Here is a 167112-nt window from a genome sequence, read left to right as displayed (position 1 = left end):
GTAGGTCTGGGTTGTGACGCCATCCTGCGCGGTGCCCACGACGGTGATGGTGTTGTCGCCAACGTTGAGGTTGATTGCACCCGAGGCATTGCCGGAAGTGACGGGCGTTCCGTTCACGGTGACGGTCGCATTGGCGTCCGTGACTGTGGGCGTGACGGTCAGGGACGTGACGGCATTGCCGACGGAGGCGGTGTAGATGGTGGTGCCGCTGGCGAAGGCTGGTGTCAGCGTGCCCTGGGACAGGACGAGGTTCGCCAGGGTGGCGACGGTTGAGGCCGGAGCGGCACGATTGACAGTGACCGTGTAGGTCTGGGTTGTGACGCCATCCTGCGCGGTGCCCACGACGGTGATGGTGTTGTCGCCAACGTTGAGGTTGATTGCACCCGAGGCATTGCCGGAGGCGACAGTGTTGCCGTTCACGGTGACGGTCGCATTGGCGTCTGTCACGGTGGGGGTGACGGTCAGCGATGTGACGGCATTGCCGACGGAGGCGGTGTAGATGGTGGTGCCGCTGGAGAAGGCTGGCGTCAACGTGCCCTGGGACAGGGCGAGGTTCGACAGGGTGGCGACAGCAGACGCTGCCCTTGTGACGTCCACCGTATAGGTCTGCGTCGTGGTGCCGTCTTCGGCGGTGACCACGACGGTGATGATGTTGCTGCCAACATTGAGGCTGATGGCGCTCGAGGAAATGCCGGAGGTGACGGCAACGCCGTTCACTGTGACGGCTGCGTTGGCGTCTGCAACTGTGGGCGTGACGGTCAGCGACGTGACGGCGTTGCCGACGAAAGCGGTGTAGCTTGTCGTGCCGCTGGAGAAGCCTGGCGTGAGCGTGCCCTGGGACAGGGCGAGGTTCGCCAAGGTGGCATCGGTTGAGGCAGGAGCATTGATCTGCAGGGAATAGGCTGCGCTGCCAAAGACGTTATCAGTATCCGTTGCAGTGATTGTGAAGTTCGCTGTGCCTGCGGTTGTGGGAGTGCCGGTCAGCTCGCCGGTGCTGGCATTGAGGCTGACGCCTGCAGGGAGACTGCCGTTGGTGACAGCGTAAGAATATCCACCTGCACCGCCGGATGCGGAGACGGTTTGACTATAGTTTACGCCTTCTTGTCCGGCCGGAAGTGCGCCTGCAGCGGGAGAGAGGGTAATTGGTGGGTTTGCCGTGCAAGAGACACGCAAGGTGACGGAAGCACCGGTGGCAATACCCGTGTTATTCCGGGATGCAGTAAGCTGGATGTAAATTCCGTCATTGTCGGAAACGGTAAATGACCCGGTTCTTGAAAATGAACCGTCAGTGGAAGTTACTGCGGAATAAGTTGGCGTACCGCTGAGTCCGCCAATGTCAAATTGGGCAGATGTATTTCCTGAGCCATCGGCTGTTCCCGTCGCGTGAAACGAAATCGTCTCGCCAGATACAATTGCAGGGCCGTCGAAGAGAAATTCGGAGAGCTGCCCTGAGGTTATGTTGGAGACAGAGTAGGTCTGCCCGCCGGACCAATTCGTATTCACATCCAGACAGGCTTGAGATGGAGCTGCCTCTGCCCGGGGGGCAGTCAAGAATGTGGCCGTGAACACAAGGCTGACGAGCAGGGCAAGATACTTGATAAAATGCAAGGGGGAGAGACGAGGCCAGGTGCGCATGACGTCCTGGTATTTCACTCCCGGCGCTTTATGCTGGCCGGCCGTCCTGCAGCGCGGCTTTGCATTGGCCGCAGCCTGGCTGCCTGTGATGCCTCGCATGCTTCATTCCCCCATGGCCAGGATAGCGTGATCCTGCAAACTCATCCCCTCAGAAACAGCTCTCTAAAACCCGCAAGGTTTCCCTGTCCCGGCAGCTCAACGCTGGAGTGACGTAAGAATAATCTGGGTTTTGCGTGAATCACCGCAGCAGGTCACACAATCATAGAGTGCTTTTCTATGGTTTTCTTGCCATACCTTGCGTGTACGGGCAACGCTTTTGCAACGCTGCCCGTACAATTTATGGGGGAGTTTCCGTTACGGCCTGTCGGGGTAGAGGCCGTTGATCATGATGCAGTAGCTCATGGCAAGTGAGGGGGACTGATTCGCGAAGGCGGTGGCACCGCCTGTGACGCCAATTCCCACGGTGCCGCCGGTGATGCCTGAGTTGTACGTGAAGTTGATGGGGCCATTACCGGCGGCACCCGTCAGTTGCACGTCGAGGCCGCTCAGTGCCACGTCTGCGGCAGTGCTTGTGGATGGCACATAGATATTCGCAGCCTGGATGCCTGCTGTGGGCGCTTTACCGAGATAGGCATTGGCCGACAGCGTTGGGGTGCCAACTTCATCCTTCGCATTGAGTTTTGCGGTAACACCCAGAGTACCGGCGGATGCCGGGACATTGACTGTCTGAGGTCCACCGCCGGTGCCAGTGAATGTGGCCGTGTGAGTGTGCGGCGGCAGGTTGGCTATTGTAAGGGTTGTTGTCTGCGTGCCGGAGTGGGCGGCGAAAGGCTGCGGGAGCATTCCCGGTCCTGTGCCGTAGTGGAGTATTGCCCGGCCGCGCAGATCCGGCAGTGCGAACTGTCCGCTCTGCGCGGAACCGCCATACTGGGTTCCGATCAGGCTGTAGAGCGCCTGATTGCCGTTGATCGCAATCTGCCGCCCGTCGGCCGGCAGCCAGTTCCGCGGGCACCAGTTGAAGGCAAATGCACAGACGCTGCCGATATAGGATTCCATGTTGCAGGCCTGTGCCGGAGCTGAGCTGCCGATCACGAGGGCGGTGCTGCCTGCGCCCAGCATGGCGAGGGCGCCGAGGGTGGACAGACCCTGTCCGAAGATACGGGCGGGTTTGAGCTGCTTTCTCATCCTGAACTCCAGTTTGGTTTCATGCGGTCCGGCGCGCACGGCTGGCGTGTGCGTCTGCCGCCCATTGAAGGGGACGGATGAGTGGAGTTATCGTGAAGTGCCGCTGCTGTATTTTTCTTGATATAGATTATTATTATTGGTTTAACTTTATTTCTCTTGGATTTCTGCTGTTGCCTGATCTTTCTGGTTTTGAAAAATTTGTAATTTGTTTAACCTGCATGCACAGGTTGAGAGAATGCGCCTGAGGGCGGTCTGCCTCCGGCCGGTCGCCGGGTGTTCCGGCGGGTAAATGAGGAGCGAGTGGGCGCGCATTGCATTGCGGGTAACGCCTGACAACTGGCCGCGCGGACTTGACCGGCTACTTGACCGGCAGATGCTGGCGAGGGACAGCCGGATGGCGGTGTTATCTTTCGCGCAAGGGCAGGGCGACGGTGTCCTTGACCGTGTTGACGACAATGCGGGACTGAACGTCGGAGACCAGCGTGTTGTCGAGCAGCTTCAGCCGCAGGAAGTTGTCGTAGGCCTTGATGTCCTCGGTGACCACCTTGATCAGATAATCCACCGCGCCGGTGATGCGCTCGCAGGTGACGACCTCCTGCCAGTGATGCACCAGCTTGTCGAAGGTCTCCATGTTCTCACGGCTGGGCACGGTCAGCTTGACGAAGGCGTAGGCAACGAAGCCGAGGCCGACAGCCTCGCGGTCGACAATGGCCGCCACCTGCCGGATGACCCCCATCTCCTTTAACTTCTTGATACGGCGCCAGCAGGGCGTCTGGCTCATGCCGGCCGCCCGGGCAATCTCGGCGATGGATTGGGAAGCGTCCCTCTGGAGAACACGCAAAACGCGGATATCGGAGGGATCAAGAAGAAAATTCTCTATCATGCGCCTATCGGGGAAGGAAATCACGGCCAGAGGCCTGGCTGGCGGCACAATAGCACAGAAATCACCCACGAAAAGGAGGATATTGGTCAGTGAGAAACCGCGTTGGCACCCGGGAGTAGAAGGCGGGCGTCAGGCGGCCGAGGAGGGAACCGATGAACGCTTACGCGCCCGTGGTGTCGCTGGACGACAAATATACCGCAACAGGCGGCCGGATCTATCTGACCGGCATTCAGGCGCTGGTGCGCCTGGCGCTAGACCGGCAGCGGCTGGACCGGATGGCCGGTCTCAAAACCGGCGGGTTCATCTCCGGCTACCGCGGCTCGCCTCTGGCTGGCTACGACACGGAACTCACGCGTGCCCGCAAGCATATTGCAGCCCATGATGTGGTGTTCAAGCCCGGCGTGAACGAGGAGCTGGGCGCAACGGCGGTCTGGGGCTCGCAGAAGCTTCGCTTGCATGGCAAGGGCTCCGATTTCGACGGCGTCTTTGGCATCTGGTATGGCAAGGCGCCGGGTGTGGACCGGGCAGGGGACGTGCTGAAACAGGCCAATGCCTCGGGTGTGGACCGCAACGGCGGCGTGCTGGCACTTGCAGGCGATGATCATCTGGCCAAATCCTCGATCCTTCCGGCGCAGAGTGAATTCTTTTTCGAACATGCCGAAATCCCGGTGCTCAATCCTTCCGACATTCAGGATGTGCTCGACTTCGGCCTGCATGGCTTCGAAATGTCGCGCTTTGCCGGCTTGTGGTCGGCGCTGATCTGCCTTGCTGATACGATGGATGCTTCGGCGACCATTTCGGTCAATGCGGACCGGCTGCATTTTGTGCGCCCCGAGCAGGACCCCTGGCTGTTGCATGACCTCAATCGTGTGCTGCTGCTGGGCAACCGGCTGGAGACGGAACGCCTGTTGCGTGATGTGCGCATCCCGGCGGCTCAGGCCTATGTGCGGGCAAACCGGCTGGACCGGGTGGCCTTCGGCGCAAGCCGTCCGCGCCTTGGCCTTGTGGCCACAGGCAAGGCCTACCGGGATCTGCTGCAGGCGCTGGATCTGCTGGGCATCAATGAGCAGCGCGCGAAGGAAATCGGCCTTGCGGTCTACAAGGTGGCGCTGGCCTGGCCGCTGGAGCCTTCAGGCCTTGCCGAGTTCGCGCGCGGCCTCAACAAGCTGATGGTGGTAGAGCACAAACGCGCCTTCCTGGAGCCGCAGATCAAGGAAATCTCCTATCACTGGCCAGCAGATGCCCGCCCGCGCATCTGGGGCAAGCGCACGCCGGAAGGCGAGCCGCTGCTGTCTGACGTGCTGGAGCTTTCCGTCGCCGAAATCATCCGGGCGCTGCTGGGCTATCTGCCGGAAGATGTGGTGACCGATGAGATGCGGGATGTGAGTGCCCGCATGAACAATCAGGTGATGTGGGCGCAGGGGCATGCGGAGCGCGCAGCGCGCATTCCCTATTTCTGCTCCGGCTGCCCGCATTCCTCTTCCACCGTTGTTCCGGAAGGTGCGCGCTCGCTGCCCGGCATTGGCTGTCATGCCATGACCGAACAGGCAGGCCGCACCACTGACGGGCAGATCGCCATGGGCGGTGAAGGTGTGCTGTGGGTGGGGCAGAAGGACTTTGCCCGCGACACCCACGTCTTCGCCAATCTGGGCGACGGCACCTATTTCCACTCCGGCATATTGGCGATCCGCCAGGCGGTGTCCTCCAAGGTGCCGATCACCTACAAGATCCTCTACAACGACGCGGTGGCCATGACCGGCGGCCAGCCGCATGATGGCCCGCTCACCGTGCCGCAGATGACGCGCCAGCTGGAAGCCGAAGGCGTGGCGCGCATTGCCGTCGTCAGTGAGCGGCCGGAAACCTACACCGGCCGCAAGGATCTGGCGCCGCTGGTGGAGGTGCTGCACCGGGATCATCTGATGGAGGTGCAGCGCGAGTTTCAGAAGGTGGATGGCGTCACCATCATCATCTACGACCAGACCTGTGCCGCCGAAAAGCGCCGCCGCCGCAAAAAGGGCGCCTATCCGGACCCGGATCTGCGGCTGTTTATCAACGACCGGGTGTGCGAGGGCTGCGGCGATTGCTCGGTCCAGTCCAACTGCCTGTCGGTGGAGCCGGTGAAAACCCGCTACGGCGAAAAGCGCCAGATTAACCAGTCCAGCTGCAACAAGGATTTCTCCTGTGTGAAGGGCTTCTGCCCCTCCTTCGTGGAAATCGAGGGTGCGGCGCTGCGCAAGGCGGAAACCCATGGCGTGGATGTGGACAGCCTTTTGTCCGGCCTGCCGGTGGTGGAGCTGCCCGGTCTTGAGCGCACGCTGAACCTGCTCATCGCCGGCATCGGCGGCATGGGTGTGACGACGATCTCCGCCGTGCTGGCCATGGCTGCGCATCTGGATGGCAAGCAGGCCTCGACACTGGATATGACAGGCCTTGCCCAGAAGGGCGGGCCGGTGACCTCGCATGTGCGCTTTGCCTCGCTGGCCCGTTCGATCGAGGGACCGCGCGTGCCCACCGCCAGCCTTGATGTGCTGATTGCCTCCGACATGGTGGTGGCCACCAATGCCGAGCAGCTGGCCCTGACCAACCGCTCCGCCACGCGCGTCTTTGCCAACACCCGCGTGGCGCCAACGGCGGAATTCGTGCTGAAGCAGACGCTTTCCTTTGACGAGGCACGGATGCTGAAGTCGCTGGAGGCTGCTTCCATCCTGTGCAAGGCAGCGGATGCGGCGACGATTGCAGAGAAGCTTCTGGGTGATGCGATCTATGCCAACATGATGCTGGTGGGCATGGCCTTCCAGAGCGGTGCGCTGCCGGTGAGTGCGGAAGCCATCGAAACGGCGCTGCATCTCAATGGCGCGCAGGTGAAGGCCAATGTGAAGGCCTTCCGTGCCGGGCGTGTGCTGGCGGCAGCCCCTGAAAAGATCCTCGCCGCTCTGCCGCAGCCGGAAAAGCTGGAGCCGGAAACCCTGGACGAGCGCATTGCCCGTCAGGAGCGCGAGCTGGCGCTTTATCAGGATGCTGCCTATGCAGCCCGGTTCCGCAAGCTGATCGATGCCGTGCGGGCTGCCGATGCGGCGCACGGTCCCGGCACCTTCCGCCTGACTGAAACGGCGGCGGACATGCTCTACAAGGTCATGGCCTACAAGGACGAGTATGAAGTAGCACGGCTTTATGCCGATCCCGCCTTTGCCGCAAAGCTCAAGGCCCAGTTCGAGGACCCGAAGAAGGTGAAGGTGATGCTGGCCCCGCCGCTGCTGTCGCGGGGCAAGGACCCGAAGACCGGGCGCCCGGCCAAGATGGCGTTCGGCCCCTGGGTGTTCAGCGCCTTCCGCCTGATGTCGAAGATGAAAGGCTTGCGCGGCACCGCCTTCGACCCCTTCGGCCGCACGGCTGAGCGCCGTGCCGAGCGGGCGTTGGTGGCAAGCTATTCGGCTGATCTGCAGACCATCATTGCCGCGCTGCCGAAGGCAGGCTACGGCCTGCTGGTGGAACTGGCCCGCGTGCCGGATCTGGTGCGCGGCTATGGCCCGGTGAAGGAAGAGAACCTGAAGAAGGCAGAGGCGAAGCGCAGGCAGCTGCTCGACCGTCTCAAGGGAGAGACACCGGAGTTTGCCGAGGCGGCTGAGTAAATTCAGCCGCTGCCGCAGCGGCATAGGTGTCTTTCCGGCTGCACGTGCACCGGCGCTCCGGATATGGCAATGTCATGCCTCCGTTAGAGGAGGCATGACAGGAGGATCGTCATCATCCGTAATCAAAGTCTCTTCACTGCTGCCGGGTGCCGTGCAGATGCAGGCTGTCATCACGATGGTTCCTCATCATGATCGCGCTGCTGCTTGGCGGAACCGGCCTGTTTCTCGCCGGTATGTGGATGATGACAGACGGCCTCAAGCTGGCGGCCGGAAAGGCGCTTGAGGGGCTTTTGCGCAGTGCCACCGGTGCACCCTGGCGGGGCGTTCTTGCCGGCATTGCCGTGACGGCGGTTGTTCAGTCGTCCAGCGCCGTCACCGTGGCCACCATCGGCTTCGTCAACGCCGGTCTTTTGTCGCTGGCCCAGTCAGTCTGGGTCATCTTCGGCACCAACATAGGCACCACGATGACCGGCTGGCTGGTGGCAACACTTGGCTTCAAGCTGGATATCGTCAGTCTCGCCCTGCCGCTGCTGGGGGCGGGCATGATCATCCGTGTTGCGGCCGGCTCACGCGGAAGGCTGTCGGGGCTGGGGCAGGCGGTGGCAGGGTTCGGCGCCTTCTTCCTCGGTATCGGCTTTCTGCAGCAGGCCTTTGGTGACGTGATCGTGCCCCCGGCCCTGTCCAGCCTTGCCCAGTCGCCGCTGCTCGGAGTTCCGGTGTTTGTGGCCGTGGGCATTGGCCTGACGCTTCTGACCCAGTCCTCCAGTGCCGCCATGGCGCTGGTGCTGACGTCGAGTGCGGGGGCGGGGCTGCCGGTGTTCCTTGGCGCTGCCGCGGTCATCGGCACCAACATCGGCACCACGTCCACGGCCGGTTTCGCCGCACTGTCGGCAACGCCGCCTGCCCGCAGGGTCGCTGCCGCCCATATTGCCTTCAACGGCCTGACGGCCTGCGCTGCATTGGTTTTGCTTTATCCATTATTGCAGCTGGCTCAATGGCTTGCGGCAGAAGTGTCAGGAAGTGATTCAGGTGCTGCCGATACCGCCCTGGTGCTGGCTGTCTTTCATACCCTGTTCAATTGCATGGGCCTGATCCTGATCTGGCCCCTGACCGGCAAACTGGTGAACTGGCTGGAGCACCGTTTCGTCAATGCACAGGAGAAGATCGGCCGTCCGGAGTTTCTCGACCCGACCTTGCGTCCTGTTCCCCAGCTGGCCTTGCGCGGCCTGCTGCTGGAGACGGACAGGCTGTCCGGCATCGTGCATGATTTTGCACGCGACTGTCTGGCTGAACCGCGCGCGGCGGCTGCCGGGCTTGAAGCGCTGCTGACCGGCAGTCTTGCGCTCGGCCGGGCCATCCGCAGCTTCATCGAGAACATGAACAAGGAAGCGATGCCGCAAGCTGTTGCGGCGGCGATACCTGATGTCATCCGCGGGGTGCAGCATCTGGAGGAAGTTGCACAGTTCTCGGCAGCAACCCTCTCTGATGCTGCGCTTGAGCCGCTGGGAGAGGTCCGGCAGGACCTGGAGCGCATGCGCCAGTCTGCTCTGAAGGCCCTGACCTTGGGGCAGCCTTCCGCAGAGAACCCGGTTCCGCCTGAAGGGTTTGAAGCGGCGGCGACCGAAACCGAGACACTTTACCAGTTGACGAAAGCCTCTCTCCTGTCTCGCGCAAGCCTGGCGGGCGAACATGTCGAGACGATCGAACGCAGTCTCCTGCAGATCCAGCAAATGCGCCGTTGCGTCCGGGCTTCCTGGAAGGCACACCGGCGTCTGGACCGCTGGCTTCTGGGTTTGAAACGGGATGGCATTCCTCGTGCGGCAGGGCGTCCCGCAGATTAGATCATGTCTTCTTGAGTGAAATTTTGGGCTGTCTTCTTTTGAGTGACCTAGCGTTCAACTCTTGTCTAGATCTTGAATTTATTATTATTTATGAAGTCCTCGAGCTCATTTTCCTGTATTAATTCAGGTTTAATTACTTTGCTCCAGAGTGCCTTTAAAGATTTTCGTAGGGTTGTTAAATGAACCTCGGCCAATGGAGTGTCAGGAACAAGGTTCTTCTGCCTGTCTGGATCATGGCAGCCTTCGTCGTTCTCGTGGTGTCCACCAATCTGGTCATCCTGCGGAGCGAGCTGGAGCGCGGGCACGTGGAAAAGGTGCGCGCGCTCGTCGAATCTGCCCGTTCCATTGCGGAAGAAAGCTACCGGCTGGCGCAGGATGGGATGCTGAGCGAGGAGGCGGCCAAGAACAAGGCGCGCGATGCCATCCGGGCGATGATCTTCAATGGCGGTGCGCGCGTCTTCGTCTTTGATGAGGCCGGAAACCGGATTGTCAGCAACACAGTGGCTGAAGAAGGCACCAGTGCCTGGGACGCCCGCCACACCCGGGACATGATCCGCAACGGCCTGAACGGCGGCGGCGTCACCTATTACAAGGGTGCCAGAACACTGGATGGGGTTACCACCCGCGGCAGACCCAAGGCCGCATGGTCTGAGCATTTTGCCCCGTGGGGGTGGGTCATTTCCTCTGCGGTCTATCTGGATGACGTGAACACCTCCTTCTGGAACCATCTGTTGCGCTTCGCCTTGATCTTCGGGGCGGTTGGATCGCTTCTGCTGCTTTGGGTCAATGCCATCGTCGGCAGCATTACCGGTCCGGTCTTGCGTCTTACGGCCAACATGAAGCAACTGGCGGACGGCGACACGGATGTGACCGTCGAGGACACCGGCCGATCCGACGAGATCGGCCAGATGGCGGCGGCCATGCGAACCTTCGTCTCCTATGAGCAGGAGCGCCATGCACTGCACGAAAAGCTGGAAGAGCTGGCCTTTTCGGACAGCCTGACAGGTCTCGCGAACCGTGCTTCCTTTCAGGACCGGTTGCAATGCGAACTGGACCGGGCTGCGGCAAACGAAACCCATTGCGCGCTGATCGTGGTTGATCTCGACCGGTTCAAGGCGATCAATGACACCATGGGCCATGCGGCCGGAGACGCTGTTCTGGTTCAGACGGCGCGGCGGATTGAGGCAGCCTTTAGCGGGCGCGCATTTGTCGGGCGGCTGGCAGGTGATGAGTTCTTTGTGGTTCTGCCTGGCCTGCCGGGTGTCGAAGAAGCCATGGCTCAGGCAAATCAGCTTGTTGAGGCCATGCGCCAGCCCATCACGGTTGAAGATGCGGTGCTTCAGGTGTCTGTCAGCGCCGGTGTGGCCGCAGGTCCCGGCGACAGTGCCAGCGCTCCGGCGTTGTTCCGCTTTGCAGATCTTGCCCTTTACGATGCCAAGCAGGCCGGCGGCAATTGCGTGCGTGCCTACAGGATACAGATGGGCGAAACCATCGAGAAGCGGTTCAAGCTTGAGACCATGATGAATGGCGCGCTCAAGCGCGGCGAGTTCAAGGCCGCCTTCCAGCTGAAGATGGATATGGCCACGGGCCACGCTGCCGGAGCGGAAGCACTGTGCCGGTGGGTTCATCCGCGCCTTGGCAACATCAGCCCCGCCGAGTTCATTCCGGTGGCTGAGGAAACCGGCCAGATCATTGCCATCGGCAATATGATGCTGCGCGAGGCCTGCAAGTTTGCGGTTCAAGTCAACCGGCCAGCTGCGCCGGCCATGGTCATCGCTGTGAATGTGTCGCCGCGCCAGCTGATGAATGGCGACTTTCTGGTCCGGCTGCGCGATTGTCTTGCAGGCACTGGCTGCCAGCCGGAATGGCTTGAACTGGAGATCACCGAAAGCCTGCTTCTGGCAGAGGGCGGCGGCGTGCGTGAGACGCTGGAGCAGATCGCAGCCATGGGTATCGGCATCGCCATCGATGACTTCGGCACGGGCTATTCCGCACTGAGCTATCTGCACCGTTTCCCGATCACGGCCCTCAAGATCGACCGCTCCTTCATGAACGGTATTTGCAGTGATCCGCAGCAGGAAATCCTTGTGCGGACCATTCTGGCCATGGCCCATGGTCTTGGCCTGGAGACCACGGCTGAGGGCATCGAGACCGAGGAGGTGGCCCGCAAGCTCGCTTCCATGAACTGCCGCTTCGGCCAGGGCTATCTCTGGCACCGCCCGGCGCCAGCGGATGAAACCTCCAGCGTCATGTACGGTCTGGCCATGGCCTGATCCGGAGCCGTTTCGCAGGGCATCATTTTTCCTTGCCTTGCAGCTCTTGCCAGGCAGGCAGCGTGTCGCCTTTTGCCGGGGTGGCATGATAGACTCCGCGGGCAATGGCACGGGCGAGGGTGGAGGCAGCGGCGGCACCCAGTTCGATCATGTCTGCCAAGGGTTCTTGCAGCCTGTGGCGGCCGGTGGAGAGCGCAAAGACAAGGTCCCCGTCCATGGGCGTGTGTGCAGGCCAGAGTGCACGGGCAAGGCCGTCATGCGCCATGACCGCCAGACGCTTGGCCTCTGCCTTTGTCAGAATGGCATCGGTGGCAACGATGGCAATCGTGGTATTGGCACCTGCGCGCAGGGCATCATGCTTTGTGCGAGGCTGCACTGCATCTACGGGCAAGGGACACGGCAGTCCAAGTCCACCGAACTCATTGCCCTGCTCGAAAGGCGCCGCCCAGAAATGCGGTCCATCGCCCATGGTGGCCCGGCCAAGCGCATTGACGGCCACCAGCGCTCCCACGGTGGCGCCGCAGGAGAGGCGCAGGGAGGCAGAGCCGAGCCCGCCCTTCAGGTTTGCCGTTGTTGCTCCGCAGCCCGCGCCATGGCTGCCGAGCGCAAAGTCCAGCCCCGCTGCCGCAAGGGCGGCGCGGCCAAGCTCCCGGTAGGGGGCGTAGTCTCCCCAGTTCTTGTCCCCGCCATTCATTAGGTCAAACAGGATGGCGCCGGGCACGATCGGCACGCGCACGGGGCCGACCTGAAAGCCGCGGCCCATGGCGGCAAGCCCGGCCTGCACACCGGCGCCTGCATCAAGCCCGAAGGCCGACCCGCCGGAAAGCACCAGCGCATCGACCTTCTCCACCGTCTGGTCCGGCTCCAGCAGGGCCGTGTCACGGGTTCCGGGCGCGCCGCCGTGAATGGCAACGGAGGCCACGGCCGGTTCATCCGGCAGCAGCACCGTCACGCCGGACTTCAGCGTCAGATCCTCTGCTGATCCAACGCTGAGGCCTGGAACATCCGTGATCAGATTGCGCAAGGTCTTATTCCTTCCGGTGCTTGCATTGTGTTGCAGCAGCCGTTGGCCGCCGGGGATATCTTCCGAGCTTAGGAGGCTTTGCTGCCGGTTGAAAAGGGGCATGCCTGTGGCGTGGTTCAAGGTGGCATCCGGCTGCTGCCTTGGCTAGGATGCGGGCGGTGACGGAAGCCGGTATGTGATGAGGCACGGACTTATGCGGCAGTTCAAGAGCTTGGCGCTATTTGCTGCGGGACTGGTGATGGCCGGTATGCTGACCGGCGTGCTGGCCGCTCCTGCACAGGCGGACATTCGCATTGCCGTTGCCGCTGCCTTTTCCGGCCAGTTTGCGCCATTGGGGGATCAGATCCTGGCCGGAGCGCGGCTGGCGGTTGAAGACATCAACGCCAGTGGCGGCCTGCGCGGGGAAAAGCTCGTGCTGGAGGAAGCCGACGACCGCTGCGATCCGGAACGGGCCAAGGCTCAGGCCAATCAGCTCACCGGCAAGGGCGTGCAACTTGTCATCGGGCATGTGTGTTCCAGCGCCACACTGGCGGCAGCTCCCGTCTATGCGGAGGCGGGACGCATCCAGATCACGGTGGCTTCCGCGCTGCCGCAACTGACTGAAGCACGGCCGGGGCCGGGCTTCTTCCGGCTTGGCCCGCGTGAGGATGCCACAGCACCCTTCATCGCGGACCGTCTCGCCCGGGACTTTGCAGGCAAGCGCATCGGCCTCGTCACTGACCGCAGTGGCTATGGCAAGGATTTTGCGGCCCGTATCAAGGCAGCGATGCAGGCGAGGGGTCAGACACTTGCGCTGGAGCAGGAGTTCGACGCCGGTGCACGCGACTTGAAGCCACTTGCTTCGACGCTTAAGGGCGAGCGGCTGGATGTTGTGGTGCTGGGCGCATATGCAGGTGATGCCGGTAATCTCGCTGCTGCTTTCGGCTGGCTTGGGGCGCAGGTTCCGGTGCTGGCCGGCGATGCCGCCATGGGCATGGAGTTTGGAGCTGCTGCAGGCGAGGCGGCAAGTCTTGTGGAAGTCGCCTTCATGGCGGACGCAGCCGCCATCCCGGACAGTCCGGCAGGCGAGGTGGCACAGCGCCTGCGGCAGGCCGGGGCCGTGCCGTCTCCCTATGCCATCGGCGCCTATGCGGCCGTCCAGCTTTTTGCAGCTGCGGCGGACAACGCGGAGACCCTGGACTTTGCGGGCGTTGCGGCTGCGGTCCAGTCTGGCGGATTCGAGACCGTGAGCGGAAGCATTTCCTTTACGCCCGAGGGCGACCGGCAAGGTTATGGCCTCTCCTGGTACCGCTGGGAGGATGGCCGCTTCCGGCTTTCGAGTTCGCAGCGTTAACGTTCTTTTAAGATTGGCTTTCCGGGCCATGCCGAAGGAGCGGCCCTTGCGCTAGAGTGACAGACAGAGGCGGCTGAGCGCCGCTCCCTTCTGTTTATCTGTCCGGGGCTGCCATGCGCCGTTTCGTCCTGTTGATGTGCTCTTTCGCCGTTCTGGCTGCTGCTGCCGCTCTTTATGTGGTTCCGGCACAGGCCGGTGGCGAGCGGGTCGCCTTTGCCGCGCAAGGTATTGCGCCGGGGACCATCGTCATCCGCAACAGCGAAAGGCGGCTCTACCTGGTGCTCGGGCAGGGGCAGGCGCTGTCCTATCCGGTGGCGGTGGGCAAGAAGGGCAAGTCCTGGACGGGACGCACCTATGTGACGGGCCGCTATCTCCGTCCGGCCTGGATTGCCCCTGCCGTCGTCAAACGTGACTTCCCCCAGTTGCCGGACAGGATCGAGGGCGGTGCGCCGAACAATCCGATGGGCGTTGCCGCGATGACGCTGGCTGGCGGTGAGTTCGCCATCCACGGCACCAACCGGCCCGGCAGCATCGGCCGCCCGGTGTCGTATGGCTGCATCCGCATGCACAATGAACATATCGCCGACCTGATCCAGCGCGTGCGCGAAAACACCCCGGTGATCGCGCTGCCGTGAGACTGGCTCACTTGAGCAGTGGCAAGGACCCGCACAGGCGGTCAATCGCCTTTCTCGGCCCTGCGGCAAGAATCGCCTGAGGCTCGTGATCCTTCAGGGGGGAGGCGGCGATGCGTGCCGTGTAATCCGCATAGTTCCGCGCCTCGAAGGCGGCACGCATGTAGGCGAGGCGGACCGGCAGGTTTTCTGCGGCGGCAAAGAGGCTTGCAAGGTCTTCGGAGGCTGCACCCAGAACCGGTACAGCCACCTGTGTGATGCCATCCAGCAGCATGCCGTCACGGTCTGGTGTGGCCGGACCGATCAGCTCCGGATGGAGCCGTCCGAGGCTCATGCCCAGAATGGCGGCAAAGTTGGCCTGCAGTCCTCTCGGCAGGCTGGTGGACAGGATGATGACGGGTTTCAGTGTCATGGCAGGGCTCCTTTTGCGGCAGCCATGCCATGTGTGCAGAGCCATGGTATTGGACGAAATTGACCTTTCCGCCTGTCTGCGCAGAGCGCGGATCAGTGGCGGATGAGACTGCCCGGCGTGATGCCAAGCTGGCGGCGGAACTGGCGGATCATGTGGCTCTGGTCGCAGAAGCCCGCCGCCAGCGCCGCATCTGCCGGTGCCATTCCGCCAAGGATCAGTGCTTGAGCCTGTCTGGTCCGCATGCGCAGGACCGTAGCATGGGGCGTCAGGCCGGTGGCGCGGGAGAAGCTGCGGATCAGGTAGGAGGGCGTCAGCCCGGCAAGGGCCGCAAGACCCTCAAGGGAGAGATCGTCTCCAGCAGCAACGCCTTCCGCAATCCGCTCCCGCACCAGTTTCACGGCTGCCGGTTCCTGACCGGCAGGCCTGAGTGACGCCCGGCCATGGCGGGTGAAGGCAAGGCCGAGCACAGCCTGCATGGCCTCTTCCACAGCCAGCCGCCAGCCCGGGGCAGCGGGAGCATTGACGCGCTGGGCAAGGCGGCTCAGTGCCTGCGTCAGGTAAAGTCCTTCGTCCCTTGGGGCGACGGTGGCAAAGCCGCGCAAGTCCTTGAGATCCAGCAGGGCACGCACTGCAGCTTCGCTGGCATAGACCATGTTGTAGCGCACGCTGCCAGCTGCCGCGTGGCCGGTGTGGGGCTCTTCCGGGTTCATCAGAGACAAGGACCCTGCGGGCAGCAGCATCTGTTCGCCCCGGCAGAGATAGCCGCCAACCCCTTCGGCAATGGCCCCTATGGCAAAGCCTTCATGGGCGTGGCGGCTGAAGGTCTGAGTGCTGAAATCGGCTTCGTAAAGCTCAATGCCTTGCAGCCAGCCAAGGTGGTGGTACCGGTTGGCAGGCATCAGCCGCCCGCCTTGCGCAGCCAGTGGCGTGGATCAGTGGAGGCCGCAGAAGGCCCGGCGCTTTCGCCTGACAGCGTGCGCACCAGATCGGCGACTGCATCCAGCGAATGCGCGGCGCGGAACTCGTCCACATGCGGCAGCATGGCCCGGATGCCCTTGGCTTTGGCTTCGAACCCGTCAAACCGCAGCAGCGGATTGAGCCAGATCAGCCGCCGGCAGGAGCGGTGCAGGCGGGAGATTTCCCGCGCCAGATCTTCATCCGTGTCCCGTTCCAGCCCGTCGGTGATCAGTAGAACCGTTGGCCCGCCCGACAGCACGCGGCGGGACCAGAGGCGGTTGAACTCGTGCAGGGCGGTGGCAATGCGCGTGCCGCCGGACCAGTCGGCCACACCGGCGGAACAGGCGGCCAGCGCTTCGTCAGGGTCTTTCATGCGCAGCTGCCGGGTGACGTTGGTGAGCCTTGTGCCGAACAGGAAGGTATGCACGGCGGGCCGGGTTTCCGTCAGCGCATGCATGAAATGCAGGAGCAGGCGGGAATACTGGCTCATGGAGCCGGAGATGTCGCACAAGGCGATGAGCGGCGGGCGTTTTTCCTGCGGCTTGCGGTGCTTCAGGTCAATGATGGCTCCGCCTGCGCGCAATGTGGCACCCAGCGTGCGGCGCGGATCAATGCGGCCTCGCGGGGCAGGGGCGAGACGGCGGCGGCGGATCGTGTCCTTCGGCATCGCCATGGCGCGGAGCGCTGCCTTGGCTGTTTCGACTTCGTCGGCCGTCATCTGGGCAAAATCCCGCGATTGCAGCAGCTCGCGGCCGGAGACGGTAAAGCGGGCATCCACTTCCACCTCGGGCTGCTCCTCGCGCGGCTCACGCTCGCGGGCGGCCTTGAAGGCCTGCGAGACGCGGGTCTGTCCGGCCTTGGGCTTTTCCGGCGTGCCCCGCGGCGGGGCGACGGGGGAGAGGATGGCCAGCATCTTCTCAATGAGCCCGCGGCTCTGCCAGTAGATGCGGAAAGCCTCGTCAAACAGCACCCGCTGCTCGCGCTTGTGAACGAAGACGGCGTGAAGCGTCCAGTAAAAGTCCTCGCGGCTGGAAATGCCGCTCACCTCCACCGCCCGCACAGCGTCAATAATCGAAGCCGGGCCAGCCGGTAGACCTGCCTTGCGCAAGGTGCGGGCGAAGTGCACGATATTCGCCACCATGCGGCCATCAAGGCTGGACGCCTGTTCTGCTTGCGGGGCGGCGGGTGTGGTCATGGGCGAGGGGCTCAGACGTTCGGCATGACGGCAGGTGCTGAGGGCAGGGTGTTGCGGATCTCCTCCACCATCTGCCGCAGCTTCGAGCCGCGCACCCGCTCGATATCGTCCTGATACTTCAGCAGGACGCCAAGCGTGTCACTGGCCATGTCCGGGTCCAATGCCAGTTCGTTCAGTTCGGTCAATGCGGTTGCCCAGTCGAGGGTTTCGGCAACGCCGGGCTGCTTGAACAGGTCTTCCGTTGCCCGCAGGCGCTGGACGAAGGCGACGATTTCCGCCGTCAGCCGCTCCGGTGCGCCCGGCACCTTGCGCCGCACGATCGCCAGTTCACGCTCTGCATCCGGGTAATCGACCCAGTGGTAGAGGCAGCGGCGCTTGAGGGCGTCGTGGATTTCGCGGGTCCGGTTGGTGGTGATGATCACCACGGGCGGCTCCTGCGCCCTGATAGTGCCCAGCTCCGGCACGGTCACCTGATTGTCGGCCAGCACCTCCAGCAGGAAGGCCTCGAAGGCCTCGTCGGCGCGGTCCAGCTCGTCGATCAGGAACACAGGCGGGCCGGAGAGCGAGGGCTCCAGCGCCTGCAGCACCGGGCGCTTGATCAGGAAGCGTTCGCCGAAGATGGAGCGGGAAAGGTCTGCATGATCCGTGTCTCCGGCAGCTTCCGCAATGCGGATCTCTACCATCTGTGCGGCATAGTTCCACTCATAGACGGCAGAGGCGATGTCGAGGCCTTCGTAGCATTGCAGGCGGATGAGGTTGCGGCCCAGCGTGGAGGCCAGAACCTTGGCGATTTCCGTCTTGCCAACGCCGGCCTCGCCTTCCAGAAACAGCGGCCGCTTCATGCGCAGCGCCAGATGCAGCACGGTTGCCAAGTCACGGCCGGCGACATAGCCGCCCTGATCCAGCAGCGCCAGCGTGCCGTCGATACCTTCAGGAAGGGGAGTGCGAGCGGTGGTCATGCAGAAGGGCTCCCGGAACGTGCGGCCCGGCCTGAAAGCCGGAACTCTTGCCTTTAGTCCCTAACATATAGCCGCCAGCGGCAAGGCATAGCCCCTTTGCCGCAATTCATGGCCAGAATGGATCATGCTTAAGCAGCATTTCCCCGGAAGCTGAGGGTTTTGACGGACTTGCGAAGCAGAAGGGGGGCTGGCACGCAAAGGGGGCTGAGGATGGACGATCTGTGGGGCATGCGGTTGCGGGCCCGCAGAAACCTTGAGGGAGAGGGACATGACAATGCTTTTCACGCGAGGGCTGCGCGCTGCGGCCGTGGCGGTGATTCTGTTCGCTGCACCGGGTGGTTCTGCGGTGCAGGCGCAGGGAACACTTGCAGAGGCGGCGCAGGTGGAGCGCGGCAAACTGATCGCAAAAGAGGCCTGTGCGGCTTGCCACGCCATCGGCACGGATGATGCCTCGCCCAATGCGGACGCTCCGGCGTTTCGTGACCTTGGGCAGCGGTATCCAGTCGAGGATCTGGCGGAAAGCCTGGCCGAGGGCATTGTCACAGGTCACCCGGACATGCCGGAGGTGGCGCTGGAGGCGCAGGATGTGACATCCTTCATAGCCTGGCTGAAGAGCATCCAGAGTGTCAGCGGTACTGGCAGCACTCGCTGAGACTGGCTGCTAACATATTGAAAAATATAGCTAAGACGTATTTTTTAGTTGCGCGTTTACTTCGCTGGCGCGACACTTTTGCCGTGGTTTGGTCAAGGCATGAGGTGTTCCATGGGCACAAGCGAAGACTTCCGCAAGCAGATGGCAGGCTACGGGCTGCTGACGGCTGAAATCCTCTACAGGATGCCGGATCATCCCGCCCTTCTGCAGAGCTTCCTCTGGCAAACTGAAGACAAGGCCCCGAATTTTCCGGAACTGCGCCGGTTCTTGGCCTTCTGGGAGCGGGAGATTCACGCATTCATCCACTCGGTGCGTCTGGCGCATCAGGACCTGATCGGCCCGCGTGATGTGCGCTATGCCAAGGGCGAGTTCCTGATCCATTGAGGACCGCCGCCCCGGGCTTTTCCACGGCAGGTCTCTCCCCTGCCGTGGGCCTTCTTGAAGGTGGAACCTAACCCTGCCGGGGCTTCATCACTTCTTCTTGCAGCTGCCGCCATCCGGATACGGCGGGCCCCAGATGATGAAGTTCGAGAAGCCGGTGCCGCCCGAGGCAAAGTCCAGCAGCTCGTCCGGGAGCTCATCCTGTGCGATGGAACGCGGCAGGACGAGGATTGCCTCGCCCGGAGTTTCCTCGACAACGGTGATTTTCATGCCCGGAATAGGGTCGGTGCCAAGCAGGCTCTTGATCGCCGCGTGCGGATTGGCCTTCAGTTCCTCGCGAAACGCGCTGTCAGCCATAGCCTTTTCGATCAGCGCCTTTTCAATGTGCTGGCGCGCCTGTGCAATCGGATCATGGGTCGGCATGTAAATGGGTCCCCTGAATTCTCTCTGAAAATGGAGGGCGTGACCGTCACGCCCTCCGGTGCCTGTCAGCCGTTACTTCTTCTTCTTGCAGCCGCCATCCGGATACGGGGGGCCATAGAGGATGAAGGCCGAGAAGCTGACGCCGCCAGAAGCAAAGTCCAGCAGATCGTCAGGCAGTTCGTCCTGCCCTATGGAGCGCGGCAGCACGAGAACCACTTCGCCCGGGGCCTCTTCAACCACGGTGATCTTGTAGGATGGGATCGGGTCATTGCCGATCAGTTCCTTGATAGCCGCATGCGGGTTGCTCTTCAGCAGCTCGCGGAACTCAGCATCGGACGAAGCCCTCAGAAGCAGGTGCTTCTCGATATGCTGGCGGGCCTGGGTAAGCGGATCAACTTCAGACATTGTGGAAGGACTCCTGTAATTTCGAGACAGAGACCGTCTGGCCCGAATGGGAAGAAGGTTGCCGTTACTTTTGGGCAGGGCAGAGCCGTGCAAAGGTCATGCTGCCTTCGGGTATGACAAAGGAAGAGAAGCTGACGCCGCCCGAAGCCATGTCGAGCAGTTCATCCGGCAGTTCATCCTGAGCAATGGAGCGCGGCAGAACGAGGACAACCTCGCCGGGAGCCTCTTCCACGACGGTGATTTTCAGCGAGGGAATCGGATTTGTGCCCAGCAACGACTTGAGAGCCGCATGCGGATTGGCCTTCAGCTCCTCGCGAAAAGCGCTATCAGACACGGCCTTTTCGACAAGAGCCTTTTCGATGTGCTGACGCGCCTCGGCAATAGGATCAATTGCGGACATTAAGTATTCTCCTCAAAACGTCATCAAGACACAGGTTGCTTTGCGCCTGCATTTTCAATGCAGAAGCCGCTTCCTTGCTGTCTGTTGTATCCAGTGATGATCTTCTGCGGAGAACTTGACCCCAAATCTGCCGTTCACAGCCTCTCACGGCCTTGGCTGCACTCCCAGCCCCTTGCCGTCGCGCATGACGGCGCGGGCTTCCGGCCGGAAATCCGAGCCTTCGCCCTCGTGCAAGACAAAGCCAGGCATCAGCCTCAATGGCGCCTTGCTGGCGCGGATGGCGCGCAGCAGAATGCGGGTGGCGGCGGCATCGGCACGCGGGCGCAGCGGGATGATGTCGATGGCGCCGAACCGGCCCTGAAACACGTCCAGCAGCTCCTGCAGGCCATCGGCGCGGAAGATGACGGTGAGCGTTCCGCCTTCGCGCAGAATGTCGGTTGCCGTCTTTGCCCAGGGCTCCAGCCCGCGCTCGTCCAGTACATGGGCGCTGGCCCGCTCGCCCGAGGGCGAGGCCCGGAACTGGCCGTGCTGATAGTAGGGCGGGTTCATGATTACGTGATCGGCCATGCAAGGGGTGAGCCCCGCCGCGTGGCGCAGCGAGCCCTTGGCTGTGATGTCGGCTTCCAGCATGCTGATGCGGGAGGCGAAAGCACTATTGAGGGGATCAGTCAGTGCGCGCCGGGCGAGCAAGGCCGCCAGCGGGTCTATCTCCACCAGCGTGACGCGGATGTCTGCAAGGCGTGCGGCCGCGCAGAAGCCTGCGGTGCCAACACCTGCGCCCAGATCCACGACATGGCCCTTTGTGCCATCGGGCAGGGCCGCTGCCAGATAGACCGCATCAAGGCCGGCACGGTGGAAACCCTTTGCGGGCTGTTCGACGGTTACAAGCCCGCCCAGAAAGGCATCGCGTGTGGTGGCAATGCCTTCAGGCAAGTCAAGGGCGTGCAGGAACGGGCTGGTCACGTCAGCGTCCTTCTTCCGGCGTCAGCTCATGGCCAAGACCGGCATCACGCATCAGGCGGCGGGCGGCGGCAATCTGATCGGCCGGGACGAGGATTCGCCGGGGAATCATGGCGAGCGAACCTTCCAGAATGCTCATGTTGGCATCCGCGACAAAATGCGCGATGCCTGCTTCGTCAAACATCGCCCCGACAGCTGAAATGAGAACCAGATCATTGGTCTTCAGCAGTTCTTCCATGATCCCGGTTCCCCTATCTGAATAGAGCGTAGTGCAGACACATGGTTTATGCGTCTTTTCAGGTGGTGGACAACACTGTTCACTGCGTTGTCAAACGATTGATCCCTTGCGGGTGGACGCTAGCCGACCTATTGTCCGCCAAAACCAGCCTTGGGAGAGTGTTTTGGCAGCCGTCGCCGCTTCCGCACCCGAATTGAAGAAAGCCAAGCCCGCAATCCAGCCGCTCGTCGATCTGACGGCAGGCGGGATGGGGCAGGTCAACGATCTGATCCTGTCCAAGGCGGGATCGAATGTCGAGCTTATCCCCGAGATCGCAAAGCACCTGATCGACTCGGGCGGCAAGCGCCTGCGGCCCATGCTGACCCTCGCCATGGCGGACATGTTCGGCTACCGCGGCACGGGCCATGTCATTCTCGCGGCCAGCGTAGAGTTCATGCACACCGCGACGCTGCTGCATGACGACGTGGTCGATGAGAGCGACATGCGCCGGGGCAAGCTTGCGGCGCGCAAGCTCTGGGGCAATCAGGCGAGTGTTCTCGTCGGTGACTATCTGCTCGGCCAGGCTTTCAAGATGATGGTGGACGTCGGCTCGCTCGAAGCCCTGCGCATTCTGGCAGAAGCCTCCGCGATCATTGCCGAAGGCGAAGTGATGCAGCTGGGCGCGGCCAAGGACATTTCCACCAATGAGGCGCAGTATCTCAAGGTGATCGAGGCGAAGACCGCAGCGCTCTTTGCAGCTGCCGCCGAAGTCGGGCCTGTGATCGCCGGTGTCGGCGGTGCACAGCGCGCCGCTGCCCGCCGCTATGGCATGGACCTTGGGCTTGCCTTCCAGCTCGTCGACGATGCGCTTGATTACGGCGGGTCCAGTGCGGATCTGGGCAAGCAGGTAGGCGACGATTTCCGCGAGGGCAAGATCACCCTGCCGGTCGTCGTGTCCCTGGAGCGCGGCACGGACAGCGAGCGCGCCTTCTGGAAGCGCTGCCTTGAAGAAGGCGACATCCGCGATGGCGATCTTGAGGAGGCCATTGCTCTGATGCGCCGTCACGGTGCCATTGAGGAGACCATTGTTCGCGCCCGTCAGTATGGCGCCAGCGCCATGGCCGCTCTCGATGAATTGCCGCAGGGGCCACTCACGGACTCCCTGCGCGAAGCCGTCGAATTCTGCATCGCCCGGGTGAGCTGAGCCTCACCCGGCTTCCACTTCGCTTGCCGCAATCCACCAGCCGGGATGTTGTACACGCAGATCTTCTGCCAGTGCAGTGGCGGCCTCCGGCGCGCAGAGGGCGAAGCATGTGGCACCGGAGCCTGACATGCGGCAGAATTCGGCTGCCGGATGTGCGTTCAATGCTGCCAGAACATCTTCGATCACCGGTAACAGGGCGATGGCTGCGGCCTGCAGGTCATTGCGGGTGCCCTTGAGCCAGTTGACGAGATCCTGACGGGTGGCAAAGTCCGGCGGCATGCCCGGCAGAGGGGGATTGTCCCGGAGCTCAAGCGCCTTGAACACAGCAGGCGTACTGACCGCGACACCAGGGTTCACCAGCACCAGACCGCACCGGGGCAGCGGGGGCAAGGGGGCAAGATCCTCGCCGATGCCTGACATGCGGGCCGGTTGACCGGCCAGGCAGACGGGCACGTCCGCACCCAGTTTCAGCGCGATGGATTGCAACATGGCCGCGGGAAGGGTGAGGCCGGTGGCCTCTTGCGCCAGCAGCAAGGCCGCAGCAGCGTCAGCCGAACCGCCGCCGATGCCGGAGGCAACCGGCAGGTTCTTTTCCAGATGCACGGCAAGGGGGGGCAGCTGCACGCCGGAGGCGCGTTGCAGGGCGGTGATGGCGCGCAACACCAGATTGTCTTGCGCCGGGCCGCCGCCTTCAAGCGCGGAGGCAAAGGGGCCGTAGACAGTGAAAGAAGGGGCTTCAGCCGCCTGAAGGCTCAACCGGTCGCCCGTACCGGCGAAGACGGTGATGCTGTCCAGCAGATGATAGCGGTCTTCCCGCTGCCCTGTGACATGCAGGGCGAGGTTGATCTTGGCTCTGGCCCGGCAGGAAAAAACCGGCGCAGTGTCCGCGCCGGATGATGCTCCGTTCCCCCTCATGGCCGGATCAGCCGCCGTTCTTCGGCGGGGCGCTGGCTTCGACGGCCGCTGGAGTGTCGGGGAGACCGTTCTCGATCTTGTCGAGAATTTTCACAAGATCTTCCGGAGTCGGGCCCAGATCACGGGCGTGGTTCCACTGGAACCGGGCCTCAAGACGGCGGCCCACTTTCCAGTAGGCATCGCCCAGGTGATCATTGATGACCGGATCGGCCGGACGTAACTGAACTGCACGCTCCAGTTCGCGTGTGGCTTCCTCATAGCGGCCGAGCCTATAGTAGGCCCAGCCCAGGCTGTCGACGATATAGCCGTCGCTGGGCCGCAGACGGACAGCCGTCTGGATCATCTGCATCGCCTCATCCAGCTTCATGCCCTGATCAATGAGAGAATAACCCAGATAATTGAGCACTTGCGGCTGGTCTGGATAAAGCTCCAGCGCCGTGCGCAGGTCAATCTCCGCCTCGTTCCACTTCTTCAGGCGTTCCCGGCAGATGCCGCGGTTGTAGTAGAGGCCCCAATGCTCCGGCTGGGGCTTGTCGACCGTGTCGATGCCCTTGGTGTAGACCACCTCGGCCTCTGCGAACATCTCGCGGGAGCGCAGAACGTTGCCAAGCGCGATGATCGCTTCAAGATCAGAGGGATCCTTGTCGATGAGGGCCTGAAGATGCTGGCGGGCCTCATCCACCTTGTCGAGGGCGTTGAAGTTGAGGCCGATCTGGATCTCTGCATCCCGCTTCAGCGGGGAGCTGTCCGGCACCTGCTCCAGCGCGGTGATGGCTCGGTCAGGCGCATTCAGCCTGTTGTACAGCCCGCCAAGGGCAAGCGCGGCAAAGTCGCCGTCCTTATTGAGATCCAGCGACAGATTGAGAAGGGCCGCTCCCAGCTCTTCGGCGCCGTCATTGCCGATAGCCGACCCGAGGCCGCTCAGAAGCTCGGCAATTCCCATCAGAGGGTCTGCGACAACCGGGCCAAATTTCTCGCCCTTCTCGATCCGGGCACGGGTACCGGAAAGGATGGGGTGGCTGGGGATCAGCTGATCATACTGATCCAGAACAGCGAGTGCTTCTTTCTTCTTCCCGGCCGAGGCAAGCAGGATGGCGTAGGTGTCGGCAACTTTCAGTGCCCCGCGATCCGCATCGTAGGCTTGCTTGATCCGCGTGAGGGCAATGTCCATACGTCCTGCCTGCTGCGCCATCAGGGCGGCATGGTTATTCTTGAACACGTCGAACCAGTCAGGGCCCTTCAGGGCATCGAGGCCTGCCAGGGCCTTTTTCAAGTCGCCGGCTCCAAGGTCGAACCAGGCCCTTGAAATGCCCACTGTGAGGTCTGCAAGCGGACCACCGCCGTCATTTTCGAGAGCCTGAGATGCATCGCGGAAGCTGCCATCGCGCGCCAGATCAAGGCTTTTCAGGAGGCTTGCCATGAAGTTGCGGATCTTGAGGGCCTGCATGTCGTCGGCGAGAATGCGTGCGTCCTCAAAGTCACCACTGGCCATGCGCAGCATGAAAGCGCGCTCCACCAGAAAACCGTTCTCGGGATCGGTGCCGAGCGCTTCTTCGAAGAAGGCGGCTGCCGAGGGGAAATCATTCCAGCGGGTTGCGAGCCGGGCTGCAAGGTAGCTGCCTGCCTGGGTAACGGGAAGATCCTGAGGGGTGCCATATTGCTGCTCTGTTGCTGCCGTCTCTCCAGAGGAGGCCTGCACCTGCACCGGGACCATCAGAAGCGCTGCGCCAAGCAGCAAGCGGCTGCAGCGGCCTGCGGAAATCTTGCGCTTCTGCGCCGGAACGTCGGTCAACGTCGTCATCTTACCTCTCAGGACCGATGGGTGCGCCATCGTGATTCCATCTGAACCCACATCTTCATGATACGATGGCGGCTTTGTGGCGCGGGGGCAAGCCGGAGCCCTGCCTTTGGCTGCATCACCTGATCACATTTATCACATATCATCCGGGACGCAGCCGTGTTGGCCGCTGCGCATCCTGCCGCATTCGACCTTCGGCCAATTGCCAAACCACGTTCAATGGGTGCTTTGCGTTGCGGTGCAAAAAAGCCTTGTGCGCCCCGGTCCGGCATTGCAGGAATAACGGACGCAAGGTCAGCGTTCAGCTTTCCTCCGGAGGAGGCAGTCCGGTAGCGGGACGCAATGTGGGAGATCGGGAATGGCCAAGTGGGTGTATGGGTTTGGCAATGGAACTGCAGAAGGAAACGCTGGCCTGAAGACCTTGCTCGGCGGCAAGGGCGCCAACCTGGCTGAAATGAGCAATCTTGGTTTGCCGGTGCCGCCAGGCTTCACCATCACCACCGAGGTCTGCGCCTGGTACTACGACAAGGGCAAGACCTATCCGGACGATCTGGCGCAGCAGGTGGAGTTAGCTCTTGCTGCAGCCGGGGAACTGACCGGCCGCCGTTTCGGCGACGCGCAGAACCCGCTGCTGGTGTCCGTCCGCTCCGGTGCAAGAGTGTCCATGCCCGGCATGATGGATACGGTGCTCAACCTCGGTCTCAACGATGTCACGGTCGAAGCCATCGGACGGGCCGCAGGTGACCGCCGCTTCGCCTATGACAGCTACCGCCGCTTCATCCAGATGTATGGCGATGTGGTGATGGGCCTTGACCACCACGCCTTCGAGGAAATTCTTGATGAGGTGAAGGATGAAGCGGGGCATTCGCTGGACACGGACCTCTCAACCGAAGAGCTGATCAGCATTGTCGAGCGCTACAAGGCGCTGGTGGAAGAAGAGCTGGAGCGCCCCTTCCCGCAAGATCCGATGGACCAGCTGTGGGGGGCGATCGGGGCTGTGTTCGAGTCCTGGATGACGGCCCGCGCCCAGACCTACCGCCGCCTGCATGACATTCCGGCCGACTGGGGCACGGCGGTGAATGTGCAGGCGATGGTTTTCGGCAACATGGGCGAAACATCGGCCACGGGTGTTGCCTTCACCCGCAACCCTTCCACGGGCGAAAAGGCGCTTTATGGCGAGTTTCTCGTCAATGCGCAGGGCGAGGACGTGGTGGCGGGCATCCGCACGCCCCAGGACATCACCGAGAAGGCAAGGCTTGAGGCAGGGTCCGAACGGCCTTCTCTTGAGGTGCTGATGCCGGAGGCCTTTGCCGAATTCCAGACCATCTGCGACCGGCTGGAGGCCCATTACCGGGACATGCAGGACCTGGAGTTTACCATTGAACGGGGCAAGCTGTGGATGCTGCAGACCCGCTCGGGCAAGCGCACGGCCAAGGCGGCGCTGAAGATTGCCGTCGACATGGCTGACGAGGGGCTGCTGAGCCACGAGGAAGCGGTGCTGCGGGTCGAGCCGCAGGCGCTGGACCAGTTGCTGCATCCGACAATCGATCCAGCTGCGAAGCGCGATATTCTGGTCACGGGGCTCCCGGCTTCTCCGGGAGCAGCATGCGGGGCCATAGTCTTTACCTCGGAAGAGGCCGAAGAGGCCAAGGCAGCAGGCCGCAAGGTCATTCTGGTGCGCGTCGAAACCAGCCCGGAAGACATTCACGGCATGCATGCTGCGGAAGGCATTCTGACCAGCCGTGGCGGCATGACGAGCCACGCCGCCGTGGTGGCGCGCGGCATGGGCAAGCCCTGCGTCTCCGGAGCCGGCGCACTCCGCATTGATTACCGTAATGGCACCCTGTCTGCGGGCGGCAGGTCGCTTGCAAAGGGGGACGTGATCACCATCGACGGGGCGAGCGGGCAGGTTCTGGTGGGCGAAGTGGCGATGCTGCAGCCTGCGCTCTCTGGCGATTTCGCCACGCTGATGAGCTGGGCCGATGAGGTGCGGCGCATGAAGGTGCGAACCAATGCCGAGACCCCGGCCGACGCGCGGGCGGCACGGCAGTTCGGGGCGGAAGGCATCGGTCTTTGCCGCACGGAGCACATGTTCTTCGATGGCGACCGGATTGTTGCCGTGCGTGAGATGATCCTTGCCTCCGGGGAAGAAGGCCGCCGTGCAGCGCTGGGCAAGCTGCTGCCGATGCAGCGGGATGATTTTGTACAGCTCTTCGAGATCATGCATGGCCTGCCGGTGACGATCCGCTTGCTGGACCCGCCGCTTCACGAGTTCCTGCCGAAATCGGATGAGGAGATTGCGGAAGTCGCCGCGGCCATGGGCATTGACGCGGACAAGCTGCGGGAGCGGGCGCTGGATCTCGAGGAGTTCAACCCGATGCTCGGCCACCGCGGCTGCCGGCTGCTTGTCTCCTATCCGGAGATTGCAGAGATGCAGGCGCGCGCCATTTTCGAGGCGGCTGTCATGGCTGGCAAGAGCACCGGCGCTCCCGTCGTTCCGGAGATCATGGTCCCGCTCGTCGGCCTGAAGGCGGAGCTGGATCTGGTGCGCGGGCGCATCGACGCCATGGCGGAAGCGGTTGCGAAGGAGACCGGTGTTGCCGTGTCCTATCAGGTCGGCACCATGGTGGAACTGCCGCGAGCCGCCCTGCGGGCTGGTGACATTGCCGCAACGGCGGAGTTTTTCTCCTTCGGCACCAACGATCTGACGCAGACCACATTCGGCATTTCCCGTGATGATGCGGCGTCGTTCCTCGGCACCTATCAGCTCAAGGGCATTATTGAACAGGATCCGTTCGTTTCCATTGACAGGGATGGCGTCGGCGAACTGATCTCCATTGCCGCTGACAGGGGCAGGGCAGTGCGTCCGGATATCAAGCTCGGCATCTGCGGCGAGCATGGCGGTGATCCGGCATCCATTGCCTTTTGTGAAAGCGTTGGCCTCGACTATGTGTCCTGCTCGCCCTTCCGCGTGCCCATCGCCCGCCTGGCGGCGGCGCAGGCTCATCTGCGCCGGACATGAGGCATGGCAGCCAGTGAGGCCATCGCAGCGCTCAGGGCAGGGGGCAAGCTCGCCCTTGCCCGGGCGCTGACCCGGATCGAGACCGGCCATGGGCAGGCGGAGGTGGATGCCTTTCTGGATGCGGCCTGCCGTGAGGGCACAGGCCATGTGCTGGGTCTCACCGGGCCGCCGGGTGCTGGCAAATCCACGCTCACGAACAGCCTGCTCAAGGCGCTGCGGGCGGCAGGAAAGACCACCGGCGTCATTGCCGTTGATCCTTCCTCCCGCCGCTCGGGCGGAGCTCTGCTGGGCGACCGGACACGGCTGACGGCAGACCCGGAGGATGCGGGTGTCTTCATCCGCTCCATGGCGGCGCGCGACCGGCTGGGCGGGCTTTCTGACCACGCGCTGGCAGCCATCGCTGTCATGCGGGCGGCGCGTGAGGCGGTGATCGTTGAATCCGTCGGCATCGGCCAGTCAGAAGCCGATGTGGCAATTGCCGTCGATACGCTCGTTCTGTGCATCCAGCCAGGCTCTGGCGACAGCCTGCAGTTCATGAAGGCTGGCGTCATGGAGCTGCCCGACATCATTGTGGTGACCAAGGCCGACATGGGGGCCTATGCGGCCCGTGCCGTCGCGGATGTGAAGGGCGCTTTGTCCTTGAGTGACCGTGAGCGGGAGGGCTGGCAGGTGCCGGTGCTGCCGGTGAGTGCCCAGGACTGCAGCGGCCTTGAGGCGCTGCACGGGGCAATTGAGGCACACCGGGCGTTTCTGGAGGCAGGCGGGCTTTCGGCGCAGCGCTTTGCCCTGCGCCAGGAGGCCTGGGTGGCGGACTATCTCAAGACCCGCTATGGTCAGGCCGGAAGCCATCTTCTTGACCCGCGTGCCCTGATCCGCAGCGCAGGCGGTCCTTTCGCGGCCATGCGGCTGGCGGACCGCCGCTTGGTGGTCAAGGCGGTGCCGGACGGGACTGCAACGGAGACCTGACATGACAGAGGCCGGCAGCAGCATTGGCGAAGTCTCGGAACTGACGGGATTTCCGGCCAAGACGTTGCGTTACTACGAAGATATCGGGCTGGTGCGCCCGCTGCGGCAGGACAACGGCTACCGCGCTTATTCGCCTGCGGATGTGGAGCGGCTGCAGTTTCTCAAGCGTGCCCGCAGCCTGGGTTTTTCCATCGAGGATTGCCGCAGCCTGCTGGACCTGCGCCAGAACCCGCACCGGAGCAGCGCCCGTGTGAAGGCCGTGGCCGAGGCGCATCTGGCGGAGCTGGAAACGAAGATCCGGCAGCTCATGGATCTGCGCGACGATCTCACCGCCATGGTTGAGGCCTGCCGGGGCGACAGCTGCCCGGACTGCGCCATCATTGAAGGGCTGTCAGGGCACTGAAGTGCCCGCGGGGGTCACCCGGCGAGACGGCTCGCAGGGCGCAGGATCATTGGATCAAGGCTGATGCTCTTGATGAGGGCTGAGGCCGTTTCGACGGGGGCAGGGCGGCCGATGTAGTAGCCCTGCATGCGCTCGCAGCCGGCGCTTGTCAGGAAGTGCACTTGCGGCGCCGTTTCGATTCCTTCGGCCACCACGGTCATGCCAAGTGCCGCGCCCAGATCGATGATGGTGCGCACGATCGCCTGAGCCTGCGGGCTCTCGTCCACCGGGGAGATGAAGTCCCGGTCGATCTTCAGAATATCGAACGGGAAACGGCGCAGGTAGCTGAGGCTGGAATAGCCCGAGCCGAAGTCGTCCAGCGCGATCTTGAGGCCCAGTTCCTTCAGGCGCTTCATAGCGGTCAGAACGGTATCGTCCTTGCCGGCGAAGACGGATTCCGTGACCTCGATCTCAAGGCGTGAGGGGGCCATGTCATAGAGGGACAGGGTCTCGATCACCTGGTCGATGAAGCGCGGATGGCGGAACTGGGTCGGTGAAATATTGACTGAAACGGTGATGTCCGGCCAGTGGTGGGCATCCTGACAGGCCCGGCGTAACACCCAAAGGCCCAGGTCGTTGATAAGGCCTGTCTCTTCGGCGATGGGCACGAAAATGGCAGGGCTGACAGGTCCATGTTCCGGATGTGTCCACCGCACGAGCGTTTCTACGGCCGCGACCCTGCCGGTGCGGCTGTCCAGCTGTGGCTGGTAGGCGACGGAGAGCAGGTCGTTGTCGATGGCGCGGCGCAGATCGCGGGCAATCTTGTCGCGGGTGTGGACGTGCTCTTCCATGGATGGATCGAAGAAGGACCAGCGGCGTCTGCCATTAGCCTTGGCATCGTAAAGCGCGATGTCCGCCTTGCGCAGCAGTTCGCCTGCAGTCGTGCCATCCTGCGGGGCAATGGCTGCCCCCATCGACAGGCTGACATAGAGCTCATTACCGGCAACCCGCAGCGGACGGCTCAACTCGTCCTGAATGTGGCTGAGCTGATACTCGATAAGGGAGCGCGAGCGGCAGCCTGACAGGATCATGGCGAATTCATCGCCTGAAATACGTGCCAGCATGCCCGTGGGCGGCACAATCGTGCGGAGGCGCGCAGTCACTGCCTTGATGACTTCATCACCAGCCGCATGACCCAGTGTGTCGTTGATATCCTTGAAATGATCGAGATCGATGTAGATGACCGCCGTCAGCTCTTTGCCATTGCGCTCATCCTGCGCGCCCGCCAGAGCTTCCACCAGCATGCGGCCGAAGTAGTCGCGGTTCGGCAATCCGGACAGGCTGTCATGTTGAGCGGCATAGATGGCGCGGGCTTCGCTGTTGGCGAGCTTGCGTGTCGATTGCCGCGCGTAGTTCAGCAGGAGGGCCGTCATCGCGGCAATTGCCAGTACCAGCAGGACCAGAACCGGCAGGATGCGCATGAGCATCAGCGATCCCGGACGGGAGGAGCGCCAGTTCAGGCGGGTTACCGGCTTGCCCGAAGGATCCTTGACGAGGATTGATGCCAGGTCTCTCCGGCTCTGTTGAACCGGTCCTGTTTCAATCCCATCAATCCCTGCCATTCCCGAGAGACGGCCAAGGACCGATGGCGTCATGGCGATAAAGCTCACCAGGACTGCAGGAGGTTCACGTTCTGCGCCCTTGTTGTGCGTTTGCGGAGAAATGGCCGTCACACTGAAATAATGCGGACGCCCCGCCGCCATAACGACACCATTTTCAAAGATGGTCCGGTGATTGGCGCGGTAGTCTGGCTGAAACTGGTACGAGCCTGAAGCAGTCTTTTTGAAGCTCGAGATGTAGCCAGCCCTTACTTTGGCGATCGGTTTGCGAAGCGCATTGCGCAACGCTGCGTCAACCCAGCCTGTAGCGCCATCCTGATCATAAGTGATGATGGCTTCCAGATTGCGGTTCAAGATCAGCGCCTTTGTATGGCCGTGCACCTCCGAGAGTGAGATGGCAACCCGGTGAAGCAGCCAGGCGGCCTCTTCTGAACCGCGCTTCGCCCGGAAATAGGCATCGTCCCAGACGGCAGCGGCCTCCTGCTGGCTGCTCAGCTGGTCCAGTTGCATCGCCAGAGAACCCTCGATCAGATTGCGCTCGCTGTCTTCTGCGGCACTATCGGTCAGGGACGAGGACCAGATGAGAATTGCGAAGACAAACAGGACAGCAAGCAGCATGACGCCAATCACCGGAATGATGATTGTGTTTGCTATCTTTCCTCCCCGCGCCCCTATGCCTTGGTCCATGCGATCTGCTCCCGGCTTCAGGAAATTACTCTCCGGGAAAACATTTAAGGAATGGCGGATGGATTTGGTTAAGACCAGTTCATGAAGAGGAAAATTGTAGTTCAGAATGGATGAGAAGGTCTGTTGGCAAGGCCGCTGATTGTTTTGCTGTAACGCGGCGAAATAATGATTACGTTACGTAATGTTGTGCGCGCAGGCATCTGAGGATCCAAATACTCCCCGGCAGGTCCGGTTTGCCGCAGAAGGGCGCCAGACAGAGGTACTGAGGATCTTTTCCTGAAACCCCGAACTGTTATACGAAGGCCTTTGATGGCAGTGCATCACGCCTTGAAGATGCTCAGACGCCGCACGGACTTAGTTTTATTCCGCCGCTGAATCGGGAGGCCGCATGGATCAGGTTGCGCGAACAGAAGGCGGGTGGCCGGAGCATATGGATGAAAATGCCTATGCAGCTGCAATCTTGCGCTGTGCAGACAACATCCTGCCCATGCACATGGGCGAGCGGCTGATCAACAAGATCTTCGGCAAGAGTCTTCAGTCCCATACTGCCGGTTTGCTCGCGATCCTTTATTGCCGGGCGCAGCTGGGGGAGGGGGAGGCCGCCACGTTGTCGATCCTGCAGCAGCAGATGGGACGCAGCCGCACGCTGGCGAGTTTCATTGGCCTGTTAAAGCTTGCCGGTTATGTGCGGGTGGTTGAGGCCTCCGGCAGCCGGCGCGAAAAAAGGCTGGAGCCGACGGAGCTGATGCTGAACGGCCTCAAGACCTGGCTCTCTCATCATCTGGCCTGTGCCAAACTCGCGGGGCTGCCGCTGCCGGAACCGGACCTTCATCAGCGCCTGAATGCCGATCCCGTTTATGGCCTGCGCTTTATAGCCGAGACCCATGACATGGTACGCCTGACCCGTGAGGCACTGGCCGGGGAGGGGGCCTGGCCGTGGTTTGACCGGTTCGACTGCGGCGACCGTCTGGCGCTGATCCTGCTGAAGTCTCACTACGGCGCCCCTGAGCAAGCGCCCTGGCAGTCTTTCGCCGCACGGCAGGCTGCTGCACAGCTGGGCATCTCCCATTCTCATGTGCGCAATGTCATCAACAAGGCGGAGGCGGCCGGCTGGCTGGTGCAGCGCCGCGATCAGGGAGAGCTGCAGCTGACGCCCGCTTTCCTCACCGGCGTGCGCGACTGGTATCTGATGTTCTGGGGCTGGCTGTGCGAAGCCGCGCAGCGGGCGCATGAACGTGGAGCCGGTTCAGCCTGAGGGTGACGGCCTTCAGATCAGCTGCAGGCCCCGGAAGCTGATCTCCGCGCCGCGGGCGACGATAATGTGGTCATGCACCTCGATGCCCAGAGGCTTGGCTATGTCGATGATCTGCTTCGTCATCTGGATATCGGCGCGCGATGGCGTGGGGTCACCGCTCGGGTGGTTGTGGACCAGAATGATGGCCGTGGCCGAAAGCTCCAGCGCCCGGCGGATCACCTCGCGCGGATAGACCGGCGTATGATCCACCGTGCCGCGCTGCTGGACTTCGTCGGCGATGAGACCGTTTTTCTTGTCGAGGAACAGGATGCGGAACTCTTCCCGGTCCGCATGGCCGCTGGCGGCACGCACATAGGTGACGACCTTGGACCAGGAGGACAGGGGCTCGCGGTCGACGATCTCGCCCCTCGCGTAGCGCGTGGCGCAGGCTTGCAGAAGCTTCAGGGCATCGGCCACTTTCTCGCCGGCGCCCTTGACCTCCTGAATGCGGGCCGGAGAGGCAGCCAGCACATTGGTGAAGGAGCCGAAACGCTGCAGCAGGGCTTTGGCCAGCGGTTTGGTGTCACCGCGCGGAATGGCGAGAAACAGGCACAGTTCCAGCAGCTCGTAATCGGCAAAGCCATCCGCCCCGTGCTGACGGAACCGGTCGCGCAGCCGCTCCCGGTGGCCGGTGTAATGCGGCGCAGGGGCGCGCTCCGCAAAGCCGCCCCGTGCCTCGTCCGTCTTGTCGCCCGTGTCGTCCTTCGGCATGCCGCGTTCCGTGGTCTGAAGAGCTGAAGAGGGGTATGCGGGAGGTCAGGCTGCTCCGCTCAACTGGCCTTGTCGAAGCCGGGCCGGTGCAGGCCCTTGGGCGAGAGCGTGAAAATTTCGCAGCCCGTGTCGGTGATACCGACCGCGTGCTCGAACTGGGCCGAGAGCGATCGGTCGCGGGTGACGGCGGTCCAGCCGTCGCTCAAGACCTTTACCTGCGGCTTGCCGAGGTTCACCATCGGCTCGATGGTGAAGATCATGCCGGGCTTCAGCTCGATGCCTTCGCCCTTCCGGCCATAGTGCAGAATATTGGGCGTGTCGTGGAACAGCCGGCCGACACCGTGGCCGCAGAAATCGCGCACCACGGAGCAGCGCTCCTTCTCCACGAAGGTCTGGATGGCATAGCCGATATCGCCCGTGGTGTTGCCGGGGCGTGCAGCCTCGATGCCCAGAAGCAGCGACTCGTAGGTCACCTCGATCAGCCGCTCGGCCGAGCGCTTCAGCTCGCCCACCGGATACATGCGGCTGCTGTCGCCATACCAGCCATCGACGACGAAGGTCACGTCGATGTTGACGATGTCACCCTCGCGCAGCGGCTTGTCATTGGGAATACCGTGGCAGACAACATGATTGATCGAGGTGCAGCTCGCCTTGGTATAGCCCCGGTAATAGAGCGTTGCCGGCAGCACACCCTTGTCGCGGCCGAAGCGGTAGACGAAATCATCCAGTTCCTGCGTGGTCACGCCCGGCTTCACAAGATCTGCAAGGCCGTCCAGGCATTCGGCCGTCACCTGGCCGGCCTTGTGCATGGCCTTGAAATCTTCCGGCGAATAGAGCCGCACCTGGCCGGTGTTCTTGAGCGGGGCGGTGGCTGCGTCGATATAGGTGACCATGGGTTCCGTTCTGATCCGATTCGTCTCCGTCCTGTGCCGCAGATCAAGGACCCGCTGCGCATGGGACTTGGAGGACTTGGCGCGCAACGCCCTGGTGTTCTGGCGCGGCGCACCAGACCGGGGCGGCATGCTGCCTGTTTTCATGGGGCTCGCCTGTCTGTTCTGTCGCCTAATATGAGCGGCCCCGGCTTGCAAGGAAAGATGTGTCAGCCCCCGCAGAAGAATTTTCCCGCCGCAGGCAGCGGGAGGCGGGGGAAAAGCGGGCAGCAGGCCGTTTCAGCAGCCGCAGATGAGCCGGAAACCAGCCCACGCACGGCCTGCATGCAGACCATCGCCGGCTGTCTGAGCAGCTCTGCTTCGGTCCGCCAGCCCGCGCCAATTTGCACTTGCAGACGGGCGCCGCTGCCGCTACCTCATACCCCGCGCCGGAGACAGTCTCCCCGGCCACCGGCCAATGCCCCTTTACCGGGGCTTGAAAGCCGGCCGGACAAGACCCGCCCAAAGGGCGCGGCTCCCGCTCCGGCCCAGACATGCGGACGTGGTGAAACTGGTAGCCACAGCGGACTTAAAATCCGCCGCCCTCAAACGGCTTACGGGTTCGAGTCCCGTCGTCCGCACCAATTCGTTGCGTGATGCTGCCCTTCGATCCATCGCACGGGTTCGGCTTCGCTCTGCTTCGCTGCACCAGACGGAAAGCTGGAGCTCTTTCTTCACATCCGTCACCCCCAGCCTGTGGGCAAGGCCGGATGCAGCTTTTGTCATGCCCGCAAGCTGGCTAGAGTGTGGCCGTGCAAAAGCAGGAGAATGCGGGTGAAAGTTGCGATTGCTGGCGCCGGTATCGGCGGATTATCGGCAGCATGGGCCTTGCGAAAGGCCGGTGTGGCGGTAACCGTTTTTGATCAGGGCCCTATCCCCAATCCGCTGGCCACCTCTCACGATGAGCACCGCATCACCCGGCACATCTATCCGGGGCTGGATGGCTATGGCCAGCTGATGCCGGATGCCTTCCGCGCCTATGACACGCTCTGGCAGGATCTGGGGCAGCGCCATTTCGGGCCGCGCCCCATGGTGCATGTCTCGCGCGGCGAGGTGAGCTATTTCCCCGCCGCCGAAGCGGAAATGAACGCGCTGGGCATTCCCATCCGCCCCCTGCCGCTGGACGGGCTTGCGGCCATGATCCCGGTGCTGGAAACCTCTGGCATCCGCGAGGCCTTCGAGGTGGGCGGAACCGGCGTGCTCTTCGCTGCCCGCACGATCACCGCCCTTGCCGCCTGGCTGGCAGAGAACGGCGCGGATCTGAGGCCTCACTCCCGCGTGACGGATGTGGACCCGGACAGCGCCACGGTAACGGTGGACGGCCGCCGCGACAGCTTCGATGCTGTCATCGTGGCTGCCGGTGCCTGGGTGAGTGATCTGGTGCCTCAGACCTCTCAACGCCTCGTGCCGTCGCGCCAGCTGGTGCTCTATCTGGAGCCGCCGCAGGATATGGCTTCCGCATGGGCGCAGGCGCCCATCATCATCGACATGGGCAGCGGCAGCTATGGCGCCTACGTCCTGCCGCCCTGCAACGGCACGCGGCTGAAGATCGGCGACCACCGCTTCACCCGCACCGGCCACGGCAGTGATGACCGCACGCCAACGGCTGCCGACATCGCCCCCGTGCGCGAGGCCTTGACCGGCACGCTGCGCGGCTCGGACCGCTACCGGATCATAGAGGAGAAGGTCTGCTACTATACTGTCTCGGCGAATGAGCGTTTCGTCAGCGAGCCGCTGGGCAAGTCCGGCTGGCTGCTCAGCGCCTGTTCCGGCCACGGCTTCAAGCTTGGCCCGCTCATGGGCCTTGGCGTGGCTGATGCCCTCACCGGCAAGCGGGCTGCGGAGGATGTATCCCGCTGGGCTGCTGGATTAGGCGGGTTGTGAGAGGGACGGCTCTTCGAGATGCTGCCCGTGCGGATGGGGAACGGCATGGGTGCCATGGTCAAGCCATGGCAAGACGGAGTGTGTGAGGGGGCGGAGCGTCAGAACCGGCGTTGCGGCCTTGCGCCGTCCTGCGCTGCCCCGCCGCTTCGCCAATGACCAGGCTGCCTTCGCGCAAAAACCCCTCCACTTTCGTCATGCCATGGCTCGACCATGGCATCCACCCCGATGCGTCTAGGCACACTGTGCGGAGGATCGGGGCTCTGTGACGACGCGACCCTTCGAGATTGTGCCCGTGCGGATGGGGAACGGCATGGGTGCCATGGTCAAGCCATGGCAAGACGGAGAAAAGGGAGGGGGGGGCGTCAGAACCGGCGCTGTGCTCAATCCATTCGCCGCAATCTCCCAAAAACAACAGCGCCCCAATCCATTGCTGGAAAGGGGCGCTGCCGGTCGCGTCAGTCAATGTGCCGTGCTGATTACCAGCTGGCGAGAACCGCGCCCTTGAATGTGTCGTCCACGAACTTGCGCACGTCATCGGAATTGTAGGTTTCCACGAGGGTCTTGACCCAGGCGGCGTCCTTGTCCTGCGTGCGCACGGCGATGATGTTCACATACGGGCCCTTCGGGCTTTCGCGCAGGATCGGGTCCTTGACCGGATCAAGGCCGGCTTCCTTGGCGTAGTTGGTGTTGATGCCCGCAGCATCCACATCCGGCAGCGAGCGCGGCAGCTGGGCGGCATCGATTTCGACGATCTTCAGGTTCTTCGGGTTCTCGACGATGTCGGCGATGGAGGCCTTGACGCCTGCATCTTCACGCAGCTTCAGCACGCCCGCATCATCCAGCAGCAGCAGCACGCGGCCGCCGTTGGTCGGATCGTTCGGGATGGCAACCGTCGCGCCTTCCGGCAGGTCGGTGATGGCCTTGTACTTCTGCGAATAGACGCCGATGGGGAAGTTGACCGTGAAGGCAACACTCGTCAGCTCATAGCCGCGGTCTGCAATCTGGTTGTCCAGATAAGGCTTGTGCTGGAAGGAGTTGGCCTGCAGATCCCCGGCGTTCAGCGCCTCGTTCGGCACGACATAGTCGGAAAATTCGAGGATCTCGATGTCGAGGCCCTTCGGCGCGGCAAGGCGCTTCACTTCTTCCATGATCTGGGCATGGGGGCCGGGGGTGACGCCGACCTTGATTGTCTCGGCAAAAGCCGGTGCGGCAGCGAAAATGGTGAGGGCAGCAACGGCGCCGGTCAGGGACGCGGCAATGGACTTGAAGAGCATGTGAGCACTCCGGTTCTGGGAAAGGACAAGCGGAAGCTTCAATGCCGGGCGCGCTTGTCAAAGCGCCGGGCAAGGCTGTCGCCAAGGCTTTGCACGCCTTGCACGAGAAGGATGAGCACCAGCACGACGGCTAGCATCACGTCGGGCATGAAGCGCTGGTAGCCGAAGCGGATGCCGAGATCACCCAGGCCGCCGCCGCCGACGGCGCCGACCATGGCCGAATAGCCGATGAGGCTGACGGCAGTGAAGGTGAGGGCATGGGTGATGGCGGGCAGCGCCTCCGGCAGCAGCACCTTGCGCACGATCTGCAAGGGCGTTGCCCCCATGGCGCGGGCGGCCTCGATGAGGCCCTGATCCACGCCCCGGATGGCGCCTTCGATGACGCGGGCAACGAACGGGGTTGCGCCAATCGTCAGCGGCACGATAGCCGCCGTGGTGCCGATCGACGTGCCCGCGATCAGCCGGGTCAGCGGCACGATGGCCACAACCAGAATGATGAAGGGCGTGGAGCGCGCCGCATTGACGATGAGGCCCAGCACAGCATTGAGGGCAGGTGCGGCGAACAGCTCGCCCTTGCGGCTGGTGGCCAGAAACACGCCCAGCGGCAGGCCGATGGCCGTTGCCAGAAGGCCGGAAACGGCAACCATGTGAAGGGTTTGCAGCAGGCTGTCGAAGATCAGCTTGAGAATGTGCGGCGGCAGGAAATCAGGCAACATAGCCAAGCACCTCGCTGGTCAGGCCGTGGGAGCGGGCACCCGCCTCAACGGCGGCAAGAGTTTCAGGGGCGGCATCAACGCTGACCACGAGCTGGCCATAAGTCTGGCCTGCGATCTGGTCGATCTTGCCCTGAACGATGGAGAGGTCCAGCCCCAGCGTACGCGAGAAGTGGCTGATGAACGGGCTCTGGCTGCCTTCACCCTTGAAAATGAGGCGCACCAGCGCCTGCCCGCCGGGCTGGGGCGCGCTCTGCAACTTCGCGCGCAGATGCTCCGGCAGCACGGCGCCGGTCACGGCGGAGACGAAGCTGCGCGTGGTGGCGTGCTGCGGCTCTGTAAAGACATCGAAGGTGCGGCCATGCTCGACGATCCTGCCGCCGTCGATCACCGCGACCTCATCGGTGATGGCGTTAATGACGCTCATTTCGTGGGTGATGAGCAGAATGGTAAGGCCCAGCTCCCGGTTCACCTGCCGCAGCAGATCAAGGATCTGCTCCGTCGTTTCCGGATCCAGCGCAGATGTCGCCTCATCAGACAGCAGCACCTTGGGATCTGTGGCAAGAGCCCGGGCGATGCCGACGCGCTGCTTCTGCCCACCGGAGAGTTCCGCCGGATAACGGTCTGCCTTGCCGTCAAGGCCGACGAGGTCCAGCAGCGGGCGCACCCGCCGTTCGATTTCGGACCGGCTGGCGCCGATGATTTCCAGCGGCAGGGCCACGTTGTCGAACACGGTGCGCCGGGCCAGCAGGTTGAAGTGCTGGAAAATCATGCCGATGGAGCGGCGCTCGGCGCGCAAAGCCGCTTCGCTCAGCTGTGTCAGGTCGGTGCCATCGACGATCACCGCGCCGCGGCTCGGACGCTCCAGCCCGTTGACGAGGCGGATCAGGGTGGATTTGCCCGCACCCGAACGCCCGATGACGCCCAGAATGCGCCCGCGCGCGACGGACAGATCAATGTCCTTCAGCGCCTCGACGGCAGCATGGCCGCTGCGGGCCGGATAGATCTTCGCCACACCCTTGATCTGCACCAGAGGCGCCGGGCTGCTGTCTGCTTCTGCGGACGCAAGACTGTGCGGATTGGATTGCATGTTCACGGGGCAAGGAACCTGTTGGGAGGGCCGGAAGCACGGCTCTTGGGAAGGCCGCTCCGGCAGGACCGGAGATGTAATATCCCAGAGCCGGGCCACCGGCGCGAGGGACCGGGTCTTCTATATCGCCTCAATCCCGGATCGGCTTGGCCCAATTTGGAAAATACGGGGAAAAAATTTTCAGGATGAGGTGCTGCCACTGCCGGATTGACCGCATGCACGTGATGATTGATGAAAGCAGGAGGGCTGCAAGGGGTTGAGCATGCAGGAAGATCTTTATCATTTGTCGAGCCGGTTCTGGGCCAAGACCTTTGCTGCGGATCTGATGGCGGGCATCTCCTACAAGCCGGTGCTGCATCACCTCCTGGATGTGGCGGCGGCGGCACAATCTCTCTTGCAGGCAAAGCCAGGCCTGTTGCGCCGTCTGTCCGCCCGGTATGGCGTGCCGGAGGACCGCTTGATGCTGGTGCTGGCGTTTCTGGCCGGGCTGCATGACCTTGGCAAGATTTCCCGCTGTTTCCAGATCAAGTGGCCCGAAATCTGGCCTGAGGACGAGCTTGGGCCATTGGTGCCGGTGGCTGGGCGATCGCATTGGCGCAATACGGCGCTGCTGCTGCGCGATCCATCGATTGCGCCTTTGCTCACCGGGCTGTTTCCCTCTGTCAAGCCAGCCTACCTGCAAAGTCAGATGGCACCGCTGATTGCGGCCATTGCCGGGCATCACGGTGTGCCGCCACCACCGGACGATATGAAAAGGGATGCCTGCAATGATCCCGATCTCGGCCCGCAGCTCATTCCCATCGCTGCCCATGTGGCGGGAGAATTGGCGCGCATCCTAAAGCCTGAGCCGCTGGAGGGACTGAAGGACAATTCCACGTTCAAGGCCCTGTCCTGGCCTGTGGCCGGCCTGATCACGCTGGCGGACTGGGTGGGCTCGGATGCTGCCTTTTTCGGGCCGCAGGAGCCGGACATGGGCGCTGAGGACTATTGGCCGCTGGCGCTGGAAGCGGCCGGAAAGGCCGTGCGGGAAAAGGGCCTGTGCCCGCCCGCTGCCTTCGCCGCGCCGGATCTCGCTCGCGTCGCCCCCGCTGCGGCAATCGCGCCCCGGCCCCTGCAACAGGCAGCTGCGGAGCTGCCGCTTTCCGGCGCGCCGGCGCTGGTCATCCTTGAAGATACGGCTGGCGCGGGCAAGACAGAGGCCGCCCTTGTGCTGGCCGCACGCATGCTGGCAGAGGGCATGGGGGAGGGCGTCTTCATGGCCCTGCCGACCATGGCAACAGCCAACGCCATGTATGGCCGGCTTGCGCCCGTTTACCGGCAGTTTTTTGAAGACGGAAGCTCACCCTCGCTGGTGCTTGCCCATGGGCAGGCCGCGCTGTCGCAGGTTTTCCGGGCCAGTACGGCGCAGGCCACCCCTGCGAGCGGTGATCCGGGTGGGGACGACCAGCCTGTCTCTGCTTTCTGCGCAAGCTGGCTGGCAGACAGCCGCCGCAAATCGCTGCTGGCAGATGTGGGTGCTGCCACCATTGATCAGGCCTTTCTCGCCGTTCTGCGCAAGAAGCATCTGGCCCTGCGGCAGGCAGGCCTTGCCAGCCATGTGCTGATCGTGGATGAGGCCCATTGTTTTGATGCCTATATGGGGAAGGAGCTGGAACACCTGCTGGAACTGCATGCCATGCTGGGCGGCTCAGCCATCGTGCTGTCGGCAACGCTGGCTGAGGCGCAGAAGACGGCGATGCTGAAAGCCTTTGCCAAAGGGCTGGGCCTGCGCACGCCGCAGGGCCTGGATGCGGGGGCAGACCCTGCCGGTGTTCCCTATCCCCTGATCACCCGTCTGGATGCAGGCACCGTCACGCGAACGGCTCCGGGCACGGACCCGCGCCTTCACCGCGAGGTGGCGGTGCGCCGGGCTGCCAGCCGGGAAGCTGTGATGCAGGAGGCGCTGGAAGCAGCCCGTCAGGGCGCCGCCGTTGCCATCATCTGCAATGCGGTGGATCCGGCCATCCGCATGTTCGAAGCGCTCAGGGAGGCAGGCGGTGTGCCGGTGGACCTGTTCCACGCCCGCATGGCGCAGGTGGACCGGCAGGCCATTGAGGCGGAAGTCCTTTCGCGCTTCGGCAAGGATGCCCCGCAGGAGCGGCGCGCCGGCCGCATTCTGGTCGCCACGCAGGTGATCGAGCAGTCGCTCGATCTCGACTTCGATCTCATTCTCACGGACCTTGCGCCGGTGGATCTGCTGATTCAGCGCGCCGGGCGCCTGTGGCGGCACATGCCGCAGCGGCCCTTGGAGACCCGCCCCTTTGACGCCCCCACTCTTGTGGTGCTCTCGGCGGATCCGGACGAGGTGGCGGATGCGAAGTGGGGCGTCGATGTCCTGCAGCAGGCGGCCTTCACCTATCGGCGGCCAGCCGTCGTGTGGCGCACGGCGCGCCACCTGTTCGGCCGGGGCCGCATCGTCAGCCCTGCGGACATGCGTCCGCTGATTGAGGCCGTTTACAATGCGGCCAGCTGGGACGATGTGCCGGAGCCCCTTCATCAGGCCCAGCAGATGGCGGAAGGCGAGGAGCAGGGCAACCGGCAGCTGGCCAAATTCAATCTGGCCAAGCCCGCTGAAGGCTATACCGGACTTCAGGATCAGCTTTCCTCCGATGAGGAAATCGGCACAAGGCTGGGGGAGGCAACGCTCACCTTGCGCATCGCCCGGATGCGGGATGGAAAGCTGGTGCCGCTGGCCGAACCCGGCGGCCCCGGCCCCGATGCCATGGCAGAGGCCTGGGCCCTGTCTGCCCTCAGTTGCCGCAAGGCAATTCTTACCCGGCAGGGCCGGGACGCGCCCCCTCCACCGGATGCGGCAGAAGAAAAGCGCCGCGCCGCCGCCCGCGAAACCCTGCGCCGCAGCTGGCCGGAGTTCGAGGCTTCCATCGTCATCGCCATTCTGGAGGAAGACGGCCATCTGGATGCGGGCCCGGACTATAGCCGCTCTCTGTCCTACAGCCGCAGCCATGGCCTGATAAACGGCGCGGCAAGAGAGTGATCCTGCTTCGCCGGGGCTGCAATCTGGCCGGGTTTCTCTTGCCAGTCACAGCCCTTTACGCCACTCTCCAACCCGCCCCCGAAAGCCCCCCGGTTTTCCGGTAGCTTTCCGCTCTTTGAAATTCTACTGTCAGATCAATGCTCTCCAGCAAGAGTGTTCCCCGCACACGCGGGGATGAACCGGTGCAATCGGCGAAAACGCTGTTGGACGGGCAGTGTTCCCCGCACACGCGGGGATGAACCGGGCCGGGAATATTCCGGCGTCTGGCTCAATGAGTGTTCCCCGCACACGCGGGGATGAACCGGGCGATGACAAAACGCAGATCGGCCTTATGGCGTGTTCCCCGCACACGCGGGGATGAACCGACTCAGCGGAGACCATGCACGCGCCGTGGCAAGTGTTCCCCGCACACGCGGGGATGAACCGGCAGTGTCCGTTACCGCAGGCGCGTCCTGCTGGTGTTCCCCGCACACGCGGGGATGAACCGCCCAACGCGCCGATATTCTGCGCCTGAGCCCGTGTTCCCCGCACACGCGGGGATGAACCGGAGCCCGAGGTGAAGAAGGATGGGCGGCTCATGTGTTCCCCGCACACGCGGGGATGAACCGTCGGCAATCGGTACCGTCAAGCTGCTCGATATGTGTTCCCCGCACACGCGGGGATGAACCGACGCAGCACCGGGTGGTGATCAGGCCACAGCCGTGTTCCCCGCACACGCGGGGATGAACCGCGGGTCAATGACGTGTTTGATCACACGGCCATGTGTTCCCCGCACACGCGGGGATGAACCGCACACAGACGGGGCTCTTTCGCTGGATGACATGTGTTCCCCGCACACGCGGGGATGAACCGGATCTGCTGCGGCAATCTGTCGAGGCCAAATGGTGTTCCCCGCACACGCGAGGATGAACCGCGCTGATCAGTCTCTATGCCGAGGCGGCGCGGGTGTTCCCCGCACACGCGGGGATGAACCGGACCTTCAGCGGGAGCTTGGCGTGAAGGCCGAGTGTTCCCCGCACACGCGGGGGTGAAGCCCGTAAGCCGTGATTGATTCACTCCTGCCCTTGCCGTAGGGTTGAGGCTGGCGAGTGTTTGCATCCTTGAGTGGGGAGGGGCGGCATGGGCAGGCTGGTTTGGTGGCTGGGTGTTCCAGCCGTTTTCGGAGCGGGCGTCTTTGCGGGCGTGCTGTTTTCCCCGCCGCTGGGCACAGCGCTGCTTGAGGTGGCCGGGCTGGATGGCGGCGGCAGGAAGGCCCTGATCGACTACACAACGACAGGTGCCGTCGAGCCTTCGCCCGGAAATAATCCGGAGCCTCCCGGTGATCCATCCGCTACAATTGCTCACCTGATGAATGGCGCCGCCCAAACGGCATCTTACGTCTATCTTCAGGAGCACGCTTATATCCTGTCACCCCATGCTATCGCCTCGGGGGAAGATCTGATTCTCCCGGAGGACCTGACTCGTCTCAGCCTCACGGAGCTGGGCAAACGGCATGCGCAGGCTGATGCTGCCGGACGGGCGGCCATTCTTGAGGAAGTTCAGCGCCGGGAACTGCGCGTCACGGAGATCAGCGGCGAATTCTTCCCTGACATGGTTCTGGATTCACCGCACAATGCTTTCATCTATGTCAACCGGGGCAAAAAGGGCGATACTGTTGCTGCAACCGGCCCTGCGGCGGCCATGAGTATCCGCGCCACGATGGAGCCCGTAACGCTGGCGCCGGTGCAGACGGAAACGTCATCCACCATCGGGGCGCAATTGCATGGGGCGGGGTTCGATATTGAGCCGAAGGAGATGATCTGGCGGCAGGTGCCTGACGGGCAGGAGGAGACTTTCCTCTGGGTGGTGACGCCCCGCAAGGAAGGACGCCTGCAACTGACCGTGGACCTGCGGCAGAAACTGATTTTCGGCGGAGAAACCATCGAAAGACCCGTGCGCAGCTTTCCCAAGACCATTGCCGTCTCGGCGGATCTCTTCACACGGATCGGCAGGGCCGTTGGCGGCGTCAGCGTTGCGCTCGACACGGCCAACAAGATCGGCATCGCCATCGCCGCCTTCCTCGGGATTGCGGGTATCGGAGGCCTTGGCACCCTGATCCAGTACCTCTACCGCCGCCTCCGCCCATCCCGCGCTGCGGATGTGTGATGTGCAATTTATACGGGTATTCAACAGCTTGACACTCATCTGCTCGCGTGCACAAATCACTGTTAACGCGCGAAGGTAGGTCTTGGGGTGGCAGATTGCCAGCGCGCAAGGCCCGTGCCGGGGGAGTGGGATGGGGTTCAATGTTCTGACGGACCGGTGTTTTCCCGTGGTCATGCGATCCGGGGAGCGGCGGTGGGTGGATTTTGCCGGGCTGGCTTGCGGCTTTTCCGCCTTTGATGCGCCGGATGCCGGGGCGGACTATGCGGTCGCCTTTGACTGGCCGAGGCCGGATCTGGATATCGCCTGCCATGAACTGAGCATCGGCGTGATGCAGCTTTGCCTTGATGTGCAGAGCGAGGATGACTGGCAGGCGCTGTGGGACAGCGCGCTGGGCCGGGACGAGCTGGCGGAGCGGATCGCCCGTTTCACCCATGCCTTCGAGCTGCTGGGCGATGGGCCGCGCTTCCTGCAGGACCGGGAGGCCTTCGAGGCGGATCTGAAGCCTGCTGCCCTTTCGCCTGTTGAAGGGCTTTTCATCGATACGCCGGGCCAAAATGGCCAGAAGAAGAATGCGGATGTGCTGACGCACCGGGGCCGCTATCCGGCGCTGGGCCTGCCAGCGGCTGCCATGACGCTCTATGCCTTGCAGGCCTTTGCTCCGGCTGGCGGGGCGGGCAACCGCACGTCGATGCGGGGTGGCGGGCCGCTGTCCGTTCTCGTGTTCCCCGTGGGGGATGAGGGGCAGGCGCCTGTTGCGCTCTGGCACCGGCTGCTGGCCAATGTGACGGAACTTGGCACCGGTGATGCAGCCAGCCGGCTTCACACCATCCTGCCCTGGCTGGCGCCGACGCTCACCTCCGAAGGCGGTGTGGCGCTTCATCCCGATGAGGCGGGGGCAACGCATCCCTTGCAGGCTTTCTTCGGCATGCCCCGCCGCCTGCGGCTGGTGGCGTCCGCCCAGCCGGGCATCTGCGCCCTGACGGGGCGGGAGGGGGCGCTGGTGACCCACTTTGCCCAGCGGCCTTACGGCATGAATTACGGCATCTGGCAGCATCCGCTGACTCCCTACCGCCAGATGAAAGAGGGCGAGGCGCCCTATTCGGTCAAGCCCAAGACTGCCCGCTTCGGTTACCGCGACTGGATGGCGGCGGCTGCGGGGGAAGGGGAGGGCAGCCTGTCGCGTTTGCCCCGCAATGTGCACGCTGCACGGTTGATCCGGATGGCTCCTCTGCTGGCGCTTGGCCGCGATCCGGTTTTGCGCGTTGGCGGCTGGGCGATGAACAATATGGAGGCCATGGCCTATCAGTTCGCCGAACAGCCCATGCATCTGGCACGCGACCGGGCCACGGCGAAGGCGCTGGACGAGCTGGTTCTCAGCTTTTCCGAGTCTGGGGGCGCGGCGTTGTCTGCCCTGCGTGACGCCTTGCGCAGGGCGTTGTTCTCCGGCCAGACGCCGGATGCGGAAAAGGGCGCGCTGGGCAATGCGCAGGCCGCTTTCTTCGACATGACGGAACCGCAGTTTCACAGGCTTGCCGCCGCTTTTCTGAAGGAAGGTGCGGACGAAAGCCTAGAGGCACGGGCAGAGCGGCAGCGGCAGAACTGGCGGCGGCAGATCGAGGAAACCGTGCTGTCGCTCTTCAATCAGTTTGCCAGTGTTGAAGACGTGCCGCCCGAGCGCGCACAGCCGGTTGTCGAGGCCTATGCCGCCTTGCTGCGCAGCTGCCGGGGCTATGGGCCGGGCGGAAAGCGGTTCTTTGAAGCTCTGCGTTTGCCCCTGCCGGTCTCTGAAAAGGACAAGGACAAAAGCAAAGGCGCGTCAAAGGCGAAATCCCGCTCCGGGAGGGACGAATGACCATGAAACTGAACAAACCGGCCACTGAAGCCGCAAGGGACTGGTGGCAGCGGCTGCATCCCAATCCGGTGACGGGCCGTGGCGGCGACAGGGCTGGGCGGGCACGGCTGCGCCGGGCGTCCGGGCCGCTGGAAGCCCTGCTGGAGCCGCAGACGCAGGCTCTGATAGAGGCCGTGCGCCGGGCGTCCGGCAAGGACTGGGCCCTGCAGGCTCAGTATGAAGAGGAGGAAACGCTGCTGCTGCGTTTCGGGCTTCTGGCCATTCTGCTGGCCGAGACGGACGTTCATTTCGAGGAAAGGCAGCGCGGCTTTGCCGGGCTTCTGGGCCTCACGCCGGATGGCCTGCGCCCCGGACCGGATGACCGCCGCCGCTGGTCCGTGTCCCGCTTCGGCGCGATGATGCGGGCGTGGAAGGAGCCGGATGACTTCTGCCGCCACGTCCGCCGGGCGCTGCCGGTGCTGAAGCGCGAGCCTTTTGATGTGGCAGCCTTCATCCGCGATGTCATCGGCTTTGACGGCGCTGTGCAGCGCAAATGGACCTTTGATTATTACGGCCAGCCGCAGCTTGCGGCGGGCGATGGCAAGGCCGGGGCGCAGGAGAGCCCCGCCGCCGGACATGATTGCCCTGAGGAGAACTGATATGGCCCGCTTTCTGCAACTTCACATTCTGACCCCCTATCCGGCCTCCAACCCCAACCGGGATGATCTGGGCCGCCCGAAGAGCATGATCCTGGGCGGTGTGCCGCGCATGCGCATGTCCAGCCAGGCCATCAAGCGCTCCATCCGCACCCATGAAGCCTTCACCCAGCCGCTGACCGGCAATCTGGGTGAGCGTACCCAGCGCATGGGGCAGGTTTTGAAGCAGGCGCTTCTGGACAAGGGCGCGGACGAGGACAAGGCGGTTGAGATCGCCCGCGAGGTTGCGGGCGTCTTCGGCAAGCTGAAGGGGGAGAAGGATGCCAACCCCACCTACACCGAGCAGCTGGCCTTCATTTCCCCGCAGGAGCGGCAGATTGCAACGGACATTGCGCTGCGCAAGCTGGCCGGAGAAAAGCTGCCGAAGGAAAAGGAACTGGCGAAGTCTGTCTTCCTCAAGGCTGATGGTGCCGTTGATATTGCCATGTTTGGCCGCATGCTCGCTGACAATCCGGACTTCAACCGGGATGCTGCGGTTCAGGTGGCTCATGCCTTCACCACCTCCCGCGCCGAGGTGGAGGACGACTTCTACACCGCCGTCGATGACCTGAAGCGGCCAAGCGAAGATGCTGGCGCTGGTTTCGTCGGTGAAGCCGGTTTCGGTGCCGGTATTTTCTATCTCTACATCTGCGCCGATCTGGAGCTTCTGGCGGAAAATCTCGGCGGTGACCGGGAGCTGGCTGCCCGTGCTGTCGAGGCACTGGTGCGCACCGTTTCCATGGCCTCGCCCTCCGGCAAGAAGAACAGCTTTGCCAACCATGTTAAGGCCGAATTCATTCTGGCGGAGCTGGGCGATGCCCAGCCGCGCACGCTGGCAGGCGCCTTCACCCGTCCCGTCGAAGGCCGCGACCATACGGCTGCATCCGTTGAAGCACTGCTGGCCAAGCGCGGCGCATTTGCAAAGGCCTATGGCAAGGACTGGACCAGCGACTGCTGCCTCGATCTGTCCAATCCGGACAGCGCAACGCTGGATGAACTGGCTGCCTTTGCTGCAAGCGGAGTGACTGAAGATGCAGAGGCCGGGGCAGCATGACGGACCGCTGGCTCGTCATCACGCTGGAAGCGCCGCTGGCCAGTTTTGGTGAGGCGGCGGGCAACGCGCAGCGCGGCACGGCGGAGCGGCCCTCCCGCTCGGCGTTGCTGGGCCTGGCTGGCGCCGCGCTTGGCCTGCGCCGGGAGGATGCCGCCGGTCAGTCCCGCCTGTTTGCGGGGCTGCGCACGGCCAGCCTCAGCCAGCGCAGCGGCAAGCTGCTGACCGACTTCCATACCTTCCAGTCCCTGCCATCCTCAGCTGGGGCACCGCGCAGCCGTGCGGCAGCCCTCGCGCAGCGTGAGGAGCTTTCAACCTCCATCACCCGGCGCGAATACCGCATGGATGTGCGTTACCTGGCGGGCTTCACCGCTGCGGACGGCGTGGCGGAAGGGCAGGGCATTGATCTGGCAGCGCTGGCGGAGGCTTTCCGCCGCCCGCGCTTTGCGCTCTGGCTGGGGCGCAAGTCCTGCCCGCTGTCACGCCCGCTCAATCCGCAAGTGGTGCCGTCACCGGATGCGGCTGGCGCCTTTCTCGCCTATCTCGAGGCGGATCCGGCGCTTCTGGGGACGATGCCGCGCGAGGCAGAGCTTGCGGTGGAGACCCTGGGGGATCTGCCGTCCGGTGCGGCCATTTCCCGCCAGCACACCCGGCGCGATGATCCGCAAAGCCGCAGCAGTTGGCAATTTGCCAGCCGCAGCGAATATGTGACGGGCCTCAGCCTGCCTGCAAGGCCCGAACGGGAGGCTGCACGATGAGCGGGCTTTATCTTTCGCGGCTGGATCTGCGCCGCTCTTCGCGCAATGTGGCCCCGCTCATCGGCCTGCTCAACCCTGTTGACAGCGCCGCTCAGATGAACAACGGCCACCGTCTGCTGTGGACAGCCATGCCTGCGCATATGCAGGGCCGGGCAGCGGAGAGCAGGGCCGGGGAGGGCGTGCCCTTCCTGTGGCGGCGGGACACGCATGACGGCCGCTACTACGTGCTGGGACCGGAGTTAGGGCAGGAGGAATCGCCCTTCTTTGAGATTTCCTCCCGCCCCTTCGAGCCGCACCTGGACCCCGGTGACCTGCTAGCCTTCGAGCTGAGCGTCAATGCCACCGTTGACCGCAAGATTGGCACGGATGGCAGCGGCAGGCCGCTGCGCAAACGCAGTGATGTGGTGATGGACCTGATCCACCGCCGCGAGGCGGAAGCGGGCGGTGCTGTGCAGCGGGGCTCCTTGCGCGAGGCGGCGGCCCATGATGCGGCGGTGGCCTGGCTGAAAGGGCAGGGGGAACGCTCCGGCTTTGCTCTCAAGGGCCTGCGGATGGAGGCTTACCGTGTCGAGCAGGTGCCGCGCAGCAAGGGCAAGCCCGCCCGCTTCGGCGTGCTTGACCTTGCCGGGCTGATTGAAGTGCAGGACCCGGCGGCCTTTCTGGGGCGTCTCAGCCGTGGCTTTGGCCGGGCCAAGGCCTTTGGCTGCGGCTTGATGATGATCCGCAGGGCCTGAACCATGAGCGGCGGAGGCACGGCATCCGGTTCCACCATGCCCGGCGCCCCGCCGCCGCGCCCCATTCCGCTGAAGGACCGCTCGTCCATCATCTTCGTGGAAAAGGGGCAGCTGGATGTGATCGACGGCGCCTTCGTGCTGGTCGATACCAATGGCATCCGCATGCACATCCCGGTCGGCGGGCTGGCGGCGATCATGCTGGAGCCGGGCGTGCGCACCAGCCATGCGGCGGTGTCGCTGGCTGCACGCGCCGGCACGCTGCTGGTGTGGGTGGGAGAAGCGGGCGTGCGCGTCTATGCCGCCGGGCAGCCGGGCGGTGCGCGCTCTGACCGGCTGCTGTGGCAGTGCCGTCTCGCCATGGACGAGGCGGCACGCCTGCGCATCGTTCGCAAAATGTTTGAAATTCGCTTCGGTGAGGCCGCGCCCGAAAAGCGCTCGGTCGATCAGCTCCGCGGCATCGAAGGGGCAAGGGTCAGAACGCTTTATGATGGCTTCGCCCGTCAGTTTGGCGTCACCTGGACGCGGCGCAACTACAATCCGGACAACTGGGACATTTCGGACGTGCCGAACCGCGCCCTGTCTGCCGCCACGGCCTGCCTCTACGGTCTGACGGAGGCCGCTGTGCTGGCGGCAGGCTACGCACCCGCCGTGGGCTTCCTGCACACGGGCAAGCCGCTGTCCTTCGTCTATGACATCGCCGACCTGTTCAAATTCGAAACGGTGGTGCCGGAGGCCTTCCGCATTGCCGGGCAGCAGGCCAAAGGCAAGCTGACAGGCCCGGTGGACCGGGAAGTCAGGCTTGCCTGCCGTGATGCCTTCCGCCGTACCAATCTGCTGGGGCGGCTCATTCCCGCTATCGAGGAGGTGCTGCTGGCAGGCGACCTGCCGCCGCCGGAAGATCCGGACTACGCCGTCGATCCGGCCTTCGAGGATCCCTCTCCCTCCGGCGATGCGGGGCACCGGTCATGATGATGGTTGTCACCACCAATGCTCCGCCCCGGCTGCGCGGGCGTCTCGCCGTCTGGCTGCTGGAGGTGCGGGCAGGCGTCTATATCGGCACATACTCGGCCCGCACGCGCGAGATGATCGCCAGTCAGGTGGCGGCGATGATCGAGGATGGCGACGCCGTGATCGCCTGGACGGCCCCCACCGACGCGGGCTTCGACTTTCAGACCTATGGCCGCAACCGCCGCATGCCCGTCGATTTCGACGGCCTGCGCCTCGTCGCCTTCCATCCGCCGGATGCCGGAAATCCGGGGCCGGACGGCCGTGGATCAGGCTGATAGAGGCCCGCCGGACCCGTCATTTTGCCCGTCTCCGGAAGCCCGCAACACCGCCCCAAAAACCGGTAGCTTCCCGCTCTTTGAAATTCTACAATAAGATCAACGCTCTCCAGCAAGAGTGTTCCCCGCACACGCGGGGATGAACCGCGCGGGTGCTTGTGAAACGGAACGTCAGAGAAGTGTTCCCCGCACACGCGGGGATGAACCGAACAGGCCTTGCCTCGCGCATCACGCGTGGGAGTGTTCCCCGCACACGCGGGGATGAACCGCCCGTCAATGCCAGAGCCCGGCAGCCACACCCGTGTTCCCCGCACACGCGGGGATGAACCGCCGCATCTGACTTCGCCACGGGAGCAGGAACCGTGTTCCCCGCACACGCGGGGATGAACCGTGTCGCAGCAGGACACTGTGTCTATCACCTATGTGTTCCCCGCACACGCGGGGATGAACCGAGCGCCGGGGTTTTTGCGTTGGGGGTCCTCATGTGTTCCCCGCACACGCGGGGATGAACCATCTGCGGAGTCATTCGGTGTTACAGCCGCTGCGTGTTCCCCGCACACGCGGGGATGAACCGCGTGGCCGTAAGCCGAAGGAAGAGGCTGCTGCGTGTTCCCCGCACACGCGGGGATGAACCAAATCCCTCAGCGTTGCGCCTTAGCGAAGCAGGGATGCTGGCCGTTTGCGGCAGCCGGCCGTCCTCTTGCGCCCGCCAAATTGCGCTCCTCAATAGGGGATGGGGTGTAATCCGGGCTCGACAGGGCGGGTACGGCGCGGCAATGTCTGGCGCATGTGCCGGCGGGGTGATGCCTGATGCGGCGGTGGTGATGTTGTTCCGGCGGAAAGTCCTGACTTGATTGCTCTGCGCCCTATCCTGAGTGTTCTCGGCTTTCTTTACGCCGCTCTTGCGACGGCCATGCTGGTGCCGGCCATGGTGGATGTGGCGAGCAAGAATGCAGACTGGCAGGCCTTTGTCTTTTCGGCCTTTCTGACCAGCCTTGCCGGAACGTTGCTGGCCCTTGCCATGCGCGGCACGCTGCGCCGGGGGCTGAACATGCGCCAGACCTTTGTGCTGACGGTGATGGCCTGGGTGACGCTGCCTGCCTTCGGTTCGCTGCCGTTCCTGTGGCTCGGCATCGGCTATGCGGATGCCATGTTCGAGGCTGTCTCCGGCTTCACCACCACAGGAGCCACCGTTCTGGAAGGGCTGGATTCATTGCCGCCGGGGCTGCTCGTCTGGCGCTCGATGCTGCAGTGGATGGGCGGCGCCGGAATTGCGATCATGGCCGTAGTGCTGCTGCCTTTCCTGAGGGTTGGCGGCATGCAGCTGTTCCAGACGGAAGTGGCCGACCGCACCGAAAAGATTGTCGCACGTTCTGTCCAGCATATCCGGCTGATCGCGGGCTGTTACCTGCTGCTCACCTTTGCCTGCGCGCTGGCCTATGTGGCTGCAGGCATGAATACCTTCGATGCGGTGAACCATGCCATGACCACGGTGGCAACAGGTGGCTTCTCGACGCGTGATGCCTCCTTTGGGGCATTTGCGGAGATGCCGGCGGTGGTCTGGACCTCTGTCTTCTTCATGATTCTTGGCGCATTGCCTTTCGTGCTGATCATTCAGACGCTGCGCGGGCGGCCGTTGCAGCTCTGGAGCGATCCGCAGGTGCGTGCCTTCCTGGTTTTCATGGCCGTGGTGACACTGGGCCTGACCGTGCACCTGGGCGGCACACAGGATCTTGTGTTCCACGAAGCCTTCAGAAAGGCGGCCTTCACGGTGGTGTCCATCACCTCCACCACCGGCTTTGTGCTGACCGATTATCAGGCCTGGGGGAGTGCTGTCGCCGGTCTCGTCCTGATGCTGTGCTTTGTCGGCGGCTGTACGGGCTCGACCTGCGGCAGCATCAAGATCTTCCGGTATCAGGTGTTCTTTGGCACGGTGCGCTCGCATTTGCGCAAGATGGTGCGGCCCAACCGGGTGACGCCGGAATATTTTGGCCGCACCCGGCTGACACCGGAGCTCTCCTTCTCGGTTCTGTCCTACCTTATCGTCTATATTGGCGCAGTCGGCGCAGTCACTCTGGCGCTCTCCGTGTTCGATCTGGGGGCAATGACGTCGTTTTCCGCTGCTGCCAGCGCGATTGCCAATATCGGTCCGGGGCTTGGCCCGGTTGTCGGGCCCGGCGGCAGCTATGCGGCGGTGCCGGACGGGGCCAAGTGGGTGCTGAGCGCTGCCATGCTGCTGGGGCGTCTTGAGCTGCTCACCGTGCTCGTGCTGCTCGACCGCGATTTCTGGGCAAACTGAAAGGCTCAAGGATGGACTTCGGCAAACCTCTGATCCGGGGGCGGCTGGTCAAGCGCTACAAGCGGTTTCTGGCGGATGTGGTGCTGGACAGCGGCGAGGAGATCACGGCCCATTGTGCCAACCCCGGCTCCATGCTGGGGCTTAATGCGCCGGGCTCGCTGGTCTATCTGTCGCGCTCGGACAATCCGGCCCGCAAGCTCGCCTGGTCCTGGGAGATCATCGAGGCAGATGGAGCGCTGGTCGGCATCAGCACGGCCCATCCCAACAAGCTGGTGGAAGAGGCGCTGCTGTCCGGGCTCATCCCGGAGCTTTCAGGCTTTGCCAGCCTGCGGCGGGAAGTGAAGTACGGCAAGAACTCGCGGATTGACATTCTGCTGGAAGACGCAGGCGGCGGGCTCACCTATGTGGAGGTGAAGAACGTCCATCTCATGCGGCAGGCCGGGCTAGCCGAGTTCCCGGATTCGGTCACCGCGCGCGGAGCCAAGCATCTGGTGGAACTGGAGGATATGGTGCGCGCCGGGCATAGGGCGGTGATGGTCTATCTGGTGCAGCGGCCCGATTGCAGCGAGCTGGATTTTGCCGCCGATATTGACCCGGCCTATGCTGCGGCCCTCAGGCAGGCGATGGCAGGCGGCGTCGAGGCCTTTGCCATCGGCTGCGAGGTGACGCCGGAGTTCATCCGCGCCACCCGCAAGGTTGCGATCCGCGCCTGACACCGACCCTCGACGAGCTCGTTTCATCGAGAGTTGGTCAAGCCCATGCGGCGCTCGAGCATCTTCAAGGCGTGATGCGTGTGCATCTCAGAGCCTTGGTATGACGAAGCGGACCGGGACCATGGTCTCAGCTCGGCAGGGCGAAGCCCTGTTGCGCGCCACCGGCAACCGGGGCACTCTCCGGGGCCTGCAGTACGACGATCTTCGTGCCGTTGGGCACGCGGTTATACAAATCGATCACATCCTGGTTGATCATGCGCACGCATCCCGAGGATACGGCGGTGCCGATGGTCCAGTATTCCGCCGTGCCGTGGATACGGTAGAGCGTGTCGCGGCCGCCTTCAAAGATGTAGAGCGCACGGGCGCCAAGCGGATTGGCAAGGCCAGGCTCCATGCCGTTCCGGTACTGCTCCAGCTCGGGCTGACGGGCAATCATCTCCGACGGCGGGGTCCACTTCGGCCACTCGCGCTTGTAGGCGATGCGGGCCGAACCGCCCCAGGTGAAGCCGGCGCGGCCGATGCCCACGCCATACCGCATGGCCTGTCCGCCTTCCATCGTCAGATAGAGGTAGCGGTTGGGCGTGTCGACGATGATGGTGCCGGTCGGCTCGGCGCTCTGATAGGGCACGATCTGACGGAAGAACTGCGGCTTGACGCGGCGCAGATCCGCAGCCGGGATCGGGAACTGCTCGTTCGGCATCGGGCCGTACATCTGCAGGTATTCCGGCGGAATCCGGCTGTAGGAGGGAGCTGCGCCCTCATAGCCATCACGGGCGAGACCGGGCGAGGGGACCGGCTGGACGTAGCGGGAGTTACAGCCGGCAAGAAGAGTTGCCGAGGCAGCAACCAGAAACCGGCGACGGGAAAGCAGCATTTAAAACCTCAATTCTGATCTGGAGCCGGCGGCATTGTGCTGCGCGGGCACGGCTCCTGGCGACAAGCTCCCCGATTTAACTTGCCGGGGGCTTAATCCGTTCCATTCTCACGAAAAATTTGACGAGTGGGGCTTTGGGGGCGGGTCGTCCTGCCGGGCGGGCGGATCGCCATAGGGCGCTGGCGCAGCCAGAAGCAGTGTTCCTGCGGGCACGCTCACGCGCTGCGGCTGCTCTTGCAGGGGAAAGCCCATGATACCGGTGCACAGCATGATCTTGCAGGGGGCACCTTGGCCGGGCAGCACCGGCGTCCCGCCGTCTGGTATGTCAGCCTTGGATGCCATGCGGGCAATGAGGCCGTAGGGCGCAGGTTGAAAGGTCTCAAGGCTCACCAGTCCCGCTCTCGCAAAAGCGGAATGGGCTTGCGCCGGGCGCATTACGGCAAGTGTCAGCACCAGCATCACAAGTGCTGGTGCGAGCGCCAGAATCGCCAGATTTCCTCTCAGGGCCGTCATCATGGTCCCCTCATTAAGGGGGAATGTGGCAGCGCGGGGGCGGGTGAGGGCAAATCGCCGTGACCGGCGGGTGAGGCGCTGCACGGCGGCACCGGTGTGGCAAAAAAGGCGCAGATACAACTGGGGCGCAGACACCTGCCTGCGCCCTCATTTTTTCAGACTTGAGGCAATCAGCCTGCCGTTGTCTTGGCCAGCGGCGGCTGGAACTGCCAGCCCATATCCCAGGGGAAGTAGATCCATGTGTCCTGCGAGACTTCGGTCACGAAGGTGTCGACCAGCGGACGGCCCATCGGCTTGGCATAGACAGTAGCGAAATGCGCTTTCGGCAGCATCTCGCGCACGACGCGGGCGGTCTTGCCGGTGTCGACCAGATCGTCGATGACCAGCACGCCGCTGCCTTCGCCCTCATCAAGGCCGATGACGCGCGGGTCGATCGGCTTGATCACCTGCAGCGAGCCCTGATTCTCGTAATCGTGGTAGCTGGCAACGCACACCGTCTCGATGGTGCGGATGCCGAGTTCACGGGCCACGATGGCGGCAGGCACAAGGCCGCCACGGGTGATGCAGACAATGGCCTTCCACTCGCCCTGACCGGACAGGCGCCAGGCAAGGGCGCGCGCGTCGCGGTGGAACTGGTCCCATGAGACGGGGAAGGCTTTCGGCTGGTCCGGGTTTTCCATGGAGTTCTTTTCCTGTTCAGGCATTGCTGAGGGCGGCAGCGACGGCAGCTTCCACGGCCTCGGTTGCGCGGTTCAAGGGGTCTTCATCACGGGCGCGGATCACGAGCTGGGTCGAGTAGCGGCCGTCCTGATTGCGGGGATAGGAACCGATCACCGTTTCGGGATGGTCTTTCTGGATCTGGCGCAGGGCATCGGCGATGCGGCTTTCGGGCAGGGCGGCGTCGACGCTGCGCGACAGGATCTTGCGGCCGGAGCGCAAGGTGGGCACCACCGCGTCCAGCATGGCCTGCATGATGTTGGGCACACCGGCCATCACATGCACATTACCGATACGGAAGCCGGGCGCCTTGGACACGGGATTTTCAATGAGATCGGCACCAGCCGGAATGCGGGCCATGCGCTTGCGCGCGTCCGTAAACTGGCCCGGCGCGTAATGGGCCTCGAGAATGGCCATGGCGCGGGGATCATAGTCAATGCTGACGCCGAAGGCTTTGGCGATCGAGTCGGCCGTGATGTCATCGTGGGTGGGGCCGATGCCACCGGACGTGAAGACGTAATCGTAGCGGGCGCGCAAGGCATTGACTGCCTCGACGATACGGTCTTCCTCGTCCGGCACGACGCGCACTTCACGCAGGTCAATGCCCGTCATGGTCAGCACATCCGCCACATGGCCGATGTTCTTGTCCTTGGTCCGCCCGGAGAGAATCTCGTCGCCAATGACAAGAAAGGCGGCGGTCACGATGTCATCCGGCTTGTCGCTCTGCATGGCTTGTTGCCTTTCCGGGGTTTGCCCGGCTCTCTGACAGCATCCATGCCGGGAAAAACGCTTTATCTCAGGTTTACTGCGGGCTCAAGCATGGGCAGGCGGGCGCCAGCCATAGATCCAGTCCATCCTTTCCAGCAGCGATTGCGGCGAGGAGAGGCGCAGCACAGTATCGCGGGCGAGCGCGGCGGGCAGACCTAGGTGATAGATGGTGGAATTGGTTGCCGCCGTCTGCTGCACCTTGGCCGAGCGGGGCTGACGCTCGCGCACATAGGCCTGAAGGGCGGCAGCGGGCTGATCTGGTCTGGAGGCCAGGTGGTGCGCGAGAACCATGCCATCCTCGATGGCCATGGCCGCACCCTGTGCCGCGAAGGGCAGCATGGCATGGCAGGCGTCTCCCAGCAGGGCGATGCGGCCTTTCTGCCATGAGCCGCCGGCATCAACGGCCCGTAGCGCCCAGCGGAGCCATTCATCCGGCAGCCGCAGCAGGTTCAGGGCCTGTTCGGGCCATCCGGCAAAACGCTGAAGCAGGTTTTCCTTGCTCGCCGGTTCTGACCAGCCGGGGGCATCCCAGTCTTCCTCCACCAGCGCGACCAGATTGAATTCCCGCCCCTGCCGCAAAGGATAGTGAACAAGATGCGCCTTCCGGCCGAACCAGATGCCGGAACCGGCGAGGAACTGCGGAGGGATCAGGCTGGCAGGCACGGTTGCCCGGTAGGCAGTGCGGCCGGAAAAGACGGGAGACGGGCCGTTGAGGATTGTCTGGCGTGTCGCGGAACGCACGCCGTCGGCGCCGATCAGAGCGTGGGCCTCCAGCGTTTCGGGCGCATTGGACCCTTGTGCCAGCGTTACCTGCAACTTGCCGCCCTCGTCGGAGACTGAGGACACGCGGGTGCCCAGACGCAAGGAAATGGCCAGCATACCATGGACCGCGTCCAGCAAGGTGCGCTGCATGTCGGCACGGTGAACCAGCAGATAAGGGGCGCCGTAACGGTTTGCTGCGATGGCGCCAAGCGGCACATGAGCAAGAGTGCCGCCGTGTCTTGCACTGCGGATCATCAGTTCCTGCGGCTCAAAGGCATGGCTGCGCACCGTGTCGAGCACACCTAGGGCAGCCAGCACATGCGTGGCATTGGGGGAAAGCTGGATGCCTGCTCCCACTTCCTCAAGCCAGGCGGCCTTTTCGGCCAGGATGACGGAAAAACCTCTTTGAGCCAGTGCGAGGGCGGCGGTCAACCCGCCGATGCCCGCTCCGGCTATGATGACGGGGTGCGCCATGACCGCTCCTGACCCGAAGGGATGCCGGATCAGCGGAGCCCGCCGGGCGCCGCTGCAAGAAACGTCAACCGGTCAGGATTCAGGCAGCCGCCGGAACCCAGACGCAATCCGACGGATTGGCCTCGGCGGGCTTCAGCGCCGGATTGAACTTGTAGAGCGTCGAGCAATAGGGGCAGACGATCTGGTCTTCATCGCCCATGTCGAGGAACACATGCGGGTGATCGAACGGTGGGTTTGCGCCGATGCACATGAATTCATGCGCGCCGATTTCAACGCTTTCGTGGCCGCTGCTGTTCTGGAAATGCGGGACTACGTGATCCGCCATGGCACCTGTCCAAGATTACTGTCCGGGTCAAAAGATGCGCGAACATACCGCCCCCGCGCCGGAAAGTGTAGGGGGCTTCGCGGATTTCCCGTGCGCAGCGGCGGCCTGCAGGTTCCCGGTCCCTGCGTAAGGCAGATCAGCCATTCCGGGGGACTTCCAAGCGGCGGATCTTGCGCCTAAGGTATCGGACAAATTGTCTCTGCCTTTAACGTAAACGTCAGGTTCCGCATGCCCGTCTTCAAATCCGATATCGCCGACATTGCCTACATTGATGAGGGGGAGGGCGAGCCGATCCTGCTGATCCATGGCTTTGCCTCGAACAAGGCCGTCAACTGGGTCAATCCGGGCTGGGTGGATCTTCTGGTCAGGGATGGCCGCCGGGTAATCGCCCTCGATAACCGGGGCCACGGCGAAAGCGGCAAGTTCTATGATCCGGCAGACTACAGCGCGCCGATGATGGCCGAGGATGCCCGGCGGCTGCTGGATCATCTCGGCCTCTCCAGTGTTGATGTGATGGGCTATTCCATGGGGGCCCGCATCACCGCCTTCCTGACGCTCAACCATCCGGACCGTGTGCGCCGGGCGGTCTTCGGCGGCATGGGCTATGGCATGATTACTGGCATCGGGGATGGCGAGCCGATTGCGCGGGCGCTGGAAGCCGAAAGCCTGCAGGCGATTCCCGATCGTACGGGCCGGGCCTTCCGCGCCTTCGCCGAACAGACCGGGGCGGACAAGAGGGCGCTGGCGGCCTGCATCCGCTCCTCCCGGCAGAAGATTTCCGAAGAAGATGTCGCCCGCATCGCCCGCCCCGTTCTGGTGGCCGTCGGCACGAAGGATGACATTGCCGGATCGCCGCAGGCGCTGGCGGATCTCATCCCGGGCGCAAAGGTGCTGGAGATCCCCAACCGCGACCACATGATTGCCGTTGGCGACAAGGTCTACAAGCAGGGCGTCCTTGATTTTCTGGCGGAGACAGCATGAGCGCTCCCGCCGCCATCAGCTTTACCGGTGCTGAAGGAAACCGGCTTGCAGCTGACCGCTTCGGCGCAGAGGGCGGCCAGCCGGTGCTGCTGCTGCATGGCGGCGGGCAGACGCGCCACGCCTGGGCGGGGGCGGGTATCCGTCTTGCCAAGGCGGGCTTCACCGCTTACGCCATGGACCAGCGCGGCCATGGAGACAGTGAGTGGGTGGCTTCCGCTGCCTATGATTTTGCCGACTTCGGCAGGGACCTCTCCGTTGTGGCAGCACAGCTAACGGAGAGCCATGGCCGCCGGCCTGTGCTGGTTGGTGCGTCGCTCGGCGGGCTGGCCGGACTGCTGTCTGAGGGCGCGCAGACGCCGGGGCGGCTCGAAGCCATGGTGCTTGTCGATATCACCCCGCGCGTCGATGCAGGCGGCGTCTCCCGCATTCTCGACTTCATGGCCGAGAAGGTGGATGAGGGCTTTGCCACCGTGGAGGATGCGGCGGACGCCATTGCCGCCTATCTGCCGCACCGGCCGCGTCCGCGCTCGCTTGACGGGCTTGCGAAGAACCTGCGCCTGCACCCCGATGGCCGTTACCGCTGGCACTGGGACCCGGCCTTCATTGCGGCCCGCCATGCAGGCGGTGAAGACCTGCGGGCAAAGGTGGAGGGAGAACTCGTGGCCGCCGCTGCCCGGCTGACCCTGCCGGTGCTGCTTGTGCGCGGCGGCCAGTCGGAACTTGTCAGCGAGGAGCACCTCGAGGAGTTCCGCCAGCTGGTGCCCCATGCGCGCCTTGCCGATGTGGCCGGTGCCGGGCACATGGTGGCCGGAGACCGCAATGACGTCTTCACCGGTGCGCTGCTGGAGTTCCTGCAGGATCTCGCTGCAGATGCCAAAGCTTGAGTCGGATCAGAGTCTTGAGCCATTTGGCTCAAGCTCTGATTCTGATTCAACTGCGGCCCGAAAGCTGAGTCGATTCAGATCTTTGGCCTGTCCGGTTGAAGCGCTGCTCACACGCCCTTGAAATCCGGAGTCCGCTTTTCGAGAAAGGCGGTTCTACCCTCTGCGAAATCGGCGCTGTCAAAGCAGGCGATGGCAGCAGCTTCTGCCCGGCCATGATCGGGGGCGGAGTGGCCAGCCGGGATGGTGAGTGCCGCCTTGGTGGCGGCATGGGTCAGCGGTGCGTTTTGCGCAATTGTGGCGGCAAGTTTCCGTGCCTCGGTCTCCAGCATATCGTCTTCCAGAAGCTGGTTGAGAAAACCCCAGTGCAGGGCCTCATCGGCTTCGATGCGCCGGGCGGTGAAGATCAGCTCCCGTGTCCGGGACGGACCTATGAGTGCTGCCACATCCATCAGTGCGGCCGGAGGATAGGCAATGCCGAGCCGGGCCGCCGGGATGCCGTAGCTGCTGCCCTGGCTGGCAAGGCGCAGGTCGCAACTGGCCGCAAGGCCAAAGCCGCCGCCAAGGCAATGTCCCCGGATCATGGCAATGACCGGCTTGCGGCAGGCTTTCAGGGCCTCGAAGGCGGCAAGATTGATATCCTCATAGGCGCGGGCGGCTTGCGCGTTCTTGCGGGTTTCCCCGAACTCGGAAATGTCCGCCCCGGCGCAGAAGGTTTCACTGCCCGCGCCGCGCAGGATGATCGCGCGCACATCGCGCTCTGCTTCAAGTGCAGATACGGCAGCGGGCAGGGCGCGCCACATTTCCAGCGTCATGGCGTTGCGGCGCTTTTCATTGGCGATCACCAGCCAGCCTGTGCTGCCTTCGACCCGGATCTCGAGCTCCGGCGGGGGAGTGTGCGATTGTCCCGTCACGTGATATCTTCCCTGAATGGCGCCTTGATGGAACGGCGTCCGGTGATGAGTTCTTTTCCTTTTGGCCGGGCTTTGTTATGGCTCGCTCCGGCCTATATGAGAACGGCATGACAGGTCCGGGGCAGCAGAGGCTGCACGCAAGGCCTGCGACAGGAGACGCGCCATGGTGAACACCACTCTGAAGACGGCCAAGTCAACCGTGAGCCTGCATGATCCCGTATGGCATCAGCTTCGGGAAGAGGCCGAAAAGATGGTCATCGGCGAACCGGCGCTGTCGTCCTTCGTCTATGAAACTATTCTCAATCATGGCCGCCTTGAGGATGCCGTGATCCACCGGCTTGGCGACAGGCTCGGCCGGGACGTGGTGTCTGCCTCTCTGATCCGCCAGACCTATTCGGAAGCCCTCAGCGATGAGCCGGAACTGGGCGAGATCTTCCGCGTGGACATGATGGCGGTGTTCGACCGGGATCCGGCCTGCGACCGGCTGCTGGAGCCGCTGCTCTACTTCAAGGGCTTCCACGCCCTGCAGACCCACCGGCTCGCCAACTGGCTGTGGCGCCGCGGGCGTAAGGATTTTGCTCTCTACCTGCAGAGCCGGTCCTCCGAGATCTTCCAGGTGGATATCCATCCTGCGGTTCCGGTCGGCCGGGGCATCTTCATGGATCATGCCACGGGGCTTGTTGTCGGCTCCACGGCTGTCATTGAGGACGATGTCTCGATCCTGCAGGGCGTGACGCTGGGCGGCACGGGCAAGGAGCAGGGTGACCGGCATCCGAAGATCCGCAAGGGCGTGCTCATCGGGGCTGGCGCCAAGGTTCTCGGCAATCTTGAAATTGGCCGCTGCTCGCGCATTGCTGCAGGCTCGGTTGTCCTTCAGGACGTGCCGTGCAACACCACCGTCGCAGGTGTTCCGGCTCGTGTCGTGGGCCAGGCCGGATGCGCCGAACCGGCCCGGTCGATGGACCAGCTGCTGGCGGACAAACAGCCTGACGCGTGATCCCCCTGTGGGAAAGCCCAGGATTCCGGGGAAAGACGGTTCCGGCGGTTGGCTCACGGCGCTGTTCGTGTAGGTTCCGCACCCGTGAAATACGGGGACCCGAGAGGAGCGAAAGACGTGAAAGCCGACGAAATCAAGAAGCTGGAAGCCTATCTGCAGCGCAAGTTCAATCTGCCGTCCATGAAGGTGAAGGCCCGTCCGAAGAAGGACGATTCCGCTGAGGTTTACATCGGCGACGAGTTCATCGGCGTTGTCTTCCGTGATGACGAGGATGAAGACCTGAGCTGGAGCTTCCAGATGGCCATCCTCGAGATGGACCTTGAGGAAGACGACGAGGATTGATCCGGCAGGCCGCCGCTGGTGTCATAGGCAAGCGGCAGTTGCTGAAGCTGATCTGAACGGGACGTGCCCTGCGTGAGGCCGCAAGGCGCGTCCCTTCTGTTTTCAGCCTCTGCCCAGCCGCCGGGGCCGTTCTGGCATCAATGCGGCAGGAAACTCTCGAAAAGTGCGCCCATCTTCCGGTCCAGCCGGCCCCAGCTGCTGAGCAGCTTCATGTCAAAGCGGTAGCTGGCCACAAGATCCGGAGCGAGGCGAATGTCGCGCAGGCAGCTCGCCGGGGCTTCCTTTGGCATTCTGCAGCGGGCGGCAAATCCGGTTCCAAGTCCTGTGCCATCATCCTCGTAGTAGAGGACATCCTCGCTGGCTCCCGCCTTGCCGGACATATCGAGCATGTAAAGCCCCGCCTTTCCCGTCTGGGGTTTGCCGGCAGCAAGACGGCGCAGCGTGGTGTCAATGCGCTCCATGACGGTCTCGACCTTGCGGGACGCCATCAGTTCCACGGTAATTGGCATTTCCGCAGCGGCCCGGTTGCCCCGGTTTCCGGTGGGGGCCGTATAGCCGGTCATGCCGGGCCAGTTGACCTCCAGGGTCAGCCGCTCGTGGAACGAGCCTTCCTTCCGCTGCTCGGGCTTGGGCAGCATGTTCATCGGGATCGCCACCCTGCGGTCGCCAAGCCAAAGCGTGACAGGGCGGGCCTCGGCCGTGCGCAGCTCCGCCTGAATGGCGGCTTGTTCAATCCAGCCGCCGATCATCTTGGCGATATAGGCAAGGGTCAGCAGCACCAGCAGCGAAAGAATCAGGGCGGAATGGAACGGCCGGTAACCTGTTGCCTTGGGAAGGGTGACCGGCATCATGGCCGCCACCTGCAGGCTCTGCGCGCCAAGCAGCCGTCAGCATTTCCGTGCCAAAGCAGGACAGATGTTCCAGAACGGTATGGGCAGACCTGTGATGGTTGCTGCATTCGCTTGGTTTCTGTTCCGTTCGTGACCGCCGGAAACCGGCATGCGGTTTGCACTTCCCCTCCTGTCTCCGTGAGGACAGACTCACGCCCCGTTGGTTAACAAGAGGTTAATGCCGTGCTTCTTGAACTGCTGCTTGCCGTCTACATGGGCTGCGCTGGCTTCGTTGCAGCGGGCCTGATTGGAAGCGCTTATCAACTTGTTACCGACTCGCCACCTAGTTTCCAGATCCCGGCGCACAGTGTCCCTGGAATTCTGGGGGTTGTTCTGGTTTGCGTCTTCGCCGGGCCCTTTATCATCATGCGCAATGCCATCCGTGGACGCCGGCTGGAAGGGCGGCCGCTGGGCTGGCTGGTTGCCTCTTCCACCATTGCAGGCATGTGGAGCCTGTGCTCTGGTGTCATCGTGATGCATTTTGCGCTGGGCCTTGCCAACTCGTGGTCGTGATCCCGGCGTGACAGACCGGGAGGAAAACATGACGCTCTACCGCCTTGAGGACCGGACGCCGGAGCTTGCTGCTGACGGGGCTTGCTGGGTTGCCCCAACAGCAGTTCTGATCGGATCGGTGCGGTTGGAAGAGGGGGCAAGCGTCTGGTTCGGCGCGGTGCTGCGCGGCGATAATGAGCTGATCCTCGTCGGCAAGAACAGCAATGTCCAGGACGGCTGCGTGCTCCATACGGATATGGGCTATCCCCTCACCATCGGCGAGGGTTGCACCATCGGCCACAAGGTCATTCTGCATGGCTGCACCATCGGCAGCAATTCCCTCATCGGCATGGGCGCGACGGTGCTGAACGGCGCGAAGATTGGCCGTAACTGCATCGTGGGCGCAAACGCGCTGATCCCCGAGGGCAAGGAAATTCCGGACAATTCGCTGGTAGTGGGCATGCCGGGCCGTGTTGCGCGCACGCTGGATGCGGCGGCCGAAGAGGGCTTGCGCAAATCGGCGGCTGGCTACGTGCGCAACTGGCAGAGGTTCAAGGCCGGACTGGCGCCCGTATGATCCTTTGATGATCTGATGGTCTGCGCCCGTGACGGCTCCCCTGAAAAGGCGGGAGCCGGTCTCGCGGGGGCGGACCGGCTCCCTGAACCCGGCCGTGGTTGGGATGGGGAGGGTGGGGACGCGGCCGGGCTGTTCTGTCGGGTTCCGGGACGCCCCGGAACGCCTGCGTGTACAGGTCTCAGTTTCCGATGCTCGCCACCGTGGTGACGCGGGTATCGGAAATGCTTGTCCAGGTGGCTGCCGATGTCGTTGCCTGCCGCTTCACGTAACGGTATGGCGTCGAATACCAGGGCAGCACGGCCTCAATCTGGTTGTCGAGGATCAGGTCGCCCTGATCCGTGCGGACCGTCAGGACCGCATGGCCGTCGTTGTTGATGTCTTTCACCACCGTGATCAGAAGCGCGCTTGCAGGCCATCCGGCCTTGAGCAGCCTGCGCTGCTTTTCGATCACATATTCCTCGCAGTCGCCAACGCCGTTGTCCGGAAAGGTCCAGTACTCGGGCACGCCGAACTGTTCCATGTCGGTCACGGGACGGATTTCCCGGTTGACCGCGGCATTCACCGAGAGCAGTTCCTCGAAACGCTCTTCCGAGAGTTTCACGACAACCGGCTTGCTGGTGCGGGCAGTGCACGCCGCCGGATTCTCCTTACAGAAGACGAGATGTCCCTGCGGCGCTGCTGCAGCTCCTGCCATGGCCATATAGCGGCCGGGATTGGCGCTTGCTGCTGTGGCATACATGGCTGCCGCAAAGGCAGCACATGCGATGATTGGTTTCCAGATCTTTATCTTCATGTCGTCGCCCTCCCCAAGGCTGACGACACCATTGCATCTGCAATTTTATTTGCATCTAAGTCAGGGCATTGCTTTTTCCATGATGTTTATCTGAATTTGACTTGAGTTTTTTCTTTATTTTATTTGATTTTGAAGCGAGGTTTATATTGATTTGAGTAAAATTTGATGCATCTTGATCAAGTCTATGATTTCAGCGTGGATTTTCAGATTCTGAATGGCTGGAGCTGGAGGGTGGCTCCTCAGAAGCCTGTCCGGAAACCGTTTCCCTCTCGTGCTGGCGAGGAAAGAAAGCCGAAACCATACGGGGATTTTCTGTGCCGCCGGGCGTATTTGGTCGGCCGCCCTCTGTGAAGGTCTCACTCTGCGGCAAGATCGGGGCCGGGCCTTGTGGAGGATCTTGAGGGGTATGGTTCAGCACTGCCGGCACAAAAAAATCCCGGCCTCAGGCCGGGACTTGCTTGGGTGTCTTCTTGAAGGCAATGCCGTCGCCGATGGATCATCACCGCAGAGCGGTCCGGACTTGCGCTATGCTGGCGGCTTGCTGCCGTCCTCCAGATCATCCGGCACCATATGCTGTTCGAGCAGAGCCTGATTCTGGATCACGGCGAATTCCAGGGCGATGCCGCCTTCCAGATGCCGGACAACACGTGCCCGCATTTTGCCGAGGGTAAGTTCGGTGCCGATGGGCGGGCGCGCCGGGCAGGAGAGCGCCACACCGGACAATGACACGTCGATGATGCGGCAGGTGTAAGCGGTGCCATCAGGCAGAATGATCCGGGTGACCGGGTTCTTCGGCACGAAACGCTCGTGGCGCCGGTCTTCCGGCAGGTTCAGCTCGTTGCGGTTGGCAAGCCAGGTCAGCACGCTTGCAATCTTGTCACGCTTGCGCGGGGTGTTGGTCAGCGCCACGGCAAAGCCGCCGTCGGTCTCGCGTGTGATCGTTCCTTCTACCCGCCCGATATGATCAAGATAGGCCACAACCTTTTCGCCAACACGTCCTGCGACAGGCGCGATGAGCGCCATGCCGCCTGGCGACATGTTGACGACCTGACAGGGATATTCCTGCCGGTTCTCCAGCATGAAGCGGCCAAGGACGTTCACCTTCACGCGCTGGTGACGGCGTCTGTCCGTACCCTTGGCAGGCAAACCGTGGGCGGGCCTGGCAGCTTCTGCTGCTGTCATGGATAATGTTTCCCTATCTTATGCGGGAGGAATCTTGTTCTCCACGGACACGATAGGTGGGGACTATTAACATTGCGTAAGATCAGCCCCAGACCTTTCAGATCTTGCCGCCGTCATAGACCGTCAGATGCCCGACCCGTCTTGTCCCTTCCATGGCGGGGGCGGCAAGATGGGCCTGCCCGCCATTGATGATCTGCGGAACAGCTGTGCGGCGCGGGGCAGGGCTGCCTGTCAGGAAGGACGGGCGCTCATCGGGCCAGATCAGACGCAGGCTGGAAATGGACTGGTTCAAAATGGGATGCAGGCCCAGCCAGTAGGGGCGCTCGAAGCTGGCGCTGGCGCCGAGAATGCGGCTGCGGCCTTCGCCCGGCATGTGCAGGGGAAGCAGCAGCATTTCCATCTTCAGAACCTGATTGCGCTCGGTGTGCCCGTCCACGCCGATGACCGCCGCCGCGGCGTCCTCGGTGATTGCGGCCATGACGGAGGCGAGGGCTTCCCGGTCCTCATTGCCCCAGCCGCGCAGAAAATTGCGGCCCTTCAGCTCGCGGCAATGGGTGGAGCAAAGACGGGTCCCTGCAAGGCGGTAGCGGTAGGTGTCCTGATCGACGGCCTCCAGGATGAAGGTATCGCCGAGCAAACCGCGAATCCGGCCCGGATCGATCTCCGACCGGTTCGGGGCGGTGCGGGTGCCGCGCAGTTCGTCCCAATACTGATAAAGGGTACGGTTGACGCCATGCTTCATTTTGACCGGTCCTTCTGCCACTTTTGCGCTGCTGCGGCATGCGTGTCCTTATCTGGGACAGTTCTCCGCGCCTGCGCTGGTTCTGCCGGTTACAGAGCATTTACTATGCCAAACGGGCCTGCGGGCGAAAAAATCAGCGGCTTTGCTAAAGTTTGAACGGATTTTTAAGGTTACCCCAAGCTTGCGCTTGCTCCTGAAAATGCTTTGGCACAGGCTGATAGCAGCCAGGTGCAAGAGATCCGGATGGCCGGACCGGTCACACTGCGGCGCATTTATCCGGGCCTTGCGGCAGGTGCGGGGTCCGGAACGGGTTATGAGGCGCCCGCTGCCCGCAAGGCAGCGGGCGCCTTGTCTTCGTCTTGCCTTTCCGGGACAGATCCTTAAGTGTCTGGAAATGATCCGGGCATCCTGAATGTCCGCAAGTGAAACAGATGTCAGGATTGAACCGGTCAAAATGAACCAGCCCCAGCCGATCGGCCCGTCCGGTGGTCAGCCGCAAGGCCCGCTCCCGCCGCGGCAGAAAGCCTTCAACATTCCTGCCGTGGTGGCCGTTCTGGCCGGTCTGATCCTGGCGGTTCACCTGATCCGCACGGAGTTTCTGAGCGCAGATGCCAATTATGAACTTCTGGTGCTGTTTGGCTTCTGGCCTGCCCGGTACAGCGCAGAGCTGTTCGGCTCCGGGCTCGTGCCGGGCGGGTATGCGGCGGACGCCTGGTCGTTTCTGACCTATGCCTTCCTCCATGGCAGCTGGGCGCATGTGGGCATGAACATGGCCTGGATGATTGCCTTTGCGCCGCCCTTGGCGGTGCGCCTTGGCACCGTCCGTTTTCTCGCCCTGAGTGCAGTTGCGGCCATCGCCGGCGTGCTGGTCCATCTGGCCCTGCATTTCGGCGAGGCTGTGCCGGTGATCGGCGCTTCCGCTGCCGTGTCCGGGCAAATGGCGGCGGTGTTCCGTTTCGCCTTTCAGCCGGGTGGTCCCATGGCCGGCGGCAACCGCAATGATCCGCGGGCCTATGAGCTGCCCGTTGCGCCCTTGCGTGATGTCCTTTGGAATGCCCGCGTCCGTAATCTGCTGATCCTGTGGTTCGGCATCAATTTGCTGTTCGGTGTGGCGGGCGGGGAGCTCCTTGGCGCTTCCGGGGATATTGCCTGGGAGGCGCATGCTGGCGGTTTCCTGGCCGGGTTCCTTCTCTTTCCCTTTTTCGACCCTGTCCGGCGGTTGCGATAATGTGACTTTAGGAGAAGCTCTCCGCCCATTGCAGGGTTTGCATCCGCTGAGCTTTTGAGGGCATGATGAACATCAGGTTACCGACGGGAGGAACTGGGAGGTAACCGGTGCCACGTCAGCTATCGGGAGAGCAGCATGACAGTAGCTTCCATTCTCAATACCAAAGGCCGTGACGTGATCACGGCGAGTTCATCGGCCACGGCCGGTGATATCTGCAAGCTTCTTGCGGAAAAGCGGATTGGTGCGGTGGTGATCACTGATGCGGAGCGGCACATTGAGGGTATCGTTTCGGAACGTGATATCGTGCGTATCATTGGACTGGAAGGGCCGGAGGCCCTGAACAAGCCGGTGACGGCCGTGATGACCCGTACCGTGATCAGCGCTTCGGAAGGCGATACCCTCAACAGCATCATGTCCCGGATGACATCCGGCCGCTTCCGTCACATGCCTGTCGTGTCCGGCGGCAAGCTGACAGGCCTCATTTCCATCGGCGACGTGGTGAAGCACCGCATTGCGCAGGTGGAAGAGGAAGCCGAGCAGATGCGCAGTTACATCGCCATGGCGTAACAGCTTTGCGTGGCCCCGGCAGGACTGCCGGGGCTGCTGTAACGGTCCGCTCTCTTGCCTCAGGCAGGGAAGAGGCGCGGATGCTCGATCTTGGGGCAGCGGTTCATGATCACCGTCAGCCCGGCAGCTTCCGCCTTGGCGGCCGCCTCCGTGTGCTCGATGCCAAGCTGCATCCAGATCACCTTCGGAAGGCTGGCCAGCGCCAGCGCTTCTGTCACGATGCCCGGAACAGCATCGGAGGCGCGGAAAACATCCACCATATCCACCGGCACGGGAATGTCCGTCAGGCTGGCGTAGACCGTGCGGCCCAGCAACTCCTTGCCGGCAAGGCCGGGATTGACCGGATAGACCTCGTAGCCCTGATCAATCAAAAATTCCATCACATGGTGCACGGGCCGGTCCGCATTGGCGCTGGCGCCGATGATCGCGATGGTTTTGGTCTCCTCCAGGATCTGCCGGATCAGGCTGTCGGGATAGGGTGGCGTCATGATCACTCTCCTGTCCACTCGGGTTTGCGCTTCTGCAGGAAGGCATTGATGCCTTCCTCCGCGTCGCGGGCCATCATGTTCTCCACCATGACCAATGCCGCATAGTCATAGGCCTCGCCCAGCGGCATTTCGAGCTGGCGGTAGAAGGCCTCCTTGCCAATCTTCAGCGTCAGTGGCGACTTGGAGGCGATGACCTCGGCATATTTCTGCACGACCTGTTCCAGATAGTCGCCGGGAACTATGCGGTTAATGAGGCCGAAGGATTTGGCCGTCGATGCATCGATGCTTTCCCCCGTCAGCAGCATCTCCATGGCCTGTTTCGGGCTTGCGTTGCGGCTCACTGCCACCATGGGGGTGGAGCAGAACAGGCCGATGTTGACGCCCGGCGTGCAGAAGGTGGCCGTGTCCGTGGCTATCGCCAGATCGCAGGAGGCGACAAGCTGGCAGCCGGCCGCCGTTGCAACGCCCGTCACCACGGCAATCACCGGCTTGGGCAGGCGGACGATCTGCTGCATCAGGTCCGAGCACTGGCGCATGATGGCTTCATAGGTGGCCCGGCCGCCGTCTGCCTCGGCGCGGGCCGCCGTCAGCTCTTTCAGGTCATGGCCGGCGCAGAACACCTTGCCTTCAGCACCCAGCAGGATGACCCGTACCGCAGGGTCATTTGCCGCCAGCTCCAGCTCGGCGGACAGGGCGCACATCATCGCCCGCGACAGGGCATTCATCTTTTCCGGCTGCTGCAGCACAAGGCGCAGCACGCCATTGTGCAACAGCTTGCCGATCTGCGGGCGGGGTTCGGCTGCGGCGGTGTCTTCTGTCTTCTGCATTCTGCTTTCCCGGCATGGTCACGATGTGGCCGGAGCATACAGCAGCCGGGCCAGCGGGGAAGCAGGCAAAAGGTGCGGCGGCTGGGGATCAATCAGGGATGGGGCAGGGGGAAGCCGTAGCGGGCGCTGAGGGCTTTCAGGATTTCGTCCTTGTCATTGATGAACTGCGGCGCGCCGCTTGGGCCCACCGGTTCGGATGTCAGCACCAGCACCGGCAGGCTCTGGTTTTCAGGGCCGGTCAATTCCACCACTTCCGCCCGCGGGCGCGGCCAGGCGATGCGGCGCACATCCAGCTTCTGCGCCAGATCCGGGAATGAGGCCAGGATGCCCTCCATCAGGGCGCAGTGCCAGCAATAGAACACGTCACCCGGATAGGCCGGGTCCGTGAAGCCGGGACGCAGCAGGAAGAGAATGTCTTTCATGATAGCTCCCGTGCCTTGCCCGCAGCAGCAGGCGCGAGCCTCCGTCATTTGGCTATGCGCCTCATGGTTGGCAAGGGCTGAGTTTCCGGCAAGAGTGGCCTTGCAAGGAGAAGGGGGATGTCATGCAGCCGGTGATGACAGTGGCCGAGGTGGAGGCGTTTCTGCGGGCCGAATTTCCGCAGATCTATCTGGACGGACCGCTCACCCAGGTGGTGGAGATTGCGCCGGGGCTTGCTGCCCTGCGCTTCACTGCCAGCGAGCGGCACCTGCGGCCCGGCGGCACGGTGTCCGGCCCTTCGATGATGGCGCTGGCTGATCTTGCCGCCTATGTGGTGATCCTTGCCCATATCGGCCCGGTGGCGCTGGCGGTGACGACGAATCTCAACATCAACTTCCTGAGGAAGCCCGCGCCGGGGGATCTCATCGCCACCTGCCGGATTCTCAAGCTCGGCAAGCGGCTCGCCGTGGTGGATTGCGCCATTTGCGGGGACGGGGAGGGCGAAATGGCCGCCCATGCCACCGCCACCTACTCGATTCCGCCGCGCCGGCAGGGCTGAAATGGCAAGATTCATACGGTATTCAGTTACCGTTTTTGCAAGATGTTGATTTATATAGAAAATTCGCAGCGCGATGCAAATGTTTCGTCTTGACGGTTTGCTGGCGAACGCGTATCACCCTGCCCGAACACACGGTGTGCCGTGCGGGATCTCTGTCCTGCCAAGCCGCCGTTCTGGTTTCACCGACGATTCACGGATCAGACACATGAAGACCTTCTCTGCCAAGCCGGCTGAGGTCGAGAAAAAGTGGATCTTGATCGACGCTGAAGGCATGGTCGTAGGCCGTCTGGCTGCCTACATCGCCAGCCATCTGCGTGGCAAGCATCTGCCGACCTTTACTCCGCACGTTGACTGTGGCGACAACATCATTGTCGTCAACGCTGACAAGGTGGTGCTGACGGGCCGCAAGTACGAAAACAAGAAGTACTACTGGCACACCGGCCACCCGGGCGGCATCAAGGAGCGTACTGCACGCGCCATCATCGAAGGCCGTTTCCCCGAGCGCGTGCTCGAGAAGGCTGTCGAGCGCATGATGCCGGGCGGCCCGCTCTCCCGCCGCCAGCTCAAGAACCTCAAGGTTTACGCTGGCCCGACCCACCCGCATGAAGCTCAGACGCCGGTCACCGTCGACGTTAAGAGCCTCAACGAAAAGAACGCGAAGAGGGCTTGAGCATGGCTGAGCTGCAATCCCTGGACCAGCTGAAGGGCGCCGTTTCGGCAGCCGTCGAAGCTCCGGTTCATGTCCAGAAGCTGGACGCCCATGGCCGCGCCTATGCCACCGGCAAGCGCAAGGACGCGATTGCCCGCGTCTGGGTCAAGCCGGGCACCGGCAAGATCACCGTCAACGGCAAGGACTACACGGCATACTTCGCCCGTCCGGTTCTGCAGATGATCCTGCGTCAGCCGATCCTGCTGACCAACCGCGATGGCCAGTATGACATCGTTGCCACCGTCACCGGTGGCGGCCTGTCCGGCCAGGCCGGCGCTCTGCGTCATGGCATCTCCAAGGCCCTGACCCACTACGAGCCGGAACTGCGCGGCATCCTCAAGAAGGAAGGCTTCATCACCCGCGACAGCCGCGTGGTCGAGCGCAAGAAGTACGGCCGCGCCAAGGCCCGCCGTTCCTTCCAGTTCTCCAAGCGCTGATCCCTCAGCTGCTTGCAAGAGCAACAAAGAACCCGCTGGTGCGAACCGGCGGGTTTTTTGTTTGTGGGGCAAGCATTCCTCCCGTTTGTCATGACCGGCGGCGCTTGAGCATTTCAAGGTGTGATGCGTCCGCATCGAAAGCCTTGGTATCAGTCATTGACTTGCACAGAACCCGCCACAAGGCCGAGGGGGACGATGGAGAGGCTGAAGGTTCCTTGACCTCATACCCCGCCACCAACGGCTCCACCACCGCGCGGTCATGGCCGGGCGATAGCTGATGAAGGGCTTGCTCAGTCTTCCTGCATCTTGCGGTTTCAGCCTGTGAGGCTGACAGATGCTGCGAGGTTCTAGCGAAAGCGGCCTGTTCAGAGCAGGGGGCAATGCCTATGCAGCTGAGGCGCCAGATGTTGCTCAAGCTGGGCTTGCGAAACTATAGTGTTTCTGAGCGATCTTGGGTGCGTTTTGTTCAAAGGGCCGGGGAAAAGTTATGGCTATCAAGATAGATTTTGTGAGCCGCCTTCCCGTCGACGGTGAGGATACCAGAAGATTTTACGCAGAAAATTGGAAGCGAAAGATCGCGCTATCTGACAAGAAATTTTATGAGTGGCAGTTTGTTGAGGCGCCAAATAACGAAAACAAAGATCACTGTGTAATCGCGTATGATGATCAGAATGGAAGTATTCTTGGAATAATGGGTCTCAATAAAAGGGACTTTATTCTCAATAAAGAAACGTTCCGAGGTGCGGAGCTGACGACCTGGATTGTGAGTGACAAAGCCGCAGGATCAGGAATTGGTGCGCGTATCATTGAATTCATTAAAGATAATTTCGAAATTCTTATTGGCATGGGTATAAGTGATGCTGCCCTGCCGATCTATATGAGGTCTGGCTTTCGATATCTAAGGAGCATACCTAGATTTGTTAAGGTTATTAACTTTGAGCCTCTTAAGGCGCATTCAGTGTACTCTAAGCTGGCTGTGAACCTGATAGATAACTGGAAACTTAAACCTAAGAACAACTTCGTGGCCAAGGAATCGGTTCTTGATGATGCTGATGATGCATTCTTGCTTGCGAAAGAGGGGCTCAATCTCTTTTCAAGGGATAAAGTCCATAGGAATTGGAGGTATGATAGTCATCCGTACTTTGAGTATCGCCAGTATTCTGTAGAAAATCCCGAGAAAGGTTCGTCTGCAAAGTGTTTTTTGGCTTTCCGTGAGGAAAAGGCAGTCTCTGATTTTAAGATCTTGCATGTAATGGATTTGTTCGGCTGCGATGATGCAGTTCCCTCAGCCCTGAGTTTCATCGAGTCCTATGCCAGGGATCATGATTTTGATGTGATTGACTTTTACTGTACGGCAAGTCGCATTTATCGGTTCATGCTCGCTGGTGGATGGTTCTCGATCAATGATGACCTTTGTTTCCAGTTTCCACATTTGTTCCACCCGATAGAGATGAGAAGTCCCCCAACAACTTCCTTGGTCTACTGGGCAGGGAATAATATTTCTGAAATGGCTGATCTTTCAAGGTTATATGTTACCAAGCAGGATGCAGATCTTGATCGCCCGACAATGCATGCAATCGAGATTATGTGATTGAGCTTCGGATGAGTGCTATGAACATCTTAATTTTTCATAGTATGTATAGAGATGGTATTCATCTGACAGTGCCGCGTTTTGAGGCGGGCTCAGCCCGTAAGGCTGACAGAGCGCGTGTGCAAGGGTAAAAGATCTGGAGCGGCACGGTTTCTGTTTGGATAGACAATGATCTCGTGCCTTTCTGAAGACACTCTGGTCATTCCGATGTCTTTCATGGTCATGGTTCAGACGGCCTTTTACCCCACGTGGTGACCGGCGGCTTCAGAGGGAGTGAAAAGATTGCATAATCTGCCGAGACCTGTCCTGCATCTGGATCCGCAGAATGCACCCGCTGCCATTTCGCCGGATTTTGCTCCCATCGAGGCCCTTGTGGCTTCCTTCCATCTGGAGGACTTCAACACTCCGGAGCGTGCCAGGGCCTATGCAGATGCCCTGGATTTATGGCCATGTCTTTCTTGCGCAGATGCCGGTGAGGAAGGGGATGATCCGCTGCGCGAAGTGCGGGACGGGGTGCAGAAGGCGCATCCGCTGGGCCCGGTTCTGGGGGATCTCTGCCGCCTTCATTGGCTGGCCTTGCGGCGGCGCAGCCTGTCGGTGCTTGAGTTTGGCAGTGGCTTCAGCACGGTCGTTCTTGCCCATGCAATGCGTCTCCTGCATGGACATTTTCATGACTGGGCCTCGCGCAATCTGCGCACGCAGCAGCCCTTCCATGTTCATTCTGTCGAGGAAGAGCAACGCTTTCAGGCGCTTACGTGTGAGCGGCTGGGATTAGGCCTGTCTCCCTATGCCACGGTCGAGCGCAGCAGCGTGGATCTCATCACCCACGACAACCGCTTTGCGACGGTTTACACCCTGTTGCCCAATGTAGCGCCTGACCTGATCTACCTTGATGGTCCTTCGCAATTTGCCACGACCGCCAGCATCAATGGCTTCTCCATCGCAAGTGCCGAACGCATGCCGATGTCGGCTGACATTCTGCGGATGGAATTTTTTCTTGAGCCGGGCTGCATCATCCTGATCGATGGCCGCACCCAGAATGCCAGGTTCCTGAAGGCCTATCTTCGCCGCCAATGGGCCTATCACCACGACAGGGCCGGCGACATTCACCTGTTCGAGCTGCAGGAGGACCCGCTTGGCCCAATCAACCAGCGCCGCCTCGATTTTGCACTCGGCCAAGGCTGGCTCCTCGGGGAGTGATTTCAACTCTCAATGAGTTCGGCACATCGAGAGTTGGCAGTAATCTGGAGCCTGAGCTGTGGTTTGGCATTCCTGGGGCGGTGCCTTTCTACCGTTTGCCGCGCCTCCCAGAGCCTTCCGCCTTCTGGCTGCCGCTTGTTCTGACAAAACATTGCGGGAGGTTAGCGGAGAGCCTGAGGAAACGGACCAGACCCCGGCACAAGGCCGGGGCGGCGCGGAGAGCGGGCAGGCGCTGGGAAACCCATATCACAACCTTTGATCTGCATCCGCTATCCCCGTCACAGCCATGCAACGAAACGCGGTGCGTTCACTACGGCAAAGTGCCGGATGCCCGCATGTTGGGGACGCCTGCCCAACCCCTCCATCGCGCCGTCCCGGCCTTGTGCCGGGACCTGTTTGGGACGCACGGCCTCAACGCGGCAGCTTTGGGGAGTGGTTGTGTTATCCTGCTGGTTGTAAAGAGATGATAGTCACCTGACAGTCCCGCGCTTTAAATCTAGCTTGCTCCCCCCTTCATCCCCACGCCCGCCACATAGGTCTCCACCACCGCCCGGTCATCGCCCAGGGTCTGCAGGATGAAGAGTTCATCCGCCAGGGAGCGGGCGGTTTCGGCGCGCAGGGCCATTTCGGGGGTGGCGGCGGGGTTGAGGATGATGATGTCGGCTTCCGTGCCGGGTTCCAGCGTGCCGATCCTGTCTGCGAGAGACAGGCTTTCGGCGTTGCCGCGGGTGGCCCAGTAGAAGGTCTCATAGGGGTGGAGGCGCTGGCGCTGGAGTTGCAGCACCTTGTAGCCTTCATCCAGCGTGCGCAGCATGGAATAGGATGTGCCACCGCCGATATCCGTGGCGATGGCGGTGCGCACACCCGCGCTGTCCAAGCGCGCCTTGTCGAACAGGCCGCTGCCGAGGAAGAGGTTTGACGTGGGGCAGAACACGGCCACCGAACCCGTCTCCCGCATCACGGCCAGCTCCCGGTCATTCATGTGGATGCAGTGGCCGAGCAGGGTCTTGCGGCTCAGAAGGCCATAGCGCTCGTAGATGGCAAGATAGTCCGCATCCTGCGGGTAGAGCTCCAGCGTGTAGCTGATTTCGTTGAGATTTTCGTTGATGTGGGTCTGCAGGTGGCAGTCCGGAAATTCGCGCAGGAGCGTGCCGGCCGCCTCCAGCTGTTCCGGCGTGGAGGTGATGGCAAAGCGCGGGGTGATGACGTAAAGCGCGCGGCCCCGTCCGTGCCATTTTTCCAAAAGGGCGCGGCTGTCGTCATAGGCGCTCTGGGCGGTGTCGCACAGGGCGGCGGGGGCGTTACGGTCCATCATGGTCTTGCCGCCCAGCATGCGCATGCCGCGCCGCTCCGCCTCCTCGAAATAGGCCTCGACCGAATTGGGGTGGCTGGAGCAATAGGCCACCGCCGTGGTGGTGCCGTGGGCGATGAGCGTGTCGTAGAAGGTCCGGGCGATGCGCGCACCATGGGCCTTGTCCGCAAAGCGCTGTTCGGCGGGGAACGTGTAGTCGTTCAGCCAGTCCAGCAGCTGGTCCGCCCAGGAGGCGATCACCTGCGCCTGCGGGAAATGCAGATGTGTGTCGATGAAGCCCGGCAGGATCAGGTGGGGGCGATGGTCGGTGACGGGCGTCCCCTCCGGCGCCTTTGCGGCCACAGCGGCGAAATCACCCGCAGCGGTGATCAGCCCGTTCTCGATCAGGAGCCCTCCATCTTCATGCGCCTCCAGAGCCTCCTCATCGCCCGCACCCATGGGACGGCGCAGAAACGAAACAGTACGGCCGCGCAGCAGCTTTGTGGGGGACTGAGGCAAGGGTCTGATCTCCTGTGTGCGGGCAGCAAGGACGGGGCAGATGCCTGCCAGCCGCCAAACCTTTCCTTTCTAATGAGGGGCAGGGGGCGGCACAAGGGCATGAGCGGCGCGCCTGAAGGCTGCCTGGCACACGAAGATATCTGGATGCCCCCGCAAGGCCTCTTGTTTTCCCGAATGGCTGGGCTAGGGTCGCGTTCGCGGGGATACTGCCCCATGTTTTAGACTTTTCCGGAGTTCCCATGTCTTTCAAGCGTCCCCGTCCGACCGATAATGCGGTGTTCGGCAAGAGCGTGACCGGCGGCTCGCATGAGCCCACTTATGGCGGTGTGCTTTCTTTCATGCGCCGGCGTTACAGCCGCGATCTTGCGGGCGTGGATGCGGCGGTGCTGGGCATCCCCTTTGATGCCTCAGTGTCCAACCGTCCCGGCGCCCGCTTTGGCCCGCAGGGCGTGCGCCGTGCTTCGGCGATCTTTGATGGCGACCCGCAATATCCGTTCCACGCCGACCCGTTCGAGGGGCTGGCCGTGGTGGATTACGGCGACGTGTCGTTCGATTATGGCCGCAACGCCGAGATCCCGGCCTGTATCGAGGCGCAGGCGCGCGAGATTCTGGATCAGGACGTGCATCTATTCTCCATCGGCGGCGACCACTTCGTCACGCTGCCGCTGCTGCGGGCCCATGTGGCCAAGCATGGGCCTCTGGCGCTGGTGCAGTTTGATGCCCATCAGGACACCTGGCCGGATGATGGCGGGCGCATCGACCACGGCACCATTACGGGCCGCGCCGTGCGTGAGGGGCTGATCGATCCGGACAAGTCGATCCAGATCGGCATCCGCACCCATGCGCCGGAAACCTGCGGCCTTGAAATTCTCTACGGCGAGGAAGTCGAACTGCTCGGCGTCAATGGCGTGGTGGAGATGATCCGCGACCGGGTGGGTGATGCCAAGGCCTACATGACCTTTGACATCGACTGCCTGGACCCGGCCTTTGCGCCGGGTACGGGCACGCCGGTGGCGGGCGGGCTCACCTCCCGCGAGGCGCTGATGATCTTGCGCCGCCTCGGGCCGCTGAATTTTGTTGGCGGTGACGTGGTGGAAGTGGCGCCTGCCTATGACCATGCCGACATCACCTCCATCGCCGGTGCCAGCGTGGCACAGCATTATCTCGGGCTGCTGGCCGAAAAGAAGCGGCAGGGGTAGGGGGAGGCCATGGCCTGGCGGCGGTTCACGCCGGGCTGCCTGGTGCTGCGCAGCTGCCTCAGGGGGCGGGCGGTCACGCCCTCCTTACGGGCCCCGGCACAAGGCCGGGGCAGCGCGGCGGGTGTGGGCCATCAGTGCCAGACGGGAGGCTTGCGGACGGGTACGAACTCCAGGCACCGCGCCGTCCCGGCCTTGCGCCGGGACCTGTCAGGGGCGCACTGTCCGAAGTCAGGTAACTTAAAAAAACTGTCCCGCCCCTCTGTCATCCTCGCGCAGGCGAGGGGCCAGTAATACCAAGGCTCTGAGATGCTGACGCATCACGCCTTGAAAATGCTCAAGCGCCGCAAGGGCTTAGCCGGCATTCGCACCTTTGGCGCCGGGCGCACTGGATCCCGGTCTTGCCGCTCCGCGCCAAACCGGGATGACGATGGAGAGGGAGACCGGAGCGCCCCTGATCGCTCAGCTCTCACCCGTGCTTGCGGTTGAACAGGCCGGAGGGGCTGCTGTTGTCGTTCTGCGGGGTCATGGACCAGGCCTTGTAGAGCGGGTGGCTGTCCTTCATCCGCTCGTAAAGCCGCGTCATCTGATGCAGAAAGGTCATCTTGCCCGCATAGGTGAGGGCAGCGCCTGCAAGCGTTGGCAGCAGCATGTTTTCCGCCGCGCCCCAAAGAGCTGTGATGAAACCGGCTCCTGCGATCAGTGACAAGGCGAGGGCCGCGCGGGAAATATCCTGCGGGATTGGTACGAACATGCGGTTCAGCCAGATCCGCTCGCCGAAGGTGGCGCGCACGTGCCAGTGGTCCGTGCGGCGCGGTGGGGGGAACAGGCGCGGGTTGAGCCAGAGCCAGACGAGCACGAGCGTGGTGGCAGCCAGCGCACCGGGCAGGCCGATGACGGTGTGGCTCCATACCGCCAGCAGCAGCACGGGCAGCGTGGCAAAACGTGTCCACACACTCCAGCCGCTGGCGTGGCGCTGCCAGACCTTCGCGTTCATGCCGAGCCAGCGGATCTGTCCGGCCGGCATGACGGCAGGACGGATGCGTGCCTGCCCGCCCTGCGGCCTCAATTGCCTTGCGTTTTCCATCGTCTTGACGGCGTGCCCCGAAACCGCTCCCTGAGCAACCGCCGCGCCCATTGCGCGGCAGCAATCCGCTTCTCCGGATCAGGCCTTTATCTTAACGTAAGTTCCGGGCGCGTCACCCAGGATTTTCACCCGGTTTGCGCCCGGTTTGCGCGCCTTCACGGTGCTGCCATCCTGCTGGCGCAGCCAGGCGTCCCAGTGCGGCCACCAGGAACCGGGATGTTCCACCGCCGTCTTCAGCCAGTCCTCGTAGGCACCTTCCGGCTTGCCGCCGGTCCAGTACTGGTACTTGCCGCGGGCCGGAGGGTTGACCACACCGGCAATGTGCCCGGAGCCGGAGAGGATGTAGTCCACCGGCCCGCCGAAGCAGGACGAGCCCTTGAACACCGAATGCGGCGGGGCGATGTGGTCTTCCTTCGTCGCCAGATTATAGACCGGAATGGTGACCTTCTTCAGGTCCAGCTTCTGTCCGCCAATTTCCATTTCACCCTTGGAGAGCTTGTTCTCCAGATAGCAGTTGCGCAGGTAGAAGGAGTGGTTCGCGGCCGGCATGCGGGTGGAATCGGAGTTCCAGAACAGCAGGTCGAAGGGGAAGGGCTCCTTGCCGCGCAGGTAGTTGTTGACCACGTAGGGCCAGATCAGATCGTTGGAGCGCAGCATGTTGAAGGCGGACGCCATCTTGGAGCCGTCCAGATAGCCGCGCTCTGCCATCCGCTTTTCCAGAATGGCGATCTGCTCCTCGTCCACGAAGACCTTCAGATCGCCCGCATAGGTGAAATCCACCTGCGTGGTGAAGAAGGTGGCCGAGGCGATGCGGTCATCACCGGTGGCGGCCATATAGGCCAGCGTCACGGCCAGCAGCGTGCCGCCGACGCAATAGCCGATGGCATTGACCTTTGTTTCCTTCGTGGTCTTGGCGATTACATCCAGCGTGCTCAGAATGCCTTCGCGCATGTAGTGCTCGAAGCTCTTCTGCGCCTGATGCTCATCCGGATTGATCCAGGAGATGACAAAGACCGTGTGCCCCTGATCGACCGCCCACTTGATGTAGGATTTCTCCGGCGTCAGATCGAGAATGTAGAACTTGTTGATCCAGGGCGGCACGATCAGCAGCGGGCGCTTCAGCACGGTTTCCGTGGCAGGATCATACTGGATCACTTCGCACACATCATTGCGGGCGATGACCTTTCCGGGCGTCAGGGCGAGATTCTTGCCGAGCGCGAACTTGCTTGCGTCCGTCTGGCGGATCTTGATGTCGCCGTGGCCGGCCTTGATGTCCTCGGCCAGAAACTCCATGCCGCGTGCGAGGTTCTCGCCGTTGGAGGCCAGCGTTTCCTTCAGCAGCGCCGGGTTGGTCAGCACGAAGTTGGACGGGGACAGCGCATTGGACAGCTGCTGGACGTAGAAATCGGCCTTGTGCTTCGTATGCTCGTCCAGACCCTCCGCCTCGCTCACCATGGATTGCGCCCAGTTGCTGGTGATCAGGTAAAGCTGCTTCAGGAAATCGAAGAACTGGTTGTCGTTCCAGTCCGGATCCTCGAAGCGCTTGTCACGCGGCGGTGGCGTTGCGGCGGGTTGCGACGGCTCGCCCATCATGCGCTTGAGCGAGGAGTTCCACAGATTGATGTAGCCGCCCCACAGGCGGGACTGTGCGTCGATGGCACGCTGGGGATCGGACATCCAGTATTCGCCGACCTGTGCCAGCGTCTTGACGACGGAGGTCAGCTCGTCGGGTGTCTGGGAAGAGGCTTCCCCCTTCTCGCGGGGCTCCAGATAGGCAGCAAGGGCCTTGCCGCCGTTCTCCATCATCTTCGCCAGATTATGCGCAAAGGCTTCCGGATTGTTGACGATGTACTGCATGACCGGATTGTTTTGCTCGTCTGCGTTCCGGCGGTCATCTGCCATGTCAGGGTTCCCCTCCCTTTCGGACTGCTTTTTCTCTGCGCGGCTGGCCTTGCGGCGTTCCGAGATGCTTTGGCGCGTTCATTATCAATGTTGCCGTTCCGATTTATGACACGGAATGGGGCAAGGGCGAATGCTGATTTCGAGCATAATCAACTGATGCTGGCGGGAAATCCGAAAAACACCGGATTGGCGAGTGACCGCAGGCCGTTCGCGGGGTTATAAGCGGCCAGATGTTTTGCGCGCTGGCCCTGGTGCCCCGCGCTTCGCGGAGGTTTGAGACGGTGAGAGCGATTGCGGCTTTGGGTGTGGTGTTCCTGTTGGGCGGCTGCGCGAGCGAGCCGGATACATCTGTCTTCAGCATGGTGAGTGCTCCTATCACCGGAAAGCGCCCGCTGACTTCCCTGCCGCCACTGCCGCCGACCATTGCGCAGGACGGAGAAGAGGTGTCCGGCGTTCTAGACGATCAGGCGCGCGAGGCGAATCTGGAACGGATGAAGAAGCTGTCCGAGGAACGGGCTGCCGTTCAGGGCGGCGGCGGCGCGTCAGGGTCTGCGGCAGAGCTGGCACGGCTGCGCGATGCCCATGGCAAGGCAGCGCTCGAGGAAATCGAAGGGCAGTAAGCAGAACGGCTCCGGTGCGCCGGCTTATCTTGCCTTGTAAAGGTTGAGGTGCCTGCAGACTGACCGGTTCCCAGTGACTCCAGCTTATGATCGCTGGCCGGCGGAGTGTTATGAGCCATCAAAAAAACACGGTGCAGGCCCTTCAAGGTGCGTGCGCAAGTGAAATGGTGCTGATAAGAAGAGCGCCACACAGAAAACGGTGACATCTGTCCCCCTTCTGCGTCTGACCAGGTGGTCAGCGAATCTGGCGGCACACAGCCGCCGGATGTGTTCGGCTAGCAGCAAAAGGAACGCGAGGCCCGCGCCATGGAAGAGTTTCACAAGACCCGCAGACTGCCCCCCTATGTCTTCGAGCAGGTCAACAAGCTCAAGGCGGCGGCACGAGCGCAGGGCGCGGACATCATCGACCTTGGCATGGGCAATCCGGATCTGCCGACGCCCCCGCATATCGTCGAGAAGCTGACAGAAGTGGTGCAGGACCCGCGCACTCACCGGTATTCTGCCTCCAAGGGCATCACCGGCCTGCGCAAGGCCCAGGCTGCCTATTACGAGCGCCGATTCGGCGTGAAGCTGAATCCCAACACCCAGGTGGTGGCAACGCTCGGCTCCAAGGAAGGCTTTGCCAACATGGCCCAGGCGATCACCGCGCCGGGCGATGTGGTGCTGAGCCCCAACCCCAGCTACCCGATCCACACCTTCGGCTTCCTGATGGCTGGGGCCGCGATCCGCGCGATTCCCGCTGAGCCGGGACCGGAAGTGTTCCACGCTCTGGAGCGTGCGGTCATCCATTCGGTGCCCAAGCCGATTGCCGTGATCATGTGCTATCCGGCGAACCCGACCGCTTATGTGGCGGATCTGGAGTTCTACAAGGATGTGGTGGCATTTGCGCGCAAGCACGACATCTTCATCCTGTCGGATCTGGCTTATTCCGAGATCTATTTCGGTGACACGCCGCCTCCGTCCATGCTGCAGGTGCCGGGCGCCATCGAGGTGACGGCGGAGTTCACCTCCCTGTCCAAGACCTTCTCCATGCCGGGCTGGCGTGTCGGCTTTGCCGTGGGCAACGAGCGGCTTCTGGCCGCGCTCGCCCGCGTCAAGTCCTACCTCGATTACGGCGCCTTCACGCCGATTCAGGTGGCGGCAACGGCTGCGCTCAATGGCCCGGAAGACTGCATCGTGGAGATGCGTAACACCTACAAGCGCCGCCGCGACGTGCTGGTGGAAAGCTTCGGCCGCGCCGGCTGGAACATCCCGGCTCCCGAAGCCAGCATGTTCGCCTGGGCGCCGATCCCGGAGAAGTTCCGCGCGCTCGGCAGCCTTGAGTTCTCCAAGCTGCTGCTGGAAAAGGCGGAGATCGCTGTCGCTCCGGGCATCGGCTTTGGTGAATACGGCGATGACTATGTGCGCATCGGCCTCGTCGAGAACGAGAAGCGCTTGCGTCAGGCCGCACGCAACCTTCGCCGTTTCCTTGAAACGGCCGATGAAACGTTGCACAACGTCGTGCCGGTCAGCGCGGCGCGCTGACCCTTTCACAGGCCGGGGTTTCCCGGCACCCGGACTAAACCGGCTGGCGCCCCGCGGCGGGCGCTGGCCCTCATCAACCGGAACATATCGTCAATGGCTTCAGCTTTGAGACTTGGTGTCGCGGGATTGGGAACGGTCGGAGCTTCGCTCATCCGTCTCCTCTCCAAGAATGGGGATGCATTGGCCCGCAAGTGCGGGCGTCCCGTTGTCCTGACTGCGGTGACCGCAAGGGACAAGACCCGTGACCGCGGCCTCGATCTCACTGGCGTTACCTGGTTCGATGATGCGGCCGAAATGGCGCGCTCCGCCGATGTGGATGTGGTGGTGGAACTGATTGGCGGCGCTTCCGGCGCTGCCGAGGCCTGCGTTCGTGCCGCGCTCACCTCCGGCAAGCATGTGATCACCGCCAACAAGGCGCTGCTGGCTGCCCATGGCGTGGAACTGGCCGAGATCGCCGAAAAGGCCGGTGTTTCGCTCAACTATGAAGCGGCGGTTGCCGGTGGCATCCCCATCGTCAAGACCCTGCGTGAGGCGATGGCGGGCAATTCCGTCACCCGCGTCTATGGCATTCTCAACGGCACCTGCAACTACATCCTGACCCGGATGGAGCGCGAGGGCCTGTCCTTTGCCGAATGTCTGGCCGATGCGCAGCGCCTTGGCTATGCGGAGGCTGATCCTACTTTCGACATCGAAGGCAACGATACGGCGCACAAGCTGGCGCTGCTGACGAGCCTTGCCTTCGGCTGCAAGATCAGTGCCGACGACATCTATCTGGAAGGCATCAGTTCCATCACCACGGCTGACATCAAGGCAGCCGATGAGCTTGGCTACCGGATCAAGCTTCTGGGCGTCGCTCAGGTGACCGAAAGCGGCATCGAGCAGCGCGTTCACCCCACCATGGTGCCGAAGACCTCCGCCATTGCCCGCATCGACGGCGTGCTGAATGCCGTGGCAGTCGATGGTGATTTCGTTGGCGGCGTCGTGCTGGTTGGTCCCGGCGCGGGTGGCAATGCCACGGCATCCTCCGTTGCCTCGGATATTGCCGACATCGCCCGCGGCGACATTGCGCCGGCTCTTGGCGCCCCGAGCAACGTGCTCACTGACTACCGGCGAGCCGGTATGCGCATGCACGAGGGTGGCTACTACATCCGCCTGTCGGTTTTTGACCGTCCGGGCGCATTTGCCACGATTGCGCGCTGCATGGCCGATGCGGAAATCTCGCTGGAGTCCATCGTCCAGCGCCGCCGCCGTGCGCCGGGCAGCGGCCTTAATGGTGCCGAAACCGAGGTGCATGAGGCTCAGCCTGTCATATTGATCACGTATGAGACCTCCGAGACGGCAGTGCGCCGTGCGCTGGAGGCCATCGAGGCCAAGGGCGTGGTGGCGGACCGGCCGCAGATGATCCGGATCGAGAAACTGTCTTAAGCCCATCCCGTGCGGATGGTCCCATTCATGTGTTCAGGGGATTGCAATGCCGAAGAAAGAAACCGCAGCCTCAAGCTCGCTTGACCGCATTCTGACGCTGGAACTGGCCCGCGTGACCGAGCGTGCCGCTGTGGCGGCCGCCCGTCTGCGCGGCCACGGTGACGAGATGGCCGCCGACCAGGCCGCCGTGGACGCCATGCGCCGCGAGCTGAACAACCTGCCGATCGACGGCACGGTGGTGATCGGCGAGGGCGAGCGCGACGAAGCACCGATGCTCTACATCGGCGAGGAAGTCGGCACCAAGCAGGGCCCGAAGGTCGACATCGCCCTCGACCCGCTGGAAGGCACCACCATCTGCGCCAAGAACCTGCCGAACTCGCTGGCCGTGATCGCGCTGGCCCCGGCAGGCGGCCTGCTGAACGCGCCGGACAGCTACATGGAAAAGCTGGCCATCGGGCCCGGCTATCCGGCAGGCATCATCGACCTTGATGCCCCGATTGCCGAGAACCTTGCCAATGTGGCCAAGGCCAAGGGCGTGAAGATCTCCGAAATCACCGCTTGCGTGCTTGACCGCCCGCGTCATGCCCGCCTGATCGAGGATATCCGCGCCACCGGCGCTGCGATCCGCCTGATCGGTGACGGTGACGTGGCTGGTGTCATCCACACCACCGATCCGGAAGAGACCGGCATCGACATCTACGCCGGCATCGGCGGTGCGCCGGAAGGCGTACTGGCAGCTGCGGCGCTGCGCTGCATCGGCGGCCAGATGCAGGGCCGTCTCGTCATCACCCGCGACGAGCAGGTGGAACGCGCCCACCGCATGGGCATCTCCGACATCAAGCGCAAGTATCAGCTTGAAGAGATGGCTTGCGGCGACGTTCTGTTTGCGGCCACCGGCGTGACCGATGGCAACTTCCTGCAGGGCGTGCGCTTCGGCCGCGAGCGCATCACCACTCACACCGTGGTCATGCGCTCTTCGACTGGCACCGTGCGTTACATCAAGGCCCAGCACACCCAGGTCGAAAAGTTCCATCTGGACTGAGCTGGAGGGCAGGGCGTGACAGGTGCCGGACCTATTGCAGGTGCCGCTTCGGAGACCGGGCGCACCGTGCTGGGCGTGACACGTTCTGCAAACGGACAGATCTGGCGCGAGCGGCTGACACAGGCGCAGTCGCTCACCGCCCTTGCCATGGCGCAGCGGTTCGGCCTTGCCGATGTGATCGCGCGCGTCATGGCGGCCCGCGATGTGGCGCTTGAGGATGCGGAAGCCTTTCTCGACCCGACGCTGAAGGGGCTGATGCCGGACCCTTCCAGCCTCGTCCACATGGATCAGGCTGTGGCGCGGGTGGCCGATGCCGTCCAGTCCGGCACCCGCATTGCGATCTTCGGTGATTACGACGTGGATGGCGCCACGTCTTCCGCTCTGCTCTCCCGCTATCTGGCCGAGGTGGGGCAGGAGGCGGTGATCCATATTCCCGACCGCATCATCGAGGGCTATGGCCCCAACGGTCCGGCCATCGAGGCGCTGCACCAGGATGGGGCACGGCTGCTGGTGACCGTCGATTGCGGCAGCACTTCCTTCGAGGCGTTCGAAACGGCGGCGCGGCTGGGGCTGGACGTGGTCGTGATCGACCATCACCAGTGCGGCGTGGAACTGCCGCAGGTCCGCGCGCTGGTCAATCCTAACCGGCAGGATGACCTTTCGGGGCAGGGGCATCTGGCGGCTGTTGGCGTCACGTTCCTGTTTCTTGTCGGCCTCAACCGCGAACTGCGGCGGCGCGGTGCTTTTGCCGGGCGCCGGGAGCCGGATCTGCTGGCGCTGCTCGATCTTGTCGCCCTTGGCACGGTCTGCGATGTGGTGCCGCTCAAGGGGCTGAACCGGGCCTATGTCACCAAGGGCCTCATTTCCATGCATGCCCGTTCCAACCCCGGCCTTGCGGCGCTGGCGGATGTGGCGCGGGTGGGCGGCAAGCCGTCCTCCTATCATCTGGGTTTCCTGTTGGGGCCGCGCATCAATGCTGGCGGGCGCATTGGCGATGCTGCTCTCGGTGCGCGCCTGTTGACCACGCGTGACAGCGCGCAGGCCCGTGCCATTGCCGAACAGCTGGACCGGCTGAACGCGGAGCGGCAGGCGATGGAAGCGGTGATGCTGGAAGAGGGCGATGCACAGGCCGTCGTCCGCATCCAGTCGGAAGACCCGGCGGTGCTGCTGACGGGTTCCGATGGCTGGCATCCGGGCATCGTCGGGCTGATCGCCTCGCGCCTCAAGGAAAGCCACCGCCGCCCGGCTTTCGCCATTGCTTACGACGCCAGCGGCAAGGGAACCGGTTCCGGCCGCTCGATTCCCGGCGTTGATCTTGGCCGGGCCGTGCGCAAGGCGGTGGAAGAGGGGCTGCTGGAAAAAGGCGGCGGCCACGCCATGGCAGCGGGCCTGACCGTGCGGCGTGAGCGGGAAGGGGAGCTGACCGCCTTCTTCAACGAGATGCTGCGCGAAGACGTGGAAGTCGCCAGCGCCAGCCGCGAGCTGAAGGTGGATGCGGCGCTGACCGCAGGCGGGGCGACGATCGAACTTCTGAACAAGCTGGAACTGGCCGGCCCCTTTGGTGCTGGCCATCCCGAGCCGGTGTTTGCCTTCCCCTCACACCGCATTTCCTATGCGGATGTGGTCGGCAACGGCCATGTGCGGGCAACGCTGGCCGGTGCTGATGGCCAGACGCTGAAGGGCATTGCCTTCAAGGCTGCCGAGAAGCCATTCGGCGAGGCGCTGCTGGCCGGGCGGGGCAAGATGCTGCATGTGGCTGGAAGCCTCTCCATCGACACCTGGCAGGGCGCGCAGCGTGTGCAGTTGCGCATTCTCGATGTCGCAGACCCGCAGGTGAACCGGCTGTGAGCCGCCGCTAGGCACAATGCCGTGTCCTGAAGCGGGCGGACAAGCCTTGCGTTTTTCTGCCCCATTCGCAGGGCATTAACCATGCCGTAAGGGGCACGCGGTAGAGTCATCTGGCTGAAGGATACAGCGCGGGGATCTGATGAAGAGCCAGGACGAACTCAGAGCGGTGTTTGCGGAACTTGACCGTTCTGCCGATCGGGCGCTCGCTGGCCTTGCCAAGGTTCGCGCGGGGGTGGATTCTGATCCTGCGCCGCTGCCTGTCACCTTCATTCCGGTGCCCTTGCAGGAATGCCTGGCTGTCGCCGCCTTGCTCAGCCTGTTCAGACTTGGCATGCCGGGCTGATCGCCCGCAGATCGCGTTCCATCTCTTTACCAGGGCTCTTAAATCGGTCATGCAGAAGGGGTAAGTTTGCCCCGCAACAGCATATGGACCGGCCATGACTGACTTTCCGATTGCCCTCTGCGCCTTCAATCTGGGCTTCGCACCGGCTTCACCGGAGGATTATGTCGCTGCTGTTGAAGCCCGCATGCAGCGTGCAAAAGAGGGTGGCGCACGGCTTCTGATGCTGCCGGAATATGCCATCGAGGCTTGCCTCTCGTTCAAGCCGGATGGGCTCGTGCCAACCTCCGAGCTGGCTTTCATGGCGGGTGTCGCACAGGAAATTGCGCCGCAGCTGGCGGATCTGCCGCGCAAATACGGACTGTCTCTCCTCGCGGGCTCAACACCCTGGCCTGCGGAAGATGGCGGCTTCACCAATCGTGCCTGGCTTTACACGCCGGAAGGAGAAGCGCATTCCCACGACAAGCTGGCGCTCACACCTTTCGAAAAGGACCCGGAAAGCTGGACGCTCAAGCCCGGCAAGCGGTTGAAGGTGTTCGAGCTGGAGGGTGTGCGCATGGCGATGCTCATCTGCCTCGATGTGGAAATGCCTGCACTGTCCTGTCTGCTGGCGCCGGAAAAGATCGACCTGCTGCTGGTTCCTTCCATGACATCGCAGCTTTCCGGCTATCACCGGGTGTTCGACTGTGCAAAGGCGCGGGCGGTGGAACTGATGACCTGCGTTGCCGTCTGCGGCGTGACGGGCGCTTCTACCGGCACGACACAGAATGACACCAATATCTCCGGTGCGACGCTGTTCACCCCCTGTGAGGCGGAGCTTGGTTTCACGGGGGTCGCAGCCCGGCTTGAGCCCACGGGCGGCACCGCCGGAGAAGAGCCCTTCCTGATCGTCCATCCGCCGCTTGATGTGGTGCGCAGGCTGCGCGCTGGCGGTGCCGAGGTGTGGCCTGGTGGCTGGAGCGCAGAGGGAATCACCTTGGAGCGTGAGGATCTCAACGCCTGACGAAGGCGTGCCGGAAGCGCAGAAAGCTGCGCTTCCGGCCTGCTGCAGCGGGGGACCCTGCGGATTAGCCGGCAAATTTTTCGAATTTTTGAAGATGACTTTACGGAATGTCGCATTATTGGCGTCATTCTGTCTGAGTGTGCCTTGACTTGCCTGTTCGAATGAACATTTCATGAGGGTGAGCATGTTCATTTGAGCCTATTGGGGTGGTGGTTAGCCTCTATCAGGCCTCCTCTTTCACACGCTTGAGGGAAAGGACGTCCAATGGTGGACAGTGCGACCTCATATCTGGACCCGGCAGTGACGTCCCATTCCACCATGCAGCGTTTGTGGGGCCGTTTGCGTGGCCTTTTCCTGCGCCCGGCGCGGCTGCAGATCGCGGCGCTGTGCCATCGTATGCGCAACGGCCAGCTGGAAGTCCTGCTTGTCGCCTCCCGTGGCACCAAGCGATGGATCCTGCCGAAAGGCTGGCCGGAACTGGACCACCGCTCGCACCGCACCGCCATGATCGAAGCCTTTGAAGAGGCGGGAGTTACCGGAAAGGTTTCGCAGGAGCCCTATGGCCGTTTCCGCTCGACGAAGGGCCTGAACAGCGGCCTTCGTGTGGATACGGATGTGCTTGTCTTTCTGATCGAAGCGCAGGCGCAGGCTGAGGACTATCCCGAGGCAGGAGAGAGGGAGTGCCGCTGGCTGCCGGTTGCAGAGGCGATCAAGCTGGCCAGCGAACCGGGGCTGGTGGATATTCTGAAGCGGCTTCAGCGCGATCAGGTTGCGAGCGCCTGAAAATCTGCGATAACGGCGCCAAATCACACAAAACCTGAGGCGGGATGCTCTCTGCATCCGCAGAGGGCTGTCACTGAGGGACGCCGCAAGGCGCTGCACGTTGAAAAAACCGGAAACTCAATCTGCCCTCGACAAGGATCTGGACAGGATCGGTTATATCGAGGATGCGGCCGGAACGGCTGCGCGCCGCCTTGTCGCGCCTGGTCTCTCCTTTGTCTTCATCATGATCTGTGCTCTGGCCGCCTGGCAATTCGTCGGCGGCGGCGTTTCCGGTTCCATGCTCATCGCCGCTGCCGCGCTCGGCGCCTATATGGCGCTGAACATCGGTGCCAATGATGTCGCCAATAACATGGGGCCGGCGGTTGGCGCTCGCGCCCTGTCGCTGGGGGCGGCGCTTGCCATCGCGGCGGTCTGCGAAACGCTGGGCGCCCTTGTGGCCGGGCGTGAGGTGGTGAGCACCATCTCCAGCGGTATTATTCATCCGCAGGATCTGGCCAGTCCGCATGCCTTCATGCTGGTCATGCTCTCTGCCCTGGTGGCGGCGGGTGTCTGGGTCAATCTGGCCACCTGGATCGGCGCTCCCGTCTCCACCACGCAGGCGATTGTCGGCGCAGTGGCCGGGGCTGGTGCGGCCGCGGCGGGCATTGCTGCCGTCAATTGGACGACGCTTGGCGGCATTGCCATCAGCTGGGTCATTTCACCGGTGCTTGGCGGCATTCTGGCTGCTTTCTTTCTGGCTTTCGTCCGCAATGTCACAGTCTATCAGCCGGACAAGATAGCGGCTTCCCGCTTCTGGGTACCCATTCTCATCGCCGCGATGACGGGTGTTTTCAGCACCTACATCGTGATGAAAGCCTTTCCCGCCGCAGGTCTCAAGTTGCCTGGGGCGCTGGTTGCCGGACTGGTGGTTGCCATTCTCTCCTGGCTGCTGGCCCAGCCCTATGTGCGCCGTCAGGCACGTGGCATGGAGAACCGCAACCAGTCTGTGCGCAGGCTGTTTGCCCTCCCGCTCGTCTGCGCGGCTGCACTCATGTCCTTTGCCCACGGAGCCAATGACGTGGCCAACGCCGTGGGACCTGTTGCCGCCATCGCGGGCGTCATCCGGTCTGGCCACATGGTAAGCGAGGTCGAGATCCCGCTCTGGGTTATGGTCATCGGCGCCATTGGCATTTCGCTCGGGCTGGTGCTGTTCGGTCCGCGCCTCATCCACCTTGTCGGCCAGCAGATCACCAAGCTCAACCCGATCCGTGCCTATTGCGTGGCGCTGGCGACCGCCGTGACGGTCATCCTCGCCTCCGCTCTGGGGCTGCCCGTCAGCACCACTCATGTAGCTGTCGGCGGCGTCTTCGGCGTTGGTTTCTTCCGCGAATGGGAAACCCAGCGCGTCGGGTCGCGGTTGACTGTCATGGCGGATGGCGCGGGCAAGGGCAAGCGTCTGCGTCCGATCAGGAACCGTGAGGAGCAGAAGCGCCGTTTCCTCGTCCGCCGCGCTCATGTGATGACGATCCTGGCTGCCTGGGTGGTGACGGTTCCGGCTGCTGCACTCCTCGGCGCTGGCGTGCTCTTTGTCCTTTCCTTCCTGCTTGGTTGAAGGCTAGCTGCACCATGACAAAAGCCCGGAAGCGGTCACGCTTCCGGGCTTTTCTGTTTCCGGTCAGGTGCTGCTGCGCCCCGTCACGCAGGCGCCTTTGCCCCCAGCTCCAGTGCTGCATCTTCCATATGTTCCAGCACGTAAGGCAGGAAGCTGCGCCAGGATTCGAGCACGAAACTATCTTCTGCAATCCGCCACAGCACCACCTCCGCCTTGTGGCAGAGGGTGCGGGTGACCATGCCCACCGGGAAGGCGGCGGGACTGAGGTCGAGGAAGACGCCTGTGTTGAGCAGCCAGACGGCCTTTGCGCCTGAGACAAGCACCGCGTCCTGCCGGTGCGAAATGTCCGTAACAGATGCCGCGAGTCCGGAGACGGCACTTTCAGCAGCCGCCTGAAAGGCGTCCAGCTCCGCCTCGGGCGCCAGCAGCAGCCATTCATCGGGGCCGAGCCACAGGGCAGCCTTGCTGCCAGATACGGCCGCCGTCAGCGGTGTCTGGGGCAGGGCGGTGCCAAGTACAGAGGCGATGGCCTCCTGCGCCGGGGCGCGGCCCCGGAAGGAGAGCCGGGCCAGCGGCGCGCAACGCGAAACGGTCAGGCCTTCGTAGCGCAGAACCGGGGTTTCGCCTGCGGCAGGGGTGTAGATCTCAGCCATCGAGACGGGTTCCTTCCGGGTCATACATCACAGGGTCCACAATCTTCACGGCGATGGCGCCCGAGGGCATCGGCACCTGCAGGATTTCACCCATCCGGCTGCGGCCATCTTTGACGACACCAAGGCCGATGGTGCGGCCCAGTGCCTCGCTCCAGTAAGCCGAGGTCACATGGCCCAAAGCAGGCGTGCCCTTGGCCGGGTTTGCTTCAGCGGTGATCTGCGCGCCTTCTTCCAGCATCCGCTTGGGATCTACCGGTTGCAGGCCTACGACCTGCTTGCGGCCGGAAGCGACGAGATCGGGCCGGGCCAGCGAGCGCTTGCCGACGAAGTCGAACTTCTTCTTGCCGATCGCCCACTCCAGGCCCGCATCGGCAGGCGTCACGGTGCCGTCGGTTTCCTGGCCGACGATGATGTAGCCCTTTTCCGCGCGCAGCACGTGCATGGTTTCGGTGCCATAGACACAGCCGCCATGCTTTTCGGTTTCGGCCCAGATCATCTCCCACACCTTGGCGCCATGGCGGGCAGGGACATTCACCTCAAAGCCCAGTTCGCCGGTAAAGCTGACGCGGAACAGGCGGCATGGAAGTCCGGCAAAGCGGCAGGTGGCAACGCTCATGTGCGGGAAGGCTTCTGCGGAAAGATCCTGCCCCTCGACAAACGGCGCAATGATCTCACGCGCCTTCGGCCCCTGCACCGCAATGACGGCGAACTGTTCCGTCGTGGACGTGATCCACACGTCGAGGTCCGGCCATTCGGTCTGGAGGAAGTCCTCCATCATGGCAAAGACGCGCGCTGCGCCGCCCGTTGTGGTGGTGACGTGGAAACGGTCCTCCGAAAGCCTGCCCACCACGCCATCATCGATGATGTAGCCAGCCTCGTTGAGCAGCACCGCATAACGGCAGCGGCCCGGCTTCAGGCCCTTCCACGGGTTGGTGTAGAAGCGCTCCAGAAACTCAGCTGCGTCCTTGCCCACCACCTCGATCTTGCCAAGGGTGGAAGCGTCGAACTGGCCGGCCGTCTGCCGTGCCGTGCGGCACTCGCGGGCGACGGCGGCATGCATGTCCTCGCCCGCCTTGGGGAAGTACCAGGTGCGCTTCCACTGGCCCACGTCCTCAAAGATTCCGCCCTGCTTCACCACCCAATCGTGGGAAGGCGTGCGGCGGACGGGATCGAAGGCATCTCCGCGCGAAGACCCGGCGAAGGTGCCGAAAGTCGTCGGCGTGTAGGGCAGGCGGAAGGTGGTGAGGCCCACCTGTGGCAGGGCGGTGCCCAGTGCGCCGGAGGCAATCGCCAGTGCGTTGAGGTTGGACAGGCGGCCCTGATCGGTTGCCATGCCGGTGGTGGTGTAGCGCTTGATGTGCTCGATGGAATGCATGCCCTCACGCACCGCCAGTTCCACATCCTTTGCCGTCACATCGTTCTGGAAATCGACGAAGGCCTTCACGCGGGAGGCGTCGCGGTCATGCGGCAGCGCGCCGAGGAAACCGCCCGTGGCAGCTTCTGCCCCATCGGCACGGATGCTGCGAACCTTCAAAGGTGCTCCGACGGCCTTGTTTGCCGCCTGCTCACCGGCGGCATAGCCATCGTTGAGGACAGCAGCAAGGCCGTTCACGCCCCGGCAGCTTCCGGTGGAGCGCTCGTTCTGGACACTCTCACCCGGAAGGAAGGCCTGCATCTCGTCATTCCAGACCACTTTGCCGCGGGACTGGGAATAGAGGCTGACCGCAGGCGTCCAGCCGCCGGACATGAGAATGGCGTCGCAGTTTATGTCACCGGCGGCCGCCACGCTTCCATCCTCGCGTAACCGGCCCAGCAGCGCCTTGCTGACGCGCAGATGCCCGGAGGTACCGGTCACGGTGCAACCGGTTTCGACCCGGATGCCGAGCCTTGCAGCTTCCGCGACCAGATGCTCCGGCGGCGTGCGGCGCAGGTCGGCGATGGCGGCGATATCCACGCCGGAAGCGGCAAGATCGAAGGCTGCCGTCCAGGCGCTGTCACAGGCAGCAGCCACCAGCACGTTGCGGCCAACCTTGGCGCCATAACGGTTGAGATAGGTCCGGCCTGCGCCTGCCAGCATGATGCCGGGCCGGTCATTCTCCGGGAAGACGAGCGGACGCTCATGAGCGCCAGCGGCGATGACGACTTCCTTCGCGCGCACCTGCCACATCCGCTCACGCGGCAGTGCCGGATCGGGTTGGGCAAGGTGGTCCGTTACCCGCTCGGCGAGGGCGACGAAGTTCTGCACGAAATAGCCGAAAGCCGTGGTGCGCGGCAGCAGGGTGACGTTGCCGCGTGCTGCGAGTGTGGCCAGCGTTGCCGCCGCCCAGTCCGCCGCCGCATGGCCTTCGATGGTGGCGCCAGATTCTGCCAGCAGCGAGCCGCCCATTTCCGCCTGCTCGTCGCACAGGATCACCCGCGCGCCGCTTTCGCTGGCGGCAAGAGCGGCGGCAAGGCCTGCGGGGCCAGCACCAATCACCAGCACATCGCAGTGCGCATAGGTGTTGGCGTAGCGGTCCGGATCTGCCAGCTTCGGCGGCTTGCCGAGACCCGCGGCGGCGCGGATCACCGGCTCATACACCCGGTCCCAGAACGCCTTCGGCCACATGAAGGTCTTGTAGTAGAAGCCCGCCGGGAACAGCGGCGACAGCACATTGTTGACCGCCCCCACGTCGAACTCCAGCGAGGGGAAACGGTTCTGACTGACGGCCGTAAGGCCCTCGTAAAGCTCCACCTGCGGGGCGCGCAGGTTCGGCGTCTGGTCGCCGTGCCGGTAGACGCCCACCAGCGCATTGGGCTCTTCCGAACCTGCCGTTACGATGCCGCGCGGGCGGTGATACTTGAAGGAGCGGCCTGTCAGATGCACCCCGTTGGCGATGAGGGCCGAAGCGAGCGTATCCCCGGCAAGGCCAGTCATTTCCTTTCCATCGAAAGTGAAGTTGACAGGTCGGGATCTGTCCACCCGTCCGCCATTGCCGGTGCGCATGTGGCCGCCGCGTGTGCTGTGGCTGGTCATTTCGCGGCCTCCCGGGCAAGGGCTTCAAGATCCGGCTTCGGTTCCCCGGTCTTGTATGTGCAGATGAACTTGTCGCTCACCGTGTCGCGCACGGCATTGAAGAAGCGCCCGCATCCATGGGCGTGGCGCCAGCGCTCGGCATAGAGCCCGCGCGTGTTGGAGCGCATGTAGAGGAACTGGGCCCATTCCTCGTCATTGAGGGCGGAAGGGTCGGCAGGGCGGGCGATATGCGCCTCACCGCCGTAGCGGAATTCGGTCTCGGGCCGTTCGACGCCGCAATAGGGGCAGGAAATCAGCAGCATGGAGAAAGCCTCAGTGAGCCACGGCGGCAGCAGCCGCCTCGTCGATCAGGCGTCCGGTGCGGAACCTGTCGAGGGAGAAGGGGGCGTTGATCGGGTGCGGTGCGCCGGTGGCGATGGTGTGGGCAAACACGTGGCCTGAGCCTGGTGTCGCCTTGAAGCCGCCTGTTCCCCAGCCGCAGTTGACATAAAGCCCTGGCACCGGCGTCAGCCCGATGATCGGCGAGCGGTCCGGCGTGTTGTCAACGATGCCGCCCCAGTTGCGCAGCATGCGCATGCGGCGGAACATGGGGAACAGCTCGCAGATGGCATCGAGCGTATGCGTGGTAATGTGCAGCCCGCCTGCCTGCGAATAGGAAACGAACTGGTCCGTGCCAGCGCCGATCACCAGTTCGCCCTTGTCGGACTGGGAGATATAGGCGTGGATGGTGTTGGACATGACCACGCAAGGGAAGGCGGGCTTCACCGGCTCGGAGACGAGCGCCTGCAGCGGATTGGATTCCAGCGGCAGCTTCAGCCCGGCCATGGCCATGACGACAGAGGTGTTGCCGGCAGCGACGCAGCCGATCTTTTTGGCGCCGATGAAGCCGCGTGAGGTCTCAACGCCCGTGATCTCACCAGAAGGCGCACGGCGGATGCCGGTGACGGCGCAGTTCTGGATGATGTCGACGCCCATAGCACTGGCGCCGCGTGCATAGCCCCAGGCCACCGCGTCATGCCGGGCCGTGCCGCCCACCCGCTGCAGGGCAGCGCCCATCACCGGATAGCGGATGTTCTTCTCTATGTTGAGCGGCGGGCAGAATTCCTTCGCCTCCTCCGGCGTCATCCATTCATTCTCGACCCCGGCCAGCCGGTTGGCGTGGATGTGGCGCTTGAACACCTGCACGTCATGCACCGTATGGGCCAGCATCATCACGCCGCGCTGGGAATACATGACGTTGTAATTGAGGTCCTGCGACAGCCCGTCCCAAAGGTTCAGCGCATGCTGGTAGAGAGCGGCGCTTTCCTCCCACAGATAGTTGGAGCGCACGATGGTGGTGTTGCGGCCCGTGTTGCCGCCGCCGAGCCAGCCCTTGTCCAGCACCGCCACGTTGGTAATGCCATGCACTTTGGCCAGATAATAGGCCGTTGCAAGTCCGTGGCCGCCCGCGCCGATGATGATGACGTCATAGGCGGCCTTGGGCTCCGGCGAGCGCCATTGGCGGCCCCAGTTCTTGTGCGCGCTGAAGGCGTTTTTCGCCAGTTCGAAAAGGGAATAGCGCGTCATGGCCGCTGGCAGGCTCCTTGTGGTGAAATACCGCTGCGCCGCCGCCGGGCAGGGCTTCTTGAGTTAGTTTGACTGACCCGGGGGGCCGGACACAAGGGGGCCTCCCGTCAGAACAGGTCTCTCACTTTTGCCAGCAGCAACGCAACATCCTAACCTCAGACAGTCCCGCAATGGTCAGAATCCGACATGTCCGCCGCGTCCGGCGCGCAGACCGGAAATTTCTGATGGAACAGGGGGCTCTGTGTGACTGCGTGGACAATTTGTGTCGCGTTTCGTGACAGGCTCTTCCGGTGGATCTGTTACCGGGGGTGGCTGACATGAACGTCACTGCTTATAACACGGCCATCATCATCGATGACTTGCCCATTGAAGGAGGGGAGATCCCATGGAAGTTCGTGCCGCAGTCGCCGTGCAGGCTGGCAAGCCTCTGGAAGTCATGACCGTCAATCTGGAAGGCCCGCGTGCCTTCGAGGTTCTGGTGGAAATCAAGGCCACCGGCATCTGCCACACCGATGATTTCACCCTGTCGGGCGCTGATCCGGAAGGCATCTTCCCGGCGATCCTGGGCCATGAGGGCGCCGGTGTCGTGGTGGAAGTGGGCAAGGGCGTCACCAGCCTGAAGCCGGGCGACCATGTGATTCCGCTTTACACGCCTGAGTGCCGCGAGTGCCCGTCCTGCCTGTCGCGCAAGACCAACCTGTGCACCGCGATCCGCTCCACGCAGGGCCAAGGCCTGATGCCGGACGGCACCTCGCGCTTCTCCATCGGCAAGGACAAGATCCATCACTACATGGGCTGCTCGACCTTCGCCAATTACACGGTTCTGCCGGAGATTGCGCTCGCCAAGGTCAACCCGGACGCGCCCTTCGACAAGATCTGCTACATCGGCTGCGGTGTCACCACCGGCATCGGCGCGGTCATCCACACTGCGAAGGTGGAGATCGGTGCCACGGCGGTTGTCTTCGGCCTCGGCGGCATCGGCCTCAACGTCATTCAGGGCCTGCGCCTTGCCGGTGCAGACATGATCATCGGCGTGGACATCAACAACTCCAAGAAGGAATGGGGCGAACGCTTCGGCATGACCCATTTCGTCAACCCGCTGGAAATCGGCGAGGACATTGTTCCCTATATCGTCAACCTGACGAAGCGCGGTGCCGACACCATCGGCGGTGCGGATTACACCTTCGACTGCACGGGCAACACCAAGGTGATGCGTCAGGCGCTGGAATGCTCGCACCGCGGCTGGGGCAAGTCGGTCGTTATCGGTGTGGCCGGCGCCGGGCAGGAAATCTCCACCCGCCCGTTCCAGCTCGTCACGGGCCGCACCTGGATGGGCACCGCCTTCGGCGGCGCGCGCGGGCGCACGGACGTGCCGAAGATCGTTGACTGGTACATGGACGGCAAGATCGAGATCGACCCGATGATCACCCATCTGCTGCCGCTGGAAGACATCAACAAGGGCTTCGACATGATGCACTCGGGCGAGTCCATCCGCTCCGTCGTGGTCTATTGAGGGGCGGGCGATGAAGACCGTTTCCGAAAGCCGCATGTATGGCGGCGTGCAGGGCGTCTACACCCATGACAGCAAGGTCTGCGGTGTGCCGATGACCTTTGCCGTTTACCTGCCGCCGCAGGCCAAGGCAGGGCGCGTGCCCTGCCTGTGGTATCTGTCGGGCCTGACCTGCACCCATGAGAACGCCATGACCAAGGCCGGGCTGCAGGCCCATGCGGCCGAACTCGGGCTGGCCATCGTTTTCCCCGACACCAGCCCGCGCGGCGAAGGTGTCGCCAATGACGAGGCCTATGATCTGGGGCAGGGCGCGGGCTTCTATGTCAACGCCACACAGGACCCGTGGGCACCGCATTTCCGCATGGAAGACTATGTGGTGCGCGAGCTGCGCGATCTCGTGGCCGCATCCTTCCCCGTGACGGACAGCCACGGCATCACCGGCCACTCCATGGGCGGCCACGGCGCGCTGACGCTCGCCATGCGCCACCCCGGCCACTATGCCTCGCTCTCGGCCTTCGCGCCAATTGCCCACCCATCCGCCTCGGACTGGGGCCGCAAGCAGCTGGGGGCATATCTCGGCCCGGACGAAAGCCTGTGGCGCGGCCATGATGCGGTGCATCTGCTGGGGGACAAGGGCTGGTCTTCGGACATTCTGGTCGATCAGGGCCTGTCCGACCAGTTCCTGGATCTGCTGAAGCCCGAAGCTCTTGCGGAAGCGCTGGGCCGCACCCGCACGCCTTCCACGGTGCGCCTGCAGGCGGGCTATGACCATTCCTACAACTTCGTCGCCACCTTCGGCCGCGATCACGTCGAATGGCATGCCGAACGGCTGAAGTGACGCAATACGCGTTTTCGCAATGAGCAAGGGGCGGGGTCCGTGATGGCTCCGCCCCTTGCCGTTGGGGCGTCCAGCTTCCTCATCCGCCGCAACCCGGAAAGCGAGCGGAGCGCAAAAATATTCCTTTCCGGACAAGGGCTTGCCAGTCTGTTTTCGGGTCGTCCAGTCTGCTCATGCCGCCTAGCTTGCCGGTGTTTTCAACCGGAGAGCAGATCCATGCAATTGAAAGACAAGGTCATCATCATCACCGGCGCCAGCAGCGGCATCGGCGAAGCGGCAGCGCGCATGTTTGCGGCACGCGGCGCAAGGCTCGTCATCGGCGCCAGACGCAAGGACAGGCTGGAGGCGCTGGCCGCTGAACTCAACGCAGGCGGCGGCGCAGCCGTCCCTGTTGCCGTTTCTGTCTCAGGGGATGTGGCTGTGGCGGAACATGCGCAGGCGCTGGTGGATGCCGCCCTCGGGCAGTTCGGCCGCCTCGACGGAGCCTTCAACAATGCCGGCATGGTGGGGGACATGGTGCCGCTGCCGCAGATGAGCCCGGCCAACTGGCACCGGGTGCTGGAGGTGAACCTCACCAGTGCCTTCCATCTGGCGCGGGCGCAGATCCCGGCCATGCTGGCGGATGGCGGGCAGGGCGCCATCGTCTTCACCTCCACCTTCGTCGGCCATGCGGCGGGCCTGCCGGGCATGGCGGCCTATGCGGCGGCAAAGGCGGGGCTGATTGGCCTGACGCAGGTTCTGGCGGCGGAGCACGGGGCGGCGGGGCTCCGGGTCAACGCCCTGCTGCCGGGCGGCACCCGCACGGACATGGCGCCGCAGGATCAGGCGTCGCTGGACTGGGTAGCCGGGCTGCATGCCCTGAAGCGCCTCGCCGAACCGGAAGAGATCGCCGCCGCTGCCGCCTTCCTCCTCAGTGACGATGCCTCCTTCGTCACCGGCACGGCGATGACCGCCGATGGCGGCAATTCCATCTCCAAGACCTGAGGGAAGCTCCCGGTGTGTCAGTGCACCGGGAGTTTGATTTTCAGCGCGGCCGCACGAAGGCCGCGCTGAGCAGCACGGCGAGCCAGCCGCAGATCATCAGTGAGCCGCCCGTGGGCGCGGACATGGCGAACAGCCTCTCGGACGTCAGCGCCCGGCTGACCAGATCCCCGCTGAACAGCGCAACGCCTGCCAGCAGCAGCACAAAGGCAATGGGCAAGAGCGGCACCCACCGCAGCTGCGCCAGTGCGCCGAGGCCCAGAAACGCCGGAGCATGGAACAGCAGCATGCCGGAGGCCACGCTCATCAGCCCGGTTGCATCCATATGCGTGCCAAGCGCCGCCAGCGCCACCCCCGCCGCCCCGCAGAGCCCACCAGCCACCATCCCCGCCCGGAACAGCGGATGCGCGGCCTGTGACACCGCATTGTCAGAGGGAGAGCCTTGAGAAGAAACCTGCATCCTGAACCGCCATCAGCCAAACCCGGCACCACACGGCGCCCTCGGGAGAGTATCCATCCGGACAAATCTACCGGCGGCAGGGGGCGGTGTCGATGTGCGGGCGCATGGCAAAGGGACGCAGGGGGAGGGGGACATTTGAACGTGAAACGGCAGACCTGCCAGCACGATTATCAGGCCGGGACGAATATTTTAATTTTAAATTAATGCCATAACTATCTCGTAAATCCACATTAGAGCGGAGGCTACAAATAATAACCCTATCATAAATATTATTATATTTCGAATAAGTGCAAGTATTATTCCAGAAACTATCGCGGGAATGGCGGTGGCGAAGAAGCGGACTGTTTTATGCCATTCGGGGTCTACGAGATATTTGTTCACAATTATGCCCACCGTAATAAGGCCGAAAAGGAACAGGCCGCCTGCCCATTTGGTGTCGACTTCTTCTTGGTACTCTTTTTCGGACAGGTAACGATTTCCAACGCGATATCTTGCCATTCCCCTGTGCTCCATTCCTCTCATACTGGATATCTGGATACAGAATAATTATGTGCAATTAGAGGGGGTGTTGGTTAAGTTCCACAATTAAAGACCGGATGGCTTCAGAAGTAATCGCGTCTGGGCATCCTTTTACCTTCCTCCGCGCCGCGCCGGCCTTGTGCCGGCGCCCGTGAGGGGGCAAGAGAAGCGAAAGCTACCATCCCCTTTATGAACTGCCAGCAACTGCCGGAAACCGGCGTCACACGGCGTCCGCGATGAGATGCGGAGAATATGGTCAGGACGGCGAAGTTGCCCAGTCTTCGTGCCCGTGCCTTATCCGAACAATGAGAATATCGCCGCTTTCGGTAATCCTGTAGATGATCAGATGCGCCTTGAAGGGATATATGCGCATGGGCGGCGTCAATTCCGGGCGTTCTCTTGCCAGCTGGGGATTTGCTGCGATCAGGTCAAACAGCTCGAACAGCTGGTCATGGTATCTTCTCGCCTGTTCAGCACCAAAAAGGCGTAAGCCTGTTTCGGCAATGCCGATAATATCCTCTTCCGCTTCAAGGGACAGATGAAAGCCCATGAATCAGCCGCTGCGCGGTGCTGCTGTCCGTGTCAGCGCTGCCTCGAACAGCTCTTCTTTCGAGCGGCTGCCCAAGCCGCTCTGCAGACCTTCGTCCACATGGCGCTGCATGGCCGCGATCTTGTTGCTGCGCTCCTGATCCTTGCGGATCAGATCAAGCACATAGTCGCTCGCATTCGCATAGTGGCCGGTGCGGGCCTGCTCCTCTACCCATTCCTTCACGGGATCTGGCAAGGATACATTCATGGTCGCCATCGGCATCACCTCCATCTGGACATCATGCCATATGTGGTGAGACTTGTCAGTTTTTGAGCGGTCCTCAATCGCAGGCGCCGCCCCGGCTTGTTCCGGGGGCTGTGAGCCGGGCAGATGGCCTTGCAATGATGGCGTCTTGAACGAGTATTGGAGTGATGTTCGTATGACGCAAGCCGCAGTGGCCACCAGTACCGGTTTTCGTCAAAAGGTTTCTTGATTCTGAAGTGCATCTACTGATTGAATTTTGTATCTTAAATGTTAGATTCTTTAGAGGCTTAATTCAAAGGGCGGGAGTTTTTGATGGAGTGGTGCAAGCTTCTTGATGGGCAGAGGCTCGGATATAACGAGCTGTATAGTGAACAAGCCGATAGGCCGTCTTATATACAAGACTATGATCGCATTTTGTTTTCTGCGCCTTTTCGTCGCCTGGCGAACAAGACGCAAGTTCACCCGCTTTATGAAAACGATCATTTGCATCATCGATTAATACATAGTCTTGAGACAGCAAGTGTAGGCCGATCCTTGGGAATTGGAGTTGGTGCATGGTTGGAGGAACGGAACGAGATTGAGAAAGGTGAAAGGCACCGCGTTGCTGGAGTTGTGCAGGCAGCTTGTTTGGCTCACGATATAGGAAATCCTCCATTTGGACATTCTGGAGAAGATGCGATTGGCCAGTGGTTTAAATATAAAATAGCTGAAAAGAAGGGTATATTCTTAGATTTACCTGTAGAATTTCATGAAGAGCTGTCCAACTTCGAAGGAAACGCGCAAGGGTTCAGAATAATAAATCAATTGGAGATGTATCGAAATGATGGAGGCATGAGACTGTCAAAGTCTGTAATTGCCTCATTTGTTAAGTATCCTGTGACCGCAGAAATGAGAGGCAATTTCATAAATTCTCAAGAATATTGCGGTTTGAAAAAGTTCGGGATTTTCAAATCTGAGTTTAAGATATTTGAGAAGGTGTTCTCATCTATTGAAATTCCATGTGTATCTGAAGCGGGAAATAAGTATTGGCGTAGGCATCCCTTGGCGTTCCTTGTGGAGGCCGCTGATGATATATGTTACAAAATACTTGATGTTGAGGATGGATTTACTTCGGGTGATTTTAGTTATGATCAGGTTTCTGATATGTTGCTCCCGCTGGCCGGTATTGAGGATTTTTGTCAAAAGTACCCGGAACAAAATGAGGGCGAAAAGATCGCTATCTTGCGTGCTGTCGCAATAAATAAATCAATAAAAAGCTGCATTGATGTATTCAAAGAAAACTATGATGAAATAATTGATGGAAGATTTTCGTTGTCATTGATTGATGCTTCGTCTGTTTCTGATTTTTTCAGAAATATTACCGATAACTCAAATAAAAAACTATTCACTTCAAAAAGAAAGGTAGAGCTTGAGGTTTTTGGGAGAAATGTTATTCATGGTATTCTTAATGGATTGTTGCCTATTTATGAGGATTATATAAATAATAATTGTAATGAAGATAGTATGAGTTCGTATTGTCGGCAGTTGAAAAAAGCTGTTGCAGTAGATTTAAGGGATGTCAGGGATTCTTATTCTGCTTGCAGGTCGATTTGTGACTATGTTTCTGGAATGACGGACCGGTATGCGGTTAAAGTTGCAAAGATGCTTATGGTATCATGAATAGTCGGCGGATGGTTTGACTTGAGGGCGGGTGACGCTTTTCTGTGTCATTATAGATTTGTGGCTTTAGGTTGCCTCCTTCAGCCTGGTGCTCCCCAGCCCGGTTCCCCGGGCCGGGGCATCACATCCCGCTAAACTCTCACTCCCTCACGCCGCCTTCAACCCGCGCTTTTCCAGCAGCGCGTCGATATCCGGTCCACGCCCCCGGAAGGATTTGTAGGCTTCTTCGGGGTCCTGGCGGCCGCCGGCGGAGTAGATGAAGTCGTGGAGGCGGGTGGCGGTGGCGGGGTCGAAGATGTTGCCGGTTTCCTCGAAGGCGCCGAAGGCGTCCGCGTCCATCACTTCCGACCACATGTAGCTGTAGTAGCCGGAGGAATAGCCTTCGCCCGAGAAGGCGTGGGAGAATTGCGGGATGCGGTGGCGCATGATGATTTCATCCGGCATGCCGATTTCCGCCAGTGCCGTCTTTTCATAGGCTGTGACATCAATGCCCGCCGGGTCCGCGATCTCGTGGAGATTGAGGTCGAGGAGGGCGCAGGCGGTGTATTCCACCGTGGCAAAACCCTGATTGAAGTTGCGTGCGCCCAGCACCTTGTCGAGCAGCGCCTTGGGCATGGGCTCGCCGGTCTTGTAATGCACGGCAAAGCGGGACAGCACCTCCGGCTGGCTCAGCCAGTGCTCATAAAGCTGCGAGGGCAGTTCCACGAAGTCCCGCGCCACGGACGTTCCGGAAATGGACGGGTAGGTGACATTGGACAGCAGGCCATGCAGCCCGTGGCCGAATTCGTGGAAGAGGGTGCGGGCGTCGTCAAAGGTCAGCAGGGCAGCCTCGCCATCGGCGCCCTTTGAGAAGTTCATGACATTGACAATGATGGGAGTGATTTCACCCTTTGCCCGGTGCTGCGGGCGGAAGGCGCTCATCCAGGCGCCGGAGCGCTTGGAGGGGCGGGCGAAATAATCGCCGAGGAAGAGGCCCACATGCTTGCCGTCGCGGCCTAGCACCTCGAAGACGCGCACATCCGGGTGATAGACCGGCAGGCCCTTCTTCTCCTCGAAGGTGAGGCCGAACAGGCGGGTGGCGGTGTCGAAGGCGGCCTCGATCATCTTGTCGAGCTGCAGGTAGGGCTTCAGCTCCGCCTCATCGAGGTCATGGTCGCGCTTGCGCACCTTCTCGGAATAATAGCGCCAGTCCCACGGGGCGATGGGGGTGTTGTTGCCCTCCGCGCGGGCGGCTTCCGCCAGCTTGTCGCGCTCTGTGCGTGCCTGCGCCACGGCAGGCGCCCATACGCGGGTCAGGAGGGCGCGCACGGCCTCCGGCGTCTTGGCCATGCAGTCGTCCAGCTTGTAGGCGGCATAATGCGGATAGCCGAGCAGCTGCGCCTTTTCGGCGCGCAGGGCCAGCGTGCGGGCCACGATCTCGCGGTTGTCGGTCTCGCCGCCAGTCTCGCCGCGTGCGGCCCAGGCCTTGAAGGCTTCCTCGCGCTTTTCCCGGTTGGTGGAGAATTGCAGGAACGGCTCGATGGAGGAGCGTGAAAGGGTGATCACATGCTTGCCCTCCAGCCCCCGGTCGCGGGCGGCGGCAGCGGCTGCGGCAAGCAGGAAGTCGGGCAGGCCGGCGCGGTCTTCCTCCGTTTCCAGCACGAGCTGATAGCTGGATTCATCCTTCAGCACGTTCTGGGCAAAGCGGGTGCCGAGGGTCGCCAGCTCCTGGCCGATTTCGGCCATGCGGGCCTTGCCGGTCTCGTCCAGCCCCGCGCCCGAGCGGGTGAAGCCCAGCTTGTAGCGCTCCAGCACCCGCAGTTCCTCGTCAGTCAGGCCGAGACTGTCGCGCCGCTCCCAAAGGTCAAACACGCGGGCGGCCAGCTTCGGGTTCAGCATGGTGTCGGAGCCGTGCTTGGCGAGCTTTGGCGCCATGTCGCGCTCGATGTCCTGAAGTTCGGCATTGGTGTGCGCACCAGTCAGGTTGAAGAAGGTGCGGGCAACGCGGGACAGGTCCTCGCCAGCCGTTTCAAGGGCAATGATCGTATTGGAAAAGCTTGGCAGTTTTGCCTGATCTGCGATGGCGTTGATTTCCTTGCGTGCATTCTGCATGGCCGTTTCAAAGGCCTCGCGGAAATGCGCCGGGGTAATGTCAGCAAAGGGCGGCAGGCCAAAGGGCGTGGACCAAGCGGTGAGGAGCGGGTTTCCGGACATGAGATTTTCCAATGGTTTGCGGCAGGCTGTCTGCCTTCATATGGGGCAAGAGTTTCCAGATGCCAAACGTCAGTTGCTGACTGCAGAGGTGGTGGCGGGCGGGCCGAAGAGAACCTGATGCATGATGCGGCCCGGCATGAAGGTGAAGAGCCCGGCCACCAGCAATGCCCAGAACATGATGTGCTGCATGGCCTTGCGATGCGTTGCCAGCCTGCCGCGCCGGGCTGCATAGACTGCGGCGGGAACACCGATGAGTGTGATGGCTGACAGGATGTGGATGGGGCTGAAGGGACCGATCATCCGCAGCTCGTGAATGAACAGGCTGGATCCTGCGACCCAGAGCATCAGCCCCGCCCAGAGGTAACCAAGGCTGCGGTGGGGAAGGGTTCCCTTCGGTGCGGCCAGCTGGATCACGCCCAGAACGGCAGCGCCAATGGCGGCAAAGGCGTGTGTTGCAATGACCGGGCCTGCGGCCACGAGTGGCTCAAGTGTCATGTCAGCTCCTCACCACATGCTCGTGCGGGCGCGTTCCGGCCATTCCTTGTCATAGGCCTCGCCGCCCACGGTGCCCTCCGACAGGCTGGCGAGGATCTGGCCCGGTGTCGGCAGGGTACTGGAGTCTACCTGGGCCGAGGCATCCCATAATCCGGCGCGCATGATGGCGCGGGCACACTGGAAGTAGATGGTTTCGATGGAAATGACGAGAACGGAGCGCGGCCGCTTTCCTTCCATTTCCAGCCGGGTCAGCAGGTCCTCATCAATGCTGACAACAGCGCGGCCGTTGACACGCAGGGCATTGCCATGGCCGGGAATGAGGAACATCAGTGCCACACGCGGATCGCGCACGACGTTGCGCAAGGAATCGATCCGGTTGTTGCCGCGCCGGTCGGGCATCAGCAGGGTGGTATCATTCTCGATGATGACGCAGGATCCCCTGTCGCCGCGCGGCGAGCAGTCCAGCCCCTCAGGCCCGCTGGTAGCCAGCGCGCAGAAGGGCGATGCCTCGATCAGGCGGCGGTATTCCGGCGTGATGTGCGGGCTTTCCTTGACCGTGGATGTGGGACCCGCAGTGCCATAGAGTTTTTCCAGATCGTCAATGCTGGTGATGATGCTCATCGTGCCGGTGTCCTTGGTGCCTGTGCTGCGCTAGAGCTAATCCTGATCCGGCCGGGCCTGCCAGTGTTTTGACACGGCGGGGCGGAATTTTTTCAATGCGGGGAAAGCCGTTGCAGACCATGGACCACGCCGCCGCCGGGACAATACCGCCGCTGGGCGTCATCATGCTGGACACCGCTTTTGAGCGTCCGCCGGGCGATGTGGGCAATGCGGCCAGCTGGCCGTTTCCGGTGCAGTACCGGACTGTCAGCGGTGCAACGGCGCGCAAGGTGGTCGGCGGGGATGATGCGGATCTGCTGGATGCCTTCGCCGCCGCCGGAGAGGCGCTGCAGAAGCAGGGCGCCGTGGCTCTGATCACCTCCTGCGGCTTTCTGGCGGCGCGCCAGCCGGTGCTGGCCTCCCGTATGTCCCTGCCGCTGGCCACCTCCAGCCTGTTGCAGATCCCGGTGATTGCAAGCCTCCTGCCCAAGGGGCGTACGGTCGGGGTGATCACCTATGACGCAGCCTCCCTCGGTCCGGCGCATTTTGCAGGCGTGGGCGCAGATCCTGCAACGCCGGTCATGGGCCTGCCGCAGGCCGGGGCTTTCCGCGGGCTGATCGAGGGCGGCGCGGCCTATGATGCGCCGGCACTTCAGGCGGAGCTGGAGGCAGTGGCAGAGCGGCTGATTGCGGAGCATCCGTCCACCGGCGCGCTCTTGCTGGAATGCACCAACCTGCCGCCGTTCTCGTCAGCTCTGCGCCAGCGCTTCGGTCTGCCGGTCTTCGATATCCTCACCCTCGGCCGCTGGCTGTATCAGGCGGCCTGCGGGCAGATCTGAGGCGCTGGACCAGCTGCCATATTGGTTCAGGTCCTCGTCCAGTTTCCGGCTTTTACCGGTACCATTTGCCTTTCTCCGGCAGGACTGTCCGTGCCGGATGAGGTGCTGAGCCACCTGAGGATTACTCGCGGAAATATTGGGCATTTGCACAGTCTTTGAGCGTACTGTTTGTTCAGCTTTGCGGCTTGACAGAATGCCGCTTCGTCAAACAGGATGAACCAATCTTGAAAATGGTTCATTCAATGGTCCAGACGCCGCCACACCCTGACAATGCCAATTACGCGCTGGAGAAGCTGCGCGACATGCTGCGCGAAGGTGACTTCGGTGCGGATGGAAAGCTGCCGACCGAGCGGGCGCTTTCGGCGAAACTTGGTCTTGGGCGGCGTGCCATCCGCCGTGCGCTCGAGGTGCTGGAGGCGGAAGGGGAAATCTGGCGCAGGCAGGGGGCGGGCACTTTTGCCGGGCAGCGGCCCGGCGGCCTTGCGCAAGGGGTTGATGCGATTGTCGCGGGAACCGACTTCATGGAAATCATGGAGGTCCGCCTGCGGATCGAACCGCAACTGGCGCAGCTGGCGGCTCTTCGCGCAAAGCCTGCGGAGCTGGCCCGCATGCAGGATCTTGCCCGGCGTATCAAGGAGACTGATGACGCCGATGCCCGCGAACTCTGGGATGGCGCGCTGCACAGGCAGATCGCCCAGAGCGCGCGCAACGGGCTGTTCCTGACCATTTTCGATGTGATCAACCAGGTACGGCAGGACGAGGCCTGGCAGAACTTCCGCGAGCGGGCCCGTACCGGCCCCGGCATCACCATGGCCTATGCACAGCACGAGGACATTATTGCCGCGATTGCCGCGCGTGACCCGGCGCGGGCGGGGGAAGCGATGCGCCAGCACCTCCTGATGCTGCAGGAACGCCTCATCCGCGCAACATCGCTCGATCACGGCATGCCTGTGCCGGAGGCATTGGAGGAGGAGGCTGCCTCCTGAAACTCCACCGGGTGGCAGCAGCCCGGAACAGAGATCACCGGGCGAACCTGCCCGGTCGAAGGGACGAACTGGTCCCTTGTCAGCAAACAGAACCAACAGACCGGAGGGAATTGGTATGAACCGAATTTTGCGTCTGACGACCGCTCTCGCACTTGGTGCTCTTTCCGCTCTGCCTGCGGCTGCGGCAGAGCTTAAGATCGCTCTTCAGGATGATGCAGATGTGCTGGATCCGGCGCAGTCCCGTTCTTTTGTCGGCCGCATCGTCTACACGGCGATGTGCGACAAGCTGGTTGACGTCTCGCCGGACCTCAAGATTGTGCCGCAGCTCGCGACCGAATGGGCCTGGTCGGAAGACGGGATGACCCTGACGATGAAGCTGCGCGAGGGCGTGAAGTTCCATGACGGCACGGACATGGACGCTGCGGCCGTGGTGGCCACCATTGAGCGGAACATGACGCTGCCCGAGTCCCGCCGCAAGAGCGAGCTGTCCTCGGTCGAGAAGGTCGAGGCAACGGGACCGCTCGAGGTTCGTTTCACGCTTAAGAAGCCTGACGTTACGCTGCTGGCTCAGCTTTCGGACCGTGCCGGCATGATCGTTTCTCCTGCCGCGGCTGAAAAGCTTGGCGCCAACTTTGGTTCCAGCCCGGTTTGCGCCGGGCCGTTCAAGTTCGTGGAGCGCATCCAGCAGGACCGGATCGTGCTGGAGAAGTTCCAGGACTACTGGAACAAGGACAATATCTTCATCGACAAGGTCACCTACCTGCCGATCCCGGACTCAACCGTGCGGCTTGCCAACCTTCAGTCGGGTGATCTCGACATGATCGAGCGCCTTGCCCCGACCGATGCGGCTGCGGTGAAGGCCGATCCCAACCTGACCTACGCCGATGTCGTCAATATCGGGTACATGTCGGTCTATGTGAACGTCGGCAATGGTTCGCGTGCGGACAACCCCTTTGGCAAGGACAAGCGTCTTCGTCAGGCGTTCTCCATGGCGCTCGACCGCGATGCACTTGTCCAGATCGTCTATGAAGGCACGGCCGTGGGTGGCAACCAGCCTTTCCCGCCGAACAGCCCCTGGTTCAACAAGTCGATCCCAGTTCCTGCCCGCGATGTGGAGAAGGCGAAGCAGCTTGTGAAGGAGGCCGGGTTTGACCGTGTTCCTGTCGAGCTTCAGGTTTCCAACAATCCGGTTGCCCAGCAGATGATGCAGGTGGTGCAGTCGATGGTGGCCGAGGCGGGCATCGATGTCACGCTGAAGTCCACCGAGTTTGCCACGCTGCTCGATGAACAGACCCGCGGCAATTATCAGTTGTCCCGCTCTGACTGGTCTGGACGCGTCGATCCGGATGGCAACATTCACCAGTTCGTCACCTGCAATGCTGGTCTCAACGATACCAAGTATTGCAATCCGGAGGTTGACAGGCTCCTGAACGAAGCCCGTGCCTCGACTGACGATGCCGTGCGCAAGGAAAAGTACGATGCGGCAACGGCCATTCTCAACGACGACCTGCCGATGATCTATCTGGGTCATCAGTCTTGGATCTGGGCGATGAAGAAGGACATCACCGGCTTTGTTGCATCGCCGGACGGCATGATCCGCCTTACCGGCCTGAAAAAGGGGAACTGATGGAACCGCCCCCTGTGCGGGGCTGAGTCCTGATCTCCCATGGCGCTGCGGGGGCCTCTCCGCAGCGCTTCCCATCCCGCCCCCGCCGTGAAGGATGGCAACCATGCCTGTCTACATTGCGAAACGTCTGCTGGTCGCCATTCCGACCCTGCTGATCATCTCCATCTTTGTCTTCTCGCTGCAGAAGCTTCTGCCGGGCGATCCTGTCCTCGTGATGGCCGGGGAGGAGCGTGATCCTGCGGTTCTGGAAATGCTGCGGGAGAAATACCGTCTGAACGATCCGCTGCCGGTGCAATACCTGACCTGGCTCGGCAATGCCCTGACCGGAGATCTCGGTATTTCCTTGCGCACCAACCAGCCCGTGATCGAGCTCATCGCCCAGAAGCTGCCGGTCACCATTCAGCTCGCTTTCATGTCTATGATCTTTGCCTTTCTGATCGGCGTGCCGATGGGCATTCTGGCTGCGGTGAAAAAGAACACGATCATCGACTATATCGCTAGCATCATTGCTCTTTCGGGCTTGTCGGTGCCCAATTTCTGGCTTGGGATCATGCTGATCCTGCTGGTGTCGGTGAAGCTCGGATGGTTGCCGGCTTCCGGTTTCGAGTCGATTTTCAATGACCCTGTCCGCTCATTGCAGACAATGATCATGCCCTCCTTCGTGCTGGGGACGGCTCTGGCGGCGACGCTGATGCGCCACACCCGCTCGGCCATGCTGGGCGTCCTGTCTCAGGACTACATCCGCACGGCGCGGGCCAAGGGGCTTTCACCGCGTGAGGTCGTGCTGTCGCATTCCTTCCGCAATGCGCTGCTGCCTGTCGTCACGCTGAGCGCGCTGCTGTTTGGCGAGCTGCTCGCCGGAGCCGTTCTGACGGAGCAGATCTTCACCATCCCGGGCTTTGGCAAGCTGATTGTCGATGCCGTCTTCAACCGTGACTATGCGGTGGTGCAGGGCGTCGTCATGTGCACGGCGGTTGGCTTCATTCTGATGAACCTTCTTGCCGACATTCTCTATGTCCTTCTCAATCCAAGGCTGAGGGCGAGCCTATGACCGCGATCGAACAAGTGTCCGTGGCGGCAAAGCCGGAAGGCAGCCGCTCCTGGAAGAAGCTGCGCTCCAGCCGAAGCGCGCTTGCCGGGCTCATCATCATCGCCTTCTTTTCCGTACTGGCCATCCTTGCGCCGCTGCTGCCCATTGCCGACCCGGTTGCCACCAGCTGGTCTGCGATCCGCAAGGCCCCATCGGCAGCCCATTGGCTTGGCACGGATGATCTGGGCCGGGATATCCTGTCGCGCATGATCTGGGGGGCAAGGGCCTCGCTGATGGCCGGCGTCTTCTCGGTGCTGATTGCCGTCGGCATCGGGGTGCCTCTCGGCATTCTGGCCGGCTATTTCGGCGGCTGGGTGGATCTCGTTATCTCGCGCGTCACCGAGGCGCTGCTGGCGCTGCCGTTCCTGATCATGGCCATTGCACTTGCGGCCTTCCTCAGCCCGAGCCTCACCAATGCGATGATTGCGATTGGTCTGTCGGCCATGCCCATTTTCGTCCGCCTGACACGTGGACAGGTGCTGGCGGTGAAGCAGGAAGACTATGTGGAAGGCGCCCGGTCTGTCGGCCTTGGCCACATGGACATCATGCTCCGCTACATACTGCCCAATGTCACCGCGCCGATCATCGTTCAGGCGACGCTGACGGTTGCCACCGCCATCATTGCCGAGGCGAGCCTCTCGTTCCTCGGCCTCGGGCAGCAGCCTCCGGCGGCCAGTTGGGGCTCCATGCTGAATGTGGCGAAGAACTTCCTTTCACAGGCGCCCTGGATGGCCATGTGGCCGGGCGCTGCGATCTTCCTTGTGGTGATCGGCTTCAACCTTCTGGGCGACGGCCTGCGCGATGCGCTGGACCCGCGCGAACACTGATTTGCAGAAAAAGGCAGAGACATTGACTGAGTTCACCACACGGCCGGAGATCCTCGGCACCTTCGGTGTTGTCACCTCGACCCACTGGATCGCCTCTGCGGTCGGCATGAGCATTCTGGAAAAGGGCGGCAACGCCTTTGATGCGGCGGTTGCGGCAGGCTTTGTCCTGCAGATCGTTGAGCCGCATCTGTGCGGGCCCGGCGGCGACATGCCTGCGGTCATCTATTCCAGGAAGACGGACAAGGTGGAAGTGATCTGCGCGCAGGGGCCGGCCCCGGCAGGCGCCACTATTGAGCACTACACCAGCGAAGGGCTGAAGCTGATCCCCGGCGACGGGCTGCTGTCCACTGTCATTCCGGGTGCCTTTGATGGCTGGATGCTGATGCTGCGCGACTATGGCACCTTGTCCCTGCGCGAGGTGCTGGAGCCTGCCATCTATTACGCGGAGCAAGGCCATCCGATGCTGCCGCGCGTGTCGGCAACGATCAAGGGGCTCGGTGACTTCTTCGAGAAGGAATGGCCGACCTCATACGAGACCTGGCTGCCCGGCGGGGCGGCACCCGAGCCGCACGCCAACTTCCGCAATCCGGTTCTGGCGGAAACCTGGAAACGCATCATTGCCGAGGCGGAGGCAAAGACCGGACGTGAAGAGCAGGTGGAAGCCGCGCGCGATGCCTTCTACCGGGGCTTCGTCGCCGAGGCCATCGGCAACTACCTGAAGACTGCTGAGGTGATGGATGCAAGCGGCCAGAAGCACAAGGGCGTGCTGACGGCTGACGACATGGCGAACTGGAGCGCCACCATCGAGGCACCGCAGACCTTTGATTATCACGACTGGACCGTGGCCAAGACGAAGGCCTGGGGGCAGGGGCCGGTGCTGCTGCAGTCGCTGGCGCTGCTCAAGGGCTTTGACATCGGCGCGATGGACCCTGCTGGTCCCGACTTCGTCCATCATGTGGTCGAGGCGATGAAGCTCGCCTATGCCGACCGCGAGGTCTATTACGGCGATCCGAAATTCGGGGAAATCCCGACCGGGCATCTGCTGTCGGAGGGCTATAACAGCGAGCGGCGCAAGCTGATCGGGCCTGAGGCCTCGTTCGACCTGCGCCCCGGAACCGTGCCCGGCTACGAACAGCAGCGCGATGCAACCATGGCCATGCTGGCCGAGTTCTCCGGCCGCGGCGCAGTCTATGAGCCGACCATGGCGCATCTGACCGAGAAGAAGGGCGATACGGTCCACATCGACGTGATCGACCGCTGGGGCAACATGGTGGCCACGACGCCTTCCGGCGGCTGGCTGCAGTCCTCGCCGGTTGTTCCGGGGCTCGGTTTTGCGCTGAACTCGCGCGCGCAGATGTTCTGGCTGAAGGAAGGGCTGCCGACCTCCCTTGCCCCCGGTAAGCGCCCGCGTACTACATTGACGCCATCCATTGCACTGTATCAGGGTCGGCCGGCCCTGGCCTTCGGAACGCCCGGCGGCGACCAGCAGGACCAGTGGCAGCTGCCGTTCTTCCTGCGCTATGCCCACCACACGAAGAACCTGCAGGCGGCCATTGATGCGCCGCTGTTCCACTCCACGCACTTCCCGGGTTCCTTCTATCCGCGCACGTCCGAGCCAGGCCACATCATGGTGGAGGAGAGCTTCGGCGAGGCGGCAATTGCAGAACTGCGCCGTCGCGGGCATCAGGTGACGGTTGCCGATAGCTGGTCCGTGGGGCGGCTGACGGCTGCGCGCCGCGATGCCGATGGCCTGCTGCGGGCGGCGGCAACGCCGCGCTTGATGCAGGCCTATGCGGTGGGGCGCTAAGCCATGACCTGGTCCATCGTCGCCCGTGATCCAGAGACCGGCCACCTCGGCATTGCCGTTGCCAGCCGATTTTTCGCGGTTGGTTCCGCCGTCCCCTACATGCGCGGCGGTGTGGGGGCTGTTGCGACCCAGGCCTTCGTCAGCCCGCTTTACGGGACCGATGGTCTGGCGATGCTTGGTGAAGGCAAGAGCCCGCAGGATATCATCGAGTTTCTGACGGAACGCGATGACGGCGCCGAACAGCGCCAGATGCATCTGATCGACGCTCAGGGCCGCAATGCGGTCTTTACCGGCAAGAAATGCGTCGACTGGGCCGGACATCTCATCGAGGACAATGTATCCGTGGCGGGCAACATGCTTGCAGGTCCGCAGGTGCTCGAGCGGACTCTTGCCGCCTACAAGAACCTGTCAGCCGCTCCCTTTGCCGAGCGGCTTCTGGGTGCGATGGACGCGGGAGAAGCGGCGGGCGGCGACAAGCGCGGCAGGCAGTCTGCCGCTCTCGTCATCTACCGGGACCAGGATCATGCCTGGCTCAACATCCGCGCCGATGACCACGCTGAGCCGCTGCCGGAACTCTGGCGGCTCTACCGGGTCGCGCAGGAGCGTTACCTGCATGTGGCCGAAACCATGCCGACGCGGGAAAATCCGCATGGCCTTACCGACCGGACCGAGATCGACCGGAAAATCGCCCGCCTCGAAGCCGAGAGGCTGGCGTCCGGACGTGCTTCTTCCTCTTTCGCGACGCCGTGGACACCGTCATGACAAATCCTGACCTGACCAGCCAGCCCGTTCTCTCCGTCCGCAACCTGACCACCGCCTTCCGGACGGATGGCGGCTGGAGGCCGGTGGTGCGCAATGTGTCCTTTGATGTCCGCGCCGGTGAGACGCTGGCCATCGTAGGGGAGAGCGGATCGGGCAAGAGCGTCACCTCCCTGTCAGTCATGCGGCTGCTGGCGCCGAAGTCCAGCCGGATCGAAGGTGAGGTAGTGCTGAATGGCCGCAACCTTCTTGGCCTGTCCGAGAAGGCGATGCGGGGCGTGCGCGGCAACGAGGTCTCGATGATCTTTCAGGAGCCGATGACCTCGCTCAATCCGATCTTCACCATCGGCCGCCAGATTTCCGAGGTGCTGACGCGGCACAAGGGGATGACCAAGTCCGCCGCCCGTGCCGAAACAATCCGCATGCTGGAGCGTGTGCGCATTCCAAATGCCGCCGCCCGTTTCGAGGAGTACCCGCACCAGTTTTCCGGGGGCATGCGCCAGCGTGTAATGATCGCCATGGCGCTTGCCTCCCGTCCGAAACTGCTGATCGCCGATGAGCCGACGACTGCGCTCGACGTGACGATCCAGGGGCAGATCCTCGATCTGATCAAGGAACTGCAGGACGAGGAGGGCATGGCCGTTCTCTTCATCACCCATGACATGGGTGTGGTGGCCGAGATTGCCGACCGCACCGTGGTGATGTTCCGGGGCGATGCGGTGGAGACCGGTCCGACTGCGGATATCTTCCATCGCGGCCAGCATCCTTACACCCGTGCGCTTCTGTCCGCCGTGCCGAGGCTCGGTTCCATGGAAGGCGAGGCAGCGCCCTTGCGGTTTCCGGTCGTGGATACGGCCACCGGTGTCATCACAGCACCTCCTGCTCCGGCGGCGCTTCCCGTGCACAGCCAGCCCGTGCTGCAGGTGAGAAACCTCGTCACCCGCTTTCCGGTGCGCTCCGGTCTCTTCAACCGGCAGACCGGCGCTGTGCATGCGGTGGAGAATATTTCCTTTGATCTGCGGCAGGGGGAGACGCTTGCCCTTGTCGGTGAGTCAGGCTGCGGCAAGTCCACCACAGGCCGTTCGGTCATGCGGCTGATCGAACCGTCGTCCGGAGAGATCCAGCTCGATGGCTTTAACGTCCGGGAACTGGGGGCCGCGGAACTGCAGCGGATGCGCAAGAGCGTGCAGATGATCTTTCAGGATCCGTTCTCCAGCCTCAATCCCCGTATGACCGTTGGCCAGGCTGTTGCGGAGCCTTTCCTCAAGCACAAGCTTGGCGGCGTCCGGGAAGCGGCTGAAAAGACGGACTATCTGCTGGAGCGGGTGGGGCTTTCGGCATCCATGAAGAACCGCTATCCGCATGAGTTCTCGGGTGGCCAGCGCCAGCGCATTGCCATCGCGCGGGCGCTGTCACTGGACCCGAAGGTGATCGTTGCGGACGAAAGCGTGTCGGCTCTCGATGTGTCAATCAAGGCGCAGGTCTGCAATCTGCTGATGGACCTTCAGGAAAGCCTGGATCTGGCCTTTCTCTTCATCAGCCACGACATGGCCGTCGTGGAGCGTGTCAGCCACCGGGTGGCCGTGATGTATCTCGGCGAGATCGTCGAGATCGGCCCGCGCGCTGCCGTCTTCGGAGACCCGCAGCATCCCTACACAAAGAAGCTGATGGCAGCGGTGCCGGTGCCTGACCCAGCCCGCCGGGGCCTTCGCCGCGGCATTGCCGCTGATGAGCTGCGGAGCCCGGTGCGCCCTAATGGCTATCAGCCTCCGGTGCGGGAGTACCGGGAGGTTTCGCAAGGGCATCTCGTGCAGGTGGCTTGATACTGGGGCGCTTGAGTTGACGCATCAATTCTTGAAGCTGCTCAAGCGCCGCCAGCATCAGTCTACAATGAAGAGTTTCGCCCCTGTACGGGTGGAGGAGCGGTGCGGCTCGGCGTTGTCTGCCACCTGATAGCTCATGCCCGGCTTGAGCAGGAAGGTGCGGCCATCCTCCAGTTCGGTCAGCAGCTCGCCCTCAAGGCACAGGAGGATATGGCCCTTGCTGCACCAGTGGTCGGCGAGATAGCCGGGTGTGTATTCCACCATGCGCACCCGGATGCTGCCGAAGTGACGTGTGCGCCAGAAAGCGGCGCCGGTTTCTCCCTTGTGCTCCGTCTTCTCAACGGTGTCCCAGTCCGTGGTGCCGAAGGGGATATCACTCATCTGCATGGTGCAGTCCTTGTTATGATAGGCATCTCAGCGTGCCCGGTAGGCACGCAGCATCGAATAGCTGTAAAGCGCCAGCGCCGACCAGATCAGCACGAAGGCGGAGAGCTTCACCGGGTTCATCGGCTCGCGGAACACGAAGACCGCGATGAGGAAGATGATTGTCGGCGTGATGTATTGCATCACGGCGATGGTGGAGAGCCGCAGGAGCTTTGCAGCGTTTGCGTAGATCATCAGCGGAATGGCGGTGGCAACCCCGGCCGAGGCGAGAAGCCAGGTGTCCATACGGGTGCCATGGGTGAAGTGACCGGTGCCGGAGCTTTCCAGCCACAGGATGAAGGGGACGGCGGGGATGCTCAGCAGCGCGACCTCCAGGAAGAAACCCTGATTGGGCCCCACCGGCAGCGTCTTGCGCAGGAAGGCATAGAAACCCCAGCTGACGGTCAGCGTCAGCGAAATCCACGGCAGGCGTCCTGCATCCCACGTCAGGATGCCGACGGCCACCACAACAAGCCCGATGGCGGCCACCTGCGTGCGCGACAGCTTTTCCTTGAGGACGATTGCACCCATGAGGATGCTGAAAAGCGGATTGATGAAATAGCCGAGGGCACCCTCGATGGCCTGCCCCGAGCCGACCGCATAGACATAGGTGCACCAGTTGATGGTGATGAGGCTGGCGGTAAGCGCAGCCATGCCCATGGTGCGGGGTGAGCGGACGGCAACTTTCAGATCTCCGATGCGGCGTGTCGCCAGCAGGATCAGCGCTGCGCAGGGTACGGACCAGGCAGCCCGGTGGGCCAGCACCTCAAAAGGCGAGATATGTCCAAGGGCCTTCAGATAGATCGGCAGCAGGCCCCACAGGCCGTAAGCGGTGAGGGCATAGGCAAAACCCTTTGGGGTGTCGCCGGTCTGCTGCGGAACGGGGGGCGTATCCATCGCCATGAGGCCTGACCTTGTCTTGTTGGGCCTCTTCCATAGGCCGGAACCATCTCCGGTTCCAATTCATTCCTATGCTGCAAGCATCAGTCTTGTTCATACCGCTGGTGGCTGCCATCTTGCCGCCGGGATTGGCATGTTCTGCTCAAGCCTTGTGTAGTAGGATCTGGTGTGGGCCATTCGGGGTTCGAGAGGTTTCGGGGATGCGTAAGATTGCTTTTTCTCTCGCCCTTGCCGTTGGGCTGCTCGGCGCTGGCGCTGCCAACGCGTGGACGGCTCAGGCAACGGCGGACATCAACATGCGTTCCGGGCCAGGCACCGGCTATGCGCCGCTTCTGGTCATCCCGCGCGGCGCAGTGGTTGAGGCGGGGGCCTGCAGCCGCTGGTGCCAGGTGTTTTTCGCCGGTTACCGGGGGTTTGTGAGCGCGCGCTATTTGGCGCCTGCTGGCGGCGGTGGCTACTATCAGCCGGTGCCTCCGCCTGTTGTCGTGGTGCCGCCTCCTTACTACCGCCCGGCACCGCCGCCCTATTACCGGCCGGGCCCTCCGCCCGTCTACCGTCCCCCCTATCATCATCGCGACCGGTACAGGGATTATGAGCGCAGGCGTGATTACAATTGGGAACGGTCCTGGTAAGCGCCTATAGCGCATGTTCGAAACGTGAGTGAAACTGGCGGTGCTCGCGGCGCATTCGCGCTGCGGGTTCTTTCTATATCCTCAATCCTGTGAAGGCCGCCGCGGGCGAGGCGCCCAAGTAAGAGTTGAGGCAGCAGGCACTCCAAAACATCTTAAAGAAACCACAGATCCTGTGATTTCTGCCACAGTTCCGGACGCATTCTTCTTTAAACCCTGTATCTGCAAACAGAGATTCATCATCCCTGCCGCCGGTGCCTTTTGAAGGGCCGGGGACAGGATGAAAGAGGAGTATTGGAATGGCTACCAAGACAAAGGCCCCCTCAAACTGCCGCCCGATTGCGCCGCATAGCGCGGCGCGAGGGCTGGTGCTGGGTCTGGGGCTTTCCCTTCTCGGCAGTGTTTCTGCCTTCGCCGCAGATCCGGTCGCCATGGTGCTGGACCGTTCGGAAGGTGTCGAGGCTTCCGCCTTTACCGAACTTTTCCCAGGCGACGCCGTGGCGCTGGGCAGCGAGGGCTATGTCGATCTGCTGGACTATACCGCCTGCCGCGAAGTGCGGGTAACGGGCGGCACGGTGACGGCTGTCAGCACGGGCCTTGAAGTGACGGAAGGCGAGGAAACGGAACTGCGTCCGGGCAACTGCCTGCAGCAGCAGACCACCAATGCAAGCCCTGACAACAGCAAGGGCCTTGCCACGACCCTGCGCAGCGTGCGCCCGGAAAACAAGGTGGCAGCATCCCTGATGCTGCGCTTTGGCGATGACCTCAAGGAGCGTTATGACAGCGTGATGATCTCCGTCGATGGCGGTGAGCCGAAGGAATACAAGCTCGACGACACTGCCTTGTCGGAAATGCCGCTGACGACGCCGGAAGATGCGGCTGCAGCCATGGCAGGCGGCACTGTGCGCAATTCTGTGCCGGTGGAGTTGATGTTCAAGCCTAAGGAAGGCGCAGGGGATGCCGAAGTGCGTCAGTTTACCCTCGACCCGTCGGGGGTTGGCCGCGATACTGCTGTTGTCGTGGTGAAATGAACTGAGCCGGATGATCCTCGTTAAATGACCGGGTCCGGGCGGGCACAAACCGCCGCAACAGAACGTTTCAAGCTTAAGGCCGCGATGGTGCTCATCGCGGCCGCGCTTGGTATTGCGTCCGGCTTTGCCTCGATTCATGCGATCTGGGAAGGCTGGATGACGGACCGGCTGCTGCAACTGCGTGCGGCCGTCGAGCCCCTGCCGCAGGACCGGTTCCCGGTGGCTGTCGTTGGCCTCGATCAGGCGTCTCTGACCTCCAAACGCCTTGAGGCGATCCCTCGTGTCTTTATGTCCCAGGCCTTCGCCGAGGCGGGCTCTGGATTGTTCGACGCCGGGGCAAAGGCCATCGGCCTCGACTTCGTCTTTGCCTTCAGTGCGGATTCGTTTGCCGACCCGCAGACAGGTGAGGCGCGGCTGCGCGGCTATGACCGTCAGTTCCTGCAGTTCCTGTACAAGAACCGGGGCCGTGTGGTTGTTGCGCGTACATCAACCGGTGTTCCGCACCGTTCCATTTCGGCCACGGCCGGCAGTGAAGGGGTGCGCTCCACCGAGATCTTCACCAGCAATGATGGTGTGGTGCGCCGCCACAGACCGGCGGTGCCGATGGACAAGTCGCCTGCCTTTGTGGACGCCATGCTTTCGCTGATGGGCGCAGATATCAGAGAATCCTATATGCCTCTGCCTGGGGCCCGGCTTGCTGCAACCGTGCCCTATCTTTCGCTGGTCGATGTGCTCGACATGATGGATAGCGAAGAGGGCAGGGCGAAGCTGCATGCGTTTGCCGATGGCCGCGCCATTCTCTTTGGCAGCACCTTGCCGAATGAAGACGAGCACCTCTATCTCGACCGTTATTTGCCACGGGAAGGCGTCCCGGGTGCGATCGAGGGCGCCATGGGCCGTCCGCCAGTGAGAACCGCGACCTCAGGCGTCTTCATTCTGGCCGACCTGATCGGCGCGCCACTGACCGGCCGCTTTGCCACAGATGCGCCTTTCGCAGCGGTGACCGCGCTGATCATCGCCTTTGCCATCGCCGGTGCGCTCGCGGGGCTGAACCTGCCGCTGCCAAGCCTGCCTTTTGTGGCGGCGGGTCTTGTTGGCGGCGGCGTTGCCATTGCCTTTGCGGCCCTGATGGGCGGCGGTATCCTGCCCGCCGGCGCGGCACCCTTTGCAGGCTTTATTGCGCTGATGGTGGCCGGCGTGGCGCAAGTTGCAGTGCTCAAACGCAGGGAGCGTGAACTGGTACGCCTATTTGGTCACTATCTGTCACCGCAGGTGATCAAGACCATGGCCGAGCAGGAGCGTCTGTCGGATCTGGGCGGCGAAACCCGCCGCGTCGTTGTTGCCTTCATCGACATCGTTGGCTTCACCCGTATGTCGGAGCAGCTTCCGGACCGCGAGGTGGTGAAGGTGGTCAACACCTGTTTCGAGGCTATCGGCGGCGAAATCACCCGCTTTGAAGGATACATCGACAAATATATCGGTGACGCGGTGATGGCGATCTGGAACGCGCCGAACGATGTGGAGGCACCCGAACAGCAAGCTGTCGACTGTGCCCTCGCCGTCATCGCCATGCTGCCAGAACTGCGCCGCCGCACCGGTCAGCCTGGGCTGGACCTGCGCATCGCAATCAACGCAGGCCCTGCGCTTGTGGGCGATATCGGCGGTGAGACACGCCGCTCCTTCACTGTCATGGGCACCACCGTCAACACTGCCAGCCGCATCGAGACCATCGCCAAGGAAGCCGCCGTGCGCCTTGCCTTCAGCGGTTCGGTGGCGGAAGGCCTTCAGGCGCCTGTCCTTCTGCCGCTGTGGAAAGGCATCTTGCGCGGCCTCTCTGTCGAGACGGAAGTGCTGACCCTTGATAATGCGGCGCTCTTCATGGAGGAGAGCGGTCCGCGCCTGCTTCTGAGCGATGAAGATCCGGAACTGCCTGATGCCGGCATTCGCAGTGCAGCCAGCTGAGACGGCCAAGAAGCCTAGCCGCCAATCTGGCTGAGGCAGCTTGCATTTCGTCAATTCCCTGTTATCTATCGCGCAGCGGGCCGGGCCCCTCTGGCGATGCGCACTGAACTCCAAGAGCAGGCGCCTCGTGATGTCGGACCGCATCAAGTGCGCTTGATGCCATGCCCGGACTGCCGCCTCGCGGACAATCACGTGTCATGACACGGCGCCGTCACGCGAGTGAGGCCAATCTTGGATATCCTGTTTCTGCTGTTTCTCGACAAGCCGCTGTGGATGTGGCTCGTCTTCCTGTCCGTTGTCGTTGCCCTGCTGGTGTTCGACCTTGGCGTCCTGCACAAGGACGACCACGAGATCGGGGTTGCCGAAAGCCTGAAGCTTTCGGCCATGTACATCATTCTCGGCCTGTCTTTCTCCGGCTTCATCTTGTGGCAGATGGGCGGGGAGGCGACCGCGCAGTATCTGACCGCATTCGTTGTTGAGAAGACGCTGGCGATGGACAACATCTTCGTCATCGCGCTCATTTTCAGCTTCTTCGCCATCCCGCGCCAGTATCAGCACCGGGTCCTGTTCTGGGGTATTCTGGGCGTGATCCTGCTGCGCGGCATCATGATCGGCCTCGGCGCCACCATCGTCGAGCAATATCACTGGGTCCTGTATCTCTTCGCCGCCTTTCTGATCTTCACCGGAATCAAGATGCTGTTTGCCGGTGACGAGGAACACAAGATCGAGGAGAACGCACTGATCCGCTTTCTGAAGCGGCGGCTGCCGGTGACGGATGAAATCCACGGTCACAGTTTCATCGTGAAGCAGAAGGATCCGGAGACAGGCCGCTTGAAGCGTTTCGTCACGCCGCTCCTGCTGGCGCTGATCGTCATCGAGATTGCCGATGTGGTGTTTGCAGTGGACTCGGTTCCGGCCGTTTTCACCATCACGACCGATCCTTACGTGGTCTACACTTCCAACATCTTCGCAATCCTCGGCCTGCGCGCGCTCTATTTTGCTCTGGCTGCCATCCTGCACCGGTTCGCCTATCTCAAATATGCGCTGTCTCTGCTGCTGGTCTTCATCGGCTCGAAGATCTTCATTGCCGAGTTCATGGGCTGGCAGAAGTTCCCGCCGGAATGGTCGCTTGGCATCACCTTCGCGATCCTGGGCGCAGGGACCTTTTTCTCGCTCTGGAAGACGGCCAGCGCAGAGAGCCGCTGAGATCTGCGGCACCTCCTGAGCGTGCCAAGCCCGGGCTGCGGCACGTGAGGCAAAGGCCTGACAAGACAGAGGTTCTTCCGCAGGAACCGCCGCTCCCATGACCACAAGGGGGCGGGGCCATTCGCCCCGCCCCCTTCGTGATTCCGGCGATCAGCAGGGCTCTGGTTCTCGCACCAAATTCATGCTGCGAGGCAGGGGAGATGCATGAGGATTACTACCAGTTTGACCGCCTTGCGGCTTTCGTGCTGACTTCTGCGGGCCTGTAAGCCCTGGCCAGTTTGTGCATCCTTCCGTCCTCCCAACGGCAAGGGCGCAGATGGACAGAGGCACAGAGCCGGACTTTCCCTGACCAGCTTGCCCCAGTGCAGGCCTGTGCAAGCCATCGCGCACGGCCTGATCGCGAACCCGAATTCTGCCTTGCCGCATCATCCCGCCGGCTGGCGGCACCTCCGTGGCAAACTGTCATGGAAGTGCCAAGCCACCGCAACAATCGGGGTGCAGGATGCATGCGCAGGCTACGTGGAGGTGAAATGTGTTTTCGCTGCAAGGTCACAAGGCACTTGTCGTTGGAATTGCGAATGAAAACTCCATTGCCTACGGATGCGCCAAGGCGCTGAGGACACAAGGCGCCGATCTGGCGGTCACCTGGCTGAACAGCAAGGCGGAGCCCTATGTGCGCCCGCTGGCCGAAGAACTGGAGGCGGAAATCGTTGCGCCGCTCGACGTCGCCCAGCCCGGACAGCTTGAGCGCCTGTTTCAGGACATAACCGAGCGCTGGGGGCGGCTGGACACGCTTGTCCATTCCATCGCCTTTGCCCCGCGCGAGGATCTGCATGGCCGGGTCATCGACTGCTCGTCCGATGGGTTCTCGCTGGCCATGGACGTGTCGGTCCACTCCTTCCTGCGGATGATCCGGCTGGCGGAGCCTCTGATGCCGGAGGGCGGCTGCTGCCTTTCCGTCAGCTTCTTTGGTTCGTCCCGCGTCGTGCGCCATTACAACATGATGGGGCCGGTGAAGGCCGCGCTGGAAAGCGCGGTGCGCTATGCCGCTGCCGAACTTGGTCCGCAGGGCATTCGCGTGCATGCACTCTCGCCCGGCCCCCTGAAGACCCGTGCGGCCAGCGGCATCGGACACTTCGACGAGCTTTTGAGCCTTGCCTCCGAGCGGGCGCCCACACATCAGCTTGCCACCATTGAGGATGTGGGGGCCATGGCCGCCTTCCTCGCTTCCCCCGCAGCCCGCAACCTGACCGGTGGTGTCCATGACATCGACGGCGGTTTTTCGATTACCGCTTGAGGAGATGCCATCATGGCCAATGTGTTTGATCTGTTTGATCCTTTCCTCCAGCCGCAGGTCCCGCGTGCCGAGGGTGATGTGATGGCGGCGCTTCAGGGGGCGCTCGCCTCAAGTGAAACCGAGATCGGCGCCGCATCGGCCACGGTGGATATCCTCAATACGGCCGTGGCGCTGCACTCCCGCAGGATTTCCGAGGTGCATTCGCAGCGCGGCAAGGAGACGGTGGCCGCTGCTCATGCGCTGGTTGACGGCCTGCTGCTGCGCCAGAGGGAGGGCGCTCTTGCCCGTGACCTTGCCGAATATGCCCGTGACGCGCTGGAACGCATGGTGCTGACGGCCGACACGCTGCGCAAGCGCGGCGATATCTTTCTGGAGCATGAAGCGGCCGGCTGCCCGCCCGTGCTGATGTATGACTACGAAGTCGTCATGGACGGCAAGGATCTGCCTTATCCGTCCAACTACATGCTGCTGCGCATCGTGCCGCCGGAAGGCGTGACGGTGAACGAGAAGCGCCGCCCCTACATCATCATAGATCCGCGTGCAGGCCATGGTCCTGGCATCGGCGGCTTCAAGGCCGACAGCCAGGTCGGAGTTGCCTTGCGTGAAGGCCATCCGGTCTATTTCGTTGCGTTCCGGCACATGCCGGAGCCGGGACAGTATCTGTCCTATGTCATCCGGGCGGAAGCGGAGTTTGTTCGTGAGGTGATGCGCCGTCATCCGAAGGCCTCGCGCCCGGTGGTGACAGGCAACTGTCAGGGCGGCTGGGCGGTGCTGCTGCTGGCGGCCACCAACCCGGATCTGACCGGCCCTGTCGTCATCAATGGCGCGCCGGTCGCTGCCTGGGCGGGCAAGGTGGGCGAGAACCCCATGCGCTACAATGCCGGCGTGCTGGGCGGCACCTGGGTGCCCATGTTCCTGTCGGATCTGGGCGGCGGCATCTTTGACGGCGCGCATCTGGTGCAGAATTTCGAAATGCTCAATCCAGGGCGTACCCTGTTCCGCAAATACACGGACCTGTTCCGCGACATCGACAAGGGCGACAAGGCCTTCCTCGAGTTCGAGAAATGGTGGGGCGGCTTCTTCCTGATGACCGAGCCGGAAATCCGCTGGATCGTCGAGCAGCTGTTCGTCGGCAACCGCCTCGTCAAGAACGAGGCCCGTATCGAGCCGGGCCGCCCGGTGGATCTGAAGCAGATCCGGGCACCCATCATCGTCTTTGCCAGCCACGGCGACAACATCACGCCGCCGCAACAGGCGCTGAACTGGATCATCGAGACCTATGCGGATGTGAACGAGATCCGCATCCGTGGGCAGCGCATTGTCTATATGGTGCATGATCAGGTCGGGCACCTGGGCATTTTCGTGTCCTCGCAGATCGCGCGGAAGGAACACTCCGAAGTCGCCTCAACACTCAAGACCATCGAGGCGCTGGCGCCGGGCCTTTATGAAATGCGCATCGAGGATGTGACGGAAAAGGACGGCCGGAAGCACTTTACCGTCGGCTTTGCCGAGCGCAGTTTCGATGACATCCGGGCGCTGGACGACACCGTGGCCGACGAGCGCCCCTTCGCCGCCGTTGCCCGCGCCGCCGAAATGCAGGCGCAGGCCTATGACATGGCGGTGCGGCCGGTGGTCCGGCAGATGGTTTCCGGCACGGCAGCCGAAATGAGCCGGGCGCTCCATCCCATGCGCCTCACCCGGGCATTGGCCTCCAGCCGCAATCCCCTCATGCGGCCGGTCGAAACCCTTGCCGTAAAGGTGCAGGCGGAGCGCAACAAGGCAGCTCCCGGCAATCCTTTCCTCGCCGCTGAAGCCCTCTGGGTGCAGGCCACCGAGCAGGCCATCGATTTTTGGCGTGACACCCGCGACATGGCCTATGAGCTGACGTTCCATTCCATGTGGGGCACCCCCTGGGCCCGCGCCTTTGGCCGCACGCATGAAACCCGCCGCACGCTGAAGAGCCTGGGCGAGTTGCGCGGCCTGCCGGAGGTCGCCAATGCGCTGATGCAGATCGAGCAGGGCGGTTTCCCAGAGGCGGTGATCCGCATGCTGGTGCTGTTGGCCGAGAACCGGGGAGAGGTCCGCCGCGACCGGCTGGAGCGTTCGGCCCATGTGCTGACCAAGGACGAGCCCTTCCGCTCGCTTGGGGCTGAACACCGGGCGATGATCATCCATCAGCAGACCCTGATCGCCACCTACGAGACCGAACGGGCCATCGAGACGCTGCCTTTGTTGCTGCGTGACCCGGCAGAGCGCGAGCTGGCGCTCAAGGTGGTGCAATATATCCCCGGCGCCATCGAGGAAATGTCGCCGCGCACTCTCGCCCTGTTGCAGCGGTTCCGCCAGGTGCTGCAGCTGGCGCCGGTGGCCGGCGATGTAGCCGAAGATCCGCTGGCTGTGATCTCCAGCGAAGGCGCAGGCGAGCAGGCTGCAGGCAACCTGCCGCATTAGGCATGAGCCCTGTCTGCGGGAACTGGTATGAGATGAGCTACAAGGGCCTGTCAGATTGAAGAATTCGGCGGGCCATCGGAGGATACGGCATGAAGGGTGCACTCAGCCCTGACGCAGCAGCGGCGCTGATCCCGGAAGGGGCGAGCGTGATGATCGGCGGTTTCATGGCCGTTGGCAGCCCGGAACGCCTGATTGACGCCATGGTGGCGCGCGGGGCAGGCGGTCTGACGGTGATCGCCAATGACACGGCCATGCCGGGCAAGGGGATCGGCAAGCTGATCTCTGCCGGTCTTGTCTCCCGCCTGATCGTCAGCCACATCGGCCTCAACCCCGAAACGCAGGCGCGAATGATCGCGGGCGAGATCGATTGCGAGCTGGTGCCGCAGGGCACGCTGGTGGAGCGCATCCGCGCCGGCGGGATGGGGCTTGGCGGCGTGCTGACGCCCACGGGCCTTGCGACCGAGGTCGAAGACGGCAAGCAGGTGATCGAGGTTGAAGGGAATCGCTATCTGGTGGAGACCCCGCTCAAGGCGGATTTCTCCCTGATCGGCGCCTGGCAGGCCGATTACGCCGGCAATCTCAGCTATCTGCTGACGGCGCAGAACTTCAATCCAGTGATGGCACTGGCCGGAAAGACGGTTATTGCCGAGGCCGAGAGTATTGTGCCCGTTGGCGTGATTCCGCCGGATGGAGTGAAGACGCCGGGTGTGCTTGTCGACCATCTTCTGGTCCGGGCAGCGTGAGGGAGGCCAGCATGGACAGCAAGGAACTCATCGCCCGCCGTGTTGCGCGGGAAATCCGGCCTGGATCGCTGGTGAACCTCGGCATCGGCCTGCCGTCGATGGTGGCGAATTTCGTGCCGGCGTCTGCCGGTGTGTTCTTCCAGGCGGAAAACGGTGTGATCGGCCTTGGCGCCCGTCCGCCGGAGGGCATGGAAGACCGGCATCTGACGGATGCGGGCGGCGGCTTTGTCACGGCTGTGCCGGGAGCGGCCAGCATCGACAGCGCCATGAGCTTCGGGCTGATCCGGGGCGGGCATCTGGACATGACGGTTCTGGGCGGGCTGCAGGTCGATGAGGCCGGGCATCTGGCCAACTGGAAGGTGCCGGGCAAGATGGTGCCGGGCATGGGCGGCGCCATGGATCTGGTGACGGGTGCGGCGCGTGTCGTCGTTGCCATGCAGCATGCGGCCCGCGGGGAATCGAAGATCGTGCCTGAGCTCACCCTGCCGCTGACGGCGTTGCGCCGTGTCGATCTGGTGGTGACGGATCTGGCGGTGATCGAGCCGATGAATGAAGGCCTTTTCCTGCGCGAAAGGGCGCCGGGCGTCAGTGTCGAAGCGATTGTTGCCGCCACAGCCGCGAGGCTTGTCATTCCGGATCATGTGCCGGAAATGATCCTGGCCTGAGGCGGCAGGTTCGGTTTTCTCTGCGATCTCAGGTTTTTGCAGGCAGAAGCTATATTGCTTTGGAAGCCGTGACAGCAGAGGCCACAAGAGGGTCAGGAGCGGCGTCTGTGCTTGCAGATGCCTTTCCCGAGCTCACCGGAAGATGACAATGACAGTGGCCAACCGGCGCAAATTTGCTTAGTGCTTCACGTCTGGAGAACCCCAGCCGCCCGAGGAGTGCCTGAGCTTGCCCGATATCCATCTCACGCCGGCTGTTGCAACGGTTCTGTTCATCGTGGCCTGTCTTGCGGGCTACAGCTACAGGCGGGTGTGGAAGGCTGAAGGTCCCAGATGGCAGCTGTGGCTCTACGGATTGCTGGCCGCAACAACGCTGCTGGTTCTTGCATTCGTGCCTCTGATGCCAGGGCACTAAGGCACTGCGGCGGCAGGGCAAAGGTCTGGTGAAGCTGGGGGCGCTCAGGATGCCTGATTGGCCTCTGCCATCTTCTGCCGCTTGCGCGGGCAGGCCATGCGCTCATGCAGCGGGCTGTTCGGATCGATCTCGCGCTTGCACACAAGGCAATGATCTGCGCCGGAAATCGCGTTCAGTCCGCCGCAGCTTCCCTTGATGGTGCGCCCTGACACGATCACCCCGACCGCCATGCCCAGCACCACAATCAGGAACAGAACAAAAGCGATCATCAGGGTTGCCATGGGTGCTGTCCTTGCCTGCTCAGGCCGTCAGGGATACCAGACGGCTGCTTTCGCTTGTGATGAGCTTTGCGCCAGAGGCTTCGATGAACATGACCGCAAGGCCCTGCGCCTCGGCGATTTCAAGCCCGCGCTCACGGCCAAGCACCAGCATGGCTGTCGCCCAGGCGTCCGCCAGCATCGCGTTTTCGGCCAGAACGGTCGCAGACACGGTCGCGTGGGTGATCGGACGGCCCGTGGTGGGGTCGATGATATGCGAGTAGCGCTTGCCGTCAGCTTCAAAGTAGTTGCGATAGTCGCCCGACGTTGCCATGCCGAGCCCAGACACGCCGATCTTGCGATGAACCCCGGCCGTACCGGCGAGCGGAACTTCAATCCCGATTTGCCACGGCATGCCGGCGCCATTGTAGCCAGAGGCATAAAGATCGCCGCCAATCTCGATCATGAAGTCGGTCAGGCCTGCCGTGCGCAGTGCCTGAGCCACCTGGTCGGCACCATATCCCTTGCCAATGGCCGAGAGGTAGATGCTGGTGCCGGACGCTGCCTTGACGAGCGAGCCGTTGGCCAGCGTCAGCATGCGGGACTGGCCGACAATGTCCATGACCGGGGCAATCTCCGCGTCTTGCAGCGGGCGCTGTGTTACCCGCGCTGCGCCAAAGCCCCAGAGGTCGATCAGCGGGCCGGAGGTGATGTCGAACCGGCCTTCGCTCGCCAGATGGACAGATTCTGCGGCGCTGAGCACGGTGTTCATCCCGGATGACAGGCTCAGCGGCTCACCTGCAGCGGCGGCATTGATGCGTGACAGGTCCGAGTTCTTGTCCCAGTTCGACATGGCGCGGGTCACGCCGGCCAGGGCAGCCTCAACCTTTGCACTCAGATCCTTCGCGTCCACGTCCTGTCCGTGGGTGACAGCCGTGATATTCCAGGTTGTACCCATGGTCTGCCCGGTCAGCTTCAGCAGCTCAGACCCCGGCTTGCAGGCAGCAAGTGCGGCCGTCATGATCAGGAAGGATCGCCGGGAAATCGAGGTCAGACCAGACACTGGAGTTTCTCCATTTTACGAAAGCAGAGGGCACAAGGCACCGGGAGTTTGGTCGTGAATACGTCGTGATTCCAGTCTCTGCAACTGAAACCGTCACAGTCCAAAAAAAATCGGACATGTTCCGGAAATGGTTCCGTTTTTGAATAAGTGGAGGCATAAGGGGGTAAAATCACTGGGTAGAGATTCAGGTGCAGAAATTTTCGCTTCGCAAAGGTCTCCAGCTTCCGATCCTCGGTGCCCCAAGTGCGGGCGAGCAGGACGGGCCAGCTGTCAGCACCGTCGCCATCCTGGGCGCGGATTATATTGGATTGAAGCCTCGGCTTCTGGTTGCTGAAGGCGACGCGGTCGGGGCAGGGGCCCCCATCCTTACTCATAAAGATACGCCCGAGGTGATGGTCACCTCTCCGGTGAGCGGGCGCATCAAGGCCATCAACCGTGGCGCCCAACGCCGGTTGATCAGCGTCGAGATTTCGGTTGATCCGGCAGCCGCCGAACCGGTCTATTTCGGGCAGACCGGAGACGCCGGTACACCGGAAGGGATGGTGGAGCGGCTTTGTGCCAGCGGTTTGTGGGCATCTTTCCGCACCCGTCCTTATTCGAAGGTGCCTTTGCCCGGGTCCCGGCCCGCAGCCATTTTTGTGACGGCAATGGACACTGAGCCTCTCGCGGCAGATCCGGCGCCCGTGATTGCCGCACGCGCCGAAGCGTTTGAGCGCGGACTGCAGGCGGTCGCCATGCTGACGGAGGGCAAGACTTTCCTTTGTCATGAGGCGGGCGCGAGCCTGCCGGGCGGGTCGGTGCCTGGTGTCGAGGTCGCGCAGTTCAGCGGGCCGCACCCGGCAGGCCTTGCCGGAACCCACATGCATTTTCTGGCGCCGCCGAGTGCAGCGCGGACGGTGTGGAGCATTGGCTATGCCGATGTGATCGCCATCGGGCAGCTGCTGCTGACCGGCTATCTGGACAGCTCCCGCGTCGTGGCAATCTGCGGACCGCTGGCGGCCAATCCGCGGCTTATCCGCACCGTTGCCGGAGCGTCGATGGCCGAACTTGCGGCAGGCGAGAGCCCGGCTGGCGTGCCGGTGCGCATCATCTCCGGATCGGTGCTGAGCGGGCGGGCTGGTGCTGGTGTTGAAGCCTATCTTGGCCGTTATGCGCGGCAGATCACGCTGATCGAAGAGGATCACAAGCAGATCCCGCTCGGCTGGATCCGGCCGATGGCTTCCAAGTTTGCCGTGCAGCCCGTGCTAGGTTCGGCCTTCACAAAGAAGCTCTATGCGCTGACCACCAATCTGAACGGCGGGCGGCGCGCCATGGTTCCGATCGGAACCTTCGAGCAGCTTATGCCGCAGGATTACCTGCCGACGCAGCTGCTGCGCGCTCTACTGGTGATGGACACCGACGAAGCGCAGGCTCTCGGGGCGCTGGAGCTGGACGAGGAAGACCTCGGCCTGGTCGGGTTCGCCTGTCCTGCCAAGTATGAATACGGCATTGCCCTGCGCGATTGCCTGACGAAGATCGAAAGAGAGGGCTGATCGCGTGGGTATGCGCAGTTTCTTCGACCGGATCGAGCCGCATTTCACCAAGGGTGGCCGCTATGAGCGGTTCTTCCCGCTTTATGAAATGGTGGAAAGCTTCCTCTATACCCCCCGCACAGTGACGACTGTGGCACCGCATGCGCGGTCCTACATCGACATGAAGCGGATCATGACCTACGTGGTGATCGCGACCATCCCATGTATCCTGATGGCGCTTTATAATACCGGGTTGCAGGTCAATCTTGCTATTGCCGGACACGGTGCGAGCGGCTGGCGTGCGTCCATCATCGAGGCTCTGGGGATTGGTTTCGACGCTTCCAATCCTCTAGCCAACATGCTGCATGGCCTCCTGTACTTCCTGCCAATCTATATTGTCACGCTTGCTGTCGGCGGTGTTTGGGAGGTCCTGTTCGCAACGGTCAGGCGCCATGAGGTGAACGAGGGCTTTCTCGTCACTTCGATGCTGTATACCCTTATCTTGCCTGCCTCGACGCCCCTGTGGCAGGTTGCGCTTGGCATCTCCTTTGGCGTGGTGATCGGCAAGGAAGTGTTCGGCGGCACGGGCAAGAACTTCCTCAACCCGGCGCTGGTGGGCCGCGCGTTCCTGTATTTTGCATATCCCGCACAGATGTCGGGAGAAGCGGTCTGGACACCCGTTGACGGGTTCTCCGGCGCGACGGCACTGGCCGTCGTTGCCTCCGAGGGCCATCAGCAGCTTGCCACCCATGGCATCACATGGATGGACGCCTTCATCGGAACCATTCAGGGCAGCATGGGCGAGACATCGACGCTTGCCTGCATGATCGGCCTTGCCTTCCTGCTGCTCACCCGCATTGCCAACTACCGGATGGTGCTGGGCTGCATGGTGGGGATGATCGGGTTCTCGGCCCTGCTCAACTTCATCGGATCCGACAGCAACCCGGCCTTTGCCATGCCCTGGTACTGGCACCTCGTGACGGGCGGCTTTGCATTTGGCCTGGCCTTCATGGTGACAGAACCCGTGTCCGGTTCCCATACAAACGCCGGCCGCTATGTCTACGGGGCGCTGATTGGCGTGATGGTTGTGATGATCCGTGTGATCAATCCGGCCTTCCCGGAAGGCATGATGCTGGCCATCCTGTTCGGAAATGTTTTCGCGCCCTTGATCGATCATTTCGTCGTCAAGGCCAACATCAAGCGGAGGGCGCGGCGTCTATGAGTGACCAACGCGAAACGCTGACGGCAAACTCGCAGAAGGGGCCGGTCGGCCGCTTCTTCGCCCTGCCTGTCGATTCAACGCCGAAGACGATCTTTGTGGCGGTCGTTCTCTGCCTTGTCGCCTCTATGGTGGTGTCGCTGGCAGCTGTCAGCCTGAGGCCGCTTCAGCAGCAGAATGCCTTGCGCAACCAGCAGATCAACATTCTGCAGGTGGCTGGCCTCTATGAGCCCGGTCAGGACGTTGCCAAGGCTTTTGCCGCGTTTGAGCCGGGTGTTCTTGAGCTGGAGACCGGGCGCCTGACCGGCCGGTTCGACCCGCTCACCTTCGATGACCGTGCCGCAGCGCAGGACCCGGAGCTTTCTGTCGCCCTGACCGATGACCCGGCATCCATCGTGCGTCAGGCCCGCTTCGTGTCTGTCTATATTCTGCGCAACGCCAGTGGTGGTGTGGACAAGGTGGTCCTGCCCATTCATGGCTACGGCCTGTGGTCCACATTGTACGGCTATGTTGCCATCGAGGCGGATGGCCAGACGATCTATGGCCTGCAGTTCTATCAGCATGCGGAAACGCCTGGCCTTGGCGGCGAAGTCGACAACCCGCGCTGGCGCGCCCAGTGGAACGGCAAGTCGATCTACAATGACGCAGGAGATGTGGCGATTACGATTTCGCGCATGACCCCTTCTCAGGGGCAGGAATACCACATCGATGCGATATCCGGAGCCACGCTGACTGGCCGCGGAGTTGAGAACCTCGTCCGCTTCTGGTTGGGCGAGAGAGGCTTTGCTCCCTTCCTCGCCCATGTTCGCGCAGGAGAAATCTGATGGCGCAATCACGCAAGTCCATGCTGGTCGATCCGCTGGTCGACAACAATCCGATCACCCTGCAGGTTCTTGGCATCTGTTCGGCTCTGGCGGTGACAACCTCACTTCAGCTGTCCATCGTGATGGCGCTGGCCGTGACCTTGGTGACATCATTCTCCTCGATGTTCATCTCCATGTTGCGCAACCACATTCCGACTTCCATCCGCATCATCGTGCAGATGGTCGTGATCGCCAGCATGGTGATCGTGGTGGATCAGGTGCTCAAGGCCTATGCCTTCGAGATTTCGCAGACGCTCTCGGTCTTCGTCGGCCTGATCATCACCAACTGTATCGTCATGGGCCGGGCCGAAGCCTTTGCCATGAAGAACCCGCCTGTGGCCTCTTTCATCGATGGTATCGGCAACGGCATGGGCTATGGCCTGATCCTGATGCTGGTGGCCTGCATCCGTGAGCTGTTCGGCTCGGGATCGCTGTTTGGCGTGACAATCCTGCAGACCGTGAACAACGGCGGCTGGTATGTGCCGAACGGCCTGCTGCTTCTGCCGCCGTCCGCCTTCTTCGTCATCGGCCTGATCATCTGGGCCTTCCGCACCTGGAAGCCGAAGCAGGTCGAGAAGCGCGAATACCGCATTCAGGCCGTGGAGCAGCACTGATGGACCAACTCTTATCCCTCGCGGTGAAGGCGGTCTTCGTCGAGAACCTGGCACTGTCGTTCTTTCTGGGCATGTGTACCTTCCTGGCCGTGTCCAAGAAGATCTCGACGGCTCTTGGCCTGGGCGTTTCCGTGATGGTCGTGCAGGCCATCACGATCCCTGCCAACAACCTGTTGCTCACCTATATTCTGGCGCCCGGCGCTCTGGCATGGGCCGGCTATCCGGATGTCGATCTCAGCTTCCTTGGCCTGATCGCCTATATCGGCGTTATTGCGGCCATTGTGCAGATCCTCGAGATGGCGCTCGATAAGTATTTCCCGCCGCTCTACAACGCGCTGGGGATCTTTCTGCCGCTCATCACGGTGAACTGCGCCATTCTCGGCGGCTCCCTGTTCATGGTCGAACGCAACTACAGCTTCCCGGAGGCTGCGGTCTATGGCGTATCCTCCGGCTTCGGCTGGGCGCTGGCCATTGCCGCCATGGCGGGCGTGCGTGAAAAGCTGAAATATTCCGACGTTCCCGATGGCCTGCAGGGCCTTGGGATCACGTTCATCACGGCCGGGCTGATGGCTCTGGCATTCATGTCCTTCTCGGGCGTGAACCTCTGAGGCTGGACAGATGCAGACTTTCACCCTCGGCGTTCTTCTCTTTACCCTGATCGTGCTGGCGCTGGTCACGCTCATCATCCTTGCGCGTGCGCGGCTGGTGTCTTCAGGCAATGTCAACATCACCATCAACGGGGAGCGGACGATTTCGGTTCCTGCCGGTGGAAAGCTCCTGCAGACGCTTGCGGCTGAGAAGCTGTTCGTCCCGTCCGCCTGCGGCGGCGGCGGCACCTGCGCGCAGTGCCGCGTACGCGTGCTGGAAGGCGGCGGCTCCATCCTGCCAACCGAAACCTCCCATATCACCAAGCGCGAAGCGGCCTGCGGCGACCGCCTGTCCTGTCAGGTCGCGGTCAAGCAGGACATGAAGATCGAAGTCCACGACGAGGTCTTCGGCGTCAAGAAATGGGAATGCACCGTCCGCTCCAACAACAACGTTGCGACCTTCATCAAGGAACTGGTTCTGGAACTGCCCGAGGGCGAGGATGTGAATTTCCGCGCCGGCGGCTACATCCAGATCGAGGCTCCGGCGCATGTGGTCAAGTACAGCGACTTTGACGTGGCCGAGGAGTACCGCGAGGATTGGGACAAGTTCAATCTCTGGCGCTATGAATCGCGCGTCGACGAGGGGCTTGAGCGCGCCTATTCGATGGCCAACTATCCGGACGAGAAGGGCATCATCATGCTCAACGTCCGCATTGCCTCGCCTCCGCCGCGCTCCGAAGGCGTGCCGCCGGGCAAGATGTCATCCTTCATCTTCAACCTGAAGCCGGGCGACAAGGTCACCATCTCGGGGCCGTTTGGCGAATTCTTCGCCCGCGACACCAAGAAGGAAATGATCTTCATCGGCGGCGGTGCGGGCATGGCGCCGATGCGCAGCCACATCTTCGACCAGTTGAAGCGGCTGAAGAACCGCGACCGCAAGATCAGCTTCTGGTACGGCGCCCGCTCCAAGCGCGAGATGTTCTATGTCGAGGATTTCGATGGCCTTGCCGCCGAATTCCCGAACTTTGAATGGCATGTCGCCCTGTCCGACGCGCTGCCTGAGGACGAATGGAAGGGCTACACCGGCTTCATCCATAACGTGCTGTACGAGCAGTATCTCAAGAACCATCCCGCACCTGAGGACTGCGAATATTACATGTGCGGTCCCCCGATCATGAACCAGTCGGTGATCAAGATGCTGCTCGACCTGGGCGTCGACCGCGAAGACATCATGCTGGACGATTTTGGCGGCTGATGCTGACAAGAGCCGCCGGGCCAATAAGTGCCCGGCGGCTTTTTCTATGGCAGGGTATTGTTCCGGCTCCAGCAGTGCTTGTGGGCGTTTCAAGGTATGATGCGTCAGCATCCCGGCGGCTTGGTATCAGGCTCCGGCATTGGCCCTGATCAATTATCGAAGCGATAAGGAAAATCGAGTGTCTGATCCTGCTGCCTCCCATTCCACTCCGCAGATCGATGAGACGTGCTTTGCAGCCATCGACGAGGACCGGCTGTTCTCTGCACCTGTCAGCACTCATCCTGCACGGATCCTGATCCTCTACGGGTCGCTCAGGCCACGCTCCTTCAGCCGGCTGTCGGCCGAGGAGGCCGGGCGCATTCTGACGCGGTTTGGCGCCGAGGTGCGGTTCTTCAACCCTTCGGGCCTGCCGCTGGTGGATGATGGGGTGGATGCCAGCCATCCGAAGGTGCGTGAGCTGCGCGATCTGGTGGCCTGGTCGGAGGGCATGGTCTGGTCGAGCCCGGAGCGCCATGGCGCCATGACCGGTCTGATGAAGACGCAGATCGACTGGATCCCGCTGTCGGAGGGGGCGGTGCGGCCGACACAGGGAAAGACCCTCGCCCTGATGCAGGTCTCGGGTGGCTCGCAGAGCTTCAACGCGGTCAACCAGATGCGCATTCTCGGCCGCTGGATGCGGATGCTGACCATCCCCAATCAGTCTTCCATTCCGAAAGCCTTTCAGGAGTTCGACGACGAGGGACGGATGCGCCCGTCGCCCTTCTTCGACCGGATTGTTGATGTGATGGAAGAATTGGTGAAGTTCACGCTCCTGACACGGGGCCGGTCGGACTATCTGGTGGACCGTTACTCCGAGCGTAAGGAAAGCGCCGAGGCTCTGATGAAGCGGGTCAACCAGTCCGCTGCAACATGACATGAACAGCCTCACGCCGGGGCCGCGCAGGTTCAAGCCGGAGCCACAAGGCAACAGGGCCGGGAGATGAAAATGAAGCTGATTGGGGCCGAAGAGGTCAACAAGGTGCTGACATGGCCTGCGCTCGTGGAGGCCATGCGCGTAGCGCACCGGTTGGCCGAACCAGCGGTCAAAGACATGCATCTTGCGTCCGGCACCGGCAATCTTCTGGTCCGTTCAGCCTGGTTCCCGGGCAGGATGCTTGGAGTCAAGGCCGTCACCGTCTTTGCGGACAATCCGCGCGCAACGCCGCCGCGTCCGGCGGTTCAGGGCAGCTTCATCCTGTTTGACGGAGACAGCGGCGCACCGGTGGCCGTCATCGATGGCGCGGCCATCACCGCATGGAAGACCGCCGCAGATTCAGCTCTGGGCGCGGATCTTCTTGCCCGGCAGGATGCAAGTGTTCTGCTGATGATCGGGGCGGGTGCCATGGCCGAACCTCTGATCCGGGCGCATCTGTCCGTGCGGCCCTACAGCACTGTTCTTCTGTGGAACCGCAGCCGGGAAGGGGCGGAGGCGCTTGCCGGCAGGCTCGCCGGTTTGCCGGCGGAGGTGAAGGTCTGCAGTGATCTGCGCGCAGCCATGGGGCAGGCAGATGTCATTTGCAGCGCCACGATGGCGCAGACGCCCTTCATTCCGGGTGATGCGCTGCCCGAAGGCTGCCACCTTGACCTCGTCGGCGCCTACCGCCCGGACATGCGGGAGGCAGATGATACCGCGCTTCAGCGCTCACGCCTCTTTGTCGATTGCCGCGATACCACTGTGGCCGAGATCGGCGAGCTGCTGATCCCGATCCGCAACGGACTCATCACCGCCGGTGATGTTGCGGGCGACCTCTTCGACCTCGTGGCTGGCCGCGCCGGACGGAGCGCAGACACCGAGATCACCCTCTACAAGAACGGCGGCGGCGCCCACCTGGATCTGATCACGGCGCAGCTGATCCATGACTTGCTTGATGGCGTGCCCGGTTGAGAGCGGCAACCTCGAGAGGTTCAAGTACTTGTTTCATTGGCCGGGCGGTCTCGTCTCAGAAAGCCGGCATGACAGGCAGAGACCGGCCGTGGGACCTGTGCCCCGGTATGGAATGGCGTGCGTTTCCGGGCCCATTCGCCCCGTCTTGGCTGGCAGGTGTCATCTTGTGTCCCCCGAGCGGATACAAGCGGGCGGTTCTGGCGCAAGTAGTGCCGCCGTCCCGTGCCCGCAGGGCCGGCGGTCCCATCAGGTCCGGGCCTTACGTGAGCTGCAGGGTCTTTCCGCCGCGCGAAACAGTTCGGGAGACATCGTGCGTGATCTCGACGATAGCCATGTTCTCCCGGAGGTGCTGTTCTTCGATCAAGCTGCGTGCCAGAGCCCAAGCGGACTGGTCAAGACCGCTCAAGGCCTCGTCGAGGAGCAGAACTTCGGGATGGACCAGCAGAGCCCTGACCAGTGCGGCCCGTTGAGCCTGACCTTTGGACAGGCTGCTGGCCGGAGTCTTAGCAAAGGCGGCAATATCCAGCGCTGCCAGCAGAGCTTCCGCTTCCGAGGTGGAGCGGGGCGCAACAAAGCGCAGATTGTCCAGCACGCTCAGGCCTCCAATGAGCCGGGGCTCCGCGAACGCCATGCCAATGCGTTTTGGCCTCGCTATGATGCGGCCGGATGTCGGCTTTGTGAGCCCGGCAATGACCCGCATCAGGCTTGTCTTGCCTGCACCGCTCGGGCCGGTGATATGCAGGCAGTCTCCTGTCTCAATCGCCAATGATATGCAGCTGAAGGCTGGCGCAGGGCGGCCGGGAAACTGCAGTCCGATTTTGTCGCAGGCAAAGAGACTCATAGCTGGTGCCGTTTGTTGACGAGCAATGAGAGCAGTGTTTCTGCGAGCCCGATCAGCAGGAGGATTACCACAACCAGCGCAAACAGGCGGTCGGTCTGCAGCCAGCTTTGCGCCCGCTGCACCGCCGCGCCGAGCCCTTCGGCGCCGGAAAGGAGCTCTGTCAGCAAGGTCACGCGCAGTGCATTGGCGGTTGCGACCCGAAGCGCGGGTCCGAAGGCTGTCCACACGGCCGGTAGAATAATTTGCCGCAACCGGGGCAGCAGTGGCACCTGAAACACGCGCGCCATTTCGGCCAGCTCCGGGTCGATGGCCGACATTCCCTCGGCCACTGCGATCTGGAACACCGGAAGCAGAAGGACGGATACGGTCAGAACAACCGTAACGGTGCCCCCGTCAAACCAGAGAATACAGAGAATGGCGAGGATGGGCGCAGGGATCCCCATCAGCAGCAGGCGCAAAGGGCCAAGGAAGGCGGAGACAAGCCCCCAGCGCCAAGCAAGAAGACCGAGCGGCACCCCTGCTGCCAGCGCCAGTGCCAGTCCAGCAGCAGCGCGGGCGAGACTGGGCAAGAAGGCGTCCCGCCAGAAGCCGGTGTCGGCGAAGAGGCTGCAAAGCGCCTCGAGAACTGCCAGCGGCCCAGGCAGAACTGCAGGCAGGGTTTCGCGCGCTGCAAGCGACCAGAGCAACACCAGGGCCGCCAGCCCTGCCAGAAAGCCTAGCTGACGTGTCATTGGCCGTAGAAGTCCGGCTTTGGCAGCACAGCGCCGATGGCAGCAGGTTCAACTGCCATTAGCTCGGCGTAGAATGCCGCAAGCGCCGGCGCATGTTCCGGCATGGGCAGATCCCGCGCGATGATGCGGCTGTAACCCTCCTGCGCCTGCGCAAGTTCGGGGAAAAAGCGGCTCAGCAACACTGCGGCTGAGCCCGGATCATCAGCCACACGTCTGAACGCGTCCTGATAGGCGCGCCTGAGCTCTGGCCGGCTGGTCAGCGCCGGGTTTATGGCGACCACGCCTGCAGGCGGGCAGTCGGGCAATGCGGTTGCATTCCGCCACAGCTGGCAAAGACCGGCCAGACGGATGAGCCCTGCGTCCTGCGCGATGGCGAGGGATGCCATGGGCTCCGCAAGCAGTGCAGACTCCACCCTGCCTGCGAGTAGCAGTTGCATGCCTGCATTCAGGCTGCCCGTGTAGTATGGCTGCCAGCTTTCAGGCCCCGGCGCCTCGATCCGCCGCATTAGCAGGTCCGGAAGATAACCCTTGAATGGCAATGCCAAACTGGCTCCCTTGAGGTCTGCGAGCGAGCTGACTGGAGCGCCCCGGCCGACCACCGACAAGCTGCCCTCCGTTATGGTGGCTGACAGCAGCGTGAGGTGGATGCCATTGGCCTCAAACAGCGCTGCGGTTGGTGCTGGCATCACCGCCATGGCTGGCGCACCGCCCTGCATCAGCTTGCGAAGGCCTTCCGGGCTTGTCCACGGGCGAAAGGTGAAAGTCACGCCAGCGACAGGCTGTGTCTCGGCCAGGGCTACGAGCGGCGCGCTTTCCCAGATCGGGGGACCCGATAGTACGATCTCTTCAGCTTCCGATTTCAGCGGAACCAGAAAGGCCAGGGCAAGCAGACAGCCGGTCAGAAATGGGTAGCGGCTAGGCATGAGTGTCGTCCTTGCGTGCTGCATCCAGCCGGAACCGGCCGAAAGGAGTGTCGTGTATGGAATGGCTGGCCCGGACAAGGCCTGCTGCTGCCATCGCCCCGGCGATTTCACCATCGGCAAAGGACACGTCCCCTTGCCGCAGGGCAGGGAGCAGGCGCCCGAGCACATGCTCTGGCGGGCTGGTCCGCTGATCCGTAAGAGCCTCGTGAAAGCTGACGAGCACACCGCCCGGCCTCAGGCGCTGTGAGAGCCTGCCGATCAGTTCGGGAAGGCCCTGATCGTGGAAATAGAGCGACATCGAACACCAGATGATGTCGAATGTGCCCTCCGGCAGTGACTGTGTGTAACTGCCCGGCACCACCCGAACGCACAGACCGTCTGTCTCTGCCTCGATCCGTTGCGCCACCGGCGGCAGATCGAACAGCGTGATGCTGAGGTCCGGCCGCTTTGCCAGCAAAAGCCGGGATACCACTGAGGAGCCTGGGCCGACTTCGAGAAGATCAGCCGCAGCCTCCCATTCGGGCAGCCCGGTCAGGCAGGTTACCATGATTTCGGCTGCCAATGCCTGATGGAAGGCGCTGAGAGCCCTGTGGCTTGCATCCCAGTGCGCATCGTCAAACAGACGTCTCTGACCACCTGGGCTGCTGCCTGCAACAAGCGCGTCGAATTGATCGAGCCCTGTGAGACGGGTCTGCGACATGGACCGCAAAGTCTCGACCATGTTGCGGCTGCTGCCGCTGGTCACGAAAGGCAGAATGTCGCTCGCGGTGCAAAATCCGTCCCGTCCCTGTTCCAGAAACCCTGCCGCCACCAATGCCCGCAGAACGAGGCCCAACTGGCGGTCCGGCAGGTTCAGGGAACGGCTGAGCTCTTCCTCTCTCACCGGGTTGCTGCAGCGGTTGAAGATGTCCCTGTCCAGCGCCCACGTCAGGAGTGCGTAGCGGATTGGCCCCTCAAGGGTGGCCAGCAGGCGGCCGGCGCCTGTCTCCCGTTGCAGGTTCACCATGTCAGCCGCCAGTTGAGACCGATCTTGCGCGGGCTGCCATCTTCGGCAACCACGCCGCGCGGTGTGCTTGCGGCGGCGCTATAATAGGCCTCATCGAACAGGTTCTTTGCCCAGAGGGTCAGTTCACCGTTGCCGATCTTGCGCGAAACTTCCGCATCAACGGTCATGTATCCCTTCTGTTTTACGGTGTTGCCGGGATCGAACCAGTAACCGCTTGAGCCGCTCAGACTGATGCGGCCACTCCACACCTCGCCACGGTGGGCGAGGGCGAGACCCCAGGTCACGTCCGGGGCCAGGGGCAGGGCGTTGCCCGACCAGTTGACCGGCATCAGCATACCGGTGGCAACGTTCACCGAGGTGGTTTGGAACGATGTCGCGCGAGCCCGTTGCAAGCCTGCATTTGCAACCAGCTCGAAACCGCGGCCGAGCGGTGCAACGGCTTCTAGCTCAATGCCGTAGATTTTCGCTTTACCGGCATTCGAAATGAACTGTGCTGCACCAGGAATCGTTTCGGTGATCTGCTTGTCTGTCACAGTGGTATGGAAGCCTGTAAGTGCCAGCGAGCCGCCGTTGTCGAGCTGGTGCTTGATGCCTGCCTCGGCGGCCCAGCTGTGCTCGGCGTCATAGCCAAAGCTCGCCGCGCTGTTGGCGAAGCCGTAATTGTATCCTGCCGGCATGTATCCGCGCGCCAGGCTTGCATGCACTGTGGTTGCCCCGGTCAGATCATACGCAGCGGTGAACTTCGGCAGGAGCTCAGTCGTGTTGTCGCTGCCGTTGTAACGCAATCTGGAGCGGGGCGATGTGAAACGCTGCCAGGCACTGGAGGATACATGATCGATCCGCAGGCCTGAGCCCAGGCGGAACCGGTCACTGAGCGCATATTCGGCAAATCCGAACAGGGCGGCACCTGTCTGGTCGATCTCTGTGTGCCTGAATGTGCTCATGGAGCCGAGATCGAAGTCGGCCTTGGTCCATTGGCGGAAGCCGCTTACGCCAAGGGTCCACTTCAGGGCCTCCCCGTTCGCCGAGGTGAGGCGGATTTCTTGCGACACAGTTCTGTCGCTCAGATCCATGCTGGTAACGCCCAGCCGCAGAGGCGAGCCGTCGAAGTCGAGCCTGAAGTCCCGGTCGAACGTGGCAAGGCCGGTGATTGCGGTCAGATCAAAAGTGTCGAAGACGCCGTGATATTCGAAGGCCGAAACGGTGCTGCGCCTGTTCTCGGACGAAGGGTCGGAATAGGCGCTTTGAAACCGCTCCGTCGCCAGAGGTCCGGCAATATAGCGGAACTGTTCCTTGTTGAACTTCTGATCTTCGGCCATGGTTGTGAGACGCAGATGACCGCCATCTGTCAGTTCCCATTCAAGCCCGCCGAAACCGGTGGCACGCCGGGATTTTCCTCCACTCTTGCTGCCGGTAACGGGGTTGCTCATGACGCCCGGATCATGTGCTGCTTCCAGACCGAAGGACAGTCCCGGGCCGTCCTCTATGCGGCCTGACCAGATGGCTGATCCGTTGCCGCCCACGGGCGCTGCGCCTGCATCCGACCCCTCGGCCCCCAGGCTCACCGTGACACCTTCCCGTGTGCCCGGTCTGATCGTGTCGAAAGAGAGAAGCCCGGCTTCCGAATTGCGGCCGAACGCCGTTCCCTGCGGACCCTTGAGCAGTGTTACCGTTTCAGCCGCGAAGAAATGCGGCAGCTGGATTGTGCCCATGGGAAGAGGCACGCCATTGACAAGATATCCGACCGGGTCCGACAGGGCATTGTCAAAGGCCGATATGCCCCGCACGACAAGACGCTCCTGCGCGTTGGCCCGCTGGAAGACCGTGTTCGCCGACCGCGCCACAACGGCATCAAGATCTGGGGTAACCGGCTGATCGAGGTCCCTGTCTGTCAGGACTGTGGCGGTGGTCGCCGATTTTGATGCCATCTCTTCCCAGAAATTGGCAAAGATCTTGATAGCCTTCAGGTCAGTTGCTGCTTCCTCGGCCTGTGGGCTTGCCGGAAGCAGGCTGCTGGCCAGAGCTGTTGTCAATGTGAAGACGGCAACGGGACGCAGCCGCGCGCAAAAGCGTGTATCAGGGGACATGGTCGGGCTCCTTTTCGGAGGGACCCTGTCATGCAGTCAGTCTCTCGGCTTGTAGCTCACGAAAAAGAACTTGCATCGGGCGAAATTTTCAGAGTTTTTGCCTCATATTTTTCCGCCAGGCGCTCGCGGTGGAGCCGAAGCGCTTGCGGAAGGCATTGGACAAATGGCTGGCATCGGAGAAGCCGCAGTCGCCCGCAATCTCGGTCAGGCTGCGGTCCGTGAGACGGACCATGCGTTCTGCAGCCTCCAGGCGCAAGGCGCGCAGCTTCTCGAAAACGGTCATCCCCGTTGCTTTCCGGAAGATCTGGTTCAGCGTGACGTGGCTTAGCCCTGCCTCGCGTTCGATATCCGCCATGGAGATAGTCTCTGCCAGGCGTTCGGCAAGAAGGGCTGTCAGGCGCTGTACCAGCAGCTCAGTATCGCCCGTGACGCAACCCGGACGTGGACACGCGGACAGTTCCTCTATGGCATGGCCGATCAAGGCAAGGCACTGCCCTTCCTTGCGCAGCATCGCTGCCGGAGTTGTGCGCCCGTCCAGAAGGTGTTCCAGCGCGGATTCTCCCGGCACCGGCAGGCGCAGCCGGCGGAATGGTGCGCCCGGTGGCAGCGCCAGATCCAGCAGATGCGATAGAGCCGGGGTGAGCATTTGAACCGATTGCGAGATCACGAGGTTCGAGCAGCCATCTCCCTTTTCCACGATCCTGTGCAGGCGGTGGCCGCCCGAGCGGATAATCCAGCCCTCACCGCCACTGACTTCATGCCGTGCCCCTTGAGGATCGATGAGTACCATCCGCCCGCTGAGGTTGAAGGCAAGGATCAACTGGTCCTCCGGCCGCCGGATCTCGTCCGCATGCCGCTGTGCTGGAGAGAAATGGCTATGAGCCAGCACTAGCCCTCTGCCGATCCGCAAGACATCCACATGAGTGTCGCGATGCAGGCCTGGCAAGGTGACGCAGGCCGCGTGTCCGTTTTCATGCGGCGTGAAGCGATGTGGCTCGATCAGGCTCATGCACCTATTCCCTTGCGGCAGCGCCGGTCTGTTCCCGGTCAGGCGCTGACGGTCTGGCTGTTTCGATTGGTCTGGGAAGGCTGGCTGATGGGCTTGCAGTTTCACCATCTGACATCTTGCCCTTCTTGACAAGCCATGCGCCGCATCGATGGTGCGGTTGCCGGGGCCCGCTCGTGCCGCTGTTCTGCTGCGATGCGGCATAAATGTGCCATAGACAATGTCAGGACGTGCAAGGCGGCCAATCAGACGCTTTTGGCCTTTGCCAGAAGGCCCGGCGTATAGCCAAAGCGGCGGTGTTCACGGCTGTGGCACCTGTTACGGCGGTGTTTTTGTCAGTCGTCTTTCTGGATGAGACTTTTGGCAAGGCGCAAACCCTTGGCATTGCCGCCGTGGCGCTGGCAATACTGATCCTGTTCCTCCCGGCCCTGAGAAGGAACAGCTAGTTCCTGCGAGGACTTGCCCGGTTCATTGCTCTCAAGTGCCTGCCAGGTTCAGAAACTTGCTGACGCATCGCGCCTTAAACGGCTCAGACGCTGCGTGGGCTTGACCAGCGTCCGGTGAGGCAAACTGATCGGGATTTGGCTCGGCGGGGCTAGCGCGCCTCGGCTTTAACAGCTGAAGATTGGGCGCACGCAATGCTTGAGGCGTGCATCACTGAAAGCCCGCCTGAAAGGCGGTTGCCGTCAGAGAGACGTGTGCCTCAAGGGGCGGATGGAGTTCAAACGCTTTCGGCTCGCGAGAGAAGTTCCAAAGCCGCATCAGGCACCACTCGTCCCGCCGCTCATTGGCCACATCCAGCTCGTTGCGGGAGATGTGGAACGGCGTGCGTTCCCAGCCGTTTGTGGTCTTGACCTCGATCAGCCGCAGGCGGCCATCCGGCTGGAAACTGCCGATATCATAGCCTGCGCCATCGCCATCCTCCTGAGAGGTCCAGCGCACCTTGCGGGCCAGATCATTGCGTCCGGCGGCACGCAGCGTGAAGCGTTCATAGTCCAGGACGAATTCTTCACCTGCCTTGCCGAGTGCCCGGTTCCGTTCGTCCCGTCCGGCCACGTCGAACTTGCGGGCTATGCGCAGCATTTGTTCCAGTTCCTGCGGCGGCGGCTGATTGCTTCGGGTCGGGGCGGGGCCAATCCACAGCGCGGAGGGCTCATGCAGGCCGCCGTTTGCAGCAGCACCGTCTTGCCTGCGCTCTGTCCAGCGTGGATTTCTGGCAAGCCACTCGGCTACTGCGTCTTCAAGCGAGGCCTGAAAGTTGAACGCCGGTTTGTAGCCGGAGATCCAGGTTTCGCCAAATCCTTTCAGGACGGCGCTGATGTTCTGGTGCTTGAATTCGACGGAGCCTTCGGTGCGCCCGTTCAGATACGGCAGCAGCGCACGCCGGTGTGCCGCCTTGCTGTACGGCCGCCCAGCGCAATCGTTGGCCAGCATCGCGAAATAGTCCGCGACGATCAGCCTGTTCTCGTCATCTGTCCAGTCTGCGCCAGCCATGAGACCAGGCTACAGGAGCAAAAGACCATTGTCATCATGAGGATGAGCGCAAGCTCTCACGTCTGTGTTTAGCAGATGGATGTGAGTTTGCTTCAACGAAAGAGGAGTGGCGGAGGGGATGGGTCTGATATCCAACCTTCTCCACCCTAAGTCATTGATTTAAATGTATATTAACGACGGCCACACTGGAAGGACAAGGGTCCGTCCGCAACGGTTGGCCCTATCGTAGGGTCGGCAATGATGAGTTGCAGCCGGCTGCATCGATCCTTGATAGCGCCCTCAATCATCCACCAATTGCCCTCGGCGCGAACAGGATGACGGCCGCACCGGCGAGGCAGATTGCGGCACCTGTCAGGTCCCAAGTGTCGGGACGCTGCTTCTCGATGAGCCACAGCCAGAGGAGCGAGGCGGCGATATAGACCCCGCCATAGGCTGCGTAGGCCCGCCCTGCGAAATCGGAGGGGGCGAGGGTCAGGAGCCAAGCGAAGACGGCCAGGCTCAGGAGGCCGGGGACCAGCCAGAGCGCGCTCGCTCCTTGCCGCATCCAGGCCCAGACCGCAAAGCAGCCCGCAATCTCGGCCAGCGCGGCGCCGGCGTAGATTGCGAGGGTGCCGGGTGCGTTCACGATGCCCCCTCGCTCTCCGGATGCCGGTGGTCGGTTGCGCATAGCGAATGGTCGCCCAGAACTTCGATGACCCGGCAATCGGCGATCCGACCGCCTGCGCATTGCACGACCATGCGCTCAAGTTCGACTTTCAGCGCCGTCAACCGGGCAAGGCGGCTTTCAACCTCGGCCAGTTGTGCCTTGGCGATGGCATCGGCGGCAGCGCAGGACTGATCCGGTCTGTCGGACAGGCTCAGCAGGTCGCGGATCGCCTCCAGCGTGAAGCCCAGATCCCGCGCGTGCCGGATGAAGGCCAGCCGCTCCAGCGCCCTGCGGCCGTAGAGCCGCTGGTTTCCCGCACTGCGCTCGGCCTCGGGCAGAAGGCCGATCTGCTCGTAATAGCGGATGGTCGGCACCTTGACGCCCGCCTGCGCCCCGAGCTTTCCGATGGTCAGCATCAGATTCCCCTTGAAGCTATAGTTGCTAGAGACATTAGGTTCCGGATTCGATGAACACAACTGCCTCTCGGGGCCGAGGGAAGACGATGACGGAAGCAAGAAGCGAAGCCGCCTGTGATTGGACCGTGACAGGCATGGACTGCGGGTCCTGCGCGACCAAGATCAAGGATGCGGTGGCGCGCCTGCCGGGGGTGAGCGGCGTCGAGGTTGGCATCATGTCGGAGCGCCTGCGGCTGACGCTGGATGAGGCGCAGACCGGGCGCGACAAGATCGAAAAGACCGTCCGGGCGCTTGGCTACCAGATTGCGCCGCGCGCTACCGGTGCGAAGAAGGATTTTGTGCTGCCTGGCGCCCATGACGGGCACGGCCATGACCATGCGGCACATGAGGACCACGATCACGCCGGGCACGACCACGGCCAGAAGGCCGCAAGCGCAAAAGGCGACGACAGCGGCCACGGCAGCCCCGGCCACGTTCATGACGACCCCGCCGATCGGGGCAAGCGCTGGTATCAGACGGCCAAGGGCAAGCTGGTGATCTTCACCGCGCTGTTGCTCGGTGCCGCCTGGATCATCGAATATCTCGCACCCGAGATCGGCAAATGGGCCTTTGTCGCCGCCTGTCTGATCGGCGTGGCCCCGGTGGCGCAGCGCGCCTTTGCGGCGCTGCGGATGGGACAGCCCTTCACCATCGAAAGCCTGATGACGATTGCCGCCGTCGGGGCGCTGTTCATCGACGCTGCGGAAGAGGCGGCGCTGGTCGTCTTCCTCTTCGCCGTGGGCGAGGTCCTGGAGGGCGTCGCGGCGGGCAAGGCGCGGGACGGGATCCGGGCCTTGGCGAACCTTGTCCCGAAGACTGCGCAACTGATCGCCGGCGACACCACGCGTGAGGTGCCCGCCGCAAGCCTGACCATCGGCCAGACCGTGCTTGTCCGCCCCGGAGACCGGATTCCGGCCGATGGCGAGATCGTGGACGGCACGTCGGGCGTGGATGAAAGCCCGGTCACCGGCGAAAGCGTGCCCAAGACGCGGGGCCCCGGGGATGCGGTCTTTGCCGGGGCGATCAACACCGAGGCCGCGTTGCGGGTGCAGGTCACCAAGGGCGCGGAAGACAACACCATCGCGCGCATCATCCGGCTGGTCGAAGAGGCCGAGGAGGCGCGTGCGCCGACCGAGCGCTTCATCGACCGCTTCAGCCGCTGGTACATGCCCGCCATCGTCGCGGTTGCCGCGCTGGTGATCGTGGTGCCGCCGCTGGCCTTTGGTCAGCCTTGGGACACCTGGGTCTATCGCGGCCTTGCGCTCTTGCTGATTGGGTGCCCCTGCGCCTTGGTCATTTCGGTCCCTGCCTCCATCGCCTCGGCCCTGTCCACCGGCGCGCGCCGCGGGCTGCTGATGAAAGGGGGCGCCGTGATCGAGGCGGCGGCGAAGGTCGGGTTTGTGACCTTCGACAAGACCGGGACGCTGACCCATGGTCGCCCGCAGGTGACGGATGTGGTGCCGTTCGGGGCAACGACCGAGGCCGAGCTTCTTGCCGTTGCTGCGGGCGTCGAGACGGGGTCGAGCCACCCGCTGGCGATTGCGATCCTGAACAAGGCCAAGGACGCGGGCGTTTCCGCGCTGCCCTCGCAAGACGCCAAGGCGCTGATGGGCAAGGGCGTTGTTGCAACCGTGGGCGGCGCTGCGGCCTATGTGTCCTCGCCCCGTTATGCGATGGAGCATGGCGGGCTCGATGGCATCGGTCTTCGACAGGCAACGATCTTTGAAGAGGACGGCAAGACCGCCGTCGCCGTGTTCCGCGAAAAGACCCCGCTCGGCCTGATCGCCATGCGGGACGAGCCGCGCGCGGATGCCAAGGACGCGGTGCGCCAGTTGACGGCTATGGGGGTGACCTCGGTGATCCTGACCGGAGACAACCCGCGCACGGCCGCCGCCATCGCCGGAAGCCTCGGGCTGAAGTTCGAAGCCGACATGATGCCCGAGGACAAGCTCGCCTATATCCGCGAGATCGGCACCAAGGACGGAGTGATGATGATCGGCGACGGCATCAACGACGCACCGGCGCTGAAGCAGGCAAGCGTGGGCGTGGCGATGGGATCGGGCACCGATGTAGCTTTGGAAACCGCCGATGCGGCGATCCTGCGCGACCGGGTGACCGACATTCCCGCCACGATCCGCCTGTCGCGCGCTGCAATGGCCAACATCCGTCAGAACGTGACCATCGCACTTGGGCTGAAGGCGGTGTTCCTCGTGACCTCGGTCTTCGGCCTGACCGGCCTCTGGATCGCTATTCTGGCCGATACCGGGGCGACTGTGCTGGTGACGCTGAACGCGTTGCGCCTGCTCAGGTTTAACCCGGAACGGGAGGCGTAAGGCGATGATCTCCGGTTTCGGCTGGGCCGCACTGGCCCTTCTCTTCGGCTATCTGGCCCTGTTCTTCTGGGGCAGCGCGCTGGCCGCTCAAGCCGCCGGCCGGCCGGTCTGGCTCTTCGCCCGCGCCACAGGGCGCGACCGTCTGGCCGCCATCGGGTTCCGCGTGGCCTTTGCGCTCGCCTTCTTCGGGCCACTTCTCTGGCTCGCCGTGCCTATCCTGCACAAGATCGATCCGCTTTGGACCGAGGGGCGCGCCCTCCTCCTTGGTCTGGTCGGGGTCTTTGTCGCAGGGCTCGGCGCGATGGTGGCCTTTGCCGCGCAGATGTCGATGGGATCCTCCTGGCGCGTCGGCGTGGTGGGCGGCGAGACGGGCGATCTGGTCTCGGGCGGGCTTTACCGCTTCAGCCGCAACCCGACCTTTGTCGGGCAAGCGGCGCTGCTGGCGGGTGTTGCCATGGCGGTTCCGGCAATCCCTACAGTCATGGCCTCGCTCCTGTTCCTCTGGTCTGCCAGCACGCAGGTCCGGTCCGAAGAGGCTGCCCTTCGCATGGCAATCGGGCCGGACTACGACCAATACACCGCATCGGTTCCCCGCTGGATCGGCATGAAGGGCAAGACTGTTCAATGACCAAGGCGATGCTAATTTCCCTGATCGCTGCCGCAGTGGTGGCAGACCAGTTGACCAAGGCAGCGGCACTATCGCTGCTGTCGCAAGGGACGGCGGTCCCTGTCTTTCCGAGTTTCAACCTCTCCCTCGGGTTCAACACAGGCGCGAGCTTTGGCGTGATGGGTGGGATCATGTCGGGTAAGCCCCTTCTGATGGCCGCGCTGACGGGCGCACTGACCATCGCCTTCGCCGTCATGGCATTCCGGGCGCAGCAAGCGCTGGAACGTGCCGGCTTTGCACTGGTCGTGGGCGGGGCGCTTGGCAACATCATCGACCGGCTGCGACAGGGTGCCGTGACTGATTTTCTCGATTTCTATTGGCGTGACTGGCACTGGCCCACGTTCAACGTCGCCGATATTGCGATCACCTTGGGCGCGGTCCTGATCCTCGCCGCCTCCCTTCCCCTTCGCCGCCGCAAGGAGCCGGTTCTTGACCAAAGCTGACCCGGAAACCCTATCGCGCGACGATCTTGCCCTGACCGCCGCCTTCCTGATCGCGCTGGCGGCCACCCTTGGCGCGCTCTTCATCGGTGAAGTGCTGGGCCAGATGCCGTGCACGCTCTGCTGGTATCAGCGCATCGCCATGTTCCCGCTGGTGCCTATCCTTGGCCTGTCGCTCTGGCGGGGCGACGGAATGGCGCGTGCCTATGGCTTGCCGTTGGCCCTCGCCGGGTTGGCGCTGGCGGCGTGGCATTCGGGGCTTCACGCCGGCCTCCTGCCTGCCCCGATCGTTCCCTGCACCGAAAATGGTCCCTCCTGCACTGGCGAGGCGCAGATGATCCTTGGCCTGCCGATCCCCTATCTTTCCGCGGTCGCCTTTGCGGCGATCCTTGCCTGTCTCATCCTTCCGAAAGGACACCGCCCATGAACCGCCGTACCCTTCTGATCGGGTCCTCCGCACTCGGGCTTGCCGCCTTCGCGGGTGGCGCCTTCGTGCTGAACCAGCGCCGTGCCGCCGAGGCGGAAGCGGCAGCCGCCGCAGCGCCTACGGCCGACCAGGCGCTTCTGGTCCGGGAATATTCCCCCAGCTTCGGACCCGCCGATGCGCCCGTCACACTGGTCGAATTCTTCGATCCGTCCTGCGAGGCCTGCCGCGCCTATCACCCGGTGGTGCAGGAAATCCGGCGGCAGTTCCCGACGCAGGTCCGCGTCGTGTTGCGCTATACCGTCTTCCACGAAGGATCGGACGAAGCCGTGCGCATCCTTGAGGCCGCGCGGATGCAGGACAAGTTCGAGCCGGTGCTGGATGCGCTGCTGGAACAGCAACCGGGCTGGGCCGTGCATGGTGCGCCGCAGATGGACGTGGCCTGGGAAATCGCCGGGGCCGCGGGGCTCGATCTCGAAAGGGCAGAAAGCGACAAGCTGTTTCCGGGGATCACTGGCATCCTCAACCAGGACGCAGCCGACGTGGAGGCCCTGGCCATCCGCCAGACGCCGACCTTCTTTCTGAACGGCAAGCGGCTGGAGAATTTCAGCGCCGACAGCTTGATCGCCGATGTGCGGTTCGCAGTCGAGAACAGCTGAGGCCGATCAGGACCGATTGGCGAAGGCCGCGAAGAGCGCCAGCGTTCGTTCGCTGACGTGATGCTCGATGCCTTCGGCGTCGCGCTCTGCCGTCTCGGGGTCAAGGCCTAGGCTGATCAGAAAGCGCAGCACGATCTCGTGCCGACGCCGGCATTCCTTGGCCAGCGCGCGGCCCGCGTCCGTCAGAAAGACCGACCGATACTTCGCGCGGGTGATAAGCCCCTCGCGCGCCAGCCGGTCGAGGGTCTTGCTGACCGTCGGCACCTTCACGCCAAGGCGGGCGGCGATGTCCACCGGCCGCGCTTCGCCCTGTTCATGGATCAGTTCGGCGATCAGCTCGACGTAATCCTCGGCCAGTTCATTCCGCCGTGCCTCGCGCACGCCCTGAAACGCTTCGGTGCGCGGGTCTGCGGGGCCGTCGAGCGGCGCGGTGCGGGTGTCAGGGTCGAACTCGGTCATCTGCAGAGTGTCGCATGGGATGGATTGACAAGTAAAGTCGCGGGGCAGATTGTTAGCACTGTCTAACTTTATGCGCCACGTCTTGTCGGGATCGTGACGAAACCCGGGAGCGCCCTAAACCATGTCCACCCCAGCCTGGCGACAAGAGCGCGAGACGCCCTCACTTTCCGAGGTCTTCCGCACCATTGCTGTCGGCAACGGCGGCACCAGCCGGTTCCGCCGGTTCCTCGCCTTCATCGGCCCCGGCTATCTGGTGGCCGTGGGCTACATGGACCCCGGCAACTGGGCGACCTCGCTCGCCGGCGGGGCGGCCTTCGGCTACACGCTGCTGTTCGTAGCCCTTCTGTCGAACATCATGGCGATCCTCCTGCAATCGCTCTGCGCGCGGTTGGCGGTCGCCTCGGGTCGCGATCTGGCGCAGGCCTGCCGCGATGCCTTCCCGAAATGGATGTCGGTGCCCCTTTGGGTTTTCGCCGAGCTGGCCATCATCGCCACCGACCTGGCCGAGGTGATCGGCACCGCCATCGGCCTGAACCTGTTGTTCGGCATTCCTCTGGAGATCGGTATCTTCATCACCGCCGCAGACGTGTTCCTGATCCTGTGGCTGCAGAACAAGGGCTTTCGCTGGATCGAGGCGCTGATCATCTCGCTGATGGCGCTGATCGCGGCCTGTTTCGTCGTGCTGATCGCGCAGGCCGACCCGGTCTGGGGCGAGGTGATCGCCGGGTTCGCCCCAAGCAGCGAGATCGTCAGCAACCCGACGATGCTCTACCTCGCGCTTGGCATCATCGGGGCCACGGTCATGCCGCATAACCTCTATCTGCATTCGGGCATCGTGCAGACCCGAGCCTTTGGCATGGACCTGCCCGCCAAGCGCGAGGCGCTGCGGTTGGCGACCTGGGACAGCACCATTGCGCTGATGTTCGCGTTGACGATCAATGCCTCGATCCTGATCCTTGCCGCTGCCGCCTTCTACACCGTCGGCGAAAATGACGTGGCCGAGATCGACAAGGCGCACCTGTTGCTGGAGCCGCTGCTGGGGTCGTCACTGGCGCCGGTCCTGTTCGGGGTGGCGCTTTTGTGCGCAGGCCTGAACTCCACTGTCACAGCCACGATGGCCGGGCAGATCGTGATGGAAGGCTTCATTCGGCTGCGCATCGCCCCCTGGGCGCGGCGGCTGATCACCCGCGGCCTTGCCATCATCCCGGCGGTCTTCGTGATCCTGCTCTACGGCAGTGAGGGCGTGGGTGAGCTGCTGATCCTGAGCCAGGTGGTGCTGTCCTTCCAACTGCCCTTCGCCATCGTGCCTTTGGTCATGTTCACCGCCAGCCGCGCCAAGATGGGTGATCTGGTCGCCCCCCGCTGGCTGACGGGCCTCTGCTGGTTGATCGCCGCCGTCATCATCGTGCTGAACGTGAACCTGTTGTCGACCGTGCTTTTGGGCTGACCCTTCACCCTTCGGTGAGAGCACGAATTCGGACTTGAACCTCAAGCGGCTGGAGGTTTTAGACAGAGAGCAATAAACAGGCAGGTTACGGATGCGGTTGACAAGGTTACAGAAAATCCTCTGGGCGGCGGCGGGACTGGCCACGCTGGCCTATGGGCTGCTCGTGCTGTTGCCAAACCGTGCGTCGGAGGCTGTCTCGCAAGCCGCCTTCCGACCGACCTTCACGCTGCCGGATGCCGAGGGTCGGGTGCGCACCCCTGCCGAGTTTTCGGGCCAGCATCTTCTGGTCTTCTTCGGCTTCACCAACTGCCCGGACGTCTGCCCGACAACACTTTCCGAAGTGGCGCAGGTGATGGACGATCTGGGCGACGACGCTGCCCTTGTGCAGCCTCTGTTCATCTCGATCGATCCCGAGCGGGATCGCAGACTGGGGCTGACCGAGTTCACCGCGGCGTTCCACCCGTCGATCATCGGGCTTGCCGGGGACGAGGCACAGACCCGCGCCGCGGCGGACAGCTTCCGCATCTTCTACGCGCGCGAGGGCGATGCCGCCGCCCCCGACGGCTACACCATGTCGCACAGCCCGGCGCTCTACCTCATCGGGCCCGAGGGTGACTGGCTGCGTCAGTTCACCTACGGCACGCCCGCCACCGATATCCTTGCCGACCTTCAACCCAGATTGTGACCGCCATGAAATCCCTGATCCTCTCAGCCCTCCTCACCCTATCCGCCGCCCCCGTGCTGGCCTGCGAAACCTTCACCTTGGGCGATCTGAATATCGAACACGCCTGGTCCCGCGCCACCATCGGCGCGGACCGGCCGGGGGTATTCTATGTCGAGATCACCAACAACGGCAGCACAGATGATGCGCTGATCGGCATCGCGACCCCGGCTGCTGGCATGCCGATGCTGCACGAAACCGTGGTGACCGACGGCATCGCCTCAATGCCACACGCTATGTCGATCCCGGTTCCGGCTGGCCAAACCGTCGAGCTGGCGCCCGGCGGCTATCATGGGATGCTGATGGGCCTGACCACGACACTGGCCGAAGGCGACAGCTTCCCGGTGACACTCTCCTTCCAGAATGCCGGGGAAGTCGTCGTCAATGTCGAGGTTCTGTCGCTACGGGCGGAGGGTCCGGATTGCGACGACGCCAACTGATCCTTGGTCTGGGAGGCGCGAGCGGTGCATTGGCCTTCACGCTCGGCCTCGGCTGGTTGCAAAGCCGCGGCCGCGCGCAGCCGCCCGCCGCGCTTCTGCCACTGCCCATCGGCGAGATGGGCTTTGCCCTGACCAACCATCGCGGTGAACCGGTGCGCCCGGCAGACTGGATCGGCCGCCCGACCATGGCCTTCTTCGGCTTCACTTGGTGCCCCGATGTCTGCCCAACCACCCTCAGCGACATCTCGGGCTGGCTGGATGAGCTCGGGCCCGACGCCGACCGGTTGAACACCGTCTTCATCACCGTCGATCCCGAACGGGATACACAGCAAGTTCTGGCCGACTACCTGGCAAACTTCGATCCACGGATCACCGGCCTGACCGGCTCGCTGGCCGAGGTCGAACGCGCCGTCGCAGGCTTCCGCGCCCGGTTCGAAAAGGTGCCCCGCGACGGGGATTACACCATGGACCACACCGCCGGTGTGTTCCTGTTCCGCGCCGATGGGCGCTTTGCCAGCATCATCGACTACCACGAGGACCGCCGCTTCGCCCTGCCGAAGATCCGCAGGGTTCTGACCTGACAGCCACACCTGTTTTTCCGGAGAGCCACATGACCAACACACCCCTTCTGACCCGCCGCACGATGCTGCTGTCCGGCCTCGCCGTCGCGACTTTCGCGGCCAGTCCGGTGCGCAGCGCGGGCCCGTCGATCCATGTCGTCAAGGGAACCGGCTGCGAATGCTGCAACGCCTGGGTCGCCTATCTTCGGGACGAGGGTTTCACCGTGACGGACGAGGAGCGCTACGGCACGCTCCTGATGACCTACAAGGCCGAAGTGGGTGTGCCTCAAAGAATGATCTCCTGCCACACAGGGATGATCGAGGGCTATGTGCTCGAAGGCCATGTCCCCGCTGCTGACATCCGCCGCTTTCTCGACGAACGCCCGGACGCGGTCGGGCTTGCCGTTCCGGGGATGCCCTATGGATCGCCCGGGATGGGGCCGGAAAGTGAACGTGAAGCCTATGAGGTGTTCCTCATCCGGCGTGACGGGTCGGCCGAAGTCTATGCCAGCTATCCCGCTGCCTGACCGGTAGGCTGACCGGTCGGCGACTGTTCAGAGGCGCAGACACGCCCGCGCTTGCTCGCGCATGACAGAGTAATCGCTCAGCATTTCCGCTATCGCCAGTCCATTCGGAAGCCGCGACAGTTCCTGTGCCGCGCGCGCCTGGAACTCACGGCTGTACTCGATGACGGGAGGGCAGGCGGTTGCGAGGCGCGGTTCAGAAGCGACCGTTGCGCAGCCGGTCAGCAAGCTCGTCGCGGTCGCGAGGACGGCGAGCCGCCGCATCCAGCATCCGGCGTTGAACACCATTGGTTTCCTCCAATGTTTCGAGACGTTCGGCGAGGCGGCCCGTGCGTTCGCCGGAGCGCCGGAGTGCGAACAGGAACAGGAGCACTGTGAGCGCGATGGCGCCGTAGCGCAGAGCCGTCCGGGCCCACGGGTTGGTGGCGAACCCAGCGAGGAGCGCACCAATCATCGGCGGCCCCGCTTCCAATCGTCCAGCCGCGCGTAGATCGTGATCGCGATCCCGCCGAGCGCCACGGCGATGAACACCCAGCGGAGCGTGTCGAGGTACGGCACCAGCGGCAGGATGGCGGACTGGGTCTCGGCGAGGACGCTCTGGGCGACCTCGACGCCCGCGGCGCCCAACGTAGCCACACCGGCCGCCCCGCCGCCCTTCATCGTGCGGCTCTCGGCCAGCACTTCGCGTGCGGGCGGCGTCTCTGCTGCAAATGCCGTCGCCCGTACCGGGAACCGCTCGCCCCACTGCCGCGCGGGGCCGAGGTCGACATGGATGAAGCCCGAGCGCGGGTAGAAGCCGAAGCCGAGGAAACCGACCTCCCGCGCCGCGGCCTCGAAGGCAACCGGGTCGTGGTTCGCCATGGCGATGTCAAAGGCCGCGCCGTCGAGGTGTTTCGACCGGGTCGCGCCGCCGACGGCGCGGTTGTGTTCGGGGCTGCGATAGGCGGAACGCACGATCAGCGGCTTGCCCAGCCGGTCGCGCAGCGCCTGCAGCCGGTCGAGCGCGGGTTCATTGACCAGCAGCTTGCCCGTCTCTCGGCAGGCGATCTCGGCTGGCGAGAAGTTGGGCCAGCGCCAGGCACTCTCGGGCACATCGCGCCAGTGGTCGTAGAAGGTCGTGGTCATGTGGGTCCTCCAAAACGAAAAACCCGCCTCGAGGGCGGGTCATTGCGGGCTGATGAATGGGGAATGGTGAGCGGCTACGGGCCGCCGCCGAAGATCTTCAGCTTGATCGCGATGCCCGCGAGCAGCGCCAGCATCACGCCGGTGGTGATCATGCGGACGGCCGTCTGCATGGCTGTGCGGCGGACCAGCCGGATGCAGTCCACCAGGGAGCGCAGATCGCGGATGTCGAGCGCGGCCTCGTCGCCGTCGAGACCGACATCGGCGAGCGCGCGCTTGGCGCCTTCCTCGGCGGCCCGCGTGAGGATCGCCTCGAACTCGGCGTCGGGCATGCGCACGAAGCCCTCGGATCGGGGTGGTGTCATCGTGATCCTCCTTCCGCCGCTCAGCCGACCTTGCAGCCCCAGAAGGACGTGTGGTCGGCGGCGAAGTAGCCGTCCGCGACCCGGAAATACCCCTGCAGCTCGACGGTATCGCCTGCCGTCAGCGTGACCATGGTCTGCAGCCAGATCGCGGTGGCGAGCGAGACATGGGTGGCAGAGATTTCACCGAGGGAGCCGCGGATTTCGGTCGTGCCGTTCAGGACCAACCGCCCGCGCATCCTCGCCGTGGCGCTGGCGTTGATCTTGTAGAGCAGCGTCGCGCCGAAGAGGTAGGTGCCGTCCACGGGCGCGACGAAATGGTTGTTCGCGGCGTCGAACGCCCCTTGATCGTTGGTGTCGGTGTTGTTGAGGCCGATCTTCGTCCAGGTCCCGACACCGACGTAGTTGTCGTAGTTCGTGTATGCCTTGAAGCGGGGCAGCCGGGGCTGGTCGACGATGCCGGTGGCGTTGTCGACGCTCAGCCCGTCGAAGAAGGTGCTGCCATCGGCAGAGACTGCCAGCCGGAACCTGTCCGAGCCGAACAGGCCGACCAGCGCCTTGGTCACGAAGCCGGTCTGGAGCGTGAGGCCGAGATCGTCGCCTGCCGCCTCCTTATTCATGGTGTAGAACAGATCGCCGGTGCCGCCCTCGGCCACGGTCTTCGCCGTCCAGAGCGCGGCGTTCAGCTTGGCCGAGAACGGGTTCGACGCATCCGCCGTCGTGCCGATCCCGAGGAGCGCCATGTTCTGCAGCGTGGCCGGTGTGGTCCCGGTCCAGCCCGCGCCGTCGTAGACCAGCAGCAGCCCCTCGTCCTCGACCCATGCCCGCCAGCCGGTCCGGGGTGGCAAGCGGAGCCAGGCGCCGTCGGTCCAGAGCGCGACGTTCAGGTCCCACCCCACCCAGTCGCCCGTCGCGCCCGAGCCGACGATGTAACGGTCGCCATCGGCAGGGCTTCCAGGCGGAACGGTCAGGCCCCGGTCGAGGACGGAGAGCTGCACGAGTCCGTCGAGGATCCTCAGCGCCTCGTTGTGGGTGACGTGCTTCTGGGCCTGCGCCGCCAGGATGTAGGGCAGCAGCAGATGGGTCGTGGCATCGGACATGGACGGTCTCCAGAACGAAGAACGCCGCCTGCATGGCAGGCGGCGAACAGTGGCGCAGCGGTGGTGCTGACGAGCTACCCGTGCTCGGGCGTCTTCCCCGGAATGGCCGACAGAACCGGGTCGGGCTTCGGCGCGTCCCACTTCGCGGTCATTGCGGCCCAGCGATCAATCTCGGCCCGGAAGGCCGGGTCGTCGATCCTCAGATGGAAGGTGTAGAGCCGATCCACGATCTCGCGCATCAGCGCGCGCATCTCGTCGTCGTCGATCCGCGAGACCTCGGACCACGGAATGCGGTTGCCGTCTGCGTCCACTACGATGATGTCGCTGCCGTCGCCTGTGCGCGAGGCAGGCACCTGACCCGCGTGGAGTGTCTCAAGCTGCGTGTTGCGCACGCAGGCCACGGCCATCACTCTGGCAAGCTGGGCTGCAATCCTGTCTTCGTCCTCGGGGCGCATGTCCCAAGCCTACGACGTAGATCGCGCGCCGTGCCAGAACTCATTGAGCTACCTCAGAAGCTCAGCGTTACAGCCTTGGGCGCACCCCGCCCGACAAGAGCGGAGAGCTGATGGATGCGGATGTCTAGCGTGTCGCCGGGCCCGAGCGGCCCGCCCCAGTCGGCGCTCTGCTGGGCGGCGGTGTAGACCGCGCTGGTGGTGGCGGTGCTCAGCACCCGCTTCACGGTGGCGCCGTCGAGGATCTCGACATCGTAGGCGTCCAGTTCCTCGGCCAGCGGCACCTCCAGGCCGCCCCAGCTGTCGGCCGCCAGCGCTCGGGACCGGCGCGTCCAGTGGATCGTCAGATCGCCGGGGGTGTGCGGCCTGCGCCATGGCTGCTCGACATGGGCGACCGAGAATGGTCGCAGACCAACGCCCTCTGGCGTGAAGGTCTGGGCGACGTAGGTCTCGTCGCTGACCGGGCGGCTTGCGGGGCCGATGCGCCAGTTCCACGGGATGCCAAGATCGGCCTCGGCGATCGGCAGGGACGCGAGCGCGGTGTCCAACACCACGACCCGCGCGCCTGCAGGGGCCGGGTTGCCCATGGCATCCTCGGTCCCGCGCTGGCCCCGCAGCAAGCGGGTCAGCCGATACCGGCCGGGCGCCAGCAGCTCCGCCGCACCCGCCTGCACGATCTCCCAGACCCCAGGCGCGCTCTCGATCGCGAGCGCGTTGGCGCCGCCGAACAGCGCCAGATCGGTGGCGCTCTCCAGCGTGCCGGTGAGCAGATCGACCACCAGCGCATTGCCGAGGTCGAAGCGCGAGGTGGGCCCCGCGAAGAAGTCCGAGACCAGTGTCCCGATCCGGGCGCGACTGCCGAAGGTGGTCAGCAGCTCGAAGCCATCGGTCGAAGGGCTCCGGAACACCGCCATCTCGCCCGGCCAGGGAACTGCATGCGCGGCGACCATCGGCCGATGCGCGGGCTGGTCCTCGGTCAGCTGCGGCAGGTCCATCAGCACCGCATCCGGCGCGCCGAACACGACCGCCCGCGTCAGCGACGCTGCGCGGGGATCGCCGGGCGGCAGATCGTAGGTCGCCCGGTCCTGGCGGACCGCCTCGATGCCGCGCGCCTCCGCGTCGGCGATGGAGACCAGCCGCAGATCGACCAGTCGCCCGTCATGCGCGAGCCGGATCGCGTCGGCCGGATCGAGCGCCAGGCGCGAGGGCGGCAATCGGAACGCTGCCGTCTCGCGCCCCACCCACGCCTCCATCAGCGCACGGCGGCAGCGGCGTTCGGCCTCCTCGGGCGGCACGGCCATCGGGAAGGACTCGGACGCGATCCGGGTGGTGTCCACGGTAATGCGACGCGCCTCGACGAGGGCCGCGTCGTAGTCCTCATCGGCGCGGGCGATCTGCCACTTCAACGCCTGCGGCAGTTCCGTTTCCTGGCCACGCGTCAGTTCCAGCACGTCGCCCTCGCGGGCGGCCACCAGATCGTCGGGTGCGAGGGTCGCGACGGAGGCCCGGCCGCGCATGACGAAGCGGATCACCCCTTCGGTCTCGACGGCGTCGAAGCCGAAGTGGCGCGACAGCGTGGTGATCGAGGCGCGCGGACTTTCCAGCGCCGTGATGGCGTAACCCTCCACCGCGCCCCAGAGCCCCGTGACATCGATGCGATCTTCGGGCAGCCCCGCGCGCAGGCAGAGGTGCCGCACGAGCGCGGCCAGCGACACTGCGCCGAGCCGCCCGGTCAACCAGTGCCCGAGCCGCCAGTTCGCGCCGTCCGTCCAGACGTCGGTCAGCGCGGGAAAAAACGGATAGGGCCGCGCGTCCCAGGTCCAGGCGGCGCATTCGGGCACATGCACCATCCGGCCGCCGTAGACGGCGGAGATCGGGTTGTTCGCGGCCTCTCCCCACCAGAGCCAGGTCGCCTCGAGATAGGCGCGCTGGATGGCATCATCACGCCAGCCCCGCGAGAAATGCGGCGTGAAGCTCTCGGACGATTTCGGGTCGAAGAAGACGTTGGGCTGGTTGGTGCCCCGGTCGATGGCGGGGCAGCCGAGCTCGGTGAACCAGATCGGCTTCGACTGCGGCGTCCACTCCGTCGGCGTGCCGCTCTCCACCCCGCCCGGGCGGTCGTAATGCGGGTTCGACCACCAGGCGCGCAGATCCTTGTAGCGGAAGACCCATGGCTTGCTGGCGGCACCGTCGGTGATCGGGGTGCGCACCTGCGCGGAGCGGTCAGCCGCGCTGGCATAGAACCAGTCGAAGCCTTCGCCGCCCGCGATGTTCCCCTGCAGGTAGGCCCGGTCGTAGATCGCGGGCCAGCCCTCGGCCGCGTCGGCGTGCTCGAACCCGTCCCGCCAGTCCGACAGCGGCATGTAGTTGTCGATCCCGACGAAATCGATCTCCGGGTCGGCCCAGAGCGGATCGAGGTGGAAGAGCACGTCGCCCGAGCCGTCGCCGGGCTGGTGCCCGAAATACTCGCTCCAGTCCGCCGCGTAGCCGATCTTCGTCCCCGACCCGAGAATCGAGCGCACATCCGCAAGCAGGTCCCGATAGGCCTGCACCGCCGGATAGATGGACGCGCCCGAGCGGATCGTGGTCAGCCCCGGCATCTCGGTGCCGATCAGAAAGGCATCGACCCCGCCCGCCGCCGCACAGAGATGGGCGTAGTGCAGCACCATGCGGCGCAGGCCCCAGTCGCCGGGCGTGCCTGTCCACGAAACCTTCAGACCCGAGACGCTGTAGCTCGCGGGCGTGGCTGCGCCGAACAGCGCCGCCACCTGCGTGGCGGCCGTCGCCGTCTTGTCGACTGATCCCGCGTAGCCTGCGGCGGGAGAACAGGTGATCCGGCCCCGCCAAGGAAAAGCAGGCTGGCCCGATGCGGCGGCGTTGTCGGAATACGGGTTCGGCAGCGTATTGCCGGGCGGCACGTCCATCAGGATGAAGGGGTAGAAGGTCACCCGCAGCCCGCGCGCCTTCATCTCCTGAATTGCCTGCACCACCGCGAAGTCGGACGGCGTGCCACCATAGACCGGGCGGTCCTGGTCGTCGCGGCTGACCAGAAAGGCGTTGGCGCGGCTGACGCCATTGACCGACCAGCTGGCGGGCGTGGTCGACTTGGCGGACACCTCGACGCCCGGCCGGACCTTGCAGGAGCCCGCGCGCAGATCGTCGCCGAACCACGCCACCACGAGGCTGACACTCTCGACGACAGGGGCCATCGCCTGCAGCCGGTCCAGCGCCTCCACCATGTCGGTGGAGTCGGCCAGCGCGTTCAGGTTCTCGGGCACCGTAGCGCCGCCGTCGGTCTTGCGGATCGCCTGCGTGGCATAGGTGAACTCGCCCGAGGCCGGGATCATGGTGACGGCGCGGGTCAGCCCCTCGGCGGTGTCGGGATCGGCCAGCGGCCGGAACACCTCGAAGGAGAGCTGCGGCAGGCGGTTGCCATAGGTGGAAAGCGCCAGCTCCTCGAAGATCACATAGGCCGTGCCGCGATAGGCTGGCGTGCTGGCCGCGCCCATCTTCGCGGCGATGAACGGATCGGCCGTTTGCGCCTCGTCGCCCGGATACCAGCGCCAGGTGACGCCGCTGAGGTCCATCGGCTTGCCGTCAGCCCAGATGCGCCCGATGCCGGTGATCGGTCCCTCGCAAAGCGCCACGGCGAAGCTGGCATAGTAGAGATACTCGGTGGTCTTGACCTTGCCGCCCCCGCCGCCCTTGCCACCGCCCTGCGTCGTGGTCTTCGTCTCCTCGCGGAAATCGGTCGCCCAGATCACGTTGCCGCCCATTCGCATCCGGCCGTAGAGCCGCGGGATGACCGCGCCCTCGGTGGCCGAGGTGATGCGCAACGTGTCGAGCCGCGCGCCCTCGATGCGCTGCGCGGGCGCCAGCGACGAGATGATCCAGCTGTCGACCACAGAGCCGATGGTCGAGCCAATGAAGCCACCGATGGTCGCGGCGCTGACGCCAAGGATCGCGCCGCCGATGCTGCCGCCAATGGCGGCGCCAGCGGCACCGAGAACGAGGGTGGCCATGGTCGGGTCTCAGCGTTGCGGAAACAGGAAGGCGAAGGCGATGCGCCGCCGCCAGGATTGCTTGAGCGGTTCCTCGATGACGCCGAGCCGCTCGTAGGCATGGAGGAAGGTGGCGGGCCCGGTGAGGATCCCGACATGCTTTGCGATGGCGCGCGGCCTCATGCGGAAGAGGACCAGCGCGCCGGGACTCGCCTCGGCAGGCGATACCTCGATCATCATCCGCCGCGCACCCTCGGCGAGAACCTCGCGCGGCCCCGTCTCGCCCCAGTCGCGGCTGTAGGGCGGGATGGGGGATGGCTCGGGGCCGACGACATCGCGCCAGATGCCCCGCGCGAGCCCGAGGCAATCGCAGCCGACGCCGCGCAGGCTGGCCTGGTCGTGGTAGGGGGTGCCGAGCCAGGACCGCGCGATGGCGATGACGCGCGCCGGGTCGGCCGATGCCGGAGGTTGCGTCACAGCACGCCGCCCTCGTGCCCGCCATCCTTGGTGGCGTAGCGCAGCACGGCATCCTGGCCGGGGATGTGCGGGAAGCCGCGGAAGTTGGCCGTGTCGGCGAACTTCGCGCCGCAGGTCTCGATGCGCTTGTCGCAGCCGGCGCGGATGATGAAGGCATCTCCCTCAGCGATCGCGCGCACCGGCGCTTCGAGCAGCGTCAGGATCGCGACGCCATCCGTGACGTCGTGGCCCAGCACTTCCGCGCGACGCCCCGCATTCGCGCCGCTGGTCCATTCGATGGTGCCGAAGGTGAACCACACGGCGTCGAAGGCGCCGAGGCCCGAGGCCGTGAAGGCACGGTCGCGCAGAAGGTCGATCACCGCACCGGTGCCCATGAAGGCGGGGTCCTCCAGGTCGACACCGCAGCGCGCATCGCCGAGCGCGGCGTCGCAGGTCGCCTGGAAGGTCCGACCCACCGTCTGACCCAGCACATGGGCCAGCGAGCGGACCTCCGCGACGAAGGCGAGCCGCCCGCGCCGGATCTGGCCGATCGCGCCCCGGCGCATCAGCACGCGCTGGCTCGTATCGGCCCAGTTCACCCGCCAGACCTCGACCTGGGCGTTGTCCCAGCGGCCGTCCAGGATGTCGGTTTCGGTAATCCGGTCGGAGGTCAGCACGCCCTCTGCATCCTGCGCATCGACCGACAGGTCCGAACCGGAGCGCACCTCGGAGGCCGTCAGCCCGCTTTCCGGCTCGAAATCGGTCCCGTCGAAGCTGAGCGTCCGGTCGTGGTCGGTAAAGCCGAAGGCGACACCGTCGGCGCGGGCGATCCGCCAGCACCAGGCGAGCGTGGTCGTGCCCTCGTCGAGATGGGCCTGCAGGGCGGGAGCGAGGGTCTTCATCGGCGCAGTTCCAGAAGCGGAATGGAGGTGATCGAGCCGAGCCGCTCGAGGTCGAGCGTCACGTCGAGCACGTCGGTGTCGAAGCGGACCGGCACGTCGAACTCGAACCCGGCGGTGATCGCGACGCCAGCACCCGGCGCGGCGCTGAAGGTGACGACGCCGGTGGCGGTGTCGACGGACCAGCCGGAAGGCTGCTCGACCCCGCCGAGCGCTATGCGCACGGTTCCGGTCACCGGCTTGGCGATGGCCCGCGTCCAGGATTGCGCACCGGAGGCGTAGAGCTTCACCAGCTGGAAGGCGGTCGTCGCGCCGTCGCCGGTGCCGATCGCCTGGTCGGTCGGCGACGGCGTGCCCGACGGCAGGCAGGACTTGTGGTCGCCCCAGTCCTTGAAGCGGAAACCGTGAAGCCGACCGTTGCGCGCCTCGAAGAAAGCGACGACCGCCGCCAGGTCGTCGGCGCGGCGGATGCCGTAGGCGACGTCGTAGCGGCGGCGCGAGTTGGCCCAGCTGGCGTTGCGCTCCTCGTCGCCCGAGGCGAGCTCGACGATCTGGGTGCGCCGCTCCGGGCCGCCCCGCGCGCCGCGACTGATGTTGTCGGGAAACCGGAGCTCGTGAAACGCCATCAAGTCTCTCCATGGTTCGTGCTTTGGCTCCCGCAACCGGTTCCCACTTGCGGGGGCGCACTCACATGCCCCTCCGCCCGAGCGACACCGCCCGAGCAATGTCGGCCGCGACCTGCGTGCGGGACTGCCGGAAGCTTTCGGCGTCGCGCGCCATGATGGTGACGTTGACCCCGCCGCCCGCGCCGTAGCTCTGCGCCTCGCGCCGCGACAGCACCCGCTCACCGCGCTGCAGGATCGCGGGCACCTCGTCGTGGCGAAGCCCGGCCATGCCGCCGGAATGCATCCGGGGCGCGGCGGCGAAGGCCATGGCCGGAACCATGCGCGAGGGCCCGGCTGATCCGACCATCCCGCCCGCATGCAGGACGTTGGCGAAGATGCCGCCCGCGCCGGAGAACACACCGGAGAGCGCATTGGCGATCGGCCCGAGGATGAACCGCCGCGCCGCCAGCTGGGCGAGATCGGCCAGCAGCGAGGTGACCATGTCGCGGAAGTCGAGCTTGCCGGTCTTCACGAACTGGCCCACCGCGTTCTCGGCCGACTGGAAGGCGCCAACGAGGCTCTGGCCGATATCGCCGCCGATCTCGCGCGCCTTGCTGGCATAGTCCGACAGCGCCGCCGTGACCGCCTGCCAACCGGTGACGGCAGCCTCGGTCGCGGGCTCTGCCGCAGCGGCGGCAGCTCCGGCCGCCGCGCCGGCACCAGTCGCGGCTCGTCCCGCATCGCCGAGGGCCGTCTCCAGCCGCTCGGCCGCTGCGGTGGCCTCGGTCAGCGCACCGGCACTGGCCTCGTCGGTTCCGCTCACCGCATCGCGCAGGGCCTGCCAACTTTCCAGTGGCGCGCGCGCTCCGTCGGCCAGATCGCGCGCGGCGCCCCGGTAGACATTCGCGGATTCGAGCGCCCGGTTTGCCGCCTCGGTCAGACCGAGATCGGGCGCGATCAGCGGATTGTCCTCGAAGGCCCGGTCGAAGGCCGCCTGTGCCGCTGTCGTGGCAGCATTGGCCGCGCCCTCGAAGCGGTTCTCGATCTCGCCGAGGTCGAGGTCGGGCACCAGCGAGATGCGCCGCTCCGACCCGAGCGCTTCCAGCCCCTGATTGATCCCGCCGATGAAGCCGTTGATGCGCGAGACCACGCCGTTCAGCATCGCCTCGACGCCGTCGACCAGGCTGTTGGCCGCTTGGAACGCCAGATCCCCGATGGCGGCGGGCAGCAGGCCCCAGATCGCCTTGATCGCCTCGTAGGCGCCCTCGAACGTGTTCGCGGCGGTGTTGCCGAAACCGACGACGCTCTCGACGGCGCTCTGCATTCCTGAGGCGGCATCGGCCTTCAGGTCGAAGAACATCGCCGTGGCGGCCGCACCTGCAGCCGCCGCGCCCATCCTGATCCGCTCCCAGACCTCGATCGCGAGGTCCTTCAGGAGCGACATCGCTTCTCCGAACCCGCCCGCGCCGGAGACGAGGCGGGTGAACTGGAAGACGAGCTCGCCAGCGCCGACGATCAGTGCCCCGATGCCGGTGCGGATCAGCGCCCCACGCAGGACGACCAGCGCCGTGGCGAGGCCACGGACCGAGAGCGCGGCAGCGGCCATCCCCGCCACCCAGCGGCCCGCGAGGAAGGCGGCGAAGGTCGCGGCATAGGTCGTCAGGCGGCCGATGTTGTCGAAGAGCCCGCGGATCGCGATGCCGAGCGGGCCGGTCCGGCTGGCGACCGCCGCCATGGCGTTGGCGACAGCTTCCAGCGCGGGGGCCGCGGCGACCGCCAGCTGGTTCGACAGCCCGCGCCAGATCAGCCCGAGCCGGGAGATCGCATCGTTCGTGCGCTCGATCTGGTCCGCATCCTGCTCGGAGACGACGACCCCGAAGGCGAGGACGTCCTCGGTCGCCTGGCGCAGCGTCGCGGTGTCGATCCGCGACATGGCGATCGAGCCTTCCTCGCCGAACAGCTGGCCTGCCACGGCGGCGCGTTCGGCCGCGGGCACGAAGTCCTCGATGGCGGCGTTGATCGCACCGACGCGCTGGTCCAGCGGCAGAGAGATCAGCTCGGTGGCGGAAAGGCCCAGCCGGTCGAGCGCATCAGCGGCCGGGCCGGTCCCGGCGGCCGCCTGGCTGAGGCGACGCGTCAGATCCTTGGTCGCCTGCTCGATGCCGGACATGGAGACGCCCGCCAGTTCGCCCGCGCGCTCCAGCGTCTGGATCGAGGCGACCGTGGTGCCGAGCGACTGCGCCAGCTTCGCCTGCGCATCGACCGTCTGCAGGCCGGAGCGGATCATCGCCACGCCAGCGGCGGCCGGGGCGGCCCCAGGCGCGCCGTCTTTTCAACCTCTTATGCCGCCGCCG

General features: G+C 63.2%; 160 protein-coding genes, 1 tRNA gene, 1 pseudogene and 2 CRISPR repeat arrays. Of the genes and pseudogenes, 88 read left to right on the top strand and 74 right to left on the bottom strand.

The window, feature by feature from the left end; all coding sequences use genetic code 11:
- The 4 genes and pseudogenes from V6L75_RS16900 to V6L75_RS16890 form a co-directional block, all read right to left on the bottom strand.
- Positions 1 to 858: cadherin-like beta sandwich domain-containing protein (locus tag V6L75_RS16900; RefSeq protein ID WP_334252648.1), on the bottom strand; the 858-nt coding region annotated here is incomplete at its 3' end.
- Between the two features lie 36 nt (positions 859 to 894).
- Positions 895 to 1635 (bottom strand): annotated as a pseudogene (locus V6L75_RS21095) (Ig domain-containing protein); the annotation flags it as partial.
- A gap of 354 nt (positions 1636 to 1989) precedes the next feature.
- On the bottom strand, positions 1990 to 2820 hold the full coding sequence (locus V6L75_RS16895) for a phage tail protein (RefSeq protein ID WP_334252647.1): 831 nt from the start codon (positions 2818 to 2820) through the stop codon (positions 1990 to 1992).
- A gap of 403 nt (positions 2821 to 3223) precedes the next feature.
- Positions 3224 to 3703: an Lrp/AsnC family transcriptional regulator gene (locus V6L75_RS16890; protein WP_334252646.1), complete on the bottom strand. Its 480-nt coding sequence runs from the start codon at positions 3701 to 3703 to the stop codon at positions 3224 to 3226.
- A 152-nt stretch (positions 3704 to 3855) separates the two neighbouring features.
- Here V6L75_RS16890 and V6L75_RS16885 point away from each other — a divergent pair, with 152 nt between their 5' ends.
- The 3 genes from V6L75_RS16885 to V6L75_RS16875 all read left to right on the top strand — a co-directional run bounded on the left by V6L75_RS16885 (position 3856) and on the right by V6L75_RS16875 (position 11446).
- Positions 3856 to 7332: an indolepyruvate ferredoxin oxidoreductase family protein gene (locus V6L75_RS16885; protein ID WP_334252645.1), complete on the top strand. Its 3477-nt coding sequence runs from the start codon at positions 3856 to 3858 to the stop codon at positions 7330 to 7332.
- A 188-nt stretch (positions 7333 to 7520) separates the two neighbouring features.
- Positions 7521 to 9173: a Na/Pi cotransporter family protein gene (locus tag V6L75_RS16880; protein ID WP_334252644.1), complete on the top strand. Its 1653-nt coding sequence runs from the start codon at positions 7521 to 7523 to the stop codon at positions 9171 to 9173.
- A gap of 179 nt (positions 9174 to 9352) precedes the next feature.
- The gene (locus V6L75_RS16875; RefSeq protein ID WP_334252643.1) at positions 9353 to 11446 is read left to right on the top strand and encodes a putative bifunctional diguanylate cyclase/phosphodiesterase; all 2094 of its coding nucleotides are present in this window, start codon (positions 9353 to 9355) and stop codon (positions 11444 to 11446) included.
- A 22-nt stretch (positions 11447 to 11468) separates the two neighbouring features.
- Here the strand turns inward: V6L75_RS16875 and V6L75_RS16870 are convergent, their stop codons facing one another.
- Complete coding sequence (locus V6L75_RS16870) at positions 11469 to 12470, bottom strand: P1 family peptidase (RefSeq protein WP_334252642.1); 1002 nt, start codon at positions 12468 to 12470, stop codon at positions 11469 to 11471.
- Between the two features lie 178 nt (positions 12471 to 12648).
- Between V6L75_RS16870 and V6L75_RS16865 the strand changes: the two genes are divergently transcribed.
- Both V6L75_RS16865 and V6L75_RS16860 read left to right on the top strand, forming a co-directional pair.
- The gene (locus tag V6L75_RS16865) at positions 12649 to 13803 is read left to right on the top strand and encodes a branched-chain amino acid ABC transporter substrate-binding protein (protein ID WP_334252641.1); all 1155 of its coding nucleotides are present in this window, start codon (positions 12649 to 12651) and stop codon (positions 13801 to 13803) included.
- 113 nt (positions 13804 to 13916) lie between these two features.
- Positions 13917 to 14438 (top strand): L,D-transpeptidase, encoded by a 522-nt coding sequence (locus V6L75_RS16860; protein ID WP_334252640.1) that lies wholly within the window; start codon positions 13917 to 13919, stop codon positions 14436 to 14438.
- A gap of 7 nt (positions 14439 to 14445) precedes the next feature.
- On the opposite strand, the gene V6L75_RS16855 is transcribed toward V6L75_RS16860, so the two are convergent.
- The 4 genes from V6L75_RS16855 to V6L75_RS16840 form a co-directional block, all read right to left on the bottom strand.
- The gene (locus V6L75_RS16855) at positions 14446 to 14847 is read right to left on the bottom strand and encodes a DUF2000 domain-containing protein (RefSeq protein ID WP_334252639.1); all 402 of its coding nucleotides are present in this window, start codon (positions 14845 to 14847) and stop codon (positions 14446 to 14448) included.
- Between the two features lie 92 nt (positions 14848 to 14939).
- Positions 14940 to 15746 (bottom strand): AraC family transcriptional regulator, encoded by an 807-nt coding sequence (locus tag V6L75_RS16850; RefSeq protein ID WP_334252638.1) that lies wholly within the window; start codon positions 15744 to 15746, stop codon positions 14940 to 14942.
- Positions 15746 to 16999 (bottom strand): vWA domain-containing protein, encoded by a 1254-nt coding sequence (locus V6L75_RS16845; RefSeq protein WP_334252637.1) that lies wholly within the window; start codon positions 16997 to 16999, stop codon positions 15746 to 15748. Before V6L75_RS16845 ends, V6L75_RS16850 begins: the two co-directional genes overlap by 1 nt.
- An 11-nt stretch (positions 17000 to 17010) precedes the next feature.
- The gene (locus V6L75_RS16840) at positions 17011 to 17958 is read right to left on the bottom strand and encodes an AAA family ATPase (protein WP_334252636.1); all 948 of its coding nucleotides are present in this window, start codon (positions 17956 to 17958) and stop codon (positions 17011 to 17013) included.
- Positions 17959 to 18226: 268 nt separating this feature from the next.
- Between V6L75_RS16840 and V6L75_RS16835 the strand changes: the two genes are divergently transcribed.
- The gene (locus tag V6L75_RS16835) at positions 18227 to 18610 is read left to right on the top strand and encodes a c-type cytochrome (protein WP_334252635.1); all 384 of its coding nucleotides are present in this window, start codon (positions 18227 to 18229) and stop codon (positions 18608 to 18610) included.
- Positions 18611 to 18721: 111 nt separating this feature from the next.
- Complete coding sequence (locus V6L75_RS16830) at positions 18722 to 18994, top strand: usg protein (RefSeq protein WP_334252634.1); 273 nt, start codon at positions 18722 to 18724, stop codon at positions 18992 to 18994.
- A gap of 87 nt (positions 18995 to 19081) precedes the next feature.
- On the opposite strand, the gene V6L75_RS16825 is transcribed toward V6L75_RS16830, so the two are convergent.
- The 5 genes from V6L75_RS16825 to V6L75_RS16805 form a co-directional block, all read right to left on the bottom strand.
- On the bottom strand, positions 19082 to 19414 hold the full coding sequence (locus tag V6L75_RS16825) for an NHLP leader peptide family RiPP precursor (RefSeq protein ID WP_334252633.1): 333 nt from the start codon (positions 19412 to 19414) through the stop codon (positions 19082 to 19084).
- Positions 19415 to 19486: 72 nt separating this feature from the next.
- The gene (locus V6L75_RS16820; protein WP_334252632.1) at positions 19487 to 19819 is read right to left on the bottom strand and encodes an NHLP leader peptide family natural product precursor; all 333 of its coding nucleotides are present in this window, start codon (positions 19817 to 19819) and stop codon (positions 19487 to 19489) included.
- 64 nt (positions 19820 to 19883) lie between these two features.
- Positions 19884 to 20219 carry an NHLP leader peptide family RiPP precursor gene (locus tag V6L75_RS16815; RefSeq protein WP_334252631.1) on the bottom strand — a complete coding sequence of 112 codons (336 nt, stop codon included), beginning with the start codon at positions 20217 to 20219 and terminating at the stop codon, positions 19884 to 19886.
- 144 nt (positions 20220 to 20363) lie between these two features.
- Positions 20364 to 21182: a tRNA1(Val) (adenine(37)-N6)-methyltransferase gene (locus V6L75_RS16810; RefSeq protein ID WP_334252630.1), complete on the bottom strand. Its 819-nt coding sequence runs from the start codon at positions 21180 to 21182 to the stop codon at positions 20364 to 20366.
- A gap of 1 nt (position 21183) precedes the next feature.
- Positions 21184 to 21417, bottom strand: coding sequence for a putative signal transducing protein (locus V6L75_RS16805; RefSeq protein WP_334252629.1), 234 nt, complete (start codon positions 21415 to 21417; stop codon positions 21184 to 21186).
- A gap of 247 nt (positions 21418 to 21664) precedes the next feature.
- Here V6L75_RS16805 and V6L75_RS16800 point away from each other — a divergent pair, with 247 nt between their 5' ends.
- Positions 21665 to 22600: a polyprenyl synthetase family protein gene (locus V6L75_RS16800; RefSeq protein ID WP_425498800.1), complete on the top strand. Its 936-nt coding sequence runs from the start codon at positions 21665 to 21667 to the stop codon at positions 22598 to 22600.
- Between the two features lie 3 nt (positions 22601 to 22603).
- On the opposite strand, the gene V6L75_RS16795 is transcribed toward V6L75_RS16800, so the two are convergent.
- Both V6L75_RS16795 and V6L75_RS16790 read right to left on the bottom strand, forming a co-directional pair.
- Positions 22604 to 23515: a 4-(cytidine 5'-diphospho)-2-C-methyl-D-erythritol kinase gene (locus V6L75_RS16795; RefSeq protein ID WP_334252627.1), complete on the bottom strand. Its 912-nt coding sequence runs from the start codon at positions 23513 to 23515 to the stop codon at positions 22604 to 22606.
- Between the two features lie 7 nt (positions 23516 to 23522).
- Entirely contained in the window at positions 23523 to 25316 is a 1794-nt protein-coding gene (locus tag V6L75_RS16790) for a tetratricopeptide repeat protein (protein ID WP_334252626.1), read from the bottom strand.
- 355 nt (positions 25317 to 25671) lie between these two features.
- Between V6L75_RS16790 and ppdK the strand changes: the two genes are divergently transcribed.
- From ppdK to cueR, 3 genes are read left to right on the top strand one after another with little or no spacing between them, the layout of a single operon-like run.
- Positions 25672 to 28335 (top strand): pyruvate, phosphate dikinase, encoded by a 2664-nt coding sequence (ppdK, locus tag V6L75_RS16785; protein WP_334252625.1) that lies wholly within the window; start codon positions 25672 to 25674, stop codon positions 28333 to 28335.
- Between the two features lie 3 nt (positions 28336 to 28338).
- Positions 28339 to 29301, top strand: coding sequence for an ArgK/MeaB family GTPase (locus V6L75_RS16780; RefSeq protein WP_334252624.1), 963 nt, complete (start codon positions 28339 to 28341; stop codon positions 29299 to 29301).
- Position 29302: 1 nt separating this feature from the next.
- Positions 29303 to 29704 (top strand): Cu(I)-responsive transcriptional regulator, encoded by a 402-nt coding sequence (cueR, locus tag V6L75_RS16775; RefSeq protein WP_334252623.1) that lies wholly within the window; start codon positions 29303 to 29305, stop codon positions 29702 to 29704.
- Positions 29705 to 29718: 14 nt separating this feature from the next.
- On the opposite strand, the gene V6L75_RS16770 is transcribed toward cueR, so the two are convergent.
- Positions 29719 to 31920 (bottom strand): putative bifunctional diguanylate cyclase/phosphodiesterase, encoded by a 2202-nt coding sequence (locus tag V6L75_RS16770; RefSeq protein ID WP_334252622.1) that lies wholly within the window; start codon positions 31918 to 31920, stop codon positions 29719 to 29721.
- 457 nt (positions 31921 to 32377) lie between these two features.
- Here V6L75_RS16770 and V6L75_RS16765 point away from each other — a divergent pair, with 457 nt between their 5' ends.
- Positions 32378 to 33244, top strand: a complete 867-nt coding sequence (locus V6L75_RS16765; RefSeq protein WP_334252621.1) for a hypothetical protein — start codon at positions 32378 to 32380, stop codon at positions 33242 to 33244.
- A gap of 12 nt (positions 33245 to 33256) precedes the next feature.
- Here the strand turns inward: V6L75_RS16765 and radC are convergent, their stop codons facing one another.
- Both radC and map read right to left on the bottom strand, forming a co-directional pair.
- The gene (radC, locus tag V6L75_RS16760; protein WP_334252620.1) at positions 33257 to 33994 is read right to left on the bottom strand and encodes a RadC family protein; all 738 of its coding nucleotides are present in this window, start codon (positions 33992 to 33994) and stop codon (positions 33257 to 33259) included.
- A gap of 59 nt (positions 33995 to 34053) precedes the next feature.
- A complete protein-coding gene (gene map, locus V6L75_RS16755) occupies positions 34054 to 34887 on the bottom strand; it encodes a type I methionyl aminopeptidase (protein ID WP_334252654.1) in 834 nt (277 codons plus the stop codon).
- Between the two features lie 532 nt (positions 34888 to 35419).
- On the opposite strand from map, the gene V6L75_RS16750 reads away from it, so the two are divergent.
- Both V6L75_RS16750 and V6L75_RS16745 read left to right on the top strand, forming a co-directional pair.
- A tRNA-Leu gene (locus tag V6L75_RS16750) sits at positions 35420 to 35507 on the top strand.
- 190 nt (positions 35508 to 35697) lie between these two features.
- On the top strand, positions 35698 to 36807 hold the full coding sequence (locus tag V6L75_RS16745; RefSeq protein ID WP_334252619.1) for an NAD(P)/FAD-dependent oxidoreductase: 1110 nt from the start codon (positions 35698 to 35700) through the stop codon (positions 36805 to 36807).
- 476 nt (positions 36808 to 37283) lie between these two features.
- On the opposite strand, the gene V6L75_RS16740 is transcribed toward V6L75_RS16745, so the two are convergent.
- Genes V6L75_RS16740 through V6L75_RS16730 form a run of 3 tightly spaced genes read right to left on the bottom strand, consistent with a single transcriptional unit; the run spans position 37284 to position 39884 of the window.
- The gene (locus tag V6L75_RS16740) at positions 37284 to 38081 is read right to left on the bottom strand and encodes a MetQ/NlpA family ABC transporter substrate-binding protein (protein WP_334252618.1); all 798 of its coding nucleotides are present in this window, start codon (positions 38079 to 38081) and stop codon (positions 37284 to 37286) included.
- Positions 38082 to 38119: 38 nt separating this feature from the next.
- Positions 38120 to 38797: a methionine ABC transporter permease gene (locus tag V6L75_RS16735; RefSeq protein ID WP_019966460.1), complete on the bottom strand. Its 678-nt coding sequence runs from the start codon at positions 38795 to 38797 to the stop codon at positions 38120 to 38122.
- Positions 38787 to 39884: a methionine ABC transporter ATP-binding protein gene (locus V6L75_RS16730; RefSeq protein WP_334252653.1), complete on the bottom strand. Its 1098-nt coding sequence runs from the start codon at positions 39882 to 39884 to the stop codon at positions 38787 to 38789. The genes V6L75_RS16735 and V6L75_RS16730 overlap by 11 nt, the downstream gene beginning before the upstream one ends.
- A 262-nt stretch (positions 39885 to 40146) precedes the next feature.
- On the opposite strand from V6L75_RS16730, the gene cas3 reads away from it, so the two are divergent.
- The 11 genes from cas3 to sfsA all read left to right on the top strand — a co-directional run bounded on the left by cas3 (position 40147) and on the right by sfsA (position 54427).
- Positions 40147 to 42918, top strand: a complete 2772-nt coding sequence (gene cas3 / locus V6L75_RS16725; RefSeq protein ID WP_334252617.1) for a CRISPR-associated helicase Cas3' — start codon at positions 40147 to 40149, stop codon at positions 42916 to 42918.
- Positions 42919 to 43071: 153 nt separating this feature from the next.
- A CRISPR array of direct repeats spans positions 43072 to 43953; the repeat unit is 29 nt; unit sequence GTGTTCCCCGCACACGCGGGGATGAACCG.
- Between the two features lie 84 nt (positions 43954 to 44037).
- Complete coding sequence (locus tag V6L75_RS16720; RefSeq protein WP_334252616.1) at positions 44038 to 45063, top strand: hypothetical protein; 1026 nt, start codon at positions 44038 to 44040, stop codon at positions 45061 to 45063.
- A gap of 130 nt (positions 45064 to 45193) precedes the next feature.
- Positions 45194 to 46915, top strand: a complete 1722-nt coding sequence (gene casA / locus V6L75_RS16715; RefSeq protein WP_334252615.1) for a type I-E CRISPR-associated protein Cse1/CasA — start codon at positions 45194 to 45196, stop codon at positions 46913 to 46915.
- A complete protein-coding gene (gene casB, locus V6L75_RS16710; protein WP_334252614.1) occupies positions 46912 to 47553 on the top strand; it encodes a type I-E CRISPR-associated protein Cse2/CasB in 642 nt (213 codons plus the stop codon). Before casA ends, casB begins: the two co-directional genes overlap by 4 nt.
- A 1-nt stretch (position 47554) precedes the next feature.
- A complete protein-coding gene (gene cas7e, locus V6L75_RS16705) occupies positions 47555 to 48643 on the top strand; it encodes a type I-E CRISPR-associated protein Cas7/Cse4/CasC (protein WP_334252613.1) in 1089 nt (362 codons plus the stop codon).
- Entirely contained in the window at positions 48640 to 49398 is a 759-nt protein-coding gene (gene cas5e, locus V6L75_RS16700) for a type I-E CRISPR-associated protein Cas5/CasD (RefSeq protein ID WP_334252612.1), read from the top strand. The genes cas7e and cas5e overlap by 4 nt, the downstream gene beginning before the upstream one ends.
- On the top strand, positions 49395 to 50132 hold the full coding sequence (cas6e, locus tag V6L75_RS16695; protein ID WP_334252611.1) for a type I-E CRISPR-associated protein Cas6/Cse3/CasE: 738 nt from the start codon (positions 49395 to 49397) through the stop codon (positions 50130 to 50132). The genes cas5e and cas6e overlap by 4 nt, the downstream gene beginning before the upstream one ends.
- 3 nt (positions 50133 to 50135) lie before the next feature.
- Positions 50136 to 51101, top strand: coding sequence for a type I-E CRISPR-associated endonuclease Cas1e (gene cas1e, locus V6L75_RS16690; RefSeq protein WP_334252610.1), 966 nt, complete (start codon positions 50136 to 50138; stop codon positions 51099 to 51101).
- Positions 51098 to 51415 carry a type I-E CRISPR-associated endoribonuclease Cas2e gene (gene cas2e / locus V6L75_RS16685; protein WP_334252609.1) on the top strand — a complete coding sequence of 106 codons (318 nt, stop codon included), beginning with the start codon at positions 51098 to 51100 and terminating at the stop codon, positions 51413 to 51415. Before cas1e ends, cas2e begins: the two co-directional genes overlap by 4 nt.
- 118 nt (positions 51416 to 51533) lie before the next feature.
- Positions 51534 to 52050: direct repeats of the CRISPR family, unit length 29 nt; unit sequence GTGTTCCCCGCACACGCGGGGATGAACCG.
- A 215-nt stretch (positions 52051 to 52265) separates the two neighbouring features.
- Positions 52266 to 53714, top strand: coding sequence for a TrkH family potassium uptake protein (locus tag V6L75_RS16680; protein ID WP_334252608.1), 1449 nt, complete (start codon positions 52266 to 52268; stop codon positions 53712 to 53714).
- Positions 53715 to 53725: 11 nt separating this feature from the next.
- Positions 53726 to 54427 carry a DNA/RNA nuclease SfsA gene (gene sfsA, locus V6L75_RS16675; protein ID WP_334252607.1) on the top strand — a complete coding sequence of 234 codons (702 nt, stop codon included), beginning with the start codon at positions 53726 to 53728 and terminating at the stop codon, positions 54425 to 54427.
- 127 nt (positions 54428 to 54554) lie between these two features.
- On the opposite strand, the gene V6L75_RS16670 is transcribed toward sfsA, so the two are convergent.
- From V6L75_RS16670 to V6L75_RS16645, 6 genes are all read right to left on the bottom strand, one after another.
- Entirely contained in the window at positions 54555 to 55301 is a 747-nt protein-coding gene (locus tag V6L75_RS16670) for a L,D-transpeptidase (protein ID WP_334252606.1), read from the bottom strand.
- A gap of 108 nt (positions 55302 to 55409) precedes the next feature.
- On the bottom strand, positions 55410 to 55817 hold the full coding sequence (locus V6L75_RS16665; RefSeq protein WP_334252605.1) for a hypothetical protein: 408 nt from the start codon (positions 55815 to 55817) through the stop codon (positions 55410 to 55412).
- Positions 55818 to 55984: 167 nt separating this feature from the next.
- The gene (gpt, locus tag V6L75_RS16660) at positions 55985 to 56494 is read right to left on the bottom strand and encodes a xanthine phosphoribosyltransferase (protein WP_019966479.1); all 510 of its coding nucleotides are present in this window, start codon (positions 56492 to 56494) and stop codon (positions 55985 to 55987) included.
- Positions 56495 to 56510: 16 nt separating this feature from the next.
- On the bottom strand, positions 56511 to 57260 hold the full coding sequence (locus V6L75_RS16655; protein ID WP_334252604.1) for a competence/damage-inducible protein A: 750 nt from the start codon (positions 57258 to 57260) through the stop codon (positions 56511 to 56513).
- A gap of 84 nt (positions 57261 to 57344) precedes the next feature.
- Positions 57345 to 58535, bottom strand: coding sequence for an FAD-dependent monooxygenase (locus V6L75_RS16650; RefSeq protein ID WP_334252603.1), 1191 nt, complete (start codon positions 58533 to 58535; stop codon positions 57345 to 57347).
- A 79-nt stretch (positions 58536 to 58614) separates the two neighbouring features.
- Complete coding sequence (locus tag V6L75_RS16645; RefSeq protein WP_334252602.1) at positions 58615 to 58860, bottom strand: zinc-finger domain-containing protein; 246 nt, start codon at positions 58858 to 58860, stop codon at positions 58615 to 58617.
- A gap of 228 nt (positions 58861 to 59088) precedes the next feature.
- On the opposite strand from V6L75_RS16645, the gene V6L75_RS16640 reads away from it, so the two are divergent.
- Positions 59089 to 59841: an alpha/beta fold hydrolase gene (locus V6L75_RS16640; RefSeq protein WP_334252601.1), complete on the top strand. Its 753-nt coding sequence runs from the start codon at positions 59089 to 59091 to the stop codon at positions 59839 to 59841.
- Complete coding sequence (locus V6L75_RS16635) at positions 59838 to 60725, top strand: alpha/beta fold hydrolase (RefSeq protein WP_334252600.1); 888 nt, start codon at positions 59838 to 59840, stop codon at positions 60723 to 60725. Before V6L75_RS16640 ends, V6L75_RS16635 begins: the two co-directional genes overlap by 4 nt.
- A gap of 107 nt (positions 60726 to 60832) precedes the next feature.
- On the opposite strand, the gene V6L75_RS16630 is transcribed toward V6L75_RS16635, so the two are convergent.
- Complete coding sequence (locus V6L75_RS16630; RefSeq protein ID WP_334252599.1) at positions 60833 to 61636, bottom strand: enoyl-CoA hydratase; 804 nt, start codon at positions 61634 to 61636, stop codon at positions 60833 to 60835.
- A gap of 163 nt (positions 61637 to 61799) precedes the next feature.
- Between V6L75_RS16630 and cysE the strand changes: the two genes are divergently transcribed.
- Together cysE and V6L75_RS16620 are read left to right on the top strand one after the other, a co-directional pair.
- Positions 61800 to 62633 carry a serine O-acetyltransferase gene (cysE, locus tag V6L75_RS16625; RefSeq protein WP_334252598.1) on the top strand — a complete coding sequence of 278 codons (834 nt, stop codon included), beginning with the start codon at positions 61800 to 61802 and terminating at the stop codon, positions 62631 to 62633.
- A 117-nt stretch (positions 62634 to 62750) separates the two neighbouring features.
- Positions 62751 to 62975: a DUF3126 family protein gene (locus V6L75_RS16620; RefSeq protein ID WP_050472757.1), complete on the top strand. Its 225-nt coding sequence runs from the start codon at positions 62751 to 62753 to the stop codon at positions 62973 to 62975.
- Positions 62976 to 63112: 137 nt separating this feature from the next.
- Here V6L75_RS16620 and V6L75_RS16615 read toward each other — a convergent pair whose 3' ends face one another.
- Complete coding sequence (locus V6L75_RS16615; RefSeq protein WP_334252597.1) at positions 63113 to 63826, bottom strand: hypothetical protein; 714 nt, start codon at positions 63824 to 63826, stop codon at positions 63113 to 63115.
- A gap of 222 nt (positions 63827 to 64048) precedes the next feature.
- Between V6L75_RS16615 and V6L75_RS16610 the strand changes: the two genes are divergently transcribed.
- Positions 64049 to 64378 (top strand): DUF6949 family protein, encoded by a 330-nt coding sequence (locus V6L75_RS16610; RefSeq protein WP_334252596.1) that lies wholly within the window; start codon positions 64049 to 64051, stop codon positions 64376 to 64378.
- Positions 64379 to 64406: 28 nt separating this feature from the next.
- The gene (locus V6L75_RS16605) at positions 64407 to 64934 is read left to right on the top strand and encodes a gamma carbonic anhydrase family protein (RefSeq protein ID WP_334252595.1); all 528 of its coding nucleotides are present in this window, start codon (positions 64407 to 64409) and stop codon (positions 64932 to 64934) included.
- 178 nt (positions 64935 to 65112) lie between these two features.
- Here V6L75_RS16605 and V6L75_RS16600 read toward each other — a convergent pair whose 3' ends face one another.
- From V6L75_RS16600 to V6L75_RS16590, 3 genes are all read right to left on the bottom strand, one after another.
- Positions 65113 to 65727, bottom strand: coding sequence for a transglutaminase-like cysteine peptidase (locus V6L75_RS16600; RefSeq protein ID WP_334252594.1), 615 nt, complete (start codon positions 65725 to 65727; stop codon positions 65113 to 65115).
- Between the two features lie 525 nt (positions 65728 to 66252).
- Complete coding sequence (locus V6L75_RS16595; RefSeq protein WP_334252593.1) at positions 66253 to 66909, bottom strand: PilZ domain-containing protein; 657 nt, start codon at positions 66907 to 66909, stop codon at positions 66253 to 66255.
- Positions 66910 to 67006: 97 nt separating this feature from the next.
- Positions 67007 to 67651: a PAS domain-containing protein gene (locus V6L75_RS16590; protein ID WP_334252592.1), complete on the bottom strand. Its 645-nt coding sequence runs from the start codon at positions 67649 to 67651 to the stop codon at positions 67007 to 67009.
- A 454-nt stretch (positions 67652 to 68105) separates the two neighbouring features.
- On the opposite strand from V6L75_RS16590, the gene V6L75_RS16585 reads away from it, so the two are divergent.
- Complete coding sequence (locus V6L75_RS16585) at positions 68106 to 68879, top strand: rhomboid family intramembrane serine protease (protein ID WP_334252591.1); 774 nt, start codon at positions 68106 to 68108, stop codon at positions 68877 to 68879.
- Positions 68880 to 69014: 135 nt separating this feature from the next.
- Positions 69015 to 69446 carry a CBS domain-containing protein gene (locus V6L75_RS16580; RefSeq protein ID WP_334252590.1) on the top strand — a complete coding sequence of 144 codons (432 nt, stop codon included), beginning with the start codon at positions 69015 to 69017 and terminating at the stop codon, positions 69444 to 69446.
- 59 nt (positions 69447 to 69505) lie between these two features.
- On the opposite strand, the gene V6L75_RS16575 is transcribed toward V6L75_RS16580, so the two are convergent.
- From V6L75_RS16575 to V6L75_RS16565, 3 genes are all read right to left on the bottom strand, one after another.
- Positions 69506 to 69934 (bottom strand): CoA-binding protein, encoded by a 429-nt coding sequence (locus V6L75_RS16575; RefSeq protein ID WP_334252589.1) that lies wholly within the window; start codon positions 69932 to 69934, stop codon positions 69506 to 69508.
- Positions 69935 to 69936: 2 nt separating this feature from the next.
- Entirely contained in the window at positions 69937 to 70761 is an 825-nt protein-coding gene (locus tag V6L75_RS16570; protein WP_334252588.1) for an enoyl-CoA hydratase, read from the bottom strand.
- 92 nt (positions 70762 to 70853) lie between these two features.
- On the bottom strand, positions 70854 to 71186 hold the full coding sequence (locus V6L75_RS16565) for a DUF3088 domain-containing protein (RefSeq protein ID WP_334252652.1): 333 nt from the start codon (positions 71184 to 71186) through the stop codon (positions 70854 to 70856).
- Positions 71187 to 71305: 119 nt separating this feature from the next.
- On the opposite strand from V6L75_RS16565, the gene V6L75_RS16560 reads away from it, so the two are divergent.
- From V6L75_RS16560 to V6L75_RS16540, 5 genes are all read left to right on the top strand, one after another.
- Positions 71306 to 71740, top strand: coding sequence for a PaaI family thioesterase (locus V6L75_RS16560; protein ID WP_334252587.1), 435 nt, complete (start codon positions 71306 to 71308; stop codon positions 71738 to 71740).
- A gap of 205 nt (positions 71741 to 71945) precedes the next feature.
- Positions 71946 to 72410, top strand: coding sequence for a 50S ribosomal protein L13 (rplM, locus tag V6L75_RS16555; protein ID WP_019966501.1), 465 nt, complete (start codon positions 71946 to 71948; stop codon positions 72408 to 72410).
- A gap of 2 nt (positions 72411 to 72412) precedes the next feature.
- The gene (gene rpsI, locus V6L75_RS16550) at positions 72413 to 72886 is read left to right on the top strand and encodes a 30S ribosomal protein S9 (RefSeq protein ID WP_019966502.1); all 474 of its coding nucleotides are present in this window, start codon (positions 72413 to 72415) and stop codon (positions 72884 to 72886) included.
- A 487-nt stretch (positions 72887 to 73373) separates the two neighbouring features.
- Complete coding sequence (locus V6L75_RS16545; RefSeq protein ID WP_334252586.1) at positions 73374 to 74477, top strand: hypothetical protein; 1104 nt, start codon at positions 73374 to 73376, stop codon at positions 74475 to 74477.
- Positions 74478 to 74759: 282 nt separating this feature from the next.
- Positions 74760 to 75677 carry a hypothetical protein gene (locus V6L75_RS16540; protein ID WP_334252585.1) on the top strand — a complete coding sequence of 306 codons (918 nt, stop codon included), beginning with the start codon at positions 74760 to 74762 and terminating at the stop codon, positions 75675 to 75677.
- Between the two features lie 496 nt (positions 75678 to 76173).
- On the opposite strand, the gene guaD is transcribed toward V6L75_RS16540, so the two are convergent.
- Positions 76174 to 77487, bottom strand: coding sequence for a guanine deaminase (gene guaD / locus V6L75_RS16535; protein ID WP_334252584.1), 1314 nt, complete (start codon positions 77485 to 77487; stop codon positions 76174 to 76176).
- Between the two features lie 239 nt (positions 77488 to 77726).
- On the opposite strand from guaD, the gene speB reads away from it, so the two are divergent.
- Entirely contained in the window at positions 77727 to 78686 is a 960-nt protein-coding gene (gene speB, locus V6L75_RS16530) for an agmatinase (RefSeq protein ID WP_334252583.1), read from the top strand.
- A 466-nt stretch (positions 78687 to 79152) separates the two neighbouring features.
- Here the strand turns inward: speB and V6L75_RS16525 are convergent, their stop codons facing one another.
- Positions 79153 to 79821, bottom strand: a complete 669-nt coding sequence (locus V6L75_RS16525) for a DUF6653 family protein (RefSeq protein ID WP_334252582.1) — start codon at positions 79819 to 79821, stop codon at positions 79153 to 79155.
- A 27-nt stretch (positions 79822 to 79848) separates the two neighbouring features.
- Positions 79849 to 81672 carry a PHA/PHB synthase family protein gene (locus V6L75_RS16520; RefSeq protein ID WP_334252581.1) on the bottom strand — a complete coding sequence of 608 codons (1824 nt, stop codon included), beginning with the start codon at positions 81670 to 81672 and terminating at the stop codon, positions 79849 to 79851.
- 281 nt (positions 81673 to 81953) lie between these two features.
- Between V6L75_RS16520 and V6L75_RS16515 the strand changes: the two genes are divergently transcribed.
- The 9 genes from V6L75_RS16515 (at position 81954) to V6L75_RS16475 (ending at position 91848) form a co-directional block, all read left to right on the top strand.
- On the top strand, positions 81954 to 82292 hold the full coding sequence (locus V6L75_RS16515; protein ID WP_334252580.1) for a hypothetical protein: 339 nt from the start codon (positions 81954 to 81956) through the stop codon (positions 82290 to 82292).
- A 306-nt stretch (positions 82293 to 82598) separates the two neighbouring features.
- Positions 82599 to 83816 carry an LL-diaminopimelate aminotransferase gene (locus tag V6L75_RS16510; protein WP_123194558.1) on the top strand — a complete coding sequence of 406 codons (1218 nt, stop codon included), beginning with the start codon at positions 82599 to 82601 and terminating at the stop codon, positions 83814 to 83816.
- A gap of 93 nt (positions 83817 to 83909) precedes the next feature.
- Positions 83910 to 85241, top strand: a complete 1332-nt coding sequence (locus tag V6L75_RS16505; protein ID WP_334252579.1) for a homoserine dehydrogenase — start codon at positions 83910 to 83912, stop codon at positions 85239 to 85241.
- A 46-nt stretch (positions 85242 to 85287) separates the two neighbouring features.
- Positions 85288 to 86283, top strand: coding sequence for a class II fructose-bisphosphatase (gene glpX, locus V6L75_RS16500; RefSeq protein ID WP_019964810.1), 996 nt, complete (start codon positions 85288 to 85290; stop codon positions 86281 to 86283).
- Positions 86284 to 86298: 15 nt separating this feature from the next.
- Entirely contained in the window at positions 86299 to 88131 is a 1833-nt protein-coding gene (gene recJ, locus V6L75_RS16495) for a single-stranded-DNA-specific exonuclease RecJ (RefSeq protein ID WP_334252578.1), read from the top strand.
- 139 nt (positions 88132 to 88270) lie between these two features.
- Positions 88271 to 88474: a hypothetical protein gene (locus tag V6L75_RS16490; RefSeq protein WP_334252577.1), complete on the top strand. Its 204-nt coding sequence runs from the start codon at positions 88271 to 88273 to the stop codon at positions 88472 to 88474.
- Between the two features lie 94 nt (positions 88475 to 88568).
- A complete protein-coding gene (locus V6L75_RS16485) occupies positions 88569 to 89474 on the top strand; it encodes a nitrilase-related carbon-nitrogen hydrolase (protein ID WP_334252576.1) in 906 nt (301 codons plus the stop codon).
- A gap of 264 nt (positions 89475 to 89738) precedes the next feature.
- A complete protein-coding gene (locus V6L75_RS16480; RefSeq protein ID WP_334252575.1) occupies positions 89739 to 90257 on the top strand; it encodes an NUDIX hydrolase in 519 nt (172 codons plus the stop codon).
- Between the two features lie 100 nt (positions 90258 to 90357).
- Positions 90358 to 91848 carry an inorganic phosphate transporter gene (locus V6L75_RS16475; RefSeq protein ID WP_334252574.1) on the top strand — a complete coding sequence of 497 codons (1491 nt, stop codon included), beginning with the start codon at positions 90358 to 90360 and terminating at the stop codon, positions 91846 to 91848.
- An 83-nt stretch (positions 91849 to 91931) separates the two neighbouring features.
- Here V6L75_RS16475 and V6L75_RS16470 read toward each other — a convergent pair whose 3' ends face one another.
- Genes V6L75_RS16470 through V6L75_RS16455 form a run of 4 tightly spaced genes read right to left on the bottom strand, consistent with a single transcriptional unit; the run spans position 91932 to position 97080 of the window.
- A complete protein-coding gene (locus V6L75_RS16470) occupies positions 91932 to 92501 on the bottom strand; it encodes a sarcosine oxidase subunit gamma (RefSeq protein ID WP_334252573.1) in 570 nt (189 codons plus the stop codon).
- Positions 92494 to 95514, bottom strand: coding sequence for a sarcosine oxidase subunit alpha family protein (locus V6L75_RS16465; protein WP_334252572.1), 3021 nt, complete (start codon positions 95512 to 95514; stop codon positions 92494 to 92496). Before V6L75_RS16465 ends, V6L75_RS16470 begins: the two co-directional genes overlap by 8 nt.
- Positions 95511 to 95816 carry a sarcosine oxidase subunit delta gene (locus tag V6L75_RS16460; protein ID WP_334252571.1) on the bottom strand — a complete coding sequence of 102 codons (306 nt, stop codon included), beginning with the start codon at positions 95814 to 95816 and terminating at the stop codon, positions 95511 to 95513. The genes V6L75_RS16465 and V6L75_RS16460 overlap by 4 nt, the downstream gene beginning before the upstream one ends.
- Positions 95817 to 95826: 10 nt before the next feature.
- Positions 95827 to 97080 carry a sarcosine oxidase subunit beta family protein gene (locus tag V6L75_RS16455; protein ID WP_334252570.1) on the bottom strand — a complete coding sequence of 418 codons (1254 nt, stop codon included), beginning with the start codon at positions 97078 to 97080 and terminating at the stop codon, positions 95827 to 95829.
- A 385-nt stretch (positions 97081 to 97465) separates the two neighbouring features.
- Between V6L75_RS16455 and V6L75_RS16450 the strand changes: the two genes are divergently transcribed.
- The 3 genes from V6L75_RS16450 (at position 97466) to V6L75_RS16440 (ending at position 100412) form a co-directional block, all read left to right on the top strand.
- A complete protein-coding gene (locus V6L75_RS16450; RefSeq protein ID WP_334252569.1) occupies positions 97466 to 98593 on the top strand; it encodes an S-(hydroxymethyl)glutathione dehydrogenase/class III alcohol dehydrogenase in 1128 nt (375 codons plus the stop codon).
- A gap of 10 nt (positions 98594 to 98603) precedes the next feature.
- On the top strand, positions 98604 to 99428 hold the full coding sequence (fghA, locus tag V6L75_RS16445) for an S-formylglutathione hydrolase (RefSeq protein WP_334252568.1): 825 nt from the start codon (positions 98604 to 98606) through the stop codon (positions 99426 to 99428).
- Positions 99429 to 99644: 216 nt separating this feature from the next.
- Positions 99645 to 100412, top strand: coding sequence for an SDR family oxidoreductase (locus V6L75_RS16440; RefSeq protein ID WP_334252567.1), 768 nt, complete (start codon positions 99645 to 99647; stop codon positions 100410 to 100412).
- Between the two features lie 40 nt (positions 100413 to 100452).
- On the opposite strand, the gene V6L75_RS16435 is transcribed toward V6L75_RS16440, so the two are convergent.
- The 4 genes from V6L75_RS16435 to V6L75_RS16420 form a co-directional block, all read right to left on the bottom strand.
- Entirely contained in the window at positions 100453 to 100869 is a 417-nt protein-coding gene (locus tag V6L75_RS16435) for a DUF423 domain-containing protein (protein ID WP_334252566.1), read from the bottom strand.
- A gap of 195 nt (positions 100870 to 101064) precedes the next feature.
- The gene (locus tag V6L75_RS16430; protein WP_334252565.1) at positions 101065 to 101367 is read right to left on the bottom strand and encodes a hypothetical protein; all 303 of its coding nucleotides are present in this window, start codon (positions 101365 to 101367) and stop codon (positions 101065 to 101067) included.
- Positions 101368 to 101644: 277 nt separating this feature from the next.
- Entirely contained in the window at positions 101645 to 101938 is a 294-nt protein-coding gene (locus tag V6L75_RS16425; RefSeq protein WP_186391879.1) for a type II toxin-antitoxin system RelE/ParE family toxin, read from the bottom strand.
- A 3-nt stretch (positions 101939 to 101941) separates the two neighbouring features.
- Positions 101942 to 102193: a type II toxin-antitoxin system ParD family antitoxin gene (locus V6L75_RS16420; protein ID WP_186391878.1), complete on the bottom strand. Its 252-nt coding sequence runs from the start codon at positions 102191 to 102193 to the stop codon at positions 101942 to 101944.
- Between the two features lie 300 nt (positions 102194 to 102493).
- Between V6L75_RS16420 and dgt the strand changes: the two genes are divergently transcribed.
- Positions 102494 to 103840 carry a dGTP triphosphohydrolase gene (gene dgt / locus V6L75_RS16415; RefSeq protein WP_334252564.1) on the top strand — a complete coding sequence of 449 codons (1347 nt, stop codon included), beginning with the start codon at positions 102494 to 102496 and terminating at the stop codon, positions 103838 to 103840.
- A 147-nt stretch (positions 103841 to 103987) separates the two neighbouring features.
- Here the strand turns inward: dgt and V6L75_RS16410 are convergent, their stop codons facing one another.
- The 3 genes from V6L75_RS16410 to V6L75_RS16400 all read right to left on the bottom strand — a co-directional run bounded on the left by V6L75_RS16410 (position 103988) and on the right by V6L75_RS16400 (position 107149).
- Positions 103988 to 106033: a M3 family metallopeptidase gene (locus tag V6L75_RS16410; RefSeq protein WP_334252563.1), complete on the bottom strand. Its 2046-nt coding sequence runs from the start codon at positions 106031 to 106033 to the stop codon at positions 103988 to 103990.
- Between the two features lie 69 nt (positions 106034 to 106102).
- Entirely contained in the window at positions 106103 to 106528 is a 426-nt protein-coding gene (locus V6L75_RS16405) for a DUF2306 domain-containing protein (RefSeq protein ID WP_334252562.1), read from the bottom strand.
- Between the two features lie 9 nt (positions 106529 to 106537).
- On the bottom strand, positions 106538 to 107149 hold the full coding sequence (locus V6L75_RS16400) for a pyridoxamine 5'-phosphate oxidase family protein (RefSeq protein WP_334252561.1): 612 nt from the start codon (positions 107147 to 107149) through the stop codon (positions 106538 to 106540).
- A gap of 95 nt (positions 107150 to 107244) precedes the next feature.
- On the opposite strand from V6L75_RS16400, the gene V6L75_RS16395 reads away from it, so the two are divergent.
- From V6L75_RS16395 to V6L75_RS16360, 8 genes are all read left to right on the top strand, one after another.
- The gene (locus tag V6L75_RS16395; RefSeq protein WP_334252560.1) at positions 107245 to 107967 is read left to right on the top strand and encodes an aspartate/glutamate racemase family protein; all 723 of its coding nucleotides are present in this window, start codon (positions 107245 to 107247) and stop codon (positions 107965 to 107967) included.
- A gap of 230 nt (positions 107968 to 108197) precedes the next feature.
- A complete protein-coding gene (locus V6L75_RS16390; protein WP_425498801.1) occupies positions 108198 to 108953 on the top strand; it encodes a FadR/GntR family transcriptional regulator in 756 nt (251 codons plus the stop codon).
- Between the two features lie 115 nt (positions 108954 to 109068).
- Positions 109069 to 110580, top strand: a complete 1512-nt coding sequence (locus V6L75_RS16385; protein ID WP_334252559.1) for an ABC transporter substrate-binding protein — start codon at positions 109069 to 109071, stop codon at positions 110578 to 110580.
- A 103-nt stretch (positions 110581 to 110683) separates the two neighbouring features.
- A complete protein-coding gene (locus tag V6L75_RS16380) occupies positions 110684 to 111631 on the top strand; it encodes an ABC transporter permease (protein WP_334252558.1) in 948 nt (315 codons plus the stop codon).
- Positions 111628 to 112497, top strand: a complete 870-nt coding sequence (locus tag V6L75_RS16375) for an ABC transporter permease (protein ID WP_334252557.1) — start codon at positions 111628 to 111630, stop codon at positions 112495 to 112497. The genes V6L75_RS16380 and V6L75_RS16375 overlap by 4 nt, the downstream gene beginning before the upstream one ends.
- A gap of 22 nt (positions 112498 to 112519) precedes the next feature.
- The gene (locus V6L75_RS16370; protein ID WP_334252556.1) at positions 112520 to 114304 is read left to right on the top strand and encodes a gamma-glutamyltransferase family protein; all 1785 of its coding nucleotides are present in this window, start codon (positions 112520 to 112522) and stop codon (positions 114302 to 114304) included.
- Between the two features lie 3 nt (positions 114305 to 114307).
- Positions 114308 to 115066, top strand: a complete 759-nt coding sequence (locus V6L75_RS16365) for a DUF1028 domain-containing protein (RefSeq protein ID WP_334252555.1) — start codon at positions 114308 to 114310, stop codon at positions 115064 to 115066.
- Complete coding sequence (locus V6L75_RS16360) at positions 115063 to 116886, top strand: ABC transporter ATP-binding protein (protein WP_334252554.1); 1824 nt, start codon at positions 115063 to 115065, stop codon at positions 116884 to 116886. Before V6L75_RS16365 ends, V6L75_RS16360 begins: the two co-directional genes overlap by 4 nt.
- A gap of 57 nt (positions 116887 to 116943) precedes the next feature.
- On the opposite strand, the gene V6L75_RS16355 is transcribed toward V6L75_RS16360, so the two are convergent.
- Positions 116944 to 117273: a DHCW motif cupin fold protein gene (locus tag V6L75_RS16355; RefSeq protein ID WP_334252553.1), complete on the bottom strand. Its 330-nt coding sequence runs from the start codon at positions 117271 to 117273 to the stop codon at positions 116944 to 116946.
- Positions 117274 to 117300: 27 nt separating this feature from the next.
- The gene (rarD, locus tag V6L75_RS16350; protein ID WP_334252552.1) at positions 117301 to 118212 is read right to left on the bottom strand and encodes an EamA family transporter RarD; all 912 of its coding nucleotides are present in this window, start codon (positions 118210 to 118212) and stop codon (positions 117301 to 117303) included.
- A gap of 197 nt (positions 118213 to 118409) precedes the next feature.
- Here rarD and V6L75_RS16345 point away from each other — a divergent pair, with 197 nt between their 5' ends.
- From V6L75_RS16345 to V6L75_RS16305, 9 genes are all read left to right on the top strand, one after another.
- Positions 118410 to 118841, top strand: coding sequence for an SH3 domain-containing protein (locus tag V6L75_RS16345; protein WP_334252551.1), 432 nt, complete (start codon positions 118410 to 118412; stop codon positions 118839 to 118841).
- 296 nt (positions 118842 to 119137) lie between these two features.
- On the top strand, positions 119138 to 119869 hold the full coding sequence (locus V6L75_RS16340) for a hypothetical protein (protein WP_334252550.1): 732 nt from the start codon (positions 119138 to 119140) through the stop codon (positions 119867 to 119869).
- A 24-nt stretch (positions 119870 to 119893) separates the two neighbouring features.
- The gene (locus tag V6L75_RS16335; protein ID WP_334252549.1) at positions 119894 to 121831 is read left to right on the top strand and encodes an adenylate/guanylate cyclase domain-containing protein; all 1938 of its coding nucleotides are present in this window, start codon (positions 119894 to 119896) and stop codon (positions 121829 to 121831) included.
- A gap of 231 nt (positions 121832 to 122062) precedes the next feature.
- Positions 122063 to 123037: a TerC family protein gene (locus tag V6L75_RS16330; protein ID WP_334252548.1), complete on the top strand. Its 975-nt coding sequence runs from the start codon at positions 122063 to 122065 to the stop codon at positions 123035 to 123037.
- Between the two features lie 532 nt (positions 123038 to 123569).
- Positions 123570 to 124334, top strand: a complete 765-nt coding sequence (gene fabI / locus V6L75_RS16325) for an enoyl-ACP reductase FabI (protein ID WP_334252547.1) — start codon at positions 123570 to 123572, stop codon at positions 124332 to 124334.
- Positions 124335 to 124346: 12 nt separating this feature from the next.
- The gene (locus V6L75_RS16320) at positions 124347 to 126785 is read left to right on the top strand and encodes a DUF3141 domain-containing protein (protein WP_334252546.1); all 2439 of its coding nucleotides are present in this window, start codon (positions 124347 to 124349) and stop codon (positions 126783 to 126785) included.
- Positions 126786 to 126874: 89 nt separating this feature from the next.
- Positions 126875 to 127528 (top strand): CoA transferase subunit A, encoded by a 654-nt coding sequence (locus tag V6L75_RS16315; RefSeq protein ID WP_334252545.1) that lies wholly within the window; start codon positions 126875 to 126877, stop codon positions 127526 to 127528.
- A gap of 11 nt (positions 127529 to 127539) precedes the next feature.
- Complete coding sequence (locus V6L75_RS16310) at positions 127540 to 128193, top strand: 3-oxoacid CoA-transferase subunit B (RefSeq protein WP_122520290.1); 654 nt, start codon at positions 127540 to 127542, stop codon at positions 128191 to 128193.
- Between the two features lie 226 nt (positions 128194 to 128419).
- On the top strand, positions 128420 to 128605 hold the full coding sequence (locus V6L75_RS16305; RefSeq protein ID WP_334252544.1) for a hypothetical protein: 186 nt from the start codon (positions 128420 to 128422) through the stop codon (positions 128603 to 128605).
- 44 nt (positions 128606 to 128649) lie between these two features.
- Here the strand turns inward: V6L75_RS16305 and nqrM are convergent, their stop codons facing one another.
- A complete protein-coding gene (nqrM, locus tag V6L75_RS16300; RefSeq protein WP_334252543.1) occupies positions 128650 to 128886 on the bottom strand; it encodes a (Na+)-NQR maturation NqrM in 237 nt (78 codons plus the stop codon).
- Between the two features lie 19 nt (positions 128887 to 128905).
- Positions 128906 to 129925: an FAD:protein FMN transferase gene (locus tag V6L75_RS16295; protein WP_334252542.1), complete on the bottom strand. Its 1020-nt coding sequence runs from the start codon at positions 129923 to 129925 to the stop codon at positions 128906 to 128908.
- Positions 129926 to 130113: 188 nt separating this feature from the next.
- Between V6L75_RS16295 and V6L75_RS16290 the strand changes: the two genes are divergently transcribed.
- The 8 genes from V6L75_RS16290 (at position 130114) to V6L75_RS16255 (ending at position 137898) form a co-directional block, all read left to right on the top strand.
- Entirely contained in the window at positions 130114 to 131457 is a 1344-nt protein-coding gene (locus V6L75_RS16290) for a Na(+)-translocating NADH-quinone reductase subunit A (RefSeq protein ID WP_334252541.1), read from the top strand.
- A gap of 4 nt (positions 131458 to 131461) precedes the next feature.
- Complete coding sequence (locus V6L75_RS16285) at positions 131462 to 132658, top strand: NADH:ubiquinone reductase (Na(+)-transporting) subunit B (RefSeq protein WP_334252540.1); 1197 nt, start codon at positions 131462 to 131464, stop codon at positions 132656 to 132658.
- Positions 132655 to 133479: a Na(+)-translocating NADH-quinone reductase subunit C gene (locus V6L75_RS16280; protein WP_334252539.1), complete on the top strand. Its 825-nt coding sequence runs from the start codon at positions 132655 to 132657 to the stop codon at positions 133477 to 133479. The genes V6L75_RS16285 and V6L75_RS16280 overlap by 4 nt, the downstream gene beginning before the upstream one ends.
- Complete coding sequence (locus V6L75_RS16275) at positions 133479 to 134132, top strand: NADH:ubiquinone reductase (Na(+)-transporting) subunit D (protein WP_334252538.1); 654 nt, start codon at positions 133479 to 133481, stop codon at positions 134130 to 134132. The genes V6L75_RS16280 and V6L75_RS16275 overlap by 1 nt, the downstream gene beginning before the upstream one ends.
- A complete protein-coding gene (gene nqrE, locus V6L75_RS16270; protein ID WP_334252537.1) occupies positions 134132 to 134740 on the top strand; it encodes an NADH:ubiquinone reductase (Na(+)-transporting) subunit E in 609 nt (202 codons plus the stop codon). Before V6L75_RS16275 ends, nqrE begins: the two co-directional genes overlap by 1 nt.
- A 10-nt stretch (positions 134741 to 134750) precedes the next feature.
- Positions 134751 to 135974: an NADH:ubiquinone reductase (Na(+)-transporting) subunit F gene (gene nqrF, locus V6L75_RS16265; protein WP_334252536.1), complete on the top strand. Its 1224-nt coding sequence runs from the start codon at positions 134751 to 134753 to the stop codon at positions 135972 to 135974.
- A 178-nt stretch (positions 135975 to 136152) separates the two neighbouring features.
- Complete coding sequence (gene arsH / locus V6L75_RS16260; RefSeq protein ID WP_425498798.1) at positions 136153 to 136887, top strand: arsenical resistance protein ArsH; 735 nt, start codon at positions 136153 to 136155, stop codon at positions 136885 to 136887.
- 72 nt (positions 136888 to 136959) lie between these two features.
- The gene (locus V6L75_RS16255) at positions 136960 to 137898 is read left to right on the top strand and encodes an ornithine cyclodeaminase family protein (RefSeq protein ID WP_334252535.1); all 939 of its coding nucleotides are present in this window, start codon (positions 136960 to 136962) and stop codon (positions 137896 to 137898) included.
- Between the two features lie 259 nt (positions 137899 to 138157).
- Here the strand turns inward: V6L75_RS16255 and V6L75_RS16250 are convergent, their stop codons facing one another.
- The 6 genes from V6L75_RS16250 to V6L75_RS16225 form a co-directional block, all read right to left on the bottom strand.
- Positions 138158 to 138739, bottom strand: a complete 582-nt coding sequence (locus tag V6L75_RS16250) for an ATP-binding cassette domain-containing protein (protein WP_334252534.1) — start codon at positions 138737 to 138739, stop codon at positions 138158 to 138160.
- Positions 138736 to 139470 carry an ABC transporter permease gene (locus V6L75_RS16245; RefSeq protein ID WP_334252533.1) on the bottom strand — a complete coding sequence of 245 codons (735 nt, stop codon included), beginning with the start codon at positions 139468 to 139470 and terminating at the stop codon, positions 138736 to 138738. Before V6L75_RS16245 ends, V6L75_RS16250 begins: the two co-directional genes overlap by 4 nt.
- On the bottom strand, positions 139467 to 140393 hold the full coding sequence (locus V6L75_RS16240) for an ABC transporter substrate-binding protein (protein WP_334252532.1): 927 nt from the start codon (positions 140391 to 140393) through the stop codon (positions 139467 to 139469). Before V6L75_RS16240 ends, V6L75_RS16245 begins: the two co-directional genes overlap by 4 nt.
- On the bottom strand, positions 140386 to 141399 hold the full coding sequence (locus V6L75_RS16235; protein WP_334252531.1) for a class I SAM-dependent methyltransferase: 1014 nt from the start codon (positions 141397 to 141399) through the stop codon (positions 140386 to 140388). The genes V6L75_RS16240 and V6L75_RS16235 overlap by 8 nt, the downstream gene beginning before the upstream one ends.
- Positions 141393 to 143486, bottom strand: coding sequence for a TonB-dependent receptor (locus V6L75_RS16230; RefSeq protein WP_334252530.1), 2094 nt, complete (start codon positions 143484 to 143486; stop codon positions 141393 to 141395). The genes V6L75_RS16235 and V6L75_RS16230 overlap by 7 nt, the downstream gene beginning before the upstream one ends.
- 88 nt (positions 143487 to 143574) lie before the next feature.
- Positions 143575 to 144495 (bottom strand): AraC family transcriptional regulator, encoded by a 921-nt coding sequence (locus tag V6L75_RS16225; RefSeq protein ID WP_334252529.1) that lies wholly within the window; start codon positions 144493 to 144495, stop codon positions 143575 to 143577.
- Between the two features lie 203 nt (positions 144496 to 144698).
- On the opposite strand from V6L75_RS16225, the gene V6L75_RS21090 reads away from it, so the two are divergent.
- On the top strand, positions 144699 to 144938 hold the full coding sequence (locus V6L75_RS21090; RefSeq protein WP_425498799.1) for an EamA family transporter: 240 nt from the start codon (positions 144699 to 144701) through the stop codon (positions 144936 to 144938).
- A 208-nt stretch (positions 144939 to 145146) separates the two neighbouring features.
- On the opposite strand, the gene V6L75_RS16220 is transcribed toward V6L75_RS21090, so the two are convergent.
- The 3 genes from V6L75_RS16220 to V6L75_RS16210 all read right to left on the bottom strand — a co-directional run bounded on the left by V6L75_RS16220 (position 145147) and on the right by V6L75_RS16210 (position 147048).
- The gene (locus V6L75_RS16220; protein WP_334252528.1) at positions 145147 to 145986 is read right to left on the bottom strand and encodes a protein NO VEIN domain-containing protein; all 840 of its coding nucleotides are present in this window, start codon (positions 145984 to 145986) and stop codon (positions 145147 to 145149) included.
- A 283-nt stretch (positions 145987 to 146269) separates the two neighbouring features.
- Positions 146270 to 146611, bottom strand: a complete 342-nt coding sequence (locus V6L75_RS16215; RefSeq protein ID WP_334252527.1) for a YnfA family protein — start codon at positions 146609 to 146611, stop codon at positions 146270 to 146272.
- Positions 146608 to 147048 (bottom strand): MerR family transcriptional regulator, encoded by a 441-nt coding sequence (locus V6L75_RS16210; protein WP_334252526.1) that lies wholly within the window; start codon positions 147046 to 147048, stop codon positions 146608 to 146610. The genes V6L75_RS16215 and V6L75_RS16210 overlap by 4 nt, the downstream gene beginning before the upstream one ends.
- 86 nt (positions 147049 to 147134) lie before the next feature.
- Between V6L75_RS16210 and V6L75_RS16205 the strand changes: the two genes are divergently transcribed.
- From V6L75_RS16205 to V6L75_RS16185, 5 genes are read left to right on the top strand one after another with little or no spacing between them, the layout of a single operon-like run.
- Positions 147135 to 149420 (top strand): heavy metal translocating P-type ATPase, encoded by a 2286-nt coding sequence (locus V6L75_RS16205; RefSeq protein ID WP_334252525.1) that lies wholly within the window; start codon positions 147135 to 147137, stop codon positions 149418 to 149420.
- A 4-nt stretch (positions 149421 to 149424) separates the two neighbouring features.
- A complete protein-coding gene (locus tag V6L75_RS16200) occupies positions 149425 to 150048 on the top strand; it encodes a methyltransferase family protein (RefSeq protein WP_334252524.1) in 624 nt (207 codons plus the stop codon).
- Positions 150045 to 150530, top strand: a complete 486-nt coding sequence (lspA, locus tag V6L75_RS16195) for a signal peptidase II (RefSeq protein ID WP_334252523.1) — start codon at positions 150045 to 150047, stop codon at positions 150528 to 150530. Before V6L75_RS16200 ends, lspA begins: the two co-directional genes overlap by 4 nt.
- On the top strand, positions 150517 to 150954 hold the full coding sequence (locus V6L75_RS16190) for a disulfide bond formation protein B (protein WP_334252522.1): 438 nt from the start codon (positions 150517 to 150519) through the stop codon (positions 150952 to 150954). The genes lspA and V6L75_RS16190 overlap by 14 nt, the downstream gene beginning before the upstream one ends.
- A complete protein-coding gene (locus V6L75_RS16185) occupies positions 150951 to 151610 on the top strand; it encodes a DsbA family protein (RefSeq protein ID WP_334252521.1) in 660 nt (219 codons plus the stop codon). Before V6L75_RS16190 ends, V6L75_RS16185 begins: the two co-directional genes overlap by 4 nt.
- 6 nt (positions 151611 to 151616) lie before the next feature.
- Here V6L75_RS16185 and mntR read toward each other — a convergent pair whose 3' ends face one another.
- Complete coding sequence (gene mntR / locus V6L75_RS16180) at positions 151617 to 152069, bottom strand: manganese-binding transcriptional regulator MntR (protein ID WP_334252520.1); 453 nt, start codon at positions 152067 to 152069, stop codon at positions 151617 to 151619.
- 121 nt (positions 152070 to 152190) lie between these two features.
- Here mntR and V6L75_RS16175 point away from each other — a divergent pair, with 121 nt between their 5' ends.
- From V6L75_RS16175 to V6L75_RS16155, 5 genes are all read left to right on the top strand, one after another.
- Complete coding sequence (locus tag V6L75_RS16175; protein WP_334252519.1) at positions 152191 to 153516, top strand: Nramp family divalent metal transporter; 1326 nt, start codon at positions 152191 to 152193, stop codon at positions 153514 to 153516.
- 91 nt (positions 153517 to 153607) lie between these two features.
- Entirely contained in the window at positions 153608 to 154201 is a 594-nt protein-coding gene (locus V6L75_RS16170; RefSeq protein WP_334252518.1) for an SCO family protein, read from the top strand.
- Between the two features lie 5 nt (positions 154202 to 154206).
- Positions 154207 to 154677 carry a copper chaperone PCu(A)C gene (locus tag V6L75_RS16165; RefSeq protein ID WP_107754788.1) on the top strand — a complete coding sequence of 157 codons (471 nt, stop codon included), beginning with the start codon at positions 154207 to 154209 and terminating at the stop codon, positions 154675 to 154677.
- Entirely contained in the window at positions 154659 to 155258 is a 600-nt protein-coding gene (locus tag V6L75_RS16160; RefSeq protein ID WP_261497807.1) for an SCO family protein, read from the top strand. The genes V6L75_RS16165 and V6L75_RS16160 overlap by 19 nt, the downstream gene beginning before the upstream one ends.
- Positions 155259 to 155287: 29 nt before the next feature.
- Positions 155288 to 155764, top strand: a complete 477-nt coding sequence (locus tag V6L75_RS16155) for a DUF411 domain-containing protein (RefSeq protein WP_334252517.1) — start codon at positions 155288 to 155290, stop codon at positions 155762 to 155764.
- A gap of 193 nt (positions 155765 to 155957) precedes the next feature.
- Here the strand turns inward: V6L75_RS16155 and V6L75_RS16150 are convergent, their stop codons facing one another.
- From V6L75_RS16150 to V6L75_RS16105, 10 genes are all read right to left on the bottom strand, one after another.
- Entirely contained in the window at positions 155958 to 156215 is a 258-nt protein-coding gene (locus tag V6L75_RS16150) for a hypothetical protein (protein WP_334252516.1), read from the bottom strand.
- Positions 156212 to 156886: a YcbK family protein gene (locus V6L75_RS16145; RefSeq protein ID WP_334252515.1), complete on the bottom strand. Its 675-nt coding sequence runs from the start codon at positions 156884 to 156886 to the stop codon at positions 156212 to 156214. Before V6L75_RS16145 ends, V6L75_RS16150 begins: the two co-directional genes overlap by 4 nt.
- Positions 156887 to 156960: 74 nt before the next feature.
- Positions 156961 to 157248 (bottom strand): DUF6127 family protein, encoded by a 288-nt coding sequence (locus V6L75_RS16140; protein WP_023851444.1) that lies wholly within the window; start codon positions 157246 to 157248, stop codon positions 156961 to 156963.
- A 20-nt stretch (positions 157249 to 157268) separates the two neighbouring features.
- On the bottom strand, positions 157269 to 158345 hold the full coding sequence (locus V6L75_RS16135) for a DUF2793 domain-containing protein (RefSeq protein ID WP_334252514.1): 1077 nt from the start codon (positions 158343 to 158345) through the stop codon (positions 157269 to 157271).
- A gap of 74 nt (positions 158346 to 158419) precedes the next feature.
- The gene (locus tag V6L75_RS16130; protein ID WP_334252513.1) at positions 158420 to 158800 is read right to left on the bottom strand and encodes a hypothetical protein; all 381 of its coding nucleotides are present in this window, start codon (positions 158798 to 158800) and stop codon (positions 158420 to 158422) included.
- 53 nt (positions 158801 to 158853) lie between these two features.
- Complete coding sequence (locus V6L75_RS16125) at positions 158854 to 162819, bottom strand: baseplate multidomain protein megatron (RefSeq protein WP_334252512.1); 3966 nt, start codon at positions 162817 to 162819, stop codon at positions 158854 to 158856.
- A 9-nt stretch (positions 162820 to 162828) separates the two neighbouring features.
- Complete coding sequence (locus tag V6L75_RS16120; RefSeq protein WP_334252511.1) at positions 162829 to 163275, bottom strand: NlpC/P60 family protein; 447 nt, start codon at positions 163273 to 163275, stop codon at positions 162829 to 162831.
- Positions 163272 to 164156: a DUF2163 domain-containing protein gene (locus tag V6L75_RS16115; RefSeq protein ID WP_334252510.1), complete on the bottom strand. Its 885-nt coding sequence runs from the start codon at positions 164154 to 164156 to the stop codon at positions 163272 to 163274. The genes V6L75_RS16120 and V6L75_RS16115 overlap by 4 nt, the downstream gene beginning before the upstream one ends.
- Positions 164153 to 164779 carry a DUF2460 domain-containing protein gene (locus V6L75_RS16110; protein WP_334252509.1) on the bottom strand — a complete coding sequence of 209 codons (627 nt, stop codon included), beginning with the start codon at positions 164777 to 164779 and terminating at the stop codon, positions 164153 to 164155. The genes V6L75_RS16115 and V6L75_RS16110 overlap by 4 nt, the downstream gene beginning before the upstream one ends.
- A gap of 61 nt (positions 164780 to 164840) precedes the next feature.
- Positions 164841 to 167045 carry a phage tail tape measure C-terminal domain-containing protein gene (locus V6L75_RS16105; protein WP_334252649.1) on the bottom strand — a complete coding sequence of 735 codons (2205 nt, stop codon included), beginning with the start codon at positions 167043 to 167045 and terminating at the stop codon, positions 164841 to 164843.
- Positions 167046 to 167112: the final 67 nt, after the last annotated feature.

This window comes from Pannonibacter anstelovis (genome assembly GCF_036881715.1).
In the GTDB taxonomy this organism is placed as follows: Bacteria; Pseudomonadota; Alphaproteobacteria; order Rhizobiales; family Stappiaceae; genus Pannonibacter; species Pannonibacter anstelovis.
Note: the sequence above shows the minus strand (reverse complement) of the source record. Positions and strands in the feature narration are given on the sequence as shown.

Excerpts from the sequence above, each read along its gene's own strand:
- glpX (WP_019964810.1), top strand. The coding sequence starts at position 85,288 with ATGCCGAAGAAAGAAACCGCAGCCTCAAGCTCGCTTGACCGCATTCTG.
- V6L75_RS16140 (WP_023851444.1), bottom strand. The coding sequence starts at position 157,248 with ATGACACCACCCCGATCCGAGGGCTTCGTGCGCATGCCCGACGCCGAG.
- V6L75_RS16340 (WP_334252550.1), top strand. The coding sequence starts at position 119,138 with ATGGCTACCAAGACAAAGGCCCCCTCAAACTGCCGCCCGATTGCGCCG.
- V6L75_RS16645 (WP_334252602.1), bottom strand. The coding sequence starts at position 58,860 with ATGGCGGATCACGTAGTCCCGCATTTCCAGAACAGCAGCGGCCACGAA.
- V6L75_RS16280 (WP_334252539.1), top strand. The coding sequence starts at position 132,655 with ATGAGTGACCAACGCGAAACGCTGACGGCAAACTCGCAGAAGGGGCCG.
- V6L75_RS16185 (WP_334252521.1), top strand. The coding sequence starts at position 150,951 with ATGAACCGCCGTACCCTTCTGATCGGGTCCTCCGCACTCGGGCTTGCC.
- V6L75_RS16720 (WP_334252616.1), top strand. The coding sequence starts at position 44,038 with ATGGGCAGGCTGGTTTGGTGGCTGGGTGTTCCAGCCGTTTTCGGAGCG.
- cueR (WP_334252623.1), top strand. The coding sequence starts at position 29,303 with ATGACAGAGGCCGGCAGCAGCATTGGCGAAGTCTCGGAACTGACGGGA.
- speB (WP_334252583.1), top strand. The coding sequence starts at position 77,727 with ATGTCTTTCAAGCGTCCCCGTCCGACCGATAATGCGGTGTTCGGCAAG.
- V6L75_RS16205 (WP_334252525.1), top strand. The coding sequence starts at position 147,135 with ATGACGGAAGCAAGAAGCGAAGCCGCCTGTGATTGGACCGTGACAGGC.
- V6L75_RS16440 (WP_334252567.1), top strand. The coding sequence starts at position 99,645 with ATGCAATTGAAAGACAAGGTCATCATCATCACCGGCGCCAGCAGCGGC.
- V6L75_RS16840 (WP_334252636.1), bottom strand. The coding sequence starts at position 17,958 with ATGACCACCGCTCGCACTCCCCTTCCTGAAGGTATCGACGGCACGCTG.
- V6L75_RS16815 (WP_334252631.1), bottom strand. The coding sequence starts at position 20,219 with ATGTCCGCAATTGATCCTATTGCCGAGGCGCGTCAGCACATCGAAAAG.
- V6L75_RS16365 (WP_334252555.1), top strand. The coding sequence starts at position 114,308 with ATGACCTGGTCCATCGTCGCCCGTGATCCAGAGACCGGCCACCTCGGC.
- casB (WP_334252614.1), top strand. The coding sequence starts at position 46,912 with ATGACCATGAAACTGAACAAACCGGCCACTGAAGCCGCAAGGGACTGG.
- V6L75_RS16225 (WP_334252529.1), bottom strand. The coding sequence starts at position 144,495 with ATGAGCCTGATCGAGCCACATCGCTTCACGCCGCATGAAAACGGACAC.
- V6L75_RS16490 (WP_334252577.1), top strand. The coding sequence starts at position 88,271 with ATGAAGAGCCAGGACGAACTCAGAGCGGTGTTTGCGGAACTTGACCGT.
- V6L75_RS16450 (WP_334252569.1), top strand. The coding sequence starts at position 97,466 with ATGGAAGTTCGTGCCGCAGTCGCCGTGCAGGCTGGCAAGCCTCTGGAA.
- V6L75_RS16845 (WP_334252637.1), bottom strand. The coding sequence starts at position 16,999 with ATGACCACACCCGCCGCCCCGCAAGCAGAACAGGCGTCCAGCCTTGAT.
- V6L75_RS16590 (WP_334252592.1), bottom strand. The coding sequence starts at position 67,651 with ATGAAGCATGGCGTCAACCGTACCCTTTATCAGTATTGGGACGAACTG.
- radC (WP_334252620.1), bottom strand. The coding sequence starts at position 33,994 with ATGCCGAAGGACGACACGGGCGACAAGACGGACGAGGCACGGGGCGGC.
- V6L75_RS16115 (WP_334252510.1), bottom strand. The coding sequence starts at position 164,156 with ATGAAGACCCTCGCTCCCGCCCTGCAGGCCCATCTCGACGAGGGCACG.
- V6L75_RS16605 (WP_334252595.1), top strand. The coding sequence starts at position 64,407 with ATGACGCTCTACCGCCTTGAGGACCGGACGCCGGAGCTTGCTGCTGAC.
- V6L75_RS16145 (WP_334252515.1), bottom strand. The coding sequence starts at position 156,886 with ATGACCACGACCTTCTACGACCACTGGCGCGATGTGCCCGAGAGTGCC.
- V6L75_RS16465 (WP_334252572.1), bottom strand. The coding sequence starts at position 95,514 with ATGACCAGCCACAGCACACGCGGCGGCCACATGCGCACCGGCAATGGC.
- V6L75_RS16200 (WP_334252524.1), top strand. The coding sequence starts at position 149,425 with ATGATCTCCGGTTTCGGCTGGGCCGCACTGGCCCTTCTCTTCGGCTAT.
- V6L75_RS16110 (WP_334252509.1), bottom strand. The coding sequence starts at position 164,779 with ATGGCGTTTCACGAGCTCCGGTTTCCCGACAACATCAGTCGCGGCGCG.
- V6L75_RS16240 (WP_334252532.1), bottom strand. The coding sequence starts at position 140,393 with ATGCCTAGCCGCTACCCATTTCTGACCGGCTGTCTGCTTGCCCTGGCC.
- V6L75_RS16130 (WP_334252513.1), bottom strand. The coding sequence starts at position 158,800 with ATGCGCCCCGAGGACGAAGACAGGATTGCAGCCCAGCTTGCCAGAGTG.
- nqrE (WP_334252537.1), top strand. The coding sequence starts at position 134,132 with ATGGACCAACTCTTATCCCTCGCGGTGAAGGCGGTCTTCGTCGAGAAC.
- V6L75_RS16220 (WP_334252528.1), bottom strand. The coding sequence starts at position 145,986 with ATGGCTGGCGCAGACTGGACAGATGACGAGAACAGGCTGATCGTCGCG.
- V6L75_RS16820 (WP_334252632.1), bottom strand. The coding sequence starts at position 19,819 with ATGTCTGAAGTTGATCCGCTTACCCAGGCCCGCCAGCATATCGAGAAG.
- V6L75_RS16395 (WP_334252560.1), top strand. The coding sequence starts at position 107,245 with ATGCGGGGAAAGCCGTTGCAGACCATGGACCACGCCGCCGCCGGGACA.
- V6L75_RS16410 (WP_334252563.1), bottom strand. The coding sequence starts at position 106,033 with ATGTCCGGAAACCCGCTCCTCACCGCTTGGTCCACGCCCTTTGGCCTG.
- V6L75_RS16855 (WP_334252639.1), bottom strand. The coding sequence starts at position 14,847 with ATGACACTGAAACCCGTCATCATCCTGTCCACCAGCCTGCCGAGAGGA.
- cas3 (WP_334252617.1), top strand. The coding sequence starts at position 40,147 with ATGCAGGAAGATCTTTATCATTTGTCGAGCCGGTTCTGGGCCAAGACC.
- V6L75_RS16375 (WP_334252557.1), top strand. The coding sequence starts at position 111,628 with ATGACCGCGATCGAACAAGTGTCCGTGGCGGCAAAGCCGGAAGGCAGC.
- V6L75_RS16155 (WP_334252517.1), top strand. The coding sequence starts at position 155,288 with ATGACCAACACACCCCTTCTGACCCGCCGCACGATGCTGCTGTCCGGC.
- V6L75_RS16480 (WP_334252575.1), top strand. The coding sequence starts at position 89,739 with ATGGTGGACAGTGCGACCTCATATCTGGACCCGGCAGTGACGTCCCAT.
- ppdK (WP_334252625.1), top strand. The coding sequence starts at position 25,672 with ATGGCCAAGTGGGTGTATGGGTTTGGCAATGGAACTGCAGAAGGAAAC.
- V6L75_RS16880 (WP_334252644.1), top strand. The coding sequence starts at position 7,521 with ATGATCGCGCTGCTGCTTGGCGGAACCGGCCTGTTTCTCGCCGGTATG.
- V6L75_RS16805 (WP_334252629.1), bottom strand. The coding sequence starts at position 21,417 with ATGGAAGAACTGCTGAAGACCAATGATCTGGTTCTCATTTCAGCTGTC.
- map (WP_334252654.1), bottom strand. The coding sequence starts at position 34,887 with ATGGTCACCTATATCGACGCAGCCACCGCCCCGCTCAAGAACACCGGC.
- V6L75_RS16275 (WP_334252538.1), top strand. The coding sequence starts at position 133,479 with ATGGCGCAATCACGCAAGTCCATGCTGGTCGATCCGCTGGTCGACAAC.
- V6L75_RS16135 (WP_334252514.1), bottom strand. The coding sequence starts at position 158,345 with ATGTCCGATGCCACGACCCATCTGCTGCTGCCCTACATCCTGGCGGCG.
- V6L75_RS16525 (WP_334252582.1), bottom strand. The coding sequence starts at position 79,821 with ATGGGCGCGGCGGTTGCTCAGGGAGCGGTTTCGGGGCACGCCGTCAAG.
- V6L75_RS16600 (WP_334252594.1), bottom strand. The coding sequence starts at position 65,727 with ATGAAGATAAAGATCTGGAAACCAATCATCGCATGTGCTGCCTTTGCG.
- V6L75_RS16595 (WP_334252593.1), bottom strand. The coding sequence starts at position 66,909 with ATGACAGCAGCAGAAGCTGCCAGGCCCGCCCACGGTTTGCCTGCCAAG.
- mntR (WP_334252520.1), bottom strand. The coding sequence starts at position 152,069 with ATGACCGAGTTCGACCCTGACACCCGCACCGCGCCGCTCGACGGCCCC.
- V6L75_RS16520 (WP_334252581.1), bottom strand. The coding sequence starts at position 81,672 with ATGGCAGATGACCGCCGGAACGCAGACGAGCAAAACAATCCGGTCATG.
- V6L75_RS16230 (WP_334252530.1), bottom strand. The coding sequence starts at position 143,486 with ATGTCCCCTGATACACGCTTTTGCGCGCGGCTGCGTCCCGTTGCCGTC.
- V6L75_RS16380 (WP_334252558.1), top strand. The coding sequence starts at position 110,684 with ATGCCTGTCTACATTGCGAAACGTCTGCTGGTCGCCATTCCGACCCTG.
- cas5e (WP_334252612.1), top strand. The coding sequence starts at position 48,640 with ATGACGGACCGCTGGCTCGTCATCACGCTGGAAGCGCCGCTGGCCAGT.
- V6L75_RS16400 (WP_334252561.1), bottom strand. The coding sequence starts at position 107,149 with ATGAGCATCATCACCAGCATTGACGATCTGGAAAAACTCTATGGCACT.
- V6L75_RS16435 (WP_334252566.1), bottom strand. The coding sequence starts at position 100,869 with ATGCAGGTTTCTTCTCAAGGCTCTCCCTCTGACAATGCGGTGTCACAG.
- cysE (WP_334252598.1), top strand. The coding sequence starts at position 61,800 with ATGGTGAACACCACTCTGAAGACGGCCAAGTCAACCGTGAGCCTGCAT.
- V6L75_RS16560 (WP_334252587.1), top strand. The coding sequence starts at position 71,306 with ATGCAGCCGGTGATGACAGTGGCCGAGGTGGAGGCGTTTCTGCGGGCC.
- V6L75_RS16345 (WP_334252551.1), top strand. The coding sequence starts at position 118,410 with ATGCGTAAGATTGCTTTTTCTCTCGCCCTTGCCGTTGGGCTGCTCGGC.
- V6L75_RS16245 (WP_334252533.1), bottom strand. The coding sequence starts at position 139,470 with ATGACACGTCAGCTAGGCTTTCTGGCAGGGCTGGCGGCCCTGGTGTTG.
- V6L75_RS16170 (WP_334252518.1), top strand. The coding sequence starts at position 153,608 with ATGCGGTTGACAAGGTTACAGAAAATCCTCTGGGCGGCGGCGGGACTG.
- V6L75_RS16385 (WP_334252559.1), top strand. The coding sequence starts at position 109,069 with ATGAACCGAATTTTGCGTCTGACGACCGCTCTCGCACTTGGTGCTCTT.
- V6L75_RS16830 (WP_334252634.1), top strand. The coding sequence starts at position 18,722 with ATGGGCACAAGCGAAGACTTCCGCAAGCAGATGGCAGGCTACGGGCTG.
- V6L75_RS16835 (WP_334252635.1), top strand. The coding sequence starts at position 18,227 with ATGACAATGCTTTTCACGCGAGGGCTGCGCGCTGCGGCCGTGGCGGTG.
- V6L75_RS16235 (WP_334252531.1), bottom strand. The coding sequence starts at position 141,399 with ATGGTGAACCTGCAACGGGAGACAGGCGCCGGCCGCCTGCTGGCCACC.
- V6L75_RS16175 (WP_334252519.1), top strand. The coding sequence starts at position 152,191 with ATGTCCACCCCAGCCTGGCGACAAGAGCGCGAGACGCCCTCACTTTCC.
- cas2e (WP_334252609.1), top strand. The coding sequence starts at position 51,098 with ATGATGATGGTTGTCACCACCAATGCTCCGCCCCGGCTGCGCGGGCGT.
- V6L75_RS16150 (WP_334252516.1), bottom strand. The coding sequence starts at position 156,215 with ATGATTGGTGCGCTCCTCGCTGGGTTCGCCACCAACCCGTGGGCCCGG.
- V6L75_RS16470 (WP_334252573.1), bottom strand. The coding sequence starts at position 92,501 with ATGGCTGAGATCTACACCCCTGCCGCAGGCGAAACCCCGGTTCTGCGC.
- casA (WP_334252615.1), top strand. The coding sequence starts at position 45,194 with ATGGGGTTCAATGTTCTGACGGACCGGTGTTTTCCCGTGGTCATGCGA.
- V6L75_RS16335 (WP_334252549.1), top strand. The coding sequence starts at position 119,894 with ATGACCGGGTCCGGGCGGGCACAAACCGCCGCAACAGAACGTTTCAAG.
- V6L75_RS16165 (WP_107754788.1), top strand. The coding sequence starts at position 154,207 with ATGAAATCCCTGATCCTCTCAGCCCTCCTCACCCTATCCGCCGCCCCC.
- V6L75_RS16460 (WP_334252571.1), bottom strand. The coding sequence starts at position 95,816 with ATGCTGCTGATTTCCTGCCCCTATTGCGGCGTCGAACGGCCCGAGACC.
- V6L75_RS21090 (WP_425498799.1), top strand. The coding sequence starts at position 144,699 with ATGTGCCATAGACAATGTCAGGACGTGCAAGGCGGCCAATCAGACGCT.
- fghA (WP_334252568.1), top strand. The coding sequence starts at position 98,604 with ATGAAGACCGTTTCCGAAAGCCGCATGTATGGCGGCGTGCAGGGCGTC.
- V6L75_RS16455 (WP_334252570.1), bottom strand. The coding sequence starts at position 97,080 with ATGACGCGCTATTCCCTTTTCGAACTGGCGAAAAACGCCTTCAGCGCG.
- V6L75_RS16390 (WP_425498801.1), top strand. The coding sequence starts at position 108,198 with ATGGTTCATTCAATGGTCCAGACGCCGCCACACCCTGACAATGCCAAT.
- V6L75_RS16635 (WP_334252600.1), top strand. The coding sequence starts at position 59,838 with ATGAGCGCTCCCGCCGCCATCAGCTTTACCGGTGCTGAAGGAAACCGG.
- V6L75_RS16665 (WP_334252605.1), bottom strand. The coding sequence starts at position 55,817 with ATGATGACGGCCCTGAGAGGAAATCTGGCGATTCTGGCGCTCGCACCA.
- V6L75_RS16895 (WP_334252647.1), bottom strand. The coding sequence starts at position 2,820 with ATGAGAAAGCAGCTCAAACCCGCCCGTATCTTCGGACAGGGTCTGTCC.
- V6L75_RS16865 (WP_334252641.1), top strand. The coding sequence starts at position 12,649 with ATGAGGCACGGACTTATGCGGCAGTTCAAGAGCTTGGCGCTATTTGCT.
- V6L75_RS16655 (WP_334252604.1), bottom strand. The coding sequence starts at position 57,260 with ATGCAGAGCGACAAGCCGGATGACATCGTGACCGCCGCCTTTCTTGTC.
- V6L75_RS16640 (WP_334252601.1), top strand. The coding sequence starts at position 59,089 with ATGCCCGTCTTCAAATCCGATATCGCCGACATTGCCTACATTGATGAG.
- V6L75_RS16310 (WP_122520290.1), top strand. The coding sequence starts at position 127,540 with ATGGACAGCAAGGAACTCATCGCCCGCCGTGTTGCGCGGGAAATCCGG.
- V6L75_RS16255 (WP_334252535.1), top strand. The coding sequence starts at position 136,960 with ATGAAGCTGATTGGGGCCGAAGAGGTCAACAAGGTGCTGACATGGCCT.
- nqrF (WP_334252536.1), top strand. The coding sequence starts at position 134,751 with ATGCAGACTTTCACCCTCGGCGTTCTTCTCTTTACCCTGATCGTGCTG.
- V6L75_RS16670 (WP_334252606.1), bottom strand. The coding sequence starts at position 55,301 with ATGCTGCTTTCCCGTCGCCGGTTTCTGGTTGCTGCCTCGGCAACTCTT.
- V6L75_RS16765 (WP_334252621.1), top strand. The coding sequence starts at position 32,378 with ATGGATCAGGTTGCGCGAACAGAAGGCGGGTGGCCGGAGCATATGGAT.
- cas6e (WP_334252611.1), top strand. The coding sequence starts at position 49,395 with ATGAGCGGGCTTTATCTTTCGCGGCTGGATCTGCGCCGCTCTTCGCGC.
- V6L75_RS16580 (WP_334252590.1), top strand. The coding sequence starts at position 69,015 with ATGACAGTAGCTTCCATTCTCAATACCAAAGGCCGTGACGTGATCACG.
- V6L75_RS16890 (WP_334252646.1), bottom strand. The coding sequence starts at position 3,703 with ATGATAGAGAATTTTCTTCTTGATCCCTCCGATATCCGCGTTTTGCGT.
- gpt (WP_019966479.1), bottom strand. The coding sequence starts at position 56,494 with ATGGAAAACCCGGACCAGCCGAAAGCCTTCCCCGTCTCATGGGACCAG.
- V6L75_RS16875 (WP_334252643.1), top strand. The coding sequence starts at position 9,353 with ATGAACCTCGGCCAATGGAGTGTCAGGAACAAGGTTCTTCTGCCTGTC.
- V6L75_RS16650 (WP_334252603.1), bottom strand. The coding sequence starts at position 58,535 with ATGGCGCACCCCGTCATCATAGCCGGAGCGGGCATCGGCGGGTTGACC.
- V6L75_RS16405 (WP_334252562.1), bottom strand. The coding sequence starts at position 106,528 with ATGACACTTGAGCCACTCGTGGCCGCAGGCCCGGTCATTGCAACACAC.
- lspA (WP_334252523.1), top strand. The coding sequence starts at position 150,045 with ATGACCAAGGCGATGCTAATTTCCCTGATCGCTGCCGCAGTGGTGGCA.
- V6L75_RS16485 (WP_334252576.1), top strand. The coding sequence starts at position 88,569 with ATGACTGACTTTCCGATTGCCCTCTGCGCCTTCAATCTGGGCTTCGCA.
- rpsI (WP_019966502.1), top strand. The coding sequence starts at position 72,413 with ATGGCTGAGCTGCAATCCCTGGACCAGCTGAAGGGCGCCGTTTCGGCA.
- V6L75_RS16430 (WP_334252565.1), bottom strand. The coding sequence starts at position 101,367 with ATGGCAAGATATCGCGTTGGAAATCGTTACCTGTCCGAAAAAGAGTAC.
- cas1e (WP_334252610.1), top strand. The coding sequence starts at position 50,136 with ATGAGCGGCGGAGGCACGGCATCCGGTTCCACCATGCCCGGCGCCCCG.
- V6L75_RS16615 (WP_334252597.1), bottom strand. The coding sequence starts at position 63,826 with ATGATGCCGGTCACCCTTCCCAAGGCAACAGGTTACCGGCCGTTCCAT.
- V6L75_RS16850 (WP_334252638.1), bottom strand. The coding sequence starts at position 15,746 with ATGCCTGCCAACCGGTACCACCACCTTGGCTGGCTGCAAGGCATTGAG.
- V6L75_RS16585 (WP_334252591.1), top strand. The coding sequence starts at position 68,106 with ATGAACCAGCCCCAGCCGATCGGCCCGTCCGGTGGTCAGCCGCAAGGC.
- V6L75_RS16425 (WP_186391879.1), bottom strand. The coding sequence starts at position 101,938 with ATGGGCTTTCATCTGTCCCTTGAAGCGGAAGAGGATATTATCGGCATT.
- nqrM (WP_334252543.1), bottom strand. The coding sequence starts at position 128,886 with ATGGCAACCCTGATGATCGCTTTTGTTCTGTTCCTGATTGTGGTGCTG.
- V6L75_RS16360 (WP_334252554.1), top strand. The coding sequence starts at position 115,063 with ATGACAAATCCTGACCTGACCAGCCAGCCCGTTCTCTCCGTCCGCAAC.
- V6L75_RS16570 (WP_334252588.1), bottom strand. The coding sequence starts at position 70,761 with ATGCAGAAGACAGAAGACACCGCCGCAGCCGAACCCCGCCCGCAGATC.
- sfsA (WP_334252607.1), top strand. The coding sequence starts at position 53,726 with ATGGACTTCGGCAAACCTCTGATCCGGGGGCGGCTGGTCAAGCGCTAC.
- rarD (WP_334252552.1), bottom strand. The coding sequence starts at position 118,212 with ATGGCGATGGATACGCCCCCCGTTCCGCAGCAGACCGGCGACACCCCA.
- V6L75_RS16315 (WP_334252545.1), top strand. The coding sequence starts at position 126,875 with ATGAAGGGTGCACTCAGCCCTGACGCAGCAGCGGCGCTGATCCCGGAA.
- V6L75_RS16250 (WP_334252534.1), bottom strand. The coding sequence starts at position 138,739 with ATGAGTCTCTTTGCCTGCGACAAAATCGGACTGCAGTTTCCCGGCCGC.
- V6L75_RS16355 (WP_334252553.1), bottom strand. The coding sequence starts at position 117,273 with ATGCAGATGAGTGATATCCCCTTCGGCACCACGGACTGGGACACCGTT.
- V6L75_RS16545 (WP_334252586.1), top strand. The coding sequence starts at position 73,374 with ATGGCTATCAAGATAGATTTTGTGAGCCGCCTTCCCGTCGACGGTGAG.
- V6L75_RS16730 (WP_334252653.1), bottom strand. The coding sequence starts at position 39,884 with ATGCAATCCAATCCGCACAGTCTTGCGTCCGCAGAAGCAGACAGCAGC.
- V6L75_RS16505 (WP_334252579.1), top strand. The coding sequence starts at position 83,910 with ATGGCTTCAGCTTTGAGACTTGGTGTCGCGGGATTGGGAACGGTCGGA.
- V6L75_RS16770 (WP_334252622.1), bottom strand. The coding sequence starts at position 31,920 with ATGCTGCTTGCTGTCCTGTTTGTCTTCGCAATTCTCATCTGGTCCTCG.
- V6L75_RS16320 (WP_334252546.1), top strand. The coding sequence starts at position 124,347 with ATGGCCAATGTGTTTGATCTGTTTGATCCTTTCCTCCAGCCGCAGGTC.
- V6L75_RS16420 (WP_186391878.1), bottom strand. The coding sequence starts at position 102,193 with ATGGCGACCATGAATGTATCCTTGCCAGATCCCGTGAAGGAATGGGTA.
- rplM (WP_019966501.1), top strand. The coding sequence starts at position 71,946 with ATGAAGACCTTCTCTGCCAAGCCGGCTGAGGTCGAGAAAAAGTGGATC.
- V6L75_RS16780 (WP_334252624.1), top strand. The coding sequence starts at position 28,339 with ATGGCAGCCAGTGAGGCCATCGCAGCGCTCAGGGCAGGGGGCAAGCTC.
- dgt (WP_334252564.1), top strand. The coding sequence starts at position 102,494 with ATGGAGTGGTGCAAGCTTCTTGATGGGCAGAGGCTCGGATATAACGAG.
- V6L75_RS16790 (WP_334252626.1), bottom strand. The coding sequence starts at position 25,316 with ATGACGACGTTGACCGACGTTCCGGCGCAGAAGCGCAAGATTTCCGCA.
- V6L75_RS16885 (WP_334252645.1), top strand. The coding sequence starts at position 3,856 with ATGAACGCTTACGCGCCCGTGGTGTCGCTGGACGACAAATATACCGCA.
- V6L75_RS16860 (WP_334252640.1), top strand. The coding sequence starts at position 13,917 with ATGCGCCGTTTCGTCCTGTTGATGTGCTCTTTCGCCGTTCTGGCTGCT.
- V6L75_RS16740 (WP_334252618.1), bottom strand. The coding sequence starts at position 38,081 with ATGCTCTTCAAGTCCATTGCCGCGTCCCTGACCGGCGCCGTTGCTGCC.
- V6L75_RS16825 (WP_334252633.1), bottom strand. The coding sequence starts at position 19,414 with ATGCCGACCCATGATCCGATTGCACAGGCGCGCCAGCACATTGAAAAG.
- V6L75_RS16125 (WP_334252512.1), bottom strand. The coding sequence starts at position 162,819 with ATGGCCACCCTCGTTCTCGGTGCCGCTGGCGCCGCCATTGGCGGCAGC.
- V6L75_RS16210 (WP_334252526.1), bottom strand. The coding sequence starts at position 147,048 with ATGCTGACCATCGGAAAGCTCGGGGCGCAGGCGGGCGTCAAGGTGCCG.
- V6L75_RS16800 (WP_425498800.1), top strand. The coding sequence starts at position 21,665 with ATGGGGCAGGTCAACGATCTGATCCTGTCCAAGGCGGGATCGAATGTC.
- cas7e (WP_334252613.1), top strand. The coding sequence starts at position 47,555 with ATGGCCCGCTTTCTGCAACTTCACATTCTGACCCCCTATCCGGCCTCC.
- V6L75_RS16735 (WP_019966460.1), bottom strand. The coding sequence starts at position 38,797 with ATGTTGCCTGATTTCCTGCCGCCGCACATTCTCAAGCTGATCTTCGAC.
- V6L75_RS16510 (WP_123194558.1), top strand. The coding sequence starts at position 82,599 with ATGGAAGAGTTTCACAAGACCCGCAGACTGCCCCCCTATGTCTTCGAG.
- V6L75_RS16795 (WP_334252627.1), bottom strand. The coding sequence starts at position 23,515 with ATGAGGGGGAACGGAGCATCATCCGGCGCGGACACTGCGCCGGTTTTT.
- V6L75_RS16105 (WP_334252649.1), bottom strand. The coding sequence starts at position 167,045 with ATGATCCGCTCCGGCCTGCAGACGGTCGATGCGCAGGCGAAGCTGGCG.
- V6L75_RS16575 (WP_334252589.1), bottom strand. The coding sequence starts at position 69,934 with ATGACGCCACCCTATCCCGACAGCCTGATCCGGCAGATCCTGGAGGAG.